The sequence below is a fragment of the Arthrobacter sp. K410C genome (genome assembly GCF_059090105.1).
Map to the genome: position 1 here is coordinate 56,391 of NZ_JBNHFJ010000001.1, position 226,635 is coordinate 283,025.

At 66.4% G+C, this 226,635-nt stretch carries 205 protein-coding genes, 10 tRNA genes, 1 other RNA gene, 1 pseudogene and 1 riboswitch (2 of these 218 running past the window's edge); of the genes and pseudogenes, 66 read left to right on the top strand and 151 right to left on the bottom strand.

The window, feature by feature from the left end:
• On the top strand, positions 1-216 hold the 3' portion of the coding sequence (valS, locus tag AC5RU7_RS00290; protein WP_494050628.1) for a valine--tRNA ligase. 2,406 nt of this gene lie to the left of the window's left edge; only the last 216 of its 2,622 coding nucleotides appear in the window; the start codon falls outside the window, past its left edge; it ends in the stop codon at positions 214-216.
• Between the two features lie 323 nt (positions 217-539).
• On the opposite strand, the gene AC5RU7_RS00295 is transcribed toward valS, so the two are convergent.
• The 6 genes from AC5RU7_RS00295 to AC5RU7_RS00320 form a co-directional block, all read right to left on the bottom strand.
• Positions 540-1,154 (bottom strand): mycothiol-dependent nitroreductase Rv2466c family protein, encoded by a 615-nt coding sequence (locus tag AC5RU7_RS00295; RefSeq protein ID WP_494050629.1) that lies wholly within the window; start codon positions 1,152-1,154, stop codon positions 540-542.
• Positions 1,155-1,229: 75 nt separating this feature from the next.
• Complete coding sequence (clpX, locus tag AC5RU7_RS00300; protein WP_009372875.1) at positions 1,230-2,510, bottom strand: ATP-dependent Clp protease ATP-binding subunit ClpX; 1,281 nt, start codon at positions 2,508-2,510, stop codon at positions 1,230-1,232.
• A 177-nt stretch (positions 2,511-2,687) separates the two neighbouring features.
• Positions 2,688-3,347: an ATP-dependent Clp protease proteolytic subunit gene (locus AC5RU7_RS00305; RefSeq protein ID WP_494009401.1), complete on the bottom strand. Its 660-nt coding sequence runs from the start codon at positions 3,345-3,347 to the stop codon at positions 2,688-2,690.
• A gap of 38 nt (positions 3,348-3,385) precedes the next feature.
• The gene (locus AC5RU7_RS00310) at positions 3,386-4,009 is read right to left on the bottom strand and encodes an ATP-dependent Clp protease proteolytic subunit (protein ID WP_494009452.1); all 624 of its coding nucleotides are present in this window, start codon (positions 4,007-4,009) and stop codon (positions 3,386-3,388) included.
• A gap of 230 nt (positions 4,010-4,239) precedes the next feature.
• Positions 4,240-5,631 carry a trigger factor gene (gene tig, locus AC5RU7_RS00315; protein WP_494050630.1) on the bottom strand — a complete coding sequence of 464 codons (1,392 nt, stop codon included), beginning with the start codon at positions 5,629-5,631 and terminating at the stop codon, positions 4,240-4,242.
• A gap of 82 nt (positions 5,632-5,713) precedes the next feature.
• Positions 5,714-5,788 (bottom strand) — tRNA-Pro (locus AC5RU7_RS00320).
• Positions 5,789-5,929: 141 nt separating this feature from the next.
• Here AC5RU7_RS00320 and AC5RU7_RS00325 point away from each other — a divergent pair.
• Positions 5,930-6,003: transfer RNA gene (locus AC5RU7_RS00325), tRNA-Gly, on the top strand.
• A gap of 166 nt (positions 6,004-6,169) precedes the next feature.
• Here AC5RU7_RS00325 and AC5RU7_RS00330 read toward each other — a convergent pair.
• The 3 genes from AC5RU7_RS00330 to AC5RU7_RS00340 form a co-directional block, all read right to left on the bottom strand.
• Positions 6,170-7,123 carry an Fpg/Nei family DNA glycosylase gene (locus AC5RU7_RS00330; RefSeq protein ID WP_494050631.1) on the bottom strand — a complete coding sequence of 318 codons (954 nt, stop codon included), beginning with the start codon at positions 7,121-7,123 and terminating at the stop codon, positions 6,170-6,172.
• Positions 7,123-7,617 (bottom strand): ribose-5-phosphate isomerase, encoded by a 495-nt coding sequence (locus AC5RU7_RS00335; protein ID WP_494050632.1) that lies wholly within the window; start codon positions 7,615-7,617, stop codon positions 7,123-7,125. The genes AC5RU7_RS00330 and AC5RU7_RS00335 overlap by 1 nt, the downstream gene beginning before the upstream one ends.
• Positions 7,618-7,695: 78 nt before the next feature.
• Positions 7,696-8,712: a hypothetical protein gene (locus AC5RU7_RS00340; protein ID WP_494050633.1), complete on the bottom strand. Its 1,017-nt coding sequence runs from the start codon at positions 8,710-8,712 to the stop codon at positions 7,696-7,698.
• A gap of 159 nt (positions 8,713-8,871) precedes the next feature.
• On the opposite strand from AC5RU7_RS00340, the gene pepN reads away from it, so the two are divergent.
• Together pepN and AC5RU7_RS00350 are read left to right on the top strand one after the other, a co-directional pair.
• Positions 8,872-11,424, top strand: a complete 2,553-nt coding sequence (gene pepN / locus AC5RU7_RS00345) for an aminopeptidase N (RefSeq protein ID WP_494051328.1) — start codon at positions 8,872-8,874, stop codon at positions 11,422-11,424.
• Between the two features lie 24 nt (positions 11,425-11,448).
• Complete coding sequence (locus AC5RU7_RS00350; RefSeq protein WP_494051329.1) at positions 11,449-11,922, top strand: OsmC family protein; 474 nt, start codon at positions 11,449-11,451, stop codon at positions 11,920-11,922.
• Here the strand turns inward: AC5RU7_RS00350 and AC5RU7_RS00355 are convergent.
• A complete protein-coding gene (locus tag AC5RU7_RS00355) occupies positions 11,919-12,905 on the bottom strand; it encodes a Rossmann-fold NAD(P)-binding domain-containing protein (protein WP_494050634.1) in 987 nt (328 codons plus the stop codon). The two genes, AC5RU7_RS00350 and AC5RU7_RS00355, sit on opposite strands and share 4 nt — an antisense overlap.
• 66 nt (positions 12,906-12,971) lie before the next feature.
• Between AC5RU7_RS00355 and AC5RU7_RS00360 the strand changes: the two genes are divergently transcribed.
• On the top strand, positions 12,972-13,658 hold the full coding sequence (locus AC5RU7_RS00360) for a mechanosensitive ion channel family protein (RefSeq protein WP_494050635.1): 687 nt from the start codon (positions 12,972-12,974) through the stop codon (positions 13,656-13,658).
• Between the two features lie 2 nt (positions 13,659-13,660).
• On the top strand, positions 13,661-14,113 hold the full coding sequence (locus AC5RU7_RS00365; protein ID WP_494050636.1) for a globin: 453 nt from the start codon (positions 13,661-13,663) through the stop codon (positions 14,111-14,113).
• A gap of 22 nt (positions 14,114-14,135) precedes the next feature.
• Here the strand turns inward: AC5RU7_RS00365 and AC5RU7_RS00370 are convergent, their stop codons facing one another.
• Positions 14,136-14,795, bottom strand: coding sequence for a DUF8185 domain-containing protein (locus tag AC5RU7_RS00370; RefSeq protein ID WP_494050637.1), 660 nt, complete (start codon positions 14,793-14,795; stop codon positions 14,136-14,138).
• Positions 14,796-14,858: 63 nt separating this feature from the next.
• Between AC5RU7_RS00370 and AC5RU7_RS00375 the strand changes: the two genes are divergently transcribed.
• On the top strand, positions 14,859-15,839 hold the full coding sequence (locus AC5RU7_RS00375) for an acyl-CoA thioesterase (RefSeq protein ID WP_494050638.1): 981 nt from the start codon (positions 14,859-14,861) through the stop codon (positions 15,837-15,839).
• A gap of 64 nt (positions 15,840-15,903) precedes the next feature.
• Here the strand turns inward: AC5RU7_RS00375 and ettA are convergent, their stop codons facing one another.
• From ettA to AC5RU7_RS00390, 3 genes are all read right to left on the bottom strand, one after another.
• Complete coding sequence (ettA, locus tag AC5RU7_RS00380) at positions 15,904-17,586, bottom strand: energy-dependent translational throttle protein EttA (protein ID WP_494050639.1); 1,683 nt, start codon at positions 17,584-17,586, stop codon at positions 15,904-15,906.
• A gap of 49 nt (positions 17,587-17,635) precedes the next feature.
• A complete protein-coding gene (locus AC5RU7_RS00385) occupies positions 17,636-18,208 on the bottom strand; it encodes a DUF6993 domain-containing protein (protein WP_494050640.1) in 573 nt (190 codons plus the stop codon).
• A gap of 118 nt (positions 18,209-18,326) precedes the next feature.
• Positions 18,327-18,887, bottom strand: coding sequence for a single-stranded DNA-binding protein (locus tag AC5RU7_RS00390; protein WP_494050641.1), 561 nt, complete (start codon positions 18,885-18,887; stop codon positions 18,327-18,329).
• 216 nt (positions 18,888-19,103) lie between these two features.
• On the opposite strand from AC5RU7_RS00390, the gene AC5RU7_RS00395 reads away from it, so the two are divergent.
• Positions 19,104-19,176 (top strand) — tRNA-Arg (locus tag AC5RU7_RS00395).
• A gap of 56 nt (positions 19,177-19,232) precedes the next feature.
• Here AC5RU7_RS00395 and AC5RU7_RS00400 read toward each other — a convergent pair.
• The gene (locus tag AC5RU7_RS00400) at positions 19,233-20,405 is read right to left on the bottom strand and encodes an ROK family protein (protein ID WP_494051330.1); all 1,173 of its coding nucleotides are present in this window, start codon (positions 20,403-20,405) and stop codon (positions 19,233-19,235) included.
• A 178-nt stretch (positions 20,406-20,583) separates the two neighbouring features.
• Here AC5RU7_RS00400 and xylA point away from each other — a divergent pair, with 178 nt between their 5' ends.
• Together xylA and xylB are read left to right on the top strand one after the other, a co-directional pair.
• Positions 20,584-21,771 (top strand): xylose isomerase, encoded by a 1,188-nt coding sequence (xylA, locus tag AC5RU7_RS00405; protein WP_494050642.1) that lies wholly within the window; start codon positions 20,584-20,586, stop codon positions 21,769-21,771.
• A 3-nt stretch (positions 21,772-21,774) separates the two neighbouring features.
• Positions 21,775-23,193, top strand: coding sequence for a xylulokinase (xylB, locus tag AC5RU7_RS00410; RefSeq protein WP_494050643.1), 1,419 nt, complete (start codon positions 21,775-21,777; stop codon positions 23,191-23,193).
• A gap of 120 nt (positions 23,194-23,313) precedes the next feature.
• Here xylB and AC5RU7_RS00415 read toward each other — a convergent pair whose 3' ends face one another.
• From AC5RU7_RS00415 to AC5RU7_RS00425, 3 genes are read right to left on the bottom strand one after another with little or no spacing between them, the layout of a single operon-like run.
• On the bottom strand, positions 23,314-24,153 hold the full coding sequence (locus tag AC5RU7_RS00415; protein ID WP_494050644.1) for a sugar phosphate isomerase/epimerase family protein: 840 nt from the start codon (positions 24,151-24,153) through the stop codon (positions 23,314-23,316).
• Entirely contained in the window at positions 24,150-25,364 is a 1,215-nt protein-coding gene (locus AC5RU7_RS00420; RefSeq protein WP_494050645.1) for a dihydrodipicolinate synthase family protein, read from the bottom strand. Before AC5RU7_RS00420 ends, AC5RU7_RS00415 begins: the two co-directional genes overlap by 4 nt.
• Positions 25,364-26,533 (bottom strand): Gfo/Idh/MocA family protein, encoded by a 1,170-nt coding sequence (locus AC5RU7_RS00425; RefSeq protein WP_494050646.1) that lies wholly within the window; start codon positions 26,531-26,533, stop codon positions 25,364-25,366. Before AC5RU7_RS00425 ends, AC5RU7_RS00420 begins: the two co-directional genes overlap by 1 nt.
• Before the next feature lie 169 nt (positions 26,534-26,702).
• Between AC5RU7_RS00425 and AC5RU7_RS00430 the strand changes: the two genes are divergently transcribed.
• Both AC5RU7_RS00430 and AC5RU7_RS00435 read left to right on the top strand, forming a co-directional pair.
• Positions 26,703-27,776: a LacI family DNA-binding transcriptional regulator gene (locus tag AC5RU7_RS00430; protein WP_494050647.1), complete on the top strand. Its 1,074-nt coding sequence runs from the start codon at positions 26,703-26,705 to the stop codon at positions 27,774-27,776.
• Positions 27,773-28,555 (top strand): alpha/beta hydrolase, encoded by a 783-nt coding sequence (locus AC5RU7_RS00435; protein ID WP_494050648.1) that lies wholly within the window; start codon positions 27,773-27,775, stop codon positions 28,553-28,555. Before AC5RU7_RS00430 ends, AC5RU7_RS00435 begins: the two co-directional genes overlap by 4 nt.
• Positions 28,556-28,582: 27 nt before the next feature.
• On the opposite strand, the gene AC5RU7_RS00440 is transcribed toward AC5RU7_RS00435, so the two are convergent.
• On the bottom strand, positions 28,583-29,485 hold the full coding sequence (locus AC5RU7_RS00440) for an aldose 1-epimerase family protein (protein ID WP_494050649.1): 903 nt from the start codon (positions 29,483-29,485) through the stop codon (positions 28,583-28,585).
• 80 nt (positions 29,486-29,565) lie between these two features.
• Between AC5RU7_RS00440 and AC5RU7_RS00445 the strand changes: the two genes are divergently transcribed.
• On the top strand, positions 29,566-30,279 hold the full coding sequence (locus tag AC5RU7_RS00445) for a DNA alkylation repair protein (RefSeq protein WP_494050650.1): 714 nt from the start codon (positions 29,566-29,568) through the stop codon (positions 30,277-30,279).
• Here AC5RU7_RS00445 and mptB read toward each other — a convergent pair.
• On the bottom strand, positions 30,272-31,828 hold the full coding sequence (mptB, locus tag AC5RU7_RS00450) for a polyprenol phosphomannose-dependent alpha 1,6 mannosyltransferase MptB (RefSeq protein ID WP_494050651.1): 1,557 nt from the start codon (positions 31,826-31,828) through the stop codon (positions 30,272-30,274). The two genes, AC5RU7_RS00445 and mptB, sit on opposite strands and share 8 nt — an antisense overlap.
• Positions 31,829-31,986: 158 nt before the next feature.
• On the opposite strand from mptB, the gene orn reads away from it, so the two are divergent.
• The 3 genes from orn (at position 31,987) to def (ending at position 33,513) form a co-directional block, all read left to right on the top strand.
• Positions 31,987-32,616, top strand: coding sequence for an oligoribonuclease (gene orn, locus AC5RU7_RS00455; protein ID WP_494050652.1), 630 nt, complete (start codon positions 31,987-31,989; stop codon positions 32,614-32,616).
• Positions 32,617-32,745: 129 nt separating this feature from the next.
• Positions 32,746-32,818: transfer RNA gene (locus AC5RU7_RS00460), tRNA-His, on the top strand.
• A 122-nt stretch (positions 32,819-32,940) separates the two neighbouring features.
• Positions 32,941-33,513: a peptide deformylase gene (gene def / locus AC5RU7_RS00465; protein ID WP_494050653.1), complete on the top strand. Its 573-nt coding sequence runs from the start codon at positions 32,941-32,943 to the stop codon at positions 33,511-33,513.
• Between the two features lie 29 nt (positions 33,514-33,542).
• On the opposite strand, the gene AC5RU7_RS00470 is transcribed toward def, so the two are convergent.
• The 5 genes from AC5RU7_RS00470 to rnpB form a co-directional block, all read right to left on the bottom strand.
• Complete coding sequence (locus AC5RU7_RS00470) at positions 33,543-34,340, bottom strand: HNH endonuclease family protein (protein WP_494050654.1); 798 nt, start codon at positions 34,338-34,340, stop codon at positions 33,543-33,545.
• 113 nt (positions 34,341-34,453) lie between these two features.
• Entirely contained in the window at positions 34,454-34,663 is a 210-nt protein-coding gene (locus tag AC5RU7_RS00475) for a hypothetical protein (RefSeq protein WP_494050655.1), read from the bottom strand.
• A gap of 71 nt (positions 34,664-34,734) precedes the next feature.
• Positions 34,735-36,213, bottom strand: coding sequence for a glyceraldehyde-3-phosphate dehydrogenase (locus AC5RU7_RS00480; protein ID WP_494050656.1), 1,479 nt, complete (start codon positions 36,211-36,213; stop codon positions 34,735-34,737).
• Positions 36,214-36,458: 245 nt separating this feature from the next.
• Positions 36,459-37,001, bottom strand: coding sequence for a TspO/MBR family protein (locus AC5RU7_RS00485; RefSeq protein WP_494050657.1), 543 nt, complete (start codon positions 36,999-37,001; stop codon positions 36,459-36,461).
• Positions 37,002-37,045: 44 nt separating this feature from the next.
• Positions 37,046-37,435: RNase P RNA component class A (gene rnpB, locus AC5RU7_RS00490), an RNA gene on the bottom strand.
• A gap of 56 nt (positions 37,436-37,491) precedes the next feature.
• On the opposite strand from rnpB, the gene AC5RU7_RS00495 reads away from it, so the two are divergent.
• The gene (locus AC5RU7_RS00495) at positions 37,492-38,256 is read left to right on the top strand and encodes a YaaA family protein (protein WP_494050658.1); all 765 of its coding nucleotides are present in this window, start codon (positions 37,492-37,494) and stop codon (positions 38,254-38,256) included.
• Positions 38,257-38,268: 12 nt separating this feature from the next.
• Here AC5RU7_RS00495 and AC5RU7_RS00500 read toward each other — a convergent pair whose 3' ends face one another.
• Together AC5RU7_RS00500 and AC5RU7_RS00505 are read right to left on the bottom strand one after the other, a co-directional pair.
• Entirely contained in the window at positions 38,269-39,006 is a 738-nt protein-coding gene (locus AC5RU7_RS00500; RefSeq protein ID WP_494050659.1) for a zinc ribbon domain-containing protein, read from the bottom strand.
• An 86-nt stretch (positions 39,007-39,092) separates the two neighbouring features.
• Entirely contained in the window at positions 39,093-40,028 is a 936-nt protein-coding gene (locus AC5RU7_RS00505) for a Nif3-like dinuclear metal center hexameric protein (protein ID WP_494050660.1), read from the bottom strand.
• Between the two features lie 100 nt (positions 40,029-40,128).
• On the opposite strand from AC5RU7_RS00505, the gene msrA reads away from it, so the two are divergent.
• The 3 genes from msrA to epsC all read left to right on the top strand — a co-directional run bounded on the left by msrA (position 40,129) and on the right by epsC (position 42,277).
• On the top strand, positions 40,129-40,653 hold the full coding sequence (gene msrA / locus AC5RU7_RS00510) for a peptide-methionine (S)-S-oxide reductase MsrA (protein WP_494050661.1): 525 nt from the start codon (positions 40,129-40,131) through the stop codon (positions 40,651-40,653).
• 64 nt (positions 40,654-40,717) lie between these two features.
• Positions 40,718-41,653: a cysteine synthase A gene (gene cysK, locus AC5RU7_RS00515; RefSeq protein ID WP_494009433.1), complete on the top strand. Its 936-nt coding sequence runs from the start codon at positions 40,718-40,720 to the stop codon at positions 41,651-41,653.
• Between the two features lie 39 nt (positions 41,654-41,692).
• The gene (gene epsC, locus AC5RU7_RS00520; protein WP_009372911.1) at positions 41,693-42,277 is read left to right on the top strand and encodes a serine O-acetyltransferase EpsC; all 585 of its coding nucleotides are present in this window, start codon (positions 41,693-41,695) and stop codon (positions 42,275-42,277) included.
• Here the strand turns inward: epsC and AC5RU7_RS00525 are convergent, their stop codons facing one another.
• Entirely contained in the window at positions 42,278-43,111 is an 834-nt protein-coding gene (locus tag AC5RU7_RS00525; RefSeq protein ID WP_494050662.1) for an oxidoreductase, read from the bottom strand.
• A 103-nt stretch (positions 43,112-43,214) separates the two neighbouring features.
• Positions 43,215-44,651: an NADP-dependent phosphogluconate dehydrogenase gene (gene gnd, locus AC5RU7_RS00530; protein ID WP_494050663.1), complete on the bottom strand. Its 1,437-nt coding sequence runs from the start codon at positions 44,649-44,651 to the stop codon at positions 43,215-43,217.
• A gap of 191 nt (positions 44,652-44,842) precedes the next feature.
• On the opposite strand from gnd, the gene AC5RU7_RS00535 reads away from it, so the two are divergent.
• Positions 44,843-45,568 (top strand): FadR/GntR family transcriptional regulator, encoded by a 726-nt coding sequence (locus AC5RU7_RS00535; RefSeq protein ID WP_494009436.1) that lies wholly within the window; start codon positions 44,843-44,845, stop codon positions 45,566-45,568.
• Between the two features lie 184 nt (positions 45,569-45,752).
• Here AC5RU7_RS00535 and AC5RU7_RS00540 read toward each other — a convergent pair whose 3' ends face one another.
• From AC5RU7_RS00540 to AC5RU7_RS00560, 5 genes are all read right to left on the bottom strand, one after another.
• Entirely contained in the window at positions 45,753-46,043 is a 291-nt protein-coding gene (locus AC5RU7_RS00540) for a hypothetical protein (RefSeq protein ID WP_494009437.1), read from the bottom strand.
• 102 nt (positions 46,044-46,145) lie between these two features.
• A tRNA-Val gene (locus tag AC5RU7_RS00545) sits at positions 46,146-46,221 on the bottom strand.
• A gap of 107 nt (positions 46,222-46,328) precedes the next feature.
• Entirely contained in the window at positions 46,329-47,249 is a 921-nt protein-coding gene (locus AC5RU7_RS00550) for an NAD-dependent protein deacetylase (protein ID WP_494050664.1), read from the bottom strand.
• A 6-nt stretch (positions 47,250-47,255) separates the two neighbouring features.
• Positions 47,256-47,750, bottom strand: coding sequence for a peroxiredoxin (locus AC5RU7_RS00555; protein ID WP_494050665.1), 495 nt, complete (start codon positions 47,748-47,750; stop codon positions 47,256-47,258).
• On the bottom strand, positions 47,747-48,166 hold the full coding sequence (locus AC5RU7_RS00560; RefSeq protein WP_494050666.1) for a DUF3052 domain-containing protein: 420 nt from the start codon (positions 48,164-48,166) through the stop codon (positions 47,747-47,749). The genes AC5RU7_RS00555 and AC5RU7_RS00560 overlap by 4 nt, the downstream gene beginning before the upstream one ends.
• 426 nt (positions 48,167-48,592) lie before the next feature.
• Between AC5RU7_RS00560 and aceE the strand changes: the two genes are divergently transcribed.
• The 6 genes from aceE (at position 48,593) to fabF (ending at position 56,532) form a co-directional block, all read left to right on the top strand.
• Entirely contained in the window at positions 48,593-51,334 is a 2,742-nt protein-coding gene (gene aceE, locus AC5RU7_RS00565; RefSeq protein WP_494050667.1) for a pyruvate dehydrogenase (acetyl-transferring), homodimeric type, read from the top strand.
• A 161-nt stretch (positions 51,335-51,495) separates the two neighbouring features.
• Complete coding sequence (locus AC5RU7_RS00570) at positions 51,496-52,740, top strand: PucR family transcriptional regulator (RefSeq protein ID WP_494050668.1); 1,245 nt, start codon at positions 51,496-51,498, stop codon at positions 52,738-52,740.
• 88 nt (positions 52,741-52,828) lie between these two features.
• The gene (locus AC5RU7_RS00575; RefSeq protein WP_494050669.1) at positions 52,829-53,758 is read left to right on the top strand and encodes an ACP S-malonyltransferase; all 930 of its coding nucleotides are present in this window, start codon (positions 52,829-52,831) and stop codon (positions 53,756-53,758) included.
• Complete coding sequence (locus AC5RU7_RS00580) at positions 53,755-54,816, top strand: beta-ketoacyl-ACP synthase III (protein WP_494050670.1); 1,062 nt, start codon at positions 53,755-53,757, stop codon at positions 54,814-54,816. Before AC5RU7_RS00575 ends, AC5RU7_RS00580 begins: the two co-directional genes overlap by 4 nt.
• A gap of 79 nt (positions 54,817-54,895) precedes the next feature.
• Positions 54,896-55,141 (top strand): acyl carrier protein, encoded by a 246-nt coding sequence (locus AC5RU7_RS00585; RefSeq protein WP_426996092.1) that lies wholly within the window; start codon positions 54,896-54,898, stop codon positions 55,139-55,141.
• Between the two features lie 155 nt (positions 55,142-55,296).
• Positions 55,297-56,532: a beta-ketoacyl-ACP synthase II gene (gene fabF, locus AC5RU7_RS00590; RefSeq protein WP_494050671.1), complete on the top strand. Its 1,236-nt coding sequence runs from the start codon at positions 55,297-55,299 to the stop codon at positions 56,530-56,532.
• Positions 56,533-56,646: 114 nt separating this feature from the next.
• On the opposite strand, the gene AC5RU7_RS00595 is transcribed toward fabF, so the two are convergent.
• From AC5RU7_RS00595 to AC5RU7_RS00675, 17 genes and pseudogenes are all read right to left on the bottom strand, one after another.
• Positions 56,647-57,150, bottom strand: a complete 504-nt coding sequence (locus AC5RU7_RS00595; protein ID WP_009359312.1) for a DUF3145 domain-containing protein — start codon at positions 57,148-57,150, stop codon at positions 56,647-56,649.
• Positions 57,151-57,383: 233 nt separating this feature from the next.
• Positions 57,384-58,310 carry a tyrosine recombinase XerC gene (locus AC5RU7_RS00600; protein ID WP_494050672.1) on the bottom strand — a complete coding sequence of 309 codons (927 nt, stop codon included), beginning with the start codon at positions 58,308-58,310 and terminating at the stop codon, positions 57,384-57,386.
• An 83-nt stretch (positions 58,311-58,393) separates the two neighbouring features.
• Positions 58,394-59,593: a DNA-processing protein DprA gene (gene dprA / locus AC5RU7_RS00605; protein ID WP_494050673.1), complete on the bottom strand. Its 1,200-nt coding sequence runs from the start codon at positions 59,591-59,593 to the stop codon at positions 58,394-58,396.
• A complete protein-coding gene (locus AC5RU7_RS00610; RefSeq protein ID WP_494050674.1) occupies positions 59,590-61,134 on the bottom strand; it encodes a YifB family Mg chelatase-like AAA ATPase in 1,545 nt (514 codons plus the stop codon). Before AC5RU7_RS00610 ends, dprA begins: the two co-directional genes overlap by 4 nt.
• Positions 61,134-61,490, bottom strand: coding sequence for a YraN family protein (locus tag AC5RU7_RS00615; protein WP_494008540.1), 357 nt, complete (start codon positions 61,488-61,490; stop codon positions 61,134-61,136). The genes AC5RU7_RS00610 and AC5RU7_RS00615 overlap by 1 nt, the downstream gene beginning before the upstream one ends.
• 112 nt (positions 61,491-61,602) lie before the next feature.
• Entirely contained in the window at positions 61,603-61,929 is a 327-nt protein-coding gene (locus tag AC5RU7_RS00620; RefSeq protein ID WP_009359307.1) for a DUF2469 domain-containing protein, read from the bottom strand.
• Positions 61,930-61,980: 51 nt separating this feature from the next.
• Positions 61,981-62,841: a ribonuclease HII gene (gene rnhB / locus AC5RU7_RS00625; protein WP_494008541.1), complete on the bottom strand. Its 861-nt coding sequence runs from the start codon at positions 62,839-62,841 to the stop codon at positions 61,981-61,983.
• 1 nt (position 62,842) lies between these two features.
• Positions 62,843-63,670, bottom strand: coding sequence for a signal peptidase I (gene lepB, locus AC5RU7_RS00630; RefSeq protein ID WP_494008542.1), 828 nt, complete (start codon positions 63,668-63,670; stop codon positions 62,843-62,845).
• The gene (gene lepB / locus AC5RU7_RS00635) at positions 63,671-64,348 is read right to left on the bottom strand and encodes a signal peptidase I (protein WP_494050675.1); all 678 of its coding nucleotides are present in this window, start codon (positions 64,346-64,348) and stop codon (positions 63,671-63,673) included.
• Positions 64,349-64,433: 85 nt separating this feature from the next.
• On the bottom strand, positions 64,434-64,793 hold the full coding sequence (gene rplS, locus AC5RU7_RS00640; protein WP_133346430.1) for a 50S ribosomal protein L19: 360 nt from the start codon (positions 64,791-64,793) through the stop codon (positions 64,434-64,436).
• A gap of 254 nt (positions 64,794-65,047) precedes the next feature.
• The gene (trmD, locus tag AC5RU7_RS00645; protein WP_494050676.1) at positions 65,048-65,860 is read right to left on the bottom strand and encodes a tRNA (guanosine(37)-N1)-methyltransferase TrmD; all 813 of its coding nucleotides are present in this window, start codon (positions 65,858-65,860) and stop codon (positions 65,048-65,050) included.
• Positions 65,861-66,409 (bottom strand): ribosome maturation factor RimM, encoded by a 549-nt coding sequence (gene rimM / locus AC5RU7_RS00650; RefSeq protein WP_494050677.1) that lies wholly within the window; start codon positions 66,407-66,409, stop codon positions 65,861-65,863.
• Between the two features lie 102 nt (positions 66,410-66,511).
• Positions 66,512-66,754, bottom strand: a complete 243-nt coding sequence (locus AC5RU7_RS00655; RefSeq protein WP_494050678.1) for an RNA-binding protein — start codon at positions 66,752-66,754, stop codon at positions 66,512-66,514.
• A gap of 1 nt (position 66,755) precedes the next feature.
• The gene (rpsP, locus tag AC5RU7_RS00660) at positions 66,756-67,178 is read right to left on the bottom strand and encodes a 30S ribosomal protein S16 (RefSeq protein ID WP_009359301.1); all 423 of its coding nucleotides are present in this window, start codon (positions 67,176-67,178) and stop codon (positions 66,756-66,758) included.
• A 230-nt stretch (positions 67,179-67,408) separates the two neighbouring features.
• Positions 67,409-67,849 (bottom strand): hypothetical protein, encoded by a 441-nt coding sequence (locus AC5RU7_RS00665; RefSeq protein ID WP_494008547.1) that lies wholly within the window; start codon positions 67,847-67,849, stop codon positions 67,409-67,411.
• Between the two features lie 86 nt (positions 67,850-67,935).
• Entirely contained in the window at positions 67,936-68,811 is an 876-nt protein-coding gene (locus AC5RU7_RS00670; RefSeq protein ID WP_494008548.1) for a VOC family protein, read from the bottom strand.
• Positions 68,812-68,899: 88 nt separating this feature from the next.
• Positions 68,900-69,990, bottom strand: a pseudogene (locus AC5RU7_RS00675) (amidohydrolase family protein).
• Positions 69,991-70,069: 79 nt separating this feature from the next.
• Positions 70,070-70,177, top strand: a riboswitch (TPP riboswitch).
• Here AC5RU7_RS00675 and thiC point away from each other — a divergent pair.
• The gene (gene thiC, locus AC5RU7_RS00680; protein ID WP_494050679.1) at positions 70,172-72,007 is read left to right on the top strand and encodes a phosphomethylpyrimidine synthase ThiC; all 1,836 of its coding nucleotides are present in this window, start codon (positions 70,172-70,174) and stop codon (positions 72,005-72,007) included. (Overlaps the previous riboswitch by 6 nt.)
• Before the next feature lie 67 nt (positions 72,008-72,074).
• Here thiC and AC5RU7_RS00685 read toward each other — a convergent pair whose 3' ends face one another.
• Together AC5RU7_RS00685 and ffh are read right to left on the bottom strand one after the other, a co-directional pair.
• The gene (locus AC5RU7_RS00685; RefSeq protein ID WP_494050680.1) at positions 72,075-72,809 is read right to left on the bottom strand and encodes an alpha/beta hydrolase; all 735 of its coding nucleotides are present in this window, start codon (positions 72,807-72,809) and stop codon (positions 72,075-72,077) included.
• Between the two features lie 115 nt (positions 72,810-72,924).
• Complete coding sequence (gene ffh / locus AC5RU7_RS00690; RefSeq protein WP_494050681.1) at positions 72,925-74,508, bottom strand: signal recognition particle protein; 1,584 nt, start codon at positions 74,506-74,508, stop codon at positions 72,925-72,927.
• Positions 74,509-74,592: 84 nt separating this feature from the next.
• On the opposite strand from ffh, the gene AC5RU7_RS00695 reads away from it, so the two are divergent.
• Positions 74,593-75,996 carry a glucose-6-phosphate dehydrogenase gene (locus tag AC5RU7_RS00695; RefSeq protein ID WP_494050682.1) on the top strand — a complete coding sequence of 468 codons (1,404 nt, stop codon included), beginning with the start codon at positions 74,593-74,595 and terminating at the stop codon, positions 75,994-75,996.
• A gap of 120 nt (positions 75,997-76,116) precedes the next feature.
• On the opposite strand, the gene AC5RU7_RS00700 is transcribed toward AC5RU7_RS00695, so the two are convergent.
• Positions 76,117-76,455, bottom strand: coding sequence for a P-II family nitrogen regulator (locus AC5RU7_RS00700; RefSeq protein ID WP_255768384.1), 339 nt, complete (start codon positions 76,453-76,455; stop codon positions 76,117-76,119).
• Positions 76,452-77,816, bottom strand: a complete 1,365-nt coding sequence (locus AC5RU7_RS00705; RefSeq protein ID WP_494050683.1) for an ammonium transporter — start codon at positions 77,814-77,816, stop codon at positions 76,452-76,454. The genes AC5RU7_RS00700 and AC5RU7_RS00705 overlap by 4 nt, the downstream gene beginning before the upstream one ends.
• A 226-nt stretch (positions 77,817-78,042) precedes the next feature.
• Between AC5RU7_RS00705 and AC5RU7_RS00710 the strand changes: the two genes are divergently transcribed.
• A complete protein-coding gene (locus AC5RU7_RS00710; protein ID WP_494050684.1) occupies positions 78,043-79,284 on the top strand; it encodes an MFS transporter in 1,242 nt (413 codons plus the stop codon).
• 55 nt (positions 79,285-79,339) lie between these two features.
• Here AC5RU7_RS00710 and ftsY read toward each other — a convergent pair whose 3' ends face one another.
• The 7 genes from ftsY to coaD form a co-directional block, all read right to left on the bottom strand.
• Entirely contained in the window at positions 79,340-80,548 is a 1,209-nt protein-coding gene (gene ftsY, locus AC5RU7_RS00715) for a signal recognition particle-docking protein FtsY (protein WP_494050685.1), read from the bottom strand.
• Between the two features lie 80 nt (positions 80,549-80,628).
• Positions 80,629-84,213: a chromosome segregation protein SMC gene (gene smc / locus AC5RU7_RS00720; protein WP_494051331.1), complete on the bottom strand. Its 3,585-nt coding sequence runs from the start codon at positions 84,211-84,213 to the stop codon at positions 80,629-80,631.
• A 128-nt stretch (positions 84,214-84,341) separates the two neighbouring features.
• Positions 84,342-85,313: a bifunctional DNA-formamidopyrimidine glycosylase/DNA-(apurinic or apyrimidinic site) lyase gene (gene mutM, locus AC5RU7_RS00725; protein ID WP_494050686.1), complete on the bottom strand. Its 972-nt coding sequence runs from the start codon at positions 85,311-85,313 to the stop codon at positions 84,342-84,344.
• A gap of 3 nt (positions 85,314-85,316) precedes the next feature.
• Entirely contained in the window at positions 85,317-86,045 is a 729-nt protein-coding gene (gene rnc, locus AC5RU7_RS00730; protein WP_494050687.1) for a ribonuclease III, read from the bottom strand.
• 21 nt (positions 86,046-86,066) lie between these two features.
• A complete protein-coding gene (gene rpmF, locus AC5RU7_RS00735; protein WP_009356569.1) occupies positions 86,067-86,270 on the bottom strand; it encodes a 50S ribosomal protein L32 in 204 nt (67 codons plus the stop codon).
• Between the two features lie 36 nt (positions 86,271-86,306).
• Entirely contained in the window at positions 86,307-86,831 is a 525-nt protein-coding gene (locus AC5RU7_RS00740; RefSeq protein ID WP_494050688.1) for a YceD family protein, read from the bottom strand.
• A gap of 123 nt (positions 86,832-86,954) precedes the next feature.
• Positions 86,955-87,455, bottom strand: a complete 501-nt coding sequence (gene coaD / locus AC5RU7_RS00745; RefSeq protein WP_494008560.1) for a pantetheine-phosphate adenylyltransferase — start codon at positions 87,453-87,455, stop codon at positions 86,955-86,957.
• A 43-nt stretch (positions 87,456-87,498) separates the two neighbouring features.
• Between coaD and AC5RU7_RS00750 the strand changes: the two genes are divergently transcribed.
• On the top strand, positions 87,499-88,722 hold the full coding sequence (locus AC5RU7_RS00750) for an aminotransferase class I/II-fold pyridoxal phosphate-dependent enzyme (protein WP_494050689.1): 1,224 nt from the start codon (positions 87,499-87,501) through the stop codon (positions 88,720-88,722).
• On the top strand, positions 88,722-89,510 hold the full coding sequence (locus AC5RU7_RS00755; RefSeq protein ID WP_494050690.1) for a spermidine synthase: 789 nt from the start codon (positions 88,722-88,724) through the stop codon (positions 89,508-89,510). Before AC5RU7_RS00750 ends, AC5RU7_RS00755 begins: the two co-directional genes overlap by 1 nt.
• Before the next feature lie 3 nt (positions 89,511-89,513).
• Here AC5RU7_RS00755 and rsmD read toward each other — a convergent pair whose 3' ends face one another.
• From rsmD to AC5RU7_RS00780, 5 genes are all read right to left on the bottom strand, one after another.
• Positions 89,514-90,170 (bottom strand): 16S rRNA (guanine(966)-N(2))-methyltransferase RsmD, encoded by a 657-nt coding sequence (gene rsmD / locus AC5RU7_RS00760; protein WP_494051332.1) that lies wholly within the window; start codon positions 90,168-90,170, stop codon positions 89,514-89,516.
• Between the two features lie 12 nt (positions 90,171-90,182).
• The gene (locus tag AC5RU7_RS00765) at positions 90,183-92,447 is read right to left on the bottom strand and encodes an ATP-dependent DNA helicase RecG (RefSeq protein ID WP_494050691.1); all 2,265 of its coding nucleotides are present in this window, start codon (positions 92,445-92,447) and stop codon (positions 90,183-90,185) included.
• Positions 92,437-93,423 (bottom strand): DAK2 domain-containing protein, encoded by a 987-nt coding sequence (locus AC5RU7_RS00770; RefSeq protein ID WP_494051333.1) that lies wholly within the window; start codon positions 93,421-93,423, stop codon positions 92,437-92,439. The genes AC5RU7_RS00765 and AC5RU7_RS00770 overlap by 11 nt, the downstream gene beginning before the upstream one ends.
• 22 nt (positions 93,424-93,445) lie before the next feature.
• A complete protein-coding gene (gene thiL, locus AC5RU7_RS00775) occupies positions 93,446-94,483 on the bottom strand; it encodes a thiamine-phosphate kinase (RefSeq protein ID WP_494051334.1) in 1,038 nt (345 codons plus the stop codon).
• A 135-nt stretch (positions 94,484-94,618) separates the two neighbouring features.
• A complete protein-coding gene (locus tag AC5RU7_RS00780) occupies positions 94,619-95,986 on the bottom strand; it encodes a hypothetical protein (protein WP_494050692.1) in 1,368 nt (455 codons plus the stop codon).
• Between the two features lie 116 nt (positions 95,987-96,102).
• On the opposite strand from AC5RU7_RS00780, the gene AC5RU7_RS00785 reads away from it, so the two are divergent.
• Positions 96,103-96,606, top strand: a complete 504-nt coding sequence (locus AC5RU7_RS00785; RefSeq protein WP_494050693.1) for a DUF3515 domain-containing protein — start codon at positions 96,103-96,105, stop codon at positions 96,604-96,606.
• 44 nt (positions 96,607-96,650) lie between these two features.
• On the opposite strand, the gene AC5RU7_RS00790 is transcribed toward AC5RU7_RS00785, so the two are convergent.
• From AC5RU7_RS00790 to leuC, 6 genes are all read right to left on the bottom strand, one after another.
• Entirely contained in the window at positions 96,651-97,790 is a 1,140-nt protein-coding gene (locus AC5RU7_RS00790) for a D-alanine--D-alanine ligase family protein (RefSeq protein WP_494050694.1), read from the bottom strand.
• A gap of 2 nt (positions 97,791-97,792) precedes the next feature.
• Positions 97,793-98,845, bottom strand: coding sequence for an NAD(P)H-dependent glycerol-3-phosphate dehydrogenase (locus AC5RU7_RS00795; protein ID WP_494050695.1), 1,053 nt, complete (start codon positions 98,843-98,845; stop codon positions 97,793-97,795).
• Entirely contained in the window at positions 98,842-99,615 is a 774-nt protein-coding gene (locus tag AC5RU7_RS00800) for a lysophospholipid acyltransferase family protein (protein WP_494050696.1), read from the bottom strand. Before AC5RU7_RS00800 ends, AC5RU7_RS00795 begins: the two co-directional genes overlap by 4 nt.
• Positions 99,616-99,624: 9 nt before the next feature.
• Positions 99,625-100,950 (bottom strand): UDP-N-acetylglucosamine 1-carboxyvinyltransferase, encoded by a 1,326-nt coding sequence (gene murA, locus AC5RU7_RS00805; protein WP_133346377.1) that lies wholly within the window; start codon positions 100,948-100,950, stop codon positions 99,625-99,627.
• Positions 100,951-101,098: 148 nt separating this feature from the next.
• Positions 101,099-101,701 (bottom strand): 3-isopropylmalate dehydratase small subunit, encoded by a 603-nt coding sequence (gene leuD / locus AC5RU7_RS00810; RefSeq protein WP_494050697.1) that lies wholly within the window; start codon positions 101,699-101,701, stop codon positions 101,099-101,101.
• A gap of 9 nt (positions 101,702-101,710) precedes the next feature.
• Positions 101,711-103,183 (bottom strand): 3-isopropylmalate dehydratase large subunit, encoded by a 1,473-nt coding sequence (leuC, locus tag AC5RU7_RS00815; protein WP_494050698.1) that lies wholly within the window; start codon positions 103,181-103,183, stop codon positions 101,711-101,713.
• A gap of 114 nt (positions 103,184-103,297) precedes the next feature.
• Between leuC and AC5RU7_RS00820 the strand changes: the two genes are divergently transcribed.
• Together AC5RU7_RS00820 and AC5RU7_RS00825 are read left to right on the top strand one after the other, a co-directional pair.
• Complete coding sequence (locus AC5RU7_RS00820) at positions 103,298-104,017, top strand: IclR family transcriptional regulator (RefSeq protein ID WP_009356552.1); 720 nt, start codon at positions 103,298-103,300, stop codon at positions 104,015-104,017.
• 43 nt (positions 104,018-104,060) lie between these two features.
• Positions 104,061-104,618, top strand: a complete 558-nt coding sequence (locus AC5RU7_RS00825; protein WP_494050699.1) for a DUF1697 domain-containing protein — start codon at positions 104,061-104,063, stop codon at positions 104,616-104,618.
• A gap of 22 nt (positions 104,619-104,640) precedes the next feature.
• On the opposite strand, the gene AC5RU7_RS00830 is transcribed toward AC5RU7_RS00825, so the two are convergent.
• The 18 genes from AC5RU7_RS00830 to ilvD form a co-directional block, all read right to left on the bottom strand.
• On the bottom strand, positions 104,641-106,257 hold the full coding sequence (locus tag AC5RU7_RS00830) for a GTPase (protein ID WP_494050700.1): 1,617 nt from the start codon (positions 106,255-106,257) through the stop codon (positions 104,641-104,643).
• Positions 106,254-108,023: a dynamin family protein gene (locus tag AC5RU7_RS00835; RefSeq protein ID WP_494050701.1), complete on the bottom strand. Its 1,770-nt coding sequence runs from the start codon at positions 108,021-108,023 to the stop codon at positions 106,254-106,256. Before AC5RU7_RS00835 ends, AC5RU7_RS00830 begins: the two co-directional genes overlap by 4 nt.
• A 166-nt stretch (positions 108,024-108,189) precedes the next feature.
• Positions 108,190-108,265: transfer RNA gene (locus AC5RU7_RS00840), tRNA-Glu, on the bottom strand.
• A 131-nt stretch (positions 108,266-108,396) separates the two neighbouring features.
• Positions 108,397-108,468, bottom strand: a tRNA-Gln gene (locus tag AC5RU7_RS00845).
• Positions 108,469-108,535: 67 nt separating this feature from the next.
• Positions 108,536-109,315 (bottom strand): HAD family hydrolase, encoded by a 780-nt coding sequence (locus AC5RU7_RS00850; protein WP_494050702.1) that lies wholly within the window; start codon positions 109,313-109,315, stop codon positions 108,536-108,538.
• Positions 109,315-110,829: a glutamate--tRNA ligase gene (gene gltX / locus AC5RU7_RS00855; protein ID WP_494050703.1), complete on the bottom strand. Its 1,515-nt coding sequence runs from the start codon at positions 110,827-110,829 to the stop codon at positions 109,315-109,317. Before gltX ends, AC5RU7_RS00850 begins: the two co-directional genes overlap by 1 nt.
• A 75-nt stretch (positions 110,830-110,904) precedes the next feature.
• A complete protein-coding gene (locus AC5RU7_RS00860) occupies positions 110,905-111,681 on the bottom strand; it encodes a fumarylacetoacetate hydrolase family protein (RefSeq protein ID WP_494008578.1) in 777 nt (258 codons plus the stop codon).
• Between the two features lie 5 nt (positions 111,682-111,686).
• The gene (locus AC5RU7_RS00865) at positions 111,687-112,496 is read right to left on the bottom strand and encodes an MBL fold metallo-hydrolase (protein ID WP_494050704.1); all 810 of its coding nucleotides are present in this window, start codon (positions 112,494-112,496) and stop codon (positions 111,687-111,689) included.
• 248 nt (positions 112,497-112,744) lie between these two features.
• Positions 112,745-113,857, bottom strand: coding sequence for a branched-chain amino acid aminotransferase (locus AC5RU7_RS00870; protein WP_494050705.1), 1,113 nt, complete (start codon positions 113,855-113,857; stop codon positions 112,745-112,747).
• Between the two features lie 102 nt (positions 113,858-113,959).
• On the bottom strand, positions 113,960-115,012 hold the full coding sequence (locus AC5RU7_RS00875; RefSeq protein WP_494008581.1) for a 3-isopropylmalate dehydrogenase: 1,053 nt from the start codon (positions 115,010-115,012) through the stop codon (positions 113,960-113,962).
• Between the two features lie 167 nt (positions 115,013-115,179).
• The gene (metG, locus tag AC5RU7_RS00880) at positions 115,180-116,739 is read right to left on the bottom strand and encodes a methionine--tRNA ligase (RefSeq protein WP_494050706.1); all 1,560 of its coding nucleotides are present in this window, start codon (positions 116,737-116,739) and stop codon (positions 115,180-115,182) included.
• A 34-nt stretch (positions 116,740-116,773) separates the two neighbouring features.
• Positions 116,774-117,529, bottom strand: a complete 756-nt coding sequence (locus tag AC5RU7_RS00885) for an ABC transporter ATP-binding protein (RefSeq protein WP_494008583.1) — start codon at positions 117,527-117,529, stop codon at positions 116,774-116,776.
• Positions 117,526-120,321 (bottom strand): ABC transporter permease, encoded by a 2,796-nt coding sequence (locus tag AC5RU7_RS00890; protein ID WP_494050707.1) that lies wholly within the window; start codon positions 120,319-120,321, stop codon positions 117,526-117,528. Before AC5RU7_RS00890 ends, AC5RU7_RS00885 begins: the two co-directional genes overlap by 4 nt.
• A gap of 217 nt (positions 120,322-120,538) precedes the next feature.
• Positions 120,539-122,128 carry a phosphoglycerate dehydrogenase gene (gene serA / locus AC5RU7_RS00895; protein WP_494050708.1) on the bottom strand — a complete coding sequence of 530 codons (1,590 nt, stop codon included), beginning with the start codon at positions 122,126-122,128 and terminating at the stop codon, positions 120,539-120,541.
• A gap of 128 nt (positions 122,129-122,256) precedes the next feature.
• Positions 122,257-123,282 (bottom strand): ketol-acid reductoisomerase, encoded by a 1,026-nt coding sequence (ilvC, locus tag AC5RU7_RS00900; RefSeq protein ID WP_494050709.1) that lies wholly within the window; start codon positions 123,280-123,282, stop codon positions 122,257-122,259.
• Positions 123,283-123,362: 80 nt separating this feature from the next.
• Positions 123,363-123,875 carry an acetolactate synthase small subunit gene (gene ilvN, locus AC5RU7_RS00905; protein ID WP_494008587.1) on the bottom strand — a complete coding sequence of 171 codons (513 nt, stop codon included), beginning with the start codon at positions 123,873-123,875 and terminating at the stop codon, positions 123,363-123,365.
• A gap of 2 nt (positions 123,876-123,877) precedes the next feature.
• Positions 123,878-125,785 carry an acetolactate synthase large subunit gene (locus AC5RU7_RS00910; protein WP_494050710.1) on the bottom strand — a complete coding sequence of 636 codons (1,908 nt, stop codon included), beginning with the start codon at positions 125,783-125,785 and terminating at the stop codon, positions 123,878-123,880.
• Positions 125,786-126,167: 382 nt separating this feature from the next.
• Positions 126,168-127,886 carry a dihydroxy-acid dehydratase gene (gene ilvD, locus AC5RU7_RS00915; RefSeq protein WP_494050711.1) on the bottom strand — a complete coding sequence of 573 codons (1,719 nt, stop codon included), beginning with the start codon at positions 127,884-127,886 and terminating at the stop codon, positions 126,168-126,170.
• 261 nt (positions 127,887-128,147) lie between these two features.
• On the opposite strand from ilvD, the gene AC5RU7_RS00920 reads away from it, so the two are divergent.
• Both AC5RU7_RS00920 and AC5RU7_RS00925 read left to right on the top strand, forming a co-directional pair.
• Positions 128,148-129,236, top strand: a complete 1,089-nt coding sequence (locus tag AC5RU7_RS00920; protein WP_494050712.1) for a sunset domain-containing protein — start codon at positions 128,148-128,150, stop codon at positions 129,234-129,236.
• 260 nt (positions 129,237-129,496) lie between these two features.
• Positions 129,497-129,572: transfer RNA gene (locus AC5RU7_RS00925), tRNA-Lys, on the top strand.
• 192 nt (positions 129,573-129,764) lie between these two features.
• On the opposite strand, the gene AC5RU7_RS00930 is transcribed toward AC5RU7_RS00925, so the two are convergent.
• A complete protein-coding gene (locus AC5RU7_RS00930; protein WP_494008985.1) occupies positions 129,765-130,220 on the bottom strand; it encodes a MarR family winged helix-turn-helix transcriptional regulator in 456 nt (151 codons plus the stop codon).
• A 96-nt stretch (positions 130,221-130,316) separates the two neighbouring features.
• On the opposite strand from AC5RU7_RS00930, the gene bcp reads away from it, so the two are divergent.
• The 8 genes from bcp (at position 130,317) to AC5RU7_RS00970 (ending at position 140,370) form a co-directional block, all read left to right on the top strand.
• Complete coding sequence (gene bcp / locus AC5RU7_RS00935; RefSeq protein WP_494050713.1) at positions 130,317-130,790, top strand: thioredoxin-dependent thiol peroxidase; 474 nt, start codon at positions 130,317-130,319, stop codon at positions 130,788-130,790.
• A 123-nt stretch (positions 130,791-130,913) separates the two neighbouring features.
• Positions 130,914-130,995: transfer RNA gene (locus tag AC5RU7_RS00940), tRNA-Leu, on the top strand.
• Positions 130,996-131,269: 274 nt separating this feature from the next.
• Entirely contained in the window at positions 131,270-131,950 is a 681-nt protein-coding gene (locus AC5RU7_RS00945) for a fasciclin domain-containing protein (RefSeq protein WP_494008592.1), read from the top strand.
• 189 nt (positions 131,951-132,139) lie between these two features.
• Positions 132,140-133,810 (top strand): ABC transporter substrate-binding protein, encoded by a 1,671-nt coding sequence (locus tag AC5RU7_RS00950; protein ID WP_494050714.1) that lies wholly within the window; start codon positions 132,140-132,142, stop codon positions 133,808-133,810.
• 79 nt (positions 133,811-133,889) lie between these two features.
• Positions 133,890-135,392, top strand: coding sequence for a malate:quinone oxidoreductase (locus tag AC5RU7_RS00955; RefSeq protein ID WP_494050715.1), 1,503 nt, complete (start codon positions 133,890-133,892; stop codon positions 135,390-135,392).
• 69 nt (positions 135,393-135,461) lie between these two features.
• A complete protein-coding gene (locus tag AC5RU7_RS00960; protein ID WP_494050716.1) occupies positions 135,462-138,692 on the top strand; it encodes an efflux RND transporter permease subunit in 3,231 nt (1,076 codons plus the stop codon).
• 107 nt (positions 138,693-138,799) lie between these two features.
• Positions 138,800-139,909: an LLM class flavin-dependent oxidoreductase gene (locus AC5RU7_RS00965; RefSeq protein WP_494008596.1), complete on the top strand. Its 1,110-nt coding sequence runs from the start codon at positions 138,800-138,802 to the stop codon at positions 139,907-139,909.
• Entirely contained in the window at positions 139,909-140,370 is a 462-nt protein-coding gene (locus AC5RU7_RS00970; RefSeq protein ID WP_009356527.1) for a MarR family winged helix-turn-helix transcriptional regulator, read from the top strand. The genes AC5RU7_RS00965 and AC5RU7_RS00970 overlap by 1 nt, the downstream gene beginning before the upstream one ends.
• Here the strand turns inward: AC5RU7_RS00970 and AC5RU7_RS00975 are convergent.
• Together AC5RU7_RS00975 and AC5RU7_RS00980 are read right to left on the bottom strand one after the other, a co-directional pair.
• A complete protein-coding gene (locus tag AC5RU7_RS00975) occupies positions 140,367-141,173 on the bottom strand; it encodes a transglutaminase-like domain-containing protein (RefSeq protein WP_494050717.1) in 807 nt (268 codons plus the stop codon). The genes AC5RU7_RS00970 and AC5RU7_RS00975 overlap by 4 nt on opposite strands.
• A gap of 71 nt (positions 141,174-141,244) precedes the next feature.
• Entirely contained in the window at positions 141,245-142,051 is an 807-nt protein-coding gene (locus tag AC5RU7_RS00980; RefSeq protein WP_494050718.1) for a hypothetical protein, read from the bottom strand.
• 160 nt (positions 142,052-142,211) lie between these two features.
• Here AC5RU7_RS00980 and AC5RU7_RS00985 point away from each other — a divergent pair, with 160 nt between their 5' ends.
• Complete coding sequence (locus AC5RU7_RS00985; RefSeq protein WP_494050719.1) at positions 142,212-142,871, top strand: DUF1684 domain-containing protein; 660 nt, start codon at positions 142,212-142,214, stop codon at positions 142,869-142,871.
• Between the two features lie 77 nt (positions 142,872-142,948).
• Here AC5RU7_RS00985 and AC5RU7_RS00990 read toward each other — a convergent pair whose 3' ends face one another.
• The 5 genes from AC5RU7_RS00990 to AC5RU7_RS01010 are packed head-to-tail and all read right to left on the bottom strand — an operon-like array spanning position 142,949 to position 148,838.
• Entirely contained in the window at positions 142,949-144,106 is a 1,158-nt protein-coding gene (locus AC5RU7_RS00990; RefSeq protein ID WP_494050720.1) for a cysteine desulfurase family protein, read from the bottom strand.
• 7 nt (positions 144,107-144,113) lie between these two features.
• The gene (nadC, locus tag AC5RU7_RS00995; protein WP_494050721.1) at positions 144,114-145,031 is read right to left on the bottom strand and encodes a carboxylating nicotinate-nucleotide diphosphorylase; all 918 of its coding nucleotides are present in this window, start codon (positions 145,029-145,031) and stop codon (positions 144,114-144,116) included.
• On the bottom strand, positions 145,024-146,811 hold the full coding sequence (locus AC5RU7_RS01000; protein WP_494050722.1) for an L-aspartate oxidase: 1,788 nt from the start codon (positions 146,809-146,811) through the stop codon (positions 145,024-145,026). The genes nadC and AC5RU7_RS01000 overlap by 8 nt, the downstream gene beginning before the upstream one ends.
• Before the next feature lie 15 nt (positions 146,812-146,826).
• A complete protein-coding gene (gene nadA, locus AC5RU7_RS01005; RefSeq protein ID WP_494050723.1) occupies positions 146,827-148,131 on the bottom strand; it encodes a quinolinate synthase NadA in 1,305 nt (434 codons plus the stop codon).
• The gene (locus AC5RU7_RS01010) at positions 148,128-148,838 is read right to left on the bottom strand and encodes an NUDIX hydrolase (RefSeq protein ID WP_494008604.1); all 711 of its coding nucleotides are present in this window, start codon (positions 148,836-148,838) and stop codon (positions 148,128-148,130) included. The genes nadA and AC5RU7_RS01010 overlap by 4 nt, the downstream gene beginning before the upstream one ends.
• A gap of 243 nt (positions 148,839-149,081) precedes the next feature.
• Between AC5RU7_RS01010 and AC5RU7_RS01015 the strand changes: the two genes are divergently transcribed.
• The 3 genes from AC5RU7_RS01015 (at position 149,082) to AC5RU7_RS01025 (ending at position 152,106) form a co-directional block, all read left to right on the top strand.
• Positions 149,082-150,479, top strand: coding sequence for an amino acid permease (locus tag AC5RU7_RS01015; protein WP_494008605.1), 1,398 nt, complete (start codon positions 149,082-149,084; stop codon positions 150,477-150,479).
• Between the two features lie 63 nt (positions 150,480-150,542).
• Positions 150,543-151,370, top strand: a complete 828-nt coding sequence (locus AC5RU7_RS01020; protein WP_494008606.1) for an alpha/beta fold hydrolase — start codon at positions 150,543-150,545, stop codon at positions 151,368-151,370.
• A gap of 88 nt (positions 151,371-151,458) precedes the next feature.
• Complete coding sequence (locus AC5RU7_RS01025) at positions 151,459-152,106, top strand: phosphoribosyltransferase (protein WP_494051335.1); 648 nt, start codon at positions 151,459-151,461, stop codon at positions 152,104-152,106.
• Positions 152,107-152,270: 164 nt separating this feature from the next.
• Here the strand turns inward: AC5RU7_RS01025 and AC5RU7_RS01030 are convergent, their stop codons facing one another.
• Entirely contained in the window at positions 152,271-153,602 is a 1,332-nt protein-coding gene (locus AC5RU7_RS01030) for an MFS transporter (protein ID WP_494008607.1), read from the bottom strand.
• Between the two features lie 245 nt (positions 153,603-153,847).
• Between AC5RU7_RS01030 and AC5RU7_RS01035 the strand changes: the two genes are divergently transcribed.
• The gene (locus tag AC5RU7_RS01035) at positions 153,848-154,582 is read left to right on the top strand and encodes an IclR family transcriptional regulator (protein ID WP_494050724.1); all 735 of its coding nucleotides are present in this window, start codon (positions 153,848-153,850) and stop codon (positions 154,580-154,582) included.
• A gap of 52 nt (positions 154,583-154,634) precedes the next feature.
• On the opposite strand, the gene AC5RU7_RS01040 is transcribed toward AC5RU7_RS01035, so the two are convergent.
• The 4 genes from AC5RU7_RS01040 to AC5RU7_RS01055 all read right to left on the bottom strand — a co-directional run bounded on the left by AC5RU7_RS01040 (position 154,635) and on the right by AC5RU7_RS01055 (position 161,368).
• Complete coding sequence (locus tag AC5RU7_RS01040) at positions 154,635-155,960, bottom strand: MFS transporter (protein WP_494050725.1); 1,326 nt, start codon at positions 155,958-155,960, stop codon at positions 154,635-154,637.
• Positions 155,961-156,092: 132 nt separating this feature from the next.
• The gene (locus AC5RU7_RS01045) at positions 156,093-159,188 is read right to left on the bottom strand and encodes an AAA family ATPase (RefSeq protein ID WP_494050726.1); all 3,096 of its coding nucleotides are present in this window, start codon (positions 159,186-159,188) and stop codon (positions 156,093-156,095) included.
• A complete protein-coding gene (locus AC5RU7_RS01050) occupies positions 159,185-160,363 on the bottom strand; it encodes an exonuclease SbcCD subunit D (RefSeq protein ID WP_494008611.1) in 1,179 nt (392 codons plus the stop codon). Before AC5RU7_RS01050 ends, AC5RU7_RS01045 begins: the two co-directional genes overlap by 4 nt.
• Before the next feature lie 57 nt (positions 160,364-160,420).
• Positions 160,421-161,368, bottom strand: a complete 948-nt coding sequence (locus AC5RU7_RS01055) for an aquaporin (protein WP_494050727.1) — start codon at positions 161,366-161,368, stop codon at positions 160,421-160,423.
• Between the two features lie 147 nt (positions 161,369-161,515).
• On the opposite strand from AC5RU7_RS01055, the gene AC5RU7_RS01060 reads away from it, so the two are divergent.
• Positions 161,516-162,607, top strand: coding sequence for an ADP-ribosylglycohydrolase family protein (locus tag AC5RU7_RS01060; RefSeq protein WP_494050728.1), 1,092 nt, complete (start codon positions 161,516-161,518; stop codon positions 162,605-162,607).
• Positions 162,608-162,638: 31 nt separating this feature from the next.
• Here AC5RU7_RS01060 and AC5RU7_RS01065 read toward each other — a convergent pair whose 3' ends face one another.
• Entirely contained in the window at positions 162,639-163,661 is a 1,023-nt protein-coding gene (locus AC5RU7_RS01065; protein ID WP_494050729.1) for a 3'-5' exonuclease, read from the bottom strand.
• An 83-nt stretch (positions 163,662-163,744) separates the two neighbouring features.
• On the opposite strand from AC5RU7_RS01065, the gene AC5RU7_RS01070 reads away from it, so the two are divergent.
• On the top strand, positions 163,745-164,521 hold the full coding sequence (locus tag AC5RU7_RS01070) for a VTT domain-containing protein (protein ID WP_494008987.1): 777 nt from the start codon (positions 163,745-163,747) through the stop codon (positions 164,519-164,521).
• Positions 164,522-164,608: 87 nt separating this feature from the next.
• Here AC5RU7_RS01070 and rdgB read toward each other — a convergent pair whose 3' ends face one another.
• The 6 genes from rdgB to clpS all read right to left on the bottom strand — a co-directional run bounded on the left by rdgB (position 164,609) and on the right by clpS (position 168,944).
• Positions 164,609-165,265, bottom strand: a complete 657-nt coding sequence (gene rdgB, locus AC5RU7_RS01075) for an RdgB/HAM1 family non-canonical purine NTP pyrophosphatase (RefSeq protein ID WP_494050730.1) — start codon at positions 165,263-165,265, stop codon at positions 164,609-164,611.
• On the bottom strand, positions 165,262-166,020 hold the full coding sequence (rph, locus tag AC5RU7_RS01080) for a ribonuclease PH (RefSeq protein ID WP_494008616.1): 759 nt from the start codon (positions 166,018-166,020) through the stop codon (positions 165,262-165,264). Before rph ends, rdgB begins: the two co-directional genes overlap by 4 nt.
• Before the next feature lie 56 nt (positions 166,021-166,076).
• Positions 166,077-166,874, bottom strand: a complete 798-nt coding sequence (locus tag AC5RU7_RS01085; RefSeq protein ID WP_494008617.1) for an MBL fold metallo-hydrolase — start codon at positions 166,872-166,874, stop codon at positions 166,077-166,079.
• Entirely contained in the window at positions 166,871-167,878 is a 1,008-nt protein-coding gene (gene murI, locus AC5RU7_RS01090; RefSeq protein ID WP_494050731.1) for a glutamate racemase, read from the bottom strand. The genes AC5RU7_RS01085 and murI overlap by 4 nt, the downstream gene beginning before the upstream one ends.
• Positions 167,879-168,001: 123 nt before the next feature.
• Complete coding sequence (locus AC5RU7_RS01095; protein ID WP_494008618.1) at positions 168,002-168,568, bottom strand: DUF2017 domain-containing protein; 567 nt, start codon at positions 168,566-168,568, stop codon at positions 168,002-168,004.
• Positions 168,561-168,944, bottom strand: a complete 384-nt coding sequence (clpS, locus tag AC5RU7_RS01100) for an ATP-dependent Clp protease adapter ClpS (protein WP_494050732.1) — start codon at positions 168,942-168,944, stop codon at positions 168,561-168,563. Before clpS ends, AC5RU7_RS01095 begins: the two co-directional genes overlap by 8 nt.
• Before the next feature lie 155 nt (positions 168,945-169,099).
• Here clpS and AC5RU7_RS01105 point away from each other — a divergent pair, with 155 nt between their 5' ends.
• A complete protein-coding gene (locus AC5RU7_RS01105) occupies positions 169,100-170,428 on the top strand; it encodes a nicotinate phosphoribosyltransferase (RefSeq protein ID WP_494008619.1) in 1,329 nt (442 codons plus the stop codon).
• Complete coding sequence (locus AC5RU7_RS01110; protein ID WP_494050733.1) at positions 170,428-171,054, top strand: isochorismatase family protein; 627 nt, start codon at positions 170,428-170,430, stop codon at positions 171,052-171,054. The genes AC5RU7_RS01105 and AC5RU7_RS01110 overlap by 1 nt, the downstream gene beginning before the upstream one ends.
• Positions 171,055-171,114: 60 nt before the next feature.
• On the opposite strand, the gene AC5RU7_RS01115 is transcribed toward AC5RU7_RS01110, so the two are convergent.
• The 9 genes from AC5RU7_RS01115 to AC5RU7_RS01155 all read right to left on the bottom strand — a co-directional run bounded on the left by AC5RU7_RS01115 (position 171,115) and on the right by AC5RU7_RS01155 (position 180,801).
• Positions 171,115-172,896, bottom strand: coding sequence for a DEAD/DEAH box helicase (locus AC5RU7_RS01115; RefSeq protein WP_494050734.1), 1,782 nt, complete (start codon positions 172,894-172,896; stop codon positions 171,115-171,117).
• Positions 172,896-173,237 (bottom strand): DUF3039 domain-containing protein, encoded by a 342-nt coding sequence (locus AC5RU7_RS01120; RefSeq protein WP_494008622.1) that lies wholly within the window; start codon positions 173,235-173,237, stop codon positions 172,896-172,898. The genes AC5RU7_RS01115 and AC5RU7_RS01120 overlap by 1 nt, the downstream gene beginning before the upstream one ends.
• A 120-nt stretch (positions 173,238-173,357) precedes the next feature.
• A complete protein-coding gene (gene nagB / locus AC5RU7_RS01125) occupies positions 173,358-174,137 on the bottom strand; it encodes a glucosamine-6-phosphate deaminase (RefSeq protein ID WP_494050735.1) in 780 nt (259 codons plus the stop codon).
• Positions 174,138-174,163: 26 nt separating this feature from the next.
• On the bottom strand, positions 174,164-175,735 hold the full coding sequence (locus tag AC5RU7_RS01130; RefSeq protein WP_494050736.1) for a transporter: 1,572 nt from the start codon (positions 175,733-175,735) through the stop codon (positions 174,164-174,166).
• On the bottom strand, positions 175,717-176,556 hold the full coding sequence (locus AC5RU7_RS01135; RefSeq protein WP_494050737.1) for an ABC transporter ATP-binding protein: 840 nt from the start codon (positions 176,554-176,556) through the stop codon (positions 175,717-175,719). The genes AC5RU7_RS01130 and AC5RU7_RS01135 overlap by 19 nt, the downstream gene beginning before the upstream one ends.
• Positions 176,557-176,657: 101 nt before the next feature.
• A complete protein-coding gene (locus tag AC5RU7_RS01140) occupies positions 176,658-176,924 on the bottom strand; it encodes a DUF3253 domain-containing protein (RefSeq protein ID WP_494050738.1) in 267 nt (88 codons plus the stop codon).
• 22 nt (positions 176,925-176,946) lie between these two features.
• Positions 176,947-178,044, bottom strand: a complete 1,098-nt coding sequence (locus tag AC5RU7_RS01145; protein ID WP_494050739.1) for an NADH:flavin oxidoreductase/NADH oxidase — start codon at positions 178,042-178,044, stop codon at positions 176,947-176,949.
• Positions 178,044-179,036 carry a co-chaperone YbbN gene (locus tag AC5RU7_RS01150; RefSeq protein ID WP_494050740.1) on the bottom strand — a complete coding sequence of 331 codons (993 nt, stop codon included), beginning with the start codon at positions 179,034-179,036 and terminating at the stop codon, positions 178,044-178,046. Before AC5RU7_RS01150 ends, AC5RU7_RS01145 begins: the two co-directional genes overlap by 1 nt.
• 52 nt (positions 179,037-179,088) lie before the next feature.
• Positions 179,089-180,801, bottom strand: coding sequence for a DUF8094 domain-containing protein (locus AC5RU7_RS01155; protein ID WP_494051336.1), 1,713 nt, complete (start codon positions 180,799-180,801; stop codon positions 179,089-179,091).
• Positions 180,802-180,992: 191 nt separating this feature from the next.
• Between AC5RU7_RS01155 and AC5RU7_RS01160 the strand changes: the two genes are divergently transcribed.
• Entirely contained in the window at positions 180,993-182,306 is a 1,314-nt protein-coding gene (locus tag AC5RU7_RS01160) for an AI-2E family transporter (protein ID WP_494050741.1), read from the top strand.
• 16 nt (positions 182,307-182,322) lie between these two features.
• Here AC5RU7_RS01160 and AC5RU7_RS01165 read toward each other — a convergent pair whose 3' ends face one another.
• Positions 182,323-183,123 (bottom strand): alpha/beta hydrolase, encoded by an 801-nt coding sequence (locus AC5RU7_RS01165; RefSeq protein ID WP_494050742.1) that lies wholly within the window; start codon positions 183,121-183,123, stop codon positions 182,323-182,325.
• Between the two features lie 44 nt (positions 183,124-183,167).
• Entirely contained in the window at positions 183,168-183,524 is a 357-nt protein-coding gene (locus tag AC5RU7_RS01170; protein WP_494008631.1) for an Rv1322 family protein, read from the bottom strand.
• Positions 183,525-183,628: 104 nt separating this feature from the next.
• On the opposite strand from AC5RU7_RS01170, the gene nucS reads away from it, so the two are divergent.
• Together nucS and AC5RU7_RS01180 are read left to right on the top strand one after the other, a co-directional pair.
• Positions 183,629-184,324, top strand: coding sequence for an endonuclease NucS (gene nucS, locus AC5RU7_RS01175; protein WP_494050743.1), 696 nt, complete (start codon positions 183,629-183,631; stop codon positions 184,322-184,324).
• Between the two features lie 298 nt (positions 184,325-184,622).
• On the top strand, positions 184,623-184,826 hold the full coding sequence (locus AC5RU7_RS01180; protein WP_133346276.1) for a cold-shock protein: 204 nt from the start codon (positions 184,623-184,625) through the stop codon (positions 184,824-184,826).
• A 155-nt stretch (positions 184,827-184,981) separates the two neighbouring features.
• Here AC5RU7_RS01180 and AC5RU7_RS01185 read toward each other — a convergent pair whose 3' ends face one another.
• The 14 genes from AC5RU7_RS01185 to AC5RU7_RS01250 form a co-directional block, all read right to left on the bottom strand.
• Positions 184,982-187,537 (bottom strand): bifunctional lysylphosphatidylglycerol flippase/synthetase MprF, encoded by a 2,556-nt coding sequence (locus AC5RU7_RS01185; protein WP_494050744.1) that lies wholly within the window; start codon positions 187,535-187,537, stop codon positions 184,982-184,984.
• A complete protein-coding gene (locus tag AC5RU7_RS01190; RefSeq protein ID WP_494050745.1) occupies positions 187,519-188,832 on the bottom strand; it encodes an alpha/beta hydrolase in 1,314 nt (437 codons plus the stop codon). Before AC5RU7_RS01190 ends, AC5RU7_RS01185 begins: the two co-directional genes overlap by 19 nt.
• A gap of 5 nt (positions 188,833-188,837) precedes the next feature.
• A complete protein-coding gene (locus AC5RU7_RS01195; protein ID WP_494050746.1) occupies positions 188,838-189,269 on the bottom strand; it encodes a DUF2550 domain-containing protein in 432 nt (143 codons plus the stop codon).
• A gap of 10 nt (positions 189,270-189,279) precedes the next feature.
• On the bottom strand, positions 189,280-189,564 hold the full coding sequence (locus AC5RU7_RS01200; protein ID WP_009356490.1) for a F0F1 ATP synthase subunit epsilon: 285 nt from the start codon (positions 189,562-189,564) through the stop codon (positions 189,280-189,282).
• A gap of 1 nt (position 189,565) precedes the next feature.
• Positions 189,566-191,020 carry a F0F1 ATP synthase subunit beta gene (gene atpD / locus AC5RU7_RS01205; RefSeq protein ID WP_494050747.1) on the bottom strand — a complete coding sequence of 485 codons (1,455 nt, stop codon included), beginning with the start codon at positions 191,018-191,020 and terminating at the stop codon, positions 189,566-189,568.
• Positions 191,021-191,098: 78 nt separating this feature from the next.
• The gene (locus AC5RU7_RS01210) at positions 191,099-191,989 is read right to left on the bottom strand and encodes a F0F1 ATP synthase subunit gamma (RefSeq protein WP_494050748.1); all 891 of its coding nucleotides are present in this window, start codon (positions 191,987-191,989) and stop codon (positions 191,099-191,101) included.
• A 72-nt stretch (positions 191,990-192,061) separates the two neighbouring features.
• A complete protein-coding gene (atpA, locus tag AC5RU7_RS01215) occupies positions 192,062-193,699 on the bottom strand; it encodes a F0F1 ATP synthase subunit alpha (RefSeq protein ID WP_494050749.1) in 1,638 nt (545 codons plus the stop codon).
• Positions 193,700-193,777: 78 nt separating this feature from the next.
• The gene (locus AC5RU7_RS01220) at positions 193,778-194,605 is read right to left on the bottom strand and encodes a F0F1 ATP synthase subunit delta (RefSeq protein WP_494050750.1); all 828 of its coding nucleotides are present in this window, start codon (positions 194,603-194,605) and stop codon (positions 193,778-193,780) included.
• Positions 194,605-195,156 (bottom strand): F0F1 ATP synthase subunit B, encoded by a 552-nt coding sequence (locus AC5RU7_RS01225; protein WP_494050751.1) that lies wholly within the window; start codon positions 195,154-195,156, stop codon positions 194,605-194,607. Before AC5RU7_RS01225 ends, AC5RU7_RS01220 begins: the two co-directional genes overlap by 1 nt.
• Positions 195,157-195,208: 52 nt before the next feature.
• Positions 195,209-195,412: an ATP synthase F0 subunit C gene (gene atpE, locus AC5RU7_RS01230; RefSeq protein WP_009356484.1), complete on the bottom strand. Its 204-nt coding sequence runs from the start codon at positions 195,410-195,412 to the stop codon at positions 195,209-195,211.
• A gap of 107 nt (positions 195,413-195,519) precedes the next feature.
• Entirely contained in the window at positions 195,520-196,320 is an 801-nt protein-coding gene (gene atpB / locus AC5RU7_RS01235; RefSeq protein WP_035751787.1) for a F0F1 ATP synthase subunit A, read from the bottom strand.
• An 81-nt stretch (positions 196,321-196,401) separates the two neighbouring features.
• Complete coding sequence (locus tag AC5RU7_RS01240; RefSeq protein WP_494050752.1) at positions 196,402-196,740, bottom strand: AtpZ/AtpI family protein; 339 nt, start codon at positions 196,738-196,740, stop codon at positions 196,402-196,404.
• Positions 196,733-197,215 (bottom strand): Cg1360 family ATP-synthase-associated protein, encoded by a 483-nt coding sequence (locus tag AC5RU7_RS01245; RefSeq protein ID WP_494050753.1) that lies wholly within the window; start codon positions 197,213-197,215, stop codon positions 196,733-196,735. The genes AC5RU7_RS01240 and AC5RU7_RS01245 overlap by 8 nt, the downstream gene beginning before the upstream one ends.
• A 109-nt stretch (positions 197,216-197,324) precedes the next feature.
• The gene (locus AC5RU7_RS01250; RefSeq protein ID WP_494050754.1) at positions 197,325-198,437 is read right to left on the bottom strand and encodes an MraY family glycosyltransferase; all 1,113 of its coding nucleotides are present in this window, start codon (positions 198,435-198,437) and stop codon (positions 197,325-197,327) included.
• Positions 198,438-198,723: 286 nt separating this feature from the next.
• On the opposite strand from AC5RU7_RS01250, the gene AC5RU7_RS01255 reads away from it, so the two are divergent.
• Positions 198,724-199,620, top strand: a complete 897-nt coding sequence (locus tag AC5RU7_RS01255) for a glycosyltransferase (protein ID WP_494050755.1) — start codon at positions 198,724-198,726, stop codon at positions 199,618-199,620.
• 42 nt (positions 199,621-199,662) lie between these two features.
• On the opposite strand, the gene AC5RU7_RS01260 is transcribed toward AC5RU7_RS01255, so the two are convergent.
• The 10 genes from AC5RU7_RS01260 to argS form a co-directional block, all read right to left on the bottom strand.
• Positions 199,663-200,418: a WecB/TagA/CpsF family glycosyltransferase gene (locus AC5RU7_RS01260; protein WP_494050756.1), complete on the bottom strand. Its 756-nt coding sequence runs from the start codon at positions 200,416-200,418 to the stop codon at positions 199,663-199,665.
• Positions 200,418-201,278 (bottom strand): L-threonylcarbamoyladenylate synthase, encoded by an 861-nt coding sequence (locus AC5RU7_RS01265; protein WP_494050757.1) that lies wholly within the window; start codon positions 201,276-201,278, stop codon positions 200,418-200,420. The genes AC5RU7_RS01260 and AC5RU7_RS01265 overlap by 1 nt, the downstream gene beginning before the upstream one ends.
• Positions 201,279-201,290: 12 nt before the next feature.
• Positions 201,291-202,163, bottom strand: coding sequence for a peptide chain release factor N(5)-glutamine methyltransferase (prmC, locus tag AC5RU7_RS01270; protein WP_494050758.1), 873 nt, complete (start codon positions 202,161-202,163; stop codon positions 201,291-201,293).
• 12 nt (positions 202,164-202,175) lie between these two features.
• The gene (gene prfA, locus AC5RU7_RS01275) at positions 202,176-203,249 is read right to left on the bottom strand and encodes a peptide chain release factor 1 (protein ID WP_494050759.1); all 1,074 of its coding nucleotides are present in this window, start codon (positions 203,247-203,249) and stop codon (positions 202,176-202,178) included.
• 277 nt (positions 203,250-203,526) lie between these two features.
• Positions 203,527-205,659: a transcription termination factor Rho gene (gene rho / locus AC5RU7_RS01280; RefSeq protein WP_494050760.1), complete on the bottom strand. Its 2,133-nt coding sequence runs from the start codon at positions 205,657-205,659 to the stop codon at positions 203,527-203,529.
• 294 nt (positions 205,660-205,953) lie between these two features.
• Positions 205,954-206,928, bottom strand: a complete 975-nt coding sequence (gene thrB, locus AC5RU7_RS01285) for a homoserine kinase (protein WP_494050761.1) — start codon at positions 206,926-206,928, stop codon at positions 205,954-205,956.
• A 2-nt stretch (positions 206,929-206,930) separates the two neighbouring features.
• On the bottom strand, positions 206,931-208,037 hold the full coding sequence (thrC, locus tag AC5RU7_RS01290; protein ID WP_494050762.1) for a threonine synthase: 1,107 nt from the start codon (positions 208,035-208,037) through the stop codon (positions 206,931-206,933).
• Complete coding sequence (locus AC5RU7_RS01295) at positions 208,038-209,354, bottom strand: homoserine dehydrogenase (RefSeq protein ID WP_494008646.1); 1,317 nt, start codon at positions 209,352-209,354, stop codon at positions 208,038-208,040.
• A gap of 1 nt (position 209,355) precedes the next feature.
• Positions 209,356-210,849, bottom strand: a complete 1,494-nt coding sequence (gene lysA, locus AC5RU7_RS01300; RefSeq protein WP_494051337.1) for a diaminopimelate decarboxylase — start codon at positions 210,847-210,849, stop codon at positions 209,356-209,358.
• Between the two features lie 5 nt (positions 210,850-210,854).
• Positions 210,855-212,519, bottom strand: coding sequence for an arginine--tRNA ligase (argS, locus tag AC5RU7_RS01305; protein WP_494050763.1), 1,665 nt, complete (start codon positions 212,517-212,519; stop codon positions 210,855-210,857).
• Between the two features lie 188 nt (positions 212,520-212,707).
• Here argS and AC5RU7_RS01310 point away from each other — a divergent pair, with 188 nt between their 5' ends.
• From AC5RU7_RS01310 to AC5RU7_RS01325, 4 genes are all read left to right on the top strand, one after another.
• Positions 212,708-213,181: an FMN-binding protein gene (locus AC5RU7_RS01310; protein WP_494050764.1), complete on the top strand. Its 474-nt coding sequence runs from the start codon at positions 212,708-212,710 to the stop codon at positions 213,179-213,181.
• A 3-nt stretch (positions 213,182-213,184) separates the two neighbouring features.
• Positions 213,185-214,057, top strand: coding sequence for an FAD:protein FMN transferase (locus tag AC5RU7_RS01315; protein WP_494050765.1), 873 nt, complete (start codon positions 213,185-213,187; stop codon positions 214,055-214,057).
• Positions 214,054-215,598, top strand: coding sequence for a ferredoxin--NADP reductase (locus tag AC5RU7_RS01320; RefSeq protein ID WP_494050766.1), 1,545 nt, complete (start codon positions 214,054-214,056; stop codon positions 215,596-215,598). The genes AC5RU7_RS01315 and AC5RU7_RS01320 overlap by 4 nt, the downstream gene beginning before the upstream one ends.
• Before the next feature lie 122 nt (positions 215,599-215,720).
• Positions 215,721-215,796 (top strand) — tRNA-Arg (locus AC5RU7_RS01325).
• A gap of 132 nt (positions 215,797-215,928) precedes the next feature.
• Here the strand turns inward: AC5RU7_RS01325 and AC5RU7_RS01330 are convergent.
• On the bottom strand, positions 215,929-217,869 hold the full coding sequence (locus AC5RU7_RS01330) for an HNH endonuclease signature motif containing protein (RefSeq protein WP_494050767.1): 1,941 nt from the start codon (positions 217,867-217,869) through the stop codon (positions 215,929-215,931).
• Positions 217,870-218,065: 196 nt separating this feature from the next.
• Between AC5RU7_RS01330 and AC5RU7_RS01335 the strand changes: the two genes are divergently transcribed.
• Together AC5RU7_RS01335 and AC5RU7_RS01340 are read left to right on the top strand one after the other, a co-directional pair.
• A complete protein-coding gene (locus AC5RU7_RS01335; protein ID WP_494050768.1) occupies positions 218,066-219,118 on the top strand; it encodes a M4 family metallopeptidase in 1,053 nt (350 codons plus the stop codon).
• A 60-nt stretch (positions 219,119-219,178) separates the two neighbouring features.
• Positions 219,179-219,514 carry a protealysin inhibitor emfourin gene (locus AC5RU7_RS01340; protein WP_494050769.1) on the top strand — a complete coding sequence of 112 codons (336 nt, stop codon included), beginning with the start codon at positions 219,179-219,181 and terminating at the stop codon, positions 219,512-219,514.
• 50 nt (positions 219,515-219,564) lie between these two features.
• Here AC5RU7_RS01340 and AC5RU7_RS01345 read toward each other — a convergent pair whose 3' ends face one another.
• Complete coding sequence (locus AC5RU7_RS01345) at positions 219,565-220,533, bottom strand: GlxA family transcriptional regulator (protein ID WP_494050770.1); 969 nt, start codon at positions 220,531-220,533, stop codon at positions 219,565-219,567.
• An 81-nt stretch (positions 220,534-220,614) separates the two neighbouring features.
• Between AC5RU7_RS01345 and AC5RU7_RS01350 the strand changes: the two genes are divergently transcribed.
• Both AC5RU7_RS01350 and hrpA read left to right on the top strand, forming a co-directional pair.
• Positions 220,615-220,782 (top strand): hypothetical protein, encoded by a 168-nt coding sequence (locus AC5RU7_RS01350; protein ID WP_009356890.1) that lies wholly within the window; start codon positions 220,615-220,617, stop codon positions 220,780-220,782.
• 77 nt (positions 220,783-220,859) lie between these two features.
• Complete coding sequence (gene hrpA, locus AC5RU7_RS01355; protein ID WP_494050771.1) at positions 220,860-224,831, top strand: ATP-dependent RNA helicase HrpA; 3,972 nt, start codon at positions 220,860-220,862, stop codon at positions 224,829-224,831.
• A 49-nt stretch (positions 224,832-224,880) separates the two neighbouring features.
• Here the strand turns inward: hrpA and AC5RU7_RS01360 are convergent, their stop codons facing one another.
• The 3 genes in view from AC5RU7_RS01360 to AC5RU7_RS01370 are tightly spaced (at most 2 nt apart) and all read right to left on the bottom strand, a layout consistent with a single transcriptional unit that may run on beyond the window.
• Positions 224,881-225,309, bottom strand: a complete 429-nt coding sequence (locus tag AC5RU7_RS01360; protein WP_494050772.1) for an HIT family protein — start codon at positions 225,307-225,309, stop codon at positions 224,881-224,883.
• Positions 225,306-226,445, bottom strand: coding sequence for an NAD(P)-dependent alcohol dehydrogenase (locus AC5RU7_RS01365; RefSeq protein ID WP_494050773.1), 1,140 nt, complete (start codon positions 226,443-226,445; stop codon positions 225,306-225,308). Before AC5RU7_RS01365 ends, AC5RU7_RS01360 begins: the two co-directional genes overlap by 4 nt.
• Before the next feature lie 2 nt (positions 226,446-226,447).
• A protein-coding gene (locus tag AC5RU7_RS01370) for a sulfurtransferase (RefSeq protein WP_494050774.1) crosses the window boundary here: on the bottom strand, positions 226,448-226,635 show its 3' end. The gene runs 700 nt beyond the window's last position; the window shows 188 of its 888 coding nt (coding positions 701-888); the start codon falls outside the window, past its right edge; its stop codon occupies positions 226,448-226,450.

Below are 226,635 nucleotides of genomic sequence, written 5' to 3' on the forward strand. Positions count from 1 at the left end.
CGCAAGGCCAAGTCCGAGGCGAAGGTCAAGCAGCGCACGGAGGTGCTGTCCGCGACCATCACGGCGCCTGAGGCATTGACCGCGCAGCTGCAGGCCGGCCTGTCCGACCTGAAAGCGGCGTCCAACGCCCGGGAGATCGCCCTTGTGGCGGGCGACGGGGAGCTGACGGTCAGCGGCGTGGACCTCGCCGTCACGGACGAGCCCGCCAAGGCCTAGCACCCGATTTCGGGCAAAGGGGAAGCCCCATCAGCGTTTTGCCGTTGGTGGGGCTTCGACTTTTCGGCCATCTGGTGACGACTTGATGGTCTGGCAGGATCCTTGGACTTTCAGGTCTTCCTACCTCGTCACTGGTAGCTTGTATCTGGCTTTGCCAAAGGCTGCGTCAGATACATGTCACTGAATCTTTGGTTCCTGCGTCCCGCTTCTTTCGAAGTGGGTAAGAACCATTGTTGTCCCGGCCGGAGGCATGCGCAAGGGCCCCGGGAGAACTACAAACGAGTAGTTTACCCGCGGCCCTTTCCGCTGCCGCATGGGGCCGTTCAGTCGAATTCCGGGCGCTCCGTGCGGCTGCGCTTAAGCTCGAAGAAGTGCGGGTAGCCGGCCAGGACGGTGGTGGCGTCCCAGAGCCTGCCGGCCTCCTCGCCCCGCGGAATGCGGGTGAGGACTGGGCCAAAGAATGCCGTGCCGTTGAAGGACACGACGGGGGTGCCCACGTCCTGGCCCACCAGCGAAATGCCTTCCTCGTGGCTTGCACGGAGCTGGGTGTCGTAAGCGTCGGTAGTGGCGGCTTCCGCCAGGGAGGCGGGCAGCCCGCATTCCGCCAGCGCCTTGGTGATGACGAGGCTGCGGTCCTTTTCGCCACCGTCGTGGATCAGGGTGCCCATGGCGTCGTACAGGGCCTTGACGGTTTCCTGCCCGTGCTCCTGCTGGGCGGCGATGATGACGCGGACCATGCCCCAGGCGTTGTCCATGGATTCCCGGTAGGAGGGCTCCAGGTCCCGCCCCTCATTGAGCACGGCGAGGCTCATGACGTGCCACACCGTTTCGATGTCGCGGACGCCCTCGACTTCCCCGATCCACCGGGAAGTGATCCAGGCGAAGGGGCACAGCGGATCGAACCAGAAGTCGGCCCTGTTCTTTACGGTTTCAGACATAGCGGATCCTTCGGTGTTGGCCGCTGCCCGCGCGGCAACCACGGCTGGCAGGGGTGTTAGGAATTATGCGTGACGTCAGGCGGACTTACGCCGCTTGGCCGCATGCGGAATCATGGTGGGCTCCGCGCCCTTCAGCACAACGTCCGCGGTGATGACCACGCTGGCCACGTCCTCCCGGCTGGGGAGGTCGAACATGACCGGCAGCAGGACTTCCTCCAGGATGGCCCGCAGGCCGCGGGCGCCGGTGCCGCGTTCCAGCGCCTGGTCCGCGATGGCGTCCAGGGCGGCGTCGTCAAAGACGAGTTCCACGCCATCGATCTGGAACATCTTCTGGTACTGCTTGACCAGGGCGTTCTTCGGCGTGGAGAGGATCTGGATCAGCGCCTCGCGGTCCAGGTTGGACACCGTGGTAATCACGGGGAGGCGGCCGATGAATTCAGGAATGAGGCCGAACTTGAGCAGGTCCTCGGGCATGACTTCGCCGTAGGAGTCCACCTTCTTGCTGGCTTCGTTGAGCGGTGCACCGAACCCGATCCCCTTGCGTCCGGACCGGGAGCCGATGATCTCCTCCAAGCCGGCAAACGCGCCAGCCACAATGAACAGCACGTTGGTGGTGTCGATCTGGATGAATTCCTGGTGCGGATGCTTCCGGCCGCCCTGGGGCGGTACCGAGGCGACGGTGCCCTCCAGGATCTTCAGGAGCGCCTGCTGCACGCCCTCACCCGAGACGTCGCGGGTGATGGACGGGTTTTCGCTCTTGCGGGAGATTTTGTCGATCTCGTCGATGTAGATGATGCCCTGTTCGGCCTTCTTGACGTCGTAGTCCGCGGCCTGGATGAGCTTGAGGAGGATGTTCTCCACGTCCTCACCCACGTAGCCGGCCTCCGTCAGGGCGGTGGCATCGGCAACCGCGAACGGTACGTTCAGCCGCCGGGCGAGGGTCTGGGCGAGGTAAGTCTTGCCGCAGCCGGTGGGGCCGATGAGGAGGATGTTGGACTTGGCGATTTCGACGTCGTCGTGGTGTCCGCCGTCCGCCAGGCTTCCGGACTTGGGTGCGTGCCCGGCCTGGATGCGCTTGTAATGGTTGTAGACGGCGACGGCCAGGGAACGCTTGGCAGGCTCCTGGCCAATCACATATTCCTGCAGGAAGTCGAAGATTTCGCGGGGCTTCGGCAGTTCGAAGCTGCCCAGGTCGGCGACCTCCGCGAGTTCCTCTTCAATGATTTCGTTGCACAATTCAATGCACTCATCGCAGATGTACACCCCGGGCCCGGCAATGAGCTTGCGCACCTGCTTCTGGCTCTTTCCGCAGAAAGAGCACTTCAGCAGATCCGTGCTCTCGCCAATCCGAGCCATATGTGAACCCCTTAGTATCTTGCTGCCGAGCAGCCTTGCACCGTCGCTGGAATCATCACCAGCCTGCGAGGACCGGTTTGTGACAACATCCACTCTAGGTCACATTAGCTCCCTAGGGTGGAAGGAAAAGGCCGGTGGGGCCAAATGAACTGGCCCGCACCGGCGCTTTACGTACTGCTACCTCGTAATTGCCTGAGGCTTGATCTTGCGTGAGTCCAGGACCTGGTCGATCAGGCCGTAGGCCTGGGCTTCGTCCGCGGTGAGGATCTTGTCACGCTCAATATCGTTGTTGACCTGCTCGGACGTCCGGCCCGAGTGGCGGGCCAGGGTGTCCTCGAGCCAGGACCGCATGCGCATGACTTCCGCGGCCTGGATCTCAAGGTCCGAGGCCTGTCCGCCCTGGCCGCCGGAAAGGGCGGGCTGGTGGATCAGTACGCGGGCGTTGGGAAGGGCCAGGCGCTTGCCCGGCGTTCCGGCCGCGAGGAGGACCGCTGCCGCACTGGCAGCCTGCCCCAGGCAGACAGTCTGAATCTCCGGGCGGATGTACTGCATGGTGTCGTAGATCGCCGTCATGGCGGTGAAGGAACCGCCGGGCGAGTTGATGTAGAGGGTGATATCGCGGTCCGGGTCGGTGGACTCGAGGACCAGCAGCTGGGCCATGACGTCGTCCGCCGATGCGTCGTCCACCTGCACGCCGAGGAAGATGATGCGGTCCTCGAAGAGCTTGGTGTAGGGGTCCTGGCGCTTGAAGCCGTAAGGGGTGCGCTCCTCGAACTGGGGCAGGACGTAGCGGCTGGACGGAAGATTACCGGCGGACCACCCGAAGTTGTAGTTCATTTTCTGTTGCTCCTGATCTGAGTGTTCGTGGTGCCGGTTTAGTTCTCGGATGCTGAATGGCTGCCGGAGCCGTTCGACGTTCCGCCGCCGCCGGAGACGGAGCCGGCGTGGGCGGCGATCTTGTCGAAGAAGCCGTACTCGAGGGCTTCCGTGGCGGTGAACCACTTGTCGCGGTCGTTGTCCTTGAGAATGGTTTCCACGGTCTGGCCGGTCTGCTCGGCGGTCAGTTCCGCCATGACCTTCTTCATGTGGAGGATCAGTTCCGCCTGGATCTTGATGTCCGACGCGGTGCCGCCGATGCCGCCGGAAGGCTGGTGCATCAGGACGCGGGCGTTGGGGGTGGCGTAGCGCTTGCCCTTGGTGCCCGAGGACAGCAGGAACTGTCCCATGGAGGCGGCGAGGCCGGTGGCGACGGTGACGACGTCGTTGGGGATGAACTGCATGGTGTCGTAGATGGCCATGCCAGCCGTCACGGAGCCGCCCGGGGAGTTGATGTACAGGTAGATGTCCTTGTCCGGGTTCTCGGCGGACAGGAGGAGCAGCTGGGAGCAGATTGCGTTGGCGTTGTCATCGCGCACCTCCGAGCCAAGCCAGATGATCCGCTCCTTCAGCAGGCGGTTGTAAATGTAGTTGTCCTGGGCCGCGGGATCGACGGTCGCCATCCGGGGGGCCTCTGGGTGCTGTGACATGTTTACTTACCTCTCGCTGGTGACGGTGACATCACTGAAAATCACTACTTGGACACTAACCGGTTTCACCGACAATTTGTTCGCGCCCCGACGGCTGTTCGCTGACGGCGCACGCTGGGCGAACGGGATGCGCCCGGACCCGGGCGGGACGCGAACGGCCCCCGGATCGAGTGATCCAGGGGCCGTTATTGCGTCGTGAGAGACTAGGCCTTTGCCTCGGCCTTGTCGTCCTCGGGGGCGGTCTCGGCGGACTCCGCCTCCACAGCCTCGGCGTCTGCAGCCTCGGCCGCGGAAGCCTCTTCGCCGCCCGGGCGGACGAAGTCGCTGAGGTCGACGGCCTTGCCGTCGGTGTCGGTCACCTCGGCCTGGCCCAGGACAACGGCCAGCGCCTTGCGGCGGCGGACCTCGGAGACCATCATGGGGACCTGGCCGCTCTGATCGATGATCTGGGCGAACTGGTTGGGGTCCATGCCGTACTGGCTGGCGGTGGAGACGATGTAGTCGATCAGCTCGTTCTGGCTGACGTTGACTTCTTCCTTCTCGGCGATGGCGTCGAGGATGATCTCGTTCTGGAAGGCGCGCGCGGTGTTGGCGCGGACCTCTTCGCGGTGCTCCTCGGTGTCGTGCTCGCCTTCACCGTGGCCGTTGCCCTCCTTGAAGTGGGCTTCGAGCTGCTCTTCGACGACGGAGTCCGGAACCGGCACCTCGACGAGTTCGACGAGCTTGTCCAGGACCTTGTCGCGGGCTTCGACGCCCTGCTCCACGATCTTGGAGTCGGCGGCCTGCTTGGCCAGGTCCTCGCGGAGTTCGGCCAGGGTGTCGAACTCGGAGGCCAGCTGGGCGAAGTCGTCGTTGGCCTCAGGCAGCTCACGCTCCTTGACGGCCTTGACCACAACCTTGACCTGGGACTCTTCGCCGGCGTGGTCGCCGCCGACCAGGGTGGTGTTGAAGATGGCGTCCTCGTCGGCGCTGAGGCCGGTGACGGCCTCGTCCAGGCCTTCGAGCATGGTGCCGGAGCCAACCTGGTAGGACAGGCCGGACGCGGAGTCAACCTCTTCGCCGTCGATGGTGGCGGTGATATCGATGGTGAGGAAGTCACCGTCGGCAGCGGGGCGGTCAACGGACTTCAGCGTGCCGAAGCGGCCGCGCAGTTCGTCCAGGGCCTTGTCCACGTCTTCTTCGGAGGACTCTGCAGCGGCAACCTCGACCTTGATGCCGGCGTAGTCCGGGAGCTCGATCTCGGGACGGACATCGACCTCGGCAGCGAACTTCAGGCCGCCGTCGGTGGCGGAGGGGTCCGGAACCTCGGTGATTTCAACCTCGGGGCGGCTCAGCGGGCGGATGCCGGATTCCTGCACGGCAGCCTGGTACCAGCCGTTGAGGCCTTCGTTGATGGCGGTCTCGAGGACGTAGCCGCGGCCGACGCGCTGGTCGATGAGCTTGGCGGGAACCTTGCCCTTACGGAAGCCAGGGACCTGGATCTGCGAAGCAACAGTCTTGTAAGCCGAGTCGATGCTGGGCTTCAGTTCCTCAAAGGGAACCTCAACGTTGAGCTTGACCCGCGTGGGGGTGAGGTTCTCGACAGCGCTCTTCACGGTCTAAGTACTCCTGGGTTTGTGGGATGGGTTTCTGCAAACGCAATGTTTTTGTCCAGGCCGTGTGGTCCGGGCCGCAGAGTCGGGGTGACAGGATTTGAACCTGCGACTTCCTGCTCCCAAAGCAGGCGCTCTAGCCAAGCTGAGCTACACCCCGTTAGTGCACAGGCAAGTCTACGGTGATACGCGCCGTGTTTGCACATTTGACACGTAGCCCATGGATTAGGTTTAGTTATATCCGGCTTGGACAGCCAGCCCGGAGTTTCCAACTGCTAATGTTGCAGATGGATCTTCCTTCGGGGACGTAGCTTAATGGTAAAGCCTCAGTCTTCCAAACTGATTACGCGGGTTCGATTCCCGTCGTCCCCTCCACAGCAAAAGGACCCCCAACCGGGGTCCTTTTGCGTTAAGCCATAACCCCCGCGCCATAACCCCCGCGCCGTCCTGGGGCACTTCGGCGGCAGGGTGGCATAAACTCCCGGCCGCGGCCGGAGTGTCCGTGTCAAATTGCCCCGGGAAGGGCGCCAGCAGGCCCTTGCTACTCCTGCTGGCAGTTGGGGCACCAGTAGAGGTTGCGTCCGGCCAGTTCGGCCATCAGCACGATGGTGCGGCACACCAGGCAGGGCAGGCCGTGCCGCTTGTACACGAAATGGGCGTCCTCACGGGAGGGGAAACTGCTGCTCCTGGCCGGGACCGGCAAACCGGCCGCGGCCGCTTTGGCGGCCGTCGTTCCATCGAGGGTCCAGTACTTTGGCGGCGTGGTGATGATGCGGCCGTCGGCCACGCCGTCGTTCATGAGGGCGACGACGTCGCGCCACAGCTTGCGCGCGGCGGTGTCCGTTACGGCGGAGCCTGGCAGCCACGGGTGCAGGCGCAGGCGGAACAGAACCTCGGCCCGGTAGACATTGCCGATGCCGGCAATGATTTTCTGGTCCATCAGCAGCGCAGCCACGGGAGTCTTGCTGCGCTGCAGGTTGGCGACAAACCGTCCGGCGTCGCCGCGGCGGTTGCGGAGTGGGTCCGGCCCCAGCCTGGCCAGCACCGCGTCTGCTTCCGCAGCGGTGATGGTTTCACAAGTTGTTGCGCCGCGCAGGTCCGCCCAGCCGTGGCTGCTGGCGAGCCGGACCCGGACCGCACCCACCGGGGCAGGCGGGCCGGCATAGGCGGCATCGGCGTCGTCATCCCCGTCCGGAAAAGCTTCCTGCTCCCCCACCCTGCGGGGCGCTCCAATGCTGGAGGCCCCGGTGAAGGTACGGTCGCCGCCGAAGCTCCAGGCCCCGTACAGGCCAAGGTGGACGTGCAGCACCAGGGAGTTGTCGAAGTGCAGGAACAGGTGCTTCCCGTGGGCTTCGGCGTTGAGCAGCGTATGCCCGTCCAGGAGCGCCGCTCCCCCGCTGAACCTGCCCTGCGGGCTGGACACGGCAAGCCGCCGGCCCGCGAAAACGTCGCCGAACTGCCGGGCCAGGCGCCGTACGGAATGCCCCTCCGGCACTACTCGATGACCTCGCCGGTGGCCTCGTAGGCAGCGATCTTGCCGATCCTGCGGACGTGCCGTTCGTCGTTGCTGAAAGGCTCGGACAGGAAGGCCTCGATGAGCTCCGTGGCTTCCTCCACCGTGTGCTGGCGGCCGCCCACGGCTACCACGTTGGCGTCGTTGTGCTCGCGGGCCAGGGTGGCCGTGGAGTGGTTCCAGGCCAGGGCTGCGCGGACGCCCTTGACCTTGTTGGCTGCGATCTGTTCGCCATTGCCGGATCCGCCCAGCACGATGCCGAGGGCGTGGACACCTGCCTGCTGGTCCGCCACCACCGCGAGGGCCGCGTTGATGCAGAAGGACGGGTAGTCGTCCTGCGCATCGTAGACCTTGGGCCCGTGGTCCACCACTTCGTAGCCCTTGGCGGTCAGGTGGGAAACCAGGTGGGCACTGAGCTCCATGCCCGCGTGGTCGGTGGCGATGTGGACCCGCGGGAAGGCAGGGGTAGAGGTCACGAGCAGAATCCGTTCAGTTGGCGGCGCTGGCGGCCGGGCCGGGAGGCACCGGCCGGTGGAATGACACGGACAAGGATACTAGGACTCCGCAGGGCCGGGCTGCTGGGGTCCGCCGCCCCTGCGCGCCCTGGCGGCCACCCGGGTCAGGACCTCTGCGAGCCGGGCCGCGGAAGCCTGGCTGCCGCTGCTGACGGCGAGGCGCTGGCCGTCCGCCTTGCGCACGACGACGGCGGGTCCGCTGCTGACCAGCATCGCGGCGGTTTCGCCGTGCTTCCGGTAGCCCCACCCGCCATAGTCAGCCGCCCGGACATCCGCCGCGCTGGCGGCAGTTATGGAGCCTGCCGGGATGTCCATCACCGGCACCACGCCGGCCAGCAAAACTTTCAGGCCGCCGCGGTCCGCCTTGACCCGGGCAAACAGGAACGCTGCCCCGAAGAAGGCCAGGACCACGAGCAGGACCCCAAGCCACGGCACGGCGATGGCGATCAGCGCCGCCGGGAACAGCGAGGCGATGCCGATCATGACGAAGACGGAGCTCCTGGCATGGACCCACAGGCGCATGCTGTCCCGGGTCAGGTCCGGGTCGAGCTCCGTGGCGATGGCGGCCTGGAGCGCCCGGTCGTCGTCCGGGGACCATTGCTGGTCCGCCTTGTAGACGAAACCCATGATCACGCCGAGGGACACCGCGGCGCCGCTGCCGAGGGCAAGGACGGTCAGGTCCACCCGCGATTCGCGGGCGTCCGCCAGGCCGGCCTGGCCAACCAGGCCGGCGGCGAGGGCACTGGTGAGGAACAGCGTGAGGAAAAGCCCGGCGCCCATCATGATCCGCCGCATCACCACCGGGCGCCCCAGCGGCACGGCCTGGCAGAGGACGAGCCAGCCGAACACCACGATCATCAGGGCGCCCGCACCAACGTAGGCGCCGAACGGGGCGAAGGCCGCGCCGCCGTCGTCCGTCCAGCGGATGGCGAGCGGCTCCGGAAGGTCACGCCGCAGCAGCAAGGCGCAGAGAATGAACGCGCCGGCCAGGACAACCGGAAACCCGACGGCAAAGCGGAGGGCCTTGGCATCCACCGAATCCAGGAACTTTCCCATGCCTTAACGCTACTCCGCACCGGCCGCCGCCGTGCCTGCGCAGCACGCGGGTGTGACCCGGGCAACGTACCGGGCCGCGCAATGCAAGAATGATCAGTGCCGGAGCTGGGTACCCCCACCTCCGCAGCAGCAACTTCTCTGGAGGTCCACTTGCCAGGCATGAACCTGACCCGCGCCGAAGCCCGTGAGCGCGCTGATCTGATCACGGTCGACTCCTATGACATCCACCTGGACCTGACCAAGGGCGGGGAGGTCTTCGGCAGCACCACCACCGTTAAGTTCTCCGCAAGGCCGGGATCATCCACGTTCATCGACGCCGTGACCCGCACTGTGCACAGTGTCACCCTGAACGGGCACGCCCTCGATCCTGCCGCCGTGGCCGACGGGGTGCGCATCCAGTTGCCGGACCTCCAGGAGCACAACGAGCTCACGGTCGTGGCGGATGCGCCCTACATGAACACCGGCGAGGGCCTGCACCGGTTCGTGGATCCCGTGGACAACGAGGTCTACCTGTACACCCAGTTCGAGGTTCCCGATTCCCGCAGGATGTTCGCCGTCTTCGAGCAGCCGGACCTCAAGGCAACCTTTGCGTTCACCGTCACCGCGCCGTCGCATTGGGACGTCATCTCCAACTCCCCCACTCCCCAGCCGTCCCCCGCAGCGCCCGGCGACGACGGCGGGGCCCGTTCGGTCTGGACCTTCGCCCCAACACCCCGGCTGTCCTCCTACGTCACAGCCTTGATCGCCGGCCCCTACCAGTCGGTCCGCAGCGAAGTATCCAGTTCCGACGGCCGGGTCATCCCGCTGGGCGTCTTTGCCCGGAAGTCGCTCATGCAGTACCTGGATGCGGACAACATCTTCGAGCTGACCCGGCAGGGGTTCGCTTTCTTCGAAGAACAATTCGGCTGCCCCTACCCCTTCGAAAAGTACGACCAGCTGTTCGTGCCTGAATTCAACGCCGGTGCCATGGAGAACGCCGGTGCCGTGACCATCCTGGAGGGCTACGTCTTCCGCAGCAAGGTCACGGAGGCACAGGTTGAGCGCCGCGCCATTACCGTCCTGCACGAGCTGGCCCACATGTGGTTCGGCGACCTGGTGACCATGCGCTGGTGGAACGACCTGTGGCTCAACGAATCCTTCGCGGAGTACATGTCGCACCTCGCCGCAGTGGAAGCAACGTCCTTCACGAGCGCCTGGACCACGTTCGCCTCGGTGGAGAAATCCTGGGCGTACCGGCAGGACCAGCTACCCACTACCCACCCGATCTTTGCGGAGATCAACGACCTGCAGGATGTCGAGGTGAACTTCGACGGCATCACCTATGCCAAGGGCGCGTCCGTCCTCCGCCAGCTGGTGGCCTGGGTGGGCCCGGAGCAGTTCATGGCGGGCGTGCGGGAGTACTTCGCCAAGCATTCCTGGCAGAACACCGAACTGAGCGACCTGATGGTGGAGCTGGAGAAGGCCAGCGGCCGCGACCTGGACGGCTGGGGGCGGCAATGGCTGGAAACGGCCGGCGTGAACACCCTCCGGCCGGAACTGGAAACGGACCCCGATGGGACCCTGCGGTCCTTCGCGATCGTACAGTCCGCAGTGGAGGAATGGCCCACCATCCGTCCCCACCGGCTCGCCGTGGGCCTCTACAACCTGAACGGTGCCGGAAAGCTTGAGCGGGTGCACCGCGAGGAGCTTGACGTCGACGGCGAACGCACGGAAGTCCCCGGCCTGGTGGGCCTGGCCCAGCCGGACCTGATCCTGGTCAACGACGACGACCTCGCCTACGCCAAGGTGCGGCTGGACCCGAAGTCACTCGCCACGGCGACAGCGCATCTGAAGGACTTCGCCTCGAGCCTGCCGCGGACCCTGGTCTGGAATTCCGCGTGGGACGCAGCCCGCGACGGCGAAACCCCGGCGCGCAAGTACGTCGAGCTGATCCTGGCCAACGTGGCGGCCGAGTCCGATTCCTCGGTGATCCTGGTGCAGCTCCGCCAGCTGGCCACCACGCTGAACTTCTATGTTGCGGAGGAACACCGGGAGGCAGCCACCGTGGCAGCGGCCGACCGGCTGTGGGGGCTGGCGTCCGAGGTCCCCGGCGGTTCCGACGCGCAGCTGCAGTTCGTGAAGTCCTTTGCACTGCTCACCAGCAGCGAAGGGCAACTGGACATGGTGGCCGGGCTGCTGGACGGCTCAGTGGTACTGGAGGGACTGGCCGTGGACCAGGACCTGCGCTGGGAGCTGGTGGCTTCACTGGTGGCCGGCGGCCGGATGGGGCAGGACGGGATCGACGCCGAACTGCAGCGCGACAACACATCCAGCGGGCAGAACGCCGCAGCCCTGGCCAAGGCGGCCATCCCCACCCCCGAAGCGAAGGCGGCGGCGTGGGAGTTGATCGTGGTCAAGGGCGAGCTTTCCAACGCGCTGCAGGGGTCTGCGGTGACCGGCTTCATGCGCGTCCATGACCGGGCGCTTCTGGAACCGTACGCCGAGAAGTACTTCGAGGCGGTGCCGGGCATCGTCGAGAGCCGGACGCACGCACTGGCCCAGCAGATCGTCGTCGGACTCTACCCGGCGCTGCTGACCACGCAGGCCACCATCGACCGCACGGACGGCTTCCTCGCAGCCCTGCCGCCCGGAAGCGCGGCGCTGCGGCGGATGATGCTGGAAAACCGCGACGGCGTCGCGCGCGCCCTTCGAGCCAGGGCCGCAGATGTGTAGCAGCACACCGGCCGGAGGTGAATGATGGGCCTTTCCGAACACCACTACGAACTGGCGGTGCAATGGACCGGCAACCTGGGTGACGGGACAACGTCCTACCGCGGATATTCGCGGGACCACGACATCATCATCCCCGGGCTGCCTGTCCTCAAGGGTTCCGCCGACCCGACGTTCCACGGTGACCGGGAACGGTACAACCCCGAACAGCTGCTCCTTGCCGCGCTGGCGCAGTGCCACATGCTTTCCTACCTGCATGTGGCCGTCAAGCACGGCGTGGTGGTGACGGACTACCGCGACGAGGCTACGGGAATGCTGCGGCTGAACCGGGACGGCAGCGGCCAGTTCGAACGGGTGACACTGCGTCCCCGGGTCACGCTTGCCGACGGCGGCCAGGCGGAGCTGGCTGCCCGGCTCCACCATGAGGCCAACCAGGTGTGCTTCATTGCCCGGAGCGTGAACTTCCCCGTGGAGCACGAACCGGTCACGCTGGTCGGCTAGCCTGCGAGGCTGCCCAGCAGGCGGGCCTCGGTAGCCGGTGCAAGTCCGGCTTTGCGTGGCCGGTCCAGGCCCCGGCTGCGTTCATCGAGCAGCGTGTCCTCAAGGGTTTCCCGCCAAGGCCGCAGGACCAGTCCTGCGGCCTTGGCGGCCTGGTTGCTGCGGGCCATGAAGCCGTCATGGCCGGGCGGGAGCCAGAGCGGCAGCGAGTCCGGGCCGGACCAGTACTCCACGCCCTGCTGCGCCAGCCACTCTCCGTTGGCCCTGGCAACGTGCCCACGGTGGCCGACAGCTTCCCGCGCTGCCTCGAGGTACCCGTCGAACGGCACCGTGTCCCCCACGGCGTTCAATGCACCGGTAATACCGTGTTCTGCGGCCAGCAGAATCCAGCCGGCGAGATCGCGGACGTCGATGACCTGGGTGGGGTGCCCGCCGATATCCGGGACGAGGACCGGCGTGTTGTCCCTGGCGAAGCGCGCCGGCCAGTAGCCGTAGCGGTCCGAGCCGTTGCCGGGGCCGCCGATCAGGCCGGCGCGGCAGAGGTGGGCCCTGCCGACGGCGGCGGCGAGGGTGGCGTCCTCGATGGCCACCTTCGATTCGCCGTAGTTTTCAGCAGTCGGCTCCACCCCGGGATCCAGCGCCGGCAGGAGTGCCGCATCCTCCGTTGCCCCGGGTACCGAGTGGTCCGCATAGGCGGAGCAGCTGGAGACAAAGGTCCAGTGGGCTGCCCGGTCCGCGAGGCACGCCAGCGCGTCCCGGGCGAAGGCCGGGTTCCGTGCGACGTCGATGACGGCGTCCCAATCCCCCGACACGCCGTCGTAGGCTTTCGCGCCCAGTGAACGGTCCGCCCTGATCCATTCGGCACCCCGCGGCGGCGCATCCGCAGCTCCGCGCGCCAGGCAAGCAACCCGGTGGCCTGCGGCGACAGCCTGGCGGACGATTTCTGCTGACAGGAAGGCGGTTCCGCCGAGGACAAGGATGCGCATTGCTCCACGCTACGGGGCTAGGGTTAAAGGAGAACAGAGCCACGCTTCAAGGAGTTTTTTCCACCTATGGTCAGTATGTTGTCAGTCCTGCCGTCCGCTGCGTCCGATCCGGGCGGCATCAGTATCACTGGGATCGTGATCAGCCTCGGCGTGGGCGTTGCCGTCTGGCTGGTGGCGACATTCGTTATTTCCCGCATCACCGGGCGGGTGGCGTCCGGAAGCAACTTCTTCAAGAACCGCAAGTTCAAGTGGGTGGCCCCCGCGCTGCGGGCGCTGGACCATGAACGGCGCGTGCAGCGCGCCGAGACCATCGGTTCCCTGCTCAACAGCGTGGTGGGCGTGCTGGTGGTGGTCATCACGGGCATGTACGTACTGCAGAACCTGGACATCAACATCGCCCCGCTGCTCACCAGCGTGGGCATCCTGGGTGTGGCCATCGGCTTCGGTGCCCAGCAGCTGATCCGCGACTTCCTGGCGGGCATCTTCATCACTATCGAGGACCAGTACGGGATCGGCGACGTCATCGAGACCAGCGAGGTAGTGGGCGTGGTTGAGTCGATGGGCCTGCGCATCACGCGTGTCCGCTCCGACGACGGCGCCATCTGGTACCTGCGCAACGGTGAGATCCTGCGGGTGGGCAACCGGTCGCAGGGGAATTACGTGCCGCTGCACGAGGGGCCGGACGGCACCACCGATCAGGGTTCGGACCATGGAGCCGAGAACACGAAGACCAACCAGAAAGCCGGAGAATAGCCATGACGATTCCTGTTGAGCCCCAGCGGCCACGCCAGCTGATGCAGAACGATCCCTTCAGCCAGCCCGGCTACACGGACAACTTCTACGACGCCGTGGGCGGACACGACACGTTCGTCAAGCTCATCGACGTCTTCTACGACGGCGTGGCGACCGATCCGCTGCTGCGCCCGATGTACCCGGAAGAGGACCTGGGGCCGGCAAAGCGCCGGTTCCTGATGTTCCTGGAGCAGTACTGGGGAGGTCCCACCACCTACGGGGAGGAGCGCGGCCACCCCCGCCTCCGGATGCGCCACATGCCGTTCAAGGTAACGCCCGAGGCCAAGGACCGCTGGCTGTTCCACATGCGCAAGGCCGTGGATGCCCTGGAGCTGCCGCCCCTGTATGAAGGCACCCTCTGGGACTACATGGAGCGGGCAGCGCTGTCCATGATCAACAGCCCGTCCGGCCAGTAGGCGGTTCCGGCCGCACCTGCCGCTAGAGCAGCCCGCTTCCGGTCCGGGCAAGGACGTGTCCGCGGCTGCCGGAGAGCCGGAACCACCGGCCGGCGCGGTACAGCTTCTGGTCGCCGTCCGCGAGGAAACCCAGGGCGAGGGCTGCGAAGGCGGCCCCCGCCGGCAGCCCGGACCCGTCCAGCTCCCTGCCCCAGACGGCGGCCCTCGCGTTGTTCACGATCATCGCGCCCGGCTTGTCCGGCACGATCCCGGCCACCTCGGTGATCCCCGCCTCGGCTGCTTCCCGCAGGGATGCATCGCTTCGCGCACCCAGCAGCTCCCAGCCGCCGCGGGGCGCGCCCACGCCCGTCCAGGACTCGGTGACGGTGGTGGGCGGAACCGGCAGCTCGACGTCGTCCTCCCCGGCCCTGGCCAGGCGGTCCAGCACAGCCGACAACGTCACTGTGACGTCCGTTTCCGACGGCGCTGCCAGCGCCATGGTGCGCAGCCCCAGGATGGTGGGGGTGGATTCACCCAGCAGGCGGGGCCGCAGCACGCACACGTACGCAGCGAGGACGGTGCCCGCGGCCTGCAGCCGGATGGCGCCGTCGTCGATCGCTTTGGCGCGCGTGGCGTAGGTCTTCAGGTCGGCAAGATCGCGGGGATCAGCGAAGCGGAAGGACGAGGTGAGGAGATCAGACACACCAAGAACACTACCGGCTGGACCGCGGTTGAGCAGTGCGGGGGCGCCGTCTAGAGTCAAACCATGACTGAAGCCGAAGCCGGACTCCTGGCGCCGCCGAACGGTGACCCCACGTTGTCGCTGATCAAACTGCTTGACCTGGGCCAGCTGGAGGGAGCCCGGACGGACGAGGATATCTTCCTTGGGCCATCACAGCAGCAGCCCCACCACCGGGTGTTCGGGGGCCAGGTCCTGGCACAGTCACTGATCGCATCCATCCGCACGGTGGACCCGGAGCGGTATGTCCATTCCATGCACGGGTACTTCCTGCGGCCCGGCGATGCCAACAAGCCCATCACGTTCGGAGTGCAGCGCCTCCGGGACGGCCGTTCCTTTTCCGCCCGCCGGGTCCACGCCTACCAGGACGGAGTGCCCATCCTGTCGATGATCGCGTCCTTCCAGGGCGATGACGAGGGCGTCGAGCACGAGTCGGTTATGCCCGCCGGGATCCCGGACCCCGAGTCCCTGCCCTCCACCGCTGACCTGCTGGGCAAGTTCGACAACCCTGTGGCGCGGCACTACGCCTACGAACGGCCTTTCGATATCCGGCACGTGGATCCGCCGCTGTACATCTCTGCCAAAGGCGACCGGGAAGCCCGCAACGCCGTATGGATGAAGACGTTCGGGCCCATGCCGGACAACGCCAACCTGCACAGGGCGGCCCTCGCCTACGCCAGCGACTACACGCTCCTCGAGTCCATCCTGCGCCGGCACGGCCTGAGCTGGATGACGCCGGGAATGAACGTCGCCAGCCTTGACCACGCGATGTGGTGGCACCGGCCCGCCCGCGTTGACGAATGGCTGCTCTACGTCCAGGAGTCACCCAGTGCGCAGGGCGCCCGCGGGCTGGCCACCGGCAAGATCTTCAACCAGGCCGGGCAGCACGTTGCCTCGGTGGCGCAGGAGGGCATGGTCCGGGTTCCCACGGATGTGAAGAGCAAGGTGGTGGGGGCTTTCCAGTCCAAGGTCCTGGAGCACCAGATCCGCAAAGCCGGCCGGGACTAACAGGCGCGACGATACGCAGGAGGCCGGCATCCCAACGGATGCCGGCCTCTTTTGCGCCTGACTCTTAGTCGCGGGTCAGGCGGCGGTGGGTCACTCGGTGCGGCTTGGCGGCATCGGGGCCCAGGCGTTCCACTTTGTTCTCCTCGTAGGATTCGAAGTTGCCCTCGAACCAGTACCACTTGGAGGGGTTTTCGTCGTCACCTTCGTAGGCGAGGATGTGCGTGGCCACCCGGTCCAGGAACCAGCGGTCGTGGGACACGACGACGGCGCAGCCCGGGAACTCGAGCAGCGCGTTCTCCAGGCTGCTGAGGGTTTCGACGTCGAGGTCGTTGGTGGGCTCGTCGAGGAGCAGCAGGTTTCCGCCCTGCTTGAGGGTCAGCGCGAGGTTCAGCCGGTTGCGCTCACCGCCGGAGAGTACGCCTGCCTTCTTCTGCTGGTCCGGACCCTTGAAGCCGAAAGCGGCCACGTAGGCGCGGGACGGCATTTCCACCTGTCCCACCTGGATGAAGTCGAGTCCGTCGGACACAACCTCCCACAGCGTCTTGTTGGGGTCGATACCGCCGCGGCTCTGGTCCGCGTAGGAGATCTTGACGGAGTCACCGATCTTGAGGTCGCCGCCGTCGAGCGGCTCCAGGCCCACGATGGTCTTGAACAGGGTGGTCTTGCCCACGCCGTTGGGTCCAATGACGCCGACAATGCCGTTGCGCGGCAGGCTGAAGGACAGTCCGTCGATGAGCACCCGGTCCTCGAAGCCCTTCTGGAGGTTCTTGGCCTCCAGCACCAGGCCGCCCAGGCGGGGTCCCGGCGGAATCTGGATCTCTTCGAAGTCAAGCTTGCGGGTACGGTCGGCCTCAGCAGCCATTTCCTCGTAGCGGGCGAGGCGGGCCTTCGACTTGGTCTGCCGGCCCTTCGCGTTGGAGCGGACCCACTCGAGTTCCTCGGCCAGGCGCTTGGCCTGCTTGGCGTCCTTCTTGCCTTGAATCTCCAGGCGGGCGCGCTTCTTCTCCAGGTAGGTGGAGTAGTTGCCCTCGTAGGGGTACAGGTGGCCGCGGTCCACCTCTGCGATCCATTCCGCCACGTGGTCGAGGAAGTAACGGTCGTGGGTCACGGCCAGGACGGCGCCCGGGTAGCTGGACAGGTGCTGTTCGAGCCACAGCACGCTTTCAGCGTCCAGGTGGTTGGTGGGCTCGTCGAGGAGCAGGAGGTCCGGCTTCTGGAGGAGAAGCTTGCACAGGGCGACGCGGCGGCGCTCACCACCGGAGAGGTTGGTGACGTCAGCGTCGGCGGGCGGGCAGCGGAGGGCGTCCATCGCCTGTTCGAGCTGGGAATCCAGGTCCCAGGCGTCGGCGGCATCGATGGCTTCCTGGAGCTTGCCCATCTCCTCGAGGAGGGTGTCATAGTCAGCGTCCGGGCTGGCCATTTCCTCGGAGATCTCGTTGAAGCGCTGGATCTTGCCGTAGATCTCGCCCACGCCTTCCTGGACGTTGCCCAGGACGGTCTTCTCTTCGTTCAGCGGGGGTTCCTGCAACAAGATGCCCACACTGTAGCCGGGGCTGAGCCGGGCCTCGCCGTTCGAGGGGGTGTCCAGTCCGGCCATGATCTTGAGGATGGTGGACTTACCGGCACCGTTCGGGCCTACAACGCCAATCTTGGCGCCAGGGAAGAACGACATGCTTACGTCGTCAAGAATGAGCTTTTCGCCAACGGCTTTTCGGGCCTTGGTCATTGTGTAGATAAATTCCGCCATGGTTCCAAATCTAGTGGGTTGGCGGGCTTAACTCATATTTGCGGCAGACTCAGGAGCCGACGAAGCACTTGCCGTTCGCCAGCACGGGCAGGACGGTGACCGTCACTGCCCCTTCCCTGACCTGGCCGATGACGCAGTCCTTGCCTTGCAGCACCGCCGCTTCGATGGCATCCGCCTCCAGGCCGGTGGGGGTACGGCTCTGGGAGACCTGAAGGACCGCGGGTGCGATGCCGGCGCCGGTCAGGGCGTCAGTCACCTGGGCGGTGGCCGGCTTGGGCGCCGCCGCCGCGAGCTGGGTCAGCACGGTGGTGACGGTCTGCTTGACTGTTTCGGTGGCCACAGCTTCGGGATTGGCTGAGGGCGTTGCCGAGGTGTCCGCGAGCGCCTGGCCGCCTGCTCCGCTGTCTCCGGCGGGAGCAGTTTGCACAGTTGACTCTTCATTGCCGGTGGCGGATCCGGCAGATTCAGTGGCGGAGCCCGGCGTGCAGGCAGACGTCAGGACCAGGACCGCCGCGCCTGCAACGAGGCGAAGCGGCAGCGAGCTGAAGCGGAAGGAGGCTGAGGGAGCAGCTGGTGAGCCGCCGGCCCAGTTAATCTGCCGGTGGTCAGGGATAAGCCGCATGCTGTCATTCTGCCACGGGCTGCGTGGCCGGGTTTGCAGCCTGGGCGGACAGGGCGCGGCCGGGGGGTGCCGGTACCCTGCCCGCCCAGGAACCTGGTGGGCGCGTTGATGGGGATAGCTAGACTCCTGATTCGGCGAGCTCCCCCGTTTCCAGATTGAGTGGTACAAGGTTGCCGTCGCCGTCCTCCACGTAGCTAGCGGCAGGATCACCGCCATCCACGTCTTCGTCCCCATCATCGGGTTCGTCGAGCGGGCCATCCGGGTGAATGCTGTGTGCCGGTCCGGGAGGGTTCCCGTGCTCTACAAGCGAGAGCGCAGGCTTCGTGGAAGAACGGGTGAAGTTGGCCGTGCCCCACATGAGGTCATGACCCACGGCATCGGCATCGATGGTGTGTGAATAGTAGACCCTGCCGTCCCTTTCCCAGCTGCGGATCTTGAGCTTTCCTACCACGATGACGGGCTGGCCCTTCCTGATGCTGCAGCCGATGCTGCCCGCAAGGTGCCGGTAGCCCTGGACCAGGAACCAGTTCGTGTGGCTGTCAGACCAGACGCCGGTTTCCCTGTCGCGCCGACGGGTGGTGGAAGCTATGCGGAAGGAGGCAGTGGCTGTTCCCCCCGGCGTGGTGCCGCTTGTGATCTCGGTGGCAACAAAGCCCCGGATCGTGATGGTGTCGCTCATCTCTTCGTCCTGTCGTCAATGGTGGTGCCCTAGCAGGCAAGACCAGCTTGCCGCCGGCGCGAGGACAGGACGAGGGCAGGCAGCTCCTATGTGGACAACTCTGCCTTCGCACCGCCTGTAGAGGGGAAGTCGGCCACGCCGGGACCGGCAGGCGCCACGGGCAGTCCCGGCAATGTAAACTTTTCGAGGCGTCAGAGTTCAGCTCCGGACGCACCCGCCTCAGTAGCTCAGGGGATAGAGCAGCGGCCTTCTAATCCGCCGGTCGGGGGTTCGATTCCCTCCTGGGGCACGCCAGATGACGCCTTCGGTTCCCGGAACCGGGGGCGTCGTGCGTTAAGCAGCACATCAGGATTGCAGCAGGTGCGGCGCCTCGATCAGTGAGCGGACAACGCTGCCGGCAGCGCCGAGGAGCGCCCCTGACTCCCCCACGACCGAAAGGGTCACCTGCTCCGGGGAAAACCTGCCGGGGGCGTACGTGCCGAGGCTTGCCAGCAGCGGCGCCCGCAACCACGGATCGAGCAAGGCGAAGTGGCCGCCGAGCACCACAGAGCCGATGTTCACTACCCGGGTGGTCGAAGCCAGTGCCACACCGAGATACCGGCCTGCACGGTCCACGGCCGTCGACGCCGCGGGTTCGTCCGCCTCCAGCGCCTGCACCAGCAGGGCCATCGACGCAGACCGCGTCCGGGTATCGGCTGCGATACCCGCGGCGGCAAGGATCGCGTCCTGTCCGGCCACCGTTTCCAGGCACCCGGTTCCCCCGCAGGAGCAGCGTGTGCCGTCGGGTTCCACCACCACGTGCCCCACTTCCCCGGCATGTCCCTCCGGGCCCGTGAACAGCTCGGAACCGATGACCAGCCCGCCACCGACACCAACTTCGCCGGAAACAAACAGGAAGTCGGAGCCGTCCTTTGGCCGGTGCCTTACCTCGGCCAGGGCTGCTGCGTTGGCTTCGTTGAAAAGCGCCACGCCGAGGGGCGCGTCCGGCAGCACCACGCCGGGGTCCAGGGACACGTTCGTCCACCCAAGGTTTGGTGCGGTGAGGATGTGTGCCGCAGCAGGGTCCACGAGACCGGGCACCGCGAGCCCTCCACCCAGAACCTCCACCCCGCGCTTCGCCGCCGCCGCCCGAACCGTCCCGGCCAGGTCCGCCAGCGCTGCCAGCACAGGGCCTGTACCCGCGGACCGGTTGTCCTGCTCCCGCACTTCATGGACCAGGAGGTTTCCACTCAGGTCAACCAGCCCCGCCGCAATGTAGTCGACGTTGATCTCCATGCCCAGGACAGCGCGGGCGGGATTGAGTTCAAGGCCGACGCCGGGGCGTCCACGTCCTTGCTGGCTTTGCCCCGCTTCGTGGAGGAGCCCCGCGTCCAACAGGTCCAGGACGAGGCTTGACACGGACGCCTTCGTCAACCCAGTGGCAGTGGCCAGCTGGGCCCGGCTCGGACGGACACCGGCCGGCGCCTTGGCAATGGCCCCCAGCACCAGCGCCGTATTGCTCCTGCGCACGTCTCCCATGCTGCCGGGCGCGCCAGCCCCGGTTGCAGGCAAAGCGGATGCCGTTGCCACGGAACCTCCTCGAAAATTTTCTCCGGCAGGGGGGCCGGACCTCTTGACCCCAGCCTACGGCGCTGCATATAGTTTAGGCAATGAACTAATTGCCGCGCTACTGCGGCACGAGTGCAAGGACGGATCAATGCCCCTCTCCCCCACCCCCGCCGACAAGTTCACCTTTGGCCTCTGGACCGTTGGCTGGACCGGTGCCGACCCGTTCGGCGTCGCCACCCGCGCCGCCCTTGACCCGGTGGAAGCCGTCCACCGCCTCGCTGAGCTCGGCGCCTACGGCATCACCTTCCACGACAATGACCTGATCCCCTTCGAAGCCACCGCTTCGGAGCGGGACCTGATCCTGAAGAACTTCCGGGCAGCCCTGGCAGAAACCGGCCTGAAGGTGCCCATGGTCACCACCAACCTGTTCAGCCACCCGGTGTTCAAGGACGGCGGCTTCACCTCCAACGACCGTTCCATCCGCCGCTTCGCCCTGTCCAAAGTCCTGCGCAACATCGACCTCGCCGCCGAATTCGGCGCCGAAACGTTCGTCATGTGGGGCGGCCGCGAGGGCAGCGAATATGACGGCTCCAAGGACCTTTCCGCCGCCCTGGACCGCATGAAGGAAGGCGTGGACACCGCCGCCGCCTACATCAAGGACAAGGGCTACAACCTGCGCATCGCGCTTGAGCCCAAGCCCAACGAGCCCCGCGGCGACATCTTCCTGCCCACCGTCGGGCACGGACTGGCGTTCATCGCCCAGCTCGAGCACGGCGACATCGTGGGCCTGAACCCCGAGACCGGGCACGAACAGATGGCCGGGCTGAACTTCACCCACGGCATCGCGCAGGCCCTCTGGGCCGGCAAGCTCTTCCACATCGACCTCAACGGCCAGCGCGGCATCAAGTACGACCAGGACCTTGTCTTCGGCCATGGCGACCTCACCAGCGCCTTCTTCACGGTGGACCTGCTCGAGAACGGCTTCCCGGGCGGCGGACCCAAGTACGACGGCCCCCGCCACTTCGACTACAAGCCGTCCCGCACTGACGGCTACGACGGCGTCTGGGAGTCAGCCAAGGCCAACATGGCCACGTACCTGCTCCTCAAGGAACGTGCCACCGCATTCCGCGCAGACTCCGAGGTCCAGGAAGCCCTCAAGGCATCCGGCGTCTTCGAACTCGGCGAAGCCACCCTTGCCCAGGGCGAAACCGCCGCGGACCTCCTCAAGGACGCCGCCGCGTTCGAGGATTTCGACGCCGACAAGGCCGCCGAGCGTTCCTTCGCCTTCGTCCGGCTGAACCAGCTCGCCATCGAACACCTCCTGGGCTCCCGCTAGGCCATGGCCCTCGTAGCAGGCATCGACAGCTCCACCCAGTCCTGCAAGGTGGTGATCCGCGACGCGGACACCGGCGCGCTGGTACGGCAGGGACGTGCCGCCCATCCGGACGGCTCCGAAGTCCACCCGGAGCACTGGTGGACAGCACTCGAGGAAGCCATCGCCCGGGCGGGCGGGCTTGACGATGTTGCCGCGGTCTCCGTGGGAGGCCAGCAGCACGGCATGGTCTGCCTGGACAGCGGCGGGGAGGTGGTCCGCCCCGCCCTGCTCTGGAACGACACCCGCAGCGCCGGAGCCGCCGCTGACCTGATCAAGACGGCGGGCGACGGCGACACTGCCGCCGGCGCCCGCTACTGGGCAGAAACCACCGGTACGGTGCCGGTAGCCTCGCTGACCCTGACCAAGCTGCACTGGCTGGCGGAGAACGAACCGGAAAACGCCGCCAGGGTGGCCGCCGTCTGCCTTCCGCACGACTGGCTGTCCTGGCGGCTGATGGGCTACGGCCCCGGCAGCGGCGAGGAAGGGCTGAAGGCCCTGGCCACCGACCGTTCCGACGCCTCGGGGACCGGGTACTACTCGACGGCGGAGGGCCGCTACCTGCCGGAGGTCCTGGCAGCCTCGCTCGGCCGCGTGCCGGTGCTGCCCAAGGTGCTCGGCCCGCTCGAAGCGGCAGGCCGGACTCCACAGGGTTCCCTCGTCGCGGCCGGCGCCGGGGACAACGCTGCGGCTGCCCTCGGCGCCGGGGCACGGCTGGGTGACGCCGTGATGTCGCTGGGCACCTCCGGCACGGTCTTTGTCATCTCGGAAACACCGGCAGCGGACCCCTCCGGGCTGGTTGCCGGCTTCGCCGACGCCGCAGGGCACTACCTGCCGCTGGTCTGTACCCTGAACGCAACGCGCGTTTTCGACGCCACAGCGGCGCTGCTGGGAGTGGACCTGCCGGAGTTCAACCGGCTGGCACTGTCCGCGGCACCCGGAGCGGGCGGCCTGACCCTGGTTCCCTACTTCGACGGCGAGCGCACACCCAACCTGCCCGACGCCACCGGATCGCTGCATGGCATCACCCGCGCGAACTACACGCCGGCGAACATGGCACGCGCCGCCGTCGAAGGCGTTGTCTGCTCACTGGCCGACGGGCTTGCTGCACTGCAGGGCCAGGGGGTCTCGGCCCGGCAGGTCCTGCTGGTGGGCGGCGGAGCCCAGTCTGGCGCGGTGCAGGAGGTTGCACCGCAGCTGCTGGGACTTGATGTTGTGCTGCCGCAGCCGGGCGAATATGTTGCCGACGGCGCCGCCCGCCAGGCCGCGGCGGCACTGGCGGGACGCTACCCGGAATGGGCGGCAGACGCCGTCGTCCTTCCCGCGGGCAAGGACGACGGCGGTGTGCTGGCCCGTTACCGCAGTTGCGCGGCACTGTACGCCTGACCTCCACCCAAAAGAAGACCCGGACCGCGCCGTATGCGCGGTCCGGGTCTTTTCTGTGGGGCGCAGGCTCCTGCCGTGACGTAGCAGGAGCCCGCGGTCTATCCAGGCATCCGGACTGTGTCAGGCGTACGGGAGGACAAGCTCCGCGTAGCGCTCCTTCACCGTGGACAGGACGATGTTGCCGTCCGTGTCCCAGATTTCCTGGTTAAAAATTTCCACTTCGATGTCTCCGGTGTAGCCGGCATCGCGCACCCAGGTGCCGATGGCGGCGAAGTCCACCACGCCGTCGCCCATGTATCCGCGGGAGAGCAGCGGATCGGCGGCGATGGGCATGTTGAAATCGCACACCTGGTAGGAGGCGATCCGGTTCTCGCGGCCGGCGCGTTCGATCTGCGCCTTCAGTTCCGGATCCCACCAGACATGGAAGGTGTCGACGGCGACGCCCACCGTGGAGGGGTCGAACGGGGCGGCGAGGTCCAGGGCCTGGCCCAGGGTGGAGATCAGCGCACGGTCCGCGGCGTACATCGGGTGCAGCGGCTCCAGCACCAGGCGGACACCGTTCTCCTCAGCGAACGGGACGAGGTCGGCAAGGCGGTCTGCCACGCGCTGGCGCGCGGCCACCACGTCCTTCTCCTCCGGTGCCAGCCCGCCCACCACGAGGAACAGCTCCCTGGTGTCCAGGGCAACGGCTTCCAGGATGGCGGCCCGGTTGTCCGCGAGGGCGGCAGCCTGGCCTTCGGCATCGGCAGCGGTGAGGAAGCCGCCCCGGCACAGGGAGGAAACCCGCAGGCCCGCGTCCTTGATCAGGCGTGCGGCCTTGTCAAGGCCGGCCTCCTCCACGCGGTCCCGCCAGGGGCCGATGGCGGGAATGCCGGCGTTGACGCAGCCCTCAACGACCTGGGCGAGGGTCCACTTCTTGGTGGTGGCGCTGTTGATGGACAGGCGCGAGAAATCACTCATACTCCCACCCCGTTGATGCGCAGGTAATCAGACATCCGGAAGGCGGCCAGGGCGGGGTCTTTCAGCAGGCCCGCCTGGTCTGCCAGTTCAAAGGTCTTGGCCAGGTGGCAGACGGACCGTCCGGAGTGCAGGCCGCCCACCATCTGGAAGCCGGGTTGCTTGCCGTTGAGCCACGACATGAACGCGATGCCGGTCTTGTAGTAGAACGTCGGGGCGCTGAAGATGTGCTTGCCCAGCTCGCGGGTGGAGTCCAGGATTTCGCGCGCCCTGGCAGCGTTTCCGGCGTCGTAGTTCTGCAGGGCCACCGAGGCGGCCGGATAGATGGCCGCGAAGATGCCCAGCAGCGCGTCCGAGTGGTGGCTGCCGTCGCCGTCGATGAGCTCCGGGTAGTTGAAGTCGTCACCGGTGTAGAGGCGGACACCTTCGGGCAGGGCCGCGCGCAGGGCCACCTCGTGGCTGGCGTCCAGCAGCGAGACCTTCACGCCGTCGACCTTGTCCGCGTTGTCCTTGATGAGGTTCAGGAACGTTTCGGTTGCGGCAGGCACATCGTTGGAGCCCCAGTAGCCGGCGAGCGCGGGGTCGAACATGGTTCCCAGCCAGTGCAGGATGACGGGCTGGTCCACTTCCTGCAGCAGGGCGGAGTACACGTTCACGTAGTCCTCGGGGCCGGCGGCCACCTTGGCCAGCGCCCGCGATGCCATGAGGATGACCTTGGGTCCGGCTTCGGTGATCACCGCGATCTGCTCGCGGTAGGCAGCGAGGACAGCCTTGATGCCCGCGTCCCCGGCCGGCAGGGAGTCAATGTCCAGCTGGTCGGTGCCGGCGCCGCACGCCACGAGATCGCGCACGGACTTGCCGGCGGTTGCTGCGTTGCCTGCCGAGACCACTGAGGCGGCTTCCACGCCGGTGCACTTGATGAGCTGCTGGGTGGCTGCCCAGTCCAGGCCCATGCCGCGCTGGGCGGTGTCCATGGCATCGGCAACGCCGAGGCCGTAGGACCACAGCTCGTGCCGGTAGGCCATGGTGGCATCCCAGTCGAGCCGGGCCGGAGCCCCGGGGGTGTTGTCGGCAAGGACTTCGGGAATGACGTGCGCTGCGGCGTAAGCACGCCGGGCCGTCAGCGGAGCGGTGGGGCGGGCCCACGTGGTGGCAGCCTGGAGGCGGTACTCGCGGGTGCCGCCGTCGGAGGAGGGAAGGATGAGCGAGGTCATTAGAGGGTGATCTCCGGGATGTCGAGGGTGCGGCGTTCCTCATTGGACTGCAGGCCGAGCTCGGCGAGCTGGACGCCGCGGGCGGCGGAGAGCAGGCCGAAGCGGTGTTCGCGGCCGGCGACGACGTCGCGGAGGAATTCTTCCCACTGCAGCTTGAAGCCGTTGTCCAGTTCGGCGTTGGCCGGGACTTCCTGCCACTGGTCACGGAAGGATTCGGTGACGGGCAGGTCCGGGTTCCAGACGGGCTTGGGGGTGTGGGCGCGCTGCTGGGCGACGCACTTGTTCAGGCCGGCGACGGCTGAACCGTGCGTGCCGTCCACCTGGAACTCCACCAGTTCGTCACGGTAGACCCGGACGGCCCAGGAGGAGTTGATCTGGCCGATGACCTCGTCGCCGCCCGGGGTTTCCAGCTCGAAGATGCCGTAGGAGGCGTCGTCCGCGGTGGCCTTGTATTCCTTGCCGGCCTCGTCCCAGCGGGCAGGGATGTGGGTGGCGGTCTTGGCGTTGACGCTCTTGACCTTGCCGATGATGCCTTCCAGGACGTAGTTCCAGTGGCAGAACATGTCCGTGGTCATTCCGCCGCCGTCTTCCTTGCGGTAGTTCCAGGACGGGCGCTGGGCGGCCTGGATGTCTCCTTCAAAGACCCAGTAGCCGAATTCGCCGCGGATGGAGAGGATGCGGCCGAAGAAGCCTTCGTCCACGAGGCGGCGGAGCTTGACGAGGCCGGGCAGGTACAGCTTGTCGTGGACGACGCCGGCCGTGACGCCTGCTTCCTTGCCGATGCGGGCCAGTTCAATGGCTTCCTCGAGGGTTTCCGCGGTGGGCTTTTCGGTGAAGATGTGCTTGCCCGCCTGCATTGCCTTCTTCAGGGTGGCGGCGCGGAGGCTGGTCATGGACGCGTCGAAGACAACATCCACGGTGGGGTCGTTGATGACGGCGTCGAGGTCGGTGCTCCACTCGGCAACCTTGTGCTTCTCGGCAAGCTCGCGGATCTTGGCCTCGTTGCGTCCCACCAGGATGGGCTCCACCTGGACCCGGGTACCGTCCTCCAGTGTGAAGCCGCCGGCGTCACGGATGGGAAGGATGGACCGCAGCAGGTGCTGGCGGTAGCCCATCCGGCCAGTGATGCCGTTCATGGCGATGCGGATCGTTTTCGTTTCGAAGCCCATGTGTCCTCCACGGTGAGTGAGCGTTTTACTCAAGTCCTGTTGGGAAAGCGCATTCCCACTTCCTCAATGATGCACGCCAATGCGCGCATTGGCAAGCGCTTTCCGCTTGGAACTTTCTGCGCCATAATGTGGTAACCGCTTTATTGGTCCACGACACCCAGGAGATGCTGTGGCTGCAAGTACCCTCACCGAGGTGGCCCGGCTGGCCGGGGTATCCCCCGCCACCGCATCGCGCGTCCTCAACGGCTCGGCACGCAAGCCCGGCAAGGACATCGCGGACCGCGTCCGCCAGGCGGCCGATTCGCTCGGCTACATCCCCAACGCCCAGGCCCAGGGCCTGGCAAAGTCCAGCTCCGGCCTCATCGGCCTGATCGTCCACGACATTGCCGACCCCTACTTCGCCGCCATCGCCCGCGGGGTCCAGGAGGCGGCCCGGGAGCAGCGCAAAATGGTCCTGCTGGCCACCACCGGCGGTGCACCCGCCGAGGAGAAGGAAGCCGTGGCGGCCTTTGCCGCCCGCCGCGCCGACTCCATCGTGATCGCCGGCTCACGGTCGTCACGGACCGAGGACCAGGAGGACAACGCGGAGCTGGCGGCGGAGCTGGACAGGTACTGCCGCAACGGCGGGCGCGTGGCCGTCGTCGGGCATCCGGTGGTGGGTGCGTCGGCACAGGAGGGCTACCACGTGGTGGCGGTACCAAACCAGGAACTCGCCGGCGCGCTGGCCGCCGAACTCGCCGCCCACTGGGGCGGGGACTTCGTCATCATCGGCGGACCGGAGGGGCTGTTGACCTCTGACGACCGGATCCACGGCTTCCAGGAGGGACTGGCCAAGGCAGGACAGGCACCGGCGGAAATCCTGCGCAGTTCATTCAACCGGGCCGGCGGCTACGAGGCGGGCCTGAAGCTGGCAGCGCGGATCAAGGGCGGCAGCACCGGAACGGGGGAACCGGCCGGCCCGAAGATGTGCATCTTCGCCGTGAACGACGTGATGGCCATTGGGGCGGCGGCGGCGCTGCGTGCGGAGGGACTGCGGATCCCCCGCGACGCAACCATCGCCGGCTTTGACGATATCGAGACCCTTCGGGATTTCCGTCCGGCCCTCTCCACCGTGCGCCTGCCGCTGGAGGAGATCGGCCGGCTCGCCACCCAGGCGACGGCGCCCCTGGCAGGCGATGACGACGAGCTGCCGCAGCCCATCACCGGCGAGGTCACGCTGCGCCGCAGCACCGAGGTGGCATGAGCATGGCGATCGATCTGACGGAAGTACCTGCCGCAGGAAGCGGGGGCGGCGCCCGGCCGGCATTCCTGGTACTTCCGGGCGGCGGATACGCCAGGCAGGCGGACCATGAGGCGGAGCCTGTGGCGGAGTGGCTGGCTTCGCTGGACATCCACGCCTTCGTGCTGCGGTACCGGGTGGCCCCGGACCGGCACCCGGCACCCCTTGAAGACGCCAAGGAGGCCATGCTGTACATCCGCAGCGGCGCTCACGGCCTGCCTGTGGATCCGGAGCGGGTGGGCGTGCTCGGGTTTTCTGCCGGCGGGCACCTGGCCGCCACCCTGTCCACGGCCACTGCCACCGGCAGCCCCCGGCTGGACGTCCCCGCCGCCGTCCCGGAACTGAGCGTGCTCTGCTACCCCGTCGTGTCCCTGACGCACGAAGTGCACCAGGGCTCGGTGGACAACCTCCTTGGCGGTGCACCGCCGTCGGACGTCCTCGCGGCCCTGTCCCCGGACGTGCAGGTCAGCAGCGTGACGCCGCCGGCGTTCCTATGGCACACGGCCGATGACTCGGCGGTGCCGGTCAGCCACAGCCTCCGCTATGCGGGCGCGCTGATGGCAGCCGGCGTCCCGGCGGAACTGCATGTCTTCCCGCAGGGCCGCCATGGCCTGGGCCTGGCGGGCGGAGAACCGGGGACGGCCCAGTGGCCCTCCCTCTGCGCGGACTGGCTGGCACGGGCAGGCTGGGCAGCGCCGGCCGGAGCGGCGCCACTGGCAGCAGCCACCGTCGGGAACGACTAGCGGGTTACGCCCGCCGGGCAGCTGCGGTCAACCCGTGGCACGGATAGTCCACGATGCCGAGTGGGAACCGCCCGGCACCAGGTGCACCACGTCCCGGCCTGAGTTGAAGGCGTCCGGCGGGCAGGTCATCGGCTCCACGGCGAGGCCCAGCCGGTCCGGACCTGTGGGCTTATCCGCCGTATGGACCTGGACCCACGGCCACTCGGGGCCCCAGGCCAGTTCAACTCCCGTTCCTCCCAGGTCCGTCACCCGCACGCGCGCCAGCCCATCGTTGTCCCGGGCGATGCCGGTGAAGGCGTGGTCTATTTTCAGCGGCCCCACGCGGCGCAGCGTCCGGAAGTCGAACTCATGCTGGTCAACACTCCGCATCCCCACGGGCAGCAACCGGTCCGGTGTCACCTCAAGGAACTCCGCCGCGGGAATTTCGATTGACCAGTCGTCCAGGGGTGAAGGCCCGGCCACCAGGTAGGGGTGGGGGCACACACCGTAGGGTGCGGCGACCTTGCCCGTGTTGACGGCCTCTACGCTGCAGCGCAGCCCGTCCGCCGAGAGGGCATACACAGCCGTCAAGTCCAGTTGCGAAGGAAATGCCGGCCCAGGTTCCACACGGAAACCCAGGGTCACTGCACGTCCGGTGGCCTCCAGGACTTCCCACACCCGGGCCGTGGCGAGGCCATGGAGCGCCGACCCCCTTACCGGCTCATTGACTGGCGCCATATAGTCCTGCCCGGCGTAGGTGTATCTGCCGTCTGCGAGGCGGTTGGGCCAGGGCGCGCAGATGACGCCGCGGTAGTCCGGAATGGGGCCGTCGGCGCCAAAGCCCACCACAAGGTCCCGCCCGCCGTGCCGGAGGCTGCGGAGGGCTCCGCCGCGTGCGGTGATCAGGGCTGTGTAGGGGCCCGAGGAGATGGTGAATTCAGTGGCGGCCATAGTGAGCTCCGGAAGTGGTTTGTTAGCGCTCACCAGCCTACAGCACACCGGCCCGGCGACCTGCAGGCTAGAGTGGCCGCATGGGCGTCGCGGAACGGATCAACGGAGCTGTCCTCCGCCTGATCCGGGACGCCCTTCGGGAGCGGGCAGATCCTGTCCGGGGAGCCGGCATGCAGGCGTACATGAAGTCCAGCCAGCCCTCGCTGGGCGTGCAGGTGCCGGAAGTCCGGCGGGTGGTGGCGTCAGCTGTTGCCGCCGCTCCCTTCGCCTCCGCGAAGCAGCTCCGTGGCACCGTACTGGAGCTGTGGCGCACCGCGGGCGTCCGTGAGGAACGGTACGCAGCCATTGACCTTACCGCCGGCCGGTTGGTTGCCGGAGACCTGCAGATGCTGCCGGTGTACGAGGAAATCATCCGCAGCGGGGCGTGGTGGGATTTTGCGGACGGGGTGTCCGGCCGGCTCTGCGGCCTGCTGCAGGCGCACCGGCCGGAGATGACAGCCGTGCTCCAAAGCTGGAGCAGGGACGCCGATTTTTGGATCAGGCGGGCTTCCATTACCGCCCAGCTCAAGGCAAAGGAAGCCACCGACACTGCTTTGCTCACGCAGGTCATTGAACCGAACCTTTCGGACCCCGAATTCTTCATCCGCAAGGCGATCGGCTGGGCGCTGCGGGAGTATGCGAAGACGGCGCCGGAATGGGTAGCGGCCTTCGTTGCGGAGCATTCCTCCCGGATGAGTCCCCTGTCACTCAGGGAGGCTCTGCGGCGGATCGGTCAGGACAGCTCCGCTAGATAACGGGCCGCTCGAAGACGGGCCCGCCGGCTTTGCGGAAAAGCCGCCTGGTTTGCGGATCCCAGAAGATCAGGTAGAGCCCGAACAGCAGCCCGGTGACGGCCGCGGCAACCCGTGCCAGGGCGAGCGCGAAGCCCAGGTCCTCGGTCTGCAGGTAGGGGAAGACCTCCAGCTGGTCGGAGATGGCGTAGATCATGAAGAAGGACACCACAAAGTAGAGTGCCTTGACCTGCCAGTCGTTCCGGATGCCGGTGACGGCAAACAGCGGGATGAGCCACACCACGTACCAGGCCTGGATGATGGGGGCCAGCAGGACCACGGCCGCGAGCGCCAGTGTCAGCCGCCGCATCAGGCGGTCATAGTCGCCCCGGAAAATTTGCCAGCCGACGATCGCCACAGCCAGCAGTTTTCCGGCGTTGAACACCCAGCCTGCCGGCACGGACCCGTCGAGGCCGAAGGAGTTGGCCAGGGACGCCACCACCATGCCAATGAGCCCGACAGGCGCGTACCAGATGGAGATACTGCCGGGGGCAGAGAGTCCGTTGATCCAGCCGAAACCGAAGCCGTTGACCAAGGCCATCAGGGTCAGCAGGGCCAGGCTCAGCCCGCCGGTCAGGGCCCAGAACACAAACTTCCGCGCCCAGCCCGCCTCCCGGCCGGCCCAGAGCAGACCGATGAACGGGAGGAACACGATGGTGATGGGCTTGACCGCGATGGACAGGGTCACCAGCACGACGCCCCGGAGCACCCGCCGGGTGGCTGAGTAGTAGAGGCCGGCCAGCGCCAGGCCAATCATCAGCGCATCATTGTGGACGCTTGCGATGAAGTTGGTCAGGAAGAGCGGGTTTGCGGCAGTGAGCCACAGGGCACGGTGCGGGTTGATCCCGTGCAGTTCGGCAAGTTTGGGCACGTAGATGACGCAGAGGATTACACCGGCCAGCGCCACCAGCCGGAAGAGCATCACGCTGGCTTCCGGCTGGACGTTCGTGGACCACACCACCAGTTGCTCAATCCATAGGAACAGCTGGCCATAGGGAACGGGAGCTTCCGTCCACATCTTGTCCGCGCCCAGCTGGAAGTAGTTGGACAGGGCGGAGATACCGTTCTCGTACGGGTTGAAGCCTTCCACCATGAGCCGGCCCTGGCCGATGTACGCATAGACGTCACGGCTGAACAGCGGCACGCAGAACATCATGGGCAGCCCCCAGGCCACCACCGCCTTCAGGGTGGCGCTGCGCGCCTCGGCTCCCCAGACGTGGACTATCTGCCCAAGCCGCAGCCAGGCCCGCACCAGCAGCATGGCACCCACGGCCAGCAGCACGATGGACAGGGCCACTCCCGCTGCCTCGGCACGCATCCAGATGAACAGCGGCATCCGGCGCAGTTCCGAGACGGGGGCCAGCCAGCCCACGCCAAGCGAGCCGACCAGCAGGAACATGGAGCCAATGAAGCCGGCAAGGAGCGGGGAGCGGGGATTGTCCATGCCGGCAGTGCCCGCTTCGGCAGTGGCGTCGGCCGCCAGCTCCCCCGCCGCGGGCAAAGGCGCCGTCATGTCAGGATCGTCCAATCTTTTTGCATTTGCGCGGCTCGTGTCCGGCAGGCGGCACAGCCGTCCGGGGGCGCTTTTCGTCCGACAGCAGGGCGACCCGCCGCGTACCCGAAATCCTAGCACCGGCCGGCTGGCGGGAGGTGTAACGGTAGGCTGGTCCGGTGCCTATCTCTAACGAACGAATCGTCTGGATCGACTGTGAAATGACCGGACTGGACATCAAGAACGATGCCCTGATCGAGGTGGCGGCCCTGGTCACCGACTCCGAACTGAACATCCTTGGCGACGGCGTGGACGTGGTCATTAAGCCCGATGATGCCGCTGTTGCCCAGATGAACGATTTCGTCCGGGATATGCACACCAAGTCCGGCCTCCTTAAGGAGCTTCCGTCCGGCAAGTCCATGGCCGAGGCAGAGGCCGCAGTCATGGAGTACATCGCGGAATGGGTGCCGGACCCGCGGAAGGCTCCGCTGGGCGGGAACTCGGTGGGTACTGACCGGGTGTTCCTCTCCCGGGACATGCCCGCTGTGGTGGAACACCTGCACTACCGGGTCATAGACGTCAGCACCATCAAGGAACTGTCCCGCCGCTGGTACGCGCGTGCCTACTTCCAGTCCCCCGCGAAAAAGGGCGGCCACCGGGCACTGGGGGACATCAAGGATTCCATCGATGAGCTCCGCTACTACCGCGAGGCGGTGTTCGTCCCCGCCCCCGGACCGGACAGCGCAACGGCACAGCAGATTGCCCGCCGCATCACGGCGGGGGAAACGGCCGGGCTGCCGGAAGCGTAATCTGCGCCACGTTTCCAGGAATTTTTCCCGAAAAGGCCAAAAGTGGACAAAGCACCCCGGAAGAGCAGGTAAGCTATTTGAGTTGCCTTTCCAGGGGACCGGGAAACCGGTCATTCTGCGGGAAACATGGTGGGCGTAGCTCAGTTGGCAGAGCGCCTGGTTGTGGTCCAGGAGGTCGCGGGTTCAACCCCCGTCGCTCACCCTCACGGGACGGCAGGTGGCCGTCCAAGAAGGAGGCCGTACCGGATATCCGGTACGGCCTCCTTTGTTGTTGCAGCATCGCCCCGGTCCTCGGCCAGGGCCGCAAGCCGAAGGACCACTGACATGACCGTTTTGCCAATCACCATCTGGGGAGAACCCGTGCTGCACCGCCGGGCCTCCGAGGTTGAGGTGTTCGACGACGTCCTGCGCGCCTTGATTGCCGACATGTTCGAAACAAACGATGCCGCCAACGGCGTGGGCCTCGCGGCCCCCCAGATCGGCGTCGGCAAGCGGATCTTTGTCTACAAGTTCGCAAACGACGACGGTGCTCCACCCACCGGCGTGCTGGTCAACCCCGTCCTGACGCTGTCCAAAATCTCCGGTGCCGCTCCGGACCCGGACGAGGAAGAAGAGGGCTGCCTGTCCTTCCCCGGGGAGGTGTATCCCCTCAAGCGTGCCGAATGGGCCCGGGTGGAGGGTTTTGACGAATTCGGGCAGCCAGTCAAGTTCGAGGCCACCGGCTGGTTCGCCAGGGTCATCCAGCACGAATACGACCACCTGGACGGAAAGCTCTACGTCAACCGGCTTATGGACCGCTACTCCCGCAAGGCGATGAAACAGGCCAAGAAGAACGGCTGGGGTGCGCCAGGCCTGACCTGGATGCCGGGGGTGGATCCGGACCCGTTCGGACACTAGCCGGCCGCGGGTACCGGATGTGTCGCGTGTCAGCGCGCCCGCACCGTCTGCTGGTCCGGGCAGGAGCCGAGGACGCGCTTCATCGCGTCCTTCTCCGCGTCGGTCACCCAGAGGCTGTAGGCGGCCTTGACGGAAATCTGGCGTGCTGCGTAATGGCACCTGATGGACTTGTTTGCGGGAAGCCAGGTGGCGGCGTCGCCCGCGCTTTTCTGCTGGTTGGCCGGCCCGTCCGCGGCGATGAGGTTCAAGGGATCATTGGCAAGGCTTTGGCGCTGGCCCGGAGTCAACCGCTGGGCGCCCTTTTGCCAGGCGTCCGCGAGGGCCACGACGTGGTCGATCTGCACTGCCCGGCTGCTGTCCTGGCCGCGGCGGAAATCGACGTGCTGCGCGGTGTAGGGTTCGTGGAAGCGGCCAGCCGACACCCGGCAACTTGAGCCTTCGGCGAAGACAACGTCCGCCAGGTCGCGGCGGAGGATGTCGTTGCGGGTATCGCATCCGTTCCGGTCGACATCAGCCCAGGCCTGGCCGAAGGCTTCCCGGTTGTAGCCCTCCTTGGCTGCCCGGCCCTTGACGGGCAGCACCTCCAGGGCATCAAGGGCGCGTCCGCCGGGGACCGGGTTGACGGGTACCACCGGCTTCATCCAGGCGGGATCGAAGACGGGCGCTTCGGAAGGGCCTGCCAGCGGCGGTTCCGCGAGGGCGAACTGGCCCGCGGCAAAGAACCAGGCAAGGGCCGCAACAACGGAAACAGCGGCCACGGCCAATATGGCCCAGGCCTGCCGGGAGCGGCGGCGTGCCCGCCGGTAGGCGGACCAGCTCAAGGTCACGGCTTTCCCTGCCGGGGGCTGACGTCATCCATCCCACCAACCTAGGACAACGTCTGCTCCCCCTCGCCGGTTTCCACAGTGTGGAGGGCGGGTGACGGATCATTCGGGGGCGGTTACTGCTCCCGCATCACCCGCCGGAGGTCCTCTTCGGCAATGGCCAGGAGGCCCTCGAGTTGGCGTACCCTGTCCTCGCCGACGTCGCCTGTCTTGTATGCCGCGCGTGCCCCCTCAAGGAGACGGAGGGCTTCCTTGTGGTTGGCCTTGGCGACATCAAGGGCGTGTTCCAGGGTGGTGTCGTGCTGGAGTGTCGAATCTTTTTCCATGCCATTAGTGTGGTCCTGATTCCCGGCTGATTCCAGAGAACCAGCCGGGAATTAGCGTGACCTGCAAATGGCTAGACGGCGATGGCCGCCAGCGCCTTGGCGCTTTCCTTGGCGGGGTAGGACGGCGGGTTGACGCCGGCCATCTCCTCCATCACGCGGACCACCTGGCAGCTGTAGCCGAATTCGTTGTCGTACCAGACGTAGACTACGAGGTTCTTGTCAGTGGAGACGGTGGCCAGGCCGTCCACGATCCCGGCGCGGCGGGAACCGACGAAGTCGGTGGAGACCACCTCGGGGGAATCGATGTAGTCGATCTGCTTGCGCAGGTCCGAGTGCAGCGACATTTCGCGGAGGTAGTTGTTCACCTCGTCCTTGGTGGTCCCGTTCTCCAGGGTGAGGTTCAGGATGGCCAGCGATACGTCCGGCGTGGGAACGCGGATGGAGCTGCCCGTGAGCTTGCCCAGCAGTTCCGGCAGTGCCTTGGCAACTGCTTTGGCGGCACCGGTCTCGGTGATCACCATGTTCAGCGCCGCGGAGCGGCCGCGCCGGTCGCCCTTGTGGAAGTTGTCGATCAGGTTCTGGTCGTTGGTGAAGGAGTGCACGGTTTCCACGTGGCCGTGGACCACGCCGAACTTGTCGTTGAGGGCCTTCAGGACCGGGGTGATGGCGTTGGTGGTGCAGGACGCCGCTGACACGATCTGGTCGGTGTCCTCGATGGTGCCGTGGTTGATGCCGTGGACGATGTTCTTCAGCTCGCCCTTGCCCGGCGCGGTCAGCAGCACCCGGGCAACACCCTTGCTCTGCAGGTGCTGGGACAGGCCTTCGGCGTCGCGCCAACGCCCGGTGTTATCGACCAGCAGCGCGTCCTTGATGCCGTATGCGGTGTAGTCAATGGTGGCCGGATCGTTCGAGTAGATCACTTGGATCCGGACGCCGTTGGCGGTGATCGTGTCGGCTTCCTCGTCGACGCGGATGGTGCCTTCGAAGGAGCCGTGCACGGAGTCACGGCGCAGCAGGCTGGCGCGCTTGGCCAGGTCGTTGTCGGAACCGCGGCGGACCACAATGGCACGCAGGCGCAGGCCGTGGCCGCCACCGGCCTTTTCGATCAGGAGGCGGGCCAGGAGCCGGCCGATCCGGCCAAAGCCGTACAGCACGACGTCGGTGCTGGTGCGCTCGTCAGCGCCGCGCTTGCCCACGATCTCGGCGAGCTCGGCGCGGAGGAACTCCTCCAGGGTGGCGCCGTCGCCCTCTTCCTTGAATTTCTGGTTCAGGCGGGCAATGTCGATCGCGGCCGCGCCCAGCTCAAGCCCGGCCAGGGTGTTCAGCAGCGGGGCAGTCTCTTCAAGGAGCAATTCGTCCTTGCTCATCCGGCGCGCGAAGCGGTGCGCCTTGAGGATGTTCATGGTGGACTTGTTGATCAGGCTCCGGCCATGGATGCTGGTCACCACGTTGTTTTCGCGATACAGCCGGCCGATCACCGGAATCATGGCCTCGGCGAGGGCCTCCCGGCCCATCCATGTATCAAGACAAGAATCTGACGTCTGGCTCACAGAAATACCTTCCTCGGTTCAGCCGCATACGTCCTCGTACGCGGATGTCGGCCACCGGATGATGTCCAGGGGCACCCACGCCTGCAGGGTTCGGCCCCCAGGCGCATGGATCGTGTGCAAAGAAAAACCGCCGGCTGCGAACGCAGCTCCCGGCGGAAGAACCCCTACGTCCGGTATCTATTCTAAGTTGGCCCGCGGTGCGCAACAGGCTGCAGGCGCGTGAAATCACTCACACGACGGGGCAGCTAGTTGTGCAGCGCCGAGTAGAGGTTGAGGCTGGCGGAAAAGACCACCCATGAGAAGTAGGGCAGCACCAGCAAGCCGGCACCTGCGCTCACAGGGCCGAAACGCAGGATCAGGAACACCAGGGACACCGCCAGGCCGGCGATGACGGCGAACGCCACCCACAGGGCAGCGGTCCCCAGGACGGGATACAGTCCGAAGAACGTCAGCGGCCACCCTGCGTTGAGCACCAGCTGGACGATATAGCCGGCCAGCGTCCCCCTGGTCAGGGCACCTTTGCGCCAGACCAGCCAGGCGGCAACGGCGACGCCGATGTAGAGCGCAATCCACATGGAGCGGAACATCCATCCCGGCGGCATCCACGGCGCCTTGACTGACTCCGCGAACCAGCCGGCCGAATGCAGGATGATGGGAATCGAGGCCAGCGCCCACGCGGCCAGGGAAAGGGCAAGGAAGCCCAGCAGGGCAAGCGCCTGCCTGGCGCGGCCGGGAGCGGCGCCCCGGGCCGGTTGGCTGGCCGGGTGGCGATCAGTATTTGCGGGCACGGTTTAGGATCACCAACAAAACTTCCAAGGTCAAACCGGTTTGATGGACGGGACAGCCGATACGCCGGGTTCTGTTCCCCGCTTCCGTTGCCGAAAGCGGGGCGACGGCCATCCATCTACGAGTACCGTTGCCGGTACCCTCCAGCGGCCTACCCGGACACTCGGGCGGGCAGCCCTCGAACGTGTCCTGTCTGGCCTTGCTCCGGGTGGGGTTTACCTAGCCTTCCCGGTCACCCGGGAAGCTGGTGGTCTCTTACACCACCGTTTCACCCTTACCCGCTCTCCCCCGTCCAGGGACAAGGGATGCGGGCGGTCTGTTCTCTGTGGCACTTGCCTGCGGGTTACCCCGAGTGGGCGTTACCCACCACCCTGCCCTGTGGAGCCCGGACGTTCCTCGAGCCACTTGCGTGGCGCGCGGCCGTCTGGCTGTCCCATCCTCAACCAGTCTACCGGCGCGGGGCGTCCTTTCCGCCGCCGGTAGTATCGGACGGTGCTTATTCTGCTTCCCCCTTCCGAAGGCAAGACGCCGGCTGTCCGCGGTGCCGCCGTCGACTGGCAGTCCCTGGGCTTTCCCGCCCTCAACCCCTACCGCGCCAAAGTCCTCGAGGCGCTGGGGACCGTCAGCGCACACGAGGACGCCCTTGCGCTGCTGGGCGTGGGGCCGTCGCTGAGCGACGACGTCCGCCGCAACACCCGGCTCCGCGCGGAGCCGGCGGCACCAGCACACACCATCTATTCCGGGGTCCTGTACGACGCCCTCGGCTACCGGAGCCTCACCCCGGCCCAGCGCCGCAAGGCCGACGAATCGGTGCTGGTCATCTCAGCGCTTTGGGGAGCGCTGCGTTTCGGCGACAGCGTGCCCGCCTACCGGCTCTCGATGGGGACGGCACTGCCCGACGTCGGCAGGCTTGCCCCGTTCTGGAAGCCACTCCTGGCGGACGCACTGGCCGCGGCCGTGGAGGGCCACCTCCTGGTGGACTGCAGGTCAAGCACCTACGCCGCCGCGTGGACCCCGCCGCCCGCCCGGACAGTCACGGTCAATGTCTTCACGGAAACCGGCGGCGTGCGCAAGGTGGTCAGCCACTTTGCCAAGCACACACGCGGTGAGCTTGCCCGCCACCTGCTGGTGCGCCGCGGAAAGGCCCCCGCGACCCCCGAGCAGCTCCTTGGCGCCGCGCAGGAGAAGTGGGGTGCGGAGCTGGTTACTGGCTCTGCCCGGAAACCGCACGCGCTGAACATCATCCTCCAGGGCTGAAAGCCCGGCAGGTCAGGCCCACTCCTCCGAACGCACCAGGATGGCGCCGGAATCGGGGCAGAAGACGATGTCGTCGGCGGAAGCTGCCTTGACCTCGGCGAGGTCGCCGGGGCTGAGCTTCATGCCCGAGGCCTCCGACATCCCGTGGAACAGCCGGGCCGCACCCACGCCCCGCTTCGCCAGCGTCTTCTCGTAGACGGCAAGCAGTGGGGCGTCGAGTCCCTGTGCGAATTCATCGCGCTTGGCCCGGACCTCGGCGGCTTCCGCGTCGACTCCGGCGATGGCCTCGTCCAGTTCTGCCCGGATGCTGCCGAAAGAACCCTGGATATCGTCCACGATGACCTGCTGGGCTGCCTGGCGGGCCCGAAGGGTGTCCAGCCTTTCCAGGACTTCCAGTTCCACATCCTCCAGGTCGGAGCGGCGCTTGTTCAGCGAGGCAATGTCCTTCTGGAGGGCCACAAGGTCCTTGGACAGGCCGGTGCCGCTGTTGAGCCTTGCCTCGTCCCGTTCGATGCGGGTGGCCACCTGTTCCACGTCCGCCTCGGCACGCTTCAATTCGGATTCTGCGTCGTGGACCGCCACCTTGGCTGCACCAAGTTCCCCGTTGGCAACCGAAAGGGCGGCTTCGAGGTCCTTGATCCGTGGATCGTTTTCAAGTTCGCGGCGACGGTTGGCGAGCGATTTAAGCCTGGCATCCAGCCCCTGCAGTTCGAGCAACTTCAACTGTTCCGCCGGTGCTGCCTTCGCCACTATTACCTCCGCTTGTTCCCTTCCGGCCGGAGCCGGGCACCTTGCCGGCGCTTCCTCGACTCTAGCGCCTGGCTTGCTCCGCTGGCTTAGCCCGGAGTGAGTATGAAGTCCCAGGGATCGCTGTTGGTGGTACTGACCTGGATTTCGACGTCGTGGCCCTGGTCCGCGAGGACATTGCCCAGGGCGGCCGCAGCCGCCGGCAGCCAAAGCCATTCGCTGGCGAAGTGCGAGACGTCCACGAGGTACGGGCGCCCGTTCAGCGCCGACTCCCGGGCTTCGGATGCCGGGTGGTGGCGGAGGTCGGCCGTGACGTAGACATCGGCGTTGCTGGCCCGGACTTCGTTGAACAGCGAGTCACCGGCGCCGCCGCAGACGGCAATGCGCCGCACCAGGCCGTCCTTATCGCCGGACACGCGAACGCCGCCGGCCACGGACGGCAGGATCTCAAAGACCCGGGCGGCAAACTCACCCAGGGTCATGGCATCCGCCAGTTCGCCCACCCGGCCAATCCCCTCTTCCGGCAGTCCGTTGGCGGCAACCGTGAGGGGTGCCACGTCCTGGAGGCCGAGGGCGTCTGCGAGCACGTCCGAGACGCCTCCGACGGCGGAATCACCGTTGGTGTGCACCGTCAGGAGTGCCGTGCCCGACTCGATGAGCCGGTGGACTGCCCTTCCCTTGGCGGTCGTGGCGGCAACCGATGTAACACCCTTGAGGAGGAGCGGATGGTGCGTGATGAGGAGTTCGGCGCCCCACTCCACGGCTTCCTCGATGACCTCCAGCGTGGGGTCCACCGCGAACATCACCTTGGTGACCGGAGTGGACGGGTGGCCCGCCACCAGTCCCACCTCGTCCCAGTCCTCGGCCAGGGACTCGGGCCAGAGCTCCTCCACCGCCAGCAGCAGGTCGCCCAGGCTTGGAGCCTCCGTACCGGCCGCCGCCGGCGTGTCCGAGGGGGCGTCGCCGTCGTGATTCCGGTCGTTGTGGTCTTCGGGGCCGGTAACGTCGGTGTCCACAGGTTCCATAGTCTTAGTTTTACCCCATCCGCCATCGCCACCCCCGTACCGTGACGGGTGCCGCGCCCGGGCGGGGAATCATCCGGGCGCGCCAACCATTGAAGAGGTCATGAAAACTTTTGTTCTGGGCGGAGGCTGCTTTTGGTGCCTTGACGCTGTCTACCAGAAGACCAGGGGCGTCACCTCAGTGGTGTCCGGCTACACCGGCGGGCACGACCCCCACCCCGACTATTACTCCGTCTGCAGCGGAGCAACCGGCCATGCCGAGGTCGTGGCCGTGACCTTCGACGAGGACATCATTCCGGCCGAGGTCATCCTTGACATGTTCTTCGCCCTCCATGACCCCACCACGCTGAACCGGCAGGGGTACGACGTCGGCACGCAGTACCGTTCGTCGATGTTCTACGAGACCACGGAAGAAAAGATCCTGTTCGAGGAGGCGATCGAACGGAACCAGGAGCTGTGGCGGGACCCGATCGTCACCGAGGTCAGCCGGCTTCCGCGCTTTTACGTGGCAGAGGAGTTCCACCAGAACTTTTACGCCAAGCATCCCGAGCAGGGGTACTGCCAGGTGATCATCAACCCCAAGCTGGCCAAGGCCAGGAAATATTACTCTGCGTGGCTTAACGCTTAGCCAGGGTTACGGTGCCTCGTTAGGCTGACCTCAGTATCCACCCTTCAGAGATAGGCGTATGTACATGGCACGGATCTATGACGATGTAACGCAGTTGGTTGGCGGCACTCCGCTGGTCAAGCTCAACCGGCTCAGCGAGGGGCTGGAAGCCACCGTCGCCGTGAAGCTGGAGTTCTACAACCCTGCCAACAGCGTCAAGGACCGCATCGGCGTGGCCATCGTCGACGCCGCCGAGAAGTCCGGGGCCCTGAAGCCGGGCGGCACCATCGTGGAAGGTACTTCCGGCAACACGGGCATCGCCCTGGCCATGGTGGGTGCTGCGCGCGGCTACAAGGTGGTCCTCACCATGCCCGAGACCATGTCCACCGAGCGCCGGGTCATGCTGCGCGCCTTCGGTGCCGAGATCGTCCTGACCCCCGGTTCCGAGGGCATGCGCGGCGCCGTGGAGAAGGCACAGGAGATCGTGGCCAACACGGAGAACGCCATCTGGGCACGCCAGTTCGCGAACGAGGCCAACCCGGAGATCCACCGCAACACCACCGCCGAAGAGATCTGGGCCGACACCGACGGCAAGGTGGACATCTTCGTTGCCGGCGTCGGAACCGGCGGAACGGTCACCGGCGTCGGACAGGTCCTGAAGGAGCGCAAGCCCGACGTCCAGATCGTGGCCATCGAACCCAAGGACTCGGCCATCCTCAATGGCGGCGCGCCCGGCCCGCACAAGATCCAGGGCATCGGCGCCAACTTTGTCCCCGAGATCCTCGACACCAACGTCTATGACGAGGTCCTGGATGCCACGCTTGAGGACTCCGTGCGTGTTGCCCGTGAACTTGGCGTCAAGGAAGGCATCCTGGGCGGCATCTCCTCCGGCGCCATCGTCTGGGGAGCGTTGGAGCTGGCCAAGCGGCCCGAGAACAAGGGCAAGCTGATCGTCGCCGTCGTATGCGACTTCGGCGAGCGTTACATCTCCACCGTCCTCTATGACGACATCCGGGGCTGATCAGGCCGCTTTCCGCCCGTTTCCTGTAGAAAGAACTTTGTGGGCTTTTTCGCAAGACTGAAGGAAGACCTCGACGCCGCCCGGTCCCATGACCCGGCGGCTCGAGGTTCTTTTGAGAACTTTTTCGCTTACTCCGGCCTGCATGCCATCTGGATCCACCGGCTGACGCACCGGCTGTGGCAAAATCCGGCCCTCCGGTTCCCGGCCCGGCTGATCTCCCAGCTGGGCAGGTTCGCGACCGGCATCGAGATCCACCCCGGCGCCACCATCGGCCGCAGGTTCTTCATCGACCACGGCATGGGCGTGGTCATTGGTGAGACCGCGGAAATTGGCGAGGACGTCATGATGTACCACGGCGTGACCCTGGGCGGCCGCTCCCTGGCGCGGATCAAGCGGCATCCCACTATTGGCGACCGCGTCACCATCGGCGCCGGAGCGAAGATCCTTGGACCCATCACCATCGGACGGGACAGCGCCGTGGGCGCCAACGCCGTCGTGGTCAAGGATGCGCCGCCTGAGTCAATCGTCACGGGCGTTCCCGCCAAATGGCGGCACCGCGACGCGCAGCGGGAAACCAAGCCGGCGGTGGACCCGGCCGAGTACGACATCGAATACCGGATCTGACTATCCGCCCACCCTCTTCAGGACCGCCAGGACAACCACGTCATAGAGGCGGTCCGGCAGAACCCGCCGCAAGGCGGTAATGGTGCCAGCTCCCCTGCCCACCGGATAGCGGGTTTTCGGATGCGCGGACGTGGCGGCGTGCAAAATGGCTTCCGCAATGACCGCCGGCGGAGTGGACACCGCCGGCCGGTGGGTGGACGCCAGTGCCGCCGCCATGTCCCGCGCCTGCGCATCGTAGGGCCCTGCACCGCTGCTGGCCTTCAGTCCCTCCGCGGCCACGCCTCCCCATTCGGTCCGCGTGCTGGCGGGCTCGATAATGGACACAGTGATGCCGTGGGGTTTCAGTTCCAGGCGCAGCGAATCGCTCATGCCCTCCACGGCGAACTTTGTTGCGTGGTACCAGGCGCCCAGCGGCTCGTAGAACTTTCCGCCGATGGATGAGACGTTGATAATCCGGCCCCGTCCCGCCTGCCTCATGGCGGGAAGCACCAGCTGCGTCATCCGGGCAAGCCCAAAGACGTTGACGTCGAACTGGCGGCGCCCCTCCCCCGGGTCCACCTCCTCCAGGGCGCCGTACGAACCATAGCCGGCGTTGTTCACCAGCACGTCCACCCGTCCCCGCTCCGCAAGCACGCGCCCGACGGCGGCACGCATCGACCGATCATCCGTGACGTCCAGTTCAACCACCCCGACGCCGGCGTCCCGCAACGGCGCCATCCTGTCCACCCTTCGGGCGCCCGCATAGACGGTAAAGCCTTTTCCGGCCAGCTTCCGGGCGGCCTCGAAGCCGATCCCTGCGGACGCTCCGGTCACGATCGCGATTGGGTGGGACATCTGGACTCCCCCGTGCTGGGCGGCGGCACGCTCCGGAGACGGCAACGGCCGGTGGTTCCCAGATTATCTGCGAACCACCGGCCGTGGCCGGAGCGGGCGGGTATTAGTGGGTGTCCACCGCTTCGATTTCGGACTTGTCCTCGCCCCACAGGGTGTGGAACGTGCCTTCGGCGTCGATCCGGCCGTAGGTGTGCGCACCGAACAGGTCGCGCTGTCCCTGGATCAGGGCGGCGGCAACGCGCTTGCGGCGGAGGCCGTCGTAGTAGGCCAGCGAGGAGGAGAACACCGGGACGGGAATTCCGAGCTGGACTGCCGTGGCAACCACGCGCCGCCACGCCGGCAGGGCATCGGCGATGGCCTTGGTGAAGGCCGGGGCGAACAGCAGGTTGGCCGGCTTCTCGTCCGCGGCGTAGGCCTTGGTGATGTCCTTGAGCAGTTCCGCACGGATGATGCAGCCTGCACGCCACAGGGACGCGATCTCGTCCAGCTTAAGGTCCCAGCCGTATTCCTTGGCTGCCGAAGTCAGCATGTCCAGGCCCTGGGCGTAGGAGACCAGCTTGGAGGCGTAGAGCGCCTGGCGGACATCCTCGACGAAGGTTTCCGGGATCTCGACGGCGGATTCCCCGCCTTCCAGCAGTTCCTGGCCCAGCTTGCGCTGGCCGGCCTGCGAGGAGAGTGCACGGGCAAAGACGGACTCGGCGATGCCGGACACCGGGGAACCGAGCTCGAGGGCGGAGATGACTGTCCAGCGGCCGGTGCCCTTCTGTCCCGCAGCGTCCACCACGACGTCGACGAACGGCTTGCCGGTCTTGGCGTCAACGTGGCCCAGGACTTCTGCGGAGATTTCGATCAGGAAGGAGGAGAGCTCGCCCTTGTTCCATTCCGAGAAGATCTTCGCCTGCTCGGCGGGCTCGATCCCGGCTCCGGACCGCAGCAGGTCGAACGCCTCGCCGATGACCTGCATGTCCGCGTATTCGATGCCGTTGTGGACCATCTTAACGAAGTGGCCGGCGCCGTCGGTGCCCACCCATGCGCAGCAGGGCTCGCCGTCAACCTTGGCGGAAATCTTTTCGAGCAGCGGGCCGAGGGCCTTGTAGGACTCCTTGGAGCCGCCCGGCATGATCGACGGGCCGTTGAGCGCGCCCTCCTCGCCGCCGGAGACACCCACGCCCACGAAGTGCAGGTCCTTCTTGGCGAGGGCTGCTTCCCGCCGCCGGGTGTCTTCATAGTGGGAGTTGCCGGCGTCGATGATGATGTCGCCCGGTTCCAGCAGCGGCTCGAGCTGTTCGATGACCGAGTCCACCGGCTTGCCGGCCTTGACCATGATCAGCACGCGCCGGGGCTTCTCCAGCGAGTCGACCAGTTCCTGGAGGGTTTCGGTGCGGATGAAGTCACCTTCGGATCCGTACCGCTCCAGCAGCGCGTCGGTCTTCTCCACGGACCTGTTGTGCAGGGCGACGGTGAAGCCGTTCCGCGCGAGGTTACGGGCCAGGTTGGCACCCATCACCGCAAGGCCGGTGACACCGATGTGTGCAGACATCAAAACTCCAATTCATTGCTTCAGGACGAATGGCGGCAGCCTCGTCGAAACCGCCGCCATGACCAGGGTCGGAATAAAGCATATATATTCTGGAGGTAACAGGAAAGGGGCAACCCGATAATGGAACGCTTTTTGTCGCCGCCCGCCGCCTCGAGCCTGGCCCCCGGCCCGTTCCCACTAGGCTTAACGGCATGACCAGCAGCCTGCACCACCGTGCCATCGAAAATCTCGGCACCCGCATCATTGCAGGCGAGCTGCCTGCTGGCCATGTCATGCTCGCCGAGCAGCTCGAAGACGAACTCAAGGTTTCCCGGTCCGTCATCCGCGAAGCAGTCCGCGTGCTGCAATCACTGGGGCTGGTGGAAACCACAAAGCGGGTGGGCATCAGGGTCCTGCCGCCCAGCCGCTGGAACCCCTTCGACCCGCAGGTCATCCGGTGGCGGCTGGCCAGTGATGCCCGCGGCGCGCAGCTTCGTTCCCTCGCCGAACTGCGGGCGGCCGTTGAACCTGCCGCGGCCGAGCTCGCCGCCCAGAACGCGCCCGCCCCGCTAAGGCTCGAGCTGGTGGACGTGGCCTATGCCATGCGCGATGCCGGTCACAGCGGCGAAGTGCCGCGCTTCCTGGACCTGGACATCCAGTTCCATTCCCTGCTGCTCTCCGGCTCCGGCAACGAGATGTTCGCCAACTTGATGGGCCAGGTGGCGGAGACCCTTACCGGCCGAACGGTACATGGCCTCATGCCCGACCACCCCAACGAGGCTGCCCTGCAGTGGCATGTGGACGTGGCGGAAGCGATCGCAAGGGGCGACGCCGCAGCCGCGAGGGAGGGATCCGACCGGATCCTTCGCCGGACCATGGCCCGAATGGCGGACACCTGGACCGAGCAGCCGCGCGTCTTCATCCCGGTCCGCCGCTGACGGCCCTGCCCCCGAACGCCAGGTAATCGGCCCCAGGTAACGCTCCAGACACATTCAGTAGTAACTTTTTGTTTCCTGGAGTTCACGGTATATTCATTTCAGACCCTCCACCGCGGCATCCCCCAATAGTCGCGGTGGAGGGTTTTCCAATGCCCGCAGGCAGGCCCTTCCCTTAGGACCGGTGCTAGGCCGCGCCGGCCAGGGACTCCCGCAGGCGCCAGCCGCCCCCGAGTCCGTCACGTTCCAGCACCATGGTGGTCAGGGCGGAATTCCTATTGCTTCCCAAGCGCACCTGGACTTGCAGGACCTCCACATCCACCCGGCTTCTACCCCTTGGCATCCTCCGATGGGTTTCCCACCAATTGATCCGCTCGAACCATCTCACCGGCTCGGCACCCACGGACCATTCCCGCCCCCGGCAGACCACCGCCGTCGGCATTCCATCCCCGCCCCTGCGGACTATCACGTGTTCCATGACTGAAAAGCTACGGCGGGGGTCTGACATTCCGGCTGTGCCGCCAACGACAAAACCCCGCATCTCCATAGGCCTGGAAAGGCCGGAAACACGGGGTTTTTCTGGTGGGTCCTACCGGGATCGAACCGATGACATCCACGGTGTAAACGTGGCGCTCTACCAGCTGAGCTAAAGACCCAAGGTGCTGAATCCGGCGTTTCCGCCGCAACCAACGAACATAGACTCTACCTGACGCGGAGCCCCAAACGCGAATCGGCACAGGGGCCGCAAGCACGAGCCCGCATGTCAAAGCGGTGGCAGGTTCCCGGCAAGCCAGGTGAGCGACTCCGAAACGCCCGCTTCCAGCTTGATGGTGGCTTTGTCGTCCCCGCGGGTTTCGCCCCGGTTGATGATCACCACAGGTTTGCCGTCCTTGGCCGCGTGCCGCACGAACCGCAGACCACTCATCACGGTCAGTGAGGAACCCGCAACCACCAGCGCGGCGGCCTCGTCCACTATCGCGTAGGCCTTCTCCACCCGCTCCTTAGGAACGTTCTCGCCAAAATAGACGAAATCCGGCTTCAGGGTTCCGCCGCATGCCGGGCAGGCAGCGACCACGAAACTGCTGATCAACGCCCTGTCCTCGACGGTGGCGTCGGCATCAGGCGCCATTTCCACAAGCCCCGTGGCCGCCGCGCGCTCCAGGAAGTCCGGATTGAGTTCCCCCAGCATTCCGGCCAGGAGCTTCCGCGAATAGGTGCGGGCGCAGTCAAGGCAGACCACTTGGTCGAACCTGCCGTGAAGGTCGATGACATTCGCACTGCCGGCATCCTCATGCAGGCGGTCCACGTTCTGCGTAATCAGGCCCGTGAGGTAACCCCGCCGTTCGAGGTGGGCGGCCGCAAAGTGCCCCGGGTTCGGATCCGCGTGCCGGAGATGCGACCAGCCGATGTGGTTCCGCGCCCAGTACCGCTGCCGGTTCGCTGCATCGCGAATGAACTCCTGATACGTCATGGGGGTCCGGGGCGGCGAGCCCGGGCCCCGGTAGTCGGGGATGCCCGAATCAGTGCTGAGCCCGGCGCCCGTCAGCAGCGCGAAGCGCATTCCGCCCAGGAGGTCACGGATCCTGCCCAGGACCTCAAGGTCTTCGCCGGAGGGGCTGGCATGGGGTGCAGGCGGCATGCTGGCAAAGCCCGTCAGGCCTACCCCGTGCCGCTGCCCTTCCATGGCAGCTCAGGCCTCCGCCAGGCCGGCAAGTGCCGCGCGGTACTCCTCGAAGTCCCTTGCCTGGCCCCTCGGGTTCACCACGGTGTACCGGATTGTTCCGGCCGCATCGATGATGAACGTGCCGCGCCTGGCCATTCCGGTCTCCTCGTCGAAAACCCCGTAGGAGGAAGCGACGCCGCCGTGGGGCCAGAAGTCCGCCAGCAGGTCGAATCCGTATCCTTCCTGCTCAGCGTAGGCCCGGAGGCTGAACTTGCTGTCAACCGATACTGCCAGGACCGTGGCGTCCGCGTCCTCGAACACAGCCAGGTTGTCCCGGATCTCGCACAGCTCACCGGTGCAAATGCCCGAAAAGGCGAAGGGATAGAAAACCAGGACCACGTTCTGGCCCCGGAACGACGAAAGCCGGACCGGCTCGCCATACTGGTTTGACAGCTCAAAGTCAGGGGCTGTCCCGCCAACCGCAGGGACAGCAGCAGAGGCAGCGGCAAGCGCTGCCGTCACTTGTTCTTCCTGCTCACCAGGCGGCTGGCGCTCCAGTCCTTGGACACACCTGCGGACGTGGTGACGTGCAGGCCGGCGGTGGGCGCGGCTTCCTGGATGTCCGCCGGTGAGACGTAGCCGTCGCGGCCGGACTTGGGGGTCAGCAGCCAGACGACGCCGGTCTCGCTCAGCGTCGTCAGCGAATCCATGAGGCTGTCCACCAGGTCGCCGTCGCCATCGCGCCACCAGAAGATGACGGCGTCCGCGACCTCGTGGTCATCCTCGTCCAGCAACTCCGAACCGGTGAGGTCCTCTATATCGTCACGCAAGTCGAAATCGACATCGTCGTCGTAACCGAACTCCTGAATCAGATCCCCGTTCTTGAAACCCAATTTTTCCGCCACATTTACCGAAGTGGCGGCGTCGGCCTCGCTCACGTGTTCCTCCAATGCCTTAGATATGCAGTGCGCATAGTGATTTCCATTACTCCCCAAGCCAACACCCTTTGTGCCTGCGCTTCAAGCTGCCGCCCCCGCCGTGCGGCATATTCTGCGTCACATGGGTGCGGCCGCCCGCTTTGCAGCGGCTTTTCGTCACAGAACCAGTATGACGGCGAAATACAACTGAAGTGCCCACCCTGCGGCTACGCATCGCCTTGCGGTGAGGGCTAGAGTGGCTGGTGACAACTATGCCTGCGGGACAACAACCTTGTAACTCCGTGCAGACATAGGAGCTCTAGGACCCTGCCCGGCACACATGACCGGGCTGTTGTAACCGATACGTCGCACACGGCGTATATACGCCGGGCAGTCACCCTGCCTGGCCTGAGTGCGCCGATTCATGCGCGCAAAGAGAGGTTGGACGTGGCTGCAGGAGAAGATACCTCCCATATCCTCAGCGGGTTGACTAACCAGCTGCCTGATCGTGATCCGGAAGAGACTGCCGAGTGGGTTGAGTCCCTGGACGCGCTGATCAGGGAACAGGGTACCGAGCGTGCCCAATTCATCATGCGGAGCCTGCTGCAGCGCGCGGGCGCGCAGAGCGTCGGGGTGCCGATGGTGACCACCACCGATTACGTGAACACGATCCCGGTGGACCAGGAAGCACCGTTCCCGGGCAACGAGGAATACGAACGCCGCTACCGGGCGTACATGCGCTGGAACGCCGCGGTGATGGTGCACCGGGCGCAGCGGCCGGACATCGCCGTCGGCGGGCACATTTCCACCTACGCCGGCGCGGCCACCCTGTACGAGGTCGGGTTCAACCATTTCTTCCGCGGCAAGGATGCCCCCGGCGGCGGGGACCAGGTGTTCTTCCAGGGCCACGCGTCCCCGGGCATGTACGCCCGCGCGTTCATGGAAGGCCGCCTCTCGGAGGAGGACCTGGACGGGTTCCGGCAGGAAAAGTCCCGCGAGGGCCATGCCCTGTCCTCCTACCCGCACCCGCGGCTGATGCCGCAGTTCTGGGAATTCCCCACCGTTTCCATGGGCATCGGGCCGATGAACGCGATCTACCAGGCCCAGTCCAACCGGTACCTGCACAACCGGGGCCTGAAAGACACTTCTGACCAGCAGGTCTGGGCGTTCCTGGGCGACGGCGAGATGGACGAGCCCGAGTCCCGCGGCCTGCTCCAGCTCGCCGCGAACGAGAACCTGGACAACCTGAACTTCGTGATCAACTGCAACCTCCAGCGCCTGGACGGGCCGGTGCGCGGCAACGGCAAGATCATGCAGGAACTCGAAGCGTTCTTCCGCGGCGCGGGCTGGAACGTGATCAAGGTCGTCTGGGGCCGGGAATGGGATGACCTGCTCACCCGCGACACCGACGGGTCGCTGGTGAAGATCATGAACGAAACCCCCGACGGGGACTACCAGACCTACAAGGCCGAGTCCGGCGGGTTCGTCCGCGAACACTTCTTCGGCAAGGACCCCCGCACCAAGGACCTCGTCGCCGACCTCACCGATGACCAGATCTGGAACCTCAAGCGCGGCGGCCACGACTACCGCAAGGTCTACGCCGCGTACAAGGCAGCCACCGAATTCAAGGGCAAACCCACCGTCATCCTCGCCAAAACCGTCAAGGGCTACGGACTCGGACCCCACTTCGAAGGCCGCAACGCCACCCACCAGATGAAAAAACTCACGCTGGATGACCTGAAGAAGTTCCGCGACCACCTGCGGATCCCGGTCTCCGACGAGCAGCTGGAGAAGGATCCGTACCGGCCGCCGTACTACCACCCGGGCACCGATGCGCCGGAAATCCAGTACATGATGGAGCGCCGGGCCGCCCTGGGCGGGTCCGTGCCGGAGCGCCGCTCCAAGCACGCCGAGATCACGTTGCCGGAGGCGAAGTCCTACGAGGTGGCCAAGCGCGGCTCGGGCAAGCAGCAGGCAGCCACCACCATGGCATTCGTCCGCCTGCTCAAGGACCTGATGCGGGACAAGAACTTCGGCAAGCACATCGCCCCGATCATCCCGGACGAGGCACGTACCTTCGGCATGGATGCGTTCTTCCCCACGGCGAAGATCTACAACCCCAAGGGCCAGAACTACCTGTCCGTGGACCGTGACCTGGTCCTGGCCTACAAGGAATCCCCCGCAGGCCAGCTGATCCACCCCGGCATCAACGAAGCCGGCGCCGTGGCAGCCTTCACCGCCGCCGGCACCGCCTACGCCACCCACGGCGTGCCCCTGGTCCCGGTCTACGTCTTCTACTCCATGTTCGGCTTCCAGCGCACCGGCGACGCCTTCTGGGCAGCCGCGGACCAGATGACCCGCGGCTTCATCATCGGCGCCACCGCAGGACGGACCACCCTCACCGGCGAAGGCCTCCAGCACGCCGACGGCCACTCCCCCCTGCTCGCCTCCACCAACCCGGCAGTAGTCACCTACGACCCCGCCTACGGCTACGAAATGGGCCACATCATCCGCGACGGCCTCGAACGGATGTACGGCCCGGACAGCACGGACAAAAACCTCATGTACTACCTCACCGTGTACAACGAGCCCATCGTCCAGCCCGCCGAACCCGAGGAACTGGACGTCGAGGGCGTCCTCAAGGGCATCTACCTGCTCGCCCCCGCCAAGATCGACGGCCCCCGGACCCAGCTCCTGGCCTCCGGCGTCTCCGTCCCCTGGGCCCTCGAAGCCCAGCGGATCCTCGCCGAGGACTGGTCCGTCTCCGCCGACGTCTGGTCCGTCACCTCCTGGAACGAACTCCGCCGCGACGGCCTCGCCGCCGAAGAGGAAGCCTTCCTCAACCCCGAACAGCCCGCCCGGGTCCCGTTCGTCACCCGGCAGCTTGAGGGTGCCACCGGCCCTGTCGTCGCAGTCTCGGACTACATGAAGGCCGTCCCGGACCAGATCCGGCAGTTCGTTCCGAATGAATACGCCACCCTGGGCGCCGACGGCTTCGGCTTCTCGGACACCCGCGCCGCAGCCCGCCGCTACTTCAAGAACGACACCCACTCCATCGTGGTGCGCGCCCTTGAGATGCTGGCGCGCCGTGGCGAAGTGGATGCCCAGGCTCCGGTCAAGGCCATCGAGAAGTACCGCCTGCACAACGTGAATGCCGGAACCACCGGCAACGCCGGAGGCGAGACGTAGCCTCTCCCCCCGGCCAGCAGCAGCGACGGCGGCTCCCACCGAAAGGCGGGGGCCGCCGTCGTCCGTTGCGCGGGGGGCCGCCGAACGTGTGATGCATGACAAACCGGATTGTAGCCTTCTCACAAATGGAGGTTGCCCCCGGCTGCCCGTATGCTCAAAGCATGCCAGCACCTGCCACCCCGTCCGCGAAGCGCAAACCGGCCCAGCCGGCGGTCACTCCGGAGAAGTCGGAAACCCTCAAGAAGCTGCGTGCCAATGTGGGGCAGCTGTCCACCACCACCATGCGCGAGCTGGAAAAGTCGCTGCCCTGGTACAGCCGGCTGAGCTCGGACGAACGGTCGGCGCTGGGGATGGTGGCCCAGAACGGCATTGCGGCATTCGTCACCTGGTACGAGCGGCCGAGCTCGCCGTCGTGGATCCTCACCGACGTTTTCGGCACCGCTCCCACGGAGCTGACGCGCTCCATCAGCCTGCAGAAAGCGCTGCAGCTGATCAGGATCGTGGTGGAAGTGGTGGAGGACCAGGTTCCCGTCATCGCGCCGGAGGCTGACCAGCCGTCCCTTCGCGAAGCCGTGCTGCGCTATTCGCGGGAGGTGGCGTTTGCCGCCGCGGACGTCTACGCCCGCGCCGCCGAGTCCCGCGGCTCGTGGGACACCCGGCTTGAAGCCCTGATCGTGGATGCCATCCTGCGGGGCGAGAACACCGACGCGCTGCGGTCGAGGATCGCTGCGCTGGGCTGGAAAGCGCAGGAACGCTTCACGGTCATGGTGGGCAATTCCCCCTCGGAGCCGAGCGCCAGCTACGTCAGCGAGCTGCGGCGCATGGCCGGCCGGTATGCCGAGGATGCGCTGGTAGGCATCCAGGGCGACCGGCTGATCCTGATCCTGGGGGGCGTCCAGGACCGGGAAACCGCCTACGTCAAACTCAGCGACATGTTCGCCCCCGGCCCGGTTGTGTACGGTCCCGAGGCGGGATCGCTGCTTGAGGCCAGCGGCTCAGCGCAGTCCGCTTTTGCCGGCCTGACCGCCGCGAAGGCATGGCCTTCCGCCCCGCGGCCCGTGGCCGCAGACGATCTGCTTCCCGAGCGCGTCATCTCCGGTGACGACGCCGCACGCCGCTCCCTGGTCAAGAACATTTACCGGCCCCTGCTGGCGGCATCCAACGGCCTGGTGGAAACCCTTGGCACCTACCTGGAACTGGGCCATTCGCTGGAAGCCACGGCCCGGGAACTCTTTGTCCATGCCAACACGGTCAGGTACAGGCTCAAGCGCGTTTGCGACGTCACGGGCTGGGATCCGCTCCTTCCGCGGGAAGCTTTTGTCCTGCAGGCAGCCCTGGTGGTGGGCCGTCTTTCGGCCCCTCCCAAAGCCGCCACGGAACGTCAGCCGTCACGGACCCAGTCCTGAACCGTTGTAGACTTCCTACAACCTGACCCCGTGAGCTTGGTGCGGACAAACACCGCTGGATCACGAAGTAATTTGGAAAGCTGGTTACGTGCTTGCAATAGTCTGCCCTGGACAGGGCTCACAAACCCCGGGTTTCCTGGCCCCCTGGCTGGAACTGCCCCCGGTGGCAGGCCAACTGGCCTCCCTGAGCGACATCGCCGGTATCGACCTGATCGCTCACGGAACCACCTCCGACGAGGAAACCATCAAGGACACTGCCGTGGCGCAGCCCCTGATCGTTGCCGCCGGCCTCGTGGCTGCGGCCTCCCTCTTCGACGTCGAACTCAACTCGCTGCCCGTCATCCTGGCCGGCCACTCGGTGGGTGAAATCACCGCCTCCGCCCTGGCCGGCGTCCTGACCGAGCAGGAAGCCATGACGTTCGTCCGCGAGCGGGCCAACAGCATGGCGGCCGCAGCCTCCGCCACCCCCACCGGCATGAGCGCCGTGGTGGGCGGTGACCCTGCCGAGGTCCTGGCCGCCATCGAGTCGTCCGGCGCCGCTCCCGCCAACGTCAATGGCGCGGGCCAGACCGTGGCGGCGGGAACTTTCGAGCAGCTGAAAGCCCTCGCGGACAACCCGCCTGCCAAGGCCCGGGTCATTCCGCTCAAGGTTGCGGGCGCCTTCCACACCAGCCACATGTCCCCTGCGGTCAGCACCCTGAAGGCCCTTGAGCCGCAGCTGAAGCCGCAGGCGCCGGCCGTTCCCCTGCTGTCCAACTACGACGGCGGTGAAGTCACCGACGGCCCCGCCGCCGTCGAAAGCCTGATCGCACAGGTTTCACGCCCGGTGCGCTGGGACCTGTGCATGGAGACCCTGGTCCAGCGCGGCGTGACCGGAGTTATCGAGCTGGCTCCCGCCGGCACCCTTGCAGGCCTAGCTAAGCGCGGCATGCCCGGCGTCAAGACCGTTGCGGTGAAGACCCCCGATGACCTCTCTGCCGCCCTGGCGCTCTTTGCAGAACTGGAGGGCAACGCATGAGCGTTCCCACGCTGAAACAGGCTCCCCTCCAGGAGCACACGCGCATCCTCGGCCTAGGCGCCTACCGGCCGGACGTCATCGTGACCAATGAGGACGTGTGCCAGTGGATCGACTCCTCTGACGAGTGGATCCGCCAGCGGACGGGAATCGTCACGCGCCACCGTGCCAAGGCGGATGTGAGCGTCATTGACATGGCCGAGGGCGCTGCCCGTGAGGCGATGGAAAAGGCCGGGATCCAGGCTTCGGACCTCGGCGCCGTCATCGTTTCGACGGTGACCCACCCCTACGCCACTCCTTCCGCCGCGGCCAGCCTGGCTGACCGCCTGGGAGCCACGCCGGCACCCGCCTTCGATATTTCCGCGGCATGCGCCGGCTACTGCTACGGCATTGCCCAGGGTGACGCCCTGGTGCGGTCCGGAACGGCCAAGTACGTCCTGGTGGTCGGCGCGGAGAAGCTCTCCGACGTCATCGACAACCGTGAACGCACCATCTCCTTCCTGCTCGGCGACGGTGCAGGCGCCGTCGTCATCGGCCCCTCCGAGACCCCGGGCATCGCGCCCTCGGTCTGGGGCTCGGACGGCAGCAAGTGGGACGCGATCGGCATGACACGCTCCATGCTGGATGTCCGGGACCTGGGCATGGCAGCCCGCCAGTCAGATTCCACCGGTGACCTGGCCCTCCTGGAGGAAGCCCAGGAACTGTACCCCACGCTGCGCCAGGACGGCCAGACCGTCTTCCGCTGGGCCGTCTGGGAAATGGCCAAGGTGGCACAGCAGGCCCTTGAAGCCGCAGGCGTCGTGGCCGAAGACCTGGTGGCCTTCATCCCGCACCAGGCCAACATGCGCATCATCGATGAGATGGTGAAGAAGCTGAAGCTGCCGGAGACGGTTACAGTGGCACGGGACATTGCCGATGCCGGCAACACGTCCGCTGCATCCATCCCGCTGGCAACGCACCGGCTGCTGCAGGAAAACCCGGAGCTCAGCGGCGGGCTGGCCCTGCAGATCGGCTTCGGCGCCGGGCTGGTCTTCGGCGCACAGGTAGTTGTCCTTCCCTAGGAACGTCCCAAGGGGCCGCACCCGCGGCCTGAACCATTTCCGGCAGCCCCTGCCGGCAATACAAGAAAAGGAGCCATCAATGGCTAGCAACGAAGAGATCCTGGCCGGCCTGGCTGAAATCGTCAACGAGGAAACCGGCCTGGCCACTGAGGCTGTGGAGCTGGACAAGTCCTTCACCGAGGACCTGGACATCGACTCCATCTCCATGATGACCATCGTGGTGAACGCCGAAGAGAAGTTCGGCGTGCGCATCCCGGACGAAGAGGTCAAGAACCTCAAGACCGTTGGCGACGCCGTCAGCTTCATCGCCGGAGCCCAGGCCTAGTCCAGGGCTTCGCCGTCTGGCTTGGCAGGGCTGCCGGTCCGGATGACCGGACCGGCAGCCCTGCTGCATTTTCTCCACCCGGCCTGTGCCGGCCATCAACACGCGGGACCCTCCGGGAGACGGAGACGGATTCCCACCGAGGAAAGAGTGATCCCATGACACGCAAAGTAGTCATTACCGGTCTGGGCGCCACCACGCCCATCGGCGGCGACGTTCCCACCATGTGGAGCAACGCGCTCAAGGGGGTCTCCGGTGCCCGCACCCTGGAGGATGACTGGGTTGCCAAGTACGAGCTTCCCGTCCATTTTGCTGCACGCTGCAGCACCCCCGCCGTTGACGTGCTCAGCCGCGTCGAAGCCAAGCGGATGGACCCCTCCACCCAGTTCGGCGTCATCGCCGCCCGCGAGGCGTGGGCAGACTCCGGCATCACCGAATTCGACAAGGACCGCCTGGCTGTCGCCTTCGCCACCGGCATCGGCGGCGTATGGACGCTGCTGGACGCATGGGACACCCTGAAGGAAAAGGGCCCCCGCCGGGTCCTTCCCATGACCGTTCCCATGCTGATGCCCAACGGTGTTGCCGCAGCCGTCAGCCTGGACCTCGGCGCCCGGGCCGGCGCCCACACGCCGGTGTCCGCCTGCGCCTCCGGCACCGAAGCCATGCACCTCGGCCTGGACCTGATCCGCTCCGGCAAGGCGGACGTGGTGATGTGCGGCGGCGCCGAGGCAGCCATCCACCCGATGCCCCTGGCCGCGTTCGCCTCCATGCAGGCGCTGTCCCGGCGCAACGACGAGCCCGAGCGCGCGTCACGGCCCTACGACACCGCCCGTGACGGCTTCGTCATGGGCGAGGGCGCAGGCGCCCTGGTCCTTGAAGCCGAGGAGCACGCCCTGGCCCGCGGCGCACGGATCTACGGCGAACTCGCCGGCACGTCCGTCACCGCCGATGCCTACCACATCACCGCCCCGGACCCCGAGGGCCTGGGCGCCACCCGCGCACTCAAGGCCGCGATGTTCGACGGCCGGATCCAGCCGGAGGACGTGGTCCACGTCAACGCCCACGCCACCTCCACCCCAGTTGGCGACAAGCCCGAGTACACCGCCCTGCGCGCCGCCCTGGGCAACCACGTGGACAACGTGGCGGTCTCCGCCACGAAGTCGCAGATGGGCCACCTGCTGGGCGCTTCCGGTGCCGTTGAAGCCGTCCTCACCGTCCTTGCGGTTTACGACCGCAAGGCGCCGGTGACCATCAACCTCGAAAACCAGGACCCGGAGATCCCGCTCGACGTTGTGACCTCCGCGCGTGAGCTGCCTGCCGGGAACATCGTGGCGCTCAGCAACTCGTTCGGTTTCGGCGGCCACAACGCCGTCGTTGCCGTCCGCAGCGTCTGACACCACCCCGGGTCTTGCCCGGAACACGAGGAGGCCCCGCCGGTTGGCGGGGCCTCCTCTTTTGCTATGGAGTGGTATTCGGGTCCGGGAAACCGGAATGGGGTACGACGTCGGTCAGCCCACCTGGTGGAGCCAGCGCACGGGAGCGCCTTCCGCGGCGTGCCGGAAGGGTTCGAGCTCCTCGTCCCAGGCTTCACCGAGGGCAAGGGAGAGTTCGTGGTAGACGGCAGCGGGGTCCCCGGCTCCGGACTCGTAGGCGTAGCGGATGCGGTCCTCGGACACCATGATGTTGCCGTGCACGTCCGTCACGGCGTGGAAAATCCCCAGCTCAGGCGTATGCGACCACCGCCCGCCGTCCACTCCCTGGCTCGGCTCCTCCGTCACTTCGAAACGGAGGTGCGCCCAGCCGCGCAGTGAGGACGCCAATTTAGCCCCGGTGCCGGGCGTCCCGGTCCAGGACAGCTCGGCACGGAACATTCCGGGCGCGGCAGGCTGAGGGGTCCACTCAAGGTCCGTGCGCTTGTCAACGACGGAACCGATAGCCCACTCAACATGAGGGCACAGGGCCGTAGGGGCCGAGTGAACGAAAAGCACACCGCGGGTCATTGCAACAGACATTCCATCCTCCATAGCTCTAGGTACGTCTTCCCCAACGACCTCTGCCTGGATGGAACCACTGTGCCCTGCCTGCGGAACTCCCTGCCTGGTTATTCAGATATGAATGCTGTGTCCGGACTTGCCGCACCGCCTTCAGCCCAAGGGGCTTCAAGCGGTACTTGAAAGTTGCCGGACGTGACTCTTATTGTGCCGTACCCTGCAGAATTACGCCAGTGCGATTAGCCTTCCGGAACTCAGGCCCGCGGGTGGGCCTGCTGGTAGCTTTTGCGCAGCCGGTCCACCGAAACATGTGTGTAGATTTGCGTCGTGGCCAGGCTGCTGTGGCCCAGGATCTCCTGCACCGCCCGCAGGTCGGCGCCGCCGTCCAGCAGGTGGGTAGCGGCGGAGTGGCGCAGGGCGTGGGGCCCCGAAGCCGAGGTATCCCCCAGCGCCTCCAGGAGCCGGTTGACAAGCTCCCGCACCTGCCGCTGGTCCACCCTGCCGCCGCGGGCGCCCAGGAACAGGGCGGGGCCGCTGTTCTCCCGGGCAAGCAGGGGCCGTCCACGGCGGAGCCAGTCATCCACCGCCATCGCGGCGGGAACGCCGTAGGGAACGGTCCGCTCCTTGTTGCCTTTGCCCAGCACCCGCAGTGTGCGCCGGTCCGGGTCCAGGTCATCGATGTCCAGCCCGGCAAGTTCCCCCACCCGCACGCCGGTGGCGTAGAGGAGTTCCACGATGGCGCGGTTGCGGACGGCCAGGGGCGCGCCGTCGGCCGCACTTTGCTCCAGCTGGCCCAATAGCCGGGTCAGCTGCGAACTCTGCAGGACACCGGGCAGGGACCGTTCCCGCTTGGGCGCCTTCAGCCGCAGGGCAGGATCCGCGGCGATCCGTTCTTCTCGCAAAGCCCACGCGGTGAAAGACCTTACCGTGGCCGACCGCCGGACCAGGGTTGCGCGGGCGGCGCCGGACTGGCTCTGGACACCCAGCCAGCGGCGGAGCATGCCCAGTTCGAGATCCGCAAGCACGGAGGCACCTTCGGATGCGGCATGCGCCAGGAGGCTGCGGACGTCGCCCAGGTAGGCGCGCCGCGTGTGGGCCGACACCGCACGCTCTCCGGACAGGTAGCCGGCGAACGCGTCCAGGGCGTCGCTGAGTCCCCGTGGCAGTTCTTCATTTTCCACTCCCTTACTGTCTCAGTTCCTGGTGCCGTACTGCAGGCTGACACGGTAACCGTCACCACTTTGTCTCCAGTGGCCGCTGCGCATCAGACGGAAGCCTTGCCTCGCTTCCAGCCGCCCCGTTCGGAGACGGCCAGGCCGAGCAGTCCGAGCCGACCCAGGCCCGCGCGCACCGACTCCTGCCCCAGCCCCGCCACGGCCGAGAGCTTTTCGACCGAGGTGCTGGAGCGCAGCGGCAGCGCATCGAGCAGGATCAGGTCCTCAAGGGTCAGCCCGTCCTGGACCTGGGCACTGCCCTGCCGCTGTTCGGGCAGCGCACTGCCGCTCGGGGATGCCAGTTCGGCAACTTCTGCGGCGTCGGTAACGCAAACTGCTCCCCCGTCCCGCAGCAGGCGGTGGCATCCTGCGGAATTCGCGCTGTGCACCGATCCGGGTACAGCACCGACCGCACGGCCGAGGGTTTCGGCGTGATGGGCGGTGTTCAGCGCTCCAGAGCGCCAGCGCGCCTCAACGACGACGGTGACGGCGGACAGTGCCGCAATCAGCCGGTTGCGCTGCAGGAACCGGTAGCGCGTGGGGGCTGACCCCGGGGGCACCTCCGCGAGGACAGCACCCTGGTTGCAGACAGCCCTCAGAAGGTCCTCATTGCCAGACGGATAGAACCTGTCCACGCCTCCTGCCATGACTGCGATGGTGGGAACAGCACCGGCTCCACCGGCGAGCGCTGCCCGGTGTGCATGGGCGTCGATCCCGTAGGCACCGCCGGACACCACGGTAAATCCGCGCTGGGCCAGCGAGTAGGCGAAGTCCCCCGTCACCGAGGCCCCGTAGCTGGTGCTGTCCCGGGACCCTACCAGCGCGACGCTGGTGTCCACCGCTGGCAGGGGCTGCTCCTGGCCGCGCCACCAGAGGCAGAGCGGCTCCTGGATCCCGAGGTCTGCCAACTGGCCCGGCCATAGCTCGTCGGACGGGATGATGAGCCGTCCGCCCAGGCGGGCCATGGTTGCGAGGTCCCGCTCCGGAGCCAGGTCAGGGATCCTTGGCTGCCACCGCTTGAGCGCAGCCGCCATGCCGGCCCAGCTGCTGGCGGCTCCGCTGTCCGCAAGGAGTGCCGTAATTTCGCGTTCCAGTTCCGGCCCTGCCTTTAACTCGCCGGTAGCGATGCCAAGGGCATCCACGGATCCCGCCACCTGGACGAGCGCAAGCCCGGCGGCGTCCTGTGGCTCCATCAGACGTGACAGTGCGGCGCGGGCCAGGCGGTCCCTATCCAGCGCTGCTTCCATCATGCCGCCACCGCCGCGGCCTGCCGCAGACCGAGCGCCTGTCCGACGTCGTCGGTGTCCGGCTTGTCCCGGTGGCCCAGATCCGCGAGCGTCCAGGCCAGGCGCAACACGCGGTCATAACCACGTGCGGTCAGGATGCCCCGCTCCAGGGAATGGTCCAGGATCCGGGTTGCCGCCGGGGCCAGCCGCAGTTCACCGCGCAGGATGCGGCCCGGCACCTGGGAGTTGGTCTCCAGCCCGAAGGGCTGCAGCCGCTCCGACTGGCGGAAGCGGGCATCCCGCACGCGTCCGGCTACGGCTGCCGAGTCCTCCTCGGCCCCGGACTGCCCGAACTCGGCAAGCGATACGCGTTCGACCTGCAGCTGGATGTCCACCCGGTCGAGCAGCGGCCCGGACATCCTGGCCAGGTACCGGCGGCGCATCATGGGTGTGCAGGTGCACTCGAGCCCCTTCCCGGAGGCCTTGCCGCAGGGGCAGGGATTGGCTGCGAGTACCAGCTGGAAGCGCGCAGGATAAGCCGCGGTCCCAGCCGATCTGTGGATGACCAGTTCACCGCTTTCCAGCGGCTGCCTCAGCGCGTCCAGGACCCGCCGCTCGTATTCGGGTGCCTCGTCCAGAAAGAGCACTCCGCGGTGGGCCCGGGAGGCTGCCCCGGGCCGCGGCAGCCCGGAACCTCCGCCGATGATGGCGGCGGCCGTTGCTGAATGGTGGGGGCTTTCGAAGGGCGGCCGCCGAAGCAGCTGGACCGTGGAGGAGGGAAGTCCGCAGAGGGAGTGGATGGCGGTGACCTCCATGGACTCATGGTCGCCAAGGTCCGGCAGCAGGCCGGGCAGCCGTTCGGCCAGCATCGTTTTGCCGGCGCCGGGCGGGCCGGTCAGCAGCAGGTGGTGGGCACCGGCTGCTGCTACCTCCAGGGCACGGCGGGCGTCGCCCTGTCCGGACACATCAGCCATGTCAGGGGAGGACCCGGCCGTGGCGGAGGGGTCATTGCCACTGTCCTGGTCCTCGGGTTCGAAGTCGAGGGCGAGTTCCTGGGGATCTGCCCCGAAGTCCAGTGCCAGCCGGGCAAGTGTGCGGTAGCCCCGCACATGTGCCCCCGGAACAAGGGTGGCCTCGGCGAGGTTCGCCTGCGCCACCACGATGTCAGGAAATCCTGCCTTTACCGAGGCCATGACCGCAGGAAGAATTCCGCGGACCGGCCGGAGCCGGCCGTCGAGTCCCAGCTCTGCAATGAAGACCGTCCGGCCAGTGGGCCGGATGTCGTTGGCGGCGCGGAGCACGGCCATGGTTACGGCCAGGTCGAAGCCGGAACCGCGCTTGGGCAGCGACGCCGGAATCAGGTTGGCAGTGATCTTCCTGCGGCTGAGCGGGATTCCGGAGTTCCTGGCCGCGGACCTGATCCGCTCCCGTGCTTCGTTAAGTGAAGCATCGGGCAGCCCAAGGATGATGAAGGCCGGCAGGGTCTGTCCAATGTCGGCCTCGACCTCAACCATGTACCCGTTCAGGCCCAGCAGTGCGATGGAATATGTACGGCCCAGTGCCATCACCCCACCCCCTTGAGGTGTTCCACCGTGGGCTGCCCTCCGCCGTCATCAACGACGGCAATCACGTCGACCCGCCGCAGCGGCATCCGCAATTCCCGGTCGCGGCACCATGCCGAGCCGAGACGGTGCAGCCGGGCAAGCTTTTCCGGCCCCACCGCTTCAAACGGATGGCCGTAGTCAAGGGAACGCCGTGTTTTGACTTCGGCGATCACCAGGGCGTCGCCGTCCAGGGCAACGATGTCGATTTCGCCCTCGGGGCAGCGCCAGTTGCGTTCCACCACCAGCATGCCCAGCGACTCCAGGTAACCGGCCGCGAGTTCCTCGCCGCGCCGGCCCAGCAGGTCTTTCGATCTCATGTTTCTACCTCCGTTAACCAGCCTGGGGCTGCGGAAGCAGTGGCGGACAGCACAGCCCGCCGTATGTGCATACGGCGGGCTGTGAAGGGAAAGTGGCGCGGCGGCCCCGGAGCTAGTTGCCCAGGTCCACGTCCTTCGGCATGGCCAACTCTTCATTGCGCGGAAGTTCTTCCACGTTGACGTCCTTGAAGGTGAGGACCCGGACGCTCTTGACGAACCGGGCGGAGCGGTACACGTCCCACACCCAGGCGTCCTGCAGTGTCAGGTCGAAGTAGACCTCACCATCTGCGCTGCGGGCCTGCAGATCCACGTGGTTGGCCAGGTAGAAGCGCCGTTCGGTCTCGACTACATAGCTGAACAGTCCGACGACGTCGCGGTATTCACGGTAGAGCTGGAGCTCCATGTCGGTTTCGTAGTTTTCAAGATCCTCAGCACTCATGCTTCCATCTTGCACCATGTCCGCCGTTGCGGCGCCCGGGCGGAGCAGGGATCAGCCCGCGGCGGATCCCTGCGGGCCGGACAGTTCATCGACGGAGAGTTCATCGACGGCACATTCCTCGTCAGTCACATCACCGTCCGCGGCTTCCCCGTCCCGGAGCTCCCCGCCGAGCAGGTTCCAGCTCACACGGTGGTAGGGGCTTGGGCCGGCAGCGCGCAGCTTGTCACGGTGCAGCGCCGTGGCGTAACCCTTGTTGATGTCCCAGCCAAAGTCCGGGTACTCGGCGTGCAGTTCCCGCATGGCCCTGTCCCGTTCCACCTTGGCGATAACACTCGCCGCCGCGACACTCAGGCATTGCATGTCGGCCTTGATTTTGGTGTGCACCGGGGCCTGGCAGCCAGCTTCAAGGGCAACAGGCTCAAAGAAGGACGGCTGCTCCGCCGGGGAAAGCCAGTTGTGGTTGCCGTCCAAAAGCACGAGGTCGGGTGTGATCCCCGCCGCGAGGACGGCGTTCCAGGCCCGGGTTCCCGCCAGGCGCAGCGCGGCCATGATGCCGAACTCATCAATTTCCCGGGCGCTGGCATGGCCCACCGCCGAGGCGACGCTCCAGCGGCGGACCAGGGGATCGAGGCGTTCCCGTTCCGCCGGCGGCAGGAGCTTGCTGTCCCGCACCCCTGCAAGGCTGCGTTGGCGTTCCAGGTCGACGACGGCGATGCCAACGCTGACCGGCCCGGCCAGCGCCCCGCGGCCCACCTCGTCCATTCCCGCAAGGAAACGAACCCCCTGGGCCTTGAAGGTCCGCTCGTGCCGTAGCGTGGGTGCCTTGGCACGGCCGGCGGACACTTTCGTGGAGCCGGAACGGCTGCGGGCTGGAGCGGCCTTTGCCGGGTCAGCTTTGACTGCCGGGGACATATCAGGGAGCGGCCGGTACGTTCCGGAACACGTCCGGATAGTTGTGAAGGCTGGTTATCCGGTTCAGCGGCCACGCGATGACGGCCGCCTTGCCCTCGAGATCGTCAAGGTCGATGAATCCGCCGTCGGAATCCATATGCGCCCTCGAATCGGCGGAATGGTTCCGGTTGTCACCCATCACCCACACCTTTCCTTCGGGAACCACCACGTCGAAGTTCTGGACCTGCGGGACCTCGGCAGGGTTGACGTAGGGCTCGTCCACGGCAGTGCCGTTAATGGTCAGTTTACCGCCGGCGTCGCAGCAGGCCACGTGGTCGCCGGGCAGGCCGATGACCCTTTTGACGAGGTGCTGCTCGGAACCGTCCGGCAGCAGCCCTACGAACGTCAGCCCGTCCTGCACCCAGGTGAACGGCCCTTGTTCCTTCTCCTCAACCGGAGGGAGCCAGCCCTTGGTGTCGCGGAAGACCACAATGTCTCCGCGGCTGAGCGAGAAAGGCTCCGGCACCAGGAGGTTGACGAAGATGCGGTCGTCGATATCCAGGGTGTTCACCATGGACTCGGACGGGATGAAAAAAGCCCGGAAAAGGAAGGTCTTGATGAGGAAGGACAGCACGACGGCGATCACCACCACCGTGGCGACCTCCTTCAGCCACGCGAAGACCGGGCTGCCCACAGGTTTTGCGGCTGCCTTTGCAGCGGACCGGCTTTCCGCCGTTGCCGGAGCCGGCGTCTCCCCACCGGGGACGGCCCCGGCGGCGGCCTGGCCGGCCGAAGTATCAGAGGCGCCGTCGGGGCGCGGTTCCGGTGTCCGCGCGTGGTTCTCGGGCATCTACTGTCCGTTCTCTGTTATTGGTTCCGCCGCGTACGGGCGGGGTACTGGAGCAAATCTATCAAGGGGCCAGATGATCTGGACCGGGCGCCCGATAACGCGTTCCATCGGCACCATGCCGCCACCGGGAGCACCCAGCAGGCTCCGGGAATCGGCGGACAGCGAGCGGTGGTCTCCCATCAGCCACAGCCGCCCCTCGGGGATCACCGCGGTGAACTTCTGCGTGCTGGGGGCGTCGCCGCTGAAAACGTAGGGTTCTTCCAGCGCCTCGCCGTTCACCGTGATTTTTCCTGCCGCGTCGCAGCAGACCACGGTGTCGCCGGGGAGCCCGATGACGCGTTTGACGTAGGTGGTGTCGCTGCCGGCGAGGCCAAGCCACTGGGTGACGCCGGCTGCGGCATCCATGATTGGGCCCCTGCCGCTGCTGAGCGGCGCGAACGTACCCCTGCCGTCGAACACCACGACGTCGCCCCGGCGGATGGGTTCTGCCTCGAAGTCAGTCCGGGACACCAGGATCCGGTCGCCGCCTTCCAGCAGGGGCTCCATGGATTCGGACGGGATGAAGTAGACGTCGATCCAGAGTGACCGCACCACGCCGCTGACGGCGACGGCAAGGAGCAGTGCCACAAACACAAAACGCCAGCCCATTTTTGTGGGCTGGCGTTTTGTCTGGTCCATGGTCCGTATCCTGGCGCTGGTGCTGATTGGCTCCGGCGCTGGCCGGATACGGCTGCGGCCCAGCCTGCGTATGTCCGAAAAGGACTTACTTGGCGGCGCTGAAGTCGCGCTTTTCCTTGATCTTTGCAGCCTTACCGCGCAGTGCACGCATGTAGTAAAGCTTGGCGCGGCGGACGTCGCCCTTGGTGACAACCTCGATCTTTTCGATGATCGGGGAGTGTACCGGGAAGGTACGCTCAACGCCGACACCGAAGGAGACCTTGCGGACCGTGAAGGTCTCGCGGACGCCGTCACCCTGGCGGCCCAGGACGAAGCCCTGGAATACCTGGACGCGGGAGTTCTTGCCTTCGATGATGTTCACGTGAACCTTGAGGGTGTCACCCGCGCGGAATTCGGGAACATCGGTGCGCAGCGAAGCTGCATCTACGGAATCGAGAATATGCATGATTGCACTCCTGGTGAACGCCACAGGTCATTCACTTTGGGTCACGGCAGCAGAGCCTGGCGCAGATAGCGCCGGAAATGCTGTCGAAAGCTAAGTAGTCCGGCCACCCCAATTGTTGACGGGGCCGGTTGTCAGGCTGTTGGCTTCGCTCCCCCTGTGGCAGGCGCTGGCCCAGCAGACACAAGGACTAATTTTGCCACAGCAGCGCCGTTACAGCCAATCCGCATCCTCGCCCGACAGACGGTACGGCACCGTCAGTCGCGTGCTTCGTCCGCCGCCCCTGCGCGGCGGACAAGCTTCCCGTCGACGACGTCGTACCCCAGGTCCTGCAGTTCGGTGCGGTCGGCACGCGGCAGCTTGCCGGCGTCGAACCCTTCGAGGAGGTCCGGGCGGCGCTGGGCCGTCCGGCGAAACTGTTCGTGCCGCCGCCACTGGGCAATCCTGCCGTGGTTGCCGCTCAGCAGCACCGGAGGCACTTCACGCTCCCGCCAGACGGAGGGCTTTGTGTAGACGGGGTACTCCAGCAGACCGTCCGAATGGGACTCCTCCACCAGCGATTCGGGGTTGCCCACGACGCCGGGAAGCAGCCGGCCGATGGCCTCGACCATCGCCAGGACAGCCACCTCCCCGCCGTTCAGGACATAGTCTCCAAGGCTGACGGGCCGGACATCGAAGTGCTCACGGGACCAGTCAATGACGCGTTCGTCGATGCCCTCGTACCGCCCGCACGCGAAGGCCAGGTGATCTTCTTCGGCCAGTTCGTAGGCAAGCGCCTGTGTGAAACGCTCCCCCGCCGGCGACGGGACGATCAGGACCGGCTTGCCGGCCCCTTCCGGACGGTCTCCGGCGATGGACGCAAGGGCCTGTCCCCAAGGCTCGGGCTTCATCACCATGCCGGCGCCGCCGCCGTAGGGAGTGTCATCCACCGTCCGGTGCCTGTCGGTGGTGAAAGTTCGCAGGTCATGGACCCGAAGATCCAGCAGGCCGTCCTGCCGGGCCTTTCCGATCAGCGAGAGTTCCAGCGGTGCCAGGTACTCCGGGAAAATGGTGACGACGTCGATCCGCATCTACGCCTTGCCTTCCTCACCGGGTGAGGCGGCGGCGTCTTCCGAATTCAGTTCGAAGAGGCCGTCCGGCGGGGTGAGAAGGATGTATCCCTCCACAATGTTCACTTCCGGGACGATCTGTTCCACGAACGGGACCAGGATTTCCCCGCCTTCCGGGGTGGTGACCATCAGCAGGTCCTGGGCGGGAGCGGTGTTGAGGGCGGCGACTTTGCCCACCACCTGGTCTCCTACGCGGGCTTCGAGGCCCACGAGTTCATGCTCGTACCAGCCTTCGTCGTCGTCCTCGTCCAGGTCCGCCGTTTCGATGAAGAGCTTGGCACCGCGCAGCGTCTCTGCGTGGTTACGGTCGGCCACCTCTTCGAATGCCAGGAGGAGAATGTCCTTGTTCCAGCGTGCGCTGGTCACCGTCAGCGGGCCGGAGGACGCCGGCTCAACCACGAATTCGGTGCCGGGGACAAAGCGGTCCTCAGGAGCGTCTGTCAGGACCTGGACCGTGACTTCCCCGCGGATGCCGTGGGGCTTGCCGATGCGGGCCACCTGAAGCTGCATGTGTTCCTCTGTTCGGGTCGGTAAAGCGGGTGTTCTGGAAAAGACTCCGGCCCCTCCACCTGCAGGTGGAGGGGCCGGAGCAAAACTGGTGTTGCCGTGCGCTCAGCGGCGGCGGTCGGTGTCGACGACGTCGACCCTTACCTGCTCGCCGCCGGCCAGTGCTGCGACGACGGTGCGCAGTGCGCGTGCCGTGCGGCCCTGGCGGCCGATCACCCGTCCGAGGTCATCCTGATGAACACGCACCTCGAGGGTGTCCCCGCGGCGGTTGTTCTTCGAGCTGACCTTGACGTCGTCCGGGGAATCAACGATCCCGCGGACCAGGTGCTCCAGCGCGTCTGCCAGCAATTTACTCAGCCTCGGTGGTCTCTGCTTCGGCTTCGGCCGGGGCCTCGGCGGCGTCAGACTTGGATGCCTTCTTGGTGATGGCTTCCGGGATGATCACGGAACCCTTTTCCGGGGCAACGAAGGCTTCCTTCTCAGACTTGGTCTTGAGGGTGCCTTCCTGGCCCGGCAGGCCCTTGAACTTCTGCCAGTCACCGGTGATCTTCAGGATCGCGGCAACCTGCTCGGACGGCTGGGCGCCGACGGACAGCCAGTACTGGGCACGCTCGGAGTTGACCTCGATGTACGAGGGCTCTTCGGTGGGGTGGTACTTGCCGATTTCCTCGATGGCGCGGCCGTCACGCTTGGTGCGTGAGTCCGCGACGACGATGCGGTAGTACGGGGCGCGCATCTTGCCGAGGCGCTTAAGGCGAATCTTTACGGCCACTTTTGTGGTCACTCCTGTTTCAGAAAAAGGGGGTGAGCCCGGTTTTCTGCACCCGTGGGGCGGGCCGTACTTGCGGGTTCGAAGGACAGGATCCGGACGCGGAGAGAGGGGCCACGCAGATCGAGTACCTGTTTATTGTGCCAGATGAGCGCCGCGATTTCGACTTGGCGCGGCGCGGGCCGCGGAAGGGGGTTGCAGGAAGGACGCCCCAGGACAGGCCGCGCCAACGGTTACGCGGACCAGACGTACAGTCCCGTCCGTTCTGAATCGTCGACGCCGCCGGCAAGTTCGGCCAGCTGCTGGACATACGCACGGGCCTGGTCGGCGCCGAACGGCATGTCCTCCTGCGCCGCCCACTGCTCGGCGACGTCGTCCAGGACGTTGCCTTCGCCTTCGGTTTCGTAGGTCAGCAGGTCGGCCAGCGCCCGGACCATGGCCGGGGGCACGGCAAGAAGGGAATCGCTGGTGACATCGACCATGGTCAACTCGTAGTCGGCTCCCCCGGCGTGCACGGCCGTACCGGCCAGGTCCCCGAGCTGTTCCACCTCGTAGTCGGTGATGTCCGGGATGCGGACCCCCTGGCCGGCGGGGGCTCCCCCGCCTTCGTCCAGGAGACCGGCGCGCTTGAGCGCTGCATCATGGGTGGCGACAAAGATCTCGGTGAAGCCCATTGGGGAACCTTCCGTCGAAAATGCGGCGGACGGGGCGGTCATCCGCACCGGCCTTTCGCTTTCAGCCTAGTACGGGGGCACCGGCGTCAGCGTACTGCCACCCGGATGTTGTTGCGCCACGGGTCCTCGAACCGCAGCTCGGCCCCGGTGTGGCGGGACGGAACCCCGGCGACTTTCAGGCGGTCAGCCAGCGCGCCGACGTCGTCACCGTTGGGCACTTCGATGAGCACCTCACCCAGGCCCAGCGTGTCCTTCCGGGGCCCGGCGCCCCGGCTGTTCCAGACGTTCATGGCCATGTGGTGGTGGTACCGGCCTGCAGAGACAAAGAGGGCCTGCCCGTGCCACCCCGCGGTCTTCTCGAAGCCGAGGATGCCAACGTAGAAGTTGCGGGCGGACTGCACGTCGCCCACCTGGAGGTGGACGTGGCCGACGCCGGCCGCGGTGGAGTGCTGCGCTTCCAGGGATTCCTCCGTGAGGTGCTGCTCGAGGTAACGCTGCGGCGGCAGTGCCAGGCTGTCCATCACCACGTCCGTCCCATTCCAGGACCAGTTGCTGCGCGGCCGGTCCCAGTACAGCTCAATGCCGTTGCCTTCCGGGTCATTGAAATAGAAGGCCTCGCTGACGAGGTGGTCGGCGCTGCCGGTGAACGAATGCGGGTCGAAGCGGGCGGCGGTGGCGATGGTTGCAGCAAGGGAGGCCTGGTCCTCGAACAACAGCGCGGTATGGAAGAGGCCGGCCTCCCCCCTGCCCGGAAGGTTCAGTCCGGGAGCGGGTGCCAGGTGGACAAGCGGCTTCTGGCGGCGGCCGAGGTAGAGGCCGCCGTCCTGCTCGGCGACGACGTCGAGGCCGAGGGCGCGCTGGTAGTAGTCGGTCATGACCTTCATGTCACCGACCTTGAGCATCACGGTGCCCATGGTGAGGTCGGCGGGAAGAAGATCCTGGCTGGTGGCTTCTGCGGTCATTGAGTGCTCCCTGTGCTGGGGCCGAACTGAGGGAACGGCCTGTCACAGTTAAAATTACTTGAAGCTACAATTTATTCCAAGTACTTTTCTATGGTCCGCGGGTGATGATGCGGCCTCCCAGCACCACGTGGGAAAGATCCCGGACAGCTTCCGGCCGGGTGCGCGGATCCTCCCGGCAGAGAACGACGTCGGCACGCGCCCCCTCAGCCACGCCGTCGGCTCCGAGCCACTCCCGCGCCGCCCAGCAGGCAGCGTCCAGCGCAGCCGCCATGGGCAGGCCTGCCTGGTGCAGGGCAAGGATCTCGTCGGCGATCCTGCCGTGCCTGATGACGCTGCCGGCGTCGGTACCTGCGTAAATCCTCACGCCGGCGTCGTAAGCCTCACCCACCCGCTCCAGGCGCCGCTCCCACAGGGCCATCATGTGCGCCGCGTAGCGCGGGAATTTGTGCCTTGCCTGCGCAGCGATGTCAGGGAACGTGGGATGTTGACCAGGGTAGGGACGATGGGCACGCCCTGTTCCGCAAAACGGGGAAGGTGCCGCTGCAGGAGCCCGGTGGCGTGCTCGATGCAGTCAATGCCCGCATCCAGCATCTGGTCAAGGGTGTCTTCGGCGAAGCAGTGCGCAGTCACACGGGCGCCCTCGTCATGGGCGGCCCGGACGGCGTCACGGACGACGGCGGCCGGAAACGAGGGTGCGAGGTCGCCGGCCCCGCGGTCGATGCAGTCCCCGACGAGCTTGACCCAGCCGTCACCGTCGCGGGCCTGTTTGCGCACGGCCTCCACCAGGTCCTCCGGTTCCACCTCGTCCGCGAAGCCACGGAGGTACCGGCGCGTGCGGGCCACATGGCGCCCGGCCCGGATCAGCACCGGGAAGTCCCGGCCGCCCTGCATCCACCGGGTGTCGGCCGGTGAGCCGGCATCACGCACCAGCAGCGTTCCGGCAGCCAGGTCCGCCCGGGCCTGGCCAGCCGCGGTGGCGGAATCCACCGGACCCTCCACCCCCAGCCCGATATGGCAGTGGGCATCCACCAGGCCGGGCAGCACCCACCCGTCCAGCACCCGGTCCGGAGCCTGCTGCGGGCGGATAAACGTCAGCACCCCGTCCACGGACCACAGGCCCCGGTGTTCGCTGGCCGGCCCGGTCAGCACAGGGCCGCTGAATTCTATGATTTCCGGCATCGGACTCCCTTTTCGTCGCCAGTCAGGCTAGCACCGGCAGTCATGGCAAGGATCGGCGGGGCGGCTGTGGTAGCTTCGTTCCTGACCACACGGGTGCCCCTGCAGGGGCTGAGATCGGGCTGAGGCAGCCTGCGACCGTCGAACCTGTCCGGGTAATGCCGGCGAAGGAAGTGAGTATTCCTTGAGTACACCAAATGAACAGCAGAGCCCTGCCCAAAACCAGTCCGGAAGCGCGCTGCCGGACGGAAAGCCAGGGGCACCTGCCACCCGGTCACTGGCATCACATGCGCTGGCCTTCATCGAAGATGGCGAATCCGGCATCCGGGTCCCGGTGACGGAAATCTCCCTGGAACCGTCCCCCAATGGAGAGGCGAACCCGCCCTTCCGCACCTACCGGACCGCCGGACCGGGCAGTGATCCGGTAATGGGGCTGCCGCCCTTCCGGGCAGCATGGATCGCGGAGAGGGGAGACACCGAGCCGTACAGCGGCAGGGGCAGGAACCTGCTCGACGACGGCCGCTCGGCTGTCCGCCGCGGCGCCGCGTCAGCCGAGTGGAAGGGCGCACAGCCGGTGCCCCGCCGGGCCGTCGTGGGCCGGACCGTAACCCAGATGCACTATGCCAGGCACGGCCTCATAACCCCTGAGATGCGCTTCGTGGCGCTGCGCGAAAACTGCGACGTGGAGCTGGTCCGCAGCGAACTGGCGGCGGGCCGCGCCATCATCCCCAGCAACATCAACCACCCCGAGTCGGAGCCGATGATCATCGGCAAGGCATTCCTGGTGAAGATCAACGCCAACATCGGCAACTCCGCTGTCACCAGTTCCATCGCGGAGGAGGTGGACAAACTGCAGTGGGCCACGCAGTGGGGCGCGGACACCGTGATGGACCTCTCCACCGGCGATGACATCCACACCACGCGGGAATGGATCATCCGGAACTCCCCCGTGCCGATCGGTACCGTGCCCATCTACCAGGCGCTGGAGAAGGTCAATGGCGAAGCCAACAAGCTGACCTGGGAGATCTTCCGCGACACCGTCATTGAGCAGTGCGAGCAGGGCGTGGACTACATGACGGTGCACGCCGGTGTCCTCCTGCGCTACGTGCCGCTGACAGCAAACCGGGTCACAGGCATCGTGTCGCGCGGCGGCTCCATCATGGCCGGCTGGTGCCTGGCGCACCACCAGGAGAATTTCCTCTACACGCACTTCGACGAGCTGTGCGAAATCTTCGCCAAATACGACGTCGCGTTTTCCCTTGGGGACGGGCTGCGGCCGGGCGCCACGGCAGACGCGAACGACGCCGCACAGTTCGCGGAACTGGACACGCTCGCGGAACTCACCCTGCGGGCCTGGGAATACGACGTCCAGGTGATGGTGGAAGGTCCAGGGCACATCCCCTTCCACCTGGTCCGCGAAAACGTGGAGCGCCAGCAGGAGCTATGCAAGGGTGCGCCCTTCTACACCCTGGGTCCCCTGGTTACCGACGTGGCACCCGGCTACGACCACATCACCTCAGCCATCGGCGCCACGGAAATCGCCCGCTACGGCACGGCGATGCTCTGCTACGTGACACCGAAGGAACACCTCGGCCTGCCCAACAAGGACGACGTCAAGACGGGGGTCATCACCTACAAAATCGCAGCGCACGCTGCGGACCTGGCCAAGGGCCACCCCGGCGCGCACGAACGCGATGACGCCCTGTCCAAGGCACGCTTTGAATTCCGCTGGCGCGACCAGTTCGCCCTGTCACTGGATCCGGTGACCGCCGAGGCCTTCCATGACGAGACGCTGCCAGCGGAGCCGGCCAAGACGGCCCATTTCTGCTCCATGTGCGGACCCAAGTTCTGCTCCATGCGGATCAGCCAGGATATTCGGGACGAATACGGAACCGCGGAAGCACAGGCAGCCCTTGCAGACCGGGCCACGGGGATGCGGGAGAAGAGCCAGGAATTCCTGGCATCGGGCGGCAAGGTCTACCTGCCGGAACCGCGGCTGCCCGAGACGGTTTCCACGTAGAAGCCTTCCCCTTCGTCCGGATGGCAATTGGGGGCCGGCCGGGCGGAGGGGAAGCCCGGGCGGTCCGTCAGGACGCGCGGGCGGACCGGGCCCTGCCGACGTCGCTGATAAAGGACCGGACGGCCCGGTCCCCGTCCGGGGAATCATGCGGCCGGTGCCCGCCGGCAGCGGTGCGGTGCACGGCTCCGGTTTCGCGGAGGTAGCCGGCAATTTCCTCATACAGGGGTTCCCACCCGCCGGTCAGGACCAGGGTGGGGACCCCCGGAACAATGTGCAGTGGCGCCTCCCAGGAGGGCGCCTGCAGCCGCAGGCGCCGGGCGGACCGCTTCTCCTCCGCGGTGGCCGGTTCCTGCAGGTCGGTGGCATAGACCCGCCGCACGAACTCGCGCTGGAAGTCTTCGTCGCTGAGCTGGTGCCGGACCTCGAACAAAGGCTGCATGAGGCCGATGTGGGCCGCCGTGGCCGGCAGTTCCGCCGTCAGCGACAGGCATGCCGGTTCCACGAGGGTCAGCGAATAGACGAGATCCGGCCGTTCGACGGCAGCCATCATGGCCGCGATGGCACCCTGGGCGTGGGCCACGACGTGGCCGCCGGCGGCGCCGCGCCCGTCATCAGCGAGCGACCGCAACACGATGGCGGTATCCGCGGCGAAGGAGGACTCCACCGGTTCAGCGACCGGATCGAAGCCGTGGCGGCGCAGGAACAGAGCGTCGTAGGACAGTGCCATGCCATGCTGGCGCGGCCATGCTGCGGCACCGTAACTTCCGGCGCCGTGCACGAACACTACCCTCTGCTTGAACATGTCCCAACCCTATTCCACGGCACAGACTTCCCCGGGAACCGCCCCAGCGACCAGCATTCGGCGCCAGGCAGGGCGCTGCGGGAGTATCCCCTGCTGGTCAGCCCGGCGGAACCCCCTACTTGCCGAGGAACTTGTCGAAGCCCTTGGGCAGGTTCAACTGGGACGGGTCAAAGTCGCCGGACTGCTGGCCGAAGGCAGCGCCGGTCGGGAGCGCCTTGGCGGCGTTGGCCCGGCGTGCCTCGGCTTCCTTCCGCTCCTGGGCCGCCTTGGCCGGATTGCCGGACTTTGCCTTCTTCTTCGGCGCGCTCTTGGCGTTCTTCCGCGCTCCCCCTCCGGCGCCGGGAAGGCCAGGCATGCCCGGCATCCCCGGCATGCCACCCTGGGCCATCTTCTTCATCATCTTCTGGGCCTGCGCAAAGCGCTCCAGCAGGCCGTTGACCTCGGAAACGTGGACACCGGAACCGCGGGCGATACGGGCGCGGCGCGAGCCGTTGATGATCTTGGGGGCCAGGCGCTCGTGCGGCGTCATGGAGCGGACGATCGCTTCCACGCGGTCGATCTCGCGCTCGTCGAACTGCTCCAGCTGCTGGCGGATGTTCTGGGCACCCGGCATCATCATGAGCATTTTCTTCATCGATCCCATGTTGCGGATCTGCTGCATCTGGGCGAGGAAGTCCTCCAGGGTGAAGTCTTCCTGGTCGGCGAATTTCTTCGCCATCCGGGCAGCTTCTTCCTTGTCCCAGGACTTCTCGGCCTGCTCGATAAGCGTGAGGACATCGCCCATGTCCAGGATGCGCGAGGCCATCCGGTCCGGATGGAACAGCTCGAAGTCGTCCAGTCCTTCACCCGTGGAGGCGAACATGACCGGCTTGCCGGTGACCGACGCGACGGAAAGCGCCGCACCGCCGCGGGCGTCGCCGTCGAGCTTGGACAGGACAATGCCGGTGAAGTTCACGCCCTCGTCGAAGGCGAGCGCCGTGTTCACCGCGTCCTGGCCGATCATGGAGTCGATGACGAACAGCACTTCGTTGGGCACGATGGCGCGGCGGATCTGGCGCGCCTGCTCCATCATGTCGGCGTCGACGCCGAGCCGGCCGGCGGTGTCGACGATGACGACGTCGTGCAGCTTCTGGCGGGCTTCCTCGACGCCGGCGCGGGCCACTTCCACGGGATCGCCCGCGGGCCGGTCGAGTTCAGTGGAGGTGGCACCCGGGTGCGGAGCGAAGACGGGTACCTTGGCCCGCTCGCCCACCACCCGCAGCTGGGTGACGGCGTTGGGGCGCTGGAGGTCGCAGGCCACCAGGATGGGGCTGTGGCCCTGGGCCTTGAGCCACTTGGAGAGCTTGCCGGCGAGGGTGGTCTTACCGGCGCCCTGGAGGCCGGCCAGCATGATGATGGTGGGGCCGCTCTTGGCGAGGCGGATGCGCCGGGTCTCGCCGCCCAGGATCTCCTGCAGTTCCTCGTTGACGATCTTGACGATCTGCTGGCTCGGGTTCAGCGCTGCCGACACCTCGGCGCCGAGGGCGCGTTCGCGGACCCGCCCAGTGAATTCGCGGACCACGGGAACGGCAACGTCCGCGTCAAGGAGGGCACGGCGGATCTCACGGACTGTGGCATCGACGTCCGCCTCAGTGAGGCGGCCCTTGCCGCGGAGATTCTTGAAGGTTGCTGTCAACCGGTCAGACAGAGAATTGAACACGCGCCGCGCACTTCTTTCAGGAGATGATCGGGACTCGACTATCTAGGGTACCAAGTCGGGCCCGGCAGATGGCATGCTGGCAAAATGACGAGCCAAACAACTGTAAAAACCCTGCTCATCCTCGGCGCCTCGGGAGATCTGACCGGCCGGCTGCTCCTTCCCGGCCTGGCGCGCCTGGTGGCAAGGGGACGCGGGGCCGGGCTCCGGCTAGTCGGGGCAGGGTCGGACCCCTGGACGCCGGAGCAGTGGCGGGAACGCGTGCAGTCATCCTTCACTGCGGCGGCCGAGGCTGCCGGGGCCGACGGCCGGGATGCTCTGAAGTCGCTGGAAAAGGAGACCGTCTACCACCAGCTGGATGTCACCGCCGGTGGTGCCCTTGCGGCGTTACTGAACAGCCTCGAGGGACCGGTGGCAGTGTACTTCGCACTCCCGCCGAAGATCAGCCAGCTTGCCTGCGAATCCCTGCGGCCGCAGGACGTTCCGACCGGGACCCGGCTGGTGATGGAGAAGCCGTTCGGTTCAAGCGAGGAGTCCGCACGCTCCCTCAACCAAACCCTGGTGCGGCTCGTCCCCGAGGACCACATCCACCGCGTGGACCATTTCCTCGGCAAGGCCACCGTGCTGAACATCCTGGGGCTGCGCTTCGCGAACAACTTCCTGGAGCCGGTCTGGAACCGGCACCACGTCGAAAAGGTGGAAATCATCTTCGACGAGGACCTCGCCCTGGAGGGGCGCGCCCGCTACTACGACGGCGCCGGCGCCCTCCGGGACATGATCCAAAGCCACCTCCTGCAGATCATGGCACTGATGGCCATCGAACCTCCCGCCACCATCCGCGAGCGCGACCTGCGGGACGCCATCTCCGCGGTCCTGCGTGCCAGCAGCGTCAACACCCCTTTGGCCGCCTGCACCCGGCGGGCACGCTACACGGCCGGAACTGTGGCGGGGAAGAACGTCCCCGACTATGCCAGGGAAGAGGGTGTGGACCCGAAGCGCGGGACCGAAACGCTCGCCGAGATCGAGGTCGGGATCGACAACTGGCGGTGGAAGGGTGTCCCCTTCATCCTCCGTTCGGGCAAGGCCCTGGGTGCCAAACGGAAGGAGGCAATTGTCACGTTCCGGCCGGTACCGCACCTTCCCGCGGGCTTCACGGGTGTCGACTCCCCCAACCAGCTGCGGATTGGCTTCGGCCCCGACACCCTGCAGTTCGACGTCGACGTGAACGGCCCGGGCGATATTTTCAGCCTCAGCCGGGCGACCCTCGAAACAAAACTCAGCGCCTCGGACCTGCTCCCCTACGGGGAAGTCCTCGAAGGGGTCCTGGCCGGTGATCCGCTGCTCTCGGTCCGGGGCGACACGGCAGAGGAATGCTGGCGGATTGTTGAACCGGTGCTCACGGCGTGGCAGCAGGACGCGTTGCTGCTGGAGGAGTACGACGCCGGTTCGGCCGGCCCAGCCGCCTGGCCCACCACCGGACGGCGCGGGTAGGCCGCAGGCCGTCCGGGACCTGCCCTGCCTGCTCCCGGCACAGCAGCTTCCCGGCACAGCAAAGGCGGACGGGATACCTTCCGGTATGCCGCCCGCCTGCTGCTTACTGACCGCCCTGCCCTAGATTGCGGCTACTCCGCGTTCGCCCGTCCGGACCCGGACGGCTTCGAAGACGTCCACTGTCCAGACCTTGCCGTCCCCGGCGCGGCCGGTGTTGGAGCTGGCGATGATCACGTCCAGGATGTCGTCCGCCTGCTCGTCCGTGGCCAGCACCTCCACCCGGATCTTGGGCAGGAGGTCAACGTTGTACTCCGCTCCCCGGTAGACCTCCGTGTAGCCGCGCTGCCGGCCGTAACCGCTGGCCGCGCTGACCGTCAGGCCCTGTACGCCGTAGGCTTCCAGTCCTTCCCGGATTGCTTCGAGCTTTTCCGGCCTGACGATTGCAGTGATCAGTTTCATGCCCCCACGCTTTCCTTACCTGTTGCTGATTCGTTCTGCTGTGCAGCCTTTGCCGGCTGGGCCGCGGAATCCTGCTGGCCCTTGCCCGTGATCATGTCGTGCAGCGGCTGGAAGGATCCGCCGTGGCCGCCCACACCGAACTCGTACGCCGTTTCGGCGTGCAGGCTGAGGTCCACGCCCACGGTTTCCTGTTCCTGCGAGACCCGGAAGCCCATGGTCTTGTGGATGGCAAGGGCGATGATGAGCGTCAGGATTGCCGAGTAGGCGATGGCGATGCCGGCGGCTGCGAGCTGGGCCCACATCTGGGTCATGCCGCCGCCGTAGAAGAGGCCGCCGCCCACGCCGTCGGTGGGAAGTGCGATGAAGCCCAGGGCCACGGTGCCGATGATGCCGGACACGAGGTGCACGCCGACGACGTCGAGCGAGTCATCGAAGCCCCAGCGGAACTTCAGGCCGACCGCGAGGGCTGACGCCACACCGGCCACGACGCCGAGGCCGAGGGCACCCACGGGGCTGACGTTGGCGCAGGCCGGGGTAATGGCAACCAGGCCGGCAACCACGCCGGAGGCGGCACCGAGTGAAGTGGGGTGTCCGTCACGGATGCGCTCGGTGACGAGCCAGCCCAGCATTGCGGCGGCGGGAGCGGCGAGGGTGTTGACCCAGATCAGGCCGCCCTGTTCTGCGGAAGAGGCGAGGCCGCCGTTGAACCCGAACCAGCCGAACCACAGGATCGCAGCGCCGAGCATGACGAACGGGATGTTGTGCGGGCGGTGGTTGGGGTCCTTGCCGAAGCCCTTGCGGTTGCCGATGATGAGGACCAGGATCAGGGCCGCCACGCCGGCGTTGATGTGGACCACGGTTCCGCCTGCGAAGTCGATGGCCGGGCCGAGTGCCTGGCCGATGGCGCCTTCCTCACCGAAGAGGCCGCCACCCCACACCATGTAGGCAAGGGGGCAGTACACCAGCGTGACCCAGACCGGCACGAAGACGCTCCAGGCGCCGAACTTAGCGCGGTCGGCGATCGCGCCGCTGATCAGGGCCACGGTGATGATGGCGAAGGTTGCCCCGTAGCCGACAAGGATGAGGCCGTCGGGCGAATCCGCCGTGTTGACTCCCTCGAGGCCGAAGTTCGCGAACGGGTTCCCGACGATCTGGAGGAAACCGTCACCGCCCGTCATGGAGTAGCCCCACAGGACCCACACAACGCTCACGATGCCGATGGAGATGAAGCTCATCATCATCATGTTCAGTGCTGCCTTGGCGCGGGTCATGCCGCCGTAGAAAAATGCCAGACCCGGTGTCATGAGCAGCACGAGCGCTGCCGCCACCATGAGCCATACGTGACCTGCGGTAAGTTCCATGGTGCACGTCCTCTCTCATCCGAATGTTGCGGAGTTCTCCGCCTGCCAACGCCGTTTGCGTCCTGTAAGAAGTGTGTCGGCGGCGTGTTTCGCCCGGAGAGGATTTAGATTGCCGGTCTGTTACAAGAACCTCTAGGAAGTAAATGGTGCATATCCGGGTTGTTACGGTTGTGTTTCACCACCCCAGCCGCATCCCGGCCACTCACTGTGCAAGGAACTTCGCTTCATGACTGCAGCACCCCGCGTCAGCGGTGCCACATCACGGATCCTGGCCCGGCTTCGGCCAGGAAGGGACAAGCTCCCGCGCGATATCAAGGTGATGCTGGTTGCGGCGTTCCTGATCGCGCTTGGATTCGGGCTTGTTGCGCCCGTATTGCCGCAGTTCGCCACAACCTTCGGGGTGGGAAACACCGAGGCTGCGGTGATCGTGGCCATCTTCGCCTTCATGCGGCTGGTCTTTGCGCCGGCGGGGGGCACGCTGATCGGCCGGCTGGGTGAACGGCCGGTCTACGTGGCGGGGCTGCTGATCGTGGCGGCCTCCACGGCAGCATGCGCCTTCGCCGGGAACTATTGGCAGTTGCTGCTCTTCCGCGGCCTGGGCGGTGCCGGATCGGTCATGTTCACCGTCGCCTCCATGGCGCTGGTGGTGCGCCTGGCCCCGCCGGAGAGCCGCGGCCGCGTATCAGGGGCTTACGCATCCGCGTTCCTGGTCGGCAACGTCTGCGGGCCCATCGTGGGCGGCCTGCTGGCCGGGTTCGGCCTGCGCATCCCGTTCCTGGCCTATGCGGCCGCCCTGGTGGTGGCCGCCGTCGTGGTCCAAACCCAGCTGAGCCACCAGCGCCGCGGATCAACGGATGGGCGGACGAAGGCCCCGGACATGCAGTTCGGCGAAGCCCTGGCTACTGGGGCCTACCGGTCGGCGCTGTTTTCCAGCTTTGCCAACGGGTGGGCGACGTTTGGGGTGCGGATGGCCACGGTTCCGCTGTTTGCGGCTGCTGCCTTTGGTTCCGGACCGGAAGCTGCGGGCCTGGCCCTGGCTGTCTTCGCCGGTGGAAATGCGCTGGCCCTGACCTTCTCGGGGCGCCTGGCCGACACACTGGGGCGCAAGCCGATGATGATCTGGGGCCTGCTCGTCGCGGGCCTGGCCACCGCGGGCATCGGCTTCACCCAGGACCTGTGGTGGTTCCTGGCCGCCTCGGCGCTGGCCGGGATCGGGTCGGGTCTGTTCGGCCCCGCACAGCAGGCTGCCGTTGCGGACGTGATCGGGAACGGGCGCTCCGGCGGCAAGGTGCTTGCGGTCTACCAGATGGCATCCGACGTCGGTGCGATCGCGGGGCCGGTCCTGGCCGGAGTGCTGGCTGACCGGCTGGGCTTCGGCTGGGCTTTCGGCGCCACCGGCGGCATCATGCTGGTGGCGGCCTGCACCTGGCTGGCAACCCGCGAAACGCTGCGGCAGGCGAAGCCTTGAAAGCCGAGAGCCGGCACCCGGCCTGGTAAGGGACCGGGTGCCGGCTCCGGACGCCCTAGTTCAGAAGCGCGTCAACGAAGCTTTCGGCTTCGAACGGGGCGAGGTCGTCCGCCCCTTCACCCAGGCCGATCAGCTTCACGGGAACGCCAAGGCTCTTCTGGATGGCGACGACGATCCCGCCCTTGGCCGTTCCGTCCAGCTTGGTCAGGACGATGCCGGTGATGTTGACCACTTCCGAGAAGACCCGCGCCTGGTTCAGGCCGTTCTGGCCGGTGGTTGCATCCAGGACCAGCAGGACCTCGTCCACCTCGGCAAGCTTTTCCACCACGCGCTTGACCTTGCCGAGCTCGTCCATGAGGCCCACCTTGTTCTGGAGCCGCCCCGCGGTATCGATCATGACCACGTCGACTTCCTGGTCGATGCCGGCCTTGACAGCCTCATAGGCAACGGAGGCCGGGTCGGCGCCGTCGATGTCCGACTTCACCGTGGGAACCCCCACCCGCTGGCCCCAGGTTGCCAGCTGCTCGGCGGCAGCGGCGCGGAAGGTGTCCGCGGCTCCCAGCAGGACATCCTTGTCTTCGGCGACCAGCACGCGGGCGAGCTTGCCTACCGTGGTGGTCTTGCCCACGCCGTTGACGCCCACCACCATCATGACGGCTGGCTTGTCGGCGTGCCGCTGGACGTTGAGGCTCCGGTCCATCGTGGGGTCCACGAGTTTGATGAGTTCTTCCCGCAGCAGCGCCTTGACCTGCTCAGGTGTCCGGGTGCCCAGCACCTTGACCCGCTCGCGCAGGGCGTCCACGAGCTGCATGGTGGGTTCGGTGCCAAGGTCTGCCAGCAGCAGCGTTTCCTCGACCTCGTCCCAGACGTTCTCGTCGATCTTGTCGCTGGAAAGCAGGGCCAGCAGGCCTTTGCCCATGATGTTGTTGGAGCGGACAAGCCGCTCCCGCAGGCGGACCAGGCGGCCGGCGACGGGCAGCGGGGTTTCCACCGGGATGACTTCCAGCCCGGCCGCATCATCGGGAACCGTGGTGGTGTCCAGGTCCTCGACGTCGACCCCGGCCGGCGCCTTCCGGTCCACCGCCGGCGCCGGGCGTTCATCGACGAGGGTGCTGCCGCCGGACTGCACTTCGGGGTCGTTTGCATCACGGGTGCCCGGGTACTGGGTGATGTTCTTCCGAGTCTTCAGCAGGACAGGAATCAGCCCGCCGATAACCGCCAGGGCAGCAACAATGGACAGAATAATGGGAAGGATGTCATTCACTCCCCTAGCTTCTCACAAGGAAGCGGGCGCCCTTGGCGGCTCCGCGGCGACTGGCCTGCCGCGACGAGGCCCGGACCGCGCTACGCGTCGGCCCCCAGCCGCTGGCTGATGACGGTGGAGACGCCGTCGCCCCGCATGGTGACGCCGTACAGGGCATCAGCGACCTCCATGGTGCGCTTCTGGTGGGTGATGACAATGAGCTGGCTGGACTCCCGGAGTTCCTCGAAGATGGTGATGAGCCTGCCCAGGTTGGTGTCGTCAAGGGCGGCCTCCACTTCGTCCATCACGTAGAAGGGTGAGGGGCGGGCCTTGAAGATCGCCACCAGCAGGGCAACGGCGGTGAGGGACCGTTCTCCGCCGGAGAGCAGTGACAGCCGCTTGATCTTCTTGCCTGCCGGTCGCGCCTCGACGTCGATGCCGGTGGTGAGCATGTCCGAAGGGTCGGTGAGGACCAGCCGTCCCTCGCCGCCGGGAAAGAGCCGTTCGAAGACCCTGACGAACTGCGCCGAGGTGTCCTCGAACGCCTCGGTGAAGACGCGCTGGACGCGAAGGTCCACTTCCTTGATGATGTCCAGCAGGTCCTTGCGGCTTGCCTTCAGGTCCTCAAGCTGGGTGCTGAGGAACTGGTGGCGTTCCTCCAGGGCAGCGAATTCCTCGAGTGCCAGCGGGTTTACCTTGCCCAGGCTGGCGAGGTCGCGTTCGGCTTTCCTGAGCCGCTTTTCCTGCTCTAACCGGTCGAAAGGTTTTCCTTCCCGGATCTCTTCCCCGGCGGCGTCCACCGGGGCGCGCAGGGCAGCCCATTTGTCCCCGCTCTCCTCTGCAGGAACCGGCACAGGCACGTGCGGTCCGTAGTCGCTGACCAGGGCGTCCGGAGTGATGCCGAGTTCATCCACCGAGCGGGTTTCCAGCGCCTCGATCTGTGCACGCTGCCGGGCGCGGGCCAGCTCGTCGCGGTGCACGTTGTCAGTAAGCTCGGCGAGTTCCCGGGCCAGCGCATCATTGGTACTCCTGACGTCCTTCAGGCCCTGCTCGCGCAGCTCACGGTTCTCTTCGGCGCGGTCCCGTTCAGTTGCGGCAATTGCGACGGAAACATCCACGTGGCGGAGCGCGGCCTCGACTGCGGCCACGACTGCCGCTGCCCGCCGGGCCTGGACGCGCCTGCGCCTGGCGCGTTCGGCTGCCTCCTCCCGGGCTCGGCGCTCGGTGGCAGCCGCGCGTTCCAGCGATGCGACGCGGTTCCGGGTGGCGGACAGCTGCTCTTCGGCGCTGCGCAGCGCCAGCCTCGCCTCCACCTCGGCGGCCCGGGCGGCGGATGCCTCCCGGGCGAGGACGTCACGGTGTTCGGTGGACGGTTCCTGCTCCACCGGTGCCTCCTGGGCCGCGGCAAGGCGGGCGGCGACGGCCGTGAGTGCTTCCTGTTCCGCCGCAACGTTGGCCTCGGCCCTGGCGAGCGACGCGGCAAGCCGGTCGCTTTCGCCGGCGGCGCTGCGGAGGACGGAGTTTAGGTGGCCCAGCCGTTCCGCGACGGCGGCAAGCCGGGCATCCGACTCGTGCAGCCGGTCGAGGGCGGCGTCGGCCCGTTCCTGTGCTTCGGCGCGCCGCGCTTCGGCGCGGGCCAGGGCGAACCTGTTCTGCTCGATGGCCGCCGTCACGGCCGAAAGCTGCCTTGCGGCGTCGTCGACGGCGGCCTGGACCTCCAGCAGCGACGGCGCCTTGGCTGAGCCTCCCGTGGCAGAGACGGAGGTGAGGATGTCACCGGCCCGGGTCACGGCAGTGATCTGCGGCCAGCGGGATGCCAGTGCAATTGCCGCTGAGACATCTTCGACAATCGCAGTCGCGGACAGCATATGCCTGGCCACGCTTAGGCTGGGGCCACTGCCGTCAATCAAGTCGCCGGCCCACTGGGCTCCGGCAGGCAGGCTGTCCGCGCTCCTGCCCTCCCCGGCTTCGGCAGCGGACTGGAGCAGCAGGGAGGCGCGGCCGGCGTCGTCGTCCTTGAGCAGCTGCAGGACGGTGGCCGCGGTTTCGGCGTCCCGCACCAGCACAGCATCGGAGGCCTCCCCGAGAGCCGCCGCGATGGCGGTCTCGTATCCCGGCTCCACCGCCAGTTCCCCGGCGACACTGCCTTCGACGCCGGCGACGCCGGACTGCAGGATGTGCCGTGCACCATCCTTGCGGTCCAGGCCCAGCTTGAGCGCATCCCTGCGCGCCGTAAGGGCATCACGCTTGCGGATGCCCTCATTGACCTCGGACTTGAGGCGGGCAATGTTTTCAAGGACAGCCTCCAGCGCGGCACTGGCGTCCTCATAGTCGGCGTCGAGCGATTCCTCGCCCTCTTCAACTCCCGCCACCTGGTTTTCCAGCGCGGTGAACTCTTCCTGGGCGCGGGCACGGCGTTCCACCCCGGCCGCGAGCGATTCCCGCAACCTGCCGAGTTCGGCCTGTGCGGATTCCACCCGCGACCTGGCTGCCGCCACCTGCCCGGCCAGCCGGGCCAGGCCCTCCCGCCGGTCAGCTGCGGCACGCAGCTGGGCCGTGAGCCGCTGGTCTTCCGCGGCGGCGGCCTGCTCGGCCCCGGCTTTTGCCGACGTGGCCGCTTCCAGCGCACTCCGCCGGTCCACAATCGTCCGCTCGAGTTCGGCCAGTTCCTCCCGCACCCGGGCAGCCTGCCGTTCCAGCTGTTCCGGGTCCCGGCCGGAGGCGGGCGCGGCATCAGCTGAGCCGAGCAGGCGGCTGCGTTCGCGGGCCAGTGACCCGAGCGAGCGGAGCCGCTCCCGGGCCGCGGACAACTGGTACCAGGTGTCCCTGGCTGCGTTGAGCCTGGGCGTGGCTTCTGCTGCCAGCTGCTCCAGTGCTGCCTGCTGTCGCCGGCCGGCCTCCAGCTCCTGTTCAACGACGCCCCGCCGTGCCTTGAGGGCGGCTTCGTCCGCGACGTCCTGTTCCAGGGCGAGCTGCAGCTGGACCAGGTCGTCGGCCAGAAGGCGGGCCCGTGCGTCGCGGACGTCGAACTGGACGCGCTGGGCGCGCCGGGCCACCTCGGCCTGCTTGCCGAGCGGTGTGAGCTGGCGCCGGAGTTCGGCGGTCAGGTCCGTGAGGCGCTGGAGGTTCGCCTGCATCGCTTCCAGCTTGCGGACGGTCCGCTCCTTGCGGCGCCGGTGCTTGAGGATGCCGGCGGCCTCCTCGATGAAACCACGCCGGTCCTCCGGTGTGGCGTGCAGGACCCGGTCCAGCTGCCCCTGGCCCACAATCACATGCATTTCCCGGCCGAGCCCAGAATCGGAGAGCAACTCCTGGATATCCAGCAGGCGGCACGATGCCCCGTTGATGGCGTACTCAGACCCGCCGGTCCTAAAGAGCGTGCGGGAAATGGTGACTTCGCTGTATTCGATGGGCAGGGCGCCGTCGGAATTGTCGATAGTGAGGGACACGTGTGCCCGGCCCAGGGGAGGCCGGCCCGCCGTGCCGGCAAAGATGACGTCCTCCATCTTGCCGCCGCGAAGGGTCTTGGCGCCCTGCTCCCCCATGACCCAGGCCAGGGCGTCCACCACATTGGACTTGCCGGAACCGTTGGGGCCGACTACCGCAGTGACCCCCGGCTCAAAGTCGAAGGTGGTTGCGGACGCAAAGGACTTGAACCCCCGGACGGTGAGGCTTTTGAGGTGCAAGGCGTTTCGGATCTCCTCGGTGGCTGCAGCTGCTGCTTGGCACACCCAAATTTACTGGGTTCGGGGCCAAAGTCCCGGATTCCCGCGGTTGTCTTGTGGATACCGCAGTCAGTCCCGGGTGCAGTCAGTTACCAGCGTCCGTTGCGCGGGCGGGGCTGGCAGACCGGGCAGGTGTGGGATGAGCGGTTCATGAACTGCTCCCGGCGGATGGTGGCATGGATTCCTGCCGCGGCGCACCGCTTGCACGGCTCCCCTTCGCGGCCGTAGGCGTTCAATGACCGGTCGAAGTAGCCGGACGCACCGTTGACGTTGACGTAGAGGGAGTCGAAGCTGGTTCCGCCGGCAGCAAGGGCTTCGAGCATGACCGTGCGGGCACTTTCCACGACTCTTTCGGCCTCGGCCCTCCGCAGGGTGTCCGTGGGCCGGGCATAGTGCAGCCGCGCAGCCCACAGGGCTTCGTCAGCGTAGATATTGCCGATACCGGAGACCAAGCCCTGGTCCAGCAGCGCCCGCTTGAGCCCGGTTCTACGCTTGCGCAGGCGGCGGTAGAAAAGATCGAAGGAGAAGGCCGGGTCCAGCGGATCCCTGGCAATGTGCGCTGCCTCTTCCGCAATCAGTGCAAGGGGGGACTCGGCAAGACCGCCTGGACCGCCGTCGTCCGTGGGGACCATCGCCGTGACGAACAGTCCGCCGAAAATCCGCTGGTCTACGAAACGCAGCTGTGACGGCATGCCGTCACAGCTGCTGAGCCGGAAGCGGACCTTGAGGTGCTTTTCGTCCGGCACGTCCCGGTCCTGCATCAGGAGCTGGCCACTCATGCCAAGATGCGCCATCAGCGCCACCGCCGGGATGTCACCACTTCCAGGCGTTTGCCCGCCTTTGAGACGCGAGCTCTCCAGCAGCGGCATCCACAGGAACTTGCCCCGGCGCACGACGTCCGCCACCAGGGCACCCTCAAGATTGCCGATGAAATCTTCGGTTCCCAGGGCATGGCGGCGGATGGAACGCGGGTCCAGGACGTCGACGGCTTCGATGGTACGGCCGCGGACCCAGCTCACCAGGCCGCGGCGCACCACTTCCACCTCGGGCAGTTCGGGCATGCGCTACTTCGCTGCTACGGAACCAGCTGACGTGCCGGACGCGTCGGTGGATTTGGCTCCGGAGAGGAGACGCCAGGCATCGGCGGCGGCTTCCTGCTCCGCTTCCTTCTTCGAGTGGCCGGCGCCCTTGCCATAGGCCGTCCCGCCAATGTTCAGGACAGCCGTGAAGGTGCGGGCATGGTCCGGGCCGGCACCGTCCACAGCGTAGTGGATGGTTCCCAGCTGCCGGCTTGCCGCAAGCTCCTGGATGCTGGTCTTCCAGTCGGTACCGGCGCCCAGTACGGCAGCGTCCTTCAGCAGCGGACCGATCAGCCGCATGACCAGCTGGCGGGCGGTCTCGATGTCATTGGACACGTACGTGGCACCGATCAGCGCTTCCATGGTGTCGGCCAGGATTGACGCTTTGTTTTTGCCTTCGGTGAGCTTTTCGCCCTGTCCAAGGTAGATGTAGTCGCCGATGCCGAGGCTGCGCCCGATATTTGCCAGGGCGCGGGTACTCACCACTGCGGACCGCCGCTTTGCCAGGTCCCCTTCAGGAAGGTCCGGGTTGTCCCGGTAGAGGGCATCCGTCACGGAGAATCCCAGGATGGAGTCACCCAGGAATTCGAGCCGTTCATTTGTGGGAATGCCGCCGTTCTCGTAGGCGTAGGAACGGTGTGTCAGCGCAAGACGAAGCGTCCCGGCGTCAATAGTGACACCGAGACGCTTCAGAAGCTCTTCAATTGAAGACATCTGGTCAGCCTGAGTGGCCGATTAGACGTCAGCGACCTTGCGGCCCTTGTACTCAAGGAACAGCGCAGTGCCAGCAGAGTCGGTAACGACCTTCGCCTGGTGCGGCAGGCTGTAAGTAACCTGGCCGTTCTCAACGGTCTTCACCAGGTGGGGGGCGGTCGCCTTCCACTGCGAGCGGCGGGCGCGGGTATTCGAGCGAGACATTTTCCGCTTGGGAACAGCCACGGCTAACTCATTTCTCTCTAGACAAACACGTACAAATCAATTTTGCCGGTCAGGCTTAGCCATATCAGCTAGGGCAGCCCAGCGAGGATCAATGACCTCGTGGTGGTGCCCCGGCTCGTCTTCCAGGCGAACTCCGCATTCGGAGCAAAGGCCCTGGCAGTCTTCCCGGCACACCGGCTGGAACGGCAGCATGGTAACAACCGCGTCCCGCAACACCGGTTCAAGATCGATTAGATCGTGCTCGACTCGACGTTGCTCTTCATCATCTTCTTCGTCCGAAAGCTGAGCGCCTTCGTAGAAGAAAAGTTCTTGCACATTGACCTCCAGGTCATACGCAAGGGGATCCAGGCATCGGCCGCATTCACCAGATACTTCGGTGAGGGCGGTTCCTGATACCAGAATTCCTTCGTGTACGGCCTCAAGCCTCAGATCCAGCTCGACATCCGAGCCTTCCTGAACACCAATGAGCGGCACACCAAGATCACTTGGTGCGGGTACATGTTCATTCAGCGTCCGCATGCTTCCCGGGCTGCGACCGAGATCCTTGACATCGAACACCAAGGGCGAACCAGCATCTCTTTTAATGAGAACTCCTGTTGAACATATGACCGACGTACTATTTTAGCCTGAAGAATCCCGGGGACTCAAACCGGGGTGCCGGCGGGCTGGAAGTACCGGACTAGCCTACCGCCTGGGCTGTTGATCCTGCGCAGGCTCGCCAGCAAGCATCCGCCGCTGCACCGATCTGGGCACATAGTCGGACACGTTGCCGCCCAGGCCGGCCACTTCCTTGATAAGGGTGGATGACAGGTGGACATAGTGGGCCTCGGCGGGCAGGAACACGGTCTCCACACCGCTGAGCTGGCGGTTCATGGTGGCCATGGGCAGCTCATAGTCGAAATCGGAGGACGACCTTAGCCCCTTCACGATCGCGGAAACACCACGCTGGCGGCAGTACTCGGCCAGCAAACCCTCCCCCACCGGCTCAACAACGATCCCTTTGAGCGAGGCCAGGGTTTCCCGGGCCATCTCCAGCCTCTCGTCCAGGGTGAACCTGTACTTCTTGGCGTAATTCGTGGAGATGGCCACGATGACTTCGTCAAAGAGCCCGGCCGCCCGCGCAATAACCTCAAGATGGCCGTTGTGGATGGGGTCGAAGGATCCTGGGCAGACAGCTCGTCTCATGCTCCGAACCTACCCCATTAAAAGCCCGGGATAACATGACTGGATGCATCCTCGACGGGAACATTCCCCAGCTCCTGCCCCATGGCAGCGCACGGCCCTCGGCGCCAATCTCCTGGCGCCCGACGGCGGCCTGGGCGTAACGATCTTCGAGGAAATGACCGGCTTGGCGGTCCGGACGGGCGCAATCAACCTGGGCCAGGGCTTTCCGGACGAGGACGGGCCGCTGGAAATCCGCGAGGCGGCACGCGCTGCCATCAGTTCAGGAGCAAACCAGTACGCCCCGGGCAAGGGAATCCCGCTGTTGCGGGAAGCTGTGGCAGCCCACCAGGAGCGCTTCTACGGCCTGGCTCCGGACCCCGAAACAGAGGTGCTTGTCACCACCGGAGCCACCGAAGGCATCGCGGCGTCCCTCCTGGCCTTTGCCGGCCCCGGTGACGAAGTGCTCACCCTCGAACCCTTTTACGATTCTTACGGTGCGGTGATTGGCCTCGCGGGTGCCACCCATGTGACCGCACCGCTCGTGGCGCCGGACTTCCTCCCGGACATGGCCGCCCTCGAAGCAGCGTTCAGTGAACGGACCCGGGTTGTGCTGCTCAACAATCCCCACAATCCCACCGGGGCCGTCTTCCCACGGAGCGTCCTGCAGCGGATTGTGGAGCTGGCCCGGAAGTACGACAGCATCATCATCACGGACGAGGTTTATGAGCACCTGACGTTCGGCGTCAGCCACATCCCGGTCGCCGGCCTTCCGGGGGCAGCAGAGCGGACCATCACCATCTCCTCGGCCGGAAAGACCTTTTCGCTCACCGGCTGGAAAGTGGGCTGGCTTTCCGGGCCGGCAGACCTGGTGGCGGCAGCGCGGACCGTGAAGCAATTCCTTACGTACAGTTCCGGGACGCCCTTCCAGGCGGCCATTGCCGCCGGCCTGGCCCTGCCGGATGCCTTTTACACGGGCATCGCCGCTGAGCTGGAGCACAAGCGGGACATTCTTAGTGCCGGGCTGCGCGCCGCCGGCTTTGAGGTCTTCTCCCCGCAGGGCACCTACTTCGTCAACGTGGACACAGCCCCCCTGGGCATCACGGACTCGGTGGACCTTGCCAGGCGGCTGCCTGCCCTGGTGGGCGTGGCGGCCATACCGGTCCCGGTGTTCTGCCACCCGGAAGGAGCGGAACGGACGCGCAGCCTGCTCCGGTTTGCCTTCTGCAAGAAGACCGCCGTGCTTGAGGAAGCAGCCGGAAGGCTGGCCACCCTGGGCGAAAAGCTCTGATGTCCGCCGAGAACACCGGCCATGCCACCAGGTTCCTGCGCAGCACGGGCCAGCACGCCGCCATTCATCCGGACAGTTTCACAACGGGCAGCTATGTGTTGAGCATTGGCGGCGCCGAGCAGTCCCACGTCAACCTTGGCCACCCGGAAGAGATTTTCTACGAGTACCTCCGCAGGATCGGGCACCTGGTGGACCTTTCAGCCCCTCCGGGAGAGCCGATTCGGGCGTTGCACCTGGGCGCCGGAGCGCTGACGCTGGCCCGCTACATCCAGGCCACCCGGCCCGGGTCAGTGCAATATGCGGTGGAACTGGAGCGGGAACTGCTCGATTTTGTCCTGCGTCAGCTTCCGCTTCCGGACGGAACGGACCTTCACACCATCACCGGGGATGCCAGGGACGCCCTGGGGGAACTGGACCCTGGGCTTACCTTCGACGTCATCATCCTCGACATTTTTTCCGGGCCCGAAGCCCCCACCCATCTTGCCTGCGCGGGCTTTTACCGTGAAGCGCGGGAGAAGCTGGGCCCGGAGGGTGTGCTGGTGGTCAACGTCGGTGACGAGCCGGGACTGACGCTGGTGCGCAGCCAGGTAACCGCAATGCGGCAGGCGATGGCCGACGTCGCTGCCGTCGCCGAAGCGGGCATGTTCGAGGGCCGGTACCCGGGCAACATCATCCTGGCAGGCACGCAGATGCCATGGCCAAGGGAATGGTCCTTGGAACTTGTGGCCCGTGGCCCCCACCCCGCCAGGGTGTTGGCCGGAGTGGACCTCGACCCCCTGGCGGGCTAACGCCTATTGGGTTTGCCCCTCCGACTCTGCCGCCTCGGGAATGTCCTCGCCGGCAATCGCGTCCGGCACATACGGCTCGGCAAACCACAGCCTGGTTTCGCCGTATTTCTTTTCCGCGAACCGCGCCAAACTGCCGGGCCATCCAGGCTCCGGGGAACGGGATGAGCGTTCCACCACCACCACCGCCGCCGGCGCGAGATGCGGGGCCAGTTTCTCCAGCACAGCGGACAACGCCACCTCCTCAAGGGGATACGGCGGGTCCAGGAAAACCAGGTCCCAGCTTGCGGACGGCGCGGCACGGTCCAGGAACGGCTCAACCTTGGACCGGTGCACCGTTACCGCTTTGCGCCCCAGGACCCCGTTGAGGAGGTCCGCGTTCCGCTGGCAGACGGCGCTTGCCTTGGCCTCGGATTCCACCAGGTCCACGGACTGGGCGCCCCGGCTGCCGCTTTCGATTCCCAGCGAACCGGAGCCTGCGTAAAGGTCCAGCACCCGGGAGCCGGATATGACGTCGAAAGCGTCAAGGCGGGAAAACAGTGCTTCCTTGACGCGGTCCGTGGTGGGGCGGGTCAAGGAGCCGGGAACCGCTGACAGCGGGGTGCCGCCGGCGGCACCGGCTATGATCCGGCTCATTCTGGCCTCCTTGCTCCACCGGCGTATCCGGCTCCCCTGTTATCCGCGTTCAAGGAACGCCTCCTTCTCCGGGTTGAGGTACTTCTCGATGGCATCCGCCAGTTCAGGGTGGCGGGACAGGAAGGGGTCCGCGGCCACAATGTCCTGCGCGTCCTCCCGGGCGCGTGCGATGACGTCCTCGTGCTCCAGGACACGCAGCAGCTTCAGGGTGGAACGCCCGCCGGACTGGGAAGCTCCCAGGATGTCACCTTCACGGCGGAGCTTCAGGTCCTCCTGTGACAGGACGAAGCCGTCGGTTGTCGCGGCCACCGCTTCCAGCCTCCGCCGGCTGGGATGGCCGGGCTCGAGTGCCGTGACCAGCAGGCAGGTGCCGGGCAGGCCTCCGCGGCCCACCCGGCCGCGGAGCTGGTGCAGCTGGGAGATGCCGAACCGGTCGGCATCGAGGATGACCATCAGCGTTGCATTGTGGACGTCCACGCCCACCTCGATCACGGTGGTTGAGACCAGCAGTTTGACGGTGTTGTCCACGAACCCGGCCATCGTTGCCGATTTCAGCTCGGGGTCCTGGCGGCCGTGCAGCGGAGCCAACGGCACCCCTGACAGGGAGGGTTCACCCTGCAGGTGTTCGACGACGCCTGTCACCGAGGCGAGTTCCCGCTGGCTTTCCTCCGTGTCGAGGCCAGGTGGTTCCGCCTCTCCGGGGCTGAAGTCGCCGTCGTCGTCGGTGCCGATCTTGGGACAGACGACGTAGACCTGGTGGCCGGCGTCGACCTCCTCGCGCGCGCGGGCCCAGATCCGGCCGGCCCACGCAGGGTTTTCCGCGAGGCCCACCAGGTGCGTGGTGATGGGCGCCCGGCCCTTGGGCAGTTCGTCAAGGGTGGACGTTTCCAGGTCCCCGAAGACGGTCATGGCCACCGTTCGGGGAATCGGAGTGGCAGTCATGACCAGCAGGTGCGGCGGTTTCCGGGCTTTGGCGCGGAGTGCGTCGCGCTGCTCGACGCCGAACCGGTGCTGCTCGTCCACCACGATCAGGCCGAGGTCGTAGAAGGACACATTATCGCTGAGCAGGGCGTGGGTGCCGATGACGATCCCGGCCGTTCCGGACGCGGCGTCCAGCATTGCCTGCCTGCGGGCGGCCGTCGGCATAGACCCCGTGAGCAGGGTGACCTGTACGGATGCGTCGTCCCCGCCGCCCAGCAGGCCATCCCTGGACAGCGGGCCAAGGGTGCGGCGGATGGAATCATAATGCTGCGCGGCAAGCACTTCGGTGGGGGCCAGGAGGGCCGCCTGTCCCCCGGCGTCGACCACCTGCAGCATGGCACGCAGCGCCACCACCGTCTTGCCGGATCCCACCTCACCCTGAAGCAACCGGTTCATGGGGACATCGCTGGCCAGCTCGCCAGCCAGCGTCTTGCCCACAGCGGCCTGGCCGTCGGTCAGGGTGAAGGGGAGGCTGCGGTCGAACGCTGCGCGTACCCCGTCAGGACGGGGCCGCCGCGCGGTGGCCTCCTCCGACGCCAGCTGGGCCCTGCGCCGGGCCAGCGCCGCCTGCAGGACCAGCGCTTCCTGGTACCGGAGCCGCTCCCGCGCCTGCTTCCAGTCCGCGGCCGATTCGGGTGCATGGATCAGCCGGTACGCCTGGTGGAGGGGCAGGAAGCCCTCCCTTTCAGCCACGGCCGGTGGAACGGGGTCCGGCAGTGAGGCGAGGTCCGCTGTCTCCAGCAAGGCGGCGACCACCTTCTGGATCTTCCAGCTCGGAAGCTTTGCCGTTGCGGGATAGACGGGGATGGGCATGGCGGCCAGCTTGCCGGCGTCCTGCCCGCCGGTGGAAAACGGCTCCTCGTCCAGGACGTGGTAGTCGGGGTTAGTCAGGCCCAGGGATCCCTTGAAGCTGGTGACCTTGCCCGAGAACAGGGCCCTCCTGCCCGGCAGCAGTTCAGCCTTGGCCCGGTAACCGTTGAAAAAGCTGATCTTGAGCGTACCCGGGACTTTCCCCCGGTAGTCGGTGCCGCCCACAACGCGCAGCCCGGACTGGCCGTCGTCGTCGGAAATGACGACGTCGGTGATGGTTCCCTTCCGGGCGCGCATGGTCCGGGTACTGCTGGAGAGCACCCGTGCGATCAGGGTGACGTCCTCATCGAGCGGAATGTCGCTGATGGGCGTCAGTTCGCCGCGGGTCAGGTAGCGGCGTGGAAAGTAGTTCAGCAGCTCCTCGACCGTGGTGATGCCCAGGTGCTTTTCGATGACGGCGGCGGAACGTTTGCCGATGCGCCGTTCCAGGGCCAGGTCCAGCTCAGCGTTCATGCCCGGCGGTGTTGACTGCGTCGGCGTCGGGGTCCCTCGGCAGCGCGAGTTCACTGATGCTGATCTGCGAGGGTTCGCCGAGGGACCGGATGATGGCGACGGCAGGATCCGGATTCGGCACGTGGACGTGGACCCGCCAGCGGTAGTTCCCGCCCGCGTCGGCGCCGCTGCCCACCTGGCTCATGATGACGGATTCCCCGATTTCGTCCAGTCGCTGCCGGAGGGTGGCGGCGTTCAGCGGGGACAGGCTGATGGTGCACATGACCTCCACGCCGTCGTCGTCCGGCATGTCGGCATGGATGTGGGGGTCCGCGACGTCGTAGCCGTGAAGGCCGTCCAGAAGTTCGCTCTGCAGCTCCACTCCCATGACCGCGGAGCGGAGGCAGTCAAGGATCAGGAGCATGCCGACGCCGCCGGCATCCACAACGTGCGCGGTGGTCAGGGCATCGAGCTGGTCCTCCGTCTGGATAACCGCTGCGAGCGCCCCCTCAACGGCGGCATCCAGGGCCAGGCCCAGGGCATGGTTGCTGTCATCTCCGTTCTGCCCGGCGTCGACTGCAGCCGCTGCGCGCGCCGCGGCTTCCATGACGGAGAGCATGGTGCCCGGCACGGGGTCGCTCAAGGCGGACCAGGCGCGGATCTGGGCCCGGTTCAGGGCCGCAGCCAGAAGGGTGGAGGTCAGCCGGGTGTGGCCCTCCAGCGGCTCTGCCGCGGCGCAAAGGAATACGGAGAACAGCGTCCCGGAATTGCCCCTTGCCTCTTCAAGGGCAGCCTGCCCTGCGGTGGACAGGACGGCACCAACGTCCATCTGCGCCGGCTGGTCCGCGCCGGCGGCGAGGGAGTGCGCTGCTGCCCGGACGGTCAGGTACAGGTTGGTGCCGGTGTCCCCGTCTGCCACGGGGAAAATATTGATGGCGTTCAGGCGGTCGCTGTGGTTGCCCAGGGCAGTTTCAGCCTTACCCAGCCACCTCTTCATCGCTTGCGCGTTGGCGGCAACCTTAGTGTGCAAAGTGATCCCATCCCCCGGTGTCCGCGGACCGGCCCGCAATCCTGACGCCCGGAACCTCGTTGATTCCCAGTGCTTGTACCGAGCCTATCGCAGTGAATCCGGGAGGCAGCTGAATGCCGGACGGGAATGTGGCAAGCAGCCCGTGGTCCTCCCCGCCGCTGAGGATCCATTCCTTGGCATCGACTCCGAGCAGCTCTGCGGCCGGCTGCAGGACGGATGCCAGCCGCACCAGTTGCTTTGGGTCGAGGTCAACAGCCACCTGGCTGGCAACCGCCAGCCGGCTGCCATCGCGGACCAGTCCGTCCGAAACGTCCAGCATGGCGCTGGCCCCGGCAGTCCTGGCAGCAGGACCGGCCGACAGTGGAGGCCGCGGCCGGCATTGCAAATCGAGGAACACCCGCTGTTCCGGGCTGATACGGTCCACGGGTACCTCCGATTCGAGCAGCGCGAGGCCCGCAGCAGCGTGGCCTGCCGTGCCTGCCAGCGCCAGGACATCGCCGGGCCGCGCACCGGAACGCAGGACCGCGGCGCCGCCGTCGAGCGTTCCCAGGACGGCCACCGTAACGGAGATTTCCCGCCCCCGGCCCAGGTCGCCTCCGGCAACCGAGCAGCGGCCTGCACCGAGTTCCCGGATCCCCGCGGTGAGCCCGTCCGCCAGGTCCTCAACCCAGCTGACCGGGGTGTCCGGCGGCAGCGTAAGGCTTACCACCATGGATGTTGCGGTTGCCCCCATGGCGTTGATGTCGCTGAGGTTCTGCGCTGCTGCCTTCCACCCCACGTCGTAGCCGGTGGTGCGGTAGCCGTTGGCCCAGGCAAGGCGGAAATCCTGGTCCTCGACCTGGGTATCGATGCTGATGACGGTTCGTCCGTCGGGTACGGCAAGCACCGCCGCGTCATCCCCCGGGCCAAGGAGTGTGGCCTCGGTGTGCCGGTTGTCCATGGCAAGCCTGGGAAAGATCCTGGCCAGCAGTTCGGCCTCGGACAGTCCGGCCACGACCGGCTGCCGTTCCGGGCTGCCGGGCTCCAGGATAAAGGAGTCCGGAGGTACAGGACCGGCGCTGCTCCCGCCGGCGGGAATGGATTCACTGTTGCTCAGGGGCTTTTCAGGCACGGCACTACGCTACAGCGCGGCCCTGACAATGGGTGCCTTCGGGCCGCCCACCTACCGGCCGGACAGCACCCGGCACGGAACGGCCACCTGCCAGGTGGCGGGCGTCACCGCGATGACAGCCTCGGCCAGCGAGGGGTCAGCCGTACACTGTGCGGCGGCAGCCTGGACCCCGGTTGTCCACTCGGGCCCGGTCTGCCTGGCAGGCGTTGCCTCGAAATAGCTGGTGGACAGGAAAACCGCCATCAGGACAGGAGCCAGGTACCTGGCCCGGTTGCGCCCGATGACCCCCCTGTCCTCAGCCACGGCGCAGGCCATGGGCACCAGGGCAAGCAGGAACATGGAAGGCGTAACCGCATAGCGGAAGAACGTGAAGCCGGACAGCCAGTCGTCCTTCGAGAAGTTCGCGAAATCGAATTCCGGTGAGGGATTGAGCACCGTGGCGGCCGCCCAGCAGGCCGCGGCAGCGCCCGCCGCATACAGGGCTGCAACTTTCCAGCGGGCGCGCCCGTAGACGGCGATGTAGGTGAGCAGCCCGAGAATGATGATGGAGGGGACAACGACGGCAAAGCCACCGAAAGTCACGACGTTCAGCGCCATCCTGCCGGCGTCCTGTTCCCAGATCGAGCCGACCGCCTGCAGGATAAATCCGTAGATGACGGACAATGGCTGCATGGAGTCCAGGCGGGGCGTTTCCGCGTAGCGGGGATCCGCGACCGTCGCCAGCAACTGGAGCCCGATGCCGGCAACCAAGGCCAGCGGGGCCGCATAGTTCCGCCTTTTCACCAGTGACCACAGGGCCAGGGGCAGGAAGATACCCACGATGATCTCGGTGGTGGCGGCGGCCAGGGTGGCAACAAAAAGCCCGGCACGCCCCACCCATCCACGCGGCTCGTAAACCAGCAGCCATGGGCAGAGCCAGAGCAGGTACCAGTGCAGGTTGGCAACGTTCCCCAGGACTTCAAGGGGGCCCAGGGGGACCAGGACCGGGATCAGGGCCAGCATCAGGCGGTAGCTCCGGTGGGGGAAAATCTGCGCGGACAAGAAGTAGGTGGCCACGGAAACTGCGGCCACCACCACGCAGCTCAGGAAGGAGACAAGGGTGGCATAGGCGTCGATTGGAGCGGCCGTATAGGCAATGCCGGAAACAATCCGCGGGATGGTGTGCAGGTAGCCCGCGTAGGGGTCGGTGATGCTTTGCCAGGCACCGATGGACATCGTGTCGGCCAGGAAGACTGCCGCGTCCTCGGCCCAGAGCGTGCCACGGGTCACTTCCGGAAGCCGGAACCATGCGAGGAAGCCCAGGCCCGCGACGGCGGCAAGCACACCCGCTGCCCTGATGCTGCGTGCGCGGATGGGCCGGGATGTCTTTGCTTCTGGATCCAGCCTGTGGGATGGCACAGCAACAGCGGTATTTTTCATGATGAAGCCAGCTTATAAGGGCGCGTAAGCAACAGGGCACTTCGGCAGCCGGGCGCTGTCAAGAGGGAACAGCCGGGCGATTGGTCTTGCCACGCGCAAGCCGGGATGATGGAAAAATGCACCGCCCCACGCCTTCCCTGCCCGTCCGTGCCGCCAGGATTGCACTGGTTGGAGCACTTGCCGCTTTCTCCCTGGCCGGGTGTTCCCCTGCCGTGGACGTCACAGCCGCCAAGGATGCTGCCAATCCGGCCTGCGCCCCCATGATGGTGTCACTGCCGGATGCGATTGGAGAAGCGCAGTTGCGGAAGACCAACAGCCAGGGAACCGCGGCATGGGGCGACCCGTCCCTGGTCATCCTGCGCTGCGGTGTCAATGTGCCAGGGCCGACGACAGACCGGTGCGTGACCGTGAACGGCATTGACTGGGTCATCAAGGAGGGCGACCCGGTGTGGACACTGACAACCTATGGCCGTGAACCGGCCACCGAGATCCTCATGGATCCTGACAAGATCAGTTCGGCCACGGTCCTCGCTGACCTTGCCACATCGGCCGGAAAAATCCCTGCCACCCGGAACTGCGTTGGCCAGGAAGAGCTGCAGGACCTGCCGCAGAGCCAATAGGAAGGCCCCTCCGGAATACTCCGGAAGGGCCCTCCGGGGGCACGTCAGCGCAGGCCCGTCTTCCGGTTCAGCGCCAGGTGGATGAGCTCGTCGATCAGGTCGGGATAGCTCAGCCCCGACGCGGCCCACATCTGCGGGTACATGCTCTTGGGCGTGAAGCCCGGCATAGTGTTGATCTCGTTGATCACCAGTTCGCCTTCGGGCGTGTAGAAGAAATCCACCCGGCTCAGCCCCTCGGCGCCGACGGCGTCGAACGCTGCCGCGGCAAGTTCACGGACCCGGGCGATGGCTTCCTCGGGGATGTCGGCGGGACAGCTCAGTGCCGCTGCATTGTCCTCCACATACTTTGCCTCGAAGTCATAGAACTGGTGGCCGCCGCCGGCCACGGAAATCTCGCCGGGCATCGAGGTCCGCGGGGCGTCGGTGCCCCTGCCTTCCAGCACGGCGCACTCAATCTCGCGGCCCGTAATTCCTGCCTCAATGACAAGCTTGAGATCATGCCGGCGTGCCGCCTCGATGGCGGCGTCCAGGTGCTCCAGGGAGTCCACCTTGGAGATCCCCATGGACGAACCGGCGCGGGCCGGCTTGACGAAAACGGGGAAACCGAGCCGATCCACCTGCTTGCGGACGGCTTCCGGATCCTTGCGCCACTGCCGGTCCGTGACAGCAATGTATGGGCCCACCTGCAGCCCGGCAGCCTCGAAGACCACCTTCATGAAGTGCTTGTCCATGCCCACCGCGGAGGCCAGGACCCCGGCGCCGACGTAGCGGGTGTCTGAAAGCTCCAGCAGTCCCTGGATGGTGCCGTCCTCGCCGAACGGGCCGTGCAGCAACGGGAAGACCACGTCAACGGTCCCCAGCTCCTTCGGGACTTCGTTGGGTGCCGCCACGATCAGCTGGTGCTCGCCGCCGATCTCGGCGAGCGTGACAGTTTCCGCCGACGGCGCAACCTCCGGCAGCGCCGATGAGGAAAGGGACCATTGGGCGGTGTCGGCGGAGGCCAGCACCCACTGCCCGGACTTGGCGATTCCGATCGGAATCACCTCGTACTTGTCCTTGTTAATGGCGCCGAGAACTCCGGCAGCGGTGACGCAGCTGACGGCATGCTCGCTGGAGCGGCCGCCGAAAAGTACCGCGACCCGGGGTTTGGCCGGTTTGCCTGCGGTCAGGTTGTCATGGGACATGGTCAGTAATCGCCTTCAGGTTTCAGTTCCCGGGACAGCAGGACAGTCCCCAGTTGGTTAACGGACAGCTTGCCGGCAAGCACTGCCACGACGGCGGCCGTGATGGGCATGTCCACGCCAAGCTTGCCCGCCAGTTCGTGCACGGCCTGGCCCGACTTTATGCCCTCGGCTGTTTGGGTCATCTTCTGGCCCACTTCCTCGAGGGTGAGGCCCTGGCCGAGAAGCCGCCCGGCGGTATGGTTCCGGGACAGCGGCGACGAACAGGTGGCCACCAGGTCGCCCAGGCCGGCGAGCCCGGCCATGGTTTTCGCATCACCGCCCAAAGCCAGGGCCAGCCGTGAGGTTTCCGCAAGTCCGCGGGTGATGACCGAAGCCTTGGTGTTGTCCCCCATCTGCTTGCCCTCGCAGATGCCCACGGCCAGAGCGATGACGTTCTTGACGATGCCGCCGATCTCGACACCCACCACGTCCGAGGTGGTGTAGGGCCGGAAGTACGGCGCGGTGCAGCTTCTTGCCAGCCAGCCGGCGACTGCCGGTTCCGCGCAGGCCACCACGGAGGCGGTGGGTTCCTCGCGGGCAATCTCCATGGCCAGGTTGGGGCCGGAGACGACGGCGATCCGGTCGTTGGGCAGGTCCAGCTCCTCCTGGATGACCTGGCTCATGCGTGCGTCGGTGCCGAGCTCAAGGCCTTTCATGAGGGAAACAACGATGGCCCCCGGCGAGATCAGGGCCTTCCATTCCCGCAGTTGCGGCCGCAGTGACTGGGCCGGGACCGCCAGGACCACGAGGTCGGCCCCGTGGAGCACCTTACGGACGTCGGTGGAGGCTGTGATGCTGGCGGGAAGGGCGATGTCCTTCAAGTACTGCTCATTGCGATGGCTGCCGTTGATCTGTTCAACCACTTCGGCGCGCCGGCCCCAGACCCTGATGGCCCGCGGCGAGTCCGCGGCAATGGCGGCATCGGCCAGGATCTTCGCAAATGTGGTCCCCCATGATCCGGCGCCGAGCACGGCCACGGACTGCGCAGAACCGGTCAGGTCCGCGTTAAGCGTCACTGGGCATCCGTCCCGTTGGCGGACTGCTGCTGTCCGCGTTCAACGAACCTCCCGTGCTTTGCCTGCTGCTTCCGCGCCGGATCCCAGCGCTCGGCCGGCGGCTGCTCACCCCGCAGGTCAGCCAGGAGGCCGGTGATGGCGTCCATGATGACGTCGGTGGCCGCCGTGAGGGTGGCTTTGTCCAGGGGCTTTCCGGAGAACGCGCTGAGGTCCACCGGCTCGCCAACAACAACCCGCGACTTTTTCCGCGGGAAGAGATGGAACCGTTTGCCATAGCGCGGAAAGACCTCGTGCGCGCCCCAGTGGGCAATCGGCACCACGGGGATGCCGCCCTCAAGGGCCAGACGTGCCGCGCCGGTGTGGCCCTTCATCGGCCACAGGTCGGGATCGCGGGTGAGGGTTCCCTCGGGGTAGATGATGATGGCCCCGCCCTCGGCGACCACTTCCTGGGCGACCTGCAGGGATCGGTTCGCCCCCGCCGTCGAACGTTCCACCGGGATCTGCTTGGTGGCCCGCAGTACCCAGCCCAGGACCGGAACCTTGAAGAGTGCGGACTTCGCAAGGAAGTGCGGCGCGCGCTTGTGGTTGTAGAGGAGGTGGCCGATGATCAGGGGGTCGATCTCGGTGCAGTGGTTTGGCGCGGCAATGAAGCCTCCCGCGGGCAGCTTTTCGGTGCCCTCCCACTTCTTGTCCATCATGAGGTTGAACAGGGGACGTACTATCGCCGCGACCGCCACGAAGGTCGCGCGGCTCTTGGCCGATTCCTTCACCGTCCCCCGCTACTTCTTGGTGGTGATGTCGAAATCGGCACCGAGTCCGGCGAGCTTTTCGGTGAAGCGCTCGTAGCCACGGTTGATGATGTCGATGCCGGTGACCCGTGAGGTTCCGGTAGCTGCCAGCGCGGCGATCAGGTGGCTGAAGCCGCCGCGGAGGTCCGGCACGTCAATGTCTGTTCCCTTGAGCTGGGTGGGGCCGGAAATCACTGCCGAATGCAGGAAGTTCCGCTGCCCGAACCGGCAGGGGACGCTCCCCAGGCATTCGCGGTGGACTTGGATGCTGGCTCCCATCCTGATGAGGGCGTCTGTAAAGCCGAACCGGTTCTCGTAGACCGTCTCGTGGACGATGGACACGCCCTCAGCCTGCGTGAGGGCCACCACCAGCGGCTGCTGCCAGTCGGTCATGAAGCCGGGGTGGACGTCGGTTTCCAGGACCAGCGGGTTCAGCTTTCCACCCGGGTGGTAGAAACGGATCCCGTCCTCGCCGATGTCCATTCCGCCGCCCACCTTGCGGTAGGTGTTCAGGAAAGTCATCATGTCGCGCTGCGATGCACCCTCAACGAAGATGTCGCCGCGGGTGACCAGGGCGGCGGAGGCCCAGGATGCGGACTCGTTGCGGTCGGACAGGGCACGGTGGTTGTAGCCGCCCAGGTCGCGGACACCCTCGATGCGGATGGTCCGGTCGGTCTGGACGCTGATGATGGCGCCCATCTTTTGCAGCACGGCGATGAGGTCAATGATCTCGGGCTCGGTTGCTGCACCGGACAACTCCGTGATGCCTTCGGCGCGGGTGGCGCTCAAAAGCACCTGCTCCGTGGCGCCCACCGACGGGTACGGCAGGGAAATCTTGGCGCCGTGAAGTCCCTTGGGGGCGGAGATGTGGATACCGCCGGGACGCTTCTCCACCACGGCTCCGAACTGGCGGAGGACATCCAGGTGGTAGTCGATGGGGCGGTCGCCGATTTTGCAGCCACCCAGGTCCGGGATGAAAGCTTCGCCGATCGCATGGATCAAGGGTCCGCAGAGCAGGATGGGAATCCTGGAATCGCCGGCGTGCGCGTCGATCGCAGTGCTCGGCGCCGTCTTCGCGTCCTTGGGATCAAGGGTGAGATCTCCGTTGACAGGGTCTTTGACCACCGTGACGCCGTGCAGTTGCAGCAGGGAGGTGACGACCTCCACGTCCTTGATTTCCGGGACGTTCCGCAACACCGACGGTTCATTGCCCAGCAGCGCGGCCACCATGGCTTTGGGAACCAGATTCTTTGCCCCCCGGACGCTGACGCGGCCTGTAAGCGGGACTCCGCCGCGGATTGTCAGAACACTACTCATATACCGGTTTCCTCACGATTACTCGCCCCCAAATCCTTGCAAAGGCTCCAACCAAGCATAGGAGGTCGTGTTACCGAACCGAAATACGCGGGCCCCGCCGACGTGGTGTGGCGGGGCCCGGGTACTGCGGACGGAAGCTCTGGAGCGGTCAGGAAAGCCTGGCCGGCAGGGTTTTCGGCTTGAAGGCGGGGCGGGTGGCCTCGTACGCAGTGATGTCCGCCTCGTGCTGCAGGGTCAGCCCAATATCGTCCAGGCCTTCCAGCAGGCGCCAGCGGGTGTAGTCGTCGATCTCGAACGGCGCCACGATGTTGCCGCACACCACTGTCTTGGATTCCAGGTCCACTGTAACTTCGGTGCCCGGAGCATTCTCCAGCTCTTTCCAGATCAGCTCGATATCATCCTGGGCCACCTGCGCGGCGAGCAGTCCCTGCTTGCCCGAATTGCCGCGGAAGATGTCCGCGAACCGGGATGAAAGGACCGCTTTGAAGCCGTAGTCCTTCAGGGCCCACACCGCATGCTCACGCGAGGACCCGGTGCCGAAGTCCGGGCCGGCCACCAGGACAGAACCGGCCTTGAACGGCTCCTGGTTCAGGATGAACGAAGGATCCTTGCGCCAGGCGGAGAACAGGGCGTCCTCGAAGCCGGTGCGGGTGATCCTCTTGAGGTAGACCGCGGGGATGATCTGGTCGGTGTCGACGTTGCTCTGGCGCAGCGGGACGCCGACGCCGGTGTGCTTGGTGAACTTTTCCATGGCTGGCTCCTAGGCTGCGTCGGTGCGGATGGCGGTTCCGGCAGGCTTCGCCGCCGGTTCAGGGGCCGGGCCGAGGTCCGACGGCGAGCTGAGCGTGCCGCGGATGGCTGTTGCCGCGGCAACCACCGGGGACACCAGGTGGGTGCGGCCGCCCTTGCCCTGGCGTCCTTCGAAGTTGCGGTTGGAGGTGGAGGCACAGCGCTCCCCCGGCTCCAGCTGGTCCGGGTTCATGCCCAGGCACATGGAACAGCCGGCGAAGCGCCATTCGGCACCGAAGTCCTTGAACACGCGGTCCAGGCCCTCGGCCTCGGCCTCCAGGCGGACCCGCGCGGACCCGGGAACCACCAGCATGCGGACCTGCGGGTCCTTTTCCCGGCCCCGGATGATGTCAGCCGCTGCACGGAGGTCCTCGATCCGGGAGTTGGTGCAGGAACCCAGGAAGACGGTGTCGACGCGGATGTCCTTCATGCGCGTGCCGGCCTCAAGCCCCATGTACTGCAGGGCGCGCTCCGCTGCCGCCTTGGCGTTCTCGTCGCCGAAGTCCTCCGGCGACGGCACGGATTCGGACAGCGATACGCCCTGGCCCGGGTTGGTGCCCCAGGTAACGAAGGGCTCCAGGGCGTTGGCGTCCAGGTCCACCTGCGCGTCGAAAACGGCGTCGTCGTCGGTCTTCAGCGTGTTCCAGTATTCGACGGCGGCGTCCCAGTCGGCGCCCTCCGGCGCGTGCGGGCGGCCCTTCATGTATTCGTAGGTGGTTTCATCCGGCGCCACCATGCCGGCGCGGGCGCCCGCCTCGATGGACATGTTGCAGATGGTCATCCGGGCTTCCATGGACAGGGCGCGGATGGCTGATCCGCGGTATTCCAGAACGTAGCCCTGGCCACCGCCGGTGCCGATCTTGGCGATAACGGCGAGGATGATGTCCTTGGCGGTAACCCCGGGACGGAGGGTGCCCTCAACGTTGATGGCCATGGTCTTGAACGGCTTCAGGGAGAGCGTCTGGGTGGCCATCACATGCTCCACCTCGGACGTCCCGATGCCCATCGCCAGCGCACCGAAGGCACCATGGGTGGAGGTGTGGGAGTCGCCGCAAACCACGGTCATGCCGGGCTGGGTCAGCCCCAGCTGCGGGCCCACCACATGCACGATGCCCTGTTCGGCGTCGCCCAGGCTGTGCAGCCGGACGCCGAACTCGGCACAGTTGTTACGCAGGGTCTGGATCTGGGTGCGGCTGGTGAGGTCGGCGATAGGCTTGTCGATGTCCAGCGTCGGAGTGTTGTGGTCCTCCGTGGCAATGGTCAGGTCCGGACGTCGCAGCTTGCGTCCGGCCAGCCGCAGGCCTTCGAAGGCCTGCGGCGACGTGACCTCGTGGACCAGGTGAAGGTCGATGAAGAGAAGGTCGGGCTGGGCGTTGGCTCCGTCGCCGTCACCTTTGCGCACCACGTGCGCGTCCCAGACTTTCTCGGCCAATGTCTTTGCCATGGCCAGCTCCCTTCACTGCTGTTGTGATTGATTGTTCCAACTGAATCAGGACGGCTTCACCGTGCGCCAGCCGAAAGATTTGCATCTCAGATATTGAGACGGCAATATCATTACATGGACAATTCTAGTGGAGTCGGTGTCATTGATAAAGCTGCCCAGGTGCTTGATGCACTCGAGGCCGGCCCCACCACGCTCGCACAGCTGGTGGCTGCCACGGGCCTGGCGCGGCCCACTGTCCACCGCCTTGCCCTCGCGCTGGTCCACCACCGGCTGGTCAGCCGGGACATCCAGGGACGCTTCGTCCTGGGCAGCAGGCTCGTTGAGCTGGCGTCCGCCGCGGGCGAGGACCGCCTGATCGCCTCCGCTGGACCTGTCCTGATGCAGCTCCGGGACGCCACCGGCGAGAGCGCGCAGATCTTCCGCCGCCAGGGCGACTGGCGCGTATGCGTGGCCTCGGCGGAACGCCCCATCGGCCTGCGCGACACCATTCCGGTCGGCACCCAGCTGTCCATGAAGGCAGGATCAGCTGCGCAGGTGCTTCTTGCGTGGGAGGACCACGACCGCCTGCTGGAGGGCCTGCAGTCCGCCCGTTTCACGCCCACCGTGCTGGCGGGCGTACGACGCCGGGGCTGGGGCCAGAGCCTCGGCGAACGTGAGCCGGGGGTCGCCTCCGTCTCTGCACCGGTACGCGGCCCGTCCGGCCGCGTGATCGCCGCCGTGTCCATCTCCGGTCCCATCGAGCGGCTCACCCGCCAGCCCGGCCGGCTGCACGCGGAAGTGGTGTGCAACGCCGGGCGCATCCTCACCGAGGCCCTGCGCAAGAACAACGACTGACGGGTCCCGCGCGGCGCCAGGCCCCGGGCGCTAGGCTGTGCCCATGGGCAGCTATGCGGTGTTCCTTCGCGGCATCAATGTGGGCGGGATCAATATCAGGATGGCGGATCTGCGCGAGGCCCTGAACGGCTGCGGCTTTGCCGACGCAAAGACCCTGCTGGCCAGCGGAAACGTGGTGCTCACCAGCAGCCGTGATGCCGGTGCCGTCAAGCGCGAATGCGAAGAGTGCCTCCGCACCGCCTTCGGCTACGAGGCCTGGGTGGTGGTCCTGGACGCAGCCCGGGTGGCTGCGCTGGTGGAAGCCTGCCCCTGGCCGGCGGACGACAAGTCCACCCATACCTACATCACGCTGTCGTCGGACCCCAGGGTGCTGGACGACCTTGACGCCGCCGGTGCCGCCCTCGAGGGCAACCATCAACAGCGGCTCGGCCCGGAAGCCCTGGCCTGGCTGGCACCGGCCGGCGAAACGCTGGACAGCCCCTTCAGCAAGCTCTCGGCAAAGGCAAAGTTCAAGTCAGCCACCACAACGCGCAACCTGCGGACGCTCATCAAGGTCCGTGACGCCGCGGCCGCGCTGGAGGGGGCCGGCGGGCAGCGGTAGGAGCCGGTCCGCGGGCTCGTTCCTAGCTTTCCCCGGCACGCCTCAAGGCGGCGTTGAAGGCGGCGAGCCTGGTCACCTCCACCTCCACCGGCTCCACGATCAGCTTTTGGGCCACGGCTGCTACGGCTTTGTTCAGCCGCTTCCGCGCCCTCTTGGCCCGGGAGCTTGCGGCACCGGCGGCAACGATCCGGCCGGTGACGGCAAGGAAGACCCCCAGCACCACGCCGGACGTGGCCATCAGGGTGGGTATGGGCCAGCCTTCCACGCGCGGCACTTCCGGCACGGGCATCTGGAAGTAGCCCAGGCCGGCGAGCACGCCGAGCCAGCCAAGTCCGCCCAGCACCGTCAGAAGCGCCAGCCACTGCATCACATTGAAGAGGCCCCACCACCATGCTTTGCGGTTGGCGCCGATGTCAGTCCCGGCGATCGCCTGGTCCAGGGCATCCGGCAGCCTTTCACGGCCTTCCCGGGCTGCGCTCCTGATGGCGGCGCGCCACGGTCCGGGCGCGCCGGCACTGGCGGCGTCGGCGAACGCCCGCACGGCGGCGTCCGTCCGGGCACGCTCCGGGGCACCGGCGGACGGCAGTGACGTCCGGTTCAGCTCGGCCGGCGTGCTGCTGCGGAGATTGAGCCGGCGCAGGGGGTCCGGACGGAACCTGGAAAGCCACCGGGTGACGGGCCAGCCGGTCCGCCGCGCCGCTTCCAGCCGGTAGGACCGGGAAACGGCGCTTACTACAACAGGCACATTCGCCGCGATTGCCAGTTCATCGGCAAGCCTGGCTTTTGCCCCAGGGGCAACCCCGGCGGCTTCCCCGTCCCCTGAGGTTGCCCTCAGTTCCCGGCCTGCCTTGGACACATCTGCAGCCAACCGCTGCGACTGGGCCCTGCGCTGGACGGCAACGGACCGGATGGCCGCCCGCAAGGTATCGATGCCGGCACCCGTCACCGCGGACGTGGACAGCACCTTCACCTGGCCGAGGCCGTCGCCCGCCAGGATGGCGCGGAGGGATTGGAGCACCGGTTCCACGTCCGGCACTGGCAGCCGGTCAACCTGGTTAAGCACCACGAGGGTCACCGCCCCGTGGGAGGCGAGCGGCGCGAGGAAGCCGTGATGGACTGCCGCGTCGGCATACTTTTGCGGGTCCAGGACCCACACCAGGACGTCAACCAGGCCTACCATCCGCTGTACCACCTCACGGTTGGCTTCGCGGGTGGAGTCGAAATCGGGCAGATCCAGAAGGATCAGCCCTGTCTCCTCATCCGCGAAGCCGTCCACGGCGGCCGCGTGGTGCCGGTTGCGGACTTCGAGCCAGTCAAGGAGCGGCCCGCTGCCGTCCGCTCCCCAGACCCCGGCCAAAGGTTCCGATGTCGTGGGTCGGCGGGCCGCCGCCGTCGCAATTTCTGCGCCGCTGACCGCGTTGAACAAGGAGGATTTGCCGCTGCCCGTGGCACCAAAGAAGCCCACCACGGTGTGGTCTGCGGACAGTGACCGGCGGGAACTGGCCCTGTCCAGGACAGCCACGACTTCCTCCAGCGCCTGATCGGGAAGGACGCCTTCGCCGAGGCCGCGGGCGTCGTCGAGCGCCTGGAGCCGGCCGTCCAGCCGGGAAGCCTCCCTGGCCGCACTGTGGCGGCTCACGCGCTGCCTGCCAGCCGGACCAGGGCATTGGACTGTGCCGCAAGGACGCCTTCAGTGCCTTCAACGCCTTCCGGCAGCCGGTCAAGGAATTTCTGCTGCTCTTCATCGAGCAGCTGCCGGCACCGGACGGCGAGGTCCTCCCGCGCCTTTTCGGCCATCCGGCGGACTGCATCCTCGCCGAACACCGCTTCCAGCAGCCGCTGGCCCACCACGGCAGTACCGCCGGCAACACCGACTTCCAGGCCTGTAAGTCCAGCGGTCATCGAGAAAACCACGATCATCAGCGCGGCGCCGAGGCCGTTGATGCCGAAGGACAACCAGCGGGCCTGGGTCCGCTTGCCCTGGCCCTCTGTCCGGATGAGCTCCATGAGCGCCTCCTGCCACGCACGGATTTCGGCAGCGGCCCGGTCGGCGAAGACCGGAGCAGTACCGGACAGATCGTCCGTCCCCAGCAGTTGACGCCCGGCCGGATCGGACCGCCAGCGCTGGTCGGTCTCCTCGGCGGCGTTGGCTGCCTCGTCCAGGATGACGGCCTGCAGGCCTGTCTCGATGGCGGCCTCCACCCGGACGGCGGGGGGCGGTTCGCCCCGGAAGAAGGCACCGAGCCGGTCCCGGAAGCGTCCGACGTTCTGCTCCAAGGCCCGGAAGAACTCGCCCGTACCAACGAAGTCCTGCCACCGGGCGAGGACTTCACCGCGCAGGAGCGCGCCGTCCCGGGTGGCGTCCATAATTCGCTCCGCTGCGTCCCGGTAGGCCGACACGGCGTCCGACTCCAGGCTGCCGGCTGCGCGCCGCTGCTCTGCCGCCGCCAGGGCAATTGCGGAAACCTTGCCGGCCAGTGCCCGGACGGCCCCGTTGAGGGTCCTCCGGGCGACGTCCGAGCGGCCGGCGGCGTCCGCTGCGAGGTTCTGCAGCCATGTGGCTAACGGACGGACAGCTGCTGCCGGCAGCATGCCGCTTGAATCCAGTGTGGTCTCCGGAATGATGAACAGCTGCGCACCACCCAGGCCCTCCCTGTCCAGGAGCAACCGGAGGTCCCCGCTGACTTCAGCCTCCGCCCCTGGCGGAACCCTGTCCAGCACCACGGCCACCATGATGTCCCTGGCGGCCGCGTCCAGCAGCAGCTTCCAGGGAACGGCGTCGGCGTAGCGGTTGGCGGTGGTGACGAAGATCCAGAGGTCTGCCGCCGCCAGCAGCTGCCCTGCCAGCCTCCTGTTCTCATCCGCGATGGAATCGACGTCCGGGGCGTCCAGCAGTGCGATCCCGGCAGGAACGGCGGGATCCGCCAGCAGGACGAGCGACGACGACGGCGCGGTCCCAGGGCTTTGCGTTGCCTGGCCGGCGGGAACCTGCCCGGCGAGGGCGCCGCGGATCCGGCTGAGGCCAGGAAGGACACGCTGACCTTCGAACCAGTCCGCCTCCGCCGGGTTGTGCAGCAGGATGGGCTGGCGGGTAGTGGGCCGGATGGCGCCTGCACGGGTTACCGGATGGCCCACGAGCGCATTCACCAGCGTCGACTTCCCGGCGCCCGTGGAGCCGCCGACGACGGCCAGCAGCGGAGCATCCAGGCTGCGGTACCGGGGAAGGATGTAGTCATCCAGCTGGCTGGCGGCACCGGCCGCCTCGCGCCGGGCCAGATCAGCACCCGGAAGCGCCAGCGGCAGGCTGACCTCCGCAAGCGCGCTCCGCACATTTTCCAGCAGCGCCACCGCCTCGGCGGTCTGCGCCGGCTGGCCTGCATCATCGTGCTCGTTCCGGGAGGTCACAGCAACATCATGCCAGCTCACGCGGTTCAATAGGCGGCGACCCGACGGCGGGACTCCCCTATGGATGGTCAGGTCCACCTGGCATCGCCCGGGGAATTGTCCGGCCGGCGGGGATAAAGCCGGAGAAAGAAAAATGGTCCCGGGCTTCTGCCCGGGACCATTTCGATGGTGACCCCAGCGGGATTCGAACCCGCGTTACCGCCGTGAGAGGGCGGCGTACTAGGCCGCTATACGATGGGGCCGTGTACTTCCTGCCAGCGTTTCCGCTGGTCAAGCTCAGTGATTGTTTCACACACTTCGCTCGCGTTCCAAATCGGCGGACCGTTTGAAACTGTTCTGTCCCGAGGCCGTAAAACCGGCGCTCAAACCAGAGCTGGGATACCAGGACTCGAACCTAGAATGACGGTACCAGAAACCGTAGTGTTGCCAATTACACCATATCCCAATGGCACTTTCGGGCCGGTCTTCAGGGCTTTTGCCCCGCTCCGTGCGCCTCAGCACGAGAAAATACTCTACCCGAGACTTTCAGCTCGCACAAATCGGCCGGGTGTGACGTGCCTTACCAGTCCGTCCAGGGAGGCAACCATGTGGCCGTCGAACCCTGTCACCGGCTCGCCTGTCCGGTTCAGCCATACGCCCAGCAGCCCGGCGGCCGTCGAGCCTTCCGCATCCAGCAGCCGGTTGTCACCCACGTAGAGCGTTTCGGAGGCGGCAGTGCCCAGCAGCCGTACGCCCTCGAGGTAGATCGCCGGATTGGGTTTGGCGACGCCGAGCGTGTCCGTGCCCACCAGGTGTGAAACACGTTCCAGTCCCGCGCTGTCCAGCTTGGCCCGCTGGTAGTCGTGGACGTTGTTGCTGACGGCGCCGTAAGGGATGCCTGCGCCGTCCAGGACATCCAGCAGCGGCAGGACGTCCGGGAAAGGCTTGACGTAGGCAGGCTGGCGCTCCATGTAGGCGTTGAGCCACCGGTGCGATTCCTGGCCGTCAGCCAGTTCAACCCCGAAGTGCCCCAGGGCCGCGCGGCCACGGAGCAGGCGCTGTTCGTTGAACGTCACTTCCCCGGCGAGGTACTGGTCGTAGTAGTGCGTGGTCTCGTGCGTGAAGATGCGCCCGAACCGCTCCCACCCGGCCTGGTCCAGGCCGGGCAGGAGATGTTCGCTGACCTCCCGCAAGGCAGTGGTCATCGAGTATTCAAGGTCCACCAGGGTGTCGTCGATGTCGAAGAGAACACCGCGGACCGCCCCGAAGGGTGTCTTCAGGACGCCGCTGCGCGCCTTGCCGGGAGCAGTCATCAGCCGCGGAAGTTCCGGAGCCGGCGCAGGGATGATTCCTTGCCCAGGATCACCATGGATTCGAACAATGGGGGCGAGATCCTGCGGCCGGACACGGCCGTGCGGACCGGGCCGAAGGCCAGGCGCGGCTTGATGCCGAGGTCCTCCACGAGCGCCTGCTTGAGCGCGGCCTGGATATTGTCCGGCGTCCAGTCTTCCACCGGCTCGAGCGCGGCAATGGCTGCGTCCAGGACTTCCCCGAGGTTCTGCGGCAGTCCCTTGCGGGCGTCATCGGCAATGTCGATGGCCTCATCATCCTTGAACAGGAACCCGAGCATGTCCGGCGCCTCGCCCAGCAGGGCAATGCGTTCCTGGATCAGGGGCGCCGCTTCGGTGAGGATCTCCTCCTGCCGCTCCGTGAGCTGCTCCCCCAGGTGGCCTGCGTTCCGCAGGTAGGGCACCAGCCGGTCCCGGAAGTCTTCAGGGGCCAGCATCCGGATGTGGGTGCCGTTGATGGCTTCGGCCTTCTTGATGTCGAAGCGTGCCGGGTTGGCAAGGACGTCGTGCACGTCGAAGTGCTCGATGAGCTGGTCCACCGTGAAAATGTCCTCGTCTGCGGACAGGCTCCAGCCCAGCAGCGAGAGGTAGTTGAGGAGGCCTTCGGGAATGAAGCCCCGGTCGCGCAGGAGGAAAAGGTTTGACTGCGGGTCCCGCTTGGACAGCTTCTTGTTGCCTTCACCCATGACGTATGGCAGGTGGCCGAAGTCCGGCATATAGCTGGCCACGCCGATGTCCATCAGGGCCCGGATGAGGACTACCTGCCGGGGCGTGGACGAGAGCAGGTCCTCCCCGCGCAGCACGTGGGTGATGCCCATGAGTGCATCGTCGACCGGATTCACCAGGGTGTACAGGGGCGAACCGTCGGCGCGGACGATGACGTAGTCCGGGATGCTGCCGGCTTTGAACGTGATTTCGCCGCGCACCAGGTCGGTGAAGGTGACGTCCTCGTCGGGCATCCGCACCCGCAGCACGGGCTGGCGGCCTTCCGCCTGGAACGCTGCCACCTGCTCCTCGGTGAGCTCGCGGTCAAAGTTGTCGTAGCCGAGCTTGGGATCGCGTCCCGCGGCGCGGTGGCGTGCCTCCACTTCCTCGGGGGACGAGTAGCACTCGTAGGCGTAGCCGCCCGCGATCAGCTTGGCTACGACGTCCTTGTAGAGGTCAAGGCGCTGCGACTGCCGGTACGGTTCGTGCGGGCCGCCGACTTCCACCCCTTCTTCCCAGGTGATGCCCAGCCACTTCAGCGCTTCCAGCAGTTGCTGGTAGCTTTCCTCCGAGTCGCGTGCGGCATCGGTGTCCTCGATGCGGAAGACGAACGTTCCCTTGGTGTGCTTGGCATGGGCCCAGTTGAAGAGCGCAGTCCGGATCAGGCCGACGTGCGGGGTACCGGTGGGCGAGGGGCAAAACCGGACGCGCACGGGTGTATCGGCTGAAACGGATGGCAGGGAGGCAGCAGGGGACGCAGAAGGAGTAGTCATAGTGGCTCCAACTTTACCGTCTGCTGCCGCCGCCCGGCGCGGGCGGCGGCAGATGCCGGCGGCTGTCCGCTGGTGTCAGCGGCGGACGATCGGATTGGACAGGCGTCCGATTCCCTCAATCTCCACCTCAAAGCGGTCGCCAGGATTCACCAGGCCCACACCGGCAGGTGTTCCGGTCATGATGACGTCTCCTGGCAGGAGGGTGAAGGCCTGTGAGACCACGGAGACCAGTTCCCGCACGCCCCGGATCATCTGGCTGGTGCTGCCGTCCTGGCGCACCTCGCCGTTCAGCCGCCCCTGGATCTGCAGGTCCTCGGTGTCGAGGTCAGTCTCGATCCACGGGCCCAGCGGCGCCGAGGTGTCAAAACCCTTGGCCCGGGTCCATTGCAGGTCGGTCTTCTGGACGTCGCGGGCGGTGAGGTCGTTCCCGCAGGTGTAGCCGAAGATGACGTCGTCCACGCGGTCCTCCGGGACGTCCTTGCAGATCCGGCCGACCACCACGCAGAGTTCCGCCTCGAAGGACACTTCCTCCGAGAATTCCGGCAGCACGACGGGATCGTTGGGGCCGACAACGGCGGTGTTGGGCTTGAGGAAAAGGAGCGGCTGCGCAGGCACTTCATTGCCAAGTTCGCGCGCGTGCTCCACGTAGTTGCGCCCCACGCCGATGACCTTGCTGCGGGGGATGATTGGGGCCAGCAGCCGGACGTCCTCCAGCTTGTGGCGGACGGAGGTGCGCTCAACACCGTTGAAGAAGGGGTCACCATGGATGACAGTGATTTCCTCACTGCCCGGTTCACCTTCAACAACACCGTAAAGGGGATCAGAATCGACAACAAACCTGGCAATACGCATGGGTCCTACCCTACCGTTCGGGCCTGGCCGCTTCCTTCACCGCGCAGGTAGTGCAACTGGGCGGCGACTGACATTTCGGCAGCCTTCCGGACGGAGGGGACGACGTCGGCATAAACCACGTCAGCCACTTCTCCTGCCGTAGCATCCCGGCCGAGTTGTTCCAGCGCCGCACGGATCTGGCCGAGCCGCTCCTGCCGGTGCAGGCGGTAATCCCGGGCAATCGACTCCACGGAAGGCAGTATGGGCCCGTGTGCCGGGAGAACCGTGGCCGGGCCCAACGCCTCAAGCCTGTCCAAAGTGCTGAGGTAGTCCCCCAGCGTGCCGTCCGGGAAGTCCAGCATGGTGGTACCCCTGCCTAGGATGGTGTCGCCGGTCAGCACGGAACCATGGGGGCCGTCCTCCGGAAGATGGAAACACAGAGAATCGGACGTATGGCCGGGCGTGGGCAGCACCTGAATCTCCAGCCCGCCAGCGTGGATCACCCCTCCGTGCAGGGGCTCTCCGCCGCCGTGGCAATGCACCGGATCAGCGGCACGGACGGGGGCTCCCGTCAGGTCATGCAGGCGGGCAGATCCTGCCGTATGGTCCGCATGGCGGTGGGTAACGAGGATGAGTTCCACCGGGCCGGCAGCCAGCGCGCGCAGGTGGCCCTCGTCGAGCGGGCCCGGGTCCACCACGACTGCACGGGAATAGCCGGTGGCACGCACCACGTAGGAGTTGGTCCCCTCGAGGCTCATGGGCCCGGGATTGGGGGCCAGGATGTATTGGGTCAGGGCGGAGCTGCGCTGCAGGATGGGCCGGGAAGCGGACGTCACCGTCCCATCTTTGCATCGCCGCCGGACCATCGCCGCCTTGCACCCGGCATAGAACAGCGGGGTGTCCGGGTTGACAACGACCATGCCGCAACAGAGAAGGACAGATCTCCCGCAAGGCCTTGAAGAACGCTGCCAGGAAAGCCGCCCGCCGCTGAGGGGTCCTGTGACGAACGGCGCCTGCCGGGCAGAAGCCCGGGAGGCGCCGTCGTGGTTCTCTGGACCCTTGAAATGGCGGGACCTGGCCCGGCTCAGGCCAGGCGGGTCAGCCAGCCGTGGGTGTCGGGGGACGTCCCGGTCTGGATGCCGAGCAGCCGCTCACGGATGGCCATGGTGGTCTCCCCCGCCTTGGCGTCCTCGGATCCGATGAATTCCGTGGCGTCCTTGAGGACTCCGATGGGGGTGATGACGGCGGCAGTACCGCAGGCAAAGACCTCGGTGATGTCACCGGAGGCGACGCCGTCGCGCCACTCATCCAGGGTGATCTTGCGCTCGGCGACTTCCCGGCCCATGTCCTTGGCCACCTGGATGACGGACATCCGGGTGACGCCTTCCAGGATGGTGCCGGTGAGTGCCGGGGTGGCCAGCGAGCCGTCCTTCATGACGAAGAACACGTTCATGCCGCCCAGCTCTTCCACCGCGTTGTCATTGAACTGGTCGAGGAACAGGACCTGCTTGCAGCCATTGGCTTCGGCTTCCTGCTGCGCGATGAGCGAGGCAGCGTAGTTGCCGCCGCACTTGGCCGCGCCGGTGCCGCCGCGGCCGGCCCGCGCGTACTCCCGGGAAATCCAGATGGACACCGGCTTGAGCTCGCCGCCGAAGTAGTTGCCTGCCGGTGAGGCGATGACGCGGAAGGAGACTTCGCGCGCGGCCCGGACGCCAAGGAATGCCTCGGTTGCGATCATGAACGGCCGCAGGTACAGGGACTCCCCGTCGCCGTCAGGAACCCATTCCTTGTCCACGGCCACCAGTTCGCGGATGGCGCCGAGGAAGTATTCGGCAGGCAGTTCGGGCAGCGCCAGCCTGCGGGCCGACTTGTTGAGGCGGGCGGCGTTGGCTTCCGGACGGAAGGTCCACACCGAGCCGTCGGCGTGGCGGTAGGCCTTGAGCCCTTCGAAAATTTCCTGGCCGTAATGCAGCACGGCCGCGGACGGGTCCAGGGAAATCGGCCCGTAGGCCTCCACCCGTGGGTTGTGCCAGCCGCCTTTACCGTTCTCATCGACGCTGTAGTCAACGATGGCGGTGTGGTCGGTGAAGTGGTTGCCGAATCCCGGGTTCGCCAGGATGGCTGCACGCTCTTCAGCAGACTTCGGGTTGGCCGAAAGCTGCTGGCTGAATTCGACGCCGTGGGCAGTCTGGGTCATGGTTCCTCCACGATCGGCCGCCCGGGTTCAGCGCTGAACGGAGGGGCGGCATTTGGTGATTCGAGACAAGCTTACGCCCGATGCCGGAGGCCTCGGCGCGGGTCAGAGCCCGGCCGCGATCGCGTCGCCGATCGCACTGGTGCTGCGGGCGCCGCCGTCGCGCTTTTCGACGTCGGCAACCACTGCCGCTTCGATCCTGCGGGCCGCCGTAGTGTAGCCGAGGTGGTCCAGGAGAAGGGCGGCGGACAGGATGGCGGCGGTGGGGTCTGCTTTGCCCTGGCCGGCGATGTCCGGAGCGGAGCCGTGGACCGGTTCGAACATGGACGGGGCGGTACGGTCCATGTTGATGTTGCCGGATGCCGCCAGCCCGATGCCCCCGGTGACGGCGGCAGCAAGGTCGGTCAGGATGTCGCCGAAAAGGTTGTCCGTGACGATCACGTCAAAGCGGGACGGGTCCGTGACCATGAAAATGGTGGCTGCATCCACGTGCAGGTAGTCGTGCGTGACCTCCGGGAACTCCGCCGCGACTGTCTCCACGGTCCGCTTCCAGAGGTGGCCTGCGTAGACCAGGACATTGTGCTTGTGGACCAGGGTGACGTGCTTGCGCTCCCGTGCACTGGCGCGGCGGAAGGCGTCCCGCACCACGCGCTCCACGCCGTGGGCGGTGTTCAGGGACACTTCGGTGGCAACCTCGTGCGGGGTGCCGGCCCGGAGGCTGCCGCCGTTGCCCACATAGGGGCCCTCGGTTCCTTCACGGACAACAATGAAGTCGATGGGGCCCGGGTTGGCCAGCGGGCTGCCCACGGTTCCGTACAGCCGCGACGGCCTCAGGTTGACGTAGTGGTCCAGGCTGAAGCGGAGCTTCAGCAGCATCTCGCGCTCGATGATGCCTGACGGGATGCGGGTATCGCCGGGGGCCGCACCCACTGCGCCGAAGAGGATGGCGTCCCTGGTCCGCAGGTCGGCGAGGACCTCGTCCGGGAGGGTCTCCCCGGTTGCCAGCCAGTGTTCAGCGCCGAGCTTGTAGTGCGTCTGCTTGAGCTCCACCCCTTCTGCAGCAACAGCTTTTTCCAGGACTTTGACTGCCTCGGCAATGACCTCGGGGCCAATGCCGTCGCCGGGGATAACTGCGAGATCGATGGAGGATGCGCTCATAGTTTCAGGGTAGCCAAGCGATCCAGATGCTGGTCAAGCCGTCTCATTATGCGGGCGTTGCAACGACAAAACGTTCGTCCCCCACAGATCGTCAGGCTGGACTTTTCGTAGGTTACTTGCATGGTGGCGGGCTGCCCCGGGCCGGCCAGGCCGGCCCGGGGCAGCTGTCAGGCCCCGGCAGGTTCCTCGTACTTCGGAAATACCGGGGACGGTGCCGGGAGGGCAGTCCCGGCGGCGATCGGAGTGGCGATGGCGGAGAACTGCCGGGCTTCGCCGTCAGGCTGGCCCAGGCTTTCCAGCAGCTTCCCCGTGGCGGCGGGCATCACCGGCTGGGCCAGGACGGCCACGATCCGGAGCACCTCAAGCGTCACGTAAAGCACGGTGTTCATCCGTTCGACGTCGGTCTTCCGCAGGACCCACGGCGCCTGGTCGGCGAAGTACGCGTTGGTGTCACCCAGGACCGCCCAGATGGCCTCCAGGGCCCGGCTGAATTCCTGCTTTTCGAACGCGGACCGGGCAGTCTCCAGAAGCCCCCCGGCCTGCTCGAGGATGGCGGTGTCCGCCGCAGTGAACTCCCCAGGCACAGGAACGGCGCCGCCACAGTTCTTGGCCACCATGGACAGCGACCGCTGCGCCAGGTTGCCGAAGTTGTTGGCGAGGTCCGAGTTCATCCTGCCCACGATGGCTTCGTGGTTGTAGCTTCCGTCCGCGCCGAAGGGGACCTCGCGGAGGAAGAAGAACCGCACCTGGTCCAGGCCGTACTGTGCCACGAAGTCGGCCGGGGCCACTACGTTGCCCAGCGATTTGGACATCTTCACGCCGTTGTTGTGCAGGAAGCCGTGGATCATCACCCGCTTGGGCAACTCCAGGCCCGCGCTCATCAGGAACGCAGGCCAGTAGATGGCGTGGAAACGGGAGATGTCCTTGCCGATGATATGGACGTCCGCAGGCCAGAACTTGCGGAACTTCTCCGACTCGACGTCGGGATAGCCCACGCCCGTCAGGTAGTTCGTCAGCGCATCCACCCAGACGTACATGACATGCTTGTCGTTACCGGGGACCGGTACGCCCCAGTCGAAGGTGGTGCGGCTGATCGACAGGTCCTCCAGCCCGCGCCTGACGAAGCTGATGACCTCGTTGAACCGGTACTGCGGCGCACCGAACTCCGGGTGGGACTCGTAAAGTGCCAGCAGTTTGTCCTGGTAGGCGGACAGCCGGAAGAAGTAGCTCTCCTCCGCCGTCCAGGTCACCTCGGTGTCCGTTTCCTTCGAGTAGCGCACGCCGTCGTCCTTGACCACGGTGTCATCTTCGCCGTAGAAGGCCTCGTCCCGCACCGAGTACCAGCCCTCGTACTTGGACAGGTAGATGTCGCCCTTGGCTTCCATCTTTTTCCAGATGGCCTGCGAGGCTGCGTAGTGGTCGGCATCCGTGGTCCGGATGAAGCGGTCGTAGGTGATGCCGAGGGCGGCGTGTGCCGCCTTGTACACCTCGGCGTTCCGGTCCACCAGTTCCTTGGGCGTGATGCCTTCCTTTTCGGCGGTCTGGGCGATCTTCATGCCGTGCTCGTCCGTGCCGGTCAGGAACATCACGTCATAGCCGTCCAGCCGCTTGAACCGGGCCATGGCGTCGGTGGCGATGTACTCGTAGGCATGGCCGATGTGCGGCACGCCGTTGGGGTAGGTGATGGCCGTGGTGATGTAGAACGGCGTCTTCTCTGAAGCAGTCACGTGCGGACGGTTACCTTCGGTGCGGAGGGACAGGCTAGATCAGTTCAGTCAGGGTATCGCTGAGCCGGACCAGTTCGTGGTCGTGTGACGCAACCAGCACGGCAATGCCGTCGTTAGTGGTGTCCTTCAGGATGCTGATGATGCGGTTGGCCGAGGCACGGTCCAGGCTGGCGGTGGGCTCGTCCACCACCAGGACCCGGGTACCCAGGATCAGTGCACGGGCGATCGCGACGCGCTGGCGCTCACCGCCGGACAGCTGCGCCGGACGGTGGCGCATGCGCCGGCCAAGGCCCACCAGGTCCAGGAGGTCCTTGGCCATGTCCCGCCGCTGGTCCACTTCACCGTCGGGAACGGCGGGCAGGAGGACGTTCTCCAGGGCGCTCATGCCATCGATCAGGGCGCCGCCCTGGTCGACGTAGCCGATGAGGGCACGACGGCGGTCGGCGATTTCGTCGTCGCCCATGCTCTCCAGGGAATCACCTTCCCAAAAGACGCGGCCCGACGTCGGCAGCGTGAGTCCCGCGCCGACGGTCAGGATGCTTGTCTTGCCGGAGCCGCTTCGGCCCGCGACGCAGTGCATCTCACCGGCGTGCAGGGTCAGGTCGAAGCCCTCCACCACGCTGACGGGCTCGGCACCGCCCTTGCCGCCGCCGTAGCGGATGGTGATGTCGCTCAGTTCCAGCGGGGTGGCGTGGTCCGGCGCTTTGACGATGGTGTTGGCGCGGGTCTGCAGGGGAACCTCGCCGGAGCCGCTCCTGCGGCTCCGCTGGACATTGGTCGGGTTTGTCATTGGACCACTTTCGTTGCAATCGGTATCCAGCAAAGTACAGCCACGAGGCCGGCGACGCCTGCCCACAGTGCGGCATAGGGTGCCAGCAGGAGGCCGATGCCCAGGGCGCCCAGCACGCCCAGGGGCAGGGCCACGGTTCCCACCAGCGCGTTTTCGAACAGGCGGACCTGGCGGAGCATGTCCGGGTTCCAGCCCATGGCCTCAAGGATGCCCAGGTACTGCCGCTTGGCGTTCAGCTCGAACCTTCCGGTCACCAGGGTCAGCACCAGGCCGACCACCACGCCGGCCAGCGCCAGGAGGATGCTTGGCAAAGCCACGCTGGCGGCAGCCAACCCGCTCAGGGCGCTCGCTCCGGCCGCCCGGGGGATGTCGATCAGCAGGGCGATGAGGCCGCCTACGGCAGCACCGAAAACACCGACGGCCACGGCCAGGGCCAGTGTGTTGAACTTGTTGGTGCCCAGTTGGCGGTTGGCGAACGTCAGCGGCGAATCCACCGGAATAAGCCGCTCGTCGTGCTGCGGCTCCTGGTCGATGACGTCGCGGTGGCGGAGCTGCTGTGCGGCAAAGAACGCGGCACCGATGTACAGCAGCAGGACGGCAACGCACACCAGGGCAGTGGCAAGGCTCCAGCTGGCAAGGCTTAGGACAAGGCCGGCCACGGCCAGCAGCACTGCACCCACGCCGAACTCTTCCAGCACCCAGCTGCGGATCCGCCGCTGGGTCCAGCCCATGGCCCGGAGGGTTCCGGCTTCGCTGCGCCGCTTGCGGATATAGCTCACGGTTGACGCCCCGGTCAGCAGGGCAGCACCGCACAAGGTCAGGAAGAGCAGGGTCACGTTGGTTCCGGAGAGCGATCCGGTCACGGCTTCAGCCGCGTTCTGCCGCACCCACGACTGCTGGACAGTGCCCAGCGCGGACTCCTTGCCGGCGTCGTCCTTGGAATAGCCGGGCACGAAGATGCTGGCGTCCTCGCGGGCGGAGCCGGCCACGATGGTGGCTTCCAGGCCCATGTCCCGGATTTCGGCGGCGAGCTTCTCCACCTCCGGCTGAGCTTCCTTCCAGCTCCCCGGCGCCTTGGCACGGACGCGGACAGCGTCGATCACGTCGGCGTTGTCCGTGTAGCCGCGGGCAGCGGCGAGCCCGTAGTAGTCGGTGATCGCGCCTGCCGACTGGCTGGCGAGTCCGGTGGCGCTCAGCGAGGGCCCAAGCTCCGTGGCAGGAACGTCCTTGCCCTCGGCATCCTTGACCAGGGTGAAGGGGGTGGGGTCGTAGCCGCCCAGGGGAAGCTTGTTGACGTCGCCGGCGGCCTCGGCCACGGCGGCGGGGTCGAAGGTGCCGTAGACCATGGCCAGCGGGGCTGCCGTCTTCTCACCCGTTGCCAGGTTCTCGCGGTAGGACCGCTCGTCAACCGGTTCGCGCTGGGTCTGGTCCACGGGCGCGCCGTTGGCGCTCTTTTCCGGCAGGCGGTTGATGGTCACCCATTCGCCGGGGACGGCGGTCTTGTCCACGGCGCCGTTGGCGGCCTCCTCGCCGTCGGTGTACTTCGGCGCGGCGGCAAAGTCCGTGCTCCAGGTGGCTGGTGTGTAAAGGCCCTGGTTGAAGTTGCCGGTGGCGCCCAGCAGGGACGAGTGGTCGGTGGAGCCCGGCCAGGACAGGACGAACGGGTCCTTGGAGACGAACGGCAGGTAGTCCTTGTCCAGCGACCGGGAGACGGTTCCGACGTCCTTGACCACCTTGCCGGCGTCGTCGATCTCTTCGATCTTGACGTTGTACTTAAGGTCCAGCGAAGTGCCGGAGCGCACGATCAGCGGGATCGCCTGGGAATCGGCGGTGAGCTGGCCGTTGCGCTTTGCCTGCTGGTACTGGGTCATCAGCGGCGCCCAGTACTTGAGCTTGACGCCCAGGAAGTCGGGGCCTTCTTCCAGCTGGTCCAGGCCGATTCCGTTGGTGAACAGGCCTTCGAAATAGCGGCCGATGGCTCCGGCGTTGCGGGCGTCGGCGGGCGGGGCTTTTTCGAGCGGGGCCAGGAAGTCCCCGGCCGGGCCCAGCAGGGCGCGCTCGGCCGCGGGGTCGACTGCCAACACGGATTCCGTGACTTCGGGCGCCAGTGGCAGGGACACGGACAGGTTGAACAGGTTGTGCTCGGATCCACCGGCGGGGGCTGGGAACTTGATGCCGGTTTCGCCCTCGGGGGCCGCGATGCGGATGCTGCTGCCGCCGGCGGCCTTTTCCTCGACGAGTTTGGCCTTGCCCAGCGTGCCCTCGGCCGTGGACTTGAAAAGGGTCTGCTCGGAGACGCCGTCGGAACTTACCGCGCTGGCGGTGAGCCGGTACTTTTTGGTCTCGTCACTCAGGACGGACTCCGCGGCGGGCCACTTGTCCGGCGCCGTGGCACCGGCGGCCTGGTCCGCCGTCGCGGTGCCGGCGAGCCCGGCGTTGTAGCCGAGGTAATCCATGGCATCCAGGCGCGGCGCTTCGAGGTTCTGGGTCACGCGGGAGACCAGGCTGATGGGTGCGGCCACGGACGTGCCGGACAGCTTCTTGATGGACTCCAGCTGTTCGAAGCTGATGCCGCCGGTACCGTTGGCGATTTCCGGCTGCAGCAGGGCACCGGCGGGCGCTTTGGCGTGGACGAGGACGTCGTAGAGGCCGCGGGAATTTTCATCCACGGTCCGGTTGAGTGCGGCCTGGGACTGGCTTTGGACGAGGACCGACAAGCACATGGCTGCGATCAAGATGGCAGCGGTCAACAGCAGCACTTTGCTTCTGATGAACCTCTGGACGGCGTTCATGGAACTCCCTGAAACCTGGATTGCGTGCGCACACCGTGCCCCCCGGCGGACATGGACGACTACGGACGGATGTGCAAAAGGTGATGGCCGGCCTGCCGGCTTGGTCCTGAACCAGGACCAAGCCATTGTAAGCAGACCGGCCAATCATATGTGGCCCCGCCGGGACACGCCCGGCGGCGGCCGTTGGTACGGCGTTTCCCGGTCACTCCCGGGGTATTTAGTCTTCCAGGTCCACTTCCCGGACCATGTCCGCGCCGATGCCGGCCTTGATGGCGTCCAGCACCTGCTGCGGCACGGAGCTGTCCACGGTGAGCAGCGCAAGGACCTGGCCGCCCTGGTCGTGGCGGGCCACCTGCATGCCGGCGATGTTGATGTTGTTCATGCCCAGGATGTGGCCGATGGTGCCGATGACGCCGGGGCGGTCGGTGTAGCCCACCACCACCACGTGCTCGCTGATGGGGATTTCCACCTCGAAGCCGTTGATGCCCACGAGCTTCTGGATCTGCTTGGGTCCGGTCAAGGTTCCAGCCACGGAGATCTGGCTGCCGTCGCTCAGCGCGCCGCGCAGGGTCAGGACGTTGCGGTAGGACTCCGTTTCCGGAGTGGTGATCAGGCGGACGTTGATGCCGCGCTGTTCCGCGATGACCGGGGCGTTAACGTAGGAGACCTGCTCGGTCACGACGTCCGCGAAAATGCCCTTCAGGGCCGCCAGTTCCAGGACCTTGACGTCGAGCGAGGAGATTTCGCCGGCAACCTCGACGTCGAACTGGGTCAGGGAATCGTGGGTCAGGGCGGTGAAGATCCGGCCGAGCTTTTCGATCAGCGGGATGCCGGGGCGGACATCGGGGGCGATGACGCCGCCGGCGACGTTGACGGCATCCGGGACCAGCTCACCGGCGAGGGCGAGACGGACGGACTTTGCCACGGAGACGCCGGCCTTTTCCTGGGCCTCGTCAGTGGACGCGCCCAGGTGCGGGGTGACCACCACATTGTCCAGCTTGAAGAACGGCAGGTCCGTGCTGGGCTCCTTGGCGAACACGTCGACGCCGGCGCCGGCGATTTCGCCGTCCTGCAGTGCGGTGAAGAGTGCTTCCTCGTCCACCAGGCCGCCGCGGGCCACGTTGACCACGTAGGCCGTGTTCTTCATCTTCTTGAAGGCGGCCGCGCCCAGCATGCCCACGGTTTCAGGGGTCTTGGGCATGTGGATGGTGATGAAGTCGGACTGGGCAAGGAGCTCGTCAAGGGTGACCAGCTGGACGCCGAGCTGCGCTGCACGGGCGGAAGTGATGTAGGGGTCGTACGCAAGGATCTTGGTATCGAAGCCTTTGAGCCGGGCGGCCACGAGCGCGCCAATCCGACCCAGGCCGATGATGCCAATCTTCTTCTCGAACAGTTCGATGCCCGTGTACTTGGAACGCTTCCACTCGCCGTCCTTGAGGGCTGCGCTGGCCTGCGGGATGTGCCGGGCCAGGCTGAGGATGTGGCCCACAGTGAGTTCCGCCGCGGAGACGATGTTGGACGTGGGGGCGTTGACCACCATGACGCCGGCCTGGGTGGCGGCCTTGATGTCAACGTTGTCCAGTCCCACGCCGGCGCGGGCGATGACCTTCAGGTTCGTTGCCGCGGCAATGGCTTCCGCATCCACCTGGGTCGCGGAGCGGACCAGGATGGCGTCAACGTCGCTGATGGCCGAGAGCAGCTGGGAACGGTCGGCGCCGTCGGTCTGGCGGATTTCGAAGTCCGGGCCGAGGGCCTCGACGGTGGCGGGGGAAAGTTCTTCGGCGAGCAGTACTACGGGTTTTGACACGGCTGATCCTCTGCGTTGCAGTCCTGGGGATGGAACAAGTCTAGGCCGACGGAAAGGCCGGGCTCACATTGTTAAGTGTGAACCCGGCCTCACCGTGGCCCCTGGTGAAGGGTAAGTTTCCGACAGCCTTAGCGGGCTGCGGAGCCTTCCACGTAGTCCACGTCCTGCTGCTGCCAGGAGAACAGGGAGCGCAGCTCGCGGCCAACGGCCTCGATGGGGTGCTGCTCTGCCTTGGCGCGCAGTTCCTTGAACTCGATGCCGCCGTTGTCCTGGTCCTCGATGAAGCGCTTGGCGAAGGCACCGGACTGGATGTCGGCCAGGACGGCCTTCATGTTTTCCTTCACCTCGGGGGTGATGACGCGCGGGCCGGAGACGTAGTCGCCGTACTCGGCGGTGTCGGAGACGCTCCAGCGCTGCTTGGCGATGCCGCCTTCCCACATGAGGTCAACGATGAGCTTGAGCTCGTGGAGCACCTCGAAGTAGGCGATCTGCGGCTGGTAGCCGGCTTCGGTCAGGGTCTCGAAGCCGTACTGGATCAGCTGGGAGACGCCGCCGCACAGGACGGCCTGCTCGCCGAAGAGGTCCGTTTCGGTCTCTTCGGTGAAGGTGGTCTTGATGACGCCTGCGCGGGTGCCGCCGATGGCCTTGGCGTAGGACTTGGCCAGGTCCCAGGCGGAACCGGAGGCGTCCTGCTCGACGGCGATGATGTCCGGGATGCCGCGGCCGGCTTCGAATTCGCGGCGCACGGTGTGGCCGGGTGCCTTCGGGGCGACCAGGATGACGTCAACGCCTTCCGGAGCCTGGATGTAGCCGAAGCGGATGTTAAAGCCGTGGGCGAAGGCCAGGGCCTTGCCGGGGGCCAGCTTGTCCTTGATGGACTCGTTGTAGATCGAGCGCTGGTGCTGGTCCGGCGCCAGGATCATGATGACGTCGGCCCATTCGGCGGCGTCGGCGACGTTCTTGACCGTGAAGCCTGCGTCCTCGGCCTTGGCCTTGGACCTGGAGCCTTCCTGAAGGGCGATGGCGACGTCGACGCCGGAATCGCGCAGGTTGAGCGCGTGGGCGTGGCCCTGTGAGCCGTAACCAACGATGGCAACCTTGCGGCCCTGGATGATCGACAGGTCGGCGTCGTCGTCGTAGAACATTTCAGTCACTTGCGTAACTCCTCTTGAGTGTTTTGGTAGATAGGTGGTGTGGTGCTTGCGGTTCCGGGCGGAGTTCCGCCTGGGCAGGCCTAGGCGGAACGCAGCGCCCGGTCACTCATGGAGCGGGATCCCCGTCCAACGGCCAGGGTGCCGGACTGCACGATTTCGCGGATGCCGAAGGGCTCCAGCACTGAAAGCAGCGCTGCAAGCTTCTCCGGGGTACCGGTTGCCTCGATCACCAACGAGTCTGTGGACACGTCGACGACGGAGGCACGGAACAGGTCTGCAGCCTGGGTTACCTGCAGGCGTGTTGCGGCATCCGCACGTACCTTGACCAGGATGTGGTCGCGCTGTACGGAAGATTCGGAGGTCAGCTCAACGATCTTGATGACGTTGATCAGCTTGTTGAGCTGCTTGGTGACCTGTTCGATCAGGTCGCCGTCGGCGTCGACAACCACCGTCATGCGGGAGATGCCCGGTACTTCGGTGGGGCCGACGGCCAGGGAGTTGATGTTGAAGGCGCGGCGGGCGAAGAGGCTCGCGACGCGGGTCAGGACGCCCGGCTTGTCTTCGACAAGGACGGACAGGGTGTGGCGGCTCATGCTCAGTCCTCTTCTTCCCATTCCGGGGTCATGTTGCGGGCAACCTGGATCTGGTCGTTACTCACGCCGGCTGGCACCATCGGCCACACCATCGAGTTGGGGCTGACCACGAAGTCGATGACCACTGGCCGGTCATTGATCTCGAGGGCCTTCTGGATGGTGGCGTCGATGTCCTCGTCGCGTTCGCAGCGGAAGGACGCGCAGCCGTAGGCCTCGCCCAGCTTGACGAAGTCCGGGATGCGGACGGTGTCGTGGCCGGTGTTGAGGTCGGTGTTGGAGTAGCGGCCTTCGTAGAAGAGGGTCTGCCACTGGCGCACCATGCCCAGCGAAGAGTTGTTGATGACGGCAACCTTGATGGGAATGTTGTTGATGGCGCAGGTGGCCAATTCCTGGTTGGTCATCTGGAAGCAACCGTCGCCGTCGATGGCCCAGACCACCCGGTCCGGCTCCCCCACCTTGGCGCCCATGGCAGCCGGTACGGCGTAGCCCATGGTTCCGGCACCACCCGAGTTCAGCCAGGCGTGCGGGCGCTCGTACTTAATGAACTGCGCCGCCCACATCTGGTGCTGGCCCACGCCTGCCACGTACACGCCCTCGCGGCCGGTGAGGGCGCCGATGCGTTCAATGACCTTCTGCGGAGCGGTGAGGCCGTCTTCCGGTTCGGTCCAGCCCAGCGGGTAGGTTTCCTTGAGGTTGTTCAGGAAAGCCCACCAGGTGGTGAGGTCCGGAGTTCCGGTGGTGCCGAACTGCGCACGCACGGCGTCCGTCAGTTCAGGAATGATTTCCTTGACCGAACCAACGATGGGGACATCGGCCGTGCGGTTCTTGGAGATTTCCGCGGGGTCGATGTCGGCGTGGATGACCTTGGCCATCGGCGCGAACGTCTTGAGGACGCCGGTGACGCGGTCGTCGAAGCGTGCGCCCAGGGTGATCAGGAGGTCGGCCTGCTGCAGCGCCGTGACCGCGGAAACACTGCCGTGCATGCCGGGCATGCCAACATGCTGGGGGTGCGAGTCGGGGAACACGCCCTTGGCCATCAGCGTGGTAACCACCGGGGCTCCCGTGGCCTCGGCGAGGGCCAGCAGTTCGGCGCTGGCGTGTGCCTTGACCACACCGCCGCCCACGTACAGGACGGGTTTGGTGGAAGCCGCGATGAGTTTTGCCGCTTCGCGCACCTGCTTGTTGTGGCCCCGGGTGACGGGGCGGTACCCGGGCAGGTCGATCTTCGGCGGCCAGGAGAAGGTCATCTGGCCCACCTGGGCGTCCTTGGCGACGTCCACCAGCACCGGGCCGGGACGGCCGGTGGAGGCGAGGTGGAACGCCTCCGCCATGACGTGCGGGATGTCGTTGGGGTCGGTGACCAGGAAGGAGTGCTTGGTGATGGGCATGGTGATGCCCACGATGTCCGCTTCCTGGAAAGCATCGGTGCCGATCACACCACTGGACACCTGGCCGGTGATGGCCACCAGCGGCACGGAGTCCATGTGGGCATCCATGATGGCGGTAACGAGGTTGGTGGCACCTGGGCCCGAGGTGGCGATGCAGACGCCAACCCGCCCGGTGACCATGGCGTAGCCTTGCGCGGCGTGGCCGGCTCCCTGTTCGTGACGGACCAGCACGTGATTCATGGTGGAGGCCATCAAGGGGTCGTAGGTGGGCAGGATCGCGCCACCAGGCAAACCGAAAATATCGTCGACGCCGAGTTCTTCGAGCGAGCGGACAATAGCTTGCGAGCCGGTCATCACCGTTGGGGGTACAACGTTGTTCGGCCCAAGGACAGGAGAGGCGGCAGCAAGGTCGGCGACGACGGCGGCATTGTCAGCCGTCCGGTCGGCGCGTTCCGGAGCCTTGGTGGCTCCAGTGGACTTGGTAGCCAACAGCGAGGGGCTGATCGGCGATCCTTTGCTCATCGGACTCTTCCTTGTGGATCATCTGTGGTTCATGGAAACTGCGGGAAATAAAAAAACCCCTCAGCCTGGCGGCTCTTCGAGGGGTTTGCGCGTGACGGTTCGTTACCAGAGGAGGCTATAGTGCCACGCGCTTGGTAAGGACGACGACGGTGCCGGCGGTAACGAAAGTCATGCGTTCAGTTTTCCCTCTGGTGGGATGAGTGTCAACGAGGCATCACCCTATCTCACCATGTGGACAGCATTGTCCACCCTTTGAGCTGCAGTAGAGCTAAAGCGTGCCCGCCTTACTGTAGCCGACCGCTGAAGGCGGCAGGGCTTAATAAGGCTAAGGCCGCGGGTCCCAATGGATGCGGCGCTCTGCGCCGCATCCATTGGGTAGGCCTTAGCCGCAATATGCACCCGTTGATGCGCTGTGCACCAGCTTTGCGTACTTGGCCAACACACCCTTGGTGTAACGGGCCGGCAGCGGCTCCCAGCCCGCCTTGCGGGCTTCGAGCTCGGCTTCGTCAACCAGCAGGTCGAAGCTGCGGGCGGCGATGTCCACGCGGATCCGGTCACCGTCCTTGACGAAGGCGATGGGGCCGCCGTCGACCGCTTCAGGCGCAACGTGGCCGATGCACAGGCCGGTGGTGCCGCCGGAGAACCGGCCGTCGGTCAGGAGCAGGACGTCCTTGCCCAGGCCCGCACCCTTGATGGCACCGGTGATGGCGAGCATCTCGCGCATTCCCGGGCCGCCCTTGGGGCCTTCGTAGCGGATGACCACCACGTCGCCCTTCTGGATCTGGCCGTTGTCCAGCGCATCCAGGGCACCCTGCTCCCGCTCGAACACGCGGGCGGTGCCTTCGAAGACGTCGGCATCGAAGCCGGCGCTTTTGACGACGGCGCCTTCAGGGGCCAGCGAGCCGTGCAGGATGGTGATGCCGCCGGTCTTGTGGATGGGGTTGTCCAGCGCGCGCAGGATCTTGCCGTCCACATCCGGCGGATTGATGGCTTCGAGGTTCTCCGCGACGGTCTTGCCGGTCACGGTGAGGCAATCCCCGTGCAGCAGGCCGGCGTCGAGCAGGGCCTTCATGATGACCGGCACACCGCCGATCTTGTCGACGTCCGTCATCACGTAGCGGCCGAAGGGCTTGAGGTCGCCAAGGTGCGGGATCTTGTCGCCGATGCGGTTGAAGTCGTCCAGGGTCAGCTCGACCTCCGCCTCGCGGGCGATCGCCAGCAGGTGCAGGACGGCGTTGGTGGAGCCGCCGAACGCCATGGTCACGGCGATGGCGTTCTCGAACGCCTTCTTGGTCATGATGTCGCGGGCGGTGATGCCCTGGCGCAGCAGGTTGACCACGGCTTCGCCGGACTTGCGGGCGAATTCGTCGCGACGGCGGTCTGCCGAGGGCGGGGCTGCGGAGCCGGGCAGGGACATACCCAGGGCTTCGCCGATGCAGGCCATGGTGTTGGCGGTGTACATGCCGCCGCAGGCACCTTCGCCGGGGCAGATGGCCTTTTCGATCCGGGTCAGGTCCTCCATGCTCATCTTGCCGGCAGCGCAGGCGCCGACAGCCTCGAAGGCATCGATGAGGGTGACTTCCTTTTCGGAGCCGTCCTCGAGCTTGACCCAGCCGGGCATGATGGAGCCGGCGTAGAGGAACACGCTGGACAGGTCCAGGCGGGCAGCTGCCATGAGCATGCCGGGAAGCGACTTGTCGCAGCCTGCGAGCAGCACGGATCCGTCGATGCGCTCGGCCTGCATGACGGTTTCCACGGAATCTGCGATGACTTCGCGGGACACCAGGGAAAAGTGCATGCCCTCATGGCCCATCGAGATGCCGTCCGAGACGGAGATGGTGCCGAACTGCATGGGGAAGCCGCCGCCGGCGTGAACGCCTTCCTTGGCGCCCTGGGCAAGGCGGTTAAGGGAGAGGTTGCAGGGAGTGATTTCGTTCCACGAGCTCGCGACACCAACCTGGGGCTTCGCGAAGTCGTCGTCCCCCATGCCGACCGCCCGGAACATGCCACGTGCCGGTGCAGCGTGGATTCCGTCGGTTACGACCCGGCTCCGGGGTTTGATGTCAGGCTTGTTGTCGGATGCGATGGTGGTGTCACTCATAGGGGAAAGTCTATGGCTCTGATGGAGGCCAAAAGGACCCTACAGGGTGGTCAAAGCCCAAAAGAGCAATTATTTCTGCCAGATACTGGACTTGCATCTCGCATTCTGAGACGGGGAGTCCAGCCCGGGCTCAAGCGGTGTGGTCCGCCTCACGCCCGCCTGTGCCGCGCCCCGCTTCCCACCTGCGAAAACCTAGACAGCATTAGGTGCCCGACGTAGCGTCGGGGCAGGACACCTTGCCTCCTGACTGAAGGGTTAGCCATGGATACATTTTTCTGGGTCATTCTGATCGTGGTGGCCGTCGGCGTTGTGTGGTGGTTGCTGAACCGCAGCAACACGACGAAGTCGCGGCAGGAGCCGACAGTGACGAATGCTCCGCGCAGCGACGGCGCACTGTCCTCAGGCGGGGCCGCTCCTTCCGCGGAGGCGGCAGGCACCACGGGGATCGCCACTGCCGCCGGGTTCGGCCGTCCTGCCGAGCCCGCAGCACCCACCACCGCCGATGAACCGGCTCCGGAACCGGTTGGGGAAGCGCCGCGGCAGGAACGGTCAGCAGCAGGTTCCAGCGCGGCAACGCCGGCCACCACAGCGGATGGGGCCCATGACACCGCGAGTAAGACGTCCGGCGATGAGCGGCGGCACCAGGACCAGGCCGAATGGGAAACCCAGTGGTCCGAAGCAGGCGGGTCCTCCTCCGCCACTGCCGGCTCCGCTCGGGCATCGCACGCCTCCCCCGGAACAGCAACGCCGCCAGTACCTGAAGGCGCCGCGGAACACTCCACCACGGAAGCAGCCCGCCCCGTCCACCACCCCGAGTACACGGAACCGCATGCGCCCACCCTCCCGGGCGCCGAAACCGCTGCGGTGGAAGAAGCGGACGACGCCGGCACGCCGGCAACGGCCCGGACAGGCGCCACCGGAACCACCTCCCCTGCCACCCACGGGATGGCGGCGGGGCCAGGTGGAACCGTCAGGCCCACCGGCGCGGCCGTTCCGCCTGGTGCCGCCGAAGCCGAGACGCTGGACAGGACACAGTCCTCGGCCCTGGTTGAAACCGGGGCGGACCACGACGTACAGGACCGGCGTCCCGGGGAAGAAGCGGGGACCGGATACCAGCCGGAAGCCGCAGGGCACCTCGCCGCAGCCGAACCCTATGGTGCCGGCTCGGCCGCAGCGGGCCCGGACGGCAGCGGACCTGCCGGGTTCGAGGTCAAGGGCGACGCCGGCGCGATGGTCTACTACGAGGAAGGGCACCCGGACTTCGGGGAAACCCGGGCTGACGTCTGGTTCGAGTCGGCGGCACATGCGGAGGCTGCGGGCTTCCGGGCACCCCGGCGGAAGCGCCTTTAGCAGCCGCCCATGCAGCCTGTGCTCCAACTCACAGCAGGGCGTCAGCCGGGCAAGGCGGATCAGGACGTCTTTCCGGACAGGCATTGAGGCAGGCAAACCCCCGGAAAACTTTGATTTTCCGGGGGTTTGCCTGCCCCAGGTGTGACCCACCCCTCGAAGCGGGACCCGATTTCACATGCACCAAAAGTTCGTGTAGAGTTTCATGTCGTTGCGGAGGTCAACGGGAAAGAAAAAGCCCGGATGACTGAAACAAACAAGATGCACCTCTAGCTCAATTGGCAGAGCAATTGACTCTTAATCAATGGGTTCCGGGTTCAAGTCCCGGGGGGTGCACCACTGGGAAAACAGCCTCTGGCTTGCGGAAACGCGGGCCGGGGGCTGTTTTGTTTTCCATCACGATGCGCAGTACCAACGCCGTATCCATCGTCATCAGAACGGTCGACGCCAACAAAAAAGGCGTGGCTGCAGTTTCATAGTGAAACTGCAGTCACGCCCCGCTTGTCCGGAACAGACGTCGGCAGGACCTGCCTAGGGTGAATTCTCCACAAGCGCCGCGGCGTTGCTGGGCACTGTGCCGAACTGGCTGGCGAGTTCCCGGACCACGGCCTTGAGCTCCTGCCGGAGTACTTCAGGGTCGATCGACGCCGAGGCAAGGACGGAACGCTCCATCTCGACGGCGGCCGCAACAGCCTCCTTGCCCCGTTCGGTGAGTGACACCACGTGGCTCCTGCGGTCCGACGTGCTGCGCACCCGGATGATGTGCCCGTGCGACTCAAGCCGGCTGAGGGTTTTGCCCATGGTCTGTGCCTGCACACGCACAAATTGGGCAAGCTGTGCCTGGGTCATGGGTCCCTGGGCAGCCAAAACCTCAATGGCTATGACTCCGGCGTGCGTGAGACCGATGGCACCAAGTTTTTCGTTCCATGAGTGTTCTACGAGGCGCGCAGCAGTGGACAAGAGGCGTCCCGTGGGCCAGTGCTCCATATCAGGCATAGCAGCAAGTATAGCCAAGTGCCGATTAGCACCGGCCCCTCCCCCTTACTAGGCTGTTGTGTCCCGCCTGCAACTAGGAGAAAAACAATGGCTGACAGACTCGTGACCGGTGACAAAGCCCCCGCATTTACCCTGAAAGACTCGGGCGGCAAGGACGTCAGCCTGTCCCCGGGCAGCGGCCGGCACACCATCGTCTACTTCTACCCGGCCGCGTCCACCCCGGGCTGCACCAAGGAGGCCTGCGACTTCCGGGACAGCCTGTCGTCCCTGCAGGCCGCCGGGTACGACGTACTGGGGATCTCGCCGGACCCGGTGGAAAAGCTGGCCAAGTTCGCCGCCAAGGAGGAACTGACTTTTCCCCTGCTCGCTGATGAGGACCACGCGGTGGCAGAGGCCTACGGTGCCTGGGGTGAAAAGAAGAACTACGGAAAGACCTACGAGGGCCTGATCCGGTCCACCATCGTGGTGGACCCCGACGGCAAGGTTCTGCTGGCCCAGTACAACGTCCGCGCAACCGGCCACGTGGCCAAGCTGCGCCGCGACCTGAAGCTGGACGCCTGACCGTACCGCTGCCTGGCCCGGCCGCGGCGCGGGCGAGGCTACAATAAAGACTGGCATCCGCCGTCGTACATGGTTTCCGTACTGTTTGAGGTACTGGTTTTCCGTCCTTCGGCATGAGGCCGCGCGCGAGTGGTGAAATTGGCAGACACGCAGGATTTAGGTTCCTGTGCCTTCGGGCGTGGGGGTTCAAGTCCCCCCTTGCGCACATCACATCAGAAGATCCCCCGGTCCGTGAGCCATCCGGCACCGGGGGATTTTCTGCGTTAACCCGCCGATCTGCTCCTTCACCTGCTCTTGTCGCTGCCGCCGGATTTCGTCCGCCGCCGAAAAACTTCCTGGATCCACCCATCCGGTCCTGCCCTCCGGCCGAATAGCCAATGAGACACCAGCCCGGGCAGGTGCTTACAAAGCCAGAACTGATAGACGCCGCGGACACCCCGTTTGTGGCGGGCAGAAGCCATGATCCAAGGAGAACTGAAATGCAGACAATCACGCGCACAACCTTCAGCGTCGCAGGCGTTGCAGCTGCAGCATTGCTGGGCCTGACGGCCTGTGGCGGCACCGGCAGCGCCTCGGGGTCCTCCGCCGCGGCTGAGAGCCCGTCCGCGGCCCCCTCCAGCATGGCCGCCTCCCCCTCGGCGAGCCCGTCCGCCGCTGCCATGGATCCCGCAGCAAACCTGGTGGGCCCGGGTTGCGCTGCCTACGCGGAGCAGGTACCCACCGGCGCCGGCTCGGTTGAGGGCATGGCCCTTGATCCCGTTGCCGTTGCCGCCTCGAACAACCCCATCCTGACCACCCTGACCTCTGCCGTTTCCGGAAAGCTGAACCCCAAGGTTGACCTGGTGGACACGCTCAACGGTGGCGAATTCACGGTTTTCGCTCCGGTAGATGAGGCCTTTGCCAAGATCGACCCGGCCACCATCGAAACCCTGAAGACCGACGACGCACTCCTGAGCAAGATCCTCACCTACCACGTTGTCCCCGGGCAGATCAGTCCCGACATGATTGCCGGCACCCACGCAACTGTCCAGGGCGGCTCGGTCACCGTGAGCGGCAGCGGCGACGCGCTCAAGGTTGACGACGCCAGCGTGATCTGCGGCGGCGTCCAGACCAAGAACGCCACCGTCTACCTGATCGACTCGGTGCTGATGCCCAAGTAGGCAGCAAGCCAACCGCACGGTATGCCATCCGGACGCCGGGCCCCGCCACCCGCGGAGCCCGGCGCCGGTGCTTAAGCGGCAGCGGCATCACAGGAGCAACAGCCTTACCGGGACCGGCAGAACCGTCAATTAGACTGGGCTTTCCGGCCCGCAGGTAGCGGACCGGCGATATCCAGAGGTGATCCACGAGTGCCCAGCAGTCCATCGCGGCGGACCGTCCTGACGGCCGGCGCCGCCCTCCTGGCACTGGGCGCGGCCTCGTGCACCGCCGCTCCGGCCCCGTCGCCGTCCTCCGGTTCACCCAGCGCCACCACCCCGGCCGAACCCACTGCCACCTTTAGCTTCGGCACCGCAGCCCAGCCCCTGGGACTGGACCCGGCACTGTCCAGCGACGTCGAGTCGCAGCGGATCACCCGGCAGATCCTCGAGGGCCTGGTGGGCGTGGACCAGACCACAGGCAAGCCCACGCCCTTGCTGGCTACGGAATGGAGCGAGTCCAACCAAGGCCGCTCCTACACGTTCACGCTGCGCAAGGGAGTGGTCTTCCATGACGGCACACCCTTTAATGCGGAAGCCGTCTGCATTAACTTCAACCGATGGTTCGCCTTCTCCCCGGACCTCCGCCGGCAGGCCCCGGGCAGCTCGTTCAAGGGGGTCTTCAAGGCGCATTCGGATGAGCCCGACCTGTCTATTTTCAAGAGCTGCACCGCCTTGTCCGAGCACAGGGTACGCATTGACCTCACCCAGCGGTTCACTGCCTTCCTCCAGGCCCTCACCCTCCCCGCGTTTGCCATGGCATCGCCTGCCGCCCTCGCCGCCGGCAGGGCAGACGTCCTGGACCAGGACCGCGGCGGTCCCCCGCTGTCCGCGTTCGCCACAAATCCCGTGGGCACAGGCCCCTTCAGGTTCGCCGCCTGGGAAGCACAAAGCGTCACCCTGGTCACCAACAAGGCCTACTGGGGCGAGAGGGGCCAGATTGCCACCATCAACTTCCTGGCCTACAACCATCCGCAGCTCCGGCTCCAGGCCCTGCTTGACGGCAAGATCGACGGCTACGATGCCGTGACCGTCGGCAATTTCGACCAACTGGTCAAGCGTGGAAAGCAGATCGTCCAGCGGGACCCGTTCTCGGTGATGTATGTGGGCATCAACCAGGAGGTTCCGGTCCTGCAGAGTCTGTTGGTCCGCCAGGCCATCGAGATGGCCATCGACAAGGAAACCCTGATCCGGAAGTTCTTCATCGACAACACCGCAAGGGCAACACAGTTTGTCCCGCCGAAGATCAGCGGCTTCAACAACGATGCCCCGGAACTGGGCCACAACCTTGCAAAAGCCAAGGAGTACCTCAAGGAAGCCGGCTACGCGGGCGAGGAACTGAAGTTCTACTACCCGCTGAACGTGACACGGCCGTACCTGCCCACGCCCGAAAAAGTGTATGCAGAGCTCAGCCGGCAGCTCACCGCGGCGGGCTTCAACATCCGCCCCGTCCCGGTGGAATGGTCCGAAGGCTACCTCCAGAAGGTCCAGTCCCCCGGCGACCACGCCCTCCACCTCCTCGGCTGGAACGGCTCCTATTCCGATGCCGACAACTTCGTGGGTCCCTTGTTCGGGGAAAAGAACGGTGAGTTCGGTTACCAGGATCCGCAGGTCTTCTCCAAGATCAACCGCGCCCGGGGCCTGCCGGAAGGCCAGGAGCGGGATGAGCAATATCACACCATCAACGCCCAGATTGCTGCCACCGTACCGGCAGTTCCAATTGCCTTCCCGATCTCGGCACTTGCCCTCTCCGACCGGGTGGTGGGCTACCCGGCTTCGCCGGTCTTAAATGAAGTTTTCACGAAGGTGCAACTAAAGCCTTGACGAGCGCATCCAATTTCAGTATGTCGGCTGCCCGGGGATATTCTGTGACAGCCAGAGCCGCTGCAATCGGAGACTGATCGTGACCTTCATTTCCAAGACCCCGCATGCCGACGTCGTCCTGATTGGCGGCGGCATCATGAGCGCCACGCTGGGGGCATTTCTCAAGCAGCTGGAGCCGACCTGGACCATCTCCCTGTTCGAGCGGCTGGACCAGCCCGGGCTGGAAAGCTCAGGCCCGTGGAACAACGCAGGAACCGGCCACGCCGCCCTCTGCGAGCTCAACTACTCCCCTGCGGCCAAGGACGGCTCAGTAAACCCCGCCAAGGCACTGCTCATCAACGAACAGTTCCAGCTCTCCCGGCAGTTCTGGTCCCACCTGGTGGATAGGAACCTCATCGGTTCGCCCAAGGGCTTCATCAACACCGTGCCGCACATGAGCTTCGTGATCGGCGAGGACCACACCCGCTTCCTGAAGACCCGGTATGAGGCATTGAAGCCGCACGCCCTGTTCCGGAGCATGGAGTACTCGGAGGACCAGGCCCAGATCGCCAAGTGGGCTCCGCTGATCGTCAAGGGACGCGACCCGAAGCAGCGCGTTGCCGCCACGCGTGCCGCCGAAGGTACCGACGTGGACTTCGGGGCACTGACCCGCGAACTGACCACGTACCTGGGGAACAACGGCGTCGAAATCAACTACGGCCATGACGTCACGGGCATTTCCCGCGCGTCCGGCGGCGGCTGGGACCTCTCGCTGAAGTACCCGAAGTCCGGAGAGCACGGCAAGATCCATGCCAAGTTCGTCTTTGTCGGCGCCGGCGGCGGCGCCCTCCACCTGCTCCAGGCTTCCGGCATCCCGGAGAGCAAGGGCTACGGCGGCTTCCCCGTGTCCGGCCAGTTCTTCCGCTGCACGGACGAAACCATCGCGGCCCAGCACAGCGCCAAGGTGTACGGCCAGGCGTCGGTGGGTGCCCCGCCCATGTCCGTCCCGCACCTTGACACCCGGTACGTGGACGGCAAGCGTTCGCTGCTGTTCGGCCCCTACGCCGGATTCTCCACCAACTTCCTCAAGAACGGCTCCTACCTGGACCTGCCGCTGTCCATCCGCCCGTCCAACATCATTCCCATGCTTGCCGTGGCCAAGGACAACATGGACCTCACCGCCTACCTGATCAAGGAAGTGGCCAAGCGGCACGGGGACAAGGTCGAGGCGCTGCGCGAGTACTACCCCGAGGCCAAGGATGGCGACTGGGAACTGATTACCGCCGGCCAGCGTGTACAGATCATCAAGAAAGACCCGAACAAGGGCGGTGTCCTGCAATTCGGTACTGAAGTGATCGCCGGCCGTGACGGCTCCATCGGCGCGCTCCTGGGCGCGTCCCCCGGAGCTTCGACCGCTGTTCCCATCATGATCGAACTGCTGCAGAAGACGTTCCCGAAGAACTTCAAGGGCTGGCAGTCGAAGCTCAAGGACATGATGCCCGGCTACGGGGTGAAGCTGGATGAGAATCCGGACCTAGCCGTGGAGCTGGAGCAGGCGACCGCCAAGTCACTGCAGCTGGAGAGCGTTACTGCCGGCCGCTGACCCGGCTTCGGCCACCGGCCGGCACCAGCGGGGACGTCCCAGTTCCCCTACCCTCCAGGAGTTCATGCGATGTTCCGTCTGGCCCACCTCTCCCTGGCGAACCGGGCGCTGATCGCACTGATCACCGTCTTCGCGTCCGTCTTCGGCGTGATCACCATGACGTCGCTGAAGCAGGAGCTCATTCCTTCCATTGAGTTCCCGCAGATCACGGTACTCACGGCCATGCCCGGAGCCTCTCCGGAGGTTGTGGACAAACAGGTGAGCGGGCCGCTGGAGACGGCGCTCAACGGGGTGGAGGGGCTGGAGTCCACCTCCTCCACTTCCCGGAACGGGGTTTCGCAGATCACCCTGGTGTTCACCTACGGCTCCAACCTGGACCGCGCCCGCGCCCAGATCGACCGCGCAATCTCCAACGCCAAGAGGACGCTGCCGGAGGATGTCCAGCCGCAGGCCATCGCCGGCAGCATCAGTGACTTCCCCATCGTTTTCCTGGCCGTGTCCTCGGACAAACCGCTCAGCGAGCTCAACGCCGACCTTCAGCGGCTGAGCGTGCCGAGGCTGCAGAAGATCGACGGCGTCCGGGGAGCCGACGTCACGGGCGGCGCCACCCAGCACATCGAGATCCTTCCCCGCCCGGAGGCCATGGCCGCCGCGGGGGCCAGCATCACCTCCATCCGGGACGCGCTGGCAAACAATGGCGCACTGGTGCCGGCCGGAACCCTGGAGGAACAAGGCAAGACGCTGTCGCTGCAGATCGGCAGCCCCGTGGACTCGCTCGATGCCATCAAGGCCCTGCCGCTTTCCGGGACCAGGAACTCCGCAACCGTTGGCAGCGTGGCAGATGTGTCGCTGCAGGACGACGAACGCACGTCCATCACCCGTACCAACGGGGAGGAAACCCTTGCGGTGTCCGTCACCAAGAAGCCCGAGGGTGACACCGTGGCCATCTCCCACGCCGTGCGGGACATACTGGGCGACCTGGAGACCGAGCTGGGATCCGGCGCGAAGTTCACGCCGGTCTTCGACCAGGCACCCTTCATCGAAAAGTCCATCAAGGACCTGACCACCGAAGGCCTGCTGGGACTGGGCTTCGCCGTGGCCGTCATCCTGGTCTTCCTGATGTCCGCCCGTTCCACCCTGGTGACCGCGGTTTCCATCCCCCTGTCCCTGCTGATCACCTTTATCGGGTTGTCCGCCACCAAATACTCGCTGAACATCCTGACACTCGGCGCGCTCACCATCGCCATCGGCCGGGTGGTGGACGACTCGATCGTTGTCATCGAAAACATCAAGCGGCATCTCACGTACGGGGAGGAGAAGGTCACCGCCATCCTCACCGCCATCCGGGAGGTTGCCGGTGCCATCACAGCCTCCACCCTGACCACGGTGGCCGTGTTCCTCCCCATTGCCTTCGTGGGCGAACTGGCCGGCGAGCTGTTCCGGCCCTTCGCCCTGACTGTCACCATGGCACTGCTGGCCTCCCTGCTGGTCTCACTGACCATCGTTCCGGTCCTGGCCTACTGGTTCCTCCGGAACAAGGGCGCAGCGCCCGGCCTGCAAGCCGATTCTGCCGCGGCCCGTGCTTTCGCCGCCGAAGCGCGGGCGAAGGCGCAGGAAGCCGAGCAGCGCAGCCGGCTGCAGCGGGGCTACCTGCCCATCCTCACCTCCACCCAGAAGCACCCCGTCATCACCCTGGTGGCCGCGGCGCTGGTGCTGGGCGCAACCGCTGCCATGGCTCCCCTGCTGGCCACCAACCTCCTCGGCAACTCCGGCCAGAACAGCATGACCGTGCGCCAGGTGCTCCCCGCCGGAACCAGCCTGGCGGACACCAGTGCGGCGGCCGTCCGGCTGGAGGCGGTACTGCGCGGCATCGACGGCATCAAAGACGTCCAGGTGACGTCCGGCAACGCGCAGGCCGGGTTCGCCGCCCTCGTCTCCACCGGCTCCTCGAATTCGACATTCACTGTGGTCACCGACGAAAAGGCGGACCAGGTGGAGCTGCAGGACACCGTGCGCTCCGAACTGGCCAAGGTGCCGGATTCGGGCAAGGTATCCGTGGGGACGCAGCAGGGCGGCTTCGGCACGTCCTCCACGGTGGACATCACCCTCAAGGCAGCCAGCACGGCCGACCTGCAGGAAGCCAGCGACACGATGGTTGCGGCCATGGCCGGTGTCCCCGGCAGCAGCGAGGTGGAAACCAACCTTGCAGCCACCCAGCCCGTGGTGCAGGTGAAGGTGGACAGGGCCAAGGCGGTGGCAGCGGGCCTCAACGAAGAACAGGTTGCCGGGGTCCTTGCGTCCACTATCAGCCCCATCCCGGCAGGCGAAGTCCGGATCGAGACCGACGACTTCCCCGTGCAGATCGGCAAGGGAACCCGGTTCACCAGCATCGACGCCGTCCGGAACATCCCGCTGCCCGCAGCTGCCGGCCCTGTGACCCTAGGCAGCATCGCGTCAGTGGAACAGGTGGACGTTCCGGTCTCCATCACGGCCAGCAACGGGCAGCGGACCGCACGGGTGTCCGTCACGCCGTCGGGCTCCAACCTTGGCGCGGTCAGCGCCGAAGTCCAGAAGCGCCTGGCCGATGTGCAGCTCCCGCCCGGGGTGACCGCCGAAATCGGCGGCGCAACCACGCAGCAGGCGGAATCGTTCCGGCAGCTCGGCCTGGCCCTGCTGGCGGCCATCGCCATCGTGTACGTGATCATGGTGGCCACCTTCAAGTCCCTGGTCCAGCCGCTGATCCTGCTGGTCTCCGTGCCGTTCGCGGCCACCGGGGCCGTGGCCCTGCTGCTGGTGACAGGCGTCCCGCTTGGCCTGCCGTCCCTGATCGGCATGCTCATGCTGGTGGGCATTGTGGTCACCAACGCCATCGTGCTGATCGACCTCATCAACCAGTACCGGCAGCCGCGTGACGGACGGCCGGGCATGAACGTTGCGGACGCCATCACGCACGGTGCCCGCCAGCGGCTTCGGCCCATCCTCATGACGGCGCTGGCAACGGTCTTCGCCCTCACCCCCATGGCGATGGGCCTGACGGGCGGCGGGGGCTTCATTTCGCAGCCGCTGGCCGTGGTGGTGATCGGCGGGCTTGTCTCGTCCACTGCCCTGACGCTCGTCCTCGTCCCGGTGCTGTACCGGTTGGTGGAGGGCCGGCGCGAGAAGAAGGCGCTGCTCCGGGAGCTCCAGGAGCGCCCCGAGTTTGCCCAGACGGCCGACGTGGATGATGAATTCGACGACTGGACCACGGGAATGGTGCCGAAGGTCAGCGGCCGCCGTGCCGCCCAGGGAAGCCCGGAGTAGAACAGGGAATATTCGCCGCCCGGCCGCGTTGTATCCGGCGATAGATGCAAATGCATCTAAGTTGGTTTACACTTGAACCAAGCTCGCAACTCAGGAAAGGGCACATCATGCAGATCGGCGTCTTCAGCGTCAGCGATATCACCACGGACCCCACCACGGGCCGCACTCCCACCGAGAACGAGCGGATCAAGGCCTCGGTTGCCATCGCCAAAAAGGTCGAAGAGATCGGGATGGACGTGTACGCCCTGGGCGAGCACCACAACCGTCCGTTCTTCTCTTCCTCCCCCACCACAACGCTCGCCTACATCGCGGCGCAGACCGAGCGGATCATCCTGTCAACGGCCACCACGCTGATCACCACGAACGATCCCGTGAAGATCGCCGAGGACTTTGCGATGCTCCAGCACCTTGCCGACGGGCGCGTGGACCTGGTCCTGGGCCGCGGCAACACTGCCCCGGTGTACCCCTGGTTCGGCAAGAACATCCAGGACGGCGTGGAGCTGGCCATCGAGAACTACAGCCTGCTGCGCCGGCTTTGGGACGAGGACACCGTAAACTGGTCCGGAAAGTTCCGCACTCCGCTGCAGAACTTCACCTCCACGCCCCGCCCGCTCGACGGCGTCGCCCCCTTCGTCTGGCACGGGTCCATCCGGACGCCGCAGATCGCCGAAGTGGCTGCGTACTACGGTGACGGCTTCTTCGCCAACAACATCTTCTGGCCCAAGGAGCACTACCAGCAGCTGATCGGCCTTTACCGCGAGCGCTACGAGCACTACGGGCACGGCAAGGCGGACCAGGCGATCGTCGGCCTGGGCGGCCAGTTCTTCATGCGGAAGAACTCACAGGACGCGGTCAAGGAATTCCGGCCCTACTTCGACAACGCCCCCGTTTACGGGCACGGGCCGTCGCTGGAGGATTTCACCGCGCAGACGCCCCTCACGGTGGGCAGCCCACAGGAAGTCATTGAAAAGACCCTGACCTTCCGCGAGCACTTCGGCGACTACCAGCGGCAGCTGTTCCTGATTGACCACGCCGGCCTTCCGCTGAAGACGGTCCTGGAGCAGCTGGACCTGTTCGGCGAGGAAGTCCTTCCCGTGCTGCGCAAGGAGTACGCCGCGCGCAAACCCGCCCACGTTCCGGAGCCGCCCACCCACGCAGGCCGGGTCGCCACGCTGCTGGCTGCCCAGGACGCCGCAAAGACCCCGGCGGAGGCGTAATGGCTGCCGGAGGACCGGAATCGCCCGTCCGTCTCGCGGCGGAGACCTGGGAGTCGCTGTTCCGGGCCCAGGTGGCTGTGATGCGCAAGCTGCAGTCCGGCCCGGCCTTCCGGAAGCTCGCGGTGAACGAGTACGACGTCCTGTTCACGCTGTCCCGCTGCCCCTCCGGCTGGCTGCGGCTCAACGAGCTCAACGACAACGTCCTGTTAAGCCAGTCCAGCCTGAGCCGGCTGGTGGAGCGGCTGGAGAAGCGCGGGCTGGTGGCACGGATGCCCGCACCGGAGGACGGCCGCGGCATCCTGATCCAGCTCACCGACGAAGGCCGGGAACTCCAGAAGGAGATTGGCCGCGAGCACGTGCGCGACATTTCAGCGCTGGTGGGCCCGGCCCTGACTCCGGCGGAGCAGAAGGAGCTCCGGCGGCTGACGGACAAACTCCGGGATTCCCTGGGAAAACGCTAGCCCAGCTGCACCAGCCGGCCGGCGTCCTCAACCGGCAGGTCGCCGTTAACGACGGCGGTGACCTTCAGCTGGTTGAGGACCAGGCTGCCGCCCACCGTCGAGAGGAAGGCGGTATCGGAGGAGTCCCGGCCGGCGGTGATGCGCAGCATCGACTCGCGCGGGGCCAGGCCCGTGGGGTCGATGACGTGCCAGGCGCCGTCCACGTAGGCCTCGGCCACGGCGTGGAAGTCCATGGGGTTGAGGCCGGGGGCGTAGACCGCCGCCAGGCGGGCCGGAATGTCCTTGGACCGCAGCAGGGCGATGGCCAGGTGCGCGAAGTCCCGGCACACGCCGCGCCTGCTGAGGAGCGTTTCCACGGCCCCGTCCGTGCCGCGGGATGAGCCGCTCAGGTAGCGGAGTTCGCCGTGGACCCAGTTGCGCACCGCCTGCAGCAGGCCGGCGCCGGAGACGCTGTCGAATTCGGCATAGGCGGTGGGCAGCAGCCGGTCCGACTCCGCGTACCGGCTGGGACGGACGTAGCGGATGCGGTCGGCGAGAGCGGTGGCCTCCGGCTCCCCCCGGCCGGCTACCGTGGCCGCGTACTCCACTATCACGTCGGAGGGTTCGCTGAACTCCATGTAGTGGAACCTGCCGCCGTGGTGGTCGCCGATCTCGGTCAGCGCCACCTCCTCGCCGTCCGCCCTAACGGACAAGGACTCCTCGAACGAGGAATAGCCGCTGTTCCGCGCCACTGCGATGGCCATGGCCACCTTGGTGTTGGCTGCGGTGCGGAAGGCCAGGCGTGCGGAAACAGAGCGTTCCATGAATCTCCGGGGTGTCGGCGTCGGAAGGAAAGCCGCCGCCCTTCCGGCACCTGTGGGAGCCGGCAGCGGGACTAGTTTTTGATCTCCAGAGACATTAGCATCCGCTGCACGTTGGCAAAGTCCGTGCTTCCCTCCACATACTCCGCCGCCTGCCCAAGTGTGTCGAACGCCTTCGCGGGCGCCACCTTCTGGTCCGGCGCGAACGCCTTCAGGGACACCAGGTCGCCGAAGGACCAGTCCCCCTTGCCGGCTGGTCCGCGGACCACGTTCCGAAGTTCGCAGGCCTGGTTGCCGGCGCCGCCCACCACGTTTGTGATGCCGTAGGACCCGAAGAACCTGTACCCCTGGATCACCCGGAACACCATTCGTGGCGGAATGGTCCCCTCGCCGCCCCCGGCCGCCACGTCCACCGGCAGGCTGCTGATCACGGTGTACGGCTTGCGGGCGCTTTCGGGGCAGTCAGCGGCCGACGGCGGCAGTCCAGTCCGCAAGGCAGCCATGAACGTGCCGTCGGGCTTCTTGACCTCGATCTTCAGCGCGCCAGGGAGCGTCCCCTCGTCGGGCGTCACGGACTGGGCGATCCAGTCCTGGGGCAGCTCGAAACTTACTGTCCTTGCGGGATCGGAGAACGTCTTCCAGGCAGCGGCCGTGGGGGCAGGTGATGGTCCCGCGGTGGCCGTGGCGGAAGCACCTTCCGTGGCAGGTGCCGTTGACGCTCCGGAACCGGCACTTGGGCCGGCAGTTGACTGTGGCGTCGCGTCAGGCCGCGCGGGCCAACCAGGACCGCTTTCCTGCTGCCCTGAGCATCCAGGCACGGTCAGGGCGGCGGCCAGCAGGAAAACCGCGGACAGGACTGGAACCGGTGCCTTGCCTCTCATGAAGCCAGCCTAGCGGCGCTTTCCTGCCCGGCACGGCGGCCGGCGGGCGTGTTTCCCCTACGCCCCGACTGTCCGGGACGCCACCGGCAGGACCGGGCGCACCCGGCGGGCGTGTCGCGACGGGACCGGCATACGTGTCACGGGGACTAGGCTGGGGACTATGGCGGAACAGCACGGCACGGCCGAAGAAAACCCCGCGGACATTTCCGCCGTCGACATCGCCGACTGGCGGCTCCGGACCTTTGCGCTTTACGAAAACGTCCGGAAGATCTCCGCCGAAAACCCGGCGGAAGCCCACTCCTACTGGCGGCACCAGCGGGACCTCATGTTTGCCACCCACCCGGCCTCGGCCCTCACTGCCGGAGGCAAGGCGCTGTTCTCCGGCCTCAAAACGGCCGACTACGACCCCATCTACCGGTTCCATGTGCCGCTGACCAAGGAGGGCGCAGGCCGGGAAATGGCAGTGGACACCGGTACTGACGGCGTGGTCCACTTCATCCGGCTGGGCACGTTTGACCTGCCGGAAATGGGGCAGCTGGCTGTATGGAAGCTGCATGGATACGGCGGCGGCATCTTCGTGCCGTTCAGGGATGCGACCGCCGGCCAGCCGGGCGGCAGCTACGGCGGCGGACGGTACCTCCTGGACACCATCAAGGGCGCCTTCCACGGCGTCCAGGGCACCGGCCCGGATGCCACATTCGTCCTGGACTTCAACTTTGCCTACAACCCGTCCTGCGCCTACAACGAGGCGTGGGCGTGCCCCCTGCCGGGCCCGGCCAACCGGCTGGCGGTGGATATCCCCGTGGGCGAGCTGTACTGACGCCCACCCGAGCCGTCGTCGCACCGCTGGGTAGCGCCGTTGCGCAGCACCCGCTGGGTAACCGTTGGGCAGCGGCGTCAGCCCGCGCCCAGGGCCCTGACGCTCGTGACGGCGGAACCAACAGCGGCGGCCGCAGCGTCCAGGTCCTCCGCGGTGACGGACGCATCGAAGCTGAACCGGACCGCCGTCTGGGCAACCTCGGCGGGAATCCCCAATGCCGTCAGCACCGGCGACGGTGCATCCGAGCCGGCGGCACACGCCGAGCCGCTGGAGCACACCACCCCTTGGCGATCCAGTTCCAGCAGCACGGACTCGCCGCTGGTGCCCGGGAAGCAGAATGACGCCACGGACGGAAGGCGGTCCGAGGGATGGCCGGTGAGGACCGCCCCGGGGACGGCGGACAACACTGCACTGATGAAGTTGTCCCGAAGCACCGCGACCCTTGCCTGCTGGTCCTGCTGGCCTGCCTGCGAGAGCGCCAGGGCCCTGGCGAAGCCGACGGCCCCGGCAACGTTCTCCGTGCCGGACCGCCGGCCCCGTTCCTGCCCGCCCCCGTGGATAAGGGGCTCCACCCTTGTCCGGCCCCGGACAAAGAGCACCCCGCAGCCTTTGGGCGCCCCCAGTTTGTGGCCGGAAATGCTCATTGCGTCCACGCCGAGGGCCTTGGTGTGCAGGGGCAGCCAGCCCCCCGCCTGGACGGCGTCGGTGTGGAAGGGGACTCCGCGCTCCCGGGCCAGGGCGGCCAGCTCCGCGACCGGCTGGACGGTGCCCACCTCATTGTTGGCGTACATCACGCTGACCAGCGCCGTTTCCGGCCGGAGGACATCCTTGAGCGCCGCGGGAGTCACCTGCCCGGAGCTGTCCACCGGGACCACGTCCACGCTGAAGCCGTGGACGCGTTCCAGGTAGCGGGCGGACTCCTCCACGGCCGGGTGTTCGACGGCGCTGATCACTACCCGGTTCAAGGCAGGGTCCGCGGCCTGCCGGGCCAGGGCGATGCCCTTTACGGCCAGGTTGTCCGCTTCGGTTCCTCCCGATGTAAACGTCACTTCGCCCGGCCGGCAGCCCAGTGCGGCGGCCACGGAGGCGCGGGCATCGGCGAGTGCCCGCGCGGCGGACTCCCCCAGCGTGTGGTGGCTGGACGGGTTTCCAAATTCTCCGGTGAGGTAGGGCCACATGGCCTCGAGGACCTCACGGCGGACCGGGGTCGTGGCGGCGGCGTCCAGGAAAATCACAGTGCGCTCACCGGACGGTCAGTTCCACGTCCAGGCCGAGGTCAAGGGCTGCCACTGTGTGGGTCAGGGCGCCGACCGAGATCACGTCCACGCCGGTGGCGGCGATCGCTGCGACCGTGTGGATGTTGACGTTTCCGCTGGCTTCCACCCGGGCCCGTCCTGCCACCAGGGCAACTCCTGCGGCCAGCTCTTCGATGCGGAAGTTGTCCAGCATGATGGTGTCCACGCCTGCCGCCAGGACCGGTTCGATCTGGTCCATCCGGTCCACTTCCACTTCGAAGTGCGTGGTGTGGCCCAGGTGCGCCCTGGCCTCGAGCAGCAGTTCCGTGAGCCTGGCGGGATCCCCGCCGGTCATTACTGCCAGGTGGTTGTCCTTGGCCAGCACGGCGTCCGAGAGGCTGTACCGGTGGTTGGCCCCGCCCCCGCAGCGGACGGCGAAGCGCTCCAGGATCCGCAGGCCGGGGGTGGTTTTGCGGGTGTCGGTGATCCGTGCCCGCGTGCCTTCTGTCAGCTGCACGAACTGGGCGGTCCGGGTGGCGATGGCGGACATCCGCTGGACCAGGTTGAGTGCAACCCGCTCGGCGAGCAGCACGGACCTGGCGGGGCCGCTGACGCGGGCGAGGTGGGTGCCGGCGTCGAACGCCTCCCCGTCCGCCACCAGCAATTCAACGCTGATGTCCGGATCCACCAGCTGCATGGCATCACGGAACACCGTGGCCCCGCTCAGGACGCCGGGCACGCGGGCGTTCAGCACGGCCGTGGCGCGGGCGGCGGCCGGGATCAGCAGCTGGGAAGTGATGTCCCCTGCGGGCGCGTCCTCGGCGAAGGCACGTTCCAGGATTTCCCGGACGGGCCCTGCCGGAAGGGTCAGGCCGGGCACGGGCCGGGGACGGACAGCCTGGTCAATTACGGAGTGCTCAGTCATGGACAAGGCTCGCTTTCGGACGAAGTTCAATGGTTTCGACGGGTTCGTCGCTGCGGTAATGGGCACCAAGGGATTCGGAGCGTTCCAGCGCGGCAGCAACGAGCAACCGGGCAGCCAACAGCAGATTCCGGTCCTCATACGCAGCCACAACATCAAGCTCGCCAGGAGCAGGAGCATGCGCAGGAACAGGAGCTGGGGATGGAACGACGCCGGCCCACCGCTCCAGGGTGCCTGCAACCTCCCCGAGCAGCTCCCCTGACCGCAAAACCCCAGCATGTGAAGTCATCACCCGCCGAAGAGCCTCCCGCGAAAACGGAGCATCCAGGCCCCCAATCCGCGAGTAACCGGCCCCGCCAGCCTGTTGTACTCGAGCGGCACCCAAGGCACGCTCCGACCCGGTGCCTGACGGCGCCCCGGAAGCATGCGTCAAAGGGAGGCCGCCCGCGGCCGAGCTAGCATGCGGAGGGGCGCCGTCAGGCGCCACCCAGCCAACGCCGTCGGGCGAGGAGAGGAAAGACTCAACAGCGCGGCGGCCGAAGACGAGTCCTTCGAGGAGCGAGTTGCTGGCCAAACGGTTTCCCCCGTGGACACCGGTGCGGGCGACTTCACCGGCGGCGTAGAGCCCGGGGATGCTGGTGCGTGCGGAGTAATCGGTGGCGACGCCGCCCATCCAGTAGTGGGCCGCCGGTGCCACGGGGACAAGTTCACGGGTCCAGTCGATGCCGGCCTCGCGGGTCTTCCGGGTGAGGGTGGGGAACCGGCGCTCGAGGAACCCTGCGCCGCGTGCCTGCTCTATGACCCGTGCGTCGAGGTAGACGTGGCCGTTGGGGTCGCCGAGTTTGGCCAGGTGGAGGGCGATGCTCCGCGACACGACGTCTCGCGGGGCGAGTTCGGCGTCGGGGTGGTAGGCACGCATGAAGCGGCGCCCGCCGGAGTCCACCAGGATGGCACCTTCCCCGCGGACCGCTTCGGAGATCAGCAGTGGCCCGGCTGCGGCGGCAGGTTCGCCAGCCGTGTCCACCATGCAGGTCGGGTGGAACTGGAAGAATTCGAGGTCTGCGGTGGCTGCGCCGGCACGGACGGCGAGCGCCAGGCCGTCGGCGGTGGCAACGCCGGGGTTGGTGGTCTGGGCGAACAGCTGTCCGGCACCTCCGGTGGCCAGCAGAACGGCATCCGCTTCGATGCTGGCGGTACCGCCGTCCTGCAGGTACTCCAGTCCGGTGACCCGGCCGCCGTCCTGCAGGAGGGCGGTTGCGTAGGCCCGGCTCAGAACCTTGAGTCTTCCTTCCGCCTGTGCTGTAAGCACGGAACGGATCAGGGCTTCGGCGACCCTGGCACCGGTGGCATCGCCGCCGGCATGGAGGATGCGTGGCGCGCTGTGGGCGGCTTCGAGGCCAAGGGCCGGGCCGCCGTCGTTCCCCATGTCAAAGCGCACGCCGAAGCGCCGGAGGCCCTCGATGTCCAGCCGCGCTTCGGTGCACATGAGCCGGACGGCCCCTTCATCACAATGCCCCGCCCCGGCCCGCAGCGTGTCCGCGATGTGCGCGGCCACGGTATCGCCGGCCGCGGGGTCCTGGAGCACGGCCGAAATCCCGCCCTGCGCGTACCAGGTGTTGCTCTCGTCCAGCCGGCCCTTGGTCAGCAGGACGGTATCGGCACCGGCGTCGGCCGCCAGCAGGGCGGCGTACAGGCCGGCGATGCCGCTTCCGACGACGAGGAGCCGCCGCCGGGCGGGAGCTCCTGAGCTGGCCCCGGGCGGGACCGTCCCTCGTTCGAACATGGTGGGAGGCTTTCGCTATGGCCTGGCCGCGAGCATGCGCTCGAGGGCGGTCCGGGCATTGGCCTGCACGGCGTCGTCCACGGTGATCCTGTTGACCACGCGGCCGGCAACAAGTTCCTCCAGCACCCAGGCGAGGTAGCCGGGGTGGATCCGGTACATGGTGGAGCAGGGACAGATGACGGGGTCCAGGCAGAAGATGGTGTGCTGCGGATATTCTGCAGCCAGCCGGTTCACCATGTTGATCTCGGTGCCGATCGCGAAGGTTGTGGGCTCCGTGGCGCCGGCGATGGCTTTCTTGATGAAGTCCGTCGAACCGGCGGAATCCGCGGCGTCCACCACTTCCATGGGGCATTCCGGGTGGACGATCACCTGGACGCCGGGGAAATCGGCCCGTGCCTTGTCGATCTGGGCGGTAGTGAAGCGCTTGTGTACCGAGCAGAACCCGTGCCACAGGATCACCCGGGAATCCAGGAGCGCCTGCTCCACGTTGCCGCCGAGCTCCTTGCGCGGGTTCCACATGGGCATCTGCTCCAGCGGCACGCCCAGCGCCTTGGCCGTGTTGCGGCCCAGGTGCTGGTCCGGGAAGAACAGCACGCGCTGTGCCCGCTGGAAGGCCCATTCAAGGACTGTCTTTGCGTTGGACGAGGTGCACACGATGCCCCCGTGCTCGCCGCAAAACGCCTTGAGGGCTGCCGAGGAATTCATGTACGTGACGGGAATGACCGGAACCCGGCCGTCGGCGTCGGGCTCGGTGCCGAAGATTTCCTCCAGCTGTTCCCAGCACTCGGCCACCGAATCGGCGTCGGCCATGTCCGCCATGGAGCAGCCGGCGGCGAGGTTGGGCAGGATGACGGCCTGGTCGGGCTTGGAGAGGATGTCCGCAGTTTCGGCCATGAAGTGGACTCCGCAGAAGATGATCGCCTCTGCGTCGGGCCGGGTCAGGGCGGCGTTGGCAAGCTGGAAGGAATCGCCCACGAAGTCCGCGTACTGGACAACCTCGTCCCGCTGGTAGAAGTGCCCCAGGATGACGGCCCGGTCCCCCAGTGCCGCTTTGGCGGCGGTGATGCGTTCGGCAAGCTCGGCGTCGCTGGCCAGCTTGTATTCCTCGGGCAGCTGTCCCTGCCGTGGTGTGGCCGCCGGGGCCACGTCGGCGCTGGAGGCTCCGGGACCGTAGGCCGGGATGCCGGCGAGCGCCTCTGCCAGATCGTAGTCCCATGGGCCCTTGGCGAGGGCGGGGCTGCAGGTGCTGCCTTTGGCGGCTGCGCCCTTTTCGGCCTGTTCACGCGTGATCAGCTGGATTGCGGTGTTGACGCTGCTCATAGTGTGCTCCTGTTGTCTGGATCAAGGCCGGGCCGGCCGGTGAAGCGGTAGAGGCGGGGCGGGCGGTGTTTGCCGCCCTGGAGGAAGTGGTCTGTTTCTTCGATTTCCGGGGTGGACCTGAGCTGGCGCCGGAAGTTGGCGGGATCCAGCTGGCGGTCCAGGACCGCTTCGTAGACCTCGCGGACCTGGGCCAGGGTGAAGTACTCGCCCAGGAGGTGGTACGCCACCGAGCCGTAGGCCAGCTTGTTCCGCAGGCGCCAGAGTGCGTAGTCCACGATCGCGTTGTGGTCGAACGCCAGGTCGCCCAACCGGTCCGCCCGGAACCACCGCACGTTCTCTGAAACGTCAGCCAGCGCTGCCTCCGTCGGCTGGACCAGGGCCCAGTAGACGATGGAGACCACCCGCTGGGTGGGTGACCGGTGCAGGCCGCCAAAGGCGTACAGCTGCTCGAGGTAGTTGGGGGCCAGGCCGGTCGTTTCCCGAAGGTTCCGTGATGCGGCGTCCTGGAGGGACTCCTCATGGCTGAGCGGTCCGCCCGGCAGGGCCCACAGCCCCTTGAAGGGTTCGCGGATGCGGCGCACCAGCGGCAGCCACAGGGTGGGCCGGCCCGACGTTTCACTGGGACGCAACGCGAAGATCACCGTGGAGATGGCAAGCGAAGGGGGCGCGGCACGGCGCTCGGAAACGTTCGCTGAGCTGTAGTACATGCATCCACCTCCTCACTCATAACGGTCCGGCTGCGTGGCCACAGTAGTTATAGTCAACATGACCATAACTGATTCTAAGGGCAGCAGGCTATAAACCAGAAATGTGTCTCACAGCGGAAACGCGGCCCGGGCCGGATGCGCCCGGGGGCGCAGCCGGGGCGGTTCGGCAGGGCGCCCGCCAGGCGGTAAATTCGAGTGGTCCCAAGAGGATGAAAACCCAAGACCCCAAGAAGGTTCACTTCCATGACGACGAAGTCCGCCCCCGCCCGCCCACAGCACCACCTCGGCCACAGCATGAAGCCCCGACAGCTCACCATGATGGGGCTTGGATCCGCCATCGGCGCCGGCTTGTTCCTCGGTTCCGGCGCCGGCATCCAGGCGGCGGGCCCCGCGGTGCTGGTCTCCTACCTTGTGGCGGGGACACTCATCATCCTGGTGATGTGGGCACTGGGTGAGATGGCGGCGGCAAACCCGAACAGCGGGGCCTTCTCCGTCTACGCCGAAAGGGCCCTGGGCAAGACCGCGGGGGCCACCATCGGGTGGCTGTGGTGGCTGCAGCTGGTGGTGGTCATCGCCGCCGAAGCACTCGGTGCCGCGGGGCTGCTGTTTTCGGTATGGCCCGTCATCCCGGTTTGGGCTCTCGCGCTCGTGTTCATGGTGGTGTTCACCGGCATCAACCTGGCCGGGGTCCGGAACTTCGGGGAGTTCGAATTCTGGTTCGCCATCCTCAAGGTGGCCGCGATCGTCCTGTTCCTGATAGTGGGCGCAGCCCTTCTGCTGGGACTCCTGCCGGACGTTGCCTCCCCGGGCCTGGCAAACCTCACCACGGACTTCGCCCCCCAAGGACTGGGAGGCATCGCCTCGGCACTCTTCGTGGTGATCTTCGCCTTCGGCGGAACGGAGATCGTTTCCGTGGCGGCAGCGGAGACGGAGGATCCCGAGCACAGCGTGGGAAAAGCCATCCGCACCGTGGTGTGGCGGATCCTGGTGTTCTACATCGGCTCGGTATTCGTCATCGCGGCCGTCCTTCCCGCCACGTCCGGCGGGCTGGCGTCGCCTTTCGCCGGCGTCCTCGGTGTCGCCGGCATCCCGGGTGCCGCCACCGCCATAACCCTGGTGGCCGTCGTAGCACTCCTCTCTGCGCTGAATGCCAACCTGTACGGCGCGTCGCGGATGGTCTATTCGCTGGCTGAGCGGGGGGAGGCGCCGGCTTTCCTGTCCCGGCTGGCCGGGCAGAGCGTCCCCATGCTGGCGGTTGCGGTCTCCGTTGCATTCGGCTTCATTGCCACCGTCCTGGAACTGCTGTTTCCGGAGCGCATCCTTCCGGCCCTCTTCCAGCTGGTGGGATCCACTTGCCTGGTGGTGTGGGGCAGCGCACTGGTATCCCAGCTGGTGCTGCGCCGGCGCGCGGACCGGGAGGGCATTCCACTCCCCCTGCGGATGAAGGGCTTCCCGGGCCTCACCATCGTTGGCCTGGTCCTGCTGGGACTGATCTTTGCGGTCGGCTTCAGCGCCGCCACCAGCCGCGTGCAGCTTTTCAGCACCTTTGCCCTGATCGCCGGCATCGCCCTCGCCTGCGCACTGGGAGCCCGCTTCGCAAGCCGGACCTCCGGCACCGCGGGGCACCAGCACGGCAGGTAGAGTGATGCCAGGCACCGTCGCGCCGGGTCTGCCCGGACGCATGAGTTGATGAGGACTGACAGCATGAGCGGCAGGCACACCGGCCAACAGCAAACGCATACCGTCGAGGGTACGGACCCCCAGCTGTACGTGGGGGTTCACGAACCGGCGGAGGACGCCGGGCTCCGGCCGGTGCTGCTGCTGCACGGCTTTTCCTCCTCCTCCAAGCTGAACTGGGAGGACACCGGCTGGGTGCAGGCCCTGCTGCAGGCCGGACGCCGGGTGATCACCGTGGACCTGCCGGGGCACGGCCGCAGCGGCGCGCCGGAGGACCGCGACTCCTACTCCCCCAGCAGGATCCGGGCGGACCTGCTCCAGGCCGCGTTCGACGCCGGTGTCCGGCCGCTGCAGGAGGATGACCCTTCCAGCGGACTCGACGTTGTGGGCTATTCGCTGGGTTCCCGGCTCGCCTGGGAGTTCGGCGCCACCCAGCCGGAAATCGTCCACCGCCTGGTTCTTGGCGGAGCGAACACCGCCGATCCGCTGGCCGAGTTCGACCTGGTGGCCGCGCAGGACTACCTGGCCGACGGCACCCCGATAGCTGACGAGTCCACCGCACGCCTCCTGAAGATGGCCCTGCTGCTGCCCAGCAACAACATCTTTGCCCTCCTGTCCCTGGTGGAGGCCATCAAGGCCGAACCCTACGACCCCGCCGAGGCCGTCCCGCACGTTCCGATGCTCCTGGTCTCCGGCGACCAGGACGAACGGGTGGGCAGCCTTCCGAAACTCGCTGAGCTGGCGGCAAGCGCCGGTTCCATGGCCGAACAGCTTGTCCTGCCGGGACGCAACCACACCAACGCCGTTACCAGCCGGGCCTTCAAGCAGGCCGCCATCGCGTTCCTGGCCATCTAGGTCCCGCGTCCCTGCCGCATGGCAAGGGCGCCGGCCACCGGGGCTGGCGGTAGGCTGAAACCAGGTGCAGGCAAGCCTGGAGGAGCAGATGGTTACGCGTTTCGAAGACCGCATGGAGGCCGGCGAGCGCCTGGCCGCGGTGCTTCCGCAGTTCCGGGAGCGGCCGGACACCCTGGTCCTGGGCCTGGCACGTGGCGGGATCCCCGTGGCCGCTGCGGCGGCCAAGGCCCTCTACCTTCCCCTGGGAACGGTGCTGGTGCGGAAACTGGGCATCCCCGGCCATGAGGAGACCGCCTATGGAGCACTGGCGTGGGCACGCGGCCGCACCGTCCGGCTCCTCAACAAACCCCTGCTTGACCGCGTCCTGGAGCACGGGGTGCGCCGCGAGTGGCTTGATGAGGTGGAGCAGCGCGAGCGCGCCGAACTTCTTCGCCGCGTGGACCTCTACCCCGGCACCGGCCATGACCTGCGCGGGAAGACTGTGGTGCTGGTGGACGACGGCCTGGCTACCGGCGCCACCATGCGGGCCGCCGTCGAGGCAGTCCGCGAAGGTGGGGCCGCCACCGTGGTGGCCGCCGCCCCGGTGGCGTCCATCGATGCCGAGGCCTCCGTGGAGCGCGTCTGCGACGCCGTGCTCTGCCTGCACGTGCCGGGCAAGTTCCGTGCGGTGGGCAGCTTCTACCGGCATTTCGAACAACTGACCGACGACGCCGCCATCAGCTTCCTGGGGCAGTAGCACTTCCAGCCACACGGCGGCGGGCCCGGACCACATGGTCCGGGCCCGCCGTCGGCCTGTCTTCAGGGGCTTCCCGGTCGGACCATCTGCCGGATAGACAGGGCTGGGCCCACGCCATCAGGGTCCCCTGGCCGAGCGAAGCGAGGTTAGGGCGACGGTGGGGACTAGTGGTGGCTGACTCCCAGCGGCCGGCCCTTGGTTTCCTTGGCCAGCACCACGCCGATGGCCGAGATGACGCAGAGCACCATGATGTAGATGCCGATGGAGCCCGTCCACCTGGTGGTCTGCAGCAGGGTCTCGGCGATGGTGGCCGCAAACGCGCCGCCCAAGATCGCGCCGAAGGCGTAGCCGATGGAAATGCCCGAGTAGCGGACATTGGCAGGGAACATTTCGGCGTACATCGCCGACATGGGGCCATACGAGAGGCCCAGTCCGATGGTGAGGACGAACAGGGCCACACCGTAGAGCCAGATGTTCTTCGTGTCTATCAGGGCGAACATGGGAATCATCCAGACGAAGATGATGGCGTAACCCGTGAGGAACGTCTTGACCCGGCCGATCCGGTCCGAGAGCCAGCCTCCCGCCAAGGTAAAGATCAGCCAGCCGAACGACGCAAGGGTGGTGGCCAGGAGAACCTGGGGTGTAGGCATCTGCAGGGTCCGGGTGGCGTAGGCGATGAAGAAGGCGATCAGCAGATAGCCGGCAGCATTGTTCGCGATGAAAATCATGGTGGAGTACAGGACCGGCTTTTTGTGGTTCCGGACCAGCTCACCCAGCGGGGCTTTGCTTTCCTGCTTCCGTGCGGCCATTTCCTGGAACACCGGGCTTTCGGCCACGGCGCGGCGGATCAGGTAGCCAACAACGATGAGGACGATCGAGAGCAGGAACGGCACGCGCCAGCCCCATGTGGTGAAATCTTCCCGTGGCATGCTGGTGTTGAGCAGGAACAGCAGGCCGGTTGCGAGGATCATGCCGATCGGCACACCGATCTGCGGGTAGGCACCGAACAGGCCGCGTTTGTTCAGTGGCGCATGTTCAACCGCCATCAGCGCCGCCCCTCCCCATTCACCTCCAGCAGAGAATCCCTGGAGGATGCGGAGCAGGATCAGGAGGATAGGCGCCCACGCGCCGATCTGGGCATAGGTGGGCAGCATGCCGATCAAGGCGGTGGCAGCGCCCATCATCACGAGCGTCATCACAAGCACGGCCTTGCGACCCAGCCGGTCGCCCAGGTGGCCTGCGACGACGGCGCCGAGCGGCCGGAACAGGAAGCTGATGCCGATCAGGGCGAAGGAGAGGATCTGGGCCAGGCCGGGGTTCGATTCGTTCAGCGGTGCCAGGAACAGCGGTGACAGCAGCGTTGCGGTCAACTGGGCAAAGATGAAGAAGTCGTACCACTCGATGGTGGTGCCCACCAGGGTGCCGGCGAGGACCTTGCGTTCCTCCCGGCGGGTGCTGGGGCCGGCAAGGGTGTCCACCTTGGACGGTGTGGTCATTGAAACTCCATTGTTCAGTGGCAGCTTTGCCGCCGGGACGCCTTCAGGATTACCGACAGAACGGTCAGTTAGTTAGAAGGGTACTACGAATTTGTGAGGCAGAACACGCCCTGCCGAGATTTTCACTCCCGCGGACGCCTTGGATGCTGAGTTCCATATGTGAATCCGCGGTTCACATTTCGAAAAAGTGTGCGGATTGGGCCACAATAGGAGCTACGGAACGCCGGCCACCTAGGATGGAAACCATGACCCCCACCGCCGCAGCCCCTTCAGGCACCGCGCCGGCGCAGGCTTCCGCGTCCCAGACGCTGTCCAGGGGCATCCGTGCCCTGGAAATCCTCGCCGCCGCCCCCGGCCCGATGACCATCGCGGAACTGGCTGACGCCATGGGGGTGCACCGGTCGGTGGCCTACCGGATCCTGCGGACCCTTGAAGACCATTCGCTCCTGGTGCGGGACGACGCCGGCAAGGTCCAGCCGGGGCCCGGGCTGGCTGTCCTGGCGCGCGGGGTTTCGCGGAACCTCCAGGCCGCGGCGCTTCCCGAGCTGACGCACCTCGCCAATACCCTCGACATGACGGCGTTCGTGGCGGTGTGGGACCACCACGACTGCATCACCCTGGTCACGGTTGAGCCGAGGCATTCAGGGGCAACGGTGGCGCAGCATCCCGGCACCCGGCACCCGATCAATGCCGGTGCACCCGGCATTGCCATCCAGTCGGCACTCACGGAAGCCGAATGGGACCGGCTGAACACAGGAACCCCCTACCGCCCGGAGGCGGGCGAGGCACGCCGGAAGGGATACTCGGCCAGCCACGACGAAGTCATTGCGGGCGTATCCTCGCTGGCAGCCCCGGTTCGGGTGCCTGGCGGACGCCCGGCCGCGCTCGCCGTCGTCTATATCCGTTCCGCCCATGATCCGGAGACCGTGGGGGCTGCCCTTGCCGAAAGCGCCGCCCGGATCGAGCGCCAGCTGGCCTAGCGGCACGGTCAGTTGCCCGCCTGCCGGGTGCTCAGGACCCGGGAGGCCACGGTCAGTTGCCGGCCTGCCGGGTGCTCAGGACCCTGGCGGCCGCGGCTCCGAGCAGCGCCAGTACGACGGCGGCGCCGACGGGAACCGCGAATGCCGCGTGGTGGCCGCCGGCCTCTGCCAGGTAGCCGCCGATGGAAGAGCCGAGCGCTGTTCCCGCCACGATCCCGCTGGCCAAGGCAGTCATGACCGTGCCCAGCCGGCCGGCAGGTGCCAGCAGGCCGCCGGCCGCGAAAACGGTGACCATGACCGGGCCCACGGGGAGCCCGAGGATGAGCAGGACTGCCACCATGGCGGCGAGCGAGGACGGAACGAGCAGCAGCAGCGCCAGCAATGCCATCAGCGCTGCAGACAGGATCCACCGCCGGGAGAGCCCGAACCGCTGGGGCCAGTAGGCAACCGAGAGGGCGGCAGCGGCGGAGCTCAGGCCCATGACGGCGTACAGCAGTCCGGCGAGTTCAGATCCTGCCTGGCCGGCCGAGAAGGAACTCAAGGCAGCCTGTGTGGAGCCGAAGAAAGTTCCCATGCAGACCATGGCCGCCACGGGCAGGGCCACCGCCGCGGGGATCCTGCCGGCGACCATGGTGCCCTGGCCGTCCTTGGTGCCATTGTCGCCCTTGGCGCGTTTCGGGCCTGGCCGCACCGCCCGGTGGGTGGGATGGGCGGCGAAGGCGGGCACCAGGATGATTGTCATCGCTGCAGCAAGCGCCAGCGGAAGCCAGGGAGCCAGGAGGCTGGCGAGGATGCCTACCAGTGCGGGACCCAGGACAAAGGTCACCTCATCCGCAGTGCTTTCGTAGGACAAGGCGGTATCCAGGTCCCGCTTGCCGGCCTTCGCAGGCCCATGCAGTGTCAGGGCCATCCAGCGGACCCGTGCCAGCGGGCCTACCTGCGGGCAGCTGGCGCCGGCGGCGAACGCGGCAGCCAGGATTGCCGGGTGGAAGCCTCCGGAGCTGCCCAGGCCCGTGCCTGTGAGGATCAATGCCACCACTGCTGCGGTGTTGATGAGCGCGGAAGCCATCAGGACTGGACGCTGCCCCCGCCTGTCGGCAAGGGCACCAAGCACGGGGGCACCCAGGGCCGAGCCGATGCCGACCGCCCCGGCCGCCGTCCCGCCCGCGGCGTAGGATCCGCTGACGGAGGTGATCATGGTGAGCGTGCCGACGGTGAGCATGGCCAATGGCAGGCGGGCGAAGAGCCCAATGGCGATGAAGCCGCGGCCGGCCAGGTGGGAAAGCCGGGCGAACCGCCCCCGCGGTGGAGTGCCTGAGGGGGAAACCTGGCTGCTGGGGCTGGCGGTGTGTGTGGACGGGGAGGCTGGTGATGTCATTCCGGGCTCGTTCAGTTCATGCGCATCGTCCCTCCTCCCGATGCGCGCAACCCGGTAACCGGACAATTATAGCGCGGAAGTCATAGCGCGCCCCCGGATCCCTCGCGGGGTATCCGGGGCGGGACTGGCCAGTCAGGCCCCAAGATCCGCAGCCTCGGATATCCGCAGCGTGGACCCGTTCCGGCCCTTCAGCACCTGCAACTGGGTGCCGATGCGCTGCTTCATTTCGCCGACGTGGCTAACGAGCCCCACCACGCGCCCCCCGTCGCGCAGTCCTTCCAGCGCGTCCATGACCTGCTCCAGCGACTGCTCGTCCAGGCTCCCGAATCCCTCGTCGACAAATAGTGTCTCGATCTCGACGCCGCCTGCTTCCTGCTGCACGACGTCCGCAAGGCCAAGCGCCAGGGACAGGGATGCCATGAACGATTCACCGCCGGACAGGGTGGAAGTATCGCGGCGATACCCGGTCCATTGGTCCACCACCTCCAAACCCAGCCCGGACTTGGCACCCCTGGCGGCCTTGGCATCGGTGTGCTGCAGCAGGTAGCGGCCATCACTCATCGCCACCAGGCGCTCGGACGCAGCGAGGGCCACCTGCTCAAGCCGCGCCGCCAGGACGTAGCTGTTCAGGCTCATCCTGTACGTGTTCTCCCCCCGGCCGGCCGCGGCATCGGCCAAGCCGGCGAGCATCTGTGCATGGTCGGCTGGCCCCCGGACAGACTCGCTCAATGTCTCATACTCTGCGCTGATGGCGGCCAGAGATTCCAGGCAGCGGCCCGCCATGCCGGCCACGAGCTGGGCATCGCGCGCTTCCTGACGGGCAGCAGCGGCGGCGTCACGCAAGGCGGCAAACCGTTGCTCGTCAACGGTGAATCCGGCGGCCTGTTCTTCAAGCGCCAGCACGATGTCCTCCGACGCAAAGAGTTCGTCCACTCTGGCTGCCTCATCCCGGGCGGCACGGACCTCATCCTCCAGGATGGCTGCCTGGGCGGAGGGAAGCAGCTGCTGCCTGGCTTCTTCGGCAGTGGCGAAGCCCGCCTCAGGCAGTGCCAGCTCCAGCTGTATCCGGGCGTCCTCGGCCTGCGTCCGCGCACGCTCCAGTTGTGCCGCGGCCTCCACGGCCTTGTCCAGCACAGCAACCGCGTCCTCCAAGGACCGCAGTCGATGGGACAAGGTGCGGTGGCCGCCGCGCAGCTCCGACAGCGCCTGGTCCAGCGAGGCAGACTGCCCGGACAAATCTGCCAAGGAGCCGTTTGCCTGGTGCAGTTCCGCTTCCATTCCGGCCTTTGACGCCTGGCCGGCGGCGAGGTCTGCATCCAGGGCATCCAGGCGGGTCCTGACTGCCGCAAGTTCCTTGACTGCAGCGTCGGCTTCGGCGGCCGCGGCACGGGCCGCTTCCGCGCCGCCCAGGGCTTCAGTTTCGGGTGTGTCCCCGCCCTGGCCTGCGAGGACGGCCACCTGCTGGTTCGCTTCAGTCAGTTCTGCACTAACCAGGGCGAAGGCGGCTTCTGCAGCTTCATAGGCGGCGTGGGCGGCGTCCTCCTCCTGGGCCAGGCCCGGGCCTCCGGACCCGGCAGCGGCGGGGGCGGGATGGTCGCTGCTGCCGCAAACCGCGCACGGCTCACCCTCGACCAGCTGCGCGGCCAGCTCGGCAGCTGCGTTTGCCAGCCGCTCTTCCCGAAGATCCAGCCACCGGCGTTTGGCTTCCAGCTGGTTGTCGCGGGAGGCGTCGTACCGCAGCTTCACGGAGTCACGGGCTGCGGCAGCCGCAGCGTGCCGGCGGACAACGTCCAGCAATTCAGTGGCCGCTGCAGCTTCCTTGGTCCGCAGCGCGGCGGTCCCGGCGTGCTGGACCAACCGTTCCAGGCCGCCAGCCAGCCGGTCGCGTTCTTCCTGGAGCGATGCCAGGCGGTGGTCCAGTCCGGAGATCCCTCCTTCCAGTTCCTGTTGCTTCCCGGCCAGCCGGTTCTGCTGCTTGCGGAGGGCCTGCAGCCTGTCCTCGTCGGGCAACCTTGCCTCGACGACCGCCAGGAGCGAGCGCAGGCGCCCCAGCTCCCCAGCGGCAGCCGCAGCGCCGGCACCGGCCAGCCCTGCACACTGCAAACCAGCATTATCCTGGTCAGGCTCTTCGGCCCAGCCTGGATCCAGCCGCGCAAGCTCACTGCTGTCTTCCGCGGCGAGGCGAAGCAGTGTGATTGCGGACTCGGCGGCGCCGGCGGCATTCCTTACCCTGGCCTCGGCCGCGTCCACGCCCTTCAGGTGCCCGTCGAGGACCGCTGCCTGCCGGTGGCGCGCCAGGCGAAGGGCCAGGCTTTCCAGCCGCGGCGCGGCCTCCTGGACAGCTGCCCGGCGGGATCCTGCGGTCTCAAGCCTGCGGCACCGTTCTATCCTGGCGCCTTCTTCATCAACGGCGCGCGCTTGCGTGCCGCTCTCCATGTCGGCCGCCTTTGCCAGGTCCGTCAGGTGGTCCAAGCGTTGCCCGACTGCATCGCGCAGCCATTCCAGCCGTGCGGCCATATTCTCGGCGGGCGGGGCGTCTGCCGCATCCAGCTCCACGGCAGCTGCTTCGGACTCTGCCCGTGCCGCGAGGACTTCGAGTTGCCCGGCCAGGGCAGAGACTTTCTCCCTTGCCTCACCTGCCTGGCGCGAGAGTTCCTGTTCCAGGGCCTCAAAACGCTGGGTGCCGAAGAGTTTTTGCAGCAGCTCCAGCCGGTCCGCAGCCTTTGACCGCAGGAATGCGGCAAAGTCGCCCTGCGGAAGCATCACCACGCGGGTGAACTGTTCCCGGTCCATGCCTAGCAGGGCCAGGATCTCAACTCCGGCCTCGTCATTCCGTGCCGATTTCTCCACCCACGCGCCGTCCACGAGCTCCCGAAGGAGCGTCTTGGCCTGCTGCGTGGTGAACCCGTTCTTGCCCCGCGTACTGGGCTTGTCCCAGGCCGGCGAGCGCGTCACTTCAAACCGCCGCCCCTGTGCCGAGAATTCACAGCTGACCGCTGGCTCCTGTCCGGGTTCAGCATGGTCGCTGCGCAGCCGCTTGCCGTCCTGGCGGGCCCCGGGAACGGACCCGTACAGGGCAAAGCAAATGGCATCCAGGACGCTGGTCTTTCCGGCGCCGGTGGGTCCGTTGAGGAGGAACAGTCCGTGGCCGCTCAACCGGTCAAAATCGATGTCTTCGGTGCCGGCAAAGGGGCCGAAGCCGGAGATGCGCAGGTGGTGGATCCTCATCGGGAACCCTCCAGGTAACGGACGTTCTCAAGGGCGGCGGCAAGGGCTGCTTGCTCAGCCGCGTCCGGGACGCGGCCGCGCACGTGCTCCAGGAACCCGCAGCACACAGCGAGGTCGTCCGGTGCCTCGGCGAGCCTGCTGCTGTAGGTGGCGGTACTGGCGGCTGTCCCGCCCTGGGGGTCGAAGCCCAGGACCAGGGTGTCAGGAAACCGCGCCCGGAGCCGGTCCATTGCCCGGGCGGGCCGTTGCGCGTCCGTGAGGGTGATCTGGCAGTAGGCGGTTTCCGCCCATCCGTGCTCCGGCGACTCCAGGAGGTCCTGCAATGGACCCCGCAGGACAGCCAGGGTGCGGGGTGCTTCGAACAGCACTTCGTCCACGCCCTTGACCCCATCCGCTCCAATGTCCACCAGCCAGGCCCCTTTCCGGTGCCGCGCCTCTGAAAAGGAATAGGCCAGCGGGGATCCGGAATACCGCACCTCCGGGGACAATGCCTGGCGGCCGTGCAGGTGGCCGAGGGCGGTGTAGCTGAAACCCTCGAAGAGGTCCAGGGGGACGGCACCCACTCCCCCGATGCTGAGATCGCGTTCGCTGTCCGAGCTGATGCCGCCGCTGGCGAAGGTGTGGGCCAAGACCACCGGGTGGACAGTGGAGGTGGCCGCACGGCGCTCAATGTCTTCCCGGATGAGCTTTGTGGCAGCCTGGGTGACCTCGAAGTGGCTGGCCGTCTGCACGCCCAGCTGCCCCGCGACAAGCCGGGGCTCAAGCCAGGGGATGCCGTAGATGGCCAGTACGGCTTCCTTCCCGGCCCGGTCCGCGCCGAGTGGCAACAGCAATGGCTCGTCCAGGTTCTCCACACGGGTCCGGAGGTGCACGCCCCCGCGTTCCAACAGCCGCGCGGCAAAGCCGAGGCGGATGGCGGAGTCGTGGTTTCCGCTGGTCAGCACCACCTTGGCGCCAGCCGACGTGAGCCGGACCAGCGCCTCGTCCAGCAGGTGGACCACGTCCACGCCCGGCAGGGCGCGGTCGTAGACATCACCGGCGATCAGGACAACATCCACCTGGTGCCCGGCGACCGCCTCGACGAGCTGGTTGATGAAGGCGCGCTGGGACTCCAGCATGCCCACGCCGTGGAAGGAGCGGCCCAGGTGCCAGTCCGATGTGTGTAGTAACCGCATATTCCCAAGCTAGCGGGAGCCACTGACAGTTTGCGCCACCGCCGCAGCTGCCTGCTTTCAGCCCTTCTTGCCCTCGAAGAATTCCTGTGCCTCGCTGGGGCCGCCGTCCCTGTCCCTTCCGGAGAGTGACGTTTCCCCCGCCGGGGCGGCCAGGGGCGCTGCGCGGCCTTCGTCGTCGGACACGTCCAAACCGCCGGGCTCGCCAGGTTCGGCGCCTGCCTGCGGTTCTGCAACGGCGCCTTCACCTGCCGGATCAACACCCCGGAAGGTGCGGAACACCAGGCCGGCGATGGCTGCGCCGGCCAGCGGCGCGGCAAGGAAAACCCACAGCTGTTCCATCGCCCAGCCTGAGCTGAAGAATGCGGATGCGGTGGCACGCGCCGGGTTGAACGGCAGGTTGCCCACCGCCTGTCCCAGCTGCAGCAGGGCCGCGAACGTCAAGCCAACGGCAACCGGCGCAGCGGCGCTGCTTGCCCGGCCGCGGGCTGCTGCGCCGAGGAACACGGAGACGATGATGGCGGCGCCGAGGACCTCCAGGAGCAGCACGGCGGCCAGTGGCGCCTGGACGATGGAGTGCTCGCCAAAGCCGGCGGTGACTGTGTCGAACGCCGTGCGGCTGTCCGCAATCCCGGGAAGGGTCCGCAGGACCGCGTAAAGCGCCAGTGCACCCAGTGACGCCCCGGCAAGCTGGGCCGCCACGTAGGCAGCGGCAGCCCCGGCACGGATGCGTCCCGCCAGGAGGTGGCCCAGGGTGATGGCCGGGTTGAAGTGGCCGCCCGAAACGTGGCCGAACGCGAGCATCGCAGCGGTCACGGCCAGGCCGGTGGCGAGCGCTGCAGGCATCGGGCTGGACTGCGGGATGCTGAACAGCGGCACCCCCAGGCCGGCGACGGCCAGGAACAGGCTGCCGAACCCCTCGGCAGCCAGCCTGGGCATCAGGCCGGGCCGGACGGCGTCCGGGCTGGCGTTCAGGGCGTCGGGTCGGGCTGGAATGGGGGTGCTCATCGTGGAACCTTCAAGTCGGTGTTCATGCGGGTGCTGCCGCCAGGCAGCCTGAACATTATTCCAGCCCAGGCTGGAGGTTTGCTGAGCGGCCCGGAGCGAGCAAGACGCCGGCGGGAACGGGTCCGGGTGCCACGGTAAATTTACTGCATGAGCATCCACGCCGGCGCACCCGCACCCACTTTGAAGTCACGCATCCACGGTTCCCTGCTGGGCGGCGCGCTGGGCGATTCGCTGGGTTACGCGGTGGAGTCCGACGGCATGGACGAGATCCGGCGCCGCTTCGGCGCGGACGGGCTCACCAGCTTTGAAGCATTGTCCGGCGGCAGCCACTTCTCGGACGATACTCAGCTGACGCTCTACACCGTGGACGGGCTGGTGGAGGCGCTGGAGTGGGCCAACTCGGGTGTGGGGGCGGACGTCAACGCCTGCCTCTGGCTCGCCTACCTGCGGTGGCTCGCCACCCAAGGCGAGACCGCCCCGGCTTCTGCCCCCGTTCCACAGCCGCGCTGGATCGATGGACACACCGTGCTGCACCAGCGCAGGAACCCCGGCAAGGCCTGCATCTCAGGGCTGGCGACCGGCGAGATGGGCACCGCGGCGCGCCCGGTCAATGCGGAGTCGAAGGGCTGCGGCACGGTGATGCGGTCGGCACCGTTCGGGCTGGTCCCGCACATCACGCCCGACGCAGTGTACAAACTGAGTTTCGATGCCGCCTCCCTCACGCACGGCCATCCGTCCGCCCGGCAAAGTGCCGGGATCTTCAGCCTCCTGATCCACAGGCTGGTCTCGGGCGAGGGGCTGGCGGAGGCGGCAGCCGGCGTAACGGCCCATGCCGCAACCATCACCGGCGTGGCCCCCGAGCTGCCGGAACGGCTGCAGGCTGCCCTCCACCTGGCACACAAGGGCATCGTTGAGCCGGAGGAACTGACGCAGGCACTGGGCGGAGGCTGGGTGGCTGAGGAGGCGCTCGCCGTCGCACTCTACGCTGTGTTGGCCACCGTCCCGGGTGACGCTGCCGGGCAGGACTCACCGGCCGTCCGGCACTTCCGGGACGCCATCACCCTGGCCGTCAACCATGGCGGCGACAGCGACTCCACCGCCTCCGTGGCCGGGAACATCCTCGGCGCCCACTACGGCGAGGACTGCCTGCCCGGCGACTGGCTTGAAGCCCTGGAGGCGCCCGACGTTATCCGCGGCATGGCGGACCTCCTGGTCCGCGTCACTACCGGCGAAGGCTGATGCCAGCAGGCGCCGGAGCACCCGGGCCCGCCTAGACGGTGGCCGGTTCCGCCGCGGGCACCATCTGAAGGAACTCGCCCTCGGACAGCACCTCAATCGCCTGGCCCCGCTCATGGAGCTCCAGGACGCGGCGCGCCTTGCCTGTCAGCCTGCCCGAACGAAGGTCCGAGGCCACGAAGCCGTCACCCACCACCAGGACAGTGGTACGCCCGGTCACCCGGCTTTCGGTCCGTGCCCCCACCTCGGCGCTCCTCACTTTCGCCTCGGGGCGCCCGATGGACAGCTGGCCCGTGAAGACGACGGTCTGGCCGAACAACGGATGCCCGGGCCCGGCGTCGGGGTTGGGTTCGGGGTTGATGCCTTCCTCCGGCCAGCCGGAGCGGAAGGGCCGGGCCAGCGCCGCACCGTTGCCGGATGGTCCCGTCAGCGACATGCCGGCGACGGCGGCAAGGCTGGGTTTGGACAGCGGATCCACCGCCGGGTCGAAGGCCTGCTGCCGCGGCACCGCGAGCCCCAGGGAAAGGTAAAGTTCGGCGATGCTGTTGGCACTGTTGCGGCGGGCGATGTCGATGAGGATTCCCGCGCAGGCCCGGGCATCCTCCGCGGCGTCGTGGTGCTTGACCAACGGCACGCCGGCTTCCTCGGCGGCGAACGGCAGAGAGTTGGACACCAGCGAATAGCACCGCCGTGACAGCATCACTGTGCAGACGTACTCGTAGGCTGGCCCCGGAAGGCCGGACACCTCCAGGGCGGAGCGGATAACCCCGAGGTCGAATGCCGCATTGTGGGCTGCCAGCACGTCGTCGCCGATGAATGCCCCGATTTCGGCGAACAGGTCCCCGAACCGCGGCCGGTCCGCGACGTCTGCGGCACTGATGCCATGGATCCGGACGTTGTGGAAATCGAAATGGTCATGGTTCCGCGGCGGCCGCATCAGCCACGAGGCCTCGTCCACAATCCGGCCGCCCCGCACTTTGGTGAGCCCCACTGCGCAGGGAGAGCCCCTGAAGCCGTTCGCCGTCTCGAAGTCGATCGCAGTAAAGTCCAAACCCACGGCCCCCACCTTACCGCCGCGGGCCCGCCGGGCCCTTCAGGCACAGACCCGTCAAGTACCCTTGGAGGGTGAACTTTCCTGTGATGAACGACCTCGCCGTGTCCATGCTGGGCGGGGCAGGACCGGTCCAGCCGCAGCTGGCCTCCTTCCTGCCCGACTGGCTGAACCCCCAAGTCTTCCTGGCCGATCCAGCCCTTGCCCCTTGGGTGGTCCTGCTGGTCTGCGGCATCGTCTTCGCGGAAACCGGCTTGCTGGTGGGGTTCTTCCTGCCCGGTGACTCCATGCTGTTCACCGCCGGCCTGCTGGTGGCCACGGACACCATCAAGTTCAACGTCTGGCTGTTCGCGCTGCTGATTGTGATTTCCGCCATCATCGGCAACCAGACCGGGTACCTCATCGGTTCCAAAGCGGGGCCGGCCATCTTCAACAAGCCCAACTCCAGGCTCTTCAAGCGCGAGAACGTCGAAAACGCTCACGCCTTCTTCGAAAAGCACGGCGGGAAGGCGCTGATCCTGGCCCGGTTCGTTCCCATCATCCGCACGTTCGTCCCGGTCATCGTGGGTGTGGCCCAGATGAGCCGCAAAAAGTTCTTCCTGTACAACGTCATCGGGGCCGTGCTCTGGGGCGGCGGCGTCACCCTGCTGGGCTACCTCCTGGGCGACCGCATCCCGTGGATCCGGGACAACCTGGACATCATCTTCATCGCCATCGTGCTGGTTTCGGTCCTGCCGATCGGCATCGAGGTTCTCCGCGGCCTGTCCGCCAGGCGCCAGGCAGCAGCCTACGGCACCGACCCGGTGGACGAATTCATCGAGGAGCACGCTCCCGAGGACGAGCAGAAGACGCGGCGCCTTCCCTAGGCAACCAGTCAAACGCAGAGGGTGCGCTTTCCCGGCCGGGGCAGCGCACCCTCTGCGTTTAAGGCCTGCGGCTGAAGCAGGCCCGGGTCAGGAATCCGCGGCCCGCAGCGCCTCCACGATGGACGGCAGCAGGGCACGGAAGGCCTTGCCGCGGTGGCTGATGGCGTTCTTCTCCTCTGCGGAGAGCTCCGCGCAACTGCGCTGCTCCCCCACCGGCTGGAGCACGGGATCGTAGCCGAACCCGCCCTCGCCGCGCGGCTGGCGGAGCAGGACGCCCTCCAGCTGCCCGTACTCCACCACCTCCCGCCCCGGGCCGCCGTCCGTTGCGGGCACGGCCAGGGCGGCCGCACACACGAACGCCGCACCGCGGTGCCGGTCCGGGACGTCCGAAAGCTGGTTCAGCAGGAGTGCGAGGTTGGCGGCGTCGTCGCCGTGGCTGCCGGACCAGCGCGCGGAAAAAATGCCGGGGGCCCCGCCCATGACGTCGACCGCGAGCCCGGAATCGTCGGCGATGGCCACCAGGCCGGTGGCATCGGCAACGGCCCGCGCCTTCAGCAGCGAATTCTCGGCGAACGTCACGCCGGTTTCGACGACGTCAGGCGCACCTGCCGCCGCCGCGTCCACCACCTGCGTGTCGACGTCGAGCCCCGGGACCTGGCCGCGCAGCAGCTCACGCAGCTCCCGGAGTTTGCCCTTATTGTGCGTGGCGAGGACCAATCGGGGGGCGGCGCCGGCCGCGCTCACAGGGTGTCTGCCAGGGTCTCACGCTGGATGGCCGCGAGCTGGGTGGTGCCCAGCAGGGCCAGGTCCAGGAGCTTGTCCAGCTCCTCGCGGTCGAACGGCGCACCCTCGGCAGTGCCCTGCACCTCAACAAACTTGCCGGCGCCAGTCACCACCACGTTCATGTCGGTTTCCGCACGGACGTCCTCGACGTACGGCAGGTCCAGCATGGGCACGCCGTCGATGATGCCGACCGAGACGGCGGCGATGGTGTCGATCAGCGGCTGCGCGGTCTTGGCAATGAGCTTGTTGTCACGGGCGAAACGGATGGAATCGGCAAGTGCCACGTAGGCGCCGGTGATGGCGGCCGTGCGGGTTCCGCCGTCGGCCTGCAGGACGTCGCAGTCCAGCACGATGGTGTTCTCGCCCAGGGCCTTGGTGTCGATGATGGACCGCAGGGACCGGCCGATGAGCCGCGAGATTTCGTGCGTGCGGCCGCCGATCTTGCCCTTGACGGACTCCCGGTCGGAGCGGGTGTTCGTTGCCCGCGGCAGCATGGCGTACTCGGCCGTGACCCAGCCCCGGCCCTCACCCTTCAGCCAGCGGGGAACACCGGCGGTCAGGGAGGCGGTGCACAGGACCCTGGTGTTGCCGAATTCGATCAGCGCCGAACCCTCAGCCTGGTTGGACCATCCGCGGGTGATGCTGATGGGCCGGAGCTGGTCCGGGGCGCGGCCGTCGGCGCGCACGATGGGCACTGCAGTTGCTTCAGAAGTCATGCCTTTAGCTTATCCACTGCTGCCGGTACCGGCAGTTCCGGCAAGGCAGGCGGGCGCTAGATGGTGTAGTGCACTCCGGCGACGGCCACGGCCACGTCCCCGGCGAACACCGGACGCGCCTCCGCCATCACGGTGGTCTGGGAGGTCCACACCGGGATGTGGGTGAGCAGGAGGCGCCGGGCACCGGCCGCCGTGGCGGCCTCACCTGCGCGTTTGCCCGTCAGGTGGACATCCTTGATACCGTTGTCGCGGCCCTCCTCGAAGGCGGCCTCGCACAGGAACAGGTCCGCATCCTTGGCGGCTTCCTCCAGCCCGGCACAGGAATCGGTGTCGCCGGAATAGGTCAAAGTGCGGGCAACCGTGTTGCCGTCCTTGTCCGGCTCCACCACCTCCACCCGGAGCGCATAAGCCTCCTCGATGGGATGGTTCACGGCGAAGGGCGTCACGGTGAACGGGCCCACGGTCACCGGCTCACGTTCGGTCCAGTTCGTGAACTCGAATTCCTCGTGCATGCCGGGGTCAAGGTCCAGGCCGTAGGCCGTAGCCATCCGGTCGGCAGTTGCGGCAGGCCCCCAGACGGGGATCCGACCGCGCCCCCAGCCACCCGGCTTCCAGCGGATGGCAACGTGCAGGCCGCACAGGTCCATGCAGTGGTCCGGGTGCAGGTGGGTGAGGAAGATCGCGTCAATGTCTTCAAGGTCCGTGTAGCGCTGGATTGCCCCCAGCGCACCACTGCCGAGATCCATGACCACCTTCCACGTCCGCTCCCCGTCCGTGGCGGTCAGGAGGTAGCACGACGCCGGCGAACCGGGGCCCGGGAACGAGCCGGTGCAGCCCACGATGGTCAGTTTCACAGCGCCGGACCCCCGGCGCGGCCGGCGTCCGCCAGTCCTGCGACGAAGTTGGAAATCCGGGGCCGGTTCCTGGCGCTCCGGGCCGCGGCAATCATTTCCGGGGTTATCCGCGCAAGGCTTCCGGTGGGGTACTGCGCTGCCACATGGTCCACGTGGCGGACGGACAGCACCTCGGGGCCGAGGAACCTGCGGGCCAGGGCCTCGAACTGGCTGGCGTCACCAGTTGCCACGAAGTGGTGCTCCGGCGGTGTTCCGGCGCTGCGCTGGAGGTTGTGCGTCGCAAGTGCCCGGTACACGTCCTTGGCGGTCTCCTCGGCGCTGGAGACCAGCGTCACGTCGGCCCCCATGACGTAGGAGATGACGCCGGTGAGCAGGGGGTAGTGGGTGCAGCCCAGCACCACGGTGTCCACCTCCGCGGCCTTCAGCGGCGCCAGGTATTCCTCGGCGACTGCCAGCAGGGCGGGACCGGTGGTGATGCCGGCCTCCACGTAACTGACGAATTCAGGGCAGGCCACGGACGTGATGGTAAGGTCCGGAGCAGCAGCGAAGGTATCCTCGTACGCCCGCGATCCGATCGTGGCAGATGTCCCGATGACGCCCACGCGTCCGGTGCGGGTGGCGGCTACAGCGCGCCGGACCGCCGGCTGGATGACCTCGATGACGGGGATGCCGTATTTGGCCGTGTACCGTTCGCGGGCGTCCCTAAGCACCGCGGCCGACGCCGAGTTGCAGGCGATGGTCAGCAGCTTGACGCCGGAGTCCACGAGTTCGTCCATCACGCCCAGGGCGTTGGCCCGGACTTCAGCGATGGGCAGGGGCCCGTACGGTCCGTGGGCCGTGTCCCCCACGTACAGGATGGACTCATTGGGAAGCTGGTCGATGATGGAGCGGGCCACGGTGAGGCCCCCTACGCCGGAATCGAAGACACCAATGGGGCGCGCTTCCAGGGCGGCGGCCTGCAGGTCGTCCGCTTCGGATGCCTGCCGGGTTGCTGGCGGATCCATGCTCGAGGCTGTTGTCATGATTATTCGAGGATAGGTGCTCCCCGATGCCTCAGCCATCATCTTGTGGCCTGTGACTCATGTCTAATTTGTCACACGGCGCCGGGACGGCGCGGCCGGAAATCCTCAACGCCGGGTTTCCAGCGACTGCAGCATCGCCTGCACCAGTGATTCCTGCAGCCAGGTGGCGAAGTTGTAGACCAGGGCAAGGTAGCTCTCCACGTCCTCTGCCTGGGACCAGTCCTGCATCAGGTGGACGTGTTCGGCGTCCTCCTCGTCCCGGATGTCCAGGCGCTCGGCCAGGACCAGGCGGACATCGTTCAGTGCCATGGACCAGTGCTTCGCCCCCTCGGGCGTCAGCACAATCTCGTCCTTGTCCAGGTCCAGCGCGGCCGCGCGCAGCGCGCCGATCTTCGTCTCCCGGAGCGAGCGCTCGGTGAGCTGGCGGAACTCAAGGGACGCGGCGCCGTCGTCCTTCACGACGTTGGGGAGCAGGCGCCTGACGGCCCGGTCCGTCGGTTCGGCAACGTCCATGTCCAGCCCGATAAGCGCCGCCAGCGGATCCTGGCCAGCCCGTTCCTCCGGCTGGAGCATGGAGATGACGTCGTCAATCAGGCTGCGCAGGAGCTCGCGCTCGGCGGGTTCGAGGTAGCCGGTAATGCCCTTGAGCCCGTACTTGAATGCCTTAGCCACGTCTCCCCTTGCCCTGTCCCGGTCCGCCGGACTTCCCGGAGTTGCCGCCGGGGCCGCCGCTCGCTTTCTCCACGGTGGCCCACAGCCCGAAACCGTGCATGGCCACCGCGTGCCGCTCCACCTGTTCCTTGCTGCCGTGCGCCACGATCGAACGGCCTTTCCTGTGGACCTCCATCATGAGCTTGTTCGCCTTGCTCTCCGAGTAGCCGAAATAGCTTTGGAACACGTAGCTGACGTAGCTCATGAGGTTGACGGGATCGTTCCAGATCACCAGGTTCCAAGGGATGTCCGGGGCGGTCAGGGAGTCTGTGGCCTCCGCTGTTCCGGTCCGGGTGCCCTCCTGCGTATCAGGGCCGAGCGCAACGCTTAGGGTCATCTGTCCATTCTATGGGGATGCTGGGCCCACGCTGGCGAGGGCCCCGCGGTGAAGCGAAGCGAGACGTGGGAGCCGGTGGGTGGGTCCACGCTGGCGAGGGCCCCGCGGTGAAGCGAAGCGAGACGTGGGAGCCAGTGGGGACTAGAGTGACTTTCGTGAGTACCACTGCCGGCTGGGACCATCCCCGCACGTCTTTTTACACTGACCATTACGAGCTGACCATGCTGCAGGCGTCGCTCCATTCCGGAGCCGCGCACCGCAAGTCGGTGTTCGAGGCGTTCGCCCGGCGGCTGCCGGACGGCCGGCGCTACGGGATCGTGGCCGGGACCGGCCGGCTCCTGGAGGGCATCGCCAACTTCCGCTTCGGCGGGACGGAACTGGACTTCCTGGCCCGCACCGGAGTGGTCAATAACCAGACCCTGGAATACCTTGAGTCATACCGCTTCTCGGGCGACATCTGGGGCTACGCCGAGGGCGAGGCGTACTTTCCGAACTCCCCCATCCTGATCGTTGAGGGCACGTTCGCCGAGGCGTGCATGCTGGAGACCTACATCCTGTCCGTCCTCAACCATGACAGCGCCATCGCCTCGGCCGCCTCGCGGATGGTCAGCGCCGCGCACGGCCGCCCGTGCATCGAGATGGGATCCCGGCGCACCCATGAGGAGGCTGCGGCGTCCGCCGCCCGCGCCGCCGTCATCGCCGGGTTCGACAGCACGTCCAACCTCGAGGCTGGCGCCCGGTACGGCATCAAGACCGTCGGCACGGCCGCCCACTCCTTCACCCTGCTCCACGACACCGAGCGGGACGCCTTCGAGGCCCAGATCGCGGCGCTCGGCGAGGGAACGTCCCTCCTTGTGGACACGTACGACGTCGAGGCGGCCGTCCGCACGGCCGTGGAGCTTGCGGGTCCCCGGCTGGGTGCCGTCCGGCTGGACTCGGGCGACCTCGTGGACCAGGCGCAGTGGGTGCGCCGGCTCCTGGACGACCTCGGCAACGAGGACACCAAGATCGTGGTCACCTCGGACCTGGACGAGTATGCGATTGCCGCGCTCCAGTCCGCGCCGGTGGATTCCTACGGCGTGGGAACGTCCCTGGTGACCGGCTCCGGTGCGCCCACCGCCAGCATGGTCTACAAGCTGGTGAGCCGCACGGACGACGACGGCAACTTCGTCTCCGTGGCCAAGGCCGCCAAGAACAAGGCCAGCGTGGGCGGACGCAAGTACGCTCTGCGGAAGATGAACGAGCACGGCATCGCCACTGCCGAGATCGTGGGTGTCGGCCGCCGGCCTGATGATGACGGCAACGACCGCCCGCTGCTGCATCAGTTCATGAAGAACGGTGAACTGGTCCCCGGGTGGACCGGGCATGAAGGCGTGCTCCGGGCGCGGCAGCGCCACGCCGATTCGATGGCCGAACTGCCGCCCGTGGTCAACCGCCTCCAGCGCGGAGAGGCCGCCATCCCCACCATGTACGAGGAGAACTGATGTCGCGTGCGCTGATCATCGTCGATGTCCAGAACGACTTCTGCGAGGGCGGTTCCCTGGCTGTCCAGGGCGGCGCCGCGGTGGCGGGGGCCATCAGTGACTACGTGGACGCCCACCACAACGAGTTCGACCATGTTGTTGCCACCCAGGACTGGCACATCGATCCGGGCAGCCATTTCTCGGACACCCCCGACTTCAAGGACAGCTGGCCGCCGCACTGCGTCGCCGGCACCCGGGGCGCCGAATTGCATCCGGACCTGGACACGGAGTACATCCAGGCGTACTTCCAGAAGGGACAGTACGCGGCTGCTTACTCCGGTTTCGAAGGGCTCCTGGCGCCAGAGGATGCCGTCCCCACCGGGGAACGGCAGCCCGGCGCTGCCGACGCCAGCCGGTTCGCACCGGACGAGGACGCAATCGGCCTGGATGACTGGCTTCAGAGCCACGACGTCGAGGACGTTGTGGTGGTGGGCATCGCCACCGACTACTGCGTCCGGGCCACTTCGCTGGACGCCGTCCAGGCCGGGTACTCCGTCACTGTCATCCGCCATCTGACGGCGGGCATCGCCGAGGACCTCGAAGAGGCCGTGGCCGAGATGGAGCTCGGCGGCGTGGACGTTTCCTGACGGTGGTGCAACAGTGGCCCGGTGCGCTTGCACCGGGCCACTCGGGTCTTCAGGTCACCGCTACTTGCGGCCGATGAACCAGTCCCGGAGCTTCCTCAACCGCGCCTGCAGTTGTTCCTCGTTGGCCTGCGCCACGGCGGGGCCGCCGCACACGGTCCGGAGTTTGGTGTGGATGACACCGTGCGGGGTGCCGGTCCGCGCGGACCAGGCGGCCACGTTCTTGGCGAGCTCGTTCCGCAGGTCCATGAGCATCCGGTGGTCCGGGACAGCGGGTGCGGCAGCCTCGGCGGCAGCCGGAGCCTTCCGGTTCTTCCGGTTGAGCTGCTCATGCTGGCGCTGCCGCAGGAGCGTGCCCACCTGCTCCGCGTCCAGCAGGCCGGGGATGCCCAGGAAGTCCAGTTCGTCGTCGGACCCGATGTCGCCGCCGGTGCCAAATTCGCCGCCGTCGAAGAGCACGCGGTCGAAGGAAGCCTGCGAGTCCAGTGCTTCGAACTTTCCCTTGGCGAGGCTGTCCGAGGCCTTGTCCTCGCGGTTGGCCTCCGCCATCAGCGAGTCCTCCGGGTTGAAGAGGCCGTCCCCGTCCTCCTTTTCCGGGCGGTCCAGGGCATGGTCCCGTTCCGCTTCCATGGAGTTGGCCAGTGCCATCAGCTGCGGCACCGAGGGCAAGAAGACCGACGCCGTTTCACCCCGTTTCCGGGCACGCACGAAGCGCCCCACAGCCTGGGCGAAGAAGAGCGGCGTGGAGGTTGACGTGGCGTAGACACCCACGGACAGCCTGGGAACGTCCACGCCTTCGGACACCATGCGGACCGCCACCATCCAGCGGGTGTCGCCCGCCGAGAACTCCTCGATCTTGCTCGAGGCCTTGGCGTCGTCGGAGAGGATAACGGTGGGTGACTCCCCCGTGATCCTCTTAAGCTGGCCTGCGTAGGCCCGGGCGTCCTCGTGGTCCGTGGCAATAACCAGGCCGCCGGCATCGGGGACGGTACGGCGGACCTCGGTCAGCCGCTTGTCAGCCCCAGCCAGCACGGCAGGGATCCACTCGCCTGCGGGGTTCAGGGCTGTCCGCCAGGCCTGGGACGTAATGTCCTTGGTGACGGCGGCCTCGCCCAGCGATGCCGCCATTTCCTCACCGGCGCTGGTGCGCCAGCGCATCTGGCCGGAGTAGGCCATGAAGATCACGGGCCGGACCACGTGGTCCCGCAGCGCGTTGCCGTAGCCGTAGGTGTAGTCCGCCTTTGACCGGCGGATGCCGTCCCTGTCCTCGGCATACTCAACGAACGGAATGGGCGAGGTGTCCGAACGGAATGGGGTACCTGTCAGGGACAGCCGCCGCACCGCCGGATCGAAGGCCTCGCGCAGGCCGTCGCCCCAGGAGAGGGCCTCGCCGCCGTGGTGGATTTCGTCCAGGATCACCAGGGTGCGTGCCGCCTCCGTCTTGGCCCGGTGCAGCAGCGGCTTGCTGGCCACCTGGGCGTACGTGACGGCAACACCGATGAACCCGCGGCCGTGCTGACCGTCCGAGTTCTTGAAGTTGGGGTCGATGGCGATGCCCACCCGCGCCGCGGCGTCGGCCCACTGCCGCTTGAGGTGGTCCGTGGGCGCCACGATGGTCACCCGGTTCACGGCGCCGGAATCGATCAGCGTTGACGCTATCCGCAGGGCGAACGTGGTCTTACCGGCGCCCGGGGTTGCTACCGCCAGGAAGTCGCGGGGGCTGTTCCGGAGATAGAGGTCGAGGGCTTCCTGCTGCCAGGCACGGAGTTTCGGGGCGGTTCCCCAGGCTGCGCGTTCCGGATAGGCCGGAGGCAGGGTGGGGCCGCCAAAGAGCGTTTCCGTCACTACTTGTTGTTGCCCGAGTCCCCTCCGGGACCCTTGCCGCCGTCGTTGCCCGGGCGGAGGCCCTCATAGACCTCTTTGCACGTGGGGCATACCGGGAACTTCTTCGGATCCCGGCCCGGCGTCCAGACCTTGCCGCACAGCGCGATGACGGGCTCGCCCGTCATCGCAGACTCCATGATTTTCTCCTTGCGCACATAGTGCGCAAAGCGCTCCCGGTCCCCCGGTTCAAGCTCCTCGCGCAGTTCTTCGCGCTCAATGGTGGCTGTGGACGTTCCAGCCCCGGAAAGCTCACGCATCGGGTCGTTTTCGAGAGGGTCCGTCATGCTAGTCATGCCAACCATCTTAGCTGTTCCGGTGGCCGGGAGTCCGACGGCGGCCCGGGCGCGGGCGGCCGGGCCGCCGCTGTGCAGCGCCCACCGCCGTCGTGCCGTTTCCTGCCTTCCGGCCTCCCGTGCCGCGGGTCAGAGCCCCTGCCAGGCGGGCTTGTTGTCATAGGTGTGCCGGTAGAAATCCGCCAGCTTGAGCGCCGAAGCCGCCGCTTCATCCAGCAGGACGGTGGCGTGCGGGTGGAACTGCAGGATAGATGCGGGGCAAATGGCGGCGACCGACCCCTCGACGAACTCGCGCACGGCCTGTGCCTTCTGCGCACCGGTGGCGAGCAGGATCACATGCCGGGCCTCCATGATGGTGCCCAGGCCCTGCGTCAGGACGTGGTGCGGGACCTCGGCCAGGCTCTTGAAGAAACGGGCGTTGTCCCGGCGTGTCTGTTCGATCAGGCTCTTGATCCGGGTACGCGAGGCAAAGGAGGAACCGGGCTCGTTGAACGCGATGTGCCCGTCGGTACCCACCCCCACGAGCTGCAGGTCCACGCCGCCGGCTGCCGCGATGGCGTCCTCATAAGCCTGGCACGCCGCGGGGATATCGCTGGCCGTCCCGTCGGGGCCATGGACATTTTCCGGTGAGATGTTCACCCGGTCCGTGAACTCGCGCCGGATGACTTCCCGGTACGATTCGGGGTGCCCGGCGGGCAGGCCGACATACTCGTCCAGTGTGAACGCGGTGGCCCGGCTGAAGTCCAGGCCCCGGGCGTGCCGTTCCGCCAGCTCGTCATACACCGGCAGCGGCGAGGACCCCGTGGCAAGGCCAAGCACCGCGTCCGGCTTCCGCCCGAGCAGCTCCTCGATGGCATCCGCCGCCAGCTTTCCAATCTGCCTGCTGCCGCCCAGGATGACGACCTCCATGCTGTTTCCTTCCGCCGTGCCTGCCGTTACTTGTTCACAGCCACCTGGGCCAGGAGTTCCGGCCCGCGGGCATCGAGCCATTTTCCGCCCAGCCGTACACCGGCCACGAACAGGCCGAGGCCCAGCAGCGTTCCCACCGCGAGGTTGATCCAGCCAAAGAGGCTGTTTCCGGTCACCAGCTGCGCGACCATCAGCGCCGCTTCAGGCAGGACCAGCACCACCAGGACCAGCATTCCCCCGAACTGCACTGCGAGGGTCTGCCCCACGTTGCCCGGCGGCTTCTTGAACGGGCTGTCCCCGGGGAGCGGAACCGCCATGGTGTAACGGGCGGAGACCACAGATGCCAGCCCCAGGCAGGTGAAGAGGATACCCAGGCTCAGCCCGAGCTGGCCGGGCAGCCCGGGCCAGTCGCCGGTGAACGCCGCGGAGCCCACGGCAAAGATGACCACCACCGGAAGGGCGAAGGACATGCAGGCCAGGGCGCGGCCCAGCCGGTCAGCCACGCCGGATACCCCGGTGGCCAGGTGCAGGGCGAACGCGGTGTTGTCGTAGGACACGTCGGCTGAGATGGACCACGCGATAATGAACGCGGAGATCGGCGCCAGGAATGCGAGGCTGGAGTACTCTCCTGCCTGGGATCCCTGGAAGACCAGGACAACGGGCAGCAGCGGGATGACCACCAGCGATCCGGAGTAGCGGGGGTCGCGGACCCAGTAGGTGAGCGACCTCGCCATCACAGCACCTGCCGGTACGGGCGGCAGGAGCCCCAGAAGCCCGAGCTTGCTTCCCTTGCGCTTGCTGCTGCCGGCATAGGGCGGCGTGACGAGCGCCCTTTCCAGGAGGAGCTTCCAGCACCAGGCCAGCGCAGCGAGTGAGGCCACTGCCACCAGGAACTTGACGGCGGCCGGACCAAACTGGCCTGCGTGGAGCTCGCCGCCCAGGGACCAGGGGGCCCCAAGCGGGGTCCAGGAAAGGACGCTGGCGAAGTCCGGCAGGAAGCCGGTCGAGTTCGAGATGCCCTGGCCGACGCCCGCGATGATGGGGCCGAGGAGGACGAGCGGAACCATGAAGGCAATGGCGCTGATGTCCTTGAACCGGCGGGACGCAGCAAGGCTGGCGGTGGCCGTGGTAACCACCTTTGAGAGGACGATGCACGTCATCACGCCGAGCGCCGCACCCAGCAGTGCGCCGAACACGGGCAGCACTCCGCGGAACCAGGTCACCACCGTGGACAGCGCCACCAGGGCAGTGGCCAGACCCGGGATGCCGATCAACCCGCCAAGGGCCAGGCCCGCCAGCATCTGCCGCATCGGGATGGCGAAGGTGGTGAAGCGGGCCGGGTCCAGGGTCATGTCCGTGGCTGAGGCAACCACCGGGATGAGTCCCCAGCCCAGGACGGCAGCGGAGCCGCCGAGCACCACCGCGGTCTGCGCGATTTCGGCGTCCGCGGAGCGCAGCAGGACCAGGGCCACCACCAGCGTGGAGATCAGGCCCAGCGCGTAGAGTCCGGCGAAGACCAGGCCCACGAGCTGCCACGGACTGCGCCGGAGGCCGTTGCGGAGCAGGGTCAGTTTCAGCCTTAGAAGGTGCGCAACCATTCCAGCCCTTCCGTGCGGCTGCGCCCACCGACCAGTTGGACGAACCGGTCTTCCAAAGACGCCCCGGCGCGGACCTGGTCAACAGTCCCGGCAGCCAGCAGCCGGCCGCCCGCCACCACAGCCACGTGGTCGCACATGCGCTGGACCAGGTCCATGACATGGCTGGACATGATGACGGTACCGCCGGACGCCACGTAGCCGTCCAGGATGGAGCGGATGTTCGCCGCCGAGACCGGGTCCACAGCTTCAAAAGGTTCGTCCAGGACCAGCAGTCGGGGCGCGTGGATCAGGGCGGAGGCGAGCGCGATTTTCTTGGTCATGCCGGCTGAGTAGTCCACCACCAGCGTTCCCGCATCCTGGGCCAGGTCCATCGCTTCCAGCAGTTCGCCCACGCGGGAGGCCACCACGTTCCGGTCCATGCCGCGCAGCAGCCCGGTGTAGGTGATCAGCTGCTCACCCGTCAGCCTATCGAACAGCCGGACGCCGTCGGGCAGGACGCCCATGAGTTTCTTGGCTTCCAGCGTGTGCGCCCAGACGTCGACGCCGTGGACAAACGCCGTGCCAAAGTCCGGCCGCAGCAGACCGGTGGCCATGGACAGCGTGGTGGTCTTGCCTGCGCCGTTGGGGCCCACGATGCCGTAGAAGGAGCCGGCGGGCACGTCCAGGCTGATGCCGTCCACCGCGATCTTCTGGCCGAACCGCTTGGCCAGGCCGCGGAGGGCCAGGGCCGGAACGGCGCCGGCGGCGGCAGCGGAAGGGGGTGCGGCGGCGTCGGTAGGATGCAGCGGCACGCCCGCGGGATCGGGATACTGGGCGGTCATGAAGCCAGACTAGCCCCCGGAACACGGCTGCGGGGTCCTCCGGGAGGAGTAGAAACAAAGGCGTAGGGCAGCTGCCCGCCCCGCCGGCCTGCCCGTTCTTCCTAAGTGGCCTTGCGGATGCGGATGGGCCCCTTCCCAGTGGCAGGATCAACCACCGAACCGCCCTGGGTAATCACTACCTCGCCGGCATCGACGAGCCGCCGCGCCGCACGCCGGGCCGGCTCCATGAGGTCGCGCCAGTGTTCGCCGCCGACCGCCCGCGCCGCATCGGACGGACAAATGGTGGACGTGGCGGCCCTCGCAGCCAGGAGCCCAAGGATGGTGTCTTCCAGCCGCTGGTCGAGGCTGCTGGAATCATTGGCCGTCATTGCTGATCCTCTCCGGACATACTCAGAAGCTGCGTCGCGGCAGCGCCCGCTCGTACTGGGGAGCCCAGCCGATTTCATGGCCCAGTTCGAAGGCTGCACGGAGCCACCAGTGCGGGTCGCGTAGCGCGGCCCTGGCGATCAGCACTGCATCGGCCTGCCCGGTAGCGATGGCATGCCCGGCCTGCCCGGCTGAGGTCAGCAGGCCCACCGTCCCGGTGGGGATGCCGGCCTCCTTGCGGATGGTCTCGGAAAATCCGGTCTGGTATCCGGGACCGGGAGTGATCCTTTGGTGGGCCACTGCTCCCCCGCTGGACACATCAATCAAGTCCACGCCGCGTCCCGCTGCCTGCCGTGCCAGGCGGACGGAGGCCGGCAGGTCAATGCCGCCCTCAGCCCAGTCGGTGGCGGAAATCCTCAGCAGCAGCGGCATCGAGTCGGGGATGGCGTCCCGCACGGCATCGACAACGGCAAGCATCAGCCGGTTGCGGCCGGCCTCGTCCCCGCCCCATTCGTCGGTGCGCAGGTTGGTCAGCGGGCTCTGGAACTGGTGCAGCAGGTAGCCGTGCGCGCCGTGGATCTCCACGGTGTCGAAGCCCGCCTCCACCGCGCGTTTCGCCGCAGCTGCAAAGTCGGCGATGACCGCCTGGATCTGGTCCGCTGTCATCAAGGCTGGAACCTCATAGCCGTCAAAGGCCACTGCCGACGGGCCCACTGTGCCCCAGCCGCCGTCGTATGCTGCCACGCTCCCGTGCCTGCCGGAAAAGGGCCACCACGTGGACGCCTTCCGCCCGGCATGCGCCAGCTGTACCCCGATCTTCGCGCCGGCCGCTCCGTGACGGTGCACGAACGTGGTGATCCGCTGCCACGCTTCGGCCTGCTCATCGTTGTAGAGCCCGGCGTCGCGGGGGCTGATGCGGCCCTCCGCGCCCACCGCAGCGGCCTCGGTGAGCAGCAGCGCGGCCCCGCCGGCGGCGAAGGAACCCAGATGCATCAGGTGCCAGTCGTTGGGAACCCCCGGCGCGGCGTCGGGATCGCAGCTGTACTGGCACATGGGTGACAGCCAGCCGCGGTGCTGGAGCTCCAGGGAACGGAGCTTCAGCGGATCGAACAGGCCCGGCACTAGAAGAGGACCCTCGCCAGGGCCTGGCGCGCTTTGGAAACGCGTTCGTCGGATGCGCCAACCACGTCGAAGAGTTCCAGCAGGCGGATGCGGGCGGTCTCGCGCTCCGGACCGAAGTTCCTGCCAATGAATGCCACCAGGCGGTTCAGGCCGTCGTCCACGTGTCCGCCGGCGATGTCCAGGTCCGCGACAGCCAGCTGGGCTTCCAGGTTGTCCGGCTCGTTGGCGGCGAGCGTGCGGACGGACTCGCCGTCCTGGGCCGACAGCGGCTGCAGGCGTGCCATCAGCTCCACTTGGGCAAGCCCTGCCTTGGCCTCGTGGTCCGCGGGCATCTCCTTGAGCGCCTGCCGGTAGGCATCCGCGGCAGCGTCGAAGTCGCCCGCCTCGATGGCGTCGTAGGCGGCCTGGTGCAGTGGCGGCAGGGGCGCGGGTTCGGATTCTTCGCCGGCGCCGGCGTTCAGGCTGCCGGTCACGCCGTTTGCCGCAGCCACCTTCAACAGTTCATCAAACAGGGCACGCACCTGCTGCTCGTCCGCGCTGCCCTGGAAGAGCGGCACGGGCTGTCCTCTGAGGACGGCGACGGCGGTAGGCACCGCCTGCACCTGGAATGCCTGGGCCAGCTGGGGGAACGCCTCGATATCGGCGGCACCGAGGACAAGCCGGCCCCCGTAGCTCTTCACCACGCTGTCCAGCGTCTGCAGCATCCCGGTGGACTCCGGCGAGTACGGGGCCCACAGGGCGAACACCACGGGGACCTGCGCGGAAAGTTCCACCAGCTGCTGGAAGTTGGCCTCGGTGACGTTGACCCGCAGGTCCGGTCCGCCGGCGGCTCCTCCGGACTGCGGCCCTTCCGGCAGGCCGGCGCCAGCGGCGGCACCGGTTCCGGCGGGCGCGGCCGGGCGCTGCTTCAGGGTTGAAAGGTCGACGGCGCCGCGCAGGTTAAGCAGGCTGGCAGCGGCTGGAGAGACTGGGCGGGAAGCAGGCGAACTCATGCTTTCCACTTTAGCCACTCCGGCCGCTGCCGGAAGTAATGCCGTGCCGGGGCTACTTGAAGCTGGCGCCGACCAGGCCGCGGGTTGCCGCGACGAGCTTCATGGGATCGGTAGAGCCGGCAGGCGGAATGTACACCGCCATGGACTCGGCGAAGTTGAGCACCATGCCCGTGGTGGTTTCCTTGCCACCGGCCAAGGCTGCTGCATCATCACCGATGGTCAGTTTGTCGCCGGCAGCCTTCGGGGTGCCTTCAAAACCGAAGTTGATCCGGCCCAGGACCAGCGCCCCGCCGTCATCGGTGCGGAAGACCACCGTGCTTTCCGGTACCACCTTGTGGGTGAAGGAGAAGTTGCCGTTCTCGCCGGCCTTGACCACCTCTGCCTGGTAGGACAGCGTGTCAGCAATGTACGGCGAGGACTCGCCCTCAACAAGCTTGTCCTTGAAGGCGGAATCGGGAGTGGTAAGGCGGTCGGCGAGGCCCGAGAGTGCCTCTTCCCCGCTGTACAGCAGGCCGGTCTTGTCACCGGCGGCGAGCGTGTCCGTGCCGCCGCGGCTGATGGTGGGGAACGTGGCGCCGGGCTGGAGCGGGGTGGTTTCCACCAGCTTGTAGTTCTCGCGCGGCGAGGGCTGGACCAGGGTCAGCAGCTGTGGCACCACGTTGCCGTCGCCCTGCGTCACGGCCAGGACGGAGCGGGGCCAGTCGCGGTCACTGGTGACCACGGTGGTGAGCAGCTTGGTGGACCGCACCGGCATCCTGGCTTCGTAGGAGCCTACCTGGGAGCGGATCTTGTAGTTCTGGGTGCGCACTTCCAGCTCGGTGCCGCCCACGCGCTCGGTAAGCTGGCCCGCGTCCTTGGCGGCATCACCGGCGTCGACGGCGCTGGAGACCTGCTCCAGGATCCGGCGGAACTGGGCGTCAAGCAGGACCGGCGATCCGGCCTCCGGGGCAGCCGGTGCCGACGGCGAACCGCTGGCTTCCGGAGCCGGCGTGGCCGCGTACGCGGCCGTGCCGGAACCCGCGAGGACCGCTGCGGTGATGCCCGCAGCCACCATGCTGGCGCGCGAGGTTACCTTGGAAGATCCGGCCCCCGATTGGCTCCGGGCACGGGCGCGCTGTGCAAAGCCGCTGCCCTGTCCATCGCCTTCACCGTTCCGCTTGCGCGCGGACAGCAGTGCCAGCACAATGCCTGCAAGGATCAGGAGGGACCCAAGCAGCATCAGCGGAACGGCCCAGGGAGTGGAAGTGTCGTTGGGGAACGTCATGGAGACGGAGGCCGGAGCGGCTTTTGTTCCGTCGGAGGCGAGCAGGAGTGTCCAGTCGCCGTCTGCCGGAGGGGTCCACGAATATTCGAGTTCGCCGCTGGCATTTTCGCTGGAAACCCAAAGGTCGGAGCCTGCCGGGTTGGGGGCGGTAGCATCGCCATCGGTGTGCTCAACCTGCAGGGACTTGCCGTCCTCCGAAACACCGCTGATGGTGTTGTGCGCGGACTGGCCAACCCAGGCGTCGACGTCATCCGGCCGGCCGGCGGCGAGCAGGAAGTTGCCCTCGCCCTCGATGCTGATCTTGACGGTACCGCCATGCAGGGTGCGCAGGTTCTGGTCAATGACGGTCAGCGGCGCTTCCGCCGTATCGGCCGGCGCGGCTGCCGTGAAGGTCTCGGAAGGGGCCCAGATGGTTCTCTGGCCGATACCGGCCAAAAGTGTCAGGAGGCCGAGCAGCACAAGTGCGACTGCAGTCTTTAAACGCAAGGGAACACCTATCATCAGCGGGGGTTTGCTTCCCATAGTAACCGTTTTGTTACCAGGGCCCCGGATTGGGTGCGCTTGCCGCCTCCGCAAAATGCCACGGACCGCCCCCGTCCGCAGCTGTTGACAAGGCTGCTGATAGTGTTTGCGATGATCATCACATTGGCCCGTTGACGCGGCGCCACGCACGGAACAGGCCCTCAAAACCAGTGACTGACAAGACGGACGAGTCTTCCGCGGCATCCAACAATCCCGGGGGCCAGGAGCCACCGGCAGCCGCACCCGAGGGAGCCCCGCACGCCCGAAGGAAGGGCACTGCCGCGGCGGCGCTCGGTTTTGTGGCCCGCCGGCTTCGCCAGCCGCTGCCGGGTGCCCAGCCGAGGCTGCGGTTCGAGATGCCGCCGGAGTACGTCCAGGAGCACGAGGTCACCACCACCGACCCTGACGGCGATGTACGCCCGCAGTTCGGCCGCCCCGGCCCACGGATGTCGCCGCAGCATCCCCTGTATATGGGCTTCATGGGAACCGTGGGCGTGGGGCTTGCCCTGCTGGTCTACTGGATCGGTTCGAACACCACGCAGCTGCTGTTGTGGATCGTGGCGGCCCTGTTCATCGCCCTCGGCCTGGAACCGGTGGTGGGCTGGCTGGAGAACCGCAAGATCCCGCGTCCGGCAGGCATCCTGGTGTCGGTAACTGTCCTGGTGAGCGCCGTCGTCGGCTTTTTTGCCACCCTGATCCCCACCATCGTGGAGCAGGTGACGGAAATCGTGGAGCAGGCGCCGATATGGATCCGCGACTTCATCAATTCCGAGTTCTTCCGCAGCCTTGACGACCAGTTCGGCGTCCGTGACCGTGTGGCGGAGGAACTGGACAAGTTCGTCAACGACCCCGCGGCGGTGGGCGGCATTTTCGGCGGCGTGGTGGGCTTCGGGTCCACTGTGGCGAACGGCCTGTTCGGGGCCCTGATCGTGCTGGTGCTGAGCCTGTACTTCCTGGCGGCCCTGCCGGCAATGAAGAAGTGGGGGTACCGGCTGGCTCCCCGCTCCCGCCGCCACCGCGTGGAGGCCCTGTCCGAGGAGATCACCCGGTCTGTGGGCAACTACGTGATCGGCCAGGCCTGCGTGGCGCTCCTCAATGCCACCTTCGCCTTCGTCGTGATGTCCATCCTGGGCATTCCCTTCGCCCTGCTGCTGGCCTTCGTTGTTGCCCTGCTCGCCTTCATCCCGCTGGTTGGCGGCCTAATTGCCGGCGTGGTGGTGCTGCTTGTCTCCTTGACGGAGGGCTGGCAGACGGCCGCGGTTTACGCCATCTGCTACTTCGCCTACCTGCAGTTCGAGGCGTACTTCATCTCGCCGCGGATCATGCAAAAGGCCGTTGCAGTACCGGGGGCGGTGGCAGTCATTTCAGTTATCGCCGGCGGCAGCTTACTGGGGGTCCTCGGCGCCCTGATCGCCATTCCCACGGCAGCGGCCGTCCTGCTGCTGATCCGGGAGATCTACATCGTCCGGCAGGACCAACACTGAATCCCGCCCCTGCAGCCTAGGCCGAAGCAGTAGCCGAGGGACCGTCCCATTCCGTCGGCAGCCCGGCAGCCCCGGAGCCGGCTTCGGTGACGTCATCCACGATCTCGTTCAGGACCCGGGCTGCGTACTTCTCCCCCACCCACAGGTGCTTGGCGCCGTCGACGCCCACCACCCGCGCCTGCGGCACCAGGCTGAACCGTGCGGCCGCCTCGGCCGGCTGGAGGAAGTCGTCGTGCTCGGGAACCAGGACGGTGAGCGGCTTGCCCGATTCGGCCCACTGCTGCAGGTGCTTGTCCGTGGCACGGTGCAACGGCGGCGATAGCAGGACGGCGCCCTCCACCTGCGACGCCACGGGCTCCACCGCGCCGTACATCAGCGCCAGTTCGGTGCCAAAGGACCAGCCCACCAGCCAGCGGTTGGGCAGGCCGCGTTCGACGGCGAACCGCACCGCCGCCTCGACGTCGTACCGTTCCCCGATTCCTTCTTCGAAGGCACCCGAGCTGGTGCCGCGCGGGGATGCCGTGCCGCGGGTGTTGAAGCGGAGGACTGCCACGCCTGCCAGCGCCGGCAAGCGGTACGAGGCCTTGCGGTACACGTGCGAATCCATGAAACCGCCGTGCGTGGGCAGGGGGTGCAGGGTGATGAGCGTGGCGTGGACGGGCCCCGATTCCGGCAGCGCGAGCTCACCCACCAGGGTGTGGCCGTCGTCCGTCTGCAGCTCCACGTTCTCACGCCGGGCGGGCAGGACGGTGGCGGCACGGATGGGAGCGGGGCCCTGGGCGGGGGTGAATTCATACGACGCCGGATCAAAAGTCATGCCTGCCAGCTTAGCGACAGCAGGGGTCCCTCCGCCCGCTCCGGTCAGCGGTAACGGTAACTGCGCGACATCCAGCAGTTGGTGTGCCAGTGCCGCCGCTCCGCCAGCCCGGCGGCGGCGCCAAAGAGGTGGTCGTCCTTCCAGACCACCAGGTGCGCCACCCCCGGCAGCACGGCGGTGGAGCATTCCGGGCAGATGTAGGTCTTTTCGGCGTTCCTGGCAGTCATTGTGCGGACCATCCATTCGCCGTCAGGAGCGCTTTCCCGGCGGGCGATGCCGGCCCGGGCCCGTTCCAGGTCCAGCTCCGGAACCTCCCCGCCGCCCTTTTTCCCGGCACCCCATTTTCCCGTAGCTGCACCTTTTCCGGAGGCAGGACGGCGGGGACGGTTGGAACGCGGCATGCATCCATTCTGCCCCAGCCGTGCATCTCTCCCCCACCGCGGAACCGCTGTGCGTGCCGCCGTCGAAACCTGGCAGCAAGGCTGCAGGCGGTAGTCTGTACGGCGTGCGACTTGTCATAGCCCGATGCTCCGTTGATTACGTTGGCCGGCTCAAAGCCCATCTCCCCCTCGCCAACAGGCTCCTCCTGGTCAAGGCGGACGGCTCCGTACTGGTTCACTCGGACGGCGGATCCTATAAGCCGCTCAACTGGATGAGCCCGCCCGCCACCCTGCGGGTCTCCTCACCGGAGGACGTGGACCTTGAGCTGGGGGTGGTGGAGCAGTGGACCGTCCAGTCGGCGAAGACGGATGACCGTCTCATTATCAACATCCACGAAAAGCTGAGCGAATCATCCCACGATCTGGGGGTGGACCCCGGACTCATCAAGGACGGCGTGGAGGCCGACCTCCAGCGGCTCCTTGCCGAACAGATCGAAACCCTCGGTGCCGGCTACTCGCTGATCCGCCGCGAGTACTTCACTGCCATTGGACCGGTGGACATCCTGGCGCGGGACGCGGACGGCGGCACCGTGGCCATCGAGCTCAAGCGCCGGGGCGACATCGACGGCGTGGAGCAGCTGACGCGCTACCTGGAACTGCTCAACCGCGACCCCCTGCTTGCACCCGTGCGCGGAATTTTTGCTGCCCAGCAGATCAAACCGCAGGCGAAGGTGCTGGCAACTGACCGCGGCATCGACTGCATCACCCTGGACTACGACGCAATGCGCGGCGTCGATGACAGTGAATCGCGCCTTTTCTGACCTGTCACATTCGCGCCCGGTCAATCCCAAAGCCTTCTGACAAGGCATTTAACCCGGTTTTAACCTAAATTTTGGCCCTTTCACCGCAAAAACCGTTGACCGGCGCGAAGAGGCATGAAATTCTTGTCTCAGTCTTTGTGTAGGTGTTTTTCATGCTCGCAAGACATGTTGCGAGCGCGAAGCTCCTGCAACCCGGATCACCCAATAGGGACCGGAATTCAGGATTCTTCTCGCGGAGTGACCAAGGCCGGTACGAGGTGTGCCGATCTTAAAAAAGTTCCACAATGAGGAGAAATAAATGGCACAGGGAACCGTCAAGTGGTTCAACGCTGAAAAGGGCTTCGGCTTCATTACCCCGGATGACTCCGACGGTGATGTCTTCGTTCACTACTCCGAGATCCAGACCAACGGCTTCAAGACCCTCGATGAGAACCAGCGCGTTCAGTTCGAGATCGGGCAGGGAGCCAAGGGCCCCCAGGCTACCGGCGTGACGCTGGTCTAATCCCCCGCCGCATACCCGCTTCGGCGATATGCAGCAATAAAATGATCCCCGGCAATTGCCGCCGGGGATCATTTTTTATGGGTGCTTCCTTTCGCGTTTCGATATGCTTTTTCCCGCATCCCGGCCGCAAGTTTTACACCTATTGCGAATTGTCCTTACTTGACCAGTTTGCTGACCAGCCGTGCTCCCTGCGGCAGGGAAAGCCCGGGCAGGTACGCGCGGGTCAGCGCGCGGCCGATCGCCGGCAGGTGCAGCGGGTCCTGGTAGTAGAGGTACAGCGCGCGGTACTCGGGCTTGAACCGGGACTTGAACGCGGCCAGGGAACGGAAGCCGTACACCGGCTCCAAAGCATGCCCCACAAGGTCGAGGATGCGGACCAGGTTTTCGGCCCCGTCCCGGTCCCCAGTACTGTCGTTCGCGCCGCCGTGGTTGGCCAGCGGCGAGCCGGACAGGGAAATCACCTCCACTGATCCGCGCAGCTCCAGCACGGCCGAGGCGATGAGGAATTCCATGACGCCTGGAAATCCTTCCGCGCCCCGCCGCATGACGTCCAGCGTCCTGCTGACCAGCCGCCCGCGGTCGTACACGGGAAGCCAACTGGTCACGCCGTGGACCGTGCCGTTGCCGTCCACGGCCAGGCAGCACAGGACCTCGTCATCGTCCAGCTCGTCCACCCCGCCCAGGGTGAAGCCCATTTCGGGGACGGACTTGTTGGCCGCCCACTCCTCCGAGACCTCGTTGAGCTTCGACCGCAGTGAGGCCGGCAGCGCGTGGTAGGGGCCCCACACCGCCTCAACCCCCAGCTTTGCCGCCCGGTTCAGCGCGGTCCGGACGTTCTGCCACTCCTTGCCTTTGAACTCCAGCTCCCGGATGGCGAGCCGGGTCTCCTGCGCAACCGGCACCCGGGCGAACCCGCGCTCCTGCAGCGCCGGCCACATGGAGCCGTCGCAGGAGTAGAGCGCCGGGATCAGGGCGTGGCTGCGGCAATAGGCCAGGAACCCCTCGGTGACTGCCGTCTGTGACTGTCCTGGTCCGATTGCCCCGCCCAGGGTCAATGCCACGCTGCCGTGCCGCTGGTAGGCGACTGCACCCTGCCCGTCCGGGCTGAACCAGTAGGTGTTGGGCTCCCACAGTGCCATCCAGGACAGCGGGCCGCCGCCCTGGTGCAGCAGTTCCCGCGCCCTGGCACGGTCCTGCCATCCGGAGTCATGGCCATGGTGTCCAATCAGCACCCACCACACGGCCACCAGTGCCACCACCCAGAACACGGGGCCCGAGTAGGCAAACAGGACTGCCTCCACGCTGTTCCGGTCGGCAAAGACCCGGTGGTAGTGCTGCGGGATGGGAACCGGGACGTACTGCCTGGCGAGCTCGGCGAAAAGTCCCAGCAGCCCGCCGTCGCGCTCCAGGCCGCCTGACCAGAACCATGCGCCGGCGTAGGCGGTCGCCAGGACTCCCCATGTGCCGCCAACCACCAGGGCCAGTGTGCGGCGGGCAGCAGGGAGCGTCTGCACCCGGAACTGCCGCCGGTTGAGCCAGAGGACCACGGCGAGCAGGAGGGGCACGACGACGAGCGGCAGCACGTGCGCGAAGGCCGATCCCATGGGGGCCGCCTGCAGCCCCTGCGGACGCGAAGGCACCAGCGCAAAGAGGGCGAGATAGACGGCCGCCAGTGCCGTGACGGCCAGCTGGATGGCAATGGCGATGTTCAGGGCCAGCCTCCGACCCCGGCGCATGCCGTCGGCACAGATCAGCAGGAGGAGAACCGGCACAACGGCCAGGGCGAGCCCGAACGGGCCGGCGAATCCTGCACGTCCCGCTTCCAGACAGGAGGCCTCAACGGTTGCCCCGCAGTTCAGTGCGAGCTGGCTGAGCGTGGGCATCGGGTTCAGCACCACGTCGCGCAGCAGTGCCAGCGGCCCGGTGGGCGCACGCGCTATTCCGGTGAGGATAGGTCCGACAGCGAAGACGGCGACGGTCAGGGCCAGGAGGTTCCTCGCCTCCCGGCCCGTTGACCGGTGCCGGTGCAGGTGGCCCTGGTCGCCCTGGATCCACCAGCCGGCCAGGAGGCCGAGAAGGGCGCCAAGCAGGCCGATGACCGTTTCGGCGTGCCCCACGTACAGGACCAGCAGGAGCGAAACGGAGATCACCGCCGTCCGCAGCCGCCGCTGCCACAGCACCGGCAGCCGTGCACTGCCGGCCAGCCCCGCAGCTAGGACCGGACCGTAGGGCCCGATCAGGATGTCGTCCGCCATTTGATCCAGCCACCCGTCTCCGCCGTACGCAGCCAGCTGGGTGATGAGCAGGAACAGTGTCACCGCGGCAAACTGGCCACCGAACAGCAGGGCGGCCGCTGCCCGGGACCCCAGTTTCCGCTCCGCAAGCCCCAGCAGCACGATGATCATCAGTGACGCTGCCAGGTACGCCAGGGGGTTGGTGGCGAAAAAGAGACTGGTGAAGAGCTGCCACCAGTTGCCGTCACGGAGACCGGGCCCGCTCACGCCGGCCAGTTCCAGCAGGTGCTCCGGAGGCCCCGCCAGGAAGCTGCCTGTTACTGCGCCGGCAGCGAGGAACACCGCAAGGACGCACAGGCTGAACGGCACGGACCGCAGCTCGCCGGCAGCACGGGCCAGTGCTGGCCGGATCACGGTGTCCCAGGCGAGTGTTGCGGTGCGGACCTCCCTCCCGGAGCTCACCGCCGATGCCCCCATCTGTCCATGAGGAAATCCAGGGCATCCGCAATCCGCCGCGAGGACGTGTCCCAGGAATGGCCGGTGTTTTCCACCTCGTAGGCCCGTACCGTGAAACCTGCCTTTTCCGCTGCGGCCGCCAGTGTCCGCAGGTACGCCACGAACTCGGGATCGTTCTGTCCGGCCGTCAGGTAGAGGCCGCTGCCTTCGAACCTTTGCTGCTGCATGATGGCCAGCGGCGTCTGCCGGTTGAAGGCCTCGGGATCACCGGGGAAGGCGGCGTCGATGGTTTTCTGCCGTTCCTTGGCGATGGCCGGTTCGGCTTCCGCGGAGAATGCCAGTGCCGCAGGGAAGAGTTCCGGGTGCCGCGTGGCCAGTTGCACCGCGCACGTGCCGCCGAACGAGAAACCGCCCGTTGCCCAGTGGCTGTGATTGGTGTCCACCACGAGCGTGGAGCTGATCCACCCGGTGACATCCTTGGTGAGGTAGGTATCCGCACGGGCAATCCGGCTGTCCATGCACATGGTGTTGGCCGACTGGGAACCGTTGGGGTCGGGAATCACCACAACCGGCGCCACCCCGCCGTGTGCTGCGGCGTAGGAGTCCATGTGGGCCTGGATGGTCCCGCCCGTCAACCAGTCCGCCGGGCCGCCCGGCTGGCCTGCGATCAGGACCAGCACCGGAAGCGCCGGGCGGTTGGGGGCGAAGTACGCGGGCGGCAAGTAGATGTAGGCTTCCCGCGTGTCCATCCCGGACAGGGTTCCGGGAATGGAGGCCCTGCGAAGGGCTCCCCCGGCCGGAAGTTCCCCCTGCGGGCTCCAGCCGTCCACGGGCGCGCCGTCAGGCTGGTCGGGCTGGCGCATCAGCCCGGCTTCAAGGGTGGGAATCCGCGACAGGGTTGTTCCCAAAAGGTCGCTGACAGTCCTGTTCAGGCCGAAGTAAGCGTTGATCTGCACCGAAGACAGCGCGACCACCAGGAGTGCGGCCAGGATGGCGGTCCCGCGGCGCGGCCAGCTGGCATGCGGAAGGCGCATCAGACCCAGGAGCACGGCGGCGACGGCGGGCACCACCCAGAGCAGGACGGCGTCCGGAATGTTCTCGGGGAAGACGGTGAAAACGTTGATGAGGGCCCAGTGGACAGTGGCCACCAGGGCAAAGGCGGCAGCCCCGACCGCGATGATGCGGAAGATCCAGCGGCGTCCGTTCGGAGGCGAAGGGGGCGGCAACAGGAGGTAACCAGCCCCGGCGGCACCCAGGACGAGGGCTGCCCAGTACAGGGGGCCGTCAATCAGCCTGGCGTCGAAGAACCAGTCCACGCCGGCTAGCGCCAGGTCCCCACGCCGATGACCGGTCCGGCCTCCAGCCACGAGGAGAGGCCAGTGTAGGCGTCGAACTTCATGGCGAGCCGGAGGTCCTGGCCTTCATAGCGCAGTTCAACGATCACGACGTCGGGCTGGACCTTGACGGCCTCGGCCTCAGTGGGCTTGCGGCGGCCCAGGAGTTCAAGCGAGTGCCGCTTGAAGCGGTGTTTGGGGCGGACACTGAGCGAGAGCAGCCGGAACCACTCCAGATCATTGTCCTGATAACGACAAACCCCCATCTGCCAGCTGTTTCCAGCCATGCAGATGGAGGCGTCCACCGTGCCGAGGGCACGCCGCAGGTTGAAGCGGCGCACCCCCGAAAGGCACAGTGCAATTATCAGCAAACCAAAGGCGGTTGCCAGTGCGATGAACGGAAGACTAGATGCGTCCATCAAGGTGATGCTAGCGAATCCCAGCGGTAGCCGACTCACCCAGGTGGGCGTTGTCAGCCACAATAACCACGCGGTTGTTGTCCACGGAGAAGAACCCGCCGTCGACAGCTACTGCAATACGGTCACCGGACACCGGCTGGATAGCCAGCTCACCTTCGGCCAGGATCGCCAGCAGGGGCGAGTGGCCGGGCAGGATTCCGATTTCACCATCGCTGGTGCGGGCCTTGACCATCTTGGCCGCTCCGGACCACACGAAGTGGTCCGCTGCGACAATCTCAACCTCGAGCTCAGCCATATTACTTGGTCTGTTCCTGGATCTTGGCCCACTGGCGCTCAACGTCATCCAGGCCGCCGACGTTGAAGAACGCCTGCTCTGCGATGTGGTCGAGGTCGCCGTCGCAGATGGCAGCGAAGCCTTCAACAGTGTCCTTGATGGAAACCGTGGAGCCTTCAACGCCGGTGAACTGCTTGGCGGTGTAGGTGTTCTGGGACAGGAACTGCTGGATGCGGCGTGCACGGGACACAACGATCTTGTCCTCTTCCGACAGTTCGTCAACGCCGAGGATGGCGATGATGTCCTGGAGTTCCTTGTTCTTCTGCAGGATCTGCTTCACACGGACAGCCGTGTTGTAGTGGTCCTGGCCGATGTACTGGGGATCCAGGATTCGGGAGGTGGACGTCAGCGGATCAACGGCCGGGTACAGACCACGGGAGGCGATTTCACGGGAAAGTTCCGTGGTCGCATCCAGGTGCGCGAAGGTGGTTGCCGGAGCCGGGTCGGTGTAGTCATCTGCGGGGACGTAGATGGCCTGCATCGAGGTGATGGAGTGGCCCTTGGTGGAGGTGATGCGCTCCTGCAGGAGGCCCATCTCATCAGCCAGGTTGGGCTGGTAGCCCACGGCGGACGGCATACGGCCGAGCAGCGTGGAAACCTCGGAACCGGCCTGGGTGAAGCGGAAGATGTTGTCGATGAAGAGCAGCACGTCCTGCTTCTGGACATCGCGGAAGTACTCCGCCATGGTCAGGGCGGACAGGGCCACGCGAAGGCGCGTTCCCGGCGGCTCGTCCATCTGGCCGAACACAAGGGCGGTGTCCTTAAGGACGCCTGCCTCTTCCATTTCAACCCAGAGGTCGTTTCCTTCACGGGTACGCTCGCCAACACCGGCGAATACCGAGGTACCACCGAAGTTGCGGGCAACACGCGTGATCATTTCCTGGATCAGAACGGTCTTGCCCACACCGGCGCCGCCGAAGAGGCCGATCTTTCCACCCTTGATGTAGGGGGTCAGGAGGTCGATGACCTTGATGCCGGTTTCGAGCATCTCGGTGGAGCCTTCGAGCTGGGCGAAGGAGGGTGCCTTGCGGTGGATCGGCCAGCGTTCGCTGATGTCCAGGTCCGATTCGGCAACGTCCAGGGGCTGGCCCAGGACGTTGAAGATGTGGCCCTTGACGCCGTCGCCGACGGGCACGGAGATCGGGGCGCCGCTGTCCACCACGGACGTGCCGCGGACCAGGCCGTCGGTTGCCTGCAGGGAGATGGCGCGGACGAGGTTGTCACCCAGGTGCTGGGAGGTCTCGAACGTGATGGTCTTGGTCTCACCGTTGAGAGTAATCTCGGTGGTGAGTGCGTTGTAGATCGACGGGATTGCGTCAGCCGGGAATTCGACGTCGACAACCGGGCCGATGACGCGCGCAATACGGCCGGTGGCACCGGTCGTTGCGGCTACGTTTTCGGTAGCAGTGGCAGTCATCTCTCTCACTTCACTCAGTAGATGGCGTGGGGTTAAGTTTATCTGTGTGGTGCAGGTTCAACGGAACCGCGGCCAGGCCTATGACGCGAGGGCGTCGGCGCCGGCAACAATCTCGGAGAGCTCCTGCGTAATCTCGGCCTGGCGGGCCGTGTTGCGCAGACGCGTGTACTTCTTGATCAGGTCCGTGGCGTTGTCCCCTGCCGACTTCATCGCACGCTGGCGCGCGGCCAGTTCGGATGCAGCGGCCTGCAGCATGGCTGCGAACAGCCGCGATTCGATGTAGCGCGGCAACAGGGCATCAAGAACCTGCTCGGTTTCCGGCTCGAACTCGTACAGCGGCAGCAGGTCCGACTCGGAGGCGGCTTCCTCCTCCACTACCTCCAGGGGCAGCAGGCGGATGACCGTGGGCTCCTGCGTCACCATCGACTTGAAGCGCGTGTAGACGACGTGGATCTCGTCCACCCCACCGTCTTCATAGTCTGTGGCGAAATCGGCCAGCAGCGCGTCCCCGATTTCACGGGCGGTGCCGAACTCGGGCGCGTCCGTTCCTCCGGTCCAGACCCGCGCGTACTGGCGGTTCCGGAAGTCGAAGTAAGCCTGCGCCTTCCGGCCCACGAGGTAGGTTTTGACTTCCTTGCCTTCAGCGTGGAGAAGCTCGTTGAGACCTTCCGCCTGCTTGAGGACACTGGCTGAGTAGGATCCTGCCAGGCCACGGTCCGAGGTGATTACCAGGACTGCGGCACGGCGGATCTGCTCGGGCTCGGTGGTCAGCGGGTGGTCGATTTCGCTTTGGCTTGCGACAGCAGAAACGGCACGCGTGATCGCGTTCGCGTAAGGCAGTGAAGCTGCTACGCGCGCACGGGCCTTACCAATGCGCGAGGTAGCGATCAGTTCCATCGCCTTGAAGATCTTGCGCATCGACGTGGTCGAGCTGATCTTCTGGCGGTAGACCCGAATCTGGGCTCCCATACTTATCCTTTCCTAACATTCCGTAAACCGGGTGTGCCGGACCCTGAGGCCCGGCACACCCGGTGAGCGGAACTAGCGCTTCTGCTTGACGATCTTTTCCTGGTCAACGTCGCCCTCGGAGATGGACTCATACTCCTCGTGTCCGGCACCCACCAGGTGGTTGTCGCCTTCACCGAAGAAGCCCTTCTTGAAGTCCACGATGGCGGACTTCAGAGCTGCAACGGTGTCGTCGTCCAGAACGCTGGTCTGGGCCAGCGTGGTGAGGATGGAGGACTTCCGGCCCAGGTGGTCCAGGAAATCACGCTCGAAGCGGCTGATGTCCTCAACCGGAACGTCATCCAGGTAGCCGTTGGTACCGGCCCAGATGGAGACGACCTGGTTCTCAACCGGGAACGGCGAGTACTGGCCCTGCTTCAGCAGTTCCATCAGTCGGGCACCACGGGTCAGCTGCTGGCGGGATGCCGCGTCCAGATCCGAGGCGAACATGGCGAATGCCTGCATGTCGCGGTACTGGGCGAGATCCAGCTTCAACGTGCCGGAGACCTTCTTCATGGACTTGACCTGTGCGGCACCACCCACGCGGGACACCGAGACACCCACGTCAACGGCGGGGCGCTGGTTGGCGTTGAAGAGGTCCGACTGGAGGAAGATCTGGCCGTCGGTGATGGAGATGACGTTGGTCGGGATGTAGGCCGATACGTCGTTCGCCTTGGTTTCGATCAGCGGCAGGCCCGTCATGGAACCGGCACCCAGTTCGTCGGAGAGCTTCGCACAACGCTCCAGCAGGCGGGAGTGCAGGTAGAAGACGTCACCCGGGTAGGCTTCGCGTCCCGGCGGGCGGCGGAGGAGCAGCGACACTGCACGGTAGGCCTCAGCCTGCTTGGACAGGTCATCGAACACAATGAGGACGTGCTTGCCGCCGTACATCCAGTGCTGGCCGATGGCCGAACCGGCGTACGGTGCCAGGTACTTGAAGCCTGCGGGGTCGGAGGCAGGGGACGCCACGATGGTGGTGTACTCCAGCGCGCCGTTGTCCTCGAGGGTCTGGCGGATGGCGGCGATGGTGGACGCCTTCTGGCCGATCGCCACGTAGATGCAGCGGACCTGCTTGGTCACGTCGCCGGAAGCCCAGTTGGCCTTCTGGTTGATGATGGTGTCGATCGCGATCGCGGACTTGCCGGTCTGGCGGTCACCAATGATCAGCTGGCGCTGGCCGCGGCCGATCGGGATCATGGCGTCGATGGCCTTGAGCCCGGTCTGCATCGGCTCGTGCACCGACTTGCGCTGGGTCACGCCGGGAGCCTGCAGCTCCAGTGCACGGGTGGTCTCGGCCTTGATCTCGCCGAGGTCATCGATGGGCACGCCCAGCGGGTCAACAACACGGCCAAGGAAGGCGTCGCCCACGGGCACGGACAGTACCTGTCCGGTGCGGTGGACTTCCTGGCCTTCTTCGATGCCGGTGAAGTCGCCGAGGACGATGACGCCGATTTCGCGGACGTCGAGGTTCTGGGCCAGGCCCAGGGTGCCGTCCTCGAAGCGCAGCAGCTCGTTCGCCATGACCGAGGGGAGGCCCTCAACACGGGCGATGCCGTCACTAGCGGTGGTTACGCGGCCGACCTCTACGCGCTCTGCGTTTCCGGGTTCGTAGGACGCCGCGAACTCGTTCAGCGCAATACGGACGTCGTCGGCGTTGATGGTCAATTCGGCCATCTGCAGTCCCTGCTCTCCTGTTTTGTGATCACCGTGAAGGTGACCGGGGTTTCTATCAGTTTGTTGGTGCTTGTCCGGCTAGCCGGCCAGCTGGCGTTGCAGCTCGCCCAGCCTGGTGATGACCGAAGCGTCGAGCACTTCGTCACCGACCTGGACGCGAATTCCGCCAATGAGTGCTGGATCAACATTGACGTTGATCTTCAGTTCCCGCCCGTACAGAGCATTCAGGCCCGCCTGGAGGCGTTCCAGCTGCGTCTGCGTCAGGGGACGGGTCACGCTGACCGTTGCAATCCAGCGCTGCTGCCGCTTGGCCGCCAGTTCGGCGAACCGTTCAACGAGCCGGGTGGGCTTGATGCCCCGGGGCTGGGAAACTGCCTGGGTGATGAGGACCTTTGCTTCCTCACCCACCCCGGGCACCAGCTTCGCGGCGAGGGCAGCCTTGGCGGCTGCACTGGCCTGCGGCTCGGACAGAGCACGTTGTACCTCGTGGCTGGAGGCAACAGCCTGGTTGAAGGAGAACAGTTCGTTCTCCAGCTCTTCCAGGCCAGTGATTCCGGAGGCAGAAACGGCCGACTTGTTTTCAGCAACGGAAATGACCACCGTTGCGGCAAGAGTCTCGAGTGCATCGCCGATATCGCGCGCCGATGCCCAGCGTGAACTGGCCAGTCCGGATGCGATCTCTGCAGCATCAGCGGAGACTTTTCCGCCAACCAGCTGCCTGACCAACGCCGACTTTTCGTCACCTGAACGCGACGGGTCAGTCAGGGCGCGGCGCAAGCCAGCCGAGCTGTCCACCATTTCCAGAATTCCGAAGAGTTCCTTTGCCAGCTGCAGCGACGCGGTGGGAAGCTTGGCTTCCAGCGCGGCCAGCCCTGTTGCCAGCGATTCGCTCGATACGCCTGCCATTACTTTGCTGCACCTGCGTTCTGGGTCTCCAGATCTGCCAGGAAACGGTCAACTACCCGTGCTGCGCGCTCATCGTCGTTGAGCGATTCGCCTACGATGCGGCCGGCAAGGGTGGTGGCCAGGGTGCCTACCTCTGAACGCAGGGACACAACGGCCGCCTGGCGCTCGGATTCGATCTGTGCGTGGGCCTGCGCGGTGATGCGGGCAGACTCTGCAGCTGCCTTCTCCTTGAGATCCGCAAGGATCTGGGCACCCTCCGCGCGGGCTTCCTCACGGATGCGGTTGGCTTCGGCGCGGGCGTCGGTCAGCTGCTGCTTGTACTCTTCGAGTGCAGCAGACGCCTCAGCCTGGGCCTTTTCAGCCTTTGCAATGCCGCCTTCAATAGCCTCGGCACGCTCGGCGAAGGTCTTTTCGAACATCGGGACAACGAACTTGACCACGATGAACATGAGGATGGCAAAGCCCACGAGGACAACGCCCATTTCCCAGATGTTGGGCATCAGGGGATTGACTTCGCCCTCAGTGGCGGCTGAGATGATCAGCTGAGCCATTTTTTCACCCGTCCTTTTCTACTCGGTTCTGTAAGTTCGCTTCGTTCCAGGACTAGAGAACGAAGGCGAAGACCAAGCCGAGGATGGCGAGGGCTTCAGTCAGCGCAAGGCCGAGGAATGCGATCGGCTGCAGCACGCGCTGAGCTTCAGGCTGACGGGCAACGCCGTTGATGTAAGCAGCGAATACGAGGCCAACACCGATACCACCGCCGATTGCGGACAGACCGTAACCTACGAGGTTGAGATTGCCTTCCATTTTTCTTCCTTTCAAGATGCCACTTCAGTGGCAGGTTGTTTGGGTTGCTTCATCCCCCGCGAAGGGGAAGTCTGTGTGCCCGCCGGAATTGCATCCGGCGGCATTGCCTAGTGGCTGTCGGCGTGCAGTGCGCCTTCGATGTAGATCGCGGTCAGCAGGGTAAAGACGTAGGCCTGCAGGACCATGATCAGGGCCTCGAGCATGTACATCGCGATGGCACCTGCCAGGACCAGGACCGAGGTTCCCTTGAGCAGGATGTTTTCCTGCATGACCAGGTATTCGATGCCGGAGCCGGCGATCATCACAATGAGGTGGCCTGCGAGCATCGTGGCGAACAGACGGAGGCTGTGCGTGACGGGCCGGACCAGGAAGTTGGAGATAATCTCGATCGGGATGACGATCGGAAGGATGAACCACGGAACACCCGAGGGAACGGTGGCCAGCTTGAAGTAGCGCAGGCCGTTCTTCTTGACGCCGATGGCGATCCAGGTGAAGTAGACGAGGCCGGCCAGTACGTACGCGCCACCAACGTGGGAGAAGGTGGGGAGCTGGATCAGCGGGATGGCGCCGTAGATGTTGTTCACCAGGATGAAGAAGAACAGGCTGAACAGCAGCGGGACGTACTTGATAAAGTCCCTGCCGCCGATGATGTCCTTGGCGATTCCGTTGCGGACAAAGCCGTACGCGGCTTCGCCGGCGAACTGGAGCTTGCCGGGTACCAGCTGCTGCTTGCGTGCGGCCAGCACGAAGAAGGTGGCGATAATGGCGACAGAGAGGAGGACCAGCAGCATCTGCTTGGAGAATCCTTCTGCGGCACCCCACGGCAGGATTGCCGGCAAATGCATTTCGTTAATACCAGGAGGAGCGAACTCTCCTGAATCTTGGGCCGGGAGCGCAAGCGCGATCAACGCGTTTCCTCTCTGCAGTGTCCATCATTGGGCGTTGGGCGGGGACCGGCAGCCTGACGGCCTGCTGTTCCCCCTGTGAAATTATTTGGCATTAGTGTCGCCGTCCGTGGACGGCCCGCTGGCAGCAGGACGCTCGCCAGCATTTTTACGAGAACTGGTGAGGCCATGCATGTGGGAAAGGTAAAAACCTCCGACGGCTCCAAGCAGAGCGCCTGCGAGCACAATCCAGCGCGTTCCCCACATATAATCCAGTCCCCACCCTATCAAACTCCAGACGATGATTCCGCCAATGATGTAGCTGAAGACGGCCATCCCGGCGTTGTATCCGCCGTCGGAGTTGTTGCCTGAGACGCCGGGGGCGGAACCGCCGGATACGGGCTTGCCGGCGGAGGCTTTTCCGGACTTTTTGGGGTCACGCATCGGAGGCTTCCTTGGTTTCTGGATCGTTGTAGATCTGCAGGCGGGATTTGCTGAAACCATAGAGCTCAGCGACCTGCCACAAAACGACGGCGGCCACGGCACCTGCAACAAACCAGCGGCCGTGCAGCCATTGCGGAGCGCCCACCACGAACAGGACCGCGGCGAACCCCACCACCTTGATGAAGTAGGTGGCCACGAACACGCCGATGGCTCCGGAGGGATTGCTGCGTCCCACGAAATGGCCCACCAGGAGGCTTATTCCGAAGAACAGCATCACCAGGAGACCACCCAGCAGGGCGGACACCGCGCCGGCGGAGCCGTCCAGTACCGCGGCAGCCCCCGCGCACAGCACTAGTCCCGCCGCCGCAGCTGCGGAACTGAGCTTTAGGAGATGCAGCCAAAGGGACCGGGTGGGACCGGAAGCACCAACGGGTCCTTTGCCGGACGCGGGTCCGGACTCGGCGTTGGAGGTCATGCGATCCCAATCGTCGGTACCAAGCGGCAGCAAGCCACAAGGCGGGGTGGAGGGGCAGCTTTGGCTGCCCCTAAATTCTACATGAGATAGAAATGTTTACGCACCGGCGTTACGCCGGAGTTTCGTCGTTACGGCGCGCAAGGTAGGGCCATGCGGTGACGAGGCCCATCACCAGGGTGGCGAAGAGGTCCACGGCGAGGACGATCTGCCACGGGAAGATGGCAAAAGCCAGTCCCCCGAAGGACAGCACGCCGGTCCACAGGTACATCAGGACTACGGCAGTGCGGTGCGAGTAGCCGATGTCCATGAGCTTGTGGTGCAGGTGGCCCCGGTCGGCGGACCACGGCGACCGGCCCCGCGCGGTCCTGCGGACCACCGCAAGGCCCAGGTCCAGCAGCGGCAGGAACAGGACGGCAAACGGCAGCAGGATGGGAATCACGGTGGAGATACCGTTGGCCCGGTCGTAAAGCCCGCTGGTGATCTGGCCGGTGGAGACCACACCCGCGGACGCCATGAGCAGCCCGATCAGCATGGCGCCGGAGTCCCCCATGAAGATTTTCGAGGGGAACCAGTTGTGCGGCAGGAAGCCCAGGCAGCTGCCTACCAGGACTGCGGTGATGAGGGTGGCGAGGTCCGAATAGTCCAGGAGGACGGCGTTGCGGTGCACCCAGTACGCGGTAAAGAAGAACGCGGTGCCGCCGATGATGGCCACGCCGGCGGCCAGTCCGTCCAGGCCGTCAATGAAGTTGAAGGCGTTCATGGTGGTGACGATCAGCCCCGCGGTGAGCACCACCCGGATGGTTTCGTTCTCCAGGTAGATGGGTTCCGGCACCCAGGGCACGATGGTCATCTGGACGCCCCAGACCGCCACGGTCAGGGCGGCGGCACTCTGGCCGATGAGCTTCACCCACCACCGGATGTCCAGCAGGTCGTCCGCCACACCCACGAGGACGATCACGGCAGCGCCGGCAAGGACGCCCCACGGCGAGAAGTTGTTCCGGTAGATGTCCTTGACGAAGAAGGACTGGCTCGCAACGATCAGCGCCACCATCACGCCCAGGAAGATTGCGACTCCCCCGAGCCTCGTGACGGGAATTGAATGCACGTCGCGGCTGCGGATGGGCAGGTGCAGTTCGAGCCGGTGGCCCACCACTCGGGCACCCCAGGTGGCGGCATAGGACACAACCGCAGCAGTCAGCCCCATGAGCAGGTACATGATCATGGGGTGGTGGCCGTTTCAACTGGGGTGGAAATGCAGCGGAGCAGTTTTGGCGGGTGTACACCGGCGGGTGGGCTCACTGGCAGGGAATCTGTTCTTCGATAAATGAAACTTCTCCGTCGCCGAGCACGCAGCAGGCAGTGCGAAATGGCTGACACGCAGTGCCTTACAGGGCTGTATTACAGTGGACTCTAGTCAAAGATACTAGCGCCACCGGCTTCATGGCTCCGCGCCACACGGCGCATTACGAGCGGGGAACTCCCTGACAGCCATGCTGAAAGGACCCTTCATGACCCCCCGCATTGCAGTTGCCGCCGTCACCTTCAACCGCCCGAAGGAACTGGCTGTGCTGCTGGATTCGATCAACTCGCAGACGGCGGCGGTGGACACCATCTGCCTGGTGGACAGCGGAACGGAGCCGGCGCGTGAGGTCGCCTGCCGGCACGAAAATGTGGACTACGTCAGGTCTGAGGCCAACCTGGGCGGAGCAGGCGGCTTCGCGCTGGCCGCGCTCAAGGCGGTGGCCAGCGGCGCCAGGTGGATCTGGATGATGGATGACGACGCCGAACCTGCGGATCCTGAATGCCTCGCCACCCTGCTGCGGGAGGCGGAGGCGCGCGACCTTGAAGCGGTGGTCCCGCTGGTGACGGCCCCGGGGCATCCGGACCGGCTGTCCTTCTTCTTCCGCCTGGACGGAAAAGTCACCCACAGCAGGGCCGAGGTTGAAAAGCTGGGGTTCCTGCCCAACGACGGGCACTTCTTCAACGGCGCGCTGATCCGTTCTGACGTTTTCTTCAAGGTGGGCCTGCCCGACATGCGCCTCTTCATCCGCGGCGACGAGGTTGATTTCACCATCCGCCTCCGGAAGGCCGGGATCCGCTTCGGGACCGTGACCACCACGGCCATTACGCATCCCCATGCCTTTTCCGAAACACAGCACGTCTATGGCGCCCGCTGGCACGTCATTGTTCCCGAGAATGCGTTCAAGCGGTACTACTACTACCGCAACCGCGGGTACCTGATCCGGCGCTACTTCCGCGTCCGTTCCCTGGTGGCCGATGTGGGCGGGTACGCGGGCTACTTCCTGCAGCGACGGGACCTGGCAGGGTTCCTGGGCTGGGCCTCATCGTTCAGCAAAGGCCTGCGGGGCAAGGGCTTTGCGCCCCTGGAGGACCAGAAGTTCTAGGCAGCGGCCTGCAGTTCCTGCGGCCTTTACTTCCTGCGGCCTTTACTTCCTGCGCAGCCGCCTGCCGGCCAGGAGCCACAAGAGGACCCACGGCTCGCCGAAGACCCGGTAGGCGACGCGCCGGGGATGCAGGAGGAGGCGCCAGGCCCATTCGAGGCCAAGGCGGCCGAGCCAGCGGGGAGCCAGCTTCTGGACACCCGCGAGCTGCTCAATGGCACCGCCCACGGCGCAATACACAGCGGGCGGCAGCGATTCCAGCCGGCGCTGGAGGACTTGTTCCTGCAGCGGCATGCCGAGCCCCAGCAGGACCAGCTGCGGCTGCTGGCGGTGCAGCCATTGAACGGCGGCATCTTCGAGGCCGGGGTTCCAGTTCTCTCCCGGGAATCCGGCCACGTGCGCGCCGGGAACAATGGCCTTCAGCCTCGCTACCGCACCCGCATTCGCCTCGGCGCCAGCTCCCACGACGGCGATCCGTTCCAGTCCCCGCACCTGGTCCAGGGCGGGAAGCCAGTCGGTTGAGCCCAGTCGGTAGTCCATGACCGGGCCCTCGGCATTGCCGGTCCTCCCCCACAGCCACAGCACCGGGGCACCGTCAAGGAGCACCACGTCGCTGCGCTCGTACAGGGAGCGGAAGCCGTCGTCGGACAGCGTCAGGGTGACGCTGTGCAGGTTGTGGCCAAGGACCGTCCGGGTGGATCCGTCCTGGATATAGCGGCTGAGCGCTTCCACCAGTTCGGGAACCCGCAGCGGGGTCGCATCAACCTCCAGGAACGGGATCTGCTGGCGTTCCAGGGTCATCAAGGCTGCTGGCTCTGGTCCGGAGCAGCCTGGCCCTGTGCCGGGGAACCGCCGGGTGCGGGAGCTACGGCGGAGGAACCTGCGGCCGCGGGCACATCTTCGACGCGTTCCTCCCCCACGGGCACGGCATCGGCGGGCACCACAGCGGGCACCGCGCCAGCAGGCTCCTCAGCAGCCGGGTCCTCCTCCGCCATGGGAATCTCGCCGAGTCCAAGAACGCCGGGCACGTGTTCGCGGAGCTGGTCCAGGCTGACGGCGCCGTTGCGGACTACCCGGAGACGCGGCCCGGTGGCGTCCACGATGGTCGAGGCCACCGCAGCTTCACCCTCGGCAGGGCGGAAGCCGCCTTCCAGGTAGACCTCCACAGAGTCGGCCAACTGCTCGCGGGCGGCCGCGGCGGTCTGCGCCGGCGCGTGGCCGGTGCGGTTGGCCGAGGAGACGGCAAGCGGCCCGGTGAGGGTCAGCAGCTCCTGGGCGATGTCGTCCGCGGGCATCCGCAGTGCGACAGTTCCCTTGGTTTCGCCGAGGTCCCAGTCCAGGGACGGCTGCGCGTGCAGGATCAGGGTCAGGCCGCCGGGCCAGAACGCCTCGGCGAGCTTCCGGGCGTCAGCGGAAACATCCGTGGCCAGGCCGTCCAGGGCATTGATGCGCGGGATCAGGACGGGCGGCGGCATGGTGCGGCTGCGTCCCTTGGATACCAGGAGCATGGTAACGGCCTGCGGTGAGAAGGCGTCGGCCGCGATGCCGTACACAGTGTCCGTGGGAAACACCACGCACCTTTTTTCGCTGATGGCGCGCTGGGCATGTTCCAGCCCCTGGGCGCGCTGGTCGTCAACGGTGCAGTCATAGGTTGTGGTCACTGGCCTATTCTTTCATTCCGGGTGGTGCTGGTCCGCGAGCACGGCGCTGGTGGCGCGCTCCTTCTGGTTCAGGTCCACATGCGTAGTGATGTTGCGCCACGTTCCCGCGCGGCCCATCATCGAAGCAATCCAACCGGCCTGGACCTCTGCGTGCTCCATGACAAAGAAGCCGCCTGGCCGCAGCAGCCGGGCAGCCGAGGCCGCTGCCGCCGTGGGAAGTTCCATGCCGTCCGCTCCCCCGCCGTAGAGTGCTTCCGGAGGGTCATGAAGCGCAACTTCGGGCTCGTTGGGAATGGCCTCTGCAGGGATGTAGGGCGGGTTTGAAACCACGACGTCGAAGGTTCCGTTAAGCTCCGGCAGCGCGGTCCGCAGGTCCCCCAGCACCAGGTGGACGCCCAGGGGCGCCAGGTTCTTTGCCGCCCAGGCATGCGCCAGGGGGCTGTATTCGACGGCGTGCACCTCCGCGCCGGGCACCTCATGGGCGATCGATCCGGCGATGGCACCGGATCCGGTGCCGAGGTCCACGATGCGGGGCGACGGCATCCCCTTGACGTGGTCGATGACGAGCTGCGCCACGGACTCCGTCTCCGGCCGCGGAATGAACACCCCGGGACCCACCGCCAGCTCGAGGTAGCGGAAATGCGCCACCCCGGTGATGTGCTGCAGGGGGACCCGGCCGGCCCGCTCCGCCACCAGCTCTGCGTAGCCGTCGGGGGCGGGCGCATCGCCCAGCATCAGGGCGCGAAGCCGGCCCAGACCCACCTTCAGGAGGTGGTCGGCCAGCAGTTCGGCATCGACGCGCGGGCTGGGGACACCGGCGTCGCGAAGGATGGCAGTTGCCTCGCTGACTGCTGCAGCGAGGGACTGGCCCGGCCCGTTGGTCATACCCGGCAGGAACTAATCGTTCAGCGCGTCCAGGCGCGCCTGCTCGTCCATCTCGATGGCGGACTGGATGACGGGCTCCAGGTCGCCGTTCATGACCTGGTCCAGGTTGTACGCCTTGTAGCCCGTCCGGTGGTCCGCGATGCGGTTCTCCGGATAGTTGTAGGTGCGGATGCGCTCCGAGCGGTCCATGGTGCGGATCTGCGACTTCCGCTGCTCGGAGTTGGCGGCGTCGATCTGCTCCTGCTGGTGGGCCAGGATGCGGGCGCGGAGGACGCGCATGCCGGCTTCGCGGTTCTGCAGCTGCGACTTCTCGTTCTGCATGGCCACAACGATGCCCGTGGGCAGGTGGGTGATGCGGACGGCGGAGTCCGTGGTGTTCACGGACTGTCCGCCGGGGCCGGACGAGCGGTACACGTCAATTTTGAGGTCGTTCTGGTTGATCTCGAGCTCTTCGGGCTCATCGACTTCCGGCAGGACCAGGACGCCGGCGGCGGACGTGTGGATACGGCCCTGGGATTCGGTGACGGGAACGCGCTGCACGCGGTGTACGCCGCCTTCGAACTTGAGCCGGGCGTACACGCCCTCGGCGGGATCGTTCGAGTTGCCCTTGACGGCCACCTGGACGTCCTTGTAGCCGCCGAGGTCCGACTCGGTGGCAGAGATGATTTCGGTCTTCCAGCCGCGCGATTCGGCGTAGCGGGTGTACATGCGCAGGAGGTCGCCGGCGAACAGCGCGGCTTCATCGCCGCCTTCACCGCCCTTGACCTCAAGGATCACATTGCGGGCGTCGTCGGGATCGCGCGGGATGAGCAGCCGGCGGAGCTTCGCAGCAGCAGCCTCCAGCGAAGCCTCAAGCTCGGGCACCTCGGCAGCAAACTCGGGATCCTCGGCAGCCATCTCCTTGGCCGCAGCAAGGTCGTCGCGGATGGCCTCCCACCGGTGGTAGGCCTCAACAATGCCATTCAGCTGAGCCGACCGCCGCCCCAGCTTCCGGGCAAGCCGCTGGTCAGCATAAACAGCAGGATCCCCCAGCTGCGCCTGAATGGAATCATGCTCATCAAGCAGGCCCTGTACGGAATCAAACATTTTTCAAAACCTCTTTCGACTTGTACAAGTCTAGTAACAAACACACACGTGACCGCGGCTGGCGGGCTTAACGACAAAGCCGCGCAGATTTTTCCGCCCCGGGAGTGGCATCGGGCCTGCCGGAGCTGGGAGGCTAACGATCGAAGATCGGAAGCCTCCCAGCGTAGGGGCGGGGGCGGAAAAATCTGTGCGGCGTCAGCACCGGGGCAGCAGAATCAGCCGCAACGCGAAGGGGCGGGGCCGGCAAAAATATGCGACGGCCCCACCCCTGGCTCAGCTACTTGTCGTTATCCGACTTCGCACCAAGCGTCGTCTTCTGGACCTGCATGAGGAACTCGACGTTGCTCTGGGTTTCCCGGATCTTGTTGGTGAGCAGTTCAAGGCTCTGCTGGGTCTCGAGTCCGGAGAGGACGCGGCGCAGCTTCCACATGATCTTGACTTCTTCCGGCGAGAGCAGGTTCTCCTCGCGGCGGGTACCGGACGCGTTGACGTCCACGGCAGGGAAGATGCGCTTGTCGGCGAGCTGGCGGGACAGGCGGAGTTCCATGTTGCCGGTGCCCTTGAACTCTTCGAAGATGACCTCGTCCATCTTGGATCCGGTCTCCACGAGGGCGGTGGCCAGGATGGTGAGCGAACCGCCGTTTTCGATGTTGCGGGCGGCACCGAAGAAGCGCTTGGGCGGGTACAGGGCTGCGGAGTCCACACCACCGGACAGGATGCGGCCCGAGGCCGGTGCTGCCAGGTTGTAGGCACGGCCCAGGCGGGTCATGGAGTCCAGCAGGACCACCACGTCCATGCCCATTTCCACCAGGCGCTTGGCGCGTTCGATGGAAAGTTCGGCCACGGTGGTGTGGTCATCGGCGGGGCGGTCGAAGGTGGAGGCAATGACCTCGCCCTTGACGGTGCGCTGCATGTCCGTGACTTCTTCGGGGCGTTCGTCAACCAGCACCATCATGAGGTGGACCTCAGGGTTGTTGGTGGTGATAGCGTTCGCGATGGACTGCAGGATGAGCGTCTTTCCGGCCTTGGGCGGGGAGACGATCAGGCCGCGCTGGCCCTTGCCGATGGGTGCCACGAGGTCGATGACGCGGGGGCCGATCTTCTTGGGATCGGTCTCGAGGCGCAGCCGCTCGGACGGGTACAGCGGAACCAGCTTGGCGAATTCGACGCGGTCCTTGAGTTCTTCTGCTGTCTTGCCGTTCACGGAGGTGACGCGGACCAGGGCGTTGAATTTCTGGCGGTTGGACTGCTGGCTGCGGTCCTCGCCGTCGCGGGGTGCACGGATGGCACCAACGACGGCGTCGCCCTTGCGCAGGTTGTACTTCTTGACCTGGGCCAGGGAAACGTAGACGTCGTTCGGGCCGGGCAGGTAGCCGGAGGTACGGATGAAAGCGTAGTTCTCCAGGACGTCCAGGATGCCGGCAACGGGCAGCAGGACATCGTCCTCGGTGATTTCGACGTCGTCGACGTCGGGGCCCTGGGAGCGTCCGCGGCGGCGGTCGTTGCGGTCGCGGAAGCGGTCGTTGCGGGAGCTGTCGCGGTCCTGGCCGCCGGAGCGGTCATTACGGTCGTTCCGGTCGCGGCGGTTGCGGCGGTTCCTGCGGCTGCCGCCGTCGGTATCGTCGCTGTCGTCACGGCGGTTGTCGCGGGCGCCTTCGCGCTGGCCGGCCTCGCGGCTGCCTGCGTTGTCGCGGCCGCCGTCGGAGTCGCGTCCTGCGGTGTCCCGCCCGCCGCGCGTGCGGCCCTCACGGCGGTCGGTGCGCTGGCCGGCTTCGACGGAGTCGGCGGCGGGGGCTTCGGCGCGCTCAGGTGTGCGCTGCTCCACGGGAGCCTGTTCCGGTGCGGCCTGCTCGGCCGGAGCCTCTGCGGGGGCTTCCTGCACGGCCCCGGCAGCTTCGCCGCGGCGGCGGTTGCGGGTGCGCGGCTGGCGGCGCTCGGGTGCGGCTTCCGCTTCAGCGGCTTCCGGCGCGGCAGGAGCTTCCACCGGAGCGGCTGCAGCAGGTGCCTCGGCAACTGTTTCAGGTGCTGCCGGGGCAATCACGCCGTCGCTGACTGCCCGGCGGCTGCGGCCACGGCCACGGGTGCGCGGGGCTTCAGCGGCAGGGGCATCCGCGGTTTCCGGTGCGGCCGCAGGCACGTCGGCAGCGGGAGCAGCCGTGACCGCGGTGGCCTTGTCAGCAACCTTGGCCGGCGCCTTCGTGGTGGGGGTGCCGGCGCGATGGGCGGAGATCGCCGTCACCAGGTCCCCCTTGCGCATGCGGGAACCGCCAGAAATACCCAACTGGCTGGCGAGGGCCTGCAGCTGGGCGAGCTTAAGGCCGGCAAGGCCGCTGCTCTTGGCGGGTGCTGCCGGCGATTCGGCGGCTGAAGATAGTTCCACAGCTGGTGACAGCTCAGTGGTTTCGGTCACGAAGGATCCTTCCCCCTCGACGGCGTCCAGACTGGGAGCTGGACGCGATGATTTGATCTGGGCTGCAGTTCAGATCTGCAGCCGGGATTTCGGCCTTGCCGGTTGGATTTCGGCCAGCAGGGCCGGATACTGATTCACCTTGCGCTCCACCCATGGCGGAACGCCGGGCTGACGCTTTCAGGGGCAGTTGGATGCTGCAGGTTCCTGCGTCAGACCAAGCAGGTGGCACCGGAATGCATTCGCAGTAGGAGATCAAATAGCAATTGAATGCAGGAGCAGATCAGATAGGCGGAATTACCGCCGGTGCATGTCCACCTTAGCACCTTCAACGTCCACTGCGAGCTTCAGTACGCGCCAGGCTACATCCGGCGTGTTGGCCGCGGTATACGAGTCAATGAACGCGAGGGCTTTGGCGGCTTCCGCTTCACCATTTGCGAGGACCAGGACGGTGGGCCCGGCACCGGAGACCACCGCTGCATGGCCGGCTGCGCGAAGTGCCGCGATCAGCGCGGCGCTTGGCCGCATGGCTTCCGCCCGGTAGCTCTGATGCAGATAATCCTCGGTGCCCGCCAGCAGGAATTCCGGCTTTTGAGTGAGGGCGTGGATCAGCAGGGCCGCGCGGCCGGAGTTCATGGCTGCGGCGTGGTGGCCCACGCTTGCCGGGAGCAACGCGCGGGCCGCCTCGGTGGACAGTTCAAAGTCCGGAACCGCCACGATGGGGATCACTGATCGGGCCACGGTGGCGTTGGTGCTGCTGTACTGGTCACTGTCCTGCCACGACAGCGCCAGTCCGCCGAATATCGCGGGAGCGACGTTGTCCGGGTGCCCCTCCAGCTCACTCGTGAGCTGGAGGATCCAGTCCTGTCCGCGTCGGCTGCCGACCGGAACCATGGCGTTGGCCGCGGAGACCGCAGCCACTACGGCGGAGGCCGAAGAGCCGAGGCCGCGCCCGTGCGGGTTGACGTTCTCCGCCGTCACCTTGAGGCCCCCGTGGCGGAAACCCAGCCGCTCGAAGGCCGCATCCATGGCGCGGATCACCAGGTGGCTGGCATCGCGTGGCAGGGTGTCGGCGCCTTCGCCGCGAAGGTCGAACACGAGTTCGTCCGTGTCGAGGCTTTCCACGGTCAACGTGTCATGCAGCGCCAGCGCGAGGCCCAGGCTGTCGTAGCCGGGACCGAGGTTCGCTGAGGTGGCGGGAACCCGGACGGTGACGCGCTGGCCGGCCTCGATGAGTTGCAGTCCGACGGCGGCCTGCGAGGTGGTGTCCAAGGTTATTTTTCTTCCAGTCCCAGTTCAGCGGCAACGGTCACGACGTCATTGGACACCTTGACTGGCTGCACGTCGCTGCCGTCTTCGGTGCGCAGGGCCCACTGCGGGTCCTTGAGGCCGTGCCCGGTGACGGTGATGACGATGGTCTTCCCGGCGGGAACTTCGCCGGCGGCGTGCTTCTTGAGCAGTCCCGCGACGCCGGCAGCGGAGCCGGGCTCCACGAACACGCCTTCGCGGGAGGACAGCCAGCGGTGGGCGTTCAGGATTTCCTCGTCGGTAACAGCACCGATGAGCCCGCCGGACTCGTCACGGGCACCGATGGCACCGTCCCAGGAGGCGGGGTTGCCGATCCGGATGGCGGTGGCGATGGTGTCCGGTTCGGTGATGGGATGGCCGGCAACGAAGGGCGCGGCACCGGCGGCCTGGAAGCCCCACATGGCAGGGGTCTTGGTGGCGACGGCGGGAAGCGTGCCGGCAGTTTTCGACTCGAACGGCGCGGAGTACTCCTTGTAGCCCTTCCAGTAGGCGGTGATGTTGCCGGCGTTGCCCACGGGAAGCACATGGATGTCCGGGGCATCGCCCAGCGCATCGACGATTTCGAACGCGCCGGTCTTCTGGCCCTGGATGCGGGCGGGGTTGACCGAGTTCACCAGGAACACCGGGTAGGATTCCCCCAGTTTGCGCGCGATATCCAGGCAGTTGTCGAAGTTGCCGTCCACCTGGAGCAGCGTGGCACCGTGCGCGATCGCCTGGCTGAGCTTGCCCATGGAGATCTTGCCTTCGGGCACCAGCACGGCACACTTCAGGCCGGCTGCGGTGGCGTACGCGGCAGCGGAGGCGGAGGTGTTGCCCGTGGAGGCGCAGACGACAGCCTGGGCACCGGATTCGACGGCGGCCGTCATGGCCATGGTCATGCCGCGGTCCTTGAAGGAGCCGGTGGGGTTCATGCCCTCCACCTTGAGGTACACCTCGGAGCCGGTGAATTCGGACAGCTTCTGCGCGTGGACCAGCGGGGTGCCGCCCTCGCCGAGGGTGATGACCCGGGTGGACTCCGTAACGGGCAAACGGTCAGCGTATTCGCGGATAACGCCGCGCCATTGGTGAGCCACTTAGACTCCTTCTACCCGCAGAACGGATGTAACTGAATTGATCACGTCCAGGCCTTTCACGGCCTCGACGGTGGCCGCGAGGGCGGCCTCTGACGCGCGGTGGGTGACGATCCGCAGTTCGGCGGACTCCACGTTGGACTCCGCGTCGCGGTGGATGGTCTGCCGCATGATTTCGATGGAGACGCCATTTTCGGCAAAGATCTGCGCGATCCTGGCCAGGACCCCGGGCTGGTCTGCGACATCGAGCCCGATGTAGTAGCTGGTCACGGCGGCGTCGATGGGCAGCGCCGGAACGTGCCCGGTGGTGGTCTCGGTGCGCTGCGGTCCGCCCAGGACCAGGCGCCGCGCCGCGGAGACGAGGTCGCCCAGCACGGCGGAGGCCGTGGGGGTACCGCCTGCGCCCTGGCCGTAGAACATCAGCTCGCCTGCGTTTTCTGCCTCAATGAAGACGGCGTTGAACGCGCCGCGGACGGCGGCCAGCGGGTGTTCGCGGGGCAGGAGCGTGGGGTGGACGCGGACGGAGACTCCCTCGCCGCCGTCGGCGTCCGTCAGCTTCTCGGCAATGGCAAGGAGCTTGATGACGAAGCCGGCGTCCTTGGCCGCGGCGATGTCCGCGGCGCTGACTTTGGTGATGCCTTCGCAATGGACGTTTTCCAGGGCAAACCGGGTGTGGAAGGACAGCGTGGCCAGGATGGCGGCTTTGGCGGCGGCGTCATGGCCTTCGACGTCGGCAGTGGGATCCGCTTCAGCGTAGCCGAGGCGCTGGGCTTCCGCGAGGGCGTCGGCGAACTGGGCGCCCGTGGAATCCATCTGGTCGAGGATGAAGTTGGTGGTGCCGTTGACGATGCCCAGCACGCGGGTGATCCGGTCGCCGGAGAGGCTGTCACGGATGGGCCGCAGGATGGGGATGGCACCGGCGACGGCGGCCTCATAGGACAGCTGGACGCCGGCCTTGTCCGCTTCCTCGTACAGGGTGGGCCCGTCCTGGGCCAGCAGGGCCTTGTTGCCGGTGACCACGCAGGCGCCGTTGCTCAGCGCCGAAAGGATCAGCGTGCGGGCAGGCTCGATCCCGCCCATCAGCTCGATCACCAGGTCGGCATCCTTGACCAGGGTTTCGGCATCCGTGGTGAACAGTTCCTGCGGCAGCTCAACGTCCCGCTTGGTGCCCAGGTTGCGCACGGCGATGCCGCTGAGCTCCAGGCGCGCTCCGGTGCGGGCAGCAAGGGCGTCGGCGTCCTCAATCAGGATCCGCGCAACCTGGGCCCCAACGTTGCCACAGCCCAGCAGGGCCACTTTCAGGGTTCGCATTTCCGTCACTTCAGGCTCCCATGTCGCGGTTCAGCAGATCTTCTTCGGTTTCCCCGCGGACAATCAGCCGGGCAGATCCGTCGCGCACCGCGACAACGCCCGGCCGGGCCAGATAGTTGTAGTTGCTTGAGAGGGCCCAGCAGTAGGCGCCGGTTCCCGGTACAGCAAGCAGATCACCGGCTGCCACGTCCTCGGGCAGATATACATCTCTAACAACTATGTCCCCGCTCTCGCAATGTTTGCCCACTACGCGGGACAGCTGCGGCGCTGCCCCGGAGGTCCGCGAGGCCAGAATCGCCGAGTAATCCGCGTCGTAGAGCACTGGACGGGCGTTGTCACTCATGCCGCCGTCCACTGACACATAGCGGCGCGGATACGTAACGTTGTTACCGTCCTCACCTGCGGCGGAAGCGGCCGGAGCGTCGACGCGCACGGTCTTCAGCGTCCCCACTTCGTAGAGCGTGAAGGTAGTGCTGCCCACGATGGCGCGGCCGGGCTCAATGGAGATGCGCGGCGAAGCGATGCCCAGTTCCGCGCAGGTGGAACGCACGACGGCGGCCATCGCTTCCGCGATCTCGGCTGCGGGGCGGGGGGTGTCCACCGGGGTGTAGGCGATGCCGTAGCCGCCGCCGAGGTCAAGCTCGGGCATGACGATGGAGTACTTTTCCTGCATGGCTGCCAGGAAGCGCAGCAGTTTCTCCGCGGCCAGGGCGAAGCCGTCCGGCTCAAAGATCTGCGAGCCGATGTGGCAGTGCAGGCCCAGGAGTTCAATGCCGGGGTGGGCCGAGGCGGCAGCCACCGCTTCCTCCGCCGCGGACAGGCCGGCCTGGTCGGTGGTGTCCGCCGCCATGGAGAGGCCGAACTTCTGGTCCTCATGGGCCGTGGCGATAAATTCATGGGTGTGGGCGTGGACGCCTGGCGTGAGCCGCAGCATCACCTTTGCCTGTTCCCCGCGGGCCCGGGCAATATCGCCCACCCGGACCAGTTCATCCAGGCTGTCCACCACGATGCGTCCAAGTCCCATGTCCAGGGCACGGTTGATCTCGGCGTCGGACTTGTTGTTGCCGTGCAGCGCCACCCGCTCCCCCGCGATGCCTGCCCGGCCAGCGACAGCCAGTTCGCCGCCTGACGCGGTATCCAGCCGCAGGCCTTCTTCCTCAACCCACTTCACCACGGCGGTGCAGAGGAAGGACTTTCCGGCGTAATAGACGTCCACGCCGCCGCAGATGTCCGCGAAGGCGGCATCAAAGGAGTCCTTGAAAGCACGCGCCCGGGCACGGAAGTCCGCCTCGTCCATCACGAAGAGGGGCGTGCCGAACTCCTCTTTCAGCTCCTGGACCGTGACGCCTCCAAGGGTGAGGGACCCGGTGTCGTTCCGTTCCACGCTGCCCGCCCACATCGGTTCGTGCAGGGCATTGAGGTCGGCCGGAACGGCCAGCCATTCAGGTGCCAGCGGGGATCCGGTGTTTCCGGTCTGCAATGTTCCTTCAGCTTTCACGGTCATGGTGCTCACATCCGTTCCGGCGCGGAAACGCCAAGCAGGTCAAGGCCGTTGGCCAGCACCTGGCTGGTGGCATCGTTGAGCCACAGCCGGGTGCGGTTGACATCGGTCACGGGGTCGTCGCCCATGGGTGCCATACGGCAGGCGTCGTACCAGCGGTGGTAGGCGCCGGCGATGATCTCCAGGTGGCGCGCCACGCGGTGCGGTTCGCGCAGTTCCGCGGCCTTGGCCACCACCGAGGGGTAGCTGCCCAGGTATGAAAGCAGCTCGTTTTCCGTGGGGTGGTCCAGCAGTGAGGCGTTGAAGCGGTCTTCACCGTCCACCGTGCGCTCCACTCCCGCGGCCACGGCGTTCCGTGCTGCGCCGCGTGAGCGTGCGTGGGCGTACTGGACGTAGAACACCGGGTTTTCGTTGCTGTGCTTCTTCAGCAGCTCGGGGTCCAGGGTCAGCGGCGAATCTGCCGGGAAGCGGGCCAGCGAATAACGTACGGCGTCCTTGCCCAGCCAGTCGATCAGGTCCTTGAGCTCGATAATGTTGCCGGCACGCTTGGAGAGCTTGGCCCCGTTGACGGAGACCAGCTGGCCGATCAGCACCTCGATGTTCTTCTCGGGATCGTCGCCGGCCGCCGCGGCGATCGCCTTCAGCCGGTTGATGTAGCCGTGGTGGTCGGCGCCAAGGAGGTAAATCTTTTCGGTAAAGCCGCGGTCCTTCTTCGAGAGGTAGTACGCGGCGTCGGCGGCAAAGTAGGTGGGCTCGCCGTTGGCGCGGATCATCACCCGGTCCTTGTCGTCGCCGAAGTCCGTGGTCCGCAGCCAGACGGCATCGCCGTCGTCGAACACGTGGCCCTGCTCGCGAAGGCGCGCCACGGCACTTTCGATAGCGCCGGCGTCGTGCAGTTCCTGCTCCGAGAAGAAGACGTCAAACTCCACGCCGAAGTCGGCGAGGGTGGCTTTGATGTCCTTCATCTGTGCCTGGTACGCGGCGGCGCGGATGACGGGAAGCGCGGCAACTTCCGTGAGTTCGCGGATATCCGGATGCGCGGTGAGCACCTCATGGCCGAGGTCGGCGATGTACTGGCCCGGGTACCCGCCCTCAGGCACCGGGAGGCCGTGAAGCCGCGAGTAGACAGACTTGGCGAAGGTGTTCATCTGGGAGCCGGCGTCGTTGATGTAGTACTCGGCCGTGACGTCCGCGCCCGATGCCCGGAGGACGCGCGCGATGGAATCGCCCAGGGCGGCCCAGCGGGTGTGGCCGATGTGGAGGGGGCCGGTGGGGTTCGCCGAAACGAACTCCATGTTCACTGTGTGGCCGGCGAGCGCGGAGTTGGTTCCATACTGCTTGCCCGCTTCAACAATCACCTTGGCGAGGGCGCCGGCGGTGGCAGCATCAACGGTGATGTTCAGGAACCCGGGGCCGGCGATGTCCACGGCCGAGACGCCGTCGATCGATTTCAGCCGGGCACTAAGGATAGTGGCGAATTCCCGCGGGTTCGTGCCAGCCTGCTTGGCCAGCTGCAGGGCGATGTTGGTTGCCCAGTCGCCGTGTTCCCGGTTCTTGGGTCGCTCCACGCGCACCTCATCAGGCACAGCTGATGCTGAAAGGGCGATGTCACCGGCGGCAACGGCGTCTTTCAGGCAGGCGGATATGGCGAGGGAGAGTTCTTCGGGAGTCACCCCTCTAGCCTACCGGGGGCCAGTGACAGCAAAGAATTCTGCGTATTGTGCGGGGGCCGCCTTACACAGGACGGCCACAAGGAAAAACCGACGACGGCACAGGGTTGAACCAATAGGCTGGATCCAGCGTTGACAACAGCGTAACCACCGCTTGAACTCCGTGATCCCTATGACGAAACGAGAGCCTTATGAGACCCACCGTGCGCAAGAGCGTTTATGCCGGTATTGCCGGCCTCTCCCTCGCGGGAACCGTGGCAGGCTGTGCGCCGTCCGCTACCGAAACTGCTCCGGCCTCCACCGGCGGAAACGCTGCCGAAACCACTGCTGCACCATCACCGAACGCGTCCTCAGTGGCCGGCAGCGGCTCAACGTACAAGGACGGGACATACAGCGCGGACGGGAACTACGTCTCGCCCAACGGCACCGAGACCGTGGGCGTCCAGCTCACCCTCGCTTCGGGCACGGTGAAGGACGTCCAGATCACCCAGCATCCCTCCAACCCCAACACCCGCAAATTCCAGGGCGAGTTTGCCGGCGGCATCGCGGCGCAAGTAGTGGGCAAGAACATCGACGAGCTCAGTGTTTCGAAGGTGGCCGGCTCTTCACTCACCAGCGGCGGCTTCAACCAGGCAGTGGAACAGATCAAGTCGGAAGCCCGGTAGGCGGTGCCGGGAGGGGACGTGGAGGGCATATCGTTCGAGGGCATCGGGACGCATTGGGAAATTTCGTCCTCCGTTCCGCTGGGGCCGTCCCTGACGGAGCGCATCCTGGCCAGGGTTGAAAAATTCGACGCCGACTGGTCCCGTTTCCGCAGCGATTCCCTTGTGAGTGCCATGGCACGGACACCGGGCCGCTATAGCTTTCCGGACGAGGCCGGACAACTCGGGGAGCTGTACCGGACCCTCTACGAGATCTCTGGCGGGACCATGACTCCCCTGATCGGCGCAAGCCTCGAGCGGCTCGGTTATGACGCTGTGTACTCGCTGCAGCCGGCCGATTCCCCGCTGCCCGCTCCAGCCTGGGACGACGTCCTGGAATGGAACGGAACATCCATCACCACCAGCGCTCCCCTGGTGCTCGATGTCGGCGCCGCCGGGAAGGGGCTGCTGGTGGATCTGCTGGCGGCCGAACTGGAATCGGCGGGCGTTGATGCGTTCGTCGTCGACGGCAGCGGAGATCTCCTGGCACGCGGCCCGTCCCCCGTACCGGTGGCTTTGGAGCATCCCTACAATCCGGACCAGGCCATTGGGGTGGTCCAACTGGCAGGGCGCGCACTGTGCGCTTCCGCTGCCAACCGGCGGGCCTGGGGTGACGGACTGCACCACGTGCTGGACGGAACCACCGGCAAGCCCGTCCAGACCGCCGTCGCCACCTGGGCCCTGGCGGAGACAGCCGTCCTTGCCGACGCGCTGGCCACGGCGCTCTTCTTTGTTCCCGGCGCGCACCTCCAGGAATCGTTCGATTTCTCCTGGCTGACCGTGTATTCGGACGGCAGTGCGGGCTACTCCGAAGAATTTGAAGGGACACTGTTCACATGAGCCCTGTCGGAACCCCTCATGCCGGTTCTGCCGCATCTGCCACCGGACGGATGGATACCCTGCTTGGCAGGTTCACCATGTACCGGCTCATCCTCCTGGTACTGGCAGCCCTTGCCGTGTACAGCCTGCTGCTTGAGGTACTGGGCTGGCTGACTTTCGGAATCCCGGAGATGCTGGCTCACCTGGCCTTGTGCCTTGCCCTGACCTACGCCTCCAACCGGGCCCTGGCGGCGCTGTTCCGGGTACGTCCGCACTCGGAATCGTCACTGATCACCGGGCTGCTGCTCTACTTCCTTTTCTGGCCTTCCTTCCAGCCGTTGGACGTAGCGGGGGTCGCCCTGGCATGTGTGCTGGCGTCGGCGTCCAAATACGCCCTTGCCTGGCGCGGCCGGCACATCTTCAACCCCGCTGCCGCGGGAGCCTTCGTCGCCGGCCTTACCGGGCTCAATATCGCCACCTGGTGGGCAGCGACGCCTGCCATGCTGTGGCTACTGGTCCCGGGCGTGCTGCTGGTCCTTTACCGGACCAGGAAAGTCCTGATGGCTTCGGTGTTCACCATCGTGGCGACGGGCATCATCACCTTTGAGCTGCTCAGGGCCGGCATGACTGCCGGGATGGGCATCTACCAGGCCCTGGCGCAACGGCCGGTGCTCTTCTTTGTCGGGTTCATGCTGACCGAGCCCCTGACGCTTCCGCCGCGGCGGTGGCAGCAGCTGGCGCTGGCCGCCGTCGTCGGCGTTGTCTTTGCGGTCCCCTACAATCTCGGATTCATCGCGAATTCCCCCGAGGCGGCGCTGCTGCTGGGCAACTTCCTTGCCTTCCTGGTGGGCCAGCGGGGCGGTGTGAAGCTGCGGTTTGCAGGAAGCCGGAGGCTGACCCCGAGCACCACGGAATTTTCGTTCGAGCCGGCCAGGCCGGTGCGCTTCCTTCCGGGGCAGTACATGGAACTCGACCTGCCGCATGCCAAGTCTGACGGGAAAGGACGACGGCGGGTGTTCAGCCTGACAGGTTCGCCTGCGGAAGGCCTCGTGAGATTTGGCGTCCGGACCGCCGAGCCTTTGTCCGCGGCCAAGAGGGTGCTCCTGGGGCTGAAGCCCGGCGACGAGGTAACGGCCACCTCGGTGGGCGGTGACTTTGTCCTCCCCAGCGACCCCCGCAGACCTGTACTGCTCATTGCCGCCGGCATCGGGATCACACCTTTCCTCTCACACTTGAGGTCGGAAGGGCTCCGGGAACGTGACGCCGTCTTCCTCCTACTGGCCAGGAGCGCCAACGAGATCGCCTATGCTGACGAACTTCGTGCTGCAGGCATCCGGGTCCTTGTACGCCTCGCGGACGGTTCGGAACCCCCGCCGGAATTTGGCGCTGTTCCGGCCGGAACACCCCGGCTGGACCCCGAGGGATTGAGGGCCCTGGTTCCGGACATTGGCAGCCGTGAAGTGTATGTCTCCGGCCCGCCCGCCAGCGTTGCCTCACTCCGCCGTGCCGCGCGGAAGGCAGGGGCCCGGCGGGTGCACGTGGACTCGTTCTCCGGCTACTGAGGCCACGGTTCCATGTGCTCCTCGCCTGTTAGCGACGCCGGAGCAGGACAGGTTTTCCCTTGGAGCCCACCTTCCTGCTAAGCTCTAGGACGTCCCGCCGGGAACGGCAGGAAATCCGGATTGCCCTCGTAGCTCAGGGGATAGAGCGTCTGCCTCCGGAGCAGAAGGTCGTAGGTTCGAATCCTATCGAGGGCACCATCAGAAGCGGCCCGGTCACTGACCGGGCCGCTTTCGTTTTTCCAGTTAGTTTTTCCGGGCAAGCTCGCAGCGGGGACCACATTATTTTTGCCGGGGTAAGCCCGTGACATTGTTTGCCTGGTAAGCCCGTGGTCATGACTGGTGGCTTAACGCTGCTTCCTCGGCCTTCAGCCGCAGCAGCCAGTCCGGGAACGGATCTTTGGCTGGATCGTATTCGAGCAAGTCAGGATCATCCGGGAAGCCAGCACCATCAAAGATGTCCGCGTCCGGCACGTCCGCGTCTGTAATTTCGACGTCACCCCATTCCAACCACGGCGGACACACCAAGTCTTCGCCTGCTTCATGCATGCCGGCCGCAGCTGCTGCGGGATAGCGCTCGTCCGTAGCAGCAGCCAGAACCATTTGCTCTTCATCAGTGGCAGCAGCTGGCCAGCCGCGCTTTTTAGTGGCAGACCAGCCCGGCCCGGGGCCACCAGGTGCTGTGGCGTCACTCAACAGGGCAGCTAGGGCAGCCAGGTCGGGCGGCAGCTGTGGTGGTTCCCGGTCGGGTTGTTCGGCGGGGTAGTGGCGGCCGGTGGGTGAGGTCCAGCCGGGTGGTGCAGTTTCTGTTGCTTGGGTGGGTGTCCAGCCGCTGTTGTGTTTGAGCCGGTGGTGTTTTGGGCAGAGTTGTGCCAGGTTGCTGATGCCGGTGGTTCCGCCGTGTTGCCAGGCTTGAAGGTGGTCGGTGTCGTTATCCGGGGAGTTGTTGTTGCAGCCGGGAAAGGTGCATTTGCCGTCCCGGAGCCGGAGCGCTTGTTTCATTGCTTTGGTGATCCGGTAGCTGGTGCGGCCGATTTCCAGCGGTGCACCGTCCCGCGGATCGACGAGGACGCGGGTGAAGGAACTCGCTCCGTCGACGAGGAGTTTGCGGGCCATGGACGCCGGGATCGGGCCGTACCCGTCGAGGATGGCCGGTTCGTCCGTCACGCCGAACAGCGCCAACGCCGGGACAGTGACAAGCACATCCGCCCGCGGCACCGGAACCTTCCCAACCCCCGAGTCGACCGCAATAGGCGTGGTTGCCAAGTCCTTGCTGGTGCCGTCATTGCGGTGCAGGATCCCGGTGAGGTCTTCGGGGATGCCAAGGACTGCTGCGGGTTCGTCGGACCCTTCAAGCGTTGCGTACCCGATGAAGTCGTTCGGGATCTGTTCGCTGGCGCTGCCAGATTCGGTGGGACAGGCCGCGTCCCCGCCGCCGGACTGGGCGGGCGCGAGGAGGCGGTTGGCGACGATATCGGCGCAGAGCTGCGGCAGGGTGCGGATTTCGGTGGGTCCCTGCAGGCCGCGCGCGGTAGCCCTTGCCCTGTTCCAGATTCCTGTGGCGGTATCTGCAGGGAGGTACGCGGCGATCCAGGCCATCCCGTCACGGTCCCGGTGGAACTCGACCCGCCGGTCGGCCACGGACTTCGCGTGGCGTTTCTGGATCGACTCGGGGTGGTGGCGTTCCCGCCAAGCCCTGACCTTGGCCCGCAGCCGGGACGGCACGAGCCCGGTGGCGGGGCAGCCCCTGGCCGGGTTCGGTGCATCCGGGTCCAGGAAATGATCCGCCAAAGCCACGGCGGCGGGATGGTCCAGGGCCTCGGTTTCGTCGGCGATGATTTTGGCCTGCTGCCAGGAGAGGGCCCCGGTGGACAACGCCCCGTACACGGAAGGGAGAGAGCAGACCTGTCGGGCCTGGGTGACGAACGCCCCTGCCGCGCCTGAACTGATGGTCAGGACCCCTGCGATCTCCTCAATGGTCGAGATCTCCTGAAAGATCCGTGCCTGAACCGGAGCGTCCGGCGGGGTCATAGCCTGCTGGAGTTCAACCGATTCGGCCGCGTCCCGGGCCTTGAGCGCGGCGACCTGGGCTTCGAGCCTCGCCAGCTGGCCCAGCCGTTCCAGGCGGAGTTCATAGGCACGCTGCAAGACGTTCATCCCTTCGCCGTCGACGGGATTTCGCAGCTGCGCATCTTCAAGGAACAACGCGTCGAGGGCCGCGACAGAGGCATGAATGCCTGCCATCTCCGCTGCCGTCAACGTGCCGTTTTCCATACCCACATCATCGTGCGGGGGTGTGACATTCTTCGTGCATCCCGCTCAAGGCGGCGATAACCAACAAAGCCGGTCGGCCGTCGTCGTGCTTCTGCGTGCTACCGCCACCCACGCGAAACGGCCCGTGCCGCGTGTGCTGGCACCGATTGTCAGAGCCCCCTCGTAGTCTGAATTGACCTAGTTGAGGGGGTACGCCATGCACGTTCCGTTCTGTTCCATCGTCCCGCCCTACCTGCTACGGCGGCTGGCCCGGCAGGATGCTCCGCAATATTCTGCGGCTGCCCGGGCCGCCAGGGAGGCCCTTGGCCACGTCGGCTCATTCCAGGCGTCCCGGACCCAGGCATTGCCCGATCTTCCTTCTGGCGTGCGCCTGGCGAAGCCAGGGCCGTCCAACCGGACCATTTACGATGCCGACGGTTCGGAGACCCTGCCGGGAAGGCTGGTGCGCAAGGAGGGCGAACCCGGGACGGGAGATGCCGCAACCGATGAAGCCTACGACAGACTGGGACACACCCACCGCCTTTATGCCGACGTTTTTGGCCGCAACTCCATCGACGGCCAGGGAATGCGCCTGGATGCAACCGTGCACTTCGGCAGGCTCTATGACAACGCTTTCTGGGACGGCACCCAGATGGTCTTCGGCGACGGCGATGGTGAAGTTTTCGAGCGTTTTACGGCATCCTTGAGCGTCATCGGCCATGAACTCGCCCATGGAGTAACCCAGCACTCCGCCGCCCTCGCTTACCGGAACCAGGCCGGCGCCCTGAACGAATCGATGTCAGATGTTTTCGGCGCCCTCGTGGAGCAGTACGTGAAAAACCAGTCCGCGGCCCAGGCCAGTTGGCTGATCGGCGAGGGGCTTTTCACCGCCGAGGTGGAAGGAAGTGCCCTGCGCTCCATGAAGGCTCCCGGAACGGCGTACGACGACGATGTGCTGGGTAAGGACCCGCAGCCGGACTCCATGGACTCCTATGTCAGGACCAGCGCGGACAACGGCGGGGTCCACATTAATTCTGGTATTCCCAACCGCGCCTTCTACCTCGTAGCGGAATCCCTGGGCGGGAACGCTTGGGACTCCCCCGGCCGCATCTGGTACGAAACCCTGACGGGCGGATCCCTGCCTGCCACAGCCACATTCAGCGTCTTTGCGCGGGCCACCGCCGCTGCCGCCGTGGAGCTCTTCGGTTCCGGCTCACAAGAGCATGACGCCGTGCGGCAGGCGTGGGAAACTGTGAAGGTCAAGCATTAAGGGATGCCTGGTTGCCGGACTTTCAGCCGCCAGGCTGCGCGGAAGCCCAGGAACCAGGCCATGAAAATCAGTGTGGAACGCACAGGTGGGATTGCCGCGATGACGCGGGTGTGGACCGTAGATGCGCGCTCTAAAACGGCAATCAACCAGTGGGAGCCGATCGTGGAAGCCTGTCCGTGGGATGCCGTTCCCCGGACACCGCGGGCGGCCGCCGAACAGTTTGTTGGAAACCAGCCTGACCGGTTCATCTATTCAATCCGGGCCGGGGACAGGCGGGCGGCCCTGCCTGAACGGGCAGTGACCGGACCTTGGCGCGTGCTCGTGGAGCGGACCCGTGCAGCAGCCCAGGAGTCCGGGAGTGGGCAGGGCACGAATAATCCGGGCAGCAGGGAATAGGCCGCCCAATCCAGGCCCGGGCAATACTCAAACCAGATCGCGGGCTGTAGCTAGCCCGCCTCGGCCAGCTGCCCCCGGAATGCCCGGCGGTAGGACTGCGGGCTGGTGTCGAGGACCTTGGCGAAGTGGTGCCGCAGCAGGACCGGATGGCCAAACCCGGCTTCCCGGGCAATCTCATCGATGTTCAGATCGGTCGATTCCAGCAACTCCTGGGCCCGGAGTACCCGCTGCGAGTTGAGCCAGGCCGCTGGTGTGGCACCCGTTTCCGAGCGGAACTTCCTGGCGAAGGTCCTGGGAGACATGTGAACCCGGGCTGCCAGCTCGTTGACCGTATGCTCACGGTCCAGGCTCTGCACCATCCACCGCAGCAGTTCTTCCATGGGCGCCGAGCCGCAGGTGGGCATGGGCCGGTCGATGAACTGGGCCTGGCCGCCGTCGCGGTGGGGCGGAACCACCATGTCACGGGCAATCGCGGCGGCAACGTTGGCCCCCAGCTCCAGCCGCACCAGGTGCAGGCAGGCGTCGATCCCGGCAGCGGTTCCGGCAGAGGAAATGATATTGCCGTCCTGCACATAAAGGACATTCTCATCCACCTGCACGTCCGGGTAGGCCTCGGCCAGGTCACGGGAGTAATGCCAGTGGGTTGTGCAGCGGCGGCCGTCCAGCAGGCCTGCGCGTGCCAGCGCGAATGCTCCCGAGCAGATCGATAAAACCCACGCACCCCTGGCGTCAGCGGCGCGGAGGGCAGAGAGCACAGGCTCCGGCATCTCCTGGTCCCGCCCGAAGGGAGCCATGATCACCAGGTCCGCATCTTCGGTGGCTTCCAGTCCGTGGCTAACGTTCATGGACAACCCCGACTTCATGGGCACGTTGCCCGGTTCGGGCGTGCAGACCCGAAAATCAAAGGCGGGGACTCCACTGCCCCGGGCAGACCTGTCGATTCCGAACACCTCACAGGCCGTCCCGAATTCGAAGATCGAAAAGTTGGGAACCACAATCACCGCTACCGATTTCAGCATGCTTCCATTGTGGCAGGAATTTTCGCTTTTTGGGCATTTCTGCCACTGTTGTGTATGTGCCGTGAAGAGAAGCATGGAGCCATGGAAATCTTCGCAACCATCACCGTCATCCTGCTCCTCCTCCTCGCTGCAGCCACCATCGCAGCCCTCCTGCGCGACGGACGGGGCCACACCCCTCCCGTCAGCTCCCATGAGGAATGGTCCGCCCTGGACCTTCCCAGCACCAGCTATACGCTCCGCATCTTCTAGCAAGCCCGTACCGCAAAGAACGCCGCAGGCAGTCGAACCGGGGGTGCCGGCCTCGCCGCAGTAGACTGTCTGCAGCCATGACTTTGCATATCTCCTATCCCGCCGAGCTGCCGGTCTCCGAGCGCCGCGAGGACCTGATGGCGGCAATTGCCGCCAACCAGGTGACCATCATTGCCGGCGAGACCGGCTCCGGAAAGACCACCCAGATTCCCAAGATGTGCCTGGAGCTCGGCCTCGGCGAGAACGGGCTGATCGGCCACACCCAGCCCCGCCGGCTGGCAGCGCGCACGGTGGCCGAGCGCATTGCCGAGGAGCTCGGCGTCGAGATTGGCCAGGAAGTTGGTTTCCAGGTCCGCTTCACCGGCGAGGTCAGCAAGGCAACCAAGGTGAAGCTGATGACGGACGGCATCCTGCTGGCCGAAATCCAGCGGGACAAACTGCTCCGCAAGTACAACGCCATCATCATTGACGAGGCCCACGAGCGCAGCCTCAACATCGACTTCATCCTCGGTTACCTCAAACGGATCCTGCCGCAGCGCCCGGACCTGAAGGTCATCATCACCTCGGCCACCATCGACCCCGAGCGCTTCGCCAACCACTTCGGCACTGAGGAAGAGCCCGCGCCCATCATCGAGGTGTCGGGCCGCACCTACCCGGTGGAAATCCGCTACCGCCCCCTGACCCAGCCCAGGGCGGACGACGAAGAGGCCTCCGACGACGAACTCGAGGAGGACCGCGACCCGCTGGATGCCGTGTGCGACGCCGTCGACGAGCTGGCCAACGAGGCGCCCGGGGACATCCTGGTCTTCTTCTCCGGCGAGCGCGAGATCCGGGACGCGGCCGAGGCGCTGCAGCCCCGCATCCAGTCGAACCGCCGGCTCGCAGGCACGGAAGTGCTCCCGCTCTTCGCGCGCCTGAGCCTGCAGGAACAGCACAAGGTCTTCCATCCGGGCAGCAAGCGCCGGATCGTGCTCGCCACCAACGTGGCGGAGACGTCGCTTACCGTGCCCGGCATCAAGTACGTCATTGACACCGGAACGGCCCGCATCTCCCGGTATTCGCACCGCACCAAGGTCCAGCGGCTGCCCATCGAACGCGTCTCGCAGGCATCGGCTAACCAGCGGTCCGGGCGTTGCGGCCGTGTTTCGGACGGTATTGCCATCCGCCTGTATTCGGAGGAAGACTTTGGGTCCCGGCCGCGGTTCACGGATCCGGAGATCCTGCGGACTAACCTCGCCGCGGTCATCCTGCAGATGACCGCCATGGGCGTGGCCCGCGGCCCCAAGGACGTGGAGGACTTTCCGTTCGTCGAGCCTCCCGAAACACGGGCGATTAACGACGGCGTCACGCTGCTCCGCGAACTCGGCGCCCTGGCTGCCCCGAAGCCGCAGAACGTGGAAGGTAACGGCAGGAGCGGCAGCGGCCTCACCGCCGTCGGGCAGAAACTGGCCCAGCTGCCCGTGGACCCCCGGCTGGGCCGAATGATTGTGGAGGCGGGCAAGCGCAACTGCGTCCGGGAAGTCATGATCCTGGCGGCGGCGCTCACCATCCAGGACCCCCGCGAGCGTCCCACGGACAAGCAGCAGCTGGCGGCGGAGAAACACAACCGGTTCAAGGACGAGAATTCGGACTTCACCGGTTACCTGAACCTCTGGAACTACCTGCAGGAGAAGCAGCAGGAGCTGTCCTCGTCGGCGTTCCGCCGCCTGTGCCGCAGCGAGTTCATCAACTACCTGCGGGTGCGCGAGTGGCAGGACCTCTTCGCCCAGCTGCGCCAGCTGGCGCGTCCGCTCGGCATCAGCCTGGACAACAAGCGCCTGGCGGACCCGGTGGGCAACCATGACGGGATCCACATCAGCCTGCTGTCCGGGCTCCTGAGCCATATCGGCATCCTCGATGAGCGCAAGCGCGAGTATGCCGGCGCCCGCGGCAGCCGGTTCGCAATCTTCCCCGGGTCCGCCCTCTTCAAGAAGTCCCCCACCTTCGTGATGGCCGCCGAACTCGTGGAGACCAGCAGGCTCTGGGCACGGGTGGCTGCCAAATTCGATCCCGTCTGGGCGGAACAGGTGGCCCCGGAGCTGGTGAAGCGCACCTACAGTGAGCCGCACTGGTCCACCCGCCAGGGTGCGGTCATGGCCTACGAGAAGGTCACACTTTACGGCGTGCCCATCATCGCCCAGCGGCGCATCAATTACGGCCGGGTGGATCCGGTGGTTGCCCGCGAGCTCTTCATCCGGCACGCGCTGGTGGAAGGCGACTGGCGCACGCACCATAAGTTCTTCCACCGCAACCGTGCGCTCCTGCAGGAGGTGGAGGAGCTCGAGGCCAGGATGCGCCGCCGGGACCTGCTGGTGGATGATGAGACGCTGTTCGAGTTCTACGATGCCCGGATTGGCCCGGACGTGGTGTCCGAGCGACACTTCGACAAATGGTGGAAAGAGGCCCGGAGACAGAACCCGGACCTGCTGGACTACGATAAGTCGCTCCTCCTGAGCGATGACGCGGATGATCTGGACGAGTCCGCCTTCCCCAGGACCTGGCTGCACAAGGGTTTTGAGCTGCCGCTGAGCTATGAGTTCCATCCTGTGGCCCCGGGGTCCCCGCCCAATCCGTCCGACGGCGTCACGGCGGAAGTGCCCGTCCTTTTCCTCAACCAACTGGACGACGCCCCGTTCCGCTGGCTGATTCCGGGCCAGCGCGTGGAACTTGTCACCGCGTTGATCAAGTCGCTGCCCAAGCAGATCCGGAAGAATTTCGTCCCGGCACCGGACGTTGCCCGGCAGGCAGTCGCCGTCCTGGAATCGGACTTCGATCCCGCCAACGACGAGCTGGAACCGTCACTGGAGCTGGCCCTTCGGCGGATCCGCGGCGCCATTATCCCGCCTGGTTCATGGAACTGGGACGCCGTGCCCCCGCACCTGCGCGTCAGCTTCAAGGTGGTGGACAGCAAGGGCAAGGTCCTGGAGGAAGGCAAGGACCTTGCAGCCCTCCAGGAACGGCTTGCACCTGCGACCCGGCGCGCAATTGCGGAGTCACTGGGCGCCACCCCCGCGACGACTGGTCCCAAGAACACTACTGCCGGGGGCAACGGACCGGGCAGAGGCAAGACGGACGACGGCGGCACGCCCCGGCTGCCCTCATCGGGCAAGGGAGGTCCGGCTTCCGCGCCTGCCGGCTTCGTGGAACAGGACGGCCTGACGGAGTGGAACTTCGGGACCCTTCCGCGGGAAGTCAGCAGCATGGTGAAGGGACACACTGTCACCGGGTACCCCGCACTCGTGGACCAGGGCACCTCCGTGTCGCTGCGGGTCTTCCAGACACCGGAGGAACAGCTCGATGCCATGCGCGGCGGCGTGATCAGGATGCTGGCCCTGCGGGTTCCGTCGCCGGACCGCTATGTGCTGGAGCACCTGAGCAACACGGAGAAACTGACGTTCAGCCAGAACCCACACGGCTCAGTGTCCGCACTGATTGCAGACTGCGCCCTCGCGGCCATCGACAAGCTCACCCCAGCAGAACTGCCCTGGGACAGGCAGGCCTTCGATGCCCTCTACGAAGTGGTGCGGGCGGAATTGATCGACACCGTGTTCAGCGTGACCGCGGTGGTGGAACGCATACTGGCCGCCACCAGGCGCATCGAGAAGCAGCTGAAGGGAACCACCAGCCTGGCCCTGATCAGTGCCCTCAACGACATCAAGAGCCAACTGGAGCAACTGGTCTACCCCGGTTTTGTGGCACGCACGGGCTACGCCCAGCTCAGCCAGCTGCCGCGGTACCTCACTGCCATCGAGAAGCGGCTTGAACGGTTGCCGGGAAACGTGCAGCGGGACGCAGTGAACATGGCCGTGGTGCAGCGGCTGGAGGACGATTATGACGATGCCGTGGCGGCGCTGCTCCCCGGACGGCGCGCAGGACGCGAGTTAACCCAGGTGCGCTGGATGATCGAGGAGCTCCGGGTGAGCCTTTTCGCCGTCGAACTCGGAACGGCCTACTCCGTGTCCGAAAAGCGCATCCGCACGGTACTCAACAAGGCCCTGGCGCCGGCCTGACGACCTTAAAACAAAGATGTCCCGGCCCGGGCCGGGACATCTTTGCGGGTTAAGTGGCGGGAACGAACTCGCCCCAGCCGGCCTCCCGCAGCCCGCGGCGCAGTTTCTCCGCGTTCGCGTCCAGGACGGCGGGATCAGGATTCTGGTCCGCGGAGGCGAAGTTGAAGTCCGCCATGCTGCGTGAGGGCCATACGTGCACGTGCAGGTGGTTGATCTCGTAGCCCGCAACGATGAGCCCGGCCCGCGGGGCGTCGAAAATATCCACCTGGACGGCGCCGATCCGGCGGGCCACCTCCATCACCCGTGCCAGGGTCTCGGGTGACGCGTCAGTCCAGCGGTCCACTTCCTCGGTGGGGACCACGAGGGTATGTCCATCGGCCAGGGGCCCGGTGGTGAGGAAGGCGGACACGTCGTCCTCCCGCCAGACGAACCGGCCGGGAATTTCGCCGTTGAGGATCCTGGTAAAGAGCGTGCTCATGCGTCTGCCTCCTTGGCGGGTGCCTGCAAGGTGCTGATGTCCAGCACGAACCGGTACTTCACATCTCCTGCGACCATGCGGTCATAAGCTTCGTTAAGTTGGCCGGCGCCGACCATCTCGATGTCGGCAACCACGCCGTGCTCGGCGCAGAAGTCCAGCATCTCCTGCGTTTCTGCGATTCCGCCGATGAGCGAGCCGACGTACGCGACGCGGCGGCGGATGAGGGCGCGCGGGTTCACCGGGGGCATGGCCTCGGACGGCAGGCCCAGCTGGAACAGCGCACCGTCCACGCGCAGGGTGCGGAACAGGGGGTTGAGATCGTGCGGGGCGGCAACTGTGTCGATGATGACGTCGATGGTGCGGTTCGCTGCGGCCATCGCATCCTCGTCCCGGGACAGGACAACCTCATCGGCTCCCAGTTCCAACGCGGCGGCCACCTTGGATTCCGACGTTGTGAACACCACCACCCGGGCACCCATGGCTTTGGCCAGCTTGACCGCCATGTGCCCCAGCCCGCCCAGGCCCACCACGCCCACAACATCGCCCTCTTCGACGTCGAAGTGCCGCAACGGGGAGAACGTGGTGACCCCGGCACAGAGCAAAGGCGCGACGGCGGCCGGGTCCAGTGACGTGGGCACGCGGACCACGTAGCGGTGGTCCACCACGATGGAGGTCGCATAGCCACCTTGGGTAACCGCGTCACCATTCCGGCGGTCGATGGCACCGTAGGTGCCGGTCATACCTTTTTCGCAGTACTGCTCCAGGCCATCCAGGCAGCTTTCGCACTCGCGGCACGAATCCACGATGCAGCCGACGCCCACCCGCTCGCCCACGGCAAAACCGGTGACGGCTGAGCCCACCCGGCTTACGGTTCCCACGATCTCGTGGCCGGGCACCAGCGGATAAGTCTGCCCGCCCCACTCCCCGCGGGCCGCGTGCACATCCGAGTGGCACAGGCCGCAGAACTCGATGGCAATTTCGATGTCGTCCGGGTTGGGCGCGCGCCGGGCCACGGTCAGCGGGACCAGCCCGCTGCCAGGGGACACGGCACCGTACGCAGCGGCAAGGGTGCCGGCGCCGGCGTACGGCAGGATTGGTGTGGCAAGGGGCGGCGGTACGGGACGTCCTGGGGTCATAGTCAGACGCTACCGTTGGGGCCAGCCAACTTTCCAGCCGGGAAAGATCCGCCGCCGGGATCAGCACCGGTGGCCACGGGCAGCTGCGCATTGTTGGACCACTCCGAGAATGAGCCGGCGTACAGCGCCGCACTGAACCCTGCCACTTCCAGCGCCGCCACCTCGTGCGCCGCGGTCACCCCTGAACCGC

What these genes read in the sequence shown, in the direction of transcription:
- AC5RU7_RS00295 (WP_494050629.1), bottom strand. Translation starts at nt 1,154, where the DNA reads ATGTCTGAAACCGTAAAGAACAGGGCCGACTTCTGGTTCGATCCGCTG.
- clpX (WP_009372875.1), bottom strand. Translation starts at nt 2,510, where the DNA reads ATGGCTCGGATTGGCGAGAGCACGGATCTGCTGAAGTGCTCTTTCTGC.
- AC5RU7_RS00305 (WP_494009401.1), bottom strand. Translation starts at nt 3,347, where the DNA reads ATGAACTACAACTTCGGGTGGTCCGCCGGTAATCTTCCGTCCAGCCGC.
- AC5RU7_RS00310 (WP_494009452.1), bottom strand. Translation starts at nt 4,009, where the DNA reads ATGGCGACCGTCGATCCCGCGGCCCAGGACAACTACATTTACAACCGC.
- AC5RU7_RS00340 (WP_494050633.1), bottom strand. Translation starts at nt 8,712, where the DNA reads ATGGGAAAGTTCCTGGATTCGGTGGATGCCAAGGCCCTCCGCTTTGCC.
- pepN (WP_494051328.1), top strand. Translation starts at nt 8,872, where the DNA reads ATGAACCTGACCCGCGCCGAAGCCCGTGAGCGCGCTGATCTGATCACG.
- AC5RU7_RS00350 (WP_494051329.1), top strand. Translation starts at nt 11,449, where the DNA reads ATGGGCCTTTCCGAACACCACTACGAACTGGCGGTGCAATGGACCGGC.
- AC5RU7_RS00355 (WP_494050634.1), bottom strand. Translation starts at nt 12,905, where the DNA reads ATGCGCATCCTTGTCCTCGGCGGAACCGCCTTCCTGTCAGCAGAAATC.
- AC5RU7_RS00360 (WP_494050635.1), top strand. Translation starts at nt 12,972, where the DNA reads ATGGTCAGTATGTTGTCAGTCCTGCCGTCCGCTGCGTCCGATCCGGGC.
- AC5RU7_RS00365 (WP_494050636.1), top strand. Translation starts at nt 13,661, where the DNA reads ATGACGATTCCTGTTGAGCCCCAGCGGCCACGCCAGCTGATGCAGAAC.
- AC5RU7_RS00375 (WP_494050638.1), top strand. Translation starts at nt 14,859, where the DNA reads ATGACTGAAGCCGAAGCCGGACTCCTGGCGCCGCCGAACGGTGACCCC.
- ettA (WP_494050639.1), bottom strand. Translation starts at nt 17,586, where the DNA reads ATGGCGGAATTTATCTACACAATGACCAAGGCCCGAAAAGCCGTTGGC.
- AC5RU7_RS00385 (WP_494050640.1), bottom strand. Translation starts at nt 18,208, where the DNA reads ATGCGGCTTATCCCTGACCACCGGCAGATTAACTGGGCCGGCGGCTCA.
- AC5RU7_RS00390 (WP_494050641.1), bottom strand. Translation starts at nt 18,887, where the DNA reads ATGAGCGACACCATCACGATCCGGGGCTTTGTTGCCACCGAGATCACA.
- AC5RU7_RS00400 (WP_494051330.1), bottom strand. Translation starts at nt 20,405, where the DNA reads ATGGGAGACGTGCGCAGGAGCAATACGGCGCTGGTGCTGGGGGCCATT.
- xylA (WP_494050642.1), top strand. Translation starts at nt 20,584, where the DNA reads ATGCCCCTCTCCCCCACCCCCGCCGACAAGTTCACCTTTGGCCTCTGG.
- xylB (WP_494050643.1), top strand. Translation starts at nt 21,775, where the DNA reads ATGGCCCTCGTAGCAGGCATCGACAGCTCCACCCAGTCCTGCAAGGTG.
- AC5RU7_RS00415 (WP_494050644.1), bottom strand. Translation starts at nt 24,153, where the DNA reads ATGAGTGATTTCTCGCGCCTGTCCATCAACAGCGCCACCACCAAGAAG.
- AC5RU7_RS00420 (WP_494050645.1), bottom strand. Translation starts at nt 25,364, where the DNA reads ATGACCTCGCTCATCCTTCCCTCCTCCGACGGCGGCACCCGCGAGTAC.
- AC5RU7_RS00425 (WP_494050646.1), bottom strand. Translation starts at nt 26,533, where the DNA reads ATGGGCTTCGAAACGAAAACGATCCGCATCGCCATGAACGGCATCACT.
- AC5RU7_RS00435 (WP_494050648.1), top strand. Translation starts at nt 27,773, where the DNA reads ATGAGCATGGCGATCGATCTGACGGAAGTACCTGCCGCAGGAAGCGGG.
- AC5RU7_RS00440 (WP_494050649.1), bottom strand. Translation starts at nt 29,485, where the DNA reads ATGGCCGCCACTGAATTCACCATCTCCTCGGGCCCCTACACAGCCCTG.
- AC5RU7_RS00445 (WP_494050650.1), top strand. Translation starts at nt 29,566, where the DNA reads ATGGGCGTCGCGGAACGGATCAACGGAGCTGTCCTCCGCCTGATCCGG.
- mptB (WP_494050651.1), bottom strand. Translation starts at nt 31,828, where the DNA reads ATGACGGCGCCTTTGCCCGCGGCGGGGGAGCTGGCGGCCGACGCCACT.
- def (WP_494050653.1), top strand. Translation starts at nt 32,941, where the DNA reads ATGACCGTTTTGCCAATCACCATCTGGGGAGAACCCGTGCTGCACCGC.
- AC5RU7_RS00475 (WP_494050655.1), bottom strand. Translation starts at nt 34,663, where the DNA reads ATGGAAAAAGATTCGACACTCCAGCACGACACCACCCTGGAACACGCC.
- AC5RU7_RS00505 (WP_494050660.1), bottom strand. Translation starts at nt 40,028, where the DNA reads ATGGAACCTGTGGACACCGACGTTACCGGCCCCGAAGACCACAACGAC.
- msrA (WP_494050661.1), top strand. Translation starts at nt 40,129, where the DNA reads ATGAAAACTTTTGTTCTGGGCGGAGGCTGCTTTTGGTGCCTTGACGCT.
- cysK (WP_494009433.1), top strand. Translation starts at nt 40,718, where the DNA reads ATGGCACGGATCTATGACGATGTAACGCAGTTGGTTGGCGGCACTCCG.
- AC5RU7_RS00525 (WP_494050662.1), bottom strand. Translation starts at nt 43,111, where the DNA reads ATGTCCCACCCAATCGCGATCGTGACCGGAGCGTCCGCAGGGATCGGC.
- gnd (WP_494050663.1), bottom strand. Translation starts at nt 44,651, where the DNA reads ATGTCTGCACACATCGGTGTCACCGGCCTTGCGGTGATGGGTGCCAAC.
- AC5RU7_RS00535 (WP_494009436.1), top strand. Translation starts at nt 44,843, where the DNA reads ATGACCAGCAGCCTGCACCACCGTGCCATCGAAAATCTCGGCACCCGC.
- AC5RU7_RS00540 (WP_494009437.1), bottom strand. Translation starts at nt 46,043, where the DNA reads ATGGAACACGTGATAGTCCGCAGGGGCGGGGATGGAATGCCGACGGCG.
- AC5RU7_RS00550 (WP_494050664.1), bottom strand. Translation starts at nt 47,249, where the DNA reads ATGGAAGGGCAGCGGCACGGGGTAGGCCTGACGGGCTTTGCCAGCATG.
- AC5RU7_RS00570 (WP_494050668.1), top strand. Translation starts at nt 51,496, where the DNA reads ATGCCAGCACCTGCCACCCCGTCCGCGAAGCGCAAACCGGCCCAGCCG.
- AC5RU7_RS00580 (WP_494050670.1), top strand. Translation starts at nt 53,755, where the DNA reads ATGAGCGTTCCCACGCTGAAACAGGCTCCCCTCCAGGAGCACACGCGC.
- AC5RU7_RS00585 (WP_426996092.1), top strand. Translation starts at nt 54,896, where the DNA reads ATGGCTAGCAACGAAGAGATCCTGGCCGGCCTGGCTGAAATCGTCAAC.
- fabF (WP_494050671.1), top strand. Translation starts at nt 55,297, where the DNA reads ATGACACGCAAAGTAGTCATTACCGGTCTGGGCGCCACCACGCCCATC.
- AC5RU7_RS00595 (WP_009359312.1), bottom strand. Translation starts at nt 57,150, where the DNA reads ATGTCTGTTGCAATGACCCGCGGTGTGCTTTTCGTTCACTCGGCCCCT.
- dprA (WP_494050673.1), bottom strand. Translation starts at nt 59,593, where the DNA reads ATGATGGAAGCAGCGCTGGATAGGGACCGCCTGGCCCGCGCCGCACTG.
- AC5RU7_RS00610 (WP_494050674.1), bottom strand. Translation starts at nt 61,134, where the DNA reads ATGGCACTGGGCCGTACATATTCCATCGCACTGCTGGGCCTGAACGGG.
- AC5RU7_RS00615 (WP_494008540.1), bottom strand. Translation starts at nt 61,490, where the DNA reads ATGAGATCGAAAGACCTGCTGGGCCGGCGCGGCGAGGAACTCGCGGCC.
- AC5RU7_RS00620 (WP_009359307.1), bottom strand. Translation starts at nt 61,929, where the DNA reads ATGAGTGCTGAGGATCTTGAAAACTACGAAACCGACATGGAGCTCCAG.
- rnhB (WP_494008541.1), bottom strand. Translation starts at nt 62,841, where the DNA reads ATGTCCCCGGCAGTCAAAGCTGACCCGGCAAAGGCCGCTCCAGCCCGC.
- lepB (WP_494008542.1), bottom strand. Translation starts at nt 63,670, where the DNA reads ATGCCCGAGAACCACGCGCGGACACCGGAACCGCGCCCCGACGGCGCC.
- lepB (WP_494050675.1), bottom strand. Translation starts at nt 64,348, where the DNA reads ATGGACCAGACAAAACGCCAGCCCACAAAAATGGGCTGGCGTTTTGTG.
- rplS (WP_133346430.1), bottom strand. Translation starts at nt 64,793, where the DNA reads ATGCATATTCTCGATTCCGTAGATGCAGCTTCGCTGCGCACCGATGTT.
- trmD (WP_494050676.1), bottom strand. Translation starts at nt 65,860, where the DNA reads ATGCGGATCGACGTCGTCACCATTTTCCCGGAGTACCTGGCACCGCTG.
- rimM (WP_494050677.1), bottom strand. Translation starts at nt 66,409, where the DNA reads ATGCAGCTTCAGGTGGCCCGCATCGGCAAGCCCCACGGCATCCGCGGG.
- AC5RU7_RS00665 (WP_494008547.1), bottom strand. Translation starts at nt 67,849, where the DNA reads ATGGGCTTCACCGAGATCTTTGTCGCCACCCATGATGCAGCGCTCAAG.
- AC5RU7_RS00670 (WP_494008548.1), bottom strand. Translation starts at nt 68,811, where the DNA reads ATGACCGCAGAAGCCACCAGCCAGGATCTTCTTCCCGCCGACCTCACC.
- AC5RU7_RS00685 (WP_494050680.1), bottom strand. Translation starts at nt 72,809, where the DNA reads ATGTTCAAGCAGAGGGTAGTGTTCGTGCACGGCGCCGGAAGTTACGGT.
- AC5RU7_RS00695 (WP_494050682.1), top strand. Translation starts at nt 74,593, where the DNA reads ATGACGAGCCAAACAACTGTAAAAACCCTGCTCATCCTCGGCGCCTCG.
- AC5RU7_RS00700 (WP_255768384.1), bottom strand. Translation starts at nt 76,455, where the DNA reads ATGAAACTGATCACTGCAATCGTCAGGCCGGAAAAGCTCGAAGCAATC.
- AC5RU7_RS00705 (WP_494050683.1), bottom strand. Translation starts at nt 77,816, where the DNA reads ATGGAACTTACCGCAGGTCACGTATGGCTCATGGTGGCGGCAGCGCTC.
- AC5RU7_RS00710 (WP_494050684.1), top strand. Translation starts at nt 78,043, where the DNA reads ATGACTGCAGCACCCCGCGTCAGCGGTGCCACATCACGGATCCTGGCC.
- mutM (WP_494050686.1), bottom strand. Translation starts at nt 85,313, where the DNA reads ATGCCCGAACTGCCCGAGGTGGAAGTGGTGCGCCGCGGCCTGGTGAGC.
- rnc (WP_494050687.1), bottom strand. Translation starts at nt 86,045, where the DNA reads ATGTCTTCAATTGAAGAGCTTCTGAAGCGTCTCGGTGTCACTATTGAC.
- coaD (WP_494008560.1), bottom strand. Translation starts at nt 87,455, where the DNA reads ATGAGACGAGCTGTCTGCCCAGGATCCTTCGACCCCATCCACAACGGC.
- AC5RU7_RS00750 (WP_494050689.1), top strand. Translation starts at nt 87,499, where the DNA reads ATGCATCCTCGACGGGAACATTCCCCAGCTCCTGCCCCATGGCAGCGC.
- AC5RU7_RS00755 (WP_494050690.1), top strand. Translation starts at nt 88,722, where the DNA reads ATGTCCGCCGAGAACACCGGCCATGCCACCAGGTTCCTGCGCAGCACG.
- AC5RU7_RS00765 (WP_494050691.1), bottom strand. Translation starts at nt 92,447, where the DNA reads ATGAACGCTGAGCTGGACCTGGCCCTGGAACGGCGCATCGGCAAACGT.
- AC5RU7_RS00770 (WP_494051333.1), bottom strand. Translation starts at nt 93,423, where the DNA reads ATGAAGAGGTGGCTGGGTAAGGCTGAAACTGCCCTGGGCAACCACAGC.
- AC5RU7_RS00780 (WP_494050692.1), bottom strand. Translation starts at nt 95,986, where the DNA reads ATGAAAAATACCGCTGTTGCTGTGCCATCCCACAGGCTGGATCCAGAA.
- AC5RU7_RS00785 (WP_494050693.1), top strand. Translation starts at nt 96,103, where the DNA reads ATGCACCGCCCCACGCCTTCCCTGCCCGTCCGTGCCGCCAGGATTGCA.
- AC5RU7_RS00790 (WP_494050694.1), bottom strand. Translation starts at nt 97,790, where the DNA reads ATGTCCCATGACAACCTGACCGCAGGCAAACCGGCCAAACCCCGGGTC.
- murA (WP_133346377.1), bottom strand. Translation starts at nt 100,950, where the DNA reads ATGAGTAGTGTTCTGACAATCCGCGGCGGAGTCCCGCTTACAGGCCGC.
- leuD (WP_494050697.1), bottom strand. Translation starts at nt 101,701, where the DNA reads ATGGAAAAGTTCACCAAGCACACCGGCGTCGGCGTCCCGCTGCGCCAG.
- leuC (WP_494050698.1), bottom strand. Translation starts at nt 103,183, where the DNA reads ATGGCAAAGACATTGGCCGAGAAAGTCTGGGACGCGCACGTGGTGCGC.
- AC5RU7_RS00820 (WP_009356552.1), top strand. Translation starts at nt 103,298, where the DNA reads ATGGACAATTCTAGTGGAGTCGGTGTCATTGATAAAGCTGCCCAGGTG.
- AC5RU7_RS00825 (WP_494050699.1), top strand. Translation starts at nt 104,061, where the DNA reads ATGGGCAGCTATGCGGTGTTCCTTCGCGGCATCAATGTGGGCGGGATC.
- AC5RU7_RS00850 (WP_494050702.1), bottom strand. Translation starts at nt 109,315, where the DNA reads ATGACTGCTCCCGGCAAGGCGCGCAGCGGCGTCCTGAAGACACCCTTC.
- gltX (WP_494050703.1), bottom strand. Translation starts at nt 110,829, where the DNA reads ATGACTACTCCTTCTGCGTCCCCTGCTGCCTCCCTGCCATCCGTTTCA.
- AC5RU7_RS00860 (WP_494008578.1), bottom strand. Translation starts at nt 111,681, where the DNA reads ATGCGTATTGCCAGGTTTGTTGTCGATTCTGATCCCCTTTACGGTGTT.
- AC5RU7_RS00870 (WP_494050705.1), bottom strand. Translation starts at nt 113,857, where the DNA reads ATGACCCAGACTGCCCACGGCGTCGAATTCAGCCAGCAGCTTTCGGCC.
- AC5RU7_RS00875 (WP_494008581.1), bottom strand. Translation starts at nt 115,012, where the DNA reads ATGAGCGCATCCTCCATCGATCTCGCAGTTATCCCCGGCGACGGCATT.
- AC5RU7_RS00885 (WP_494008583.1), bottom strand. Translation starts at nt 117,529, where the DNA reads ATGACAAACCCGACCAATGTCCAGCGGAGCCGCAGGAGCGGCTCCGGC.
- AC5RU7_RS00890 (WP_494050707.1), bottom strand. Translation starts at nt 120,321, where the DNA reads ATGAACGCCGTCCAGAGGTTCATCAGAAGCAAAGTGCTGCTGTTGACC.
- ilvN (WP_494008587.1), bottom strand. Translation starts at nt 123,875, where the DNA reads ATGAGCCGCCACACCCTGTCCGTCCTTGTCGAAGACAAGCCGGGCGTC.
- AC5RU7_RS00910 (WP_494050710.1), bottom strand. Translation starts at nt 125,785, where the DNA reads ATGAGCAAAGGATCGCCGATCAGCCCCTCGCTGTTGGCTACCAAGTCC.
- ilvD (WP_494050711.1), bottom strand. Translation starts at nt 127,886, where the DNA reads ATGAGTGACACCACCATCGCATCCGACAACAAGCCTGACATCAAACCC.
- AC5RU7_RS00920 (WP_494050712.1), top strand. Translation starts at nt 128,148, where the DNA reads ATGGATACATTTTTCTGGGTCATTCTGATCGTGGTGGCCGTCGGCGTT.
- AC5RU7_RS00930 (WP_494008985.1), bottom strand. Translation starts at nt 130,220, where the DNA reads ATGGAGCACTGGCCCACGGGACGCCTCTTGTCCACTGCTGCGCGCCTC.
- bcp (WP_494050713.1), top strand. Translation starts at nt 130,317, where the DNA reads ATGGCTGACAGACTCGTGACCGGTGACAAAGCCCCCGCATTTACCCTG.
- AC5RU7_RS00945 (WP_494008592.1), top strand. Translation starts at nt 131,270, where the DNA reads ATGCAGACAATCACGCGCACAACCTTCAGCGTCGCAGGCGTTGCAGCT.
- AC5RU7_RS00960 (WP_494050716.1), top strand. Translation starts at nt 135,462, where the DNA reads ATGTTCCGTCTGGCCCACCTCTCCCTGGCGAACCGGGCGCTGATCGCA.
- AC5RU7_RS00965 (WP_494008596.1), top strand. Translation starts at nt 138,800, where the DNA reads ATGCAGATCGGCGTCTTCAGCGTCAGCGATATCACCACGGACCCCACC.
- AC5RU7_RS00970 (WP_009356527.1), top strand. Translation starts at nt 139,909, where the DNA reads ATGGCTGCCGGAGGACCGGAATCGCCCGTCCGTCTCGCGGCGGAGACC.
- AC5RU7_RS00975 (WP_494050717.1), bottom strand. Translation starts at nt 141,173, where the DNA reads ATGGAACGCTCTGTTTCCGCACGCCTGGCCTTCCGCACCGCAGCCAAC.
- AC5RU7_RS00980 (WP_494050718.1), bottom strand. Translation starts at nt 142,051, where the DNA reads ATGAGAGGCAAGGCACCGGTTCCAGTCCTGTCCGCGGTTTTCCTGCTG.
- AC5RU7_RS00985 (WP_494050719.1), top strand. Translation starts at nt 142,212, where the DNA reads ATGGCGGAACAGCACGGCACGGCCGAAGAAAACCCCGCGGACATTTCC.
- nadC (WP_494050721.1), bottom strand. Translation starts at nt 145,031, where the DNA reads ATGACTGAGCACTCCGTAATTGACCAGGCTGTCCGTCCCCGGCCCGTG.
- AC5RU7_RS01000 (WP_494050722.1), bottom strand. Translation starts at nt 146,811, where the DNA reads ATGTTCGAACGAGGGACGGTCCCGCCCGGGGCCAGCTCAGGAGCTCCC.
- nadA (WP_494050723.1), bottom strand. Translation starts at nt 148,131, where the DNA reads ATGAGCAGCGTCAACACCGCAATCCAGCTGATCACGCGTGAACAGGCC.
- AC5RU7_RS01010 (WP_494008604.1), bottom strand. Translation starts at nt 148,838, where the DNA reads ATGTACTACAGCTCAGCGAACGTTTCCGAGCGCCGTGCCGCGCCCCCT.
- AC5RU7_RS01015 (WP_494008605.1), top strand. Translation starts at nt 149,082, where the DNA reads ATGACGACGAAGTCCGCCCCCGCCCGCCCACAGCACCACCTCGGCCAC.
- AC5RU7_RS01020 (WP_494008606.1), top strand. Translation starts at nt 150,543, where the DNA reads ATGAGCGGCAGGCACACCGGCCAACAGCAAACGCATACCGTCGAGGGT.
- AC5RU7_RS01025 (WP_494051335.1), top strand. Translation starts at nt 151,459, where the DNA reads ATGGTTACGCGTTTCGAAGACCGCATGGAGGCCGGCGAGCGCCTGGCC.
- AC5RU7_RS01030 (WP_494008607.1), bottom strand. Translation starts at nt 153,602, where the DNA reads ATGACCACACCGTCCAAGGTGGACACCCTTGCCGGCCCCAGCACCCGC.
- AC5RU7_RS01035 (WP_494050724.1), top strand. Translation starts at nt 153,848, where the DNA reads ATGACCCCCACCGCCGCAGCCCCTTCAGGCACCGCGCCGGCGCAGGCT.
- AC5RU7_RS01040 (WP_494050725.1), bottom strand. Translation starts at nt 155,960, where the DNA reads ATGACATCACCAGCCTCCCCGTCCACACACACCGCCAGCCCCAGCAGC.
- AC5RU7_RS01045 (WP_494050726.1), bottom strand. Translation starts at nt 159,188, where the DNA reads ATGAGGATCCACCACCTGCGCATCTCCGGCTTCGGCCCCTTTGCCGGC.
- AC5RU7_RS01050 (WP_494008611.1), bottom strand. Translation starts at nt 160,363, where the DNA reads ATGCGGTTACTACACACATCGGACTGGCACCTGGGCCGCTCCTTCCAC.
- AC5RU7_RS01055 (WP_494050727.1), bottom strand. Translation starts at nt 161,368, where the DNA reads ATGAGCACCCCCATTCCAGCCCGACCCGACGCCCTGAACGCCAGCCCG.
- AC5RU7_RS01060 (WP_494050728.1), top strand. Translation starts at nt 161,516, where the DNA reads ATGAGCATCCACGCCGGCGCACCCGCACCCACTTTGAAGTCACGCATC.
- AC5RU7_RS01070 (WP_494008987.1), top strand. Translation starts at nt 163,745, where the DNA reads ATGAACGACCTCGCCGTGTCCATGCTGGGCGGGGCAGGACCGGTCCAG.
- rph (WP_494008616.1), bottom strand. Translation starts at nt 166,020, where the DNA reads ATGACTTCTGAAGCAACTGCAGTGCCCATCGTGCGCGCCGACGGCCGC.
- murI (WP_494050731.1), bottom strand. Translation starts at nt 167,878, where the DNA reads ATGGATCCGCCAGCAACCCGGCAGGCATCCGAAGCGGACGACCTGCAG.
- clpS (WP_494050732.1), bottom strand. Translation starts at nt 168,944, where the DNA reads ATGACCCTAAGCGTTGCGCTCGGCCCTGATACGCAGGAGGGCACCCGG.
- AC5RU7_RS01110 (WP_494050733.1), top strand. Translation starts at nt 170,428, where the DNA reads ATGTCGCGTGCGCTGATCATCGTCGATGTCCAGAACGACTTCTGCGAG.
- AC5RU7_RS01120 (WP_494008622.1), bottom strand. Translation starts at nt 173,237, where the DNA reads ATGGTTGGCATGACTAGCATGACGGACCCTCTCGAAAACGACCCGATG.
- nagB (WP_494050735.1), bottom strand. Translation starts at nt 174,137, where the DNA reads ATGGAGGTCGTCATCCTGGGCGGCAGCAGGCAGATTGGAAAGCTGGCG.
- AC5RU7_RS01130 (WP_494050736.1), bottom strand. Translation starts at nt 175,735, where the DNA reads ATGGTTGCGCACCTTCTAAGGCTGAAACTGACCCTGCTCCGCAACGGC.
- AC5RU7_RS01135 (WP_494050737.1), bottom strand. Translation starts at nt 176,556, where the DNA reads ATGACCGCCCAGTATCCCGATCCCGCGGGCGTGCCGCTGCATCCTACC.
- AC5RU7_RS01140 (WP_494050738.1), bottom strand. Translation starts at nt 176,924, where the DNA reads ATGACGGCCAATGATTCCAGCAGCCTCGACCAGCGGCTGGAAGACACC.
- AC5RU7_RS01150 (WP_494050740.1), bottom strand. Translation starts at nt 179,036, where the DNA reads ATGAGTTCGCCTGCTTCCCGCCCAGTCTCTCCAGCCGCTGCCAGCCTG.
- AC5RU7_RS01155 (WP_494051336.1), bottom strand. Translation starts at nt 180,801, where the DNA reads ATGATAGGTGTTCCCTTGCGTTTAAAGACTGCAGTCGCACTTGTGCTG.
- AC5RU7_RS01165 (WP_494050742.1), bottom strand. Translation starts at nt 183,123, where the DNA reads ATGACTTTTGATCCGGCGTCGTATGAATTCACCCCCGCCCAGGGCCCC.
- AC5RU7_RS01170 (WP_494008631.1), bottom strand. Translation starts at nt 183,524, where the DNA reads ATGCCGCGTTCCAACCGTCCCCGCCGTCCTGCCTCCGGAAAAGGTGCA.
- AC5RU7_RS01180 (WP_133346276.1), top strand. Translation starts at nt 184,623, where the DNA reads ATGGCACAGGGAACCGTCAAGTGGTTCAACGCTGAAAAGGGCTTCGGC.
- AC5RU7_RS01185 (WP_494050744.1), bottom strand. Translation starts at nt 187,537, where the DNA reads ATGGGGGCATCGGCGGTGAGCTCCGGGAGGGAGGTCCGCACCGCAACA.
- AC5RU7_RS01195 (WP_494050746.1), bottom strand. Translation starts at nt 189,269, where the DNA reads ATGGACGCATCTAGTCTTCCGTTCATCGCACTGGCAACCGCCTTTGGT.
- AC5RU7_RS01200 (WP_009356490.1), bottom strand. Translation starts at nt 189,564, where the DNA reads ATGGCTGAGCTCGAGGTTGAGATTGTCGCAGCGGACCACTTCGTGTGG.
- atpD (WP_494050747.1), bottom strand. Translation starts at nt 191,020, where the DNA reads ATGACTGCCACTGCTACCGAAAACGTAGCCGCAACGACCGGTGCCACC.
- AC5RU7_RS01210 (WP_494050748.1), bottom strand. Translation starts at nt 191,989, where the DNA reads ATGGGAGCCCAGATTCGGGTCTACCGCCAGAAGATCAGCTCGACCACG.
- atpA (WP_494050749.1), bottom strand. Translation starts at nt 193,699, where the DNA reads ATGGCCGAATTGACCATCAACGCCGACGACGTCCGTATTGCGCTGAAC.
- AC5RU7_RS01220 (WP_494050750.1), bottom strand. Translation starts at nt 194,605, where the DNA reads ATGGCAGGCGTATCGAGCGAATCGCTGGCAACAGGGCTGGCCGCGCTG.
- AC5RU7_RS01225 (WP_494050751.1), bottom strand. Translation starts at nt 195,156, where the DNA reads ATGGCTCAGCTGATCATCTCAGCCGCCACTGAGGGCGAAGTCAATCCC.
- atpE (WP_009356484.1), bottom strand. Translation starts at nt 195,412, where the DNA reads ATGGAAGGCAATCTCAACCTCGTAGGTTACGGTCTGTCCGCAATCGGC.
- AC5RU7_RS01240 (WP_494050752.1), bottom strand. Translation starts at nt 196,740, where the DNA reads ATGCGTGACCCCAAAAAGTCCGGAAAAGCCTCCGCCGGCAAGCCCGTA.
- AC5RU7_RS01245 (WP_494050753.1), bottom strand. Translation starts at nt 197,215, where the DNA reads ATGACCTCCAACGCCGAGTCCGGACCCGCGTCCGGCAAAGGACCCGTT.
- AC5RU7_RS01250 (WP_494050754.1), bottom strand. Translation starts at nt 198,437, where the DNA reads ATGATCATGTACCTGCTCATGGGGCTGACTGCTGCGGTTGTGTCCTAT.
- AC5RU7_RS01255 (WP_494050755.1), top strand. Translation starts at nt 198,724, where the DNA reads ATGACCCCCCGCATTGCAGTTGCCGCCGTCACCTTCAACCGCCCGAAG.
- AC5RU7_RS01260 (WP_494050756.1), bottom strand. Translation starts at nt 200,418, where the DNA reads ATGACCCTGGAACGCCAGCAGATCCCGTTCCTGGAGGTTGATGCGACC.
- prmC (WP_494050758.1), bottom strand. Translation starts at nt 202,163, where the DNA reads ATGACCAACGGGCCGGGCCAGTCCCTCGCTGCAGCAGTCAGCGAGGCA.
- prfA (WP_494050759.1), bottom strand. Translation starts at nt 203,249, where the DNA reads ATGTTTGATTCCGTACAGGGCCTGCTTGATGAGCATGATTCCATTCAG.
- lysA (WP_494051337.1), bottom strand. Translation starts at nt 210,849, where the DNA reads ATGACCGTGAAAGCTGAAGGAACATTGCAGACCGGAAACACCGGATCC.
- AC5RU7_RS01310 (WP_494050764.1), top strand. Translation starts at nt 212,708, where the DNA reads ATGAGACCCACCGTGCGCAAGAGCGTTTATGCCGGTATTGCCGGCCTC.
- AC5RU7_RS01320 (WP_494050766.1), top strand. Translation starts at nt 214,054, where the DNA reads ATGAGCCCTGTCGGAACCCCTCATGCCGGTTCTGCCGCATCTGCCACC.
- AC5RU7_RS01330 (WP_494050767.1), bottom strand. Translation starts at nt 217,869, where the DNA reads ATGGAAAACGGCACGTTGACGGCAGCGGAGATGGCAGGCATTCATGCC.
- AC5RU7_RS01335 (WP_494050768.1), top strand. Translation starts at nt 218,066, where the DNA reads ATGCACGTTCCGTTCTGTTCCATCGTCCCGCCCTACCTGCTACGGCGG.
- AC5RU7_RS01340 (WP_494050769.1), top strand. Translation starts at nt 219,179, where the DNA reads ATGAAAATCAGTGTGGAACGCACAGGTGGGATTGCCGCGATGACGCGG.
- AC5RU7_RS01345 (WP_494050770.1), bottom strand. Translation starts at nt 220,533, where the DNA reads ATGCTGAAATCGGTAGCGGTGATTGTGGTTCCCAACTTTTCGATCTTC.
- AC5RU7_RS01350 (WP_009356890.1), top strand. Translation starts at nt 220,615, where the DNA reads ATGGAAATCTTCGCAACCATCACCGTCATCCTGCTCCTCCTCCTCGCT.
- hrpA (WP_494050771.1), top strand. Translation starts at nt 220,860, where the DNA reads ATGACTTTGCATATCTCCTATCCCGCCGAGCTGCCGGTCTCCGAGCGC.
- AC5RU7_RS01360 (WP_494050772.1), bottom strand. Translation starts at nt 225,309, where the DNA reads ATGAGCACGCTCTTTACCAGGATCCTCAACGGCGAAATTCCCGGCCGG.
- AC5RU7_RS01365 (WP_494050773.1), bottom strand. Translation starts at nt 226,445, where the DNA reads ATGACCCCAGGACGTCCCGTACCGCCGCCCCTTGCCACACCAATCCTG.